This is a genomic window from Catellatospora coxensis, assembly GCF_016862635.1.
In the GTDB taxonomy this organism is placed as follows: Bacteria; Actinomycetota; Actinomycetes; order Mycobacteriales; family Micromonosporaceae; genus Catellatospora; species Catellatospora coxensis.
On sequence record NZ_BONI01000004.1, the window covers coordinates 56394 to 225998 of the forward strand.

At 71.6% G+C, this 169605-nt stretch carries 161 protein-coding genes, 1 tRNA gene and 1 pseudogene (1 of these 163 cut by a window edge); 101 read left to right on the plus strand and 62 right to left on the minus strand.

Going from position 1 to position 169605, the window contains the following annotated elements:
- Positions 1-1362, minus strand: the 5' portion of a protein-coding gene (sthA, locus tag Cco03nite_RS02875; RefSeq protein ID WP_203688341.1) for a Si-specific NAD(P)(+) transhydrogenase. The gene continues 42 nt to the left of window position 1, outside the view; 1362 of the gene's 1404 nt are visible here — the first part of the coding sequence; it begins with the start codon at positions 1360-1362; the stop codon falls past the left edge of the window.
- 109 nt (positions 1363-1471) lie between these two features.
- Between sthA and Cco03nite_RS02880 the strand changes: the two genes are divergently transcribed.
- The 6 genes from Cco03nite_RS02880 (at position 1472) to Cco03nite_RS02905 (ending at position 7593) form a co-directional block, all read left to right on the plus strand.
- Positions 1472-2827: a TrkH family potassium uptake protein gene (locus Cco03nite_RS02880; protein ID WP_239167064.1), complete on the plus strand. Its 1356-nt coding sequence runs from the start codon at positions 1472-1474 to the stop codon at positions 2825-2827.
- The gene (locus Cco03nite_RS02885; protein WP_239167065.1) at positions 2817-3482 is read left to right on the plus strand and encodes a potassium channel family protein; all 666 of its coding nucleotides are present in this window, start codon (positions 2817-2819) and stop codon (positions 3480-3482) included. Before Cco03nite_RS02880 ends, Cco03nite_RS02885 begins: the two co-directional genes overlap by 11 nt.
- Positions 3483-3576: 94 nt before the next feature.
- Positions 3577-4971, plus strand: coding sequence for an APC family permease (locus tag Cco03nite_RS02890; protein ID WP_203688342.1), 1395 nt, complete (start codon positions 3577-3579; stop codon positions 4969-4971).
- A 248-nt stretch (positions 4972-5219) separates the two neighbouring features.
- The gene (locus Cco03nite_RS02895; protein ID WP_239167066.1) at positions 5220-5876 is read left to right on the plus strand and encodes a hypothetical protein; all 657 of its coding nucleotides are present in this window, start codon (positions 5220-5222) and stop codon (positions 5874-5876) included.
- Between the two features lie 344 nt (positions 5877-6220).
- Positions 6221-6595: a hypothetical protein gene (locus Cco03nite_RS02900; protein WP_239167067.1), complete on the plus strand. Its 375-nt coding sequence runs from the start codon at positions 6221-6223 to the stop codon at positions 6593-6595.
- A gap of 89 nt (positions 6596-6684) precedes the next feature.
- A complete protein-coding gene (locus tag Cco03nite_RS02905; protein ID WP_203688489.1) occupies positions 6685-7593 on the plus strand; it encodes a TAXI family TRAP transporter solute-binding subunit in 909 nt (302 codons plus the stop codon).
- Between the two features lie 117 nt (positions 7594-7710).
- On the opposite strand, the gene Cco03nite_RS02910 is transcribed toward Cco03nite_RS02905, so the two are convergent.
- Genes Cco03nite_RS02910 through Cco03nite_RS02925 form a run of 4 tightly spaced genes read right to left on the minus strand, consistent with a single transcriptional unit; the run spans position 7711 to position 10861 of the window.
- Positions 7711-8043: a winged helix-turn-helix domain-containing protein gene (locus Cco03nite_RS02910; protein ID WP_275412001.1), complete on the minus strand. Its 333-nt coding sequence runs from the start codon at positions 8041-8043 to the stop codon at positions 7711-7713.
- The gene (locus tag Cco03nite_RS02915; RefSeq protein ID WP_203688343.1) at positions 8040-8765 is read right to left on the minus strand and encodes a hypothetical protein; all 726 of its coding nucleotides are present in this window, start codon (positions 8763-8765) and stop codon (positions 8040-8042) included. Before Cco03nite_RS02915 ends, Cco03nite_RS02910 begins: the two co-directional genes overlap by 4 nt.
- 42 nt (positions 8766-8807) lie before the next feature.
- Positions 8808-10202 carry a sensor histidine kinase gene (locus Cco03nite_RS02920; protein ID WP_203688344.1) on the minus strand — a complete coding sequence of 465 codons (1395 nt, stop codon included), beginning with the start codon at positions 10200-10202 and terminating at the stop codon, positions 8808-8810.
- 2 nt (positions 10203-10204) lie between these two features.
- Positions 10205-10861: a response regulator transcription factor gene (locus Cco03nite_RS02925; protein ID WP_203688345.1), complete on the minus strand. Its 657-nt coding sequence runs from the start codon at positions 10859-10861 to the stop codon at positions 10205-10207.
- A 341-nt stretch (positions 10862-11202) separates the two neighbouring features.
- Here Cco03nite_RS02925 and Cco03nite_RS02930 point away from each other — a divergent pair, with 341 nt between their 5' ends.
- Complete coding sequence (locus tag Cco03nite_RS02930) at positions 11203-12282, plus strand: Gfo/Idh/MocA family protein (protein ID WP_239167068.1); 1080 nt, start codon at positions 11203-11205, stop codon at positions 12280-12282.
- Between the two features lie 15 nt (positions 12283-12297).
- On the opposite strand, the gene Cco03nite_RS02935 is transcribed toward Cco03nite_RS02930, so the two are convergent.
- A complete protein-coding gene (locus Cco03nite_RS02935) occupies positions 12298-13068 on the minus strand; it encodes an SDR family NAD(P)-dependent oxidoreductase (RefSeq protein ID WP_203688346.1) in 771 nt (256 codons plus the stop codon).
- Between the two features lie 235 nt (positions 13069-13303).
- Between Cco03nite_RS02935 and Cco03nite_RS02940 the strand changes: the two genes are divergently transcribed.
- Positions 13304-13969, plus strand: coding sequence for an FMN-dependent NADH-azoreductase (locus Cco03nite_RS02940; RefSeq protein ID WP_203688347.1), 666 nt, complete (start codon positions 13304-13306; stop codon positions 13967-13969).
- A gap of 57 nt (positions 13970-14026) precedes the next feature.
- Here Cco03nite_RS02940 and Cco03nite_RS02945 read toward each other — a convergent pair whose 3' ends face one another.
- Entirely contained in the window at positions 14027-15760 is a 1734-nt protein-coding gene (locus Cco03nite_RS02945; RefSeq protein ID WP_203688348.1) for a glycoside hydrolase domain-containing protein, read from the minus strand.
- Between the two features lie 191 nt (positions 15761-15951).
- Between Cco03nite_RS02945 and Cco03nite_RS02950 the strand changes: the two genes are divergently transcribed.
- Together Cco03nite_RS02950 and Cco03nite_RS02955 are read left to right on the plus strand one after the other, a co-directional pair.
- The gene (locus tag Cco03nite_RS02950; RefSeq protein ID WP_203688349.1) at positions 15952-16731 is read left to right on the plus strand and encodes an ArsR/SmtB family transcription factor; all 780 of its coding nucleotides are present in this window, start codon (positions 15952-15954) and stop codon (positions 16729-16731) included.
- A 104-nt stretch (positions 16732-16835) separates the two neighbouring features.
- A complete protein-coding gene (locus Cco03nite_RS02955) occupies positions 16836-17681 on the plus strand; it encodes a hypothetical protein (protein WP_203688350.1) in 846 nt (281 codons plus the stop codon).
- A gap of 18 nt (positions 17682-17699) precedes the next feature.
- Here the strand turns inward: Cco03nite_RS02955 and Cco03nite_RS02960 are convergent, their stop codons facing one another.
- Positions 17700-18494, minus strand: coding sequence for an SGNH/GDSL hydrolase family protein (locus Cco03nite_RS02960; protein ID WP_239167085.1), 795 nt, complete (start codon positions 18492-18494; stop codon positions 17700-17702).
- Between the two features lie 175 nt (positions 18495-18669).
- On the opposite strand from Cco03nite_RS02960, the gene Cco03nite_RS02965 reads away from it, so the two are divergent.
- Positions 18670-19680 carry a fibronectin type III domain-containing protein gene (locus Cco03nite_RS02965; protein WP_203688352.1) on the plus strand — a complete coding sequence of 337 codons (1011 nt, stop codon included), beginning with the start codon at positions 18670-18672 and terminating at the stop codon, positions 19678-19680.
- On the opposite strand, the gene Cco03nite_RS02970 is transcribed toward Cco03nite_RS02965, so the two are convergent.
- Positions 19677-20273: a hypothetical protein gene (locus Cco03nite_RS02970; protein WP_203688353.1), complete on the minus strand. Its 597-nt coding sequence runs from the start codon at positions 20271-20273 to the stop codon at positions 19677-19679. The genes Cco03nite_RS02965 and Cco03nite_RS02970 overlap by 4 nt on opposite strands.
- A gap of 12 nt (positions 20274-20285) precedes the next feature.
- Positions 20286-20930 carry a class I SAM-dependent DNA methyltransferase gene (locus tag Cco03nite_RS02975; protein WP_203688354.1) on the minus strand — a complete coding sequence of 215 codons (645 nt, stop codon included), beginning with the start codon at positions 20928-20930 and terminating at the stop codon, positions 20286-20288.
- Between the two features lie 142 nt (positions 20931-21072).
- Here Cco03nite_RS02975 and Cco03nite_RS02980 point away from each other — a divergent pair, with 142 nt between their 5' ends.
- Complete coding sequence (locus tag Cco03nite_RS02980; protein ID WP_203688355.1) at positions 21073-22647, plus strand: dolichyl-phosphate-mannose--protein mannosyltransferase; 1575 nt, start codon at positions 21073-21075, stop codon at positions 22645-22647.
- Here the strand turns inward: Cco03nite_RS02980 and Cco03nite_RS02985 are convergent, their stop codons facing one another.
- Positions 22648-23559, minus strand: a complete 912-nt coding sequence (locus Cco03nite_RS02985; RefSeq protein ID WP_203688356.1) for a transglycosylase SLT domain-containing protein — start codon at positions 23557-23559, stop codon at positions 22648-22650.
- Positions 23560-23678: 119 nt separating this feature from the next.
- Here Cco03nite_RS02985 and Cco03nite_RS02990 point away from each other — a divergent pair, with 119 nt between their 5' ends.
- Positions 23679-24299 carry an L-threonylcarbamoyladenylate synthase gene (locus Cco03nite_RS02990; protein WP_203688357.1) on the plus strand — a complete coding sequence of 207 codons (621 nt, stop codon included), beginning with the start codon at positions 23679-23681 and terminating at the stop codon, positions 24297-24299.
- An 18-nt stretch (positions 24300-24317) separates the two neighbouring features.
- On the opposite strand, the gene Cco03nite_RS02995 is transcribed toward Cco03nite_RS02990, so the two are convergent.
- A complete protein-coding gene (locus Cco03nite_RS02995) occupies positions 24318-25214 on the minus strand; it encodes an RNA polymerase sigma-70 factor (RefSeq protein WP_203688358.1) in 897 nt (298 codons plus the stop codon).
- A 10-nt stretch (positions 25215-25224) separates the two neighbouring features.
- Positions 25225-26421: an NAD(P)/FAD-dependent oxidoreductase gene (locus Cco03nite_RS03000; RefSeq protein WP_203688359.1), complete on the minus strand. Its 1197-nt coding sequence runs from the start codon at positions 26419-26421 to the stop codon at positions 25225-25227.
- A 157-nt stretch (positions 26422-26578) separates the two neighbouring features.
- On the opposite strand from Cco03nite_RS03000, the gene Cco03nite_RS03005 reads away from it, so the two are divergent.
- Entirely contained in the window at positions 26579-27322 is a 744-nt protein-coding gene (locus tag Cco03nite_RS03005) for a hypothetical protein (protein ID WP_203688360.1), read from the plus strand.
- A gap of 124 nt (positions 27323-27446) precedes the next feature.
- On the opposite strand, the gene Cco03nite_RS03010 is transcribed toward Cco03nite_RS03005, so the two are convergent.
- Together Cco03nite_RS03010 and Cco03nite_RS03015 are read right to left on the minus strand one after the other, a co-directional pair.
- On the minus strand, positions 27447-28340 hold the full coding sequence (locus tag Cco03nite_RS03010; RefSeq protein WP_203688361.1) for a bifunctional helix-turn-helix transcriptional regulator/GNAT family N-acetyltransferase: 894 nt from the start codon (positions 28338-28340) through the stop codon (positions 27447-27449).
- 128 nt (positions 28341-28468) lie between these two features.
- The gene (locus Cco03nite_RS03015) at positions 28469-29191 is read right to left on the minus strand and encodes a hypothetical protein (protein ID WP_203688362.1); all 723 of its coding nucleotides are present in this window, start codon (positions 29189-29191) and stop codon (positions 28469-28471) included.
- Between the two features lie 172 nt (positions 29192-29363).
- On the opposite strand from Cco03nite_RS03015, the gene Cco03nite_RS03020 reads away from it, so the two are divergent.
- Genes Cco03nite_RS03020 through Cco03nite_RS03030 form a run of 3 tightly spaced genes read left to right on the plus strand, consistent with a single transcriptional unit; the run spans position 29364 to position 34115 of the window.
- Positions 29364-29612, plus strand: coding sequence for a helix-turn-helix domain-containing protein (locus Cco03nite_RS03020; RefSeq protein WP_203688363.1), 249 nt, complete (start codon positions 29364-29366; stop codon positions 29610-29612).
- Between the two features lie 7 nt (positions 29613-29619).
- Positions 29620-30603 (plus strand): hypothetical protein, encoded by a 984-nt coding sequence (locus Cco03nite_RS03025; protein WP_203688364.1) that lies wholly within the window; start codon positions 29620-29622, stop codon positions 30601-30603.
- Positions 30604-30638: 35 nt separating this feature from the next.
- Positions 30639-34115: a HEAT repeat domain-containing protein gene (locus Cco03nite_RS03030; protein WP_203688365.1), complete on the plus strand. Its 3477-nt coding sequence runs from the start codon at positions 30639-30641 to the stop codon at positions 34113-34115.
- An 87-nt stretch (positions 34116-34202) separates the two neighbouring features.
- Here Cco03nite_RS03030 and Cco03nite_RS03035 read toward each other — a convergent pair whose 3' ends face one another.
- The gene (locus Cco03nite_RS03035) at positions 34203-35681 is read right to left on the minus strand and encodes an MFS transporter (protein WP_203688366.1); all 1479 of its coding nucleotides are present in this window, start codon (positions 35679-35681) and stop codon (positions 34203-34205) included.
- Between the two features lie 63 nt (positions 35682-35744).
- Between Cco03nite_RS03035 and Cco03nite_RS03040 the strand changes: the two genes are divergently transcribed.
- The 3 genes from Cco03nite_RS03040 (at position 35745) to Cco03nite_RS03050 (ending at position 38197) form a co-directional block, all read left to right on the plus strand.
- Complete coding sequence (locus Cco03nite_RS03040) at positions 35745-36704, plus strand: helix-turn-helix transcriptional regulator (RefSeq protein ID WP_203688367.1); 960 nt, start codon at positions 35745-35747, stop codon at positions 36702-36704.
- A gap of 115 nt (positions 36705-36819) precedes the next feature.
- Positions 36820-37329, plus strand: coding sequence for a hemerythrin domain-containing protein (locus Cco03nite_RS03045; protein WP_203688368.1), 510 nt, complete (start codon positions 36820-36822; stop codon positions 37327-37329).
- Positions 37322-38197 (plus strand): LLM class flavin-dependent oxidoreductase, encoded by an 876-nt coding sequence (locus Cco03nite_RS03050; protein WP_203688369.1) that lies wholly within the window; start codon positions 37322-37324, stop codon positions 38195-38197. Before Cco03nite_RS03045 ends, Cco03nite_RS03050 begins: the two co-directional genes overlap by 8 nt.
- Before the next feature lie 47 nt (positions 38198-38244).
- Here the strand turns inward: Cco03nite_RS03050 and Cco03nite_RS03055 are convergent, their stop codons facing one another.
- The 4 genes from Cco03nite_RS03055 to Cco03nite_RS03070 form a co-directional block, all read right to left on the minus strand.
- Positions 38245-39051, minus strand: coding sequence for a MetQ/NlpA family ABC transporter substrate-binding protein (locus Cco03nite_RS03055; RefSeq protein WP_203688370.1), 807 nt, complete (start codon positions 39049-39051; stop codon positions 38245-38247).
- Between the two features lie 153 nt (positions 39052-39204).
- A complete protein-coding gene (locus Cco03nite_RS03060; protein WP_203688371.1) occupies positions 39205-39825 on the minus strand; it encodes a methionine ABC transporter permease in 621 nt (206 codons plus the stop codon).
- Positions 39825-40532 carry a methionine ABC transporter ATP-binding protein gene (locus Cco03nite_RS03065; RefSeq protein ID WP_275412002.1) on the minus strand — a complete coding sequence of 236 codons (708 nt, stop codon included), beginning with the start codon at positions 40530-40532 and terminating at the stop codon, positions 39825-39827. The genes Cco03nite_RS03060 and Cco03nite_RS03065 overlap by 1 nt, the downstream gene beginning before the upstream one ends.
- Positions 40533-40923: 391 nt before the next feature.
- Positions 40924-41697 (minus strand): TOPRIM nucleotidyl transferase/hydrolase domain-containing protein, encoded by a 774-nt coding sequence (locus tag Cco03nite_RS03070; RefSeq protein ID WP_203688373.1) that lies wholly within the window; start codon positions 41695-41697, stop codon positions 40924-40926.
- Here Cco03nite_RS03070 and Cco03nite_RS03075 point away from each other — a divergent pair.
- Both Cco03nite_RS03075 and Cco03nite_RS03080 read left to right on the plus strand, forming a co-directional pair.
- Entirely contained in the window at positions 41686-42180 is a 495-nt protein-coding gene (locus Cco03nite_RS03075) for an SUKH-4 family immunity protein (RefSeq protein WP_203688374.1), read from the plus strand. The genes Cco03nite_RS03070 and Cco03nite_RS03075 overlap by 12 nt on opposite strands.
- A 100-nt stretch (positions 42181-42280) precedes the next feature.
- Complete coding sequence (locus Cco03nite_RS03080; protein ID WP_203688375.1) at positions 42281-43111, plus strand: alpha/beta fold hydrolase; 831 nt, start codon at positions 42281-42283, stop codon at positions 43109-43111.
- 64 nt (positions 43112-43175) lie between these two features.
- Here the strand turns inward: Cco03nite_RS03080 and Cco03nite_RS03085 are convergent, their stop codons facing one another.
- A complete protein-coding gene (locus Cco03nite_RS03085) occupies positions 43176-43724 on the minus strand; it encodes a hypothetical protein (protein WP_203688376.1) in 549 nt (182 codons plus the stop codon).
- A gap of 200 nt (positions 43725-43924) precedes the next feature.
- Positions 43925-45196: a HEAT repeat domain-containing protein gene (locus tag Cco03nite_RS03090; protein ID WP_203688377.1), complete on the minus strand. Its 1272-nt coding sequence runs from the start codon at positions 45194-45196 to the stop codon at positions 43925-43927.
- A 168-nt stretch (positions 45197-45364) separates the two neighbouring features.
- Here Cco03nite_RS03090 and Cco03nite_RS03095 point away from each other — a divergent pair, with 168 nt between their 5' ends.
- Both Cco03nite_RS03095 and Cco03nite_RS03100 read left to right on the plus strand, forming a co-directional pair.
- Positions 45365-45769 (plus strand): VOC family protein, encoded by a 405-nt coding sequence (locus Cco03nite_RS03095; protein WP_203688378.1) that lies wholly within the window; start codon positions 45365-45367, stop codon positions 45767-45769.
- Between the two features lie 31 nt (positions 45770-45800).
- Positions 45801-46712 (plus strand): sigma-70 family RNA polymerase sigma factor, encoded by a 912-nt coding sequence (locus Cco03nite_RS03100; RefSeq protein WP_239167069.1) that lies wholly within the window; start codon positions 45801-45803, stop codon positions 46710-46712.
- Between the two features lie 52 nt (positions 46713-46764).
- Here Cco03nite_RS03100 and Cco03nite_RS03105 read toward each other — a convergent pair whose 3' ends face one another.
- Complete coding sequence (locus Cco03nite_RS03105; RefSeq protein WP_203688379.1) at positions 46765-47475, minus strand: TetR family transcriptional regulator; 711 nt, start codon at positions 47473-47475, stop codon at positions 46765-46767.
- Between the two features lie 63 nt (positions 47476-47538).
- Between Cco03nite_RS03105 and Cco03nite_RS03110 the strand changes: the two genes are divergently transcribed.
- Both Cco03nite_RS03110 and Cco03nite_RS03115 read left to right on the plus strand, forming a co-directional pair.
- Positions 47539-48465, plus strand: a complete 927-nt coding sequence (locus Cco03nite_RS03110; protein WP_203688380.1) for an alpha/beta hydrolase — start codon at positions 47539-47541, stop codon at positions 48463-48465.
- Positions 48466-48555: 90 nt separating this feature from the next.
- Complete coding sequence (locus tag Cco03nite_RS03115; protein WP_203688381.1) at positions 48556-51291, plus strand: AAA family ATPase; 2736 nt, start codon at positions 48556-48558, stop codon at positions 51289-51291.
- Here Cco03nite_RS03115 and Cco03nite_RS03120 read toward each other — a convergent pair.
- Positions 51272-52003, minus strand: a complete 732-nt coding sequence (locus tag Cco03nite_RS03120) for a hypothetical protein (protein WP_203688382.1) — start codon at positions 52001-52003, stop codon at positions 51272-51274. The two genes, Cco03nite_RS03115 and Cco03nite_RS03120, sit on opposite strands and share 20 nt — an antisense overlap.
- A 122-nt stretch (positions 52004-52125) precedes the next feature.
- On the opposite strand from Cco03nite_RS03120, the gene Cco03nite_RS03125 reads away from it, so the two are divergent.
- From Cco03nite_RS03125 to Cco03nite_RS03145, 5 genes are all read left to right on the plus strand, one after another.
- On the plus strand, positions 52126-52737 hold the full coding sequence (locus tag Cco03nite_RS03125) for an HXXEE domain-containing protein (protein ID WP_203688383.1): 612 nt from the start codon (positions 52126-52128) through the stop codon (positions 52735-52737).
- A 46-nt stretch (positions 52738-52783) separates the two neighbouring features.
- Positions 52784-53617 (plus strand): SDR family oxidoreductase, encoded by an 834-nt coding sequence (locus Cco03nite_RS03130; protein WP_203688384.1) that lies wholly within the window; start codon positions 52784-52786, stop codon positions 53615-53617.
- A 105-nt stretch (positions 53618-53722) separates the two neighbouring features.
- Positions 53723-54151 (plus strand): hypothetical protein, encoded by a 429-nt coding sequence (locus Cco03nite_RS03135; RefSeq protein ID WP_203688385.1) that lies wholly within the window; start codon positions 53723-53725, stop codon positions 54149-54151.
- A 192-nt stretch (positions 54152-54343) separates the two neighbouring features.
- Positions 54344-54838: an allene oxide cyclase barrel-like domain-containing protein gene (locus Cco03nite_RS03140; RefSeq protein ID WP_203688386.1), complete on the plus strand. Its 495-nt coding sequence runs from the start codon at positions 54344-54346 to the stop codon at positions 54836-54838.
- Between the two features lie 99 nt (positions 54839-54937).
- Positions 54938-55954, plus strand: coding sequence for a hypothetical protein (locus Cco03nite_RS03145; protein ID WP_203688387.1), 1017 nt, complete (start codon positions 54938-54940; stop codon positions 55952-55954).
- Positions 55955-56034: 80 nt separating this feature from the next.
- On the opposite strand, the gene Cco03nite_RS03150 is transcribed toward Cco03nite_RS03145, so the two are convergent.
- Positions 56035-56454 carry an MmcQ/YjbR family DNA-binding protein gene (locus tag Cco03nite_RS03150; RefSeq protein ID WP_203688388.1) on the minus strand — a complete coding sequence of 140 codons (420 nt, stop codon included), beginning with the start codon at positions 56452-56454 and terminating at the stop codon, positions 56035-56037.
- Between the two features lie 158 nt (positions 56455-56612).
- Between Cco03nite_RS03150 and Cco03nite_RS03155 the strand changes: the two genes are divergently transcribed.
- Positions 56613-57800, plus strand: a complete 1188-nt coding sequence (locus Cco03nite_RS03155; RefSeq protein WP_203688389.1) for a branched-chain amino acid ABC transporter substrate-binding protein — start codon at positions 56613-56615, stop codon at positions 57798-57800.
- Between the two features lie 15 nt (positions 57801-57815).
- On the opposite strand, the gene Cco03nite_RS03160 is transcribed toward Cco03nite_RS03155, so the two are convergent.
- On the minus strand, positions 57816-58415 hold the full coding sequence (locus Cco03nite_RS03160) for a HEAT repeat domain-containing protein (protein WP_203688390.1): 600 nt from the start codon (positions 58413-58415) through the stop codon (positions 57816-57818).
- A 119-nt stretch (positions 58416-58534) separates the two neighbouring features.
- On the opposite strand from Cco03nite_RS03160, the gene Cco03nite_RS03165 reads away from it, so the two are divergent.
- The gene (locus Cco03nite_RS03165; protein WP_203688391.1) at positions 58535-59134 is read left to right on the plus strand and encodes a hypothetical protein; all 600 of its coding nucleotides are present in this window, start codon (positions 58535-58537) and stop codon (positions 59132-59134) included.
- An 18-nt stretch (positions 59135-59152) separates the two neighbouring features.
- On the opposite strand, the gene Cco03nite_RS03170 is transcribed toward Cco03nite_RS03165, so the two are convergent.
- On the minus strand, positions 59153-59905 hold the full coding sequence (locus Cco03nite_RS03170) for a hypothetical protein (RefSeq protein WP_203688392.1): 753 nt from the start codon (positions 59903-59905) through the stop codon (positions 59153-59155).
- A gap of 10 nt (positions 59906-59915) precedes the next feature.
- Positions 59916-61070: an LLM class flavin-dependent oxidoreductase gene (locus tag Cco03nite_RS03175; RefSeq protein WP_203688393.1), complete on the minus strand. Its 1155-nt coding sequence runs from the start codon at positions 61068-61070 to the stop codon at positions 59916-59918.
- A gap of 243 nt (positions 61071-61313) precedes the next feature.
- Between Cco03nite_RS03175 and ssuE the strand changes: the two genes are divergently transcribed.
- The 5 genes from ssuE to Cco03nite_RS03200 all read left to right on the plus strand — a co-directional run bounded on the left by ssuE (position 61314) and on the right by Cco03nite_RS03200 (position 66607).
- The gene (gene ssuE, locus Cco03nite_RS03180) at positions 61314-61865 is read left to right on the plus strand and encodes an NADPH-dependent FMN reductase (RefSeq protein WP_203688394.1); all 552 of its coding nucleotides are present in this window, start codon (positions 61314-61316) and stop codon (positions 61863-61865) included.
- 126 nt (positions 61866-61991) lie between these two features.
- On the plus strand, positions 61992-63806 hold the full coding sequence (locus tag Cco03nite_RS03185; protein ID WP_203688395.1) for an ABC transporter ATP-binding protein: 1815 nt from the start codon (positions 61992-61994) through the stop codon (positions 63804-63806).
- Positions 63807-63870: 64 nt separating this feature from the next.
- Positions 63871-65820 (plus strand): ABC transporter ATP-binding protein, encoded by a 1950-nt coding sequence (locus Cco03nite_RS03190; protein WP_203688396.1) that lies wholly within the window; start codon positions 63871-63873, stop codon positions 65818-65820.
- A gap of 132 nt (positions 65821-65952) precedes the next feature.
- Positions 65953-66492, plus strand: a complete 540-nt coding sequence (locus tag Cco03nite_RS03195) for a flavin reductase family protein (RefSeq protein ID WP_203688397.1) — start codon at positions 65953-65955, stop codon at positions 66490-66492.
- Between the two features lie 42 nt (positions 66493-66534).
- Positions 66535-66607, plus strand: a tRNA-Cys gene (locus Cco03nite_RS03200).
- A gap of 43 nt (positions 66608-66650) precedes the next feature.
- Here Cco03nite_RS03200 and Cco03nite_RS03205 read toward each other — a convergent pair.
- From Cco03nite_RS03205 to Cco03nite_RS03235, 7 genes are all read right to left on the minus strand, one after another.
- On the minus strand, positions 66651-66911 hold the full coding sequence (locus tag Cco03nite_RS03205) for a hypothetical protein (protein WP_203688398.1): 261 nt from the start codon (positions 66909-66911) through the stop codon (positions 66651-66653).
- A 488-nt stretch (positions 66912-67399) separates the two neighbouring features.
- Positions 67400-68119, minus strand: a complete 720-nt coding sequence (locus Cco03nite_RS03210) for an ABC transporter ATP-binding protein (RefSeq protein WP_203688399.1) — start codon at positions 68117-68119, stop codon at positions 67400-67402.
- The gene (locus Cco03nite_RS03215; protein ID WP_203688400.1) at positions 68092-68940 is read right to left on the minus strand and encodes an ABC transporter permease; all 849 of its coding nucleotides are present in this window, start codon (positions 68938-68940) and stop codon (positions 68092-68094) included. Before Cco03nite_RS03215 ends, Cco03nite_RS03210 begins: the two co-directional genes overlap by 28 nt.
- Positions 68937-69896 (minus strand): aliphatic sulfonate ABC transporter substrate-binding protein, encoded by a 960-nt coding sequence (locus tag Cco03nite_RS03220; protein WP_203688401.1) that lies wholly within the window; start codon positions 69894-69896, stop codon positions 68937-68939. The genes Cco03nite_RS03215 and Cco03nite_RS03220 overlap by 4 nt, the downstream gene beginning before the upstream one ends.
- A 230-nt stretch (positions 69897-70126) precedes the next feature.
- Positions 70127-71866, minus strand: coding sequence for a DEAD/DEAH box helicase (locus Cco03nite_RS03225; RefSeq protein WP_373314206.1), 1740 nt, complete (start codon positions 71864-71866; stop codon positions 70127-70129).
- A 148-nt stretch (positions 71867-72014) separates the two neighbouring features.
- A complete protein-coding gene (locus tag Cco03nite_RS03230; RefSeq protein ID WP_203688403.1) occupies positions 72015-72395 on the minus strand; it encodes a DUF1304 domain-containing protein in 381 nt (126 codons plus the stop codon).
- Between the two features lie 35 nt (positions 72396-72430).
- Complete coding sequence (locus tag Cco03nite_RS03235) at positions 72431-73627, minus strand: MFS transporter (RefSeq protein ID WP_239167070.1); 1197 nt, start codon at positions 73625-73627, stop codon at positions 72431-72433.
- Positions 73628-73786: 159 nt separating this feature from the next.
- Here Cco03nite_RS03235 and Cco03nite_RS03240 point away from each other — a divergent pair, with 159 nt between their 5' ends.
- The 10 genes from Cco03nite_RS03240 (at position 73787) to Cco03nite_RS03285 (ending at position 83184) form a co-directional block, all read left to right on the plus strand.
- Entirely contained in the window at positions 73787-74311 is a 525-nt protein-coding gene (locus tag Cco03nite_RS03240) for a hypothetical protein (RefSeq protein ID WP_203688404.1), read from the plus strand.
- A 28-nt stretch (positions 74312-74339) separates the two neighbouring features.
- A complete protein-coding gene (locus Cco03nite_RS03245; RefSeq protein WP_203688405.1) occupies positions 74340-74879 on the plus strand; it encodes a hypothetical protein in 540 nt (179 codons plus the stop codon).
- 183 nt (positions 74880-75062) lie between these two features.
- Positions 75063-76421 carry a cutinase family protein gene (locus Cco03nite_RS43245; RefSeq protein WP_444546530.1) on the plus strand — a complete coding sequence of 453 codons (1359 nt, stop codon included), beginning with the start codon at positions 75063-75065 and terminating at the stop codon, positions 76419-76421.
- A gap of 197 nt (positions 76422-76618) precedes the next feature.
- Positions 76619-77842: a sensor histidine kinase gene (locus Cco03nite_RS03255; protein WP_239167071.1), complete on the plus strand. Its 1224-nt coding sequence runs from the start codon at positions 76619-76621 to the stop codon at positions 77840-77842.
- On the plus strand, positions 77839-78537 hold the full coding sequence (locus Cco03nite_RS03260) for a LuxR C-terminal-related transcriptional regulator (protein WP_203688406.1): 699 nt from the start codon (positions 77839-77841) through the stop codon (positions 78535-78537). Before Cco03nite_RS03255 ends, Cco03nite_RS03260 begins: the two co-directional genes overlap by 4 nt.
- A gap of 192 nt (positions 78538-78729) precedes the next feature.
- The gene (locus Cco03nite_RS03265) at positions 78730-79428 is read left to right on the plus strand and encodes a hypothetical protein (protein WP_203688407.1); all 699 of its coding nucleotides are present in this window, start codon (positions 78730-78732) and stop codon (positions 79426-79428) included.
- Between the two features lie 13 nt (positions 79429-79441).
- Positions 79442-79975: a SigE family RNA polymerase sigma factor gene (locus tag Cco03nite_RS03270; protein ID WP_203688408.1), complete on the plus strand. Its 534-nt coding sequence runs from the start codon at positions 79442-79444 to the stop codon at positions 79973-79975.
- Positions 79968-80723, plus strand: a complete 756-nt coding sequence (locus Cco03nite_RS03275) for a hypothetical protein (protein ID WP_203688409.1) — start codon at positions 79968-79970, stop codon at positions 80721-80723. Before Cco03nite_RS03270 ends, Cco03nite_RS03275 begins: the two co-directional genes overlap by 8 nt.
- Before the next feature lie 246 nt (positions 80724-80969).
- On the plus strand, positions 80970-81611 hold the full coding sequence (locus tag Cco03nite_RS03280) for a M23 family metallopeptidase (RefSeq protein WP_239167072.1): 642 nt from the start codon (positions 80970-80972) through the stop codon (positions 81609-81611).
- A gap of 52 nt (positions 81612-81663) precedes the next feature.
- A complete protein-coding gene (locus Cco03nite_RS03285) occupies positions 81664-83184 on the plus strand; it encodes a histidinol-phosphatase (protein ID WP_203688411.1) in 1521 nt (506 codons plus the stop codon).
- On the opposite strand, the gene Cco03nite_RS03290 is transcribed toward Cco03nite_RS03285, so the two are convergent.
- Positions 83174-83710 (minus strand): hypothetical protein, encoded by a 537-nt coding sequence (locus Cco03nite_RS03290; protein ID WP_203688412.1) that lies wholly within the window; start codon positions 83708-83710, stop codon positions 83174-83176. The two genes, Cco03nite_RS03285 and Cco03nite_RS03290, sit on opposite strands and share 11 nt — an antisense overlap.
- A gap of 51 nt (positions 83711-83761) precedes the next feature.
- Complete coding sequence (locus Cco03nite_RS03295) at positions 83762-84166, minus strand: BlaI/MecI/CopY family transcriptional regulator (protein ID WP_203688413.1); 405 nt, start codon at positions 84164-84166, stop codon at positions 83762-83764.
- Positions 84167-84342: 176 nt separating this feature from the next.
- Between Cco03nite_RS03295 and Cco03nite_RS03300 the strand changes: the two genes are divergently transcribed.
- Genes Cco03nite_RS03300 through Cco03nite_RS03310 form a run of 3 tightly spaced genes read left to right on the plus strand, consistent with a single transcriptional unit; the run spans position 84343 to position 87403 of the window.
- Entirely contained in the window at positions 84343-85365 is a 1023-nt protein-coding gene (locus Cco03nite_RS03300; protein ID WP_203688414.1) for a Bug family tripartite tricarboxylate transporter substrate binding protein, read from the plus strand.
- Positions 85366-85376: 11 nt separating this feature from the next.
- On the plus strand, positions 85377-85865 hold the full coding sequence (locus tag Cco03nite_RS03305; RefSeq protein ID WP_203688415.1) for a tripartite tricarboxylate transporter TctB family protein: 489 nt from the start codon (positions 85377-85379) through the stop codon (positions 85863-85865).
- Positions 85862-87403 (plus strand): tripartite tricarboxylate transporter permease, encoded by a 1542-nt coding sequence (locus Cco03nite_RS03310; protein ID WP_203688416.1) that lies wholly within the window; start codon positions 85862-85864, stop codon positions 87401-87403. The genes Cco03nite_RS03305 and Cco03nite_RS03310 overlap by 4 nt, the downstream gene beginning before the upstream one ends.
- A gap of 66 nt (positions 87404-87469) precedes the next feature.
- Here the strand turns inward: Cco03nite_RS03310 and Cco03nite_RS03315 are convergent, their stop codons facing one another.
- Entirely contained in the window at positions 87470-88138 is a 669-nt protein-coding gene (locus Cco03nite_RS03315) for a response regulator (protein ID WP_203688417.1), read from the minus strand.
- Entirely contained in the window at positions 88135-89685 is a 1551-nt protein-coding gene (locus Cco03nite_RS03320) for a sensor histidine kinase (protein ID WP_203688418.1), read from the minus strand. The genes Cco03nite_RS03315 and Cco03nite_RS03320 overlap by 4 nt, the downstream gene beginning before the upstream one ends.
- Before the next feature lie 38 nt (positions 89686-89723).
- Here Cco03nite_RS03320 and Cco03nite_RS03325 point away from each other — a divergent pair, with 38 nt between their 5' ends.
- On the plus strand, positions 89724-90701 hold the full coding sequence (locus Cco03nite_RS03325) for a tripartite tricarboxylate transporter substrate binding protein (RefSeq protein WP_239167073.1): 978 nt from the start codon (positions 89724-89726) through the stop codon (positions 90699-90701).
- Between the two features lie 9 nt (positions 90702-90710).
- On the opposite strand, the gene Cco03nite_RS03330 is transcribed toward Cco03nite_RS03325, so the two are convergent.
- The gene (locus tag Cco03nite_RS03330; protein ID WP_203688419.1) at positions 90711-91613 is read right to left on the minus strand and encodes a M56 family metallopeptidase; all 903 of its coding nucleotides are present in this window, start codon (positions 91611-91613) and stop codon (positions 90711-90713) included.
- Between the two features lie 123 nt (positions 91614-91736).
- Positions 91737-94298 (minus strand): AMP-binding protein, encoded by a 2562-nt coding sequence (locus Cco03nite_RS03335; RefSeq protein ID WP_239167074.1) that lies wholly within the window; start codon positions 94296-94298, stop codon positions 91737-91739.
- A 120-nt stretch (positions 94299-94418) separates the two neighbouring features.
- On the opposite strand from Cco03nite_RS03335, the gene Cco03nite_RS03340 reads away from it, so the two are divergent.
- The 3 genes from Cco03nite_RS03340 to Cco03nite_RS03350 all read left to right on the plus strand — a co-directional run bounded on the left by Cco03nite_RS03340 (position 94419) and on the right by Cco03nite_RS03350 (position 98112).
- Positions 94419-95465, plus strand: a complete 1047-nt coding sequence (locus Cco03nite_RS03340) for an iron ABC transporter substrate-binding protein (protein WP_373314208.1) — start codon at positions 94419-94421, stop codon at positions 95463-95465.
- A gap of 68 nt (positions 95466-95533) precedes the next feature.
- Positions 95534-97066, plus strand: coding sequence for an ABC transporter permease (locus Cco03nite_RS03345; protein ID WP_203688497.1), 1533 nt, complete (start codon positions 95534-95536; stop codon positions 97064-97066).
- Entirely contained in the window at positions 97063-98112 is a 1050-nt protein-coding gene (locus Cco03nite_RS03350) for an ABC transporter ATP-binding protein (RefSeq protein ID WP_203688420.1), read from the plus strand. Before Cco03nite_RS03345 ends, Cco03nite_RS03350 begins: the two co-directional genes overlap by 4 nt.
- Before the next feature lie 60 nt (positions 98113-98172).
- On the opposite strand, the gene Cco03nite_RS03355 is transcribed toward Cco03nite_RS03350, so the two are convergent.
- Entirely contained in the window at positions 98173-98835 is a 663-nt protein-coding gene (locus Cco03nite_RS03355) for a class I SAM-dependent methyltransferase (protein WP_203688421.1), read from the minus strand.
- Positions 98836-99084: 249 nt separating this feature from the next.
- Between Cco03nite_RS03355 and Cco03nite_RS03360 the strand changes: the two genes are divergently transcribed.
- Both Cco03nite_RS03360 and Cco03nite_RS03365 read left to right on the plus strand, forming a co-directional pair.
- The gene (locus tag Cco03nite_RS03360) at positions 99085-99654 is read left to right on the plus strand and encodes a sugar O-acetyltransferase (RefSeq protein WP_239167076.1); all 570 of its coding nucleotides are present in this window, start codon (positions 99085-99087) and stop codon (positions 99652-99654) included.
- A gap of 10 nt (positions 99655-99664) precedes the next feature.
- Positions 99665-100723 (plus strand): hypothetical protein, encoded by a 1059-nt coding sequence (locus Cco03nite_RS03365; RefSeq protein WP_203688422.1) that lies wholly within the window; start codon positions 99665-99667, stop codon positions 100721-100723.
- Positions 100724-100766: 43 nt separating this feature from the next.
- Here Cco03nite_RS03365 and Cco03nite_RS03370 read toward each other — a convergent pair whose 3' ends face one another.
- Both Cco03nite_RS03370 and Cco03nite_RS03375 read right to left on the minus strand, forming a co-directional pair.
- Positions 100767-101318 carry a hypothetical protein gene (locus Cco03nite_RS03370; protein WP_203688423.1) on the minus strand — a complete coding sequence of 184 codons (552 nt, stop codon included), beginning with the start codon at positions 101316-101318 and terminating at the stop codon, positions 100767-100769.
- A gap of 311 nt (positions 101319-101629) precedes the next feature.
- A complete protein-coding gene (locus Cco03nite_RS03375; RefSeq protein ID WP_203688424.1) occupies positions 101630-102253 on the minus strand; it encodes a GOLPH3/VPS74 family protein in 624 nt (207 codons plus the stop codon).
- 179 nt (positions 102254-102432) lie between these two features.
- On the opposite strand from Cco03nite_RS03375, the gene Cco03nite_RS03380 reads away from it, so the two are divergent.
- The 10 genes from Cco03nite_RS03380 to Cco03nite_RS03425 all read left to right on the plus strand — a co-directional run bounded on the left by Cco03nite_RS03380 (position 102433) and on the right by Cco03nite_RS03425 (position 112680).
- Positions 102433-103380: a 3-oxoacyl-[acyl-carrier-protein] synthase III C-terminal domain-containing protein gene (locus Cco03nite_RS03380; protein WP_203688425.1), complete on the plus strand. Its 948-nt coding sequence runs from the start codon at positions 102433-102435 to the stop codon at positions 103378-103380.
- Positions 103377-104258 (plus strand): diiron oxygenase, encoded by an 882-nt coding sequence (locus tag Cco03nite_RS03385; protein WP_203688426.1) that lies wholly within the window; start codon positions 103377-103379, stop codon positions 104256-104258. Before Cco03nite_RS03380 ends, Cco03nite_RS03385 begins: the two co-directional genes overlap by 4 nt.
- Complete coding sequence (locus Cco03nite_RS03390; protein ID WP_203688427.1) at positions 104248-104490, plus strand: hypothetical protein; 243 nt, start codon at positions 104248-104250, stop codon at positions 104488-104490. The genes Cco03nite_RS03385 and Cco03nite_RS03390 overlap by 11 nt, the downstream gene beginning before the upstream one ends.
- Positions 104487-105368, plus strand: coding sequence for a class-II aminoacyl-tRNA synthetase family protein (locus tag Cco03nite_RS03395; protein ID WP_203688428.1), 882 nt, complete (start codon positions 104487-104489; stop codon positions 105366-105368). Before Cco03nite_RS03390 ends, Cco03nite_RS03395 begins: the two co-directional genes overlap by 4 nt.
- Positions 105365-106408 (plus strand): SDR family oxidoreductase, encoded by a 1044-nt coding sequence (locus Cco03nite_RS03400; RefSeq protein WP_203688429.1) that lies wholly within the window; start codon positions 105365-105367, stop codon positions 106406-106408. Before Cco03nite_RS03395 ends, Cco03nite_RS03400 begins: the two co-directional genes overlap by 4 nt.
- Positions 106392-107519 carry a DUF3419 family protein gene (locus Cco03nite_RS03405; protein ID WP_203688430.1) on the plus strand — a complete coding sequence of 376 codons (1128 nt, stop codon included), beginning with the start codon at positions 106392-106394 and terminating at the stop codon, positions 107517-107519. The genes Cco03nite_RS03400 and Cco03nite_RS03405 overlap by 17 nt, the downstream gene beginning before the upstream one ends.
- On the plus strand, positions 107516-108556 hold the full coding sequence (locus Cco03nite_RS03410) for a GNAT family N-acetyltransferase (RefSeq protein WP_203688431.1): 1041 nt from the start codon (positions 107516-107518) through the stop codon (positions 108554-108556). The genes Cco03nite_RS03405 and Cco03nite_RS03410 overlap by 4 nt, the downstream gene beginning before the upstream one ends.
- A gap of 193 nt (positions 108557-108749) precedes the next feature.
- Entirely contained in the window at positions 108750-110543 is a 1794-nt protein-coding gene (locus Cco03nite_RS42160; protein ID WP_239167077.1) for a cellulose binding domain-containing protein, read from the plus strand.
- 172 nt (positions 110544-110715) lie between these two features.
- Entirely contained in the window at positions 110716-111498 is a 783-nt protein-coding gene (uppS, locus tag Cco03nite_RS03420; protein WP_203688432.1) for a polyprenyl diphosphate synthase, read from the plus strand.
- A gap of 114 nt (positions 111499-111612) precedes the next feature.
- On the plus strand, positions 111613-112680 hold the full coding sequence (locus Cco03nite_RS03425; RefSeq protein ID WP_203688433.1) for a hypothetical protein: 1068 nt from the start codon (positions 111613-111615) through the stop codon (positions 112678-112680).
- Positions 112681-112764: 84 nt separating this feature from the next.
- Here the strand turns inward: Cco03nite_RS03425 and Cco03nite_RS03430 are convergent, their stop codons facing one another.
- The gene (locus Cco03nite_RS03430; RefSeq protein ID WP_203688434.1) at positions 112765-113622 is read right to left on the minus strand and encodes a hypothetical protein; all 858 of its coding nucleotides are present in this window, start codon (positions 113620-113622) and stop codon (positions 112765-112767) included.
- Between the two features lie 643 nt (positions 113623-114265).
- Between Cco03nite_RS03430 and Cco03nite_RS03435 the strand changes: the two genes are divergently transcribed.
- From Cco03nite_RS03435 to Cco03nite_RS03445, 3 genes are all read left to right on the plus strand, one after another.
- On the plus strand, positions 114266-117700 hold the full coding sequence (locus Cco03nite_RS03435) for a discoidin domain-containing protein (RefSeq protein ID WP_203688435.1): 3435 nt from the start codon (positions 114266-114268) through the stop codon (positions 117698-117700).
- Between the two features lie 237 nt (positions 117701-117937).
- Positions 117938-118414 (plus strand): VOC family protein, encoded by a 477-nt coding sequence (locus Cco03nite_RS03440; RefSeq protein ID WP_239167078.1) that lies wholly within the window; start codon positions 117938-117940, stop codon positions 118412-118414.
- Positions 118415-118472: 58 nt separating this feature from the next.
- Entirely contained in the window at positions 118473-119384 is a 912-nt protein-coding gene (locus Cco03nite_RS03445; protein ID WP_203688437.1) for an NmrA family NAD(P)-binding protein, read from the plus strand.
- Positions 119385-119403: 19 nt separating this feature from the next.
- Here Cco03nite_RS03445 and Cco03nite_RS42770 read toward each other — a convergent pair whose 3' ends face one another.
- Positions 119404-122211, minus strand: a complete 2808-nt coding sequence (locus tag Cco03nite_RS42770; RefSeq protein WP_203688438.1) for a helix-turn-helix transcriptional regulator — start codon at positions 122209-122211, stop codon at positions 119404-119406.
- Between the two features lie 419 nt (positions 122212-122630).
- Between Cco03nite_RS42770 and Cco03nite_RS03455 the strand changes: the two genes are divergently transcribed.
- The 4 genes from Cco03nite_RS03455 (at position 122631) to Cco03nite_RS03470 (ending at position 126169) form a co-directional block, all read left to right on the plus strand.
- Positions 122631-123845 (plus strand): epoxide hydrolase family protein, encoded by a 1215-nt coding sequence (locus Cco03nite_RS03455; RefSeq protein ID WP_203688439.1) that lies wholly within the window; start codon positions 122631-122633, stop codon positions 123843-123845.
- A 91-nt stretch (positions 123846-123936) separates the two neighbouring features.
- The gene (locus Cco03nite_RS03460; RefSeq protein WP_203688440.1) at positions 123937-125148 is read left to right on the plus strand and encodes an epoxide hydrolase family protein; all 1212 of its coding nucleotides are present in this window, start codon (positions 123937-123939) and stop codon (positions 125146-125148) included.
- 59 nt (positions 125149-125207) lie between these two features.
- On the plus strand, positions 125208-126002 hold the full coding sequence (map, locus tag Cco03nite_RS03465) for a type I methionyl aminopeptidase (RefSeq protein WP_203688500.1): 795 nt from the start codon (positions 125208-125210) through the stop codon (positions 126000-126002).
- Positions 125999-126169: a hypothetical protein gene (locus Cco03nite_RS03470; protein WP_203688441.1), complete on the plus strand. Its 171-nt coding sequence runs from the start codon at positions 125999-126001 to the stop codon at positions 126167-126169. The genes map and Cco03nite_RS03470 overlap by 4 nt, the downstream gene beginning before the upstream one ends.
- Before the next feature lie 7 nt (positions 126170-126176).
- On the opposite strand, the gene Cco03nite_RS03475 is transcribed toward Cco03nite_RS03470, so the two are convergent.
- Positions 126177-126872 (minus strand): ArsR/SmtB family transcription factor, encoded by a 696-nt coding sequence (locus tag Cco03nite_RS03475; protein ID WP_203688442.1) that lies wholly within the window; start codon positions 126870-126872, stop codon positions 126177-126179.
- 65 nt (positions 126873-126937) lie between these two features.
- Between Cco03nite_RS03475 and Cco03nite_RS03480 the strand changes: the two genes are divergently transcribed.
- From Cco03nite_RS03480 to Cco03nite_RS03495, 4 genes are all read left to right on the plus strand, one after another.
- A complete protein-coding gene (locus Cco03nite_RS03480; protein WP_203688443.1) occupies positions 126938-127888 on the plus strand; it encodes a cytochrome P450 in 951 nt (316 codons plus the stop codon).
- A complete protein-coding gene (locus Cco03nite_RS03485) occupies positions 127885-128685 on the plus strand; it encodes an isocitrate lyase/PEP mutase family protein (protein WP_203688444.1) in 801 nt (266 codons plus the stop codon). The genes Cco03nite_RS03480 and Cco03nite_RS03485 overlap by 4 nt, the downstream gene beginning before the upstream one ends.
- 120 nt (positions 128686-128805) lie before the next feature.
- The gene (locus tag Cco03nite_RS03490; RefSeq protein WP_203688445.1) at positions 128806-129306 is read left to right on the plus strand and encodes a COG4315 family predicted lipoprotein; all 501 of its coding nucleotides are present in this window, start codon (positions 128806-128808) and stop codon (positions 129304-129306) included.
- Between the two features lie 139 nt (positions 129307-129445).
- Positions 129446-130414 carry an aldo/keto reductase gene (locus Cco03nite_RS03495; RefSeq protein WP_203688446.1) on the plus strand — a complete coding sequence of 323 codons (969 nt, stop codon included), beginning with the start codon at positions 129446-129448 and terminating at the stop codon, positions 130412-130414.
- A gap of 9 nt (positions 130415-130423) precedes the next feature.
- Here Cco03nite_RS03495 and Cco03nite_RS03500 read toward each other — a convergent pair whose 3' ends face one another.
- The gene (locus Cco03nite_RS03500) at positions 130424-131416 is read right to left on the minus strand and encodes an ArsR/SmtB family transcription factor (RefSeq protein WP_203688501.1); all 993 of its coding nucleotides are present in this window, start codon (positions 131414-131416) and stop codon (positions 130424-130426) included.
- 62 nt (positions 131417-131478) lie between these two features.
- On the opposite strand from Cco03nite_RS03500, the gene Cco03nite_RS03505 reads away from it, so the two are divergent.
- From Cco03nite_RS03505 to Cco03nite_RS03515, 3 genes are all read left to right on the plus strand, one after another.
- Positions 131479-132678 (plus strand): MFS transporter, encoded by a 1200-nt coding sequence (locus Cco03nite_RS03505; RefSeq protein WP_203688447.1) that lies wholly within the window; start codon positions 131479-131481, stop codon positions 132676-132678.
- A 205-nt stretch (positions 132679-132883) separates the two neighbouring features.
- Complete coding sequence (locus tag Cco03nite_RS03510) at positions 132884-133522, plus strand: GNAT family N-acetyltransferase (protein ID WP_203688448.1); 639 nt, start codon at positions 132884-132886, stop codon at positions 133520-133522.
- Entirely contained in the window at positions 133519-134706 is a 1188-nt protein-coding gene (locus Cco03nite_RS03515; protein ID WP_239167079.1) for a ThiF family adenylyltransferase, read from the plus strand. Before Cco03nite_RS03510 ends, Cco03nite_RS03515 begins: the two co-directional genes overlap by 4 nt.
- Here Cco03nite_RS03515 and Cco03nite_RS03520 read toward each other — a convergent pair.
- Positions 134650-135348: a GNAT family N-acetyltransferase gene (locus Cco03nite_RS03520; protein WP_203688450.1), complete on the minus strand. Its 699-nt coding sequence runs from the start codon at positions 135346-135348 to the stop codon at positions 134650-134652. The two genes, Cco03nite_RS03515 and Cco03nite_RS03520, sit on opposite strands and share 57 nt — an antisense overlap.
- A gap of 49 nt (positions 135349-135397) precedes the next feature.
- Positions 135398-136234 carry an ATP-grasp domain-containing protein gene (locus Cco03nite_RS03525; protein WP_203688451.1) on the minus strand — a complete coding sequence of 279 codons (837 nt, stop codon included), beginning with the start codon at positions 136232-136234 and terminating at the stop codon, positions 135398-135400.
- A 118-nt stretch (positions 136235-136352) separates the two neighbouring features.
- On the opposite strand from Cco03nite_RS03525, the gene Cco03nite_RS03530 reads away from it, so the two are divergent.
- The gene (locus Cco03nite_RS03530; RefSeq protein ID WP_203688452.1) at positions 136353-137027 is read left to right on the plus strand and encodes a nucleoside/nucleotide kinase family protein; all 675 of its coding nucleotides are present in this window, start codon (positions 136353-136355) and stop codon (positions 137025-137027) included.
- Between the two features lie 37 nt (positions 137028-137064).
- Here the strand turns inward: Cco03nite_RS03530 and Cco03nite_RS03535 are convergent, their stop codons facing one another.
- Positions 137065-137532, minus strand: a complete 468-nt coding sequence (locus tag Cco03nite_RS03535; RefSeq protein ID WP_203688453.1) for a hypothetical protein — start codon at positions 137530-137532, stop codon at positions 137065-137067.
- A 100-nt stretch (positions 137533-137632) separates the two neighbouring features.
- Here Cco03nite_RS03535 and Cco03nite_RS03540 point away from each other — a divergent pair, with 100 nt between their 5' ends.
- From Cco03nite_RS03540 to Cco03nite_RS03550, 3 genes are all read left to right on the plus strand, one after another.
- Positions 137633-138325, plus strand: a complete 693-nt coding sequence (locus Cco03nite_RS03540; protein WP_203688454.1) for a response regulator transcription factor — start codon at positions 137633-137635, stop codon at positions 138323-138325.
- On the plus strand, positions 138322-139602 hold the full coding sequence (locus Cco03nite_RS03545) for a HAMP domain-containing sensor histidine kinase (protein WP_203688455.1): 1281 nt from the start codon (positions 138322-138324) through the stop codon (positions 139600-139602). Before Cco03nite_RS03540 ends, Cco03nite_RS03545 begins: the two co-directional genes overlap by 4 nt.
- A 71-nt stretch (positions 139603-139673) precedes the next feature.
- Complete coding sequence (locus Cco03nite_RS03550) at positions 139674-139985, plus strand: hypothetical protein (RefSeq protein WP_203688456.1); 312 nt, start codon at positions 139674-139676, stop codon at positions 139983-139985.
- 154 nt (positions 139986-140139) lie between these two features.
- Here Cco03nite_RS03550 and Cco03nite_RS03555 read toward each other — a convergent pair whose 3' ends face one another.
- Positions 140140-140505: a ubiquitin family protein gene (locus tag Cco03nite_RS03555; RefSeq protein ID WP_203688457.1), complete on the minus strand. Its 366-nt coding sequence runs from the start codon at positions 140503-140505 to the stop codon at positions 140140-140142.
- Positions 140506-140581: 76 nt separating this feature from the next.
- The gene (gene coaD / locus Cco03nite_RS03560) at positions 140582-141019 is read right to left on the minus strand and encodes a pantetheine-phosphate adenylyltransferase (protein WP_203688458.1); all 438 of its coding nucleotides are present in this window, start codon (positions 141017-141019) and stop codon (positions 140582-140584) included.
- Positions 141020-141121: 102 nt separating this feature from the next.
- Between coaD and Cco03nite_RS03565 the strand changes: the two genes are divergently transcribed.
- Both Cco03nite_RS03565 and Cco03nite_RS03570 read left to right on the plus strand, forming a co-directional pair.
- The gene (locus tag Cco03nite_RS03565) at positions 141122-141433 is read left to right on the plus strand and encodes a hypothetical protein (protein WP_203688459.1); all 312 of its coding nucleotides are present in this window, start codon (positions 141122-141124) and stop codon (positions 141431-141433) included.
- Positions 141434-141523: 90 nt separating this feature from the next.
- Positions 141524-142408, plus strand: coding sequence for an aminoglycoside phosphotransferase family protein (locus Cco03nite_RS03570; RefSeq protein ID WP_203688460.1), 885 nt, complete (start codon positions 141524-141526; stop codon positions 142406-142408).
- A gap of 609 nt (positions 142409-143017) precedes the next feature.
- Here Cco03nite_RS03570 and Cco03nite_RS03575 read toward each other — a convergent pair.
- From Cco03nite_RS03575 to Cco03nite_RS03590, 4 genes are all read right to left on the minus strand, one after another.
- Positions 143018-144289: a vanadium-dependent haloperoxidase gene (locus Cco03nite_RS03575; protein ID WP_203688461.1), complete on the minus strand. Its 1272-nt coding sequence runs from the start codon at positions 144287-144289 to the stop codon at positions 143018-143020.
- A gap of 111 nt (positions 144290-144400) precedes the next feature.
- Positions 144401-145261, minus strand: a complete 861-nt coding sequence (locus Cco03nite_RS03580) for a carbohydrate ABC transporter permease (RefSeq protein WP_203688462.1) — start codon at positions 145259-145261, stop codon at positions 144401-144403.
- A 4-nt stretch (positions 145262-145265) separates the two neighbouring features.
- Positions 145266-146210: a carbohydrate ABC transporter permease gene (locus Cco03nite_RS03585; protein WP_203688463.1), complete on the minus strand. Its 945-nt coding sequence runs from the start codon at positions 146208-146210 to the stop codon at positions 145266-145268.
- Complete coding sequence (locus tag Cco03nite_RS03590) at positions 146207-147535, minus strand: extracellular solute-binding protein (RefSeq protein ID WP_203688464.1); 1329 nt, start codon at positions 147533-147535, stop codon at positions 146207-146209. The genes Cco03nite_RS03585 and Cco03nite_RS03590 overlap by 4 nt, the downstream gene beginning before the upstream one ends.
- A gap of 240 nt (positions 147536-147775) precedes the next feature.
- Between Cco03nite_RS03590 and Cco03nite_RS03595 the strand changes: the two genes are divergently transcribed.
- Positions 147776-149620 (plus strand): alpha-galactosidase, encoded by a 1845-nt coding sequence (locus Cco03nite_RS03595; RefSeq protein ID WP_203688465.1) that lies wholly within the window; start codon positions 147776-147778, stop codon positions 149618-149620.
- Positions 149621-149747: 127 nt separating this feature from the next.
- Positions 149748-149993, plus strand: a pseudogene (locus Cco03nite_RS42180) (helix-turn-helix domain-containing protein); the annotation flags it as partial.
- Between the two features lie 134 nt (positions 149994-150127).
- Here Cco03nite_RS42180 and Cco03nite_RS03605 read toward each other — a convergent pair.
- Positions 150128-150751 carry a ClpP family protease gene (locus Cco03nite_RS03605; protein ID WP_203688467.1) on the minus strand — a complete coding sequence of 208 codons (624 nt, stop codon included), beginning with the start codon at positions 150749-150751 and terminating at the stop codon, positions 150128-150130.
- 4 nt (positions 150752-150755) lie between these two features.
- Positions 150756-151352, minus strand: a complete 597-nt coding sequence (locus Cco03nite_RS03610) for a ClpP family protease (RefSeq protein ID WP_203688468.1) — start codon at positions 151350-151352, stop codon at positions 150756-150758.
- Positions 151353-151861: 509 nt separating this feature from the next.
- Here Cco03nite_RS03610 and Cco03nite_RS03615 point away from each other — a divergent pair.
- The 4 genes from Cco03nite_RS03615 (at position 151862) to Cco03nite_RS03630 (ending at position 159379) form a co-directional block, all read left to right on the plus strand.
- On the plus strand, positions 151862-153913 hold the full coding sequence (locus Cco03nite_RS03615; RefSeq protein ID WP_203688469.1) for an HYR domain-containing protein: 2052 nt from the start codon (positions 151862-151864) through the stop codon (positions 153911-153913).
- 162 nt (positions 153914-154075) lie between these two features.
- Positions 154076-154432, plus strand: coding sequence for a DoxX family protein (locus Cco03nite_RS03620; protein WP_203688470.1), 357 nt, complete (start codon positions 154076-154078; stop codon positions 154430-154432).
- Positions 154433-154648: 216 nt separating this feature from the next.
- Positions 154649-156268, plus strand: a complete 1620-nt coding sequence (locus Cco03nite_RS03625) for a carbohydrate-binding domain-containing protein (RefSeq protein WP_203688471.1) — start codon at positions 154649-154651, stop codon at positions 156266-156268.
- Between the two features lie 288 nt (positions 156269-156556).
- Positions 156557-159379 carry an AbfB domain-containing protein gene (locus Cco03nite_RS03630; RefSeq protein ID WP_239167080.1) on the plus strand — a complete coding sequence of 941 codons (2823 nt, stop codon included), beginning with the start codon at positions 156557-156559 and terminating at the stop codon, positions 159377-159379.
- A 130-nt stretch (positions 159380-159509) separates the two neighbouring features.
- Here the strand turns inward: Cco03nite_RS03630 and Cco03nite_RS03635 are convergent, their stop codons facing one another.
- The 3 genes from Cco03nite_RS03635 to Cco03nite_RS03645 are packed head-to-tail and all read right to left on the minus strand — an operon-like array spanning position 159510 to position 161432.
- Positions 159510-160016, minus strand: a complete 507-nt coding sequence (locus Cco03nite_RS03635) for a hypothetical protein (RefSeq protein ID WP_203688472.1) — start codon at positions 160014-160016, stop codon at positions 159510-159512.
- On the minus strand, positions 160013-160330 hold the full coding sequence (locus tag Cco03nite_RS03640) for a hypothetical protein (protein WP_203688473.1): 318 nt from the start codon (positions 160328-160330) through the stop codon (positions 160013-160015). The genes Cco03nite_RS03635 and Cco03nite_RS03640 overlap by 4 nt, the downstream gene beginning before the upstream one ends.
- Before the next feature lie 10 nt (positions 160331-160340).
- Positions 160341-161432 carry a hypothetical protein gene (locus Cco03nite_RS03645; RefSeq protein WP_203688474.1) on the minus strand — a complete coding sequence of 364 codons (1092 nt, stop codon included), beginning with the start codon at positions 161430-161432 and terminating at the stop codon, positions 160341-160343.
- Between the two features lie 119 nt (positions 161433-161551).
- Here Cco03nite_RS03645 and Cco03nite_RS03650 point away from each other — a divergent pair, with 119 nt between their 5' ends.
- The 8 genes from Cco03nite_RS03650 to Cco03nite_RS03685 all read left to right on the plus strand — a co-directional run bounded on the left by Cco03nite_RS03650 (position 161552) and on the right by Cco03nite_RS03685 (position 168979).
- On the plus strand, positions 161552-162289 hold the full coding sequence (locus Cco03nite_RS03650) for a peptidylprolyl isomerase (protein WP_203688475.1): 738 nt from the start codon (positions 161552-161554) through the stop codon (positions 162287-162289).
- 357 nt (positions 162290-162646) lie between these two features.
- Positions 162647-164692, plus strand: a complete 2046-nt coding sequence (locus tag Cco03nite_RS03655; protein ID WP_203688476.1) for a HEAT repeat domain-containing protein — start codon at positions 162647-162649, stop codon at positions 164690-164692.
- 229 nt (positions 164693-164921) lie between these two features.
- Positions 164922-165887: an LPXTG cell wall anchor domain-containing protein gene (locus Cco03nite_RS03660; protein WP_203688477.1), complete on the plus strand. Its 966-nt coding sequence runs from the start codon at positions 164922-164924 to the stop codon at positions 165885-165887.
- Between the two features lie 343 nt (positions 165888-166230).
- On the plus strand, positions 166231-166557 hold the full coding sequence (locus Cco03nite_RS03665) for a PadR family transcriptional regulator (RefSeq protein ID WP_203688478.1): 327 nt from the start codon (positions 166231-166233) through the stop codon (positions 166555-166557).
- The gene (locus Cco03nite_RS03670) at positions 166554-166910 is read left to right on the plus strand and encodes a DUF1048 domain-containing protein (RefSeq protein ID WP_203688479.1); all 357 of its coding nucleotides are present in this window, start codon (positions 166554-166556) and stop codon (positions 166908-166910) included. Before Cco03nite_RS03665 ends, Cco03nite_RS03670 begins: the two co-directional genes overlap by 4 nt.
- 1 nt (position 166911) lies before the next feature.
- The gene (locus tag Cco03nite_RS03675) at positions 166912-167238 is read left to right on the plus strand and encodes a DUF1048 domain-containing protein (RefSeq protein ID WP_203688480.1); all 327 of its coding nucleotides are present in this window, start codon (positions 166912-166914) and stop codon (positions 167236-167238) included.
- 215 nt (positions 167239-167453) lie between these two features.
- Entirely contained in the window at positions 167454-168221 is a 768-nt protein-coding gene (locus Cco03nite_RS03680; RefSeq protein WP_203688481.1) for an ABC transporter ATP-binding protein, read from the plus strand.
- A 29-nt stretch (positions 168222-168250) separates the two neighbouring features.
- Complete coding sequence (locus Cco03nite_RS03685) at positions 168251-168979, plus strand: ABC transporter permease (protein WP_203688502.1); 729 nt, start codon at positions 168251-168253, stop codon at positions 168977-168979.
- The last annotated feature ends 626 nt before the right edge of the window (positions 168980-169605 follow it).

Here is a 169605-nt window from a genome sequence, read left to right on the forward strand (position 1 = left end):
GTCCAGCGCCGCGACCTTGTACGACTCGGCCAGCGTGGGGTAGTTGAACACCGCCTCGACCAGGTAGTCGACGGTGCCGCCGCAGCCCATCACGGACTGCCCGATGTGGAGCAGCTCGGTCGCACCGGTGCCGAACACGTGCACGCCCAGCAGCTTGCGGTCCTCCGACGACACCAGGATCTTCAGCATGCCGTGGGTGTCGCCGATGATCTGCCCGCGGGCCAGCTCGCGGTAGCGGGACACGCCCACCTCGAACGGCACCCGCTGGTCGGTCAGCTCGTCCTCGGTGCGGCCCACGTAGCTGATCTCGGGGATGGTGTAGATGCCGATGGGCTGCAGGTCCGACATCGGGCCCAGCGGCTGCCCGCAGGCGTGGTGGGCGGCCAGGCGCCCCTGCTCCATCGAGGTCGCGGCCAGCGCGGGGAAGCCGATGATGTCGCCGACCGCGTAGATGTGCGGCACGGCGGTGCGGAAGTGCTCGTCGACGGTGATGCGGCCGCGCTCGTCGGCCGACAGGCCGGCGGCCTCCAGCCCGAGCGAGTCGCCCATGCCCTGCCGCCCGGCCGAGTACATGACGGTGTCGGCGGCGATGGTCTTGCCGCTCTCCAGGACCGCGATCGCGCCCTTGGGGTGCTTCTCGACGGCGGCGACGGCCTCGCTGAACCGGAACGTGACGGCCAGGTCGCGCAGGTGGTACTTCAGCGCCTCGACGACCTCCAGGTCGCAGAAGTCGAGCATGCGGCTGCGCCGCTCGACGACGGTGACCTTGGTGCCCAGCGCGGCGAACATCGAGGCGTACTCGATGCCGATGACGCCCGCGCCGACCACGACCATGGAGCGCGGCACCCGGTCGAGTTTGAGGATGCCGTCGGAGTCGATGATGGTCAGGTCGTCGAACTCGACGGTGGCCGGGCGGGCCGGGCGGCTGCCCGCGGCGATGACGATGTTGTCCGCGGTGATCGAGAAGTCGCGGCCGCGTTCGCCGGTGACGTGCACGGTGTGCGGGTCGGTGAACCGGGCCGTGCCGGCGTGCAGCCGTACGCCGTTGCGGGCGAGCTGGCCGCGTACCACGTCGACCTCGCGGCTGATGACGTGTTCGGTGCGGGCGGTCAGGTCGGCGACGGTGATGTCCTCCTTGAGCCGGTAGCTCTGCCCGTAGAGCTCGCGCTGGCTCAGGCCGGTGAGGTAGACGACGGCCTCGCGCAGGGTCTTCGACGGGATGGTGCCGGTGTTGACGCTGACCCCGCCGATCATGTCCCCGCGTTCCACCATGGCGACCCGCCGGCCCAGCTTGGCGGCCGCGATGGCGGCCTTCTGCCCGCCGGGACCGGATCCGATGACGAGGACGTCCACATCACGCATGCCGCATACCTTGACACGTTCACGTTAACGGCGGGCACCCGCCGAACGGCGATCGTCGCGCCCCTCGACAGGGAGCACCCGTGGACCAGGACATTGGTATGGTCGCCGCGTGCGCAGGAGTGTGTCGACGGTCGTGCTCGACCAGTTCCACCACCCGACGCAGGTGATCGTCGGGGGGTTCGCGGCCGCTGCGCTGGCCGGCACGGGCTTGCTGTCGCTGCCGATCGCCACCGAGTCGGGCGAGCCGGCCCGGTTCCTCGACGCGCTGTTCACGGCCACCTCGGCGGTGTGCCTGACCGGCCTGATCCTCGTCGACAGCGAGACGCACTGGTCGGTGGCGGGCGAACTCATCATCATGCTGCTGATCCAGGCGGGTGGCCTGGGCATCATGACCATGGCGACGCTGTTCGCGGTCGCGCTGTCGGGCCGGATGGGCCTGCGGGCGCGCATGCTGGTGCAGGCCGAGACCCGGACGCTGCAGATGACCGACCTGCGCCGGGTGGTTCGCAACGTGGTGGTGCTGAGCCTGGTCAGTGAGGCGATCCTCGCGGCGGTGCTCGCGGGCCGGTTCATGCTCGCCTACGGCGAGTCGTTCGGCCGGTCGGTCTACCTGGGCCTGTTCCATTCGATCTCGGCGTTCAACAACGCCGGGTTCGCGCTGTGGCCCGACAGCGTGGTCAGGTTCAACACCGATCCGTGGATCTGCCTGACCCTGGCGGTCGGTGTGATCGTCGGCGGGCTGGGCTTCCCGGTGCTGTTCGAGCTGCGCCACTCGTGGCGGCGGCCGAAGCGCTGGTCGGTGCTGACCCGCCTCACGCTCACCCTCAGCGCCGTGCTGCTGGTCGGCGGCACGGTGCTGCTGCTGGCCACCGAGGGCCGCAACCCGCGCACGCTGGGCGACATGTCCGGCGCGGACCAGCTGCTCAACGCGTTCTTCGCCGCGGTGATGCCGCGCAGCGGCGGGTTCAACTCCATCGACATCGCGGCTATGTACCCGTCGAGCTGGCTGGCGTACGACGCTCTGATGTTCATCGGCGGCGGCAGCGCGGGCACCGCGGGCGGCATCAAGGTCACCACGTTCGGGCTGCTGGCGTACGTGATCTGGGCGGAGCTGCGCGGCGAGCCGTCGGTCAACGTGGGCCGCCGCCGCATCCCGGAGCAGCTGCACCGGCAGGCGCTGACCATCGCGCTGGTCGGCGTGGGCATCGTGGCCGGTTCGACGTACCTGCTGCTGGTGCTCAACCCGCACCCGCTGGACCAGGTGCTGTTCGAGGTCATCTCGGCCTTCGCGACGGTCGGGGTGTCCACCGGCATCACCGCCGAGCTCAACTCCGTCAGTCACGCGCTGCTGGCGGTCCTGATGTTCGTGGGCCGGGTCGGCCCGCTGACCCTGGGCACGGCGCTGGCGCTGCGCGCCAAGACCCGCCACTACGAGCTACCCGAGGAGCGTCCCCTTGTCGGCTGAGAACGGCAACGACCCGGTCGTCGTCATCGGACTGGGCAGGTTCGGCAGCTCGCTGGCCCTGGAGCTGATGCGTCGCGGCACCGAGGTGCTCGCCATCGACCACCGGCCCAAGGTCGTGCAGAGCCTGGCGGGGGAGCTCACCCACGTGGTGACCGCCGACGCCACCGACCTGGAGGCGCTGCGCCAGCTCGGCGTGGCCGAGTTCGGCCGGGCGGTGGTGGCCATCGGCTCCGACCTGGAGGCCAGCATCCTGGCGACGTCGCTGCTGGTGGAGCTGGAGGTGACCGACATCTGGGCGAAGGCGGTCAGCCGCCAGCACGGCCGCATCCTGGAGCGCATCGGGGCCAAGCACATCGTGCTGCCCGAGCACGACATGGGCGAGCGGGTGGCGCACCTGGTGTCCGGGCGCATGCTCGACTACATGGAGATCGACTCCAACTTCGCGCTGGTCAAGACCCGGCCCCCGCACGAGTACGTGGGCGTCGCGCTGGGCGAGACCCGGCTGCGGCGCAAGCACGGGGTCACCATCGTCTGCGTGAAGACGCAGGGCAGCGAGTTCACCTACGCCGACGCGACGACCGTGCTGCAGTACGGCGACATCATCGTGGTCGCCGGGCCGGTCGACCGGGTGGAGCGCTTCGCCGAACTGCCCTGACCGCCCGGGGCGTTTTGATCATCCGGGGACCGGGAACGGGGGAGGATGTAGACAGCGGGCAGTCCGGTGCCCGCTCGGTCCCGGGAGGCAGCCCATGACCGCGGACGTCTCGGTCCCCGCGCCGCACCCGCAGCGCGACGACCCGCACGAGCTGCGCCGGGTGATCACCCGGCCGATGCTGATCTTCTTCATCCTGGGCGACATCCTCGGGGCGGGCATCTACTCGCTGACCGGGCAGGTCGGCGCGGAGGTCGGCGGCGCGATCTGGGCGTCGTTCCTGGTCGCGTTCGTGCTGGCGTTCCTGACCGCGTTCGCGTACATGGAGCTGGTCACGAAGTATCCGCAGGCCGCCGGCGGCGCGCTGTACTGCGACCGGGCGTACCAGATCAAGTTCTTGAGTTTCCTGGTCACCTTCGCGATCATGGCGTCTGGGGTGACCTCGGCAAGCTTCGCCGCGACACGGGTCGGCGGCCGCTACTTCAGCGGCCTGACCGGGGTGGAGCACCCGCCCACGATCCTCATCGGCACGCTGGCGATCCTGCTGGTCGCGGCGGTGAACTTCTGGGGCGTCGCCGAGTCCATCAAAGTCAACATCGCGATCACCTGCGTCGAGCTGGCCGGCCTGCTGTTCGTCATCGGCGTCGGGGCCAGCGTGCTGGCCCAGGGCTCGGGCGACCCGGCCGCCGCGTTCACCTTCTCCGGGCAGGGCTTCGGCGTCGTCACCGGCATCATGGCGGGCGCGGCGACCGCCTTCTACGCGTTCCTGGGTTTCGAGGACTCGGTGAACCTCGCCGAGGAGACCAAGGAGCCGTCCCGCGACTTCCCACCCGCCATGATCACCGGCCTGCTCGCGGCGGCTGTCGTCTACCTGCTCGTCGCGTTCACCGCGGCCATGGTGGTGCCGCTGGACGTGCTCACCACCTCCAGCGGCCCGCTCCTGGAGGTCGTCAAGATCGGTGCGCCGGACCTGCCGGTGTCGCAGATCTTCTCCGCCGTGTCGATGGTCGCGGTCTCCAACACCATGCTGATCAACATGCTGATGGCGTCCCGGCTGCTCTACGGCATGGCCCGCCGCGACGTGCTGCCACGCCCGTTCGCTGTCCTGTCCAACCGGCGCACCCCGTGGATCGCGATCGCCTTCACCACCGCACTGTCGATCCTGCTCATGGCCACCGTCAGCGACCTGACCGACCTCTCCGACACCACCGTGCTCCTACTGACCGCCGTCTTCCTCCTGGTCAACATCGCCGCACTGGTCCTCCGCCGCGACCACGTCCCGCACCGCCACTTCCGCGCACCCACCGTCATCCCAGCCCTCGGCGCGATCGTCTCCGCGGTGTTCCTGCTCCCGTTCGTCCGCGAAGCCGGCATCTACCTCCTCGCCTTCTGGCTCCTACTCGGCGGCGTCGCCCTCTGGGCGCTGAACCGCCTCGTAGTCCGCCGCCTACCACCCCGCGACGGCTCCGCCGCCGCCCCACCCCCGGCCTGACCCCGTCCCGGCCCCAAGATCGCGACGATCTTGCGTGGCCTGTGGGTACGACACGCCATAAACGGGCAAAAGGACAACAGTTCGCGCAAGATCGTCGCGATCTTGGGGTGGGGTGGGGGGTGGGGGTGGGGCGGCGGGGTATGCGCAAGTTTTGCTCAAGGGTGGGGTGGTGAGGTTTCGCGCGGGTGTGGGGGGCCGTCACTGTGGGTGCACCATCCGCACCACGACGTTGACGACGGGAGCTCGCCATGCGGTCCACCCTCGAGCTGCTGCCCGCCGCCGCGTGCGAGCCGCTCGCCCGGCTCGACCGGTCCCGGCTGGGCGACGCGTTCGAGCTGGCCTGTCTGGTGCGGGCGACGTCGCTGACGCCGGACGGGGGAGTGCGGGTGGGTCATCCGCGTCGCCCGGCCACGCCGGCCGGGACGGTCGAGTTCAGCGCCGAGCACGCCGCCCGCCGGATGGGGCAGCTGATGCGGGCGCTGGACCTGCCGTACGCCCACGAGACCGCCGAGGCGGGGCTGCGCCGCCGGTACCTGCTGCACCGGGTCAGCGTGCCGGGCACGCACCGTGGCGCTTACCTGGAGATCGGCGAGAGCGCCTGGCGGCAGGGGCGGGCGGCGGTGCTGAGCACGGCCCTGGTCGGCCACTCCGCGCCCGCGCACGCCGAGCGGCTGCGCCTGGCCGGTTCCGCGTGGCGCGGCGTGCTGCTGGCCGCCGGCCGCCACATGCGCAAACACATCCTGGGCGTACGCGTCATCGACCAGGACCTGGCCGCGATCCTGGTCCGGGGCGCACACCTGCTCGGGGCGCAGGCCGCCCTGTCCCGCCAGGCCGGCAGCCTGCTGGTCAGCGTCCCCGCCGGCACCGCCCACCGCGTCCTGCACGGCGCGGGCATCCTGCACTGAGCATCGCGCTCGTCGATTCGGCCCGGCGTCTCCTGCCGACGTTCGGACGCGGCCAGCCGTGCCCGGGTGGTCCCGCCGCTGGGGAGGGCCAGCTCGGCGGCTGCCGTTCCGGTGCGTAGTCCGATAAGATGGCTTTGTCGCAGTCGCCGTTGGCGCGGTTCGACCCTTGATCCGTTTTTGTGGACGCTGGACGTCGCCATGGCAGCACCCAGCGTCCACAAAAACGGATCAAGAGCCCGCGCCCCGGCCCGCCGATGGACGGCGCGACCGGGGTCTGTCGTACGTCGGCTCAGCTGTCGGCATAAAAACGGCAGGCGCGAATTCCGTCAGGCTAGCCTGACGGAATGACCACGCCTGACGAGCTCGAACGCGAGCACACCCTCCAGACGGCCGTCACCCGCTACAACGACCTGCGCATGCGCGAGGCGCTCGGCGAGGTCGGCCTCACCGTCGAAGAATCGCTTCAGGCACTGGCGCTCGGGGAGCTGATCATCCGCAAGGCCGGATACGGCCGGCAGTTGTCGGTGCGCGGCGCGCGCAGTGCCGGGGCCTCCTGGGCGCAGATCGGCGCCGCGCTGGGCATGACGCGCCAATCAGCCTGGGAGGCACACACCCGCTGGATCAACTACCAGGCCGAGCAGTTCCGCACCACCGGCGTCGCAGGTTTCGACGCCGAGCAGGAGGCGCAGGCCCGGGACCTGGCCGGCGACGGCGACTGATGCCGGCCCGCCGGACAGGGTGCGGGAGCGCCGGTCGCGGCGGGCCGCGGCGCGCGTCGGGTAGGTTCTGCGCCGTGGTCCGTCTGCGAATGCCGTCGGCCGCCGCGCTGGTCGTGGCGGTCCTGCTCGGCATGGGCGCGTGCACCGAGCCCACGCCGGAGCCGGTGCACCTGGACATCGCGACCGGCAGCCGCACCGGCGTCTACTACGTCTTCGGCGAGGCGTACAGGACGATCATCAATCGGGAGCTGCCGCACGTGCGGGCCAACGTGCTGGTGACCACGGCCTCGGCGGAGAACGTACGGCTCGTCGGCAGCGGCCAGGTGCAGCTCGGTTTCACCCAGGCCGACATCCTGCCCACCACCGGCAACCAGGTGCGCGCCGTGGCACGCGTCTACGACGACCTGCTGCACCTGGTGGTACGCGCCGACGGCCCGGTGCGCCGGCTCGCCGACCTGCGCGGCCGTACCGTCTCGGTCGGCGCGCCCGGATCGGGTACCGCGATCACCGCGAACCGCCTGCTGGACGTCGCCGAACTGTCCGGCGACCAGGTGAAGGTCAGCCAGCTCGGCCTGGACGCGTCGGCGCAGGCGCTGGCCGACGGCGAGATCGACGCGTTCTTCTTCTCCGGCGGCCCGCCGGTCAAGGCTGTCGAGCAGCTGGTCGACGCGATGCCGATCCGGCTCGTCGAGCTCGGTGAGTGGACCGAGCCGCTGCGGGTCCGCTACAGCGAGGTCTACGTCAGCCGCGACATCCCGTCGTCCGTCTACGGGCTGGACCCGATCAGCACCGTCGCCGACCCGAACTACCTCGTGGTCGGCGCGGACATGCCCGACGACCTGGTGTACGAGCTGACCCGGCTGCTCATGCAGTACCGCGACGAGCTCGGGGTCGCCCACCCGGCGGCGGGGCGCCTCAACCCGCAGTCGGCCATCGCAACCGCCCCCCTGCCCCTCCACCCGGGCGCAGCCCGCTACTACCAATCAATCAAGCCCTGACACCCACCCCGGGCCCCGCGCCCCGCGCAACTCTTAATGACTCGCGGCCTTGGGCCGTGTCTGAGGCCGCGAGTCGTTAAGAGTTGCGGCAGAGGGCTGGGTCGGCCCGGTTGCCGGTCAGCGGTCGGCGGGGACTGTGTCGGCCTGTTCGACCTGGTGGATGAGCTGCTTGAGGTGGGCGATCTCGGTGCGCAGGGCGGCCTCGCCGGTGGCGGTGAGGGTGACCCAGGTGCGGGGGCGCTTGCCCTCGTACCCCTTCTCGATCCGGATCAGCTCGGCCTTCTCCAGCACGGTCAGGTGCTGTCCGAGGTTGCCGGCGGTCAGCTGCAGGGTCTCGCGCAGGAAGCCGAACTCCACCTGGCGGGCCTGGTGCGTGATGGCCATGATGCCCAGCCGGACGCGCTGGTGGACGACGTCGTCGAGGCCGTTGGCCGGATGTGCGGTCGTCACGCCTCGACCTCGGAGGCCCGCCGGAACAGCGCGAACACGGCGGACCCGAGCAGCAGAACCACCGCCGGGACGAGCAGGTGCGGCAGGAAGAACCACCGCGATGACGACTGGATGACCTGAGCGCCCATGATCGCCACGATAGCCAGCAGCACGACGCTGTACGCCAGCAGTGCCCAGTGCCGCTCCACCCAGGCGAGCACCAGCAGGGCCAGCCCGATCACGGCGACGGGACTGGCCAGCCCGTTGACTACCCACGCGGCGGGTCCGACCTCGATGTCGGCGGGCGAGGACGGGTCGGCGGGCACCGGGATGAGCGGGTGGAACGTCAGCCAGCTGGACACGGCCGTCATCAGCACGGCCAGCGCGACGCCGACGGTGATGTAGGGGCGGATCGGGGTGCCCAGGCCGCGCCGCCGGGACTGCCTGACGTAGAAGCCCGCGATCACCGCGTACGCGATGGTGAGCGCGACGGTCCAGTACGCGAGTTCGGCCGGGTTGGGTGCAGGGCAGACCCGGTACTCGGGACCGGTCTGGCACGCGTCGAAGACGTCCCAGTAGGGGGCGTACCGGTACACGGGAATCGCGAGGAGGGTGACCGTCGCGAGGACCAGCAGCGGGAACCAGGTCCCGCGCTGGGCGACACGGACCTGGCGCGTCAGGTCGCGCACCGACGCCAGCAGCTCTTGCGGACTGTTCGCCTGAGGAACGGACTCGTGTGTCATGCAGTTAGCTTTGCATTACAGACCAGTCCGCGCAAGAGAGCTTTACCGGTTCTCGCAAGTCGCACCGTCCAAGCCGGGCAGCCACACCCGGGCGTCCAGGCCGCGCTGGCCCGCGTGGGTCATGGCAAGCTTGCCGCCGGACGCGTCGACGAGCACGGCCGCGATGGTCAGGCCCAGCCCGGAGCCGTCGATGTTCTGCGCGTCCGGGGCCCGCCAGAAGCGTTCGGTGGCCTGGTCGAGCTGGGCGTCGGTCATGCCGGGACCGTCGTCGCGCACGTGCACCGCGATCCCGTCGTCGGCGGTCCGCACCTCCACCTCGACCCGGCCGCCCGGCCCGCTGAACTTGACCGCGTTGTCGATCAGCGCGTCCAGGGTCTGGTCGAGCGCGGTCGGCACGACGTGCACCAGCGCCACCGGCGGCCCGACGGTCAGCGTGAGGGTGGTGCCGTGGTGCCGGGCCAGCGGTTCCCACGCCGCTACCCGCGACTCGGCGACCGCGACCGCGTCGATGGTGACCAGCTGGTGCCGGCCGCGTTCGGCGCGGGCCAGGGTGAGCAGCCCGTCGAGCACCGTCGCCAGCCGGTCGGTCTCCTCCAGGGCGAGCCGGTGCTCGCTGCGGCCGTCGTCGTCGGCCAGACTCGGCCCGAGCTCCTCGACACGCAGCCGCAGCGCGGTGAGCGGGTTGCGCAGCTGGTGGCTGGCGTGGGCGACGAAGGCGCGCTGGCGTTCCATGGCGTCGGCCACGGCGTACGCCATGTCGTTGAAACTGCGCGTGAGCCGCCGCAGCTCCGGCGGGCCGGCCTGGTCGGAGATCCGGGTGTTGCCGTCGCCCGCGGCGACGTCGTGGGTCATCGCGTCGAGCACGGTGACCGGGCGCAGCACCCAGTTGGCCAGGCTACGCGCGGTGAGCACGCAGGCCAGCGCGGCGAGCAGGCCGATGCCGCCCAGCGCCAGCCACCAGAAGGTCACCGCGTCGCGGACCCGGTCGGCGGGCGACACGATGATCACCATGCCGAGGACCTCGCCGTTGTCGTTGACCGGCACGGCGACCACGATCGGATCGCCGGTCCAGGGCAGCACCGACTCCGCCGAGCTGTACTGCTGCCCGGCCAGCGCGGCGCGCACGGCGGCCTCGCCGCGAGCCGGTTCGAGGTGGTAGCTCACCGAGCGGACGAAGGTGTGCCGGTCGCGGTCGAGGACGGCCGCGCCGATGCCGTACAGCTCGTCGTAGCGGGCCAGCTCGTCGCGGACCGTGCCGACGGTGTCGGTGCGCAGGCCGGGGCGGGCCAGGGCGGCGAAGCGGGTCGCGTCGGCCAGCCGGTCGGCGCGGACCAGGTCGGATTCGCGGCTGGCCAGGGTGAGTGCCAGCGGGATCTCCAGGGCCAGCAGGACCAGCGTCATCAGCAGCAGGTAGCTGGCGGCCAGGCGTTGGCGCACGGCTACTCGCCGCGCAGCCGGTAGCCGACGCCGCGCACCGATTCGATGAGCCGCGGGTCGCCGAGCTTGCCGCGCAGGGAGCCGACGTGCACCTCGACGGTGTGCCGGGCGACCCAGGTGGTCTGCCAGGCGTCGAGCAGGATGCGGTCGCGGGTGATGACCAGGCCGGGGTGGCGGGCCAGCGACAGCAGGATGTCGAACTCCTTGCGGGTCAGCGCGACGTCGTTGCCGTCGACGGTGACGGCGCGGGCGGGCACGTCGATGCGCACCCGGCCGGCCACGATCACCATCAGCTCGGGGGAGGCGTACGACGCCCGGCGCAGCACCGCCTCGATGCGCGCCTGCAGCTCGACCATGGAGAACGGCTTGACCACGTAGTCGTCCGCGCCGACGCGCAGCCCGACCACCCGGTCGCGCTCCTCGCCGCGGGCGGTGACCGCGATGATGCCCAGCTGGGGGCTGCGGGCGCGCAGGGTGCGGCACACGTCGAGGCCGTCGCCGTCGGGCAGGGACAGGTCGAGCAGCACCAGATCGCAGGGGGCGGCGGACAGGGCCGCGGCGGCGGTGGCGGCGTGCTCGACGTCGTACCCGCGGCGGGTCAGCGCGGCGCTCATCGCGGTGGCGACCCGCAGATCGTCCTCGACCAGCAGGATGCGCAACTGACCTCCCCTCCACGCCCGTGTGGCCTTCGATGATGCGTTACGCCCGCACCCGGCTGCCAGCGGGGCCGGTCCGCATCGATTGATGCCTTGACTTGGATCGGCGCCGGTGGTTGACTCGAAATGTATTTAAGAAAGTTTCCTAATCATTCGTGCGTCCGTCCGGCCGGGGGAGAAGGCCGCCGGGCGCAGGTCGTCGCCGGTCCGTCGGTGGGGCGCGGCGACGGCCGTTCCGGCGATCGTCGCGCGCCGTGCCGCAGCGACGACCGCCGGGTGTGCCGGGCACCCGGGCGGAGCATGGTGTGTCATGCGCCCGGGTGCCCGGGGCGTACGGTTTGCCGGTGACCCAGAACCCCATCAGGTATGCCGTCGTCGGGCGCGGCTGGCGCGCGCAGTTCTTCTTCAAGCTGGCCGAGTTGATGCCCGAGCGGTTCACGGTGACCGGCGTGATGACCCGCTCCGTCGAGGCCGCCGCCGAGGTGTCCGGACGCTGGCGGCTGCCCGTCACCCAGGACCTCGGCGACCTGCTGCGCACCGGCGACCCGGAGTACGTCATCACCTCGGTGCCGTGGGGCGTGAACCCCGGCCTGGTCGAGACGCTGGTGGAGCGCGGCCTGCCGGTCCTGTCGGAGACCCCGCCCGCCCCGGACCTCGACGGCCTGCGCAAGCTCTGGACACAGGTCGGCAAGGCCGAGAAGGTCCAGGTCGCCGAGCAGTACCTGCTGCTGCCCGACCACGCGGCCCGGCTCGCGGTGCTGCGGTCCGGCGTCATCGGCGAGCGCACCTCGGCGCAGGTGTCGTCCACGCACGGCTACCACGCGGTGTCGATGCTGCGCGGCATGCTCGACGTCGGCATGGGCCCGGCGAGTGTGCACGCCCGCACCTTCACCGCGCCGCTGGCCGACCCGATGAGCCCGGCCGGCTGGCGTGACGACGCCACCCCGAAGCCCGCCGTGAACACCCTGGCCACCATCGACTTCGGCGGCAAGAGCGGCCTGTACGACTTCACCGACAACCAGTGGTGGAACCAGTTGCGCACCCGGCGCATCGTGGTCCGCGGCAGCCTCGGCGAGCTGGTCGACGACCGCGTGGTGCGGCTGCAGGGCACCCGGACCGTGCTGGAGTCGGAGCTGCGCCGCCGCCAGACCGGCCGCGACCTCAACCTCGAAGGCTTCGACCTGGACCACATCAGCTTCGACGGCGCGGTCGTCTACACCAACCCCTACCCGGGCGTGCGGCTGTCCGACGAGGAGATCGCCATCGCGACCCTCCTGGAGGCGACCGGCCGCTGGGCGCGCGGCGAGGCCGAGCAGCCCTACCCCCTGGCCCAGGCCTGCCAGGACCACCTGATCAGCCTCGCCATCGACGAGTCCGCCCGCACCGGCCGGACCGTCGACGTCGGTGCCGAACCCTGGCAGTGACTCGACGCCTGCGGGTCAGGCGGGGAATTTCTCGCCGGTGAGCTGGGCGCACGCGGCGAGCAGGCGCTCCTGGGCGGCGAGGTCGTAGGCGGCGGCGTTGGCGCGCAGGTCCTGGCGGCGTTTGAGGTAGCGGCCGCTGAAGCCGACCTCGGCGGGGTCGGCGGTGGCCAGCCACACCTGCGTCTCGGCTCCGTCGGCGAGTTCGTCCGTGGCGTTCGGGCCGCCCATCCGGGTCTTGATCCAGCCGGGGTCGACGGCGTTGCTCAGCACCGCCGGGAACAGCCGTGCCACCGCGAACGCCAGCAGCACGTCGTGCAGCTTCGAGTCGCTGTAGGCCTGCATGCCGCTCCATGCCTTGCGCTCGAACTGCAGGTCGTCGAAGTCGGCCCGGCCGGCTGCCTCCAGGCCGGAGGTCAGGTACACCAGCCGCTGCGGCAGCGGCATCAGGGCCGTCAGCAGGTACGGGGCGAGCACGTTGACGGCGAAGGTGCGTTCGATGCCGTCCTCGGTGAGTTCCCGCCGGGCGGCCGAGCCCACCCCGACATTGTGGATCACCGCGTCGTACGGCCCGTGCGCGTTCGCCGCCGCGGCCAGCGACCGGGTCTGCGCCAGCGACGACACGTCGCCGACGAGCACCGCGGCGGCATCCGGCACCGCGTCGCGGGTCTGCGCGGCGCGCTGCTCGTTGCGGGCGTGCAGCACCACCCGGTGCCCGAGGGCGAGCAGTTCGCGCGCCGTGTGCAGGCCGATGCCGTCGGCCGAACCGGTGACCAGAACGCTGCTCATGCGGGGCGCCTTTCCGATGGTGGATCTCCGGCGGCCAACCCTACGCCGGAGGGCCCGCGGCGGCGAATCGCACTCCTTGCGTCGGAGGTCGAGATCGTATCCGTCCGGATCGGATTCCAGTGGTAACGAACGTAATTCGCATTGGTCCGCAGGCGTCCCTCGAATGATTGCCAACTTCCGACACATCGGCAGTGTTACCGCTGGTTGTCGCTAGATTGGCCTTCACTTCACACTGATGAGGGAACGCATGCGCATTCTGCACATCATCGCCACGCCCCGGGGTTCCGAATCCCATTCGCTTCGTGTTTCCGAGGCGTTTCTCCAAGGCGTGCGCGAGCAGTCCGGCGACGTCACCGTCGACGTCGTCGACCTGTACCGCCAGGACCTTCCGGCGGTGGCCGGTGACAACATCGAGGCGAAGTACACGCTGATGGTGGGCCGCCCGATCGACCGGAGCCATCAGGAGTCGTGGCGGCAGATCGAGTCGCTGATCGAGCACTTCGTCTCCGCCGACGTTTACCTGATCACCGCGCCGATGTGGAACTTCGGCGTGCCCTACGCGCTGAAGTACTACATCGACTGCCTCGTGCAGCCCGGATACCTGTTCCGGTACGACGAGACGGGCCAGGTCGTGCCGATGGTCAACGGCAAGCGCATGGTCTGCGTGACCTCCCGCGGCGCGGACTACTCCGCGGGCTCCTACCTGCACTCGTACGACTTCCAGGAGCCGTACCTGCGGGCGATCTTCGGGTTCGTCGGCATCACCGACCTGCAGTTCATCCACGCCCAGCCGATGGACATCACCCCGCACCAGCGCGAGGCCGCCCTGACCGGGGCCGTCGCGCAGGCCCGCGATCTGGGCCGGGGCTTCCTCTCGCCGGCCGTCGGCGTGCCGGCCTAAGCCCTGACCCTCCGTCCCGGGGACCCGTGCTCGCGGCTGGGTCCCCGGGACGATTCGCTACACGCGCGTGAAGCGCACGGCGTCGGCGACGACGTAGCCGGTGCCGGTGGTCCACCGGCTCACCCCGACCTTGTCGCCGTCACCGGCGGCGAGCGTGAAGACGCCCAGCGAGATCCACTGGCCGCCGTTGACGCGCTGGTCGACGGTCACCGACTGGTTGCCGCCGGTGGTGGCGACGATGAACGGGGTCGCGTTGTTGTAGCCGGCGTTGGCGGGATACCAGATCGCGACCTCGTACGACGCGGTCTGCGGGATGTTCACCCGGAACCAGGCCGGGTCGCTGGCCGCGACCGGGTCGGCGAAGCGGTAGTCGGCGCCGTAGCGCTGTGCGGAGAACGCCGAGGTGCCCCAGTTCGCGCTGGCGGTGAACCCGCCGGCGGTGGTGTTGTCCACGACGGCGCTCCACGACGTCGGCGGCGGCTCCTCCGAGACGGTCGTCGACACGTCGAGGTAGTTGCGGTCGATGTTGATCTGCACCCCGCCCCAGGTCTCCTGCACCTCCCCGGCGTACTGGTGCAGCCGCCGGTGGTTGGTGTAGAAGGCGTCGTCGCAGTACGGGCCGCCGTCGGTGTCGGCCACGCCGTTCCACCACGCGATCCAGAGGTGGTCCAGGCGCGTGTAGCGGGAGTCGTGGTAGGCGCTGCAGACGTCGGTGATGCCCGACGAACCGCTGGAGTACATGCCGGACAGGTAACCGCGCGCGTGCAGCTGCAGCGTCCACCCGGACAGGTACGACAGCACCGCGTCCTTGCACGAGGCGTTCGACGGGTAGTGCTCGATGTCGTTGTAGATCGCGCTGCCCGCGGGGATGCCCAGCGCCTGGGCGGCGCTGACCGCGCTGTTCGCGGCCGTCGCGCCCTGCGACCGGGCGGTGGCGGGGTCGGCGGACATCTTCGGCAGCCGGGTGCCGCACGGTGCCTGCCGGCCGAGCTCGATCGGGATCAGCCGCCAGCCGTTGTTGGTCTGGTTGGTCACCCAGTTCGCGGTCAGGTTGGGCTGCGAGCAGGACCGGCTCCCGCCGCTGATGTAGATGCCGATGGCCCGGTACGGCGAGCTGTTGCGCCACGCGTTCATGGTCGACTGGGACGGGGCGGCGCAGGTGTCGAAGCCCTTGCCGGTGTAGACGCCCGGCTGCGGCCCGGCCGCCGCCAGCGGTGCCGCGCCGGTGGCGGTCCTGGTGGACGCCGCGGTGGTGAGCAGGCTGTCGGCGGCGGGCCTGGCGTCGCGGCCGAGCTTCGCAGAGCCGAGGATGCGGCGTACGGCGTCCTCGGTGTCGGGGGTGTGCGCGGCGGTGACCAGCACGCCCGCGCCGCGTACGGCGACCTGGATGGCGTCGTCGCGGGATGCGGCGCCGGCCGCGACCGCCGTGCCGGGCGCGGTGACCGCGGTCTGCGGGGTGAGGCGGGCGGCGGAGACGGCGTCCATCGGCTCGATGACCAGGGCCGCGGTGCGCCCGACCAGATCGGCGGGACAGGCCGACTGGTCGCCCGGGTGTCCGAGATAGACGGTGGGCCGGTCGAACCGCACGCACGCCTGCGGATCGGCGGTCAGGTCGACGACCTGCCACGAGGCCGGCACGGTGACGCGGTATCCGTGGTAGCCGACGATCCGGCCGCCCTCGGCGACGGCGTCCGCGGGCTTGGCCCACGCCGCCGCGGCCGCCAGAGACGAACCGGCGACCGCGATGGACATCGCGGCCAGGACGGCTGGACCTGCTAAGACCTTTCTCATGCGAGCCTCCGGGGGTGTGAAGGAATTTTCAGCTGAGACATCGATGTGTGGAGAATTCCTACCACGTATTCATGACCGCCGCTAGAGCGGGCAGGTGGCGGAAGTGTGTCGAAGTGGCGAAATTTGACATGCAGCCAGTCGGCTGCCTATCGTCGCAACATGCAGCCGGACGGCTGCATGTTGGGGTGGCGATGGACGACGTGTTCAAGGCGCTGGCGGACCCGAGCCGCCGCGCCCTGCTGGACAGCCTCAACGCCCGCAACGGGCAGACCCTGCGCGAGCTGTGCGCCGGGCTGGACATGGCCCGGCAGTCGGTGAGCAAGCACCTGGCGGTGCTGGAGGAGGCCAACCTCGTCACCATCGTGTGGCGGGGCCGGGAGAAGCAGCACTTCCTCAACGCCGAGCCGATCAACGCCATCGCCGACCGCTGGATCGACCGCTACCACCGCGGGCGGGTGCACGCCCTCGCGGACCTGAAGACGGCATTGGAGCACCAGGACATGGACGAGTTCGTCTACACCACGTACATCCGGACCACGCCGCAGAAGCTGTGGCAGGCGATCACCGACCCGGCCTTCACCAGCCGGTACTGGCAGGTCACCTTCGACACCGACTGGCAGGTCGGCTCGACGATGACCTGGGAGCGGCTCGGCGTGGTCATGGCCGACCCGGCGCAGGTCGTGCTGGAGGCAGACCCCTACCGGCGGCTGGCCTACACCTTCCACACCTTCACGCCGGAGTTCGCCAAGTCCGTCGACATGGACGAGGAGCTTCGGCAGCAGCTCGCGGCCGAGCAGCGCTCGAAGGTCAGCTTCGACCTGGAGCCGGTCGGCGACCTCGTCAAGCTCACCGTCGTACACGACGGGTTCGCGCCCGGCAGCGCGCTGCCCGGCATGGTCAGCCAGGGCTGGCCGCACCTGCTCTCGGACCTGAAGACCCTGCTGGAGACCGGCCGCACGATGGCCGAGTGAGCGGACAGCGGGCCTCGTGCGTGTGGGCTACCGTGCGGGCGGTGACCGACACCCCGCTCGTCCCCGACGCCCCGGCGAAGCTGTCGCAACGGGACCGGCACCTCGTGGCCGCGTTCGCCGCGAAGGGTCGCCCGCACCCCGATCCGGCCATGGCCGCGGCAGCGGTGGCGCAGGTGCGTCGGCTGAACCGGCGCGACCGGACCCTCCGGCACCTGCTCCAAGGGGCGGGCACGGTCTCGTTCTTCGGGAGCATTCTTGCGCTGCTGATCGCCGGAGGTGAGGTCAGAGACGCGCCCTGGTGGCTGGTGCTGCTGTTTCTTCCGGCGGTGCCAGGCGTGCTGATTCTCATGGAGGTGTGGGAGCCCGGCGGGCGGCGCCGCAGACTGCGACCCCACCTGGAGTCACTGAACCTGCGGATGCTGCTGGAACTCGCCGAGCCGTGCCCGGCCGGGCCGGTGACGATCAGGCGTCATCGCGGACTGCGCGCGTGGTGGCCGGTGCTGGTGCCGGCTGTCGCGGTGGTCGGCTGGTCGACATGGCGCAGCCTGCACGTGCCGGCAAACGTCATGGAGGGCCTGCAGAACTTCGCGGCCGGCTTGATCGCGTGGACCCTGATAATGCTGCTTGCCGCGATCGGCCGGCTCACGCAGTGGTGGCGTGGCGCGCCCCCCGAGTCGGCCGACGCGGCGACGCCGATCACCATCGACGCGTCGGGTCTTCGCTTCCGGTCGCTGCCGGGTGTCATCGCCTGGTCCGAGGTGAGCGCCGTCGACCTGCTCGGACCCACGATGGCCGAGCCGGAGGCGCCGGTGGCGGTGCGCTGGTCGCTGCACGGCCGCGATCCGATCATCATCAAGGCGGACGACATGGCCCAGCCACCGGAGACGGCCATTCGGGCGATCTGGGCATACCGCCCGGACCTGCGGTGGCGACCCGTGGACGCGAGCTGACTCCGTCGACGGCGGAGGTCATCGCCGTCGTGGCGGCGACGTCCGCAGCCAGTCGGCGATGAGGTCGGCGATGACGGCGGCGGCGGTGTCGTTGAGGTGGATGTGGTCGGTCAGCAGGGTCAGGCCGTTGGCCGCCGAGATGTCGTTCCAGCTGCGGCGCAGCACCAGGTGCTGGAACGTGGTCCGGATCGCCAGGCCCAGCCTGCCCTCGTACGGCGGCGGCCGGCGCCCCGGCGGCAGCAGCGCGGTCAGCCGCTCGTACAGCGGCAGGCACGGCACCCCGCGCCCCTCCGCGACCTGGCGCAGGACCGCGTTGTATTCGCGGACCCGCTGGTTCGTCGTGCTCGACAGGTCCTCGCCCAGGGGCGGCAGGTCGAGCACGGCCAGCCGCGCCGAGGTGCCGTTCTGCAGCCGGTCCAGGATCGCGTCGACGTTCTCCCGGTACCACTCCAGGTCCGGCGTCCGGGGTAGGCGCTGCTGCCTGCGGTAGTGCCGGGCCCAGCGCGCGTCGTAGGTGGCGTTGACGTCGTTCGTGCCGACCAGCAGGGTGACCGCGTCGGGCCGGCACGCGATGACCTCGTCCAGCCGGCGGCGTACGTTCCAGGCGAGGTTGCCGTCCACCCCGGCGTTGACGAACCGGTAGCCGGCCGGGCCGAGCCGGTCGTGCAGCAGGCTGACGTAGTCCGCGCTGGCCAGGCCGCGGGTGATGCTGTCGCCTGCGCACACGACCTCGGTGGGGGCTCCGGCCGGGCGGCGGTCGGGCGGTGCGCCGTTCGGGGCGACGGGCGTGGCGCGGCGCTTCACCCAGGACATGAGACCCACGGCGGCCTGCCTCCTCGCGGCTGCCGGGCCCGCCCCGGCGGTGGTCCATGAACGTTAACAAGCCGCCGGCCCGGCCATGGCCAGTCCCACCTTTTCATTGACAGAACCACATGCGACGGTTAGCGTTCGGCGCTACTGGCAGCAAACTTTACAGTTTGGAGAGACCGTGCGCCGCCTCCTCCTGCTCGCCGTGCTGGCCTGCGCCGCGGTGTCCGTCCCGGTGGGCGGCGCGGCCGCCGCCGGCGTGAACCTGGTCGCCAACCCGGGCTTCGAGGAGGCCCGCCACGGCGACCACTCCACGGTATGGGCCTGGGACTGCGAACCCGGGACGAGCCAGACCGGCGCGGCACGCAGCGGCTCCTGGGCGCTGACCGCCGCACCCACCAGCGGCAGCACGGGCCGCTGCGCGCAGACGATCCCGGTCCAGCCGGGCGGGGTCTACACCCTGTCGGCCTGGGTACGCGGCGGCTATGCCTTCCTCGGCCACGACCACGGGGTGGCCTGGACCCCGCCGAGCGCCGACTGGGCCCGGCTCACCACCGGCTTCACCGCCACGAGCGACACGGTCACCGTCTACCTGCACGGCTGGTACGCCCAGGACGCCTTCACCGCCGACGACATCGTGCTGACCGGACCGGACAGTGCCGTGCGCGTCCCCGCCGCGCCTGCCGCGCCGACCGTCGGCGAGTCCACCAGCCACTCGGTGAAGCTCGCCTGGATCGGGGTGCCGGGGGCGACCGGCTACCGGATCCACCGCGACGGCGTGTGCCTGCGCTCGGTGACGTCCACGTCGGCGGTGGTCGACGGCCTCACGCCCGGCACGGCGTACACCTTCCACGTCACCGCGGTGAACACGGCCGGTGAGTCCGTGCCGGGCGCGCCGGTGTCGGCGAACACGGCCCCGCCGTACGGCCAGGTCCCGCCGCCGACCCGGATGCTCGTCGGCACCCCGCAGGCCTACCAGGTGTTCCTGGCGTGGGAGGCGGTCATGGCCGCCACCGACGGCTACCGCGTCTACCGCGACGGCGTCCTGATCGGCTGGTCCTACGGACCCGCGTTCACCGTCACCGGGCTGCGACACGGCACGCTGTACACCTTCGAGGTCACCGCCCTCAACTCCGCCGGCGAATCCGCGAGGTCCCAGCCGGTCCAGGTGATGACCTGGCAGGTCCCCTAACGGGCGCCGCGCTGCGCGTTCAGGTCGACGAGCAGCCGGTCCGGGTCGGCGCCGACGATCGGCGTGAACAGGCTCGTGCCCAGCCTGCGTACGGTGCGCTGGTAGCGCAGGATGCGCCAGAAGCCGTAGAAGCGCCCGGCCGTCTCCCGCTCCTGCGCGCGCTTGTCCTCGCCCGGGTCGCGCGGCGTGACGCACAGCATCCACACACCGCTGTCGCGCTGCACGGCCAGCTTCTTCACGTGCGGCCAGGGCAGGTGCAGCGCGGGCTGCAGGACGCCGTTCGGCCGCAGGAACAGGCCGTGGTCATCCGCGCCGAGCAGCGGCGAGCGCACCTTGGCCGCCTCGTCCAGGCACGTCACCACGTAGTGCAGGCCGACCATGGCCAGCAGGACCACCGTCACCAGCCAGGACCGGATCGCGATCAGGCACAGGACGGCGGCGACGGGCAGGTGCACGGTCAGCAGCCTGCGCCGGGTCACCTGCAGGGCGTAGGCGAGCCGGTTGCTGCGCAGCAGCACCGGGAGGTCGTCTGGCACGCGCCCGTGCAGGCTGGGGGTGTGCAGGGTGCCGTGGCGGTCGGTCGAGGAGCTCATCAGCGGGCGACGCTAGCAGGCCCGCGCCAGCAGCATGCCGCGCGGCGTCTGCTCGCCGGGCTGCGCCTTGCGGCTGGCCTGCGCGAACACGTCGAAGCCCGCTTCGGTGACGAACTCGGCCATGCGATCGACCGGGCGGAAGTGGTAGTTCAGCGTGAACGTGTGCCCGAACGCCTCGGTGCGCAGCCGGTGCTCGTCGAGGTTCTGGAAGATCAGCAGCAGGTGCCCGCCCTCGGCGAGCGCGCGCCGGAACCCGGCGAGCACCGCGGGCAGCTCGCCGTCCGGGATGTGGATCAGGGAGTACTGCGCGCTGATCCCGGCGAGTGCGCCGTCGGCGACGTCCAGGGCCGTCATCGTGCCCTCGTCGAAGCGCAGTCGCGGAAACCGGCTGCGGGCCAGCGCGAGCATGCCGGGGGACAGGTCGATGCCGCGTACCTCCAGGCCCAGCGCGGCCAGGTGTGCCGTGCCGGGGCCGGTGCCGCAGCCGACGTCCAGGGTCGGGCCGCCGCCGCCGGCCAGCACGAGATCGGCGTACGCGGCCATCATCGCCCGCTCGATCGGGATGCCCGCCAGCTCGTCCCTGAACTGCTCGTCATAGGCCGCGGCGATGGTGTCGTACGCGGCCCGCGTGTCATGGAGGAAAGACGGCTCGGTCACGGCCGCCCACCCTACGCGCCACCCCCCGAAGCGAAGGAAGGGCACCTTCTTAACGGACGTCCGTGTAGAAGGTGCCCTTCCTTGCTTTTCTGCCGCGGTGGGCGGTCATCGGCGGCCGGGCGGGGCGGATACGATGCGCCGCATGACGCAGACGGCCCGAGTGCCGCGCCCCCGCCAGGCGCTCGCCGAACCCGCCCCGCCGTCCGAACCCGCCACCGGGATACCCGACGTAGTGCGACGCCGGCTGTCGCCGCTCGCGCTGGACCCGTACGCCTGGCCGGCGGCGCTGTTCGTCACCCTGCTGGCGGGCCTGCTGCGCCTGAACAACCTGGCCAGCCCGCCTGGCAAGATGTTCGACGAGACCTACTACGCCACCGACGCCCACTGGCTGTGGGAGAAGGGCTTCGAGTGGAACGAGAAGGAGAACACGACCGGCTACGTCGTGCACCCTCCGCTCGGTAAGTGGATCATCGGGCTCGGTGAGCAGATCTTCGGCTACAACGAGCTCGGCTGGCGCATCTCCGCCGCCGTGTTCGGCACCCTCTCGGTGCTGATGCTCACCCGCATCGCCATGCGGATGTTCGGCTCGGTCATCCTCGGCTGCGCCGCGGGCCTGCTGATGGCCTTCGACGGGATGCACTTCGTGCTGTCGCGGGTCGCGATGCTCGACATCTTCCTGATGTTCTTCGTCCTGGCCGCGTTCGGCGCGCTGGTGCTCGACCGCGACCAGCGTCGCGCCCGCTGGCTGCGCTTCGTGGCCGCCGGCGGCGATCCGACTGCCAAGGGGCGGCGCAGCCGCCCGCCGGGGGAGGTGCCGTGGTGGCGGCTGGCCGCGGCGGTGCTGTTCGGATGCGCGCTCGCGGTCAAGTGGTCGGCGCTGGCGTTCGCGCCGGTGTTAGTGCTGCTGGTGCTGTGGTGGGAGGTCGGCGCGCGGCGCAGTGCCGGGGTGCGCCGCCCGATCCGCGACACGATCCTCGACGAGACCGGCTGGGTGCTGGCCGGCCTGCCGCTGACCGCGGGCGTGTACCTGGCGAGCTGGGCCGGCTGGCTGTCCACCGACGGCGGCTACGCCCGGCACTGGCTGCGCGACAGCGGCCAGGACGAGACGCCGTTCCTCGGCGCGCTGCGCAACCTGGCGCAGTACCACGAACTCGCGTACGGCTCGCACCAGGCGATCACCGAGGCGCACAGCTACCAGTCGGTCGGCGAGTGGGCCCCGATCCAGTGGCTGCTGCTGGGCCGCCCGGTGCTGTTCTACCGCAGCGACGCCCCGCTCTGCGGCGCCGACAAGTGCAACGCCGACGTGCTCCTGCTCGGCACACCGCTGCTGTGGTGGGCGTTCCTGCCCGCGCTGCTGGCCGCGATCTGGTTCGGCATCGCCCGCCGTGACTGGCGGGCCGGGGCGGTGCTGGCGATGACCGCCGCGGCGCTGGTGCCGTGGTTCTTCTTCCCGGCCCGCACGATGTTCTACTTCTACGCCCTGCCCGCCGAGCCGTTCCTGATCCTGGCCGTGGTGTTCGTGCTCGGCGCGGCGATGACCCCGCCGCCGGGCCGGCCGCCGAACCCCGACCGGCAGCTGTACGGCGCGGTCATGGCGGGCACGTTCGTGCTGCTGGTCGCGGTCGTGTTCGCGTACTACCACCCGCTGTACACGGGCGGCTCGCTGCCGTACGAGGACTGGAGCCGCCGCATCCTGCTCGGCAACCTGTGGATCTGATCAGTACTTCTCCATCAGCGCCCGGACGTTCAGCACGTACTGCGCGTTCGGGTACCACACCTCGTCGCCGTCGTTGATCTCCTTGTCGACGGCGCCCTGCCCGAAGTTGTACGCCGAGATGACCGCGTTGAGCAGGCACCACTCCTTGCTGTCGGCGACGTTCGGGTCGCGGCGGCAGTCGTCCTCGCGCAGCGTGTAATCCGGCGTGCAGGCCGGGGCCGGCGACACCGCCGGGTCCGGCTCCTCGCAGCCGATGCCGTACTTCATCGCGAAGTAGCGGATCAGCCACTGCAGGTACGCCGAGCCGAGCATCGTGTTGCCCTTGAGCGTGTTCACGTCCTCGTCGAGGGTGAACGGCGAGTCGTCGTTGAGCCACGTCGCGGTGCTCGGCATGACCTGCATGGTGCCGATGCCGCCGTCACACGCGATGATGGCCGACTGCCAGCCGCTCTCCTGCTCCGCCACCGCTTTGATCAGTTTCGGCGGCAGGGTGACCTGCGAGACGGTCCAGAACTTGCGGGCCGCGGCGGCCTCCAGCGCCACCTCGACGTCGGCCTTCGGCGCGTTGGCGCCCTTGAAGGTCGGGCACTTGACGCCGGGTGAGGGCGACGCCGGCTTGGGCGCGGGCGGCGGCGGGCCGGGCAGGTCCACCTTCGTCGGGCTCGGCTTGGGCTTGGGCTTCGGCTTGGGCGACTTCGACGGCGACGGCTTGACCGACGGCGACGGGCTCGGCGACGCCTCGGGCGACTCCGCCGGCTCGGACAGGTCACCGGTCTCGAACACCGCGCTCGGCCGCGGCTCGGCGGTGGCGGCTGGATCGTCGCCGCGGTTCAGCACCAGAATCGCGGTGGCCAGCACCGCGGCGACGACGGTGAAGGTGCCGACGACGGCATGCGTACGCGTGAAGCGCATTGGTTCTCCTCCCCAGGGATCCCAAGGCGGCCGAGCCTAGTGCACCTCGTGGTGGGGCGTGTGCCCGCGCCCGCGCGTTGCCCCGGGCGTGCTCGCCTGGGGAGGGCTACGCTCAGCGGGTGGCCAGGTATTTCGACGTGCACCCGGACAACCCGCAGGCCCGCTCCATCCGCCAGGTCGTCGACATCGTGCGGGAGGGCGGGCTGATCGCCTACCCGACCGACTCGTGCTTCGCCTTCGGCTGCAAGCTGGGCGACAAGAACGGGCTCGACCGCATCCGCGACATCCGCAAGCTCGACGAGCGGCACCACTTCACCCTGGTGTGCCGAGACTTCGCCCAGCTCGGCCAGTTCGTGAAGATAGACAACTCGGTGTTCCGGCTGATCAAGGCGGCGACCCCGGGCAGCTACACGTTCATCCTGCCCGCGCTGCGCGAGGTGCCGCGCCGCATGCTGCACCCGAAGAAGCACACCGTCGGCGTACGCATCCCCGACCACCCGGTGGCCCAGGCCCTGCTGGCCGAACTCGGCGAGCCGCTGGTCTCCAGCACCCTGCTGCTGCCCGGCGACACCGAGCCGATGACCCAGGGCTGGGAGATCAAGGAGCGCCTGGACCACCAGATCGACGCCGTCATCGACTCCGGCGACTGCGGCACCGAGCCCACCACCGTCGTCGACCTCTCCGAGGGCGAGCCGGAGATCCTCCGCGTCGGCGCCGGCGACCCCAGCCGCTTCGAGTGAGCCCGGAGCGGCTCACCGTCAGCGCAGGGTCAGCGCGGTCTCGGACTCGATGCGGGACAGCTTCTCCGGGTTGCGGACGTAGTAGATGCCGGTGACGCGGGCGTCCTCGATCCGCAGCGCGGCGACGCCGTCGACCTCCCCGTCGAGGCGGAACAGCAGCGCCGGGTTGCCGTTGACCACGACCGGTTCGGTGGTGAGCGTGCCGCCGACCTTCTGCATGCTCCCGACGAACAGGCGGATCGCCTTGTCCGCCCCGACGACCGGCTGCAGCGCGGCCAGCTTGCGACCGCCGCCGTCACTGACCACGACGACCTCGGGCGCGAGCACGCCGAGCAGGGCTTGCAGGTCGCTGGTCTCGACCGCGCGCTGGAACGCCTCCAGCGCGGCCCGCCGCTCGCCCGCGGAGACCACCTTGCGGGGGCGGCGGGCGTCGACGTGCCGGCGGGCGCGGTGGGCGATCTGGCGTACGGCCGCCGGGCTCTTGTCGACGGCCTCGGCGATCTCGTCGTAGCCGACGTCGAACGCCTCATGCAGCACGAACACGGCCCGCTCGGTCGGCGTGAGCGTCTCCAGGACGAGCATCAGCGCCATCGACACGCTCTCGGCCAGCTCGACGTCGTCGGCCGTGTCGGGCGCGGTGAGCAGCGGCTCGGGCAGCCACGGGCCGACGTAGGCCTCCCGGCGCCGCTGCAGGGTGCGCAGCCGGTTGAGCGACTGCCTGGTGGTGATCCGGATCAGGTAGGCGCGCTGGTCGCGTATCTGATCCAGATCGACCTTCACCCAGCGCAGCCAGGTCTCCTGCAGCACGTCCTCCGCGTCGGCCGCCGACCCGAGGATCTCGTAGGCGACGGTGAACAGCAGATTCCGGTGGGCGACGAAGGCCTCGGTGGCCGGGTCAGCGGCGTGCTCGCTCATCACACCCTCCTCAGGCCGTCCGGCCGGGCACGGCCTCGCCGGGCCTGGCGGGCAGCGACTTGCGGCGGTCGCGGTCCTTGAACCACAGGTTGAGCATGCCGGGGTGGCGCGCCTCCTGCGACAGCTGCCAGACGGTGCTCTTGCACACGCCCTCCTTCAGCATCGCCAGAGGCCGCCCGCTCAGCAGGAACGCCTTCGTCACGGAGTCGTCCCGCCGGGCGTACTGGACGATTCCCGCGCGGCGGCCCAGGCTGATGCACTGGCCGAAGAACCCGACGTTGAAGTCGGCGGGCCGCTTGCCCGCGATCCGGGCCAGCACCGTCTCGCCCGCCTGCGGGCCGATCTGCATCGCCGACTGGCAGCTCATCCGCACCGGCAGGTCCGACGGTGCCGCCGAGTCCCCGGCCGCCACGATCCGGGGGTCGTCGACGCTGGTCAGCGTCTCGTCGGTGCGCAGGCGCCCCAGGGCGTCCGTGCTCAGCCCGCTGCGGGCGGCCAGATCGGGGACGGAGAATCCCGCGGTCCAGATCGTCACCGCGCTCGGCAGCTCGCGGCCGTCGGCGAGCCGGACCGCGTCCCGCGTCACCTCGGTCACCGTCGCGCCACCGCCCTCCAGCACCGTGACACCGAGCGCGGCGAGCCGCTCGGCGACCGCCTGCCGGGCGTGCGGGTGCAGGTAGGCCCCGAGCGTCCGGCCGCATACGAGGGTCACGGTGCGGCCCTGCTCGGCCAGCTCGGAGGCGGTTTCGATCCCGGTCGACCCGCCGCCCACCACCGTCAGCGCGGCCGCCGCCGGTGCGGCGGCGACGACCGGCCGCAGCCGCAGCGCCTCCTCCAGGGTGGAGATCTGGTAGGCGTGCTCGGCCGCGCCGGGCACGGTCGGGTCGGCGCTGCCGCTGCCCACGGCGTAGATCAGGTAGTCGTAGGCGAGGACGCCGCCGCTCGCCGTGGTCACGCGGCGGCCGGGGGCGTCGATCCGGGTCACGGTGTCGACCACGAACCGGACACCGCGGGCCAGAATCCGCTGGTAGTCGACGAGCGCGTCGTCCGACCCGCCGACGAGCTGGTGCAGGCGGATGCGCTCGACGAACTGCGCACGCGGGTTGATCAGGGTCACTGTCACGCCCTCGCGCCGGGTCAGGCGGTTGGCCGCCATCACGCCCGCGTATCCGCCGCCGATCACGACGACCTCGGTGTTCCTGGCCATTGGGGTTCTCCTTCGTCTCCAAGGTGCGGCCTCAAGACACCGCGCGTCCGGCGGTTTGTGACGTTCGGTGAGGCAGGTCACTCGCTGAGCGACGAGGTGAGCGGCAGCCGGACCCGGCGTCGCCACCGTCGCGGGCCTTCGAACTAGGCTGCCGCCCATGGATCAAGGCTCTGGCAGCGGCGGCACGATCACACTGTGGCGCGCCACGGCTCAGGCGGAGCTCGATCTCGTGGCAACGGCCGGCTGGCGGGCCTGGCCGGCATCCTTCGCGGATCGGCCCTTCGAGGTGCACCTCGAGCGCCGGCCGGCTGAACTCGTCGCGCGGACCTCCCTGGCCGCGACGGCCGGAGTCGGCTACGTCACCTCGTTCGAGGTGCGGTCGGCGTTCGTCGAGCACTGCCTGGGCCACCGCATCGGATCAGGAAGCGATGCCTGGTACAGCCTGCCGGAGGCGGAGGTCGCCGGCCTCAACGAGAACCTCGTGAGTGTGATCATCGAGCAGGCCGAGTACCGCGCCGCCCTGGACGATCGGGAGTTCGCGGACGCCCGGGCCGCGGCTCTGCCGTCGGCATGGCGCGGGTACCTGCAGCGCTCGGCATGGTTCAGGCGCGGTTGGCAGCCGACCGGCTGCTATCTCTGGCTCTACCCGCCCCGTGAAGGCATCGAGCTGGCCGAGGCGTGGGGCGAGGACGCCGTGGGCGCACACCCGGGCATCGCGATCATCGGCGGGAACGGCTCCCGCGAGCACCTTGCCATAGACCTGCGCAAAGACGACCCGCCGGTCCTGCTCGTCGATGCGTACGCGAGCGAGGGCTGGGCGGACGCGCTCGTGCAGGCGAACAGCGTCGCGGAGTTCACCGGCCGGGTGGAGGCGGGCAGCTTCGACTTCAGCTGGGACTAGTGCACCTTCGCACGCCTGGGGCATGACAAGCCGGCACTGACGCGCTGCTCCAGGCGTTTAGCCGGATCGACGTGAGCGAGGTGTTCGACCCGGCCCGCCCCAGCAGCGTGTGAAGGCCGGGCCCTCACCGGCCCGAGGCGTCGTCCTTGATCAGCGGTTTGGCGAACCAGTGGCGGGCGTACGGGTTGTCGTTGTATGCCGGGATCTCGTGGTAGCCGGAGCTGCGGTAGAGCTGGATCGCCTCGGTGAGGCTGTCGTTGGTGTCCAGCCGCACGAGGTCGGCCCCGGCGTCCGCCGCCCGGCGTTCCAGTTCGCGCACGATCCGGCGGCCCAGGCCGAGCCCGCGTACCGACGGCGACACCCACACCCGCTTGATCTCCGCGGGCTCGCCGGGGACCAGGCGCAGCCCGCCGCAGCCGACCGGCTCGCCGGACAGCGTGGCGACCAGGAACAGCCCGGTCGGCGGCACCAGGTCGTCGTCGCCGACACCCGGGTCGAAGCCGTCCTCGAATCGCTGCGCCAGCTCCCGCGTGTACGCGCGCAGGCACGCCCGCGCCGCCGGTTCGCCGGGATGGCAGTCCCGCAGCTCCACCAGTGAGGCCATGAGCAGCCGTTCGACCTCGGTCATCGCGGCGGCCAGGCGGGTGCGCTGGCTGTCGCTGAGCGGTTCGAGGATCGACCAGGCCAGCTCGTCCGACAGCCGGTCGAGCACGTCCCACTCGGCCCGGCCTGCGGAGGTGAGCTGTGCGACGCGTACCCGGCCGTCCCCGGGGGCGGAGTTCACCGTGATCAAGCCGTCGCCTTCGAGGGTGCGCAGCAGCCGGCTCAGGTGTCCGGCGTCGAGGCCGAGCCGGGTGCGCAGGGCGGCGATCTCGGCTCCGGCGGGTCCGACTTCCCAGAGCAGGCGCGCCTGCGCCAGCGGCCGGTCGCGGGTCAGGTAGCCGTCGTCGAGCGCGCCGACGCGCTGCGTGACGGTCCGGTTGAAGCGGCGGACGGTGTCCACCAGGCGCTCGCCCATATACCTGACTTTAGTCAAGCAATCCGGCGCGCGCCACCGTCGACGGCGGACAGCGGGCGCGACTGTGCCGACCCGGCCGGGCGACGGAACCGCCTTGTCCGATGCCGTCGCCCATGACCCGCGCCCGGTCAGGCCGTGGCGGCCTTCTTGCGGGCCGTGCGGATCCAGCCGTACGCGGTGTGCCGGGGCACGTCGTAGTGGTCGGCGATGACGCTCGCGCTGTCGCCGGCCTGGCGCAGCACCTGCTCGAAGTCCTCGGGCAGCTTGCGGTAGCTGCGGCTGCCCGCGCTCGGGCGGCCGCTGTCCGGAGTGGACGACGCGGCCTTCTTCGCCGTCGCCTTCGCCGGGGACGCCTTCTTCTCCCGCACCGCGGCCGCGGTGCTGCGCGCGGACGCCTTGGCGCGCACCGCCTTCGCCGCACCTGCCTTGGACGCGGCAGGCTTGCGCGCGTCGGCCTTGGCAGGCTTCACCACGGCCGCCTTCGCCGCGACGGGCGCGGCCGGCTTGGCCGCGGTGCGCTTGCGGGCTGCCGGCTTCGCGGCGACGGGTTCGACCGCAGCGGGGGCCTGCATCTCCAGCTCGCCGGGTGCCGACGCGGGCACGGCCAGGGTGCTCGGGGCCGGCTTGGCCGGTGCGGCGGCCGGGGTGCTTCCCGACGTCGCCGCGAGCACCGCGGTGACGAGCTGGTTCAGGTCGAGCACGGGCAGGTCGCCGGGCACCAGGCTGCCGCCGGAGCCGGGGGACAGGCGCAGCTCGCGGACCGTGGCCACCTCGCCGTCGAGGTCCAGCCGGATCGTCGTGACGGCCTGTGCCGGGTCGTCAGGCGTGATGGTGACGGTATATGTGGTCATGCGTGCGGCCTCCATGCCTGACGCCGCCGGCGTGCGTCCCCGTCGCGCGCGTCGGCTCTGGCCGTGAGAATTGTTCGCGCCAAGGTACTGCACGAACGGCATACCGCAAAATCACTTGGGACGTCAATGCGGCCCTGCCTGGTGTTCCCGCGCCGGGATTAGAATCGGTGCCATGGTGCGTACCCCACTGACCGAGGACGAGCGCCGGCGCGGGCTCGCCCTGGGCCGTACGCTGCAGCAGGCGCGCGGCAACCGCAGCGCGGCCGAGGTCGCCCTGCTGGCCGGCATCTCCCTCGACACCCTGCGCAAGATCGAGCAGGGCGTGATCGCCACACCGGCGTTCTTCACCGTCGCCGCCCTGGCCAACGTGCTGGACCTCGACCTCAACACGCTCGCCGCGGAACTCGCGCTGCCCGTATGAGAGCCGAATGAACCCGGCTCCGTTCCCGATTCCCGCCGACCACATCTGTTTCATAGCCGCGGTCAATCCGCGTGACGTCGCGGCCGGTTACCTCGACGGCTGGATCGACGCTGCGGCCGCGAAACGCCTGGTGTTCCTGCGTCGCTGCGACCTCAGGCGCGAAGCCGGGGAGTTCGTCCTGCTCGACAACTGGGCGGCGGGCTCGCCCGAGTTCGTCGAGCTGGCCGGACTGATCGTCGCGGGCTGGGGCGAGGACCCCGAGTTCTGGTGGTACGCGGCTGTCAGCTGGGCGTTCACCATGGCCGCCGTTGAACGGGACCGGATGCTGGGACAGCTCGCCGAAACGTACGCCGACGATCGGCTCGCCCAGGTGGCCGCCGATCCGGACGGCCACGGCGCCGCATGGATCGCCGAAGGCCGAGAAACTTATCTGCTCGGCCGTGCGCGCAGCGGCGAGGGCTTGAACTGGGACGACGATTCGGCGTTGATGGGCACCGACCGGCCCGAGGAGATCGACGAGGCCCTGCAACGCGGCGAGCGGCTGCTCGGGGTGGCCGTGATCGGGCTGTCGCTGACCCATCCCGACGCCCGGCAGATCCTGCCCCGCATCGCCGACGTGCTCGCAGCCGCCATGGCCGCCGGTGACCGCGAACTGTGCCGCCAGGCCGTGCTGGCGCTCGGGCACACCGGCCGCCTGCACGGCGTCACCGACGCCCGCTGCCTGGAACTGCTGCGACAGCAGCCGCGCGGCAACACCGCCGACGACGACCTGTGGAGCTACGTGCCGCACCGTGAACTGCCCTGGTGGTTGTGGCGGCACCACCTGCCGGGAACCCTGCGGTGGTATCTGTGGTGGCGCTGGGTTTATCGGTTCGAGGATGGGGCCGACTGGGTGCGGGAGCGCCTGCGCCGCCGGAACCTTCGCAGCGGATCTCGCACCGGCGGTGTGCGGCCTGGTCGGACGGGGCATGCGGACCAATCGATGGGGTGATGCGGGTCCGCCGGGATCTGCCGCATGATGTCCAAATGCGACTCAAGGCCCGGTCGACCTGGTGGTATGCCGCAGCGGCACTCGTGATCGTCGGAGTGTCCATCCTGATGTTCCGGCTCGTGATGTTCCTCGTCGGGCAGACGCTCGGCGATGCCGACAGCTGGATGAGCGTTGCGGGCGGCCTGACGGCCATGGTGGGCGTCGCCGTGGGGGCGATCGGCTGGCTGCTGCGCCGGGGTCGTGAGGCGCACGACGATGAGGCCGGCTCGGCCGGCCGGCTCGCCGGCTGGGAGGCGGCCCGCCAGACCTACGGGACGGCCATCCGCAGGCGCTACCAGAGCATCGACCTTGAGGTGCTCACGCCGCTGTCGGAGCAGGACGAACACCCGCCGCTGCGGATCGGGGAGATCTTCGTCGGCCAGCTCGTGAAGACCGACCCGCCGGCGGTGGAGCTGCCCCGCGAGCTGATGCTGCGCCTGGCCCAGGACGACCTGCAGGAACTCCGCGACCTGCCGCCCGACGTGGACCAGAACCTGCTGGCGGAGGTGCGCAAGGCGTACACCCAGCGCCCGCCCGTCCCGGTGCTGGAACTGCTCGCCGGTGAGGGCGTCCGGCTGGTCCTGCTGGGGGACCCAGGCGCGGGCAAGTCGACCCTCGCGAGGTATGTCGTCTACACGCTCAGTGGGCAGGTGCAGCCCACGGATCCGCTGGCCCCGCTCGTCGGGTGGCTGCCGCTGATCGTCGAGCTGCGGTCGTTCTCGCGAGTGCTGAACGCCGACCCGGTCGACGCGTTCGGCAGGTACTGGCAGCAGCGCCACGCCGAGGGGACGGGGCTGCCCCCGGACGAGCTGATGGACCACCTGCGCGACGACGGCCGGGCGGTGGTCTTCTTCGACGGGCTCGACGAGGTGTTCGAACCCGGGCTCCGCGACCTGGTGGAGCGGCACATCGTCGGCTTCGCCGACGCGCACCCGCGGGCCCGGGTCGTGGTCACTTCCCGGCCCGTCGGCTACCAGGGCGACGACCTCAGAGCGGCCGGGTTCGCCAAGGCCAAGCTCCAGGATCTCGACCAGCGGCAGATCCGCGACTTCGTGACCCGCTGGTATCAGGTGACCTGCCGAGACGAACCGACGCAGGGCGAGCAGTTGTCGGCCCGGCTGCTCAGGGCGATCGGCGACTCGAATGCGGTGGCAGAGATCGCCGGCAACCCGATGCTGCTGACGATCCTGGCCATCATCGGACGTCGCCGGGCCCTGCCCCGTGACCGCAGCAGCGTGTTCGAGCACGCGGTGACGGTGATGGTGGAGCACTGGGACCCGAGCAAGTTCCTGAACCGGGAGCTGCCGTCGGCGAACCTTCCCTACCTGGACGCCACCGACAAGCTGGAACTGCTCCGGCTGGTCGCCAGGCGGATGCAGGACAGCCCGGCGGGGCTGTCGGGCAACTTCATCAGCGGGCACGACCTGACCACGGAGTTCGCCGACTTCCTGCGCGAGCGCGACCCGGGCCATGTGCCCCTCGACAAAGCCAAGCAGGCGGCCGTGTCGATGATCCAGCAGTTCCGGGACCGGAACTTCATCCTGAGCCGCTTCGGCGGCAACGTGTACGGCTTCGTGCACCGCTCGTTTCTGGAGTACCTCGCCGCCGCCGACATCGTGGACCGGTTCCACCGCACCCGGGAGCTCACCGAGGACCAGCTCGTCGAGCGGGTATATGTCCGGCGGTGGAAAGATCCGGCCTGGCAGGAAGTACTGCTGCTGGTCACCGGGATGCTCGGCGAGGCCACGGCTGAACGGTGCATCCTGGCCCTGCTCGCCCAAGACCCGCACTGGGGCACCGATCTGGATGCCGAACCGAAGCACCTGGTGCTGGCGGTGCGGTGCGTGGCGGAGGTCCGCAAACCGGGGCGTCTCACCATGGCCGGTCCTGCGATTCTCAAGGGAGTCATACACGCGTTGGAGGTCGCCCGACTGGCTGAATCCCGGTGGGTGTTCGTCAGCGACCTGGCGTCTGTGCTTTACCGGGCCGTCGTGCCTGTTCTCGCGGGTTTCGGCTCGGCGCTACCCGGCCGGGACGGCTATCTGTCGTGGTACGAGCAGAACAGGGCCGACCTCGGCTCGGTCGCTGCGGTTGCGGCCGAACTCGCCAACGCCGTCCAGCCGGCGGGCTGTTCGACCGACAACCTTGTCGAACTCGCCACCGGGCACCTTCCCGCAGACGTCCGGCAAGCGGCGATAGCACAGCTGGCTTACCGCGCGAGAACGGATGACACGCGGACCCTGTTGTGCCAACTCGTGCTTGCCGAGGGCGAGCCGGTGGTGCGCCGTGCGGCGGTGTCGGCGCTCGGCACCACCTGGCGTGGCGACTCCGGCGTGTCTCGGATGCTCCGCGAGCTCGCCGCAAACGACCACGAGGTTGGCGTGCGTGAGGCGGCGGTCCATGCGATGGCGCGGTGCACGCCCGCAGATCCGGCCGGATCGGTGTTGCTGCGCGAACTCGCGCAATCCGCTGATCACTCCGAGCTGCGCAAAGCGGCGGTGTCGGCCCTGGGTATCGGCTGGCCTGCGGATGCCGCTGTGTCGCCGCTGCTGCAGGAGCTGGCATGGCACGATCCCGACGTGGGCGTCCGGCAGGCGGCCATCCACGCCCTCGGGCAGGGCCGACCGGTGGCCGCCGAAACCATCGCGACCCTGCATGATGCGGCGCTGAACGACCCGGAGCGGAAGGTGCGCCTAGCCGCGATGTCAGTGGTCTCGTGGACAAATCGGGAGGCAGCGGAGACGTTGGCACTGTTGCGGGACCGGGCCCTAGCCGACTCTGACCCCTTCATCCGGCAGATGGCGCTGCGTGAAGTGGCGCAACATTGGCGAGCGGTACCGGAAACCTTCGAGTTCGTGGCAGATCGTGGTTGTCACGACGTGGATGAACTGGTGCGGGCGGCGGTGGTTTCGTCGCTTCGGCAGCACTGGCATGGTCATGATGCCGCGCTGCGGCTGCTGTATCGGTGGGCAGCGGAGGACGGGAACACGTTGGTGCGCCGCGCGGCGGTCGAGGCGATCGCAGTGAGCTGGCGAGGCGATGCCAACACGTTGCCCTACATGCGGGAGATCCTGTCGAGTGACCCGGACCCATGGGTGCGCGCGGCGGCGCTGGAGGCAGTCGCAGCGGACCCGCAAGCCGGGCCGGACACCTTGGCGCTCCTGCATCAGATGGTGGCGGATACCAGTGCATTCAATATGTCTGCGCTCCGACGGGCCGCGGTCGACGCGATCGTGGCCCGGTGGAGAGACGACGAAGGCACGTTACCGTTACTGCACAGGTTGGCGTCCCAGGACGAGGATTGGTCGCTGCGCCAACTGGCCGCGTCGATCATCGTTGCCGGCTGGCCCGATGAGCCCGGGAGCCTGCCGCTGGCGCATCTCGCCCGCCAGAGCCCGTTTCAGATCGTGTCCGAGGCGACCAGGCAAAGCGCGCCCAAGCCGCGCACCAGGATCGAGGACTACTTCGCCTGAGTACCGGCCGGGGACGTGGACCATGGTGGGGCGCAATGGCAGGATCTCCGCCGACTGGCATGGCGGAGATCCTGCGTCACGAGCACGTCACACCAGCGCGGGCTCCCGGGCGGGCGTGCCTGCTTCCGTCGGCTCGGCGAGGGCCGCCGGCTGGTGGCCGCGTATCCGGCGGGGGAGCAGGAAGGCCAGGCCGAAGGCGAGCACCGTCAGGCCGATCGTGACCACGGTTACCCGCTGCGAGGCGTGCAGGAACCCGGCCGCCTGCCCGGTGACCCCGGCCGCGGTGAAGAACACCGTGCCCAGCGCGGCGATGCCCAGCGACGACCCGAGCTGCTGGATCGACTCCAGGATGCCCGAGGCGGAACCGACCTCGTGGTCGGCGATGTCGCCCATGATCACATCGAACAGCGGCACGAAGATCATGCCCATCCCCAGGCCGTACGCGAACAGCGGCAGCGCGAGGCTCCAGCCGCCGATGCCGGTGCCGTGCGCCGAGAACATCGCGTAGAGCAGGATCAGGCCGACGGTCATCAGGGCCAGGCCCAGGTGCAGGATGCGGCGGCCGAGTTTCGCCATCGCACCGGCGCTGAAGCCCGAACCGAGGAATGCGCCGATCGCCCACGCGGCCATGGTCACGCTTGCCCGCACCGGGCTGTACCCGAGGCCGAGCTGCAGGAACAGCCCGACGGCCAGCGAGAAGCCGACGATCGCGCCGAAGAACACCAGCACGAACAGCGTGCCCGAGGTGTACGAGCGCTTCGCGAACACGCTCAGCTCGACCAGCGGCGTACGCCCGGAGGCCTTGCGGCGGCGCTGGTAGGCGGTGAACACGCCGAGCACCACGGCCGAGGCGGCCAGCATGACCCAGGTCCACGCGGGCCAGCCGTGCTCGCGCCCCTGCACCAGCGGGAAGACCAGCAGGAACATGCCCGCGCCGGCGAGCAGCGCGCCGAGGGTGTCCAGCCGCCGGACGCGTGCCGGGCTGATCCCCGCCGGCAGCGTACGCAGGCCTGCGATCAGCGCGAACAGTCCGAGCGGCAGGTTGATCGCGAACACCATGCGCCAGCCCGTGCCGAACACGTCGGCGTCGACGAGCACCCCGGACACCACCGGCCCGAGGATCGTGGACAGGCCGATGGCCGGGCCGAACACCCCGAAGGCCTTGCCGATGTCGGCGGCGCCGAACAGGTCGCGGATCAGGCCGAAACCCTGCGGGATCATGACGGCGCCGAACAGGCCCTGCACGACCCGGGCGCCGATCAGCGACTCCGGGGACCAGGCGGCCGCGCACAGCGCCGAGGCGGCCACGAAGCCGACGACGCCGACCAGCAGGACCCGGCGGCGGCCGAACATGTCGCCGAGCCGCCCGCCGACCAGCAGGCCGACGGCCAGCGCGAGGGTGTATCCGGCGGCGATCCACTGCAGGTCGCCGTAGGTGCCGTGCAGGTCGGCCAGGATCGAGGGGGCGGCCACGTTGACCACGGTCGAGTCGAGCAGGTTCATGAGGGTCGCGGCGAGGATCGCCATGAGGCCGAGCCAGCGGCGGCCGTTACTGATGTTCTCCATGCCGATGACCCTGCCAGGCTATTAGGAACAGTTCGTTCCTAATAGCCTGGCATCATCGAGAACATGTTGGAGACATCCGCACGCCTGCTGAAACTGCTGTCGCTCCTGCAGACCCCGCGCGAGTGGAGCGGCACCGAACTCGCCGACCGCCTCGACGTCAGCACCCGGACCGTGCGCAACGACGTGGAGCGGCTGCGCAACCTCGGCTATCCGGTGCATGCGACCCGGGGTGCGGTCGGCGGCTATCGCCTCGGCGCGGGAGCGAACCTGCCGCCACTGCTGCTCGACGACGAGGAGGCCGTCGCCGTCGCGGTCGGACTGCGTACCGCGGCCGCGGGGTCGATCGCGGGCGTGGAGGACACGTCGCTGCGGGCGCTGGCCAAGGTGGAGCAGGTGCTGCCGGTGCGGCTGCGGCGGCGGGTGAACGCGCTGCAGACGTACACAGTGGCGGTTCCGGCGCGCCGTCGCGGGCCGGAGGTCGACCCGCAGGTGCTGACCACGCTCGCGGCGGCGTGCCGTGACCACGAGCGCGTCCGGTTCGACTACCGCGCCCACGACGGCACCGCGACGCTGCGCGACGTCGAGCCGTACCGGCTGGTCAACTGGGGTCGCAAGTGGTACCTCGTCGCCTACGACGCCCAGCGCGGCGACTGGCGCACGTTCCGCGTCGACCGGATCGAGCCGCGTACCCCCGGCGGTCCGCGGTTCGCGCCGCGGCCGCTGCCCGCCGAGGACCTCGCCGCGTACGTGTCGCGGGGCGTGTCCACCGCGACCTGGCACTACCGGGCCAGGATCGTCGTGCACGCGCCCGCGGAGGTGATCGCGCAGCGGCTGCCCGCCACGGCCGGCTCGGTCGAGGTGATCGACGAGCAGACCTGCGCGGTGACGACCGGCGCGGACACCGCCGAGTCGATGGCGATGTGGGTCGGCCTGCTCGACGCGGACTTCACGGTCCAGGACGCCCCTGAGCTGTCGGCGGCGCTGCGCCGGCTGGCCGAACGCTACCGCCGGGCAGCCGGCTGACGCACTAACACATAGTAAGTGACTAACCTGGGGTTTGCTCGCGACGGGCGTCGGCGGCCAGGCTGGGGGAGCGCCGTGATCACTGCGGCGTCACCCCTGGCGATTGAGACGTGCGATGACGAGACAACGAACGATGGACAATCCCCTGCTGGGCGAGCTGCGGGCGATCCACGACATGGTGCGGCGCGACCTGGCCATGGTGCGGCGGCTGGCCGACCAGGCCGCGGCCGGTGCGCCGGCCGCCGCGCTCCAGGAGGGCGTGCGCGGGCTGCAGAGCAACGGCGCGCTGTTCCAGCTCAAGGTCAACTGCCTGAGCTACTGCCAGTTCGTGCACCATCATCACCACCTCGAATCGGCGATGCTGTTCCCCGCGGTACGCAAGGCCGCGCCGCAGCTGCGCCAGACCGTCGACCGGCTGGAGTCCGACCACCGGAAGGTCTCCGACCTGCTCGACCAGGTTGAGGGAGCAGCTCGCGCGTTGGGCGGCGGCGACGCGGAGATCCGCGCGAAGCTGGTGGAAGCGCTGCGCACGCTCTCCGACCACCTGCTCGAACACCTGGCGTTCGAGGAGGACGCGCTGGAGCCCGTGCTCAAGACCTGGAAGAGGTGGCCTTTCCATGGCTGACGGACTGCGGTTCGGGCTCGCGGTCACCCCGTCCGCGGGCGACGTGGCCGGCATGACCGCCCTGGCGCAGGCCGCCGACGAGGCGGGGCTGGACCTGATCGCGGTACAGGACCACCCGTACCAGCCGGGGCACCTGGACACCATGGCGGCGCTGGCGCACCTCGGCGCGCGTACCAGCCGGGTGCGCCTGCTCACCGATGTCGCCGACATGGCGCTGCGGCCGGTGCCGATGCTGGCCAAGGCCGCGGCGTCGCTGGACGTGCTGACCGGCGGCCGGTTCGAGCTGGGCGTCGGCTCGGGCGGTTTCCCGGACGCGGTCGCGGCGATGGGCGGCAACGCGGTACGCGGCCGCGCGGCCGTCGAGTTCACCGCCGAGGCCCTGCGGCTGCTGCGGGCGGCGCTCGACGCCGACGGGCCGATCGCGATGGACGGCCGCCACCACAGCGTCGGCGGGTACGAGCCCGGACCCGCCACACCGCACCGGGTGCCGGTCTGGGTGGGCGCGCAGGGCCCGCGCATGCTCGGCCTCATCGGCGAGCTGGCCGACGGCTGGATCAGCCCGCTGAACGTGTACGTGCCGCCCGGCGAGGTCCCCGCCAAGCAGAAGCTGATCGACCAGGCGGCGGCGCGGGCCGGCCGGGACCCGGCGCAGGTGCGCCGCCTCTACAACGTGCTCGGCATGATCGGCGGCTCGCGGCGCGGGAAGGGCCTGTTCGGCGACGCCGAGACGTGGGCGCAGACCCTCGCCGGCTGGGCCGACGGGCTGCGCTTCGACACCTTCGTCTTCTGGCCGGTGACGTCGGAGCTGGACCAGCTCCGGCGGTTCGCGCAGGAGGTCGTGCCCCGGGTGCGCGAACTCACCGCCTGACCGGGGCGTCGGCGGCACGGCCCCGCCTGGCCGTGCCGCCGACGGGCTCACGAGGCGGGGATGACCGCACCGTCGTACGTGGACTCGATGAACTTCTTGATCTCCGGCGAGGCCAGCACCTGCGCCAGCCGCTGGATGCGCGGGTCGTTCTCGTGGCCCTGCTTGACCACCAGCAGGTTCGCGTACGGATTGTCCTTCGCGGCCTCCAGCGCCAGCGCGTCGCCGGCCGGCTTGAGCCCGGCCTGCAGGGCGAAGTTGCCGTTGATGACCGCGAGGTCGACGTCGTCGAGCGAGCGCGGCAGCTGCGCGGCCTCCAGCGCGGTGATCTGCAGCTGCTTCGGGTTGGCGGCGATGTCGCGCTCGGTGGCCTTGACGCCCGCGCCGTCCTTCAGCGTGATCAGGCCCTGCCCGGCCAGCAGCGCGAGCGCCCGCCCGCCGTTGGTGGCGTCGGCGGGGATCGCCACGTCGGCGCCCAGCGGCAGGTCCGCGAGGGACTTCACCTTCTTCGAGTACGCCCCGAGCGGCTCGATGTGCACCGGCGCGACGGCGACCAGGTGAACGGGGTTGCTGGCGGCGAAGTCGTCCAGGTAGGCCTGGTGCTGGAAGTAGTTGGCGTCCAGCTCGCCGCTCTCGGTGGCGAGGTTCGGTTGTACGTAGTCGTCGAACTCCTTGACCTGTAGTTTCAGGTCGGGGACGAGTCTGGCGGCTTCGGCCAGGATCTGGGCGTGCGGGGCGGAGCTGGCGCCGACGACGAGGGTGTCGGCGGGTTTGTCGGCGGCCGGGGTGCCGCAGGCGGCGAGGGCGAGCCCGGCGAGCAGGGCGAGCGGTGCGGCGACGAGGGCACGACGGTTCATGATCGTTCTCCTGTGGGTGTGGTGGGGCGGCCCGTGGTGGACCCCGGCGGGCGTGGTTGGTGGTTTTCCAGCGACGGTGGCCTATCTCGTCGAAAAAACGCGCCTCGGATTCGATGGGATAGGCCAACGTCGACGTAAGGCGGGGCGTGGTGGTCAGCGGCGGTCGAGGCGGCGGGCCAGGCGGTCGCCGGTGAGCTGGACCAGCTGGACCAGGGCGACGAGCACGGCGACGGTGGCGAGCATGACGTCGGTCTCGAAGCGCTGGTAGCCGTAGCGGATGGCGAGGTAGCCGAGCCCGCCGCCGCCGATCACACCGGCCATCGCCGAGTAGCCGACGAGCGCGACCGCGGTCACGGTCAGGCCGCGGACCAGGGCGGGCAGCGCCTCCGGCAGCAGTACGCGGGCGACGATCTGCGTCCGGGTCGCGCCGAACGCGTGCCCGGCCTCGGTCAGGCCCGGGTCGACGTCGCGCAGCGCGCCCTCGACGAGCCGGGCGAAGAACGGGATCGCGCCGACGGTCAGCGGCACCACCGCGGCGGCCGTGCCGATCGAGGTGCCCAGCAGGGCCCGGGTGAGCGGGATGACCGCGATCATCAAGATGATGAACGGCACCGACCGCCCCACGTTCACGATCGCGCCGAGCACCGGCCGGACCGGCGCCGGACCGTAGCCGAGGAGCACGCCCAGCGGCAGCCCGGCGAGCACGGTGAACAGTGTGGCCAGGCCGACCATGTGCAGGGTCTCGCCGGTGGCCGGCAGCAACAGGTCGATCATCAGCGCACCGCCTGGGCCAGCGCAGACAGGGCCGACTCCGGCTGCCCGAGCAGCCCCGCGACCGGTCCGGACTCGACCAGCCGGCCCGCTTCGAGCACCCCGGCCCGGTCGCAGATCCGCTGGACGACACCCAGGTCGTGGGTGATCAGCAGGATGGTCAGGCCGAGCCGCCGGTTGAGGTCGCGGAGCAGCTGCAGGATCTCGACCGTGGTGTACGGGTCGAGCGCGCTGGTCGCCTCGTCGCACAGCAGCACCGCCGGGTCCGTGGCCAGCGCCCGCGCGATGGCGACCCGCTGGCGCTGCCCGCCCGACAGCCGGCCCGGGTGCTCGCCCGCCCGGTCGGCGAGGCCCACCAGGTCGAGCAGCTCGCGGACCCGGCCGGCCCGTGCGGCGCGGGGCGCCCCGGCCAGTTCCAGCGGCAGCGCCACGTTGCCGGCGACGGTGCGCGCGGACAGCAGGTGGAACTGCTGGAAGATCATGCCGATGCGGCGGCGCGCGGAGCGCAGCTCGCGCGGGGCGAGCGCGGTCAGGTCCTGCCCCGCCACGCGCACGGTCCCGCTGTCGGGTCGTTCGAGCAGGTTGACGGCGCGCAGCAGGGTGCTCTTGCCCGCTCCGCTGCGGCCGACGACGCCGTAGACCTCGCCGGGGGCGACGTGCAGGTCCACGCCGTCGAGGGCGGTGACGCCGCCGGGATAGATTTTTCGCAAACGGTGCAATTCGATCATCGCTGGGTACGGCTCTTCCCGGGAACTGACTACTCAGGGTGAGATACGGCCATGACGGGACGGCCGGAAGGAACCGCGGGCCGACGCCGGACAGGCGCGGACGCGGCAGGCGAGTGGAGACTCACGGGGCAGGTGCGGTCGCGACGGCAACGGTCGCAGAAGTGCTCGCTTCGGGGCGCGAGCGGACGATGGCCCTCGTCAGCGACACATTCGACACGTACGACGCGGGGCGCCGGCGGCCATCAGGGCCGGGCGCGCGAAGAACCGCGAAGACGTGGACATGCCCCAGAGCCTAGGGCGGTGGCCGCGTCGAACGCTACCCAGCGTGACGCAGGCAACCGCCTGCCCGCCATGGCTCGGTTCGAGCATCGCGTCAGGCGGCCTCGCCGACGAGCGCGGCGAGCGGCCGGGGCAGGGCGTCCCGGCTCATCGCCGCCTCGGTGAGCAGGCGCGCGTACCGCAGGTTGCGGCGCGAGCCGGCGCGCAGGAACCGCCACATCTGCCGCTCGGCGTCCTGGCCCCGCCAAGCCGGCTGGCTTTGCAACGAGCGGAACGACCCCAGATCGCCCTGTGACTCGAACAGCGCTTCGACCTGCGCGGCCCCCACGGCACGGATCAGTTCCTCCTCGAGGTCGTCGACACACACCTCGAACCCGAGACCCGCCATGTCGGCGCGGGTACGCGGCGATCCGAGTCCCGCGGCGACCAGCGCGCGCCGGAAGATCTCCTCCTCGCGTACGTCACACAGGCCCGACAGCCGTACCTTGGCGGCCAGCGGGCCCAGTTCGGTCAGGAACCGGCCGATCGCGTGCGCCCCGCCGATCGGCACGATCACGACGCGCTCCGCTTCGAGATCACGGCCGAGACCGGCAGCGGCCGTCTCCAGCGCGATCTGGTCGCTGAGCCCTTCCACCAGGACAAGGGCCGCAGCGCCGTCGATTTTCGCCTGGGCGCCGGCCAGGGCCCGCGTGGTGGCGTCAGGGCCGCTGTCGTATCCGTCGAGCGCCCTGCGGGCCAGCTCACGGCGTTGGGCGAGATCCATGGTGGGCTCCGTCGGGATGGTGATGGTCGGGCCACTCACACGGGCCGTCGAACACTCGGCTGCGAAATCGGCTCGCGGTTCGAGGCCATCGTCGTGCAGGCGCACCGAGGCGACAACCCAATAACAAGGAACTCCCGTGGGCCCGCGGCGCGACACGTTCTCGCATCGCACGACCTTCCGCGCGCTGTCATCACCATCTTCACTGCAGATGCCGTACCCGAGCAGTTGGTGATCCCGTCCGGAGCGCGCCTTGTGCGTTTCGGCCGCTCCAGGGAGGGCGACTTGGTCTGCCTCGCCCTCGATGATCTGTCGATCTGCGAGGTCGACGCAGAGGCGCACGAGATGCGATCCACGATCAACACGAGCCTGTCGGCCTTCATCGCCTTTCTCGGCGTGTGCGAGAACGGATATCCGTTCGCGCTGCACGGAGGGGACTACGACGACGACGATGTTTACGACGACCCCGAGAGCCTCGCCGCCGATACCGTGCACAAGGCGTTCGAGGAACTGGACCCGACGGTGCTCGACTCGGGTCGCTTCTGGGACTGGTTCCTCAGCGACGTCCGCAGCGGTGACCACTGCGACTGATCGCCGTACGGTGAAATTCTCCTCGGGGCACCGATGAGTTTGCGCCGCTCGACTCGTCAGGGCAGATGTAGACCCATCAGTGAGACACGAGGAGAGCACCATGACCACCACCGAACGGGCCGGCGACGCGACGGGCACCGGCCGGTACGCCGAGGTGAACGGCATCAACCTCTACTACGAGACGCACGGCTCCGGGCGGCCGATGATCCTGCTGCACGGCGGGCTCGGCTCGGGGGAGATGTTCGGGCCGATCCTGCCCGCGCTCGCCGACCACCACCAGGTGATCGCCGTCGACCTGCAGGGTCACGGCCGCACCGCGGACATCGACCGCCCCCTCGACGTGCCGCTGATGGCCGACGACATCGCCGCGCTCATCGACCACCTCGGGCTCGACCGCCCGGACCTCGTCGGCTTCTCCCTCGGCGGCGGGGTCGCCCTGCTGACCGCGATCCGGCACCCGGACAAGGTCGGCCGCGTGGTCTCCGCCTCGGCGAACATCCGCCGCAGCGCGATCTACCCCGACATGCTCGGACAGCAGGGCCAGGTGAACGCGGCCGCCGCCGAGTTCATGAAGGACACCCCGATGTACGAGCTGTACCAGCGCGTCGCACCGCGCCCGCAGGACTTCCCGCGGCTGCTCGACAAGATCGGGGAGGCGATGCAGCACGACTTCGACTACACCGAGGAGGTACGCGGCCTGCAGGTGCCGACGCTGATCGTCGCCGCCGACGCCGACATGGCCCCGCCGAGCCACTTCGTCGAGATCTTCAGCCTGCTCGACGGCGGGCAGCGCGACGGCGGCTGGATGGGCGACGGCCGGCCCAAGGGCGGCCACGCACTGGCGATCCTGCCCGGCCTGACCCACTACAACATCGTCGACTCGCCGCTGTTCGCGGCGACCACCCTCGCGTTCCTCGACCAGCAGGGCTGACCGGGGACCGCTTCGCCGGCCGCCGGGCCCGCGGCGCACGAGCCGCCGCGGGCCCGCGGACCGGTCAGTCGCCGGTGCCCGGCGTCCGGAACCGCACCTCGATGGTCACCTTCGCCTGGGGGATCCGCCGCTGCCATTCGTCGCGGATCTCTTCCGCTTCCTCGGAGGACGTGCTGCGGGCCCGGCTGCGGTAGCTGCCACCCTTGCCGCGCAGTTTCAGTAGCAGCACGGCGTCGCTGGTACGGACGTAGGTGGGGTAGTCCGGGTCGGCGGGCCAGTACGTGCAGATCAGCTCGACCCGGACGACATCGTCGGGAGCGACCTGCACCATCCGGCGGGTGACCATGCGGATGTCGAGCGTCGGAGCGGCTCCCTCGGACAGCCGGACCTCGACGAACCTCGTGCGGTCCCAGAGCAGGTAGACGGCACCGATGACAAGGACCAGCGCGGCGCCGCCGGCGATGAGTAAGCCGAACAGGCGCTCGCGGCCGCACGTCGCCACCAGCACGCCCAGGGCTCCGATCGCCGCGGTGATCCCGGCCCGCCGGGCCCAGAGAAGCCAGTTCCGACCCTGGTCGGTGGCTTGCCACAGCAGCCCATCGGTGATCGTCATGCATCAATGATGGCGAACGCGAGCAGCGTATGCCAGACGCGAGTCCATCAGTGTGACGATCACGGCAGGCAGAGCGGGATTCCATTGCGGATGCTCCGTGAGATCATTCCGGCGCAAGCCTGCGTGTACGCCGACCTGGCTGCGACTTCGTCGGTCCATGCCCTGTGCCGCAACCCGCGCTGAACATGGCGGGAGCTGGGTCAGGTCTGATGCCCGCGGCTGAGCGCCCGCTCAGCGTAGTCGAGCTGAACCCACGCGTGCGACAGATAGCCGTCCTCGTCTCCCATCCCGCGCAGCAGCGCGAGTGCATTCTCATCGCCGCGTATGGCAAGGCAGGTGGCCGCGTTGACGCGCATCTGCCGTTCGTCGTCACGCATCCGGACGTTGAGTACCTCGCGCAGGGCGGGCGTGTCGATCCCGGGGCGGAGGAAGTTCGACGTCGCCGCCGCGCGGACCTCCGGATCCGGATCGCAGGCGAGAACCAGGAGCGTGTCCAGGATCGGCTGCGGCGGGTCGTCGGCGGGACCACCGACACCGTTGAGCAGCTCGCACGCCACCCGGCCACGCACCTCGGGCCGGTGATCCGTGACGAACGGCAGGAACTCGTGCATGATCGCACCGATCTCGCTGAAGCCCGCATAAGCGCCGAGCACGCTGCACAGCGCCTCGGTGTCGGACTCCGCCGCCATCCGCGACCGGAGCGCCTCCAGCACCACCGCGGCATATGGTTCGTCGGCGATCTCTCCAGCGAAGGTCGAGTAGTGCAACAGCTCGGCGACGAACCGGCGCGCCGCCACCCCCTGATCGTCCAGGTGGCCGACTGCCCACCGCGCGGTCTTCTCGGCCGGAAGGCGCATCAGCGCCTGCCGGGACGCCGACCAATCGCACGACTCCGGGTCTGCTGACCACAGAGCACGACTCAGTAGGTCTTCCCGTGACACGGCACGGCCCAACGCCTGCTCGAGAACGGTGACGACGGCCCGGTGCCCCACGAGCACCTCCGCCCGCCGACCGTCGGCGGCGACCAGCCGGATCCGCAACGCCCGCGGCGAATACTCGCCGGTGCAGACGTGGTCACGGAGCACCGATACGGCACCGTCGTCCGCCGTCACGAACCTGCGGCGCAGTTCGGCTTCCGGGTCGACGTCGAGCCAGGTACGCGCCGCGTCCAGCGCCCGCGACAGCGTCTGCTCCGGTGCCGGGTAACGCGACAGCAGGTGTTCCAGCAGTTCGCTGGCTCCGTGCTCGGCCGCCCACAGCACCGGGTCGGTGCCGGCCCAGGGCCCGGACGGCACGATCTCGCCACCCTCGTAGAGCAGCTGCGCGAACCCCGGGCCGCCTGAGCGAACGACCTCACCGGCCACTACCCGACCGGCGTCCTGCCACAGATCGTGCTGCGGCATGGCGGACAGCCGGCTGCGGACGGTCGCGAGGTCACCGGCTCGGATCGCATCGATCAGCACCTGGTCCATCCGGTAATCCTGCACCGCGGCGGCGAATACCGCCGTCCCAAGTCGCAGCGCCACGTCGCCGACCAGACATCCGGCGGCTCGTGCTCTTGTTACCTTCCGGCACCCGCTCCCGTCATATGCGCGACGGCCGAGAACACCCCGGCCGCAGCAACGGGACAGGAGACCAGGATGCTGACGAACATCATGTACGTGACGGTGCACGTCACCGATCAGGACCGCGCTCTGAAGTTCTACACCGAGGGGCTCGGCCTGCAGAAGCGCGTCGACTTTCCGGGTCCGGAGGGACGTTTCCTGACCGTGGGTGTCGGCGACAGCCCCGTGGAGATCATCCTCTGGTCGCCCGGGGAGGCAGGCGGGCAGCAGGTCGGCGAGCGGCCGGACGGCGGCCTGGGGTCGCTCTTCCTCGAGTCGGACGATCTCAGGAAGGACGTCGCGGTGTTTCGCGAGCGGGGCGTGACGTTCGACCGGCCCGAACCGGAGGACTACCCGTTCGGCGTACGCATCGAGGCGGTCGACCCGGACGGCAACCAGATCGCGCTGCGCCAGCGCCGCCGGGACGGTGCCGACGGCTGACCGCCGTCAGCCGTGCGACGATCAGGCCGTCATGATCCACCAGCGAGCAAATAGAGGAAGCCACCGCATGACTGACACCCGCTCGGCGGAACTGCTGGCCGAGGCGTTCGAGGCCCAGCGCGACCGGTTGAGCGCGGTCGCCTACCGCGTGCTCGGCTCGTACGCCGACGCCGAGGACGTGGTCCAGGAGGCCTGGGTGCGGCTCGCCCGCCAGGACACCACCATCGACAACCTGGCGGGCTGGCTGACCACGGTGGTCGGCAGGATCAGCCTGGATGTCCTGCGGTCCCGCCGGACCCGCCCCGAGGCGGCCTTCGGGGACGGCCTGCCCGAGCTCGTGGTGACGGCCGACGACGGCGGCGAGCCGGCGGAGATCGTGGCGCTCGCCGACTCGGTGGGGCTCGCGCTGCTGGTCGTCCTGGACTCGCTCGGGCCCGGCGAGCGGCTGGCGTTCGTGCTGCACGATCTGTTCGCAGTGCCGTTCACCGAGATCGGCCAGATCCTCGGCAAGTCGGCCGACGCGACGAAGATGATCGCCAGCCGTGCTCGGCGGAAGGTGCAGGCGGCCGAGCGTCCGAGGACCGTCGCGCGGGAGCAGCGGCAGGTCGCCGATGCCTTCCGGGCGGCGGTCGCGGGCGGCGATTTCGAGGCGCTGCTGCGGGTGCTCGACCCGGACGTGAGGCTGACCGTCGACATTCCGGGTGAGGTGGTCGTCACCATCGGCGCCACCAGGGTCGCGGCCGGCGCGCGGACGGTCGCCGGTACGGTCGTACGTCAGCGCGCGGTGCTGGTGAACGGCCGCCCCGGGTACGTCGCATGGCGTGCGGACGGAACTCCGCTCTCGATCATCTCGTTCACGGTCGACGACGGCCGGATCACCGCCATCGCGATCGTGGCCGATCCCGCGCGGCTCGCCTCGATGCATCTGCCGGCGCCTGTGTGAGTCGAACCGCCGTTTCGGCGGCTTTCTCAAAACCTATCGCAGTATCAAAACCTCAATGAGTTTTGATACTGCGATAGACCGTGGCCCGGGAGACGCCGAACCGCTGCGCCAGCTCGTCGACCCCCAGGCCGCCGGTTTCCCGCAGGCGGCGGATCTCGGCGGCATCCTCTTCGGTCAGTGCCGCCGGACGCCCGCCCGCCCGGTGGTGCGAACGCTGTGCCGCGACCGGTTCCGAGGCGTGGTCGCCGATGGGGCCGTCGGCCGCCAGGAGGGTGCGCGCGCCTTCGAGGATCAGCTTGCGCAATCGCGCCGGTGGCACCTCGTGGAAGATCACCACTGGATCGGCGAGCCCGGCGACGACCTGCGCCGCGCGTACGCGTTCGGCCAGACCTGGTCGCGGTCCGCTCACCAGCGTGTTGGTCAGCGCGATCGCGGCCTTGAAGCGGTCGGCGACCGGTTCCTGCACGAGCAGGGTCATGTCCCGGACGAGCATGAGCAGCGTGTCCCGGTGCCGCAGGTGCACGTCGAGGAAGGCCTCGATCGCACGCCAGCGCACGGTTTCCGGGTCGTCGGCGGTCTCGACGGCGCTCAGGGCCTGCTCGAGTTCGTCGAGTACCGGGGCGGTCAGCTCGCGGAGCAGGTCTTCCTTGGCGGCGAAGTGGTAGTAGAGCGCGGCCTTCGTGATGCCTACGCGGTCGGCGATCTCCTGCATCGACGTCGCCCGGTAACCGCGTTCGGCGAAGAGCGTCGCCGCCACGGCCATGATCCGCTGTCTCGTCACGCTGCTACCTACCTTTGGTAAGTAAATGTTGTTACCATCCCGACCATGGGTAAGTTTACGAGGCTCGACGTGTCTTTCGCGAGTGATCGTGGCCTGCGCTCCGGGCGTCTTCACCGGCCGGACAGCCCGCATCCCGTGCCGTGCGTCGTGATGTGCGCGGGCTTCGGCAGCACGATGGACCGGCTGTTCCCCTGGGCCGAGGCGTACGCCGGTGCCGGGCTGGCGGCGCTGGTGTTCGACTACGGAAGCTTCGGACGCAGCGAAGGCGAACCCCGTCAGATCGTCGACCTCGACCGGCAGCGGGCCGACATCAAGGCAGCGGTGGCCTGGGCCCGTGCCGCCGAGGGCATCGCCGCCGGCCGCATCGTCCTGTGGGGGAACTCGCTCGGCGGTGCCCATGCCGTCACCGTCGCGGCCGACGATCCGCAGATCGCAGCCGTCGTGGCGCAGATCCCGTTCAACGGCTTCCCGCGCCGCGTCGAAGGACGGTCGACGGCGCAGACGCTGCGCCTGCTCGCGGCCATCGTCGGGGACGCGCTGCGGGGCAGGCTCGGTCTGTCCGCGCGCTACATCCCGCTCGTCGCCGCGCCGGGTGAGCTGGCGATCACCAACGCGGCCGAGGCGGAAGACCACATCAACGCGCTCTCCGGCGGGGACACCGGCTGGCGCAACCTGGTAGCGCCCCGCGGCATCCTGCAGATGATGCGCTACCACCCGGCGCCGGCGGCCGCGCGGCTGACGGTGCCGCTACTGGTGTGCCTCGCGACCGACGACGCGGAGACGCCCGTGGAGCTGGGCCGCCGGCTCGCCGACCGCGCGCCGCGGGGCACCCTGAAGCTGTATCCGGGCACCCACTTCTCCTTCTACACCGACGCGCGGACCCGGCAGGCCGTCGCCGCGGACCAGATCGCTTTTCTGCACGACGTGCTCGCCCCGGCCGAGCAGGAGCACCGGCATCCCGGACACGCCTGACCTTCCTGAGAGTCACCGCAGCCGTCACGCGGGTGCGAACATCCACAAGCGATACTCCACCCGGACAGACGAGCGTCCCGAGGAGAGACAATGCTTCACGGCCGAGAGGCTGAGCAGGAGATGCTCGCAGGGTTGCGGCGTGACGTGGCGGGCGGCCGTTCCCGGGCCCTGGTCATCCGGGGCGAGGCCGGCATCGGCAAGTCGGCGCTGCTGGAGCATGCGGCGGCGAACACGCAGGCGCGCGTACTGCGGGTGGCCGGCGTCCAGTCCGAGGCCGACCTGCCGTTCGCGGCCCTGCACGTACTGCTGCGTCCCGCACTCGACCGGGTCGCGGCACTGCCACCGCAGCAGTCGGATGCCCTGCTGGGCGCGCTCGGGGTGGACGGCACCAACCGCGGGGACCGGTTCCTGGTCGGACTGGCGACGCTCAGCCTGCTCGTCGAGCTGTCGGCGACCACGCCGCTGGTGTGCCTGATCGACGACGCGCACTGGCTGGACGGCGAGTCGGCCGACGCGCTGCTGTTCGCCGCCCGGCGGCTCGACGCCGAACGGGTGGCCATGGTGTTCGCCACGCGCGAGTCCGAGGCGGACTTCTCCGGCCGCGGCCTGCCGGAGCTGCGGCTGGGACGGCTGGAACCCGACGCGGCCGGACGGGTCGTCGCCGATCACGCCGGGGACCTGCCACCGGCCGTGCGCGACCAGCTCGTCGCGGAAGCGCAGGGCAATCCGCTGGCGCTGGTGGAGCTGCCCTCGATGCTCACCGCCGAGCAGCGCCTGGGCGGCCACGCGCCGCTGGCGTTCTCGATCGGCACCGCGACGCCGGTTCTCGACCGGGTCTTCACCGGGTTCCGCGACCGAGTCGAGGCGCTGCCCGACGCCACCCGGGTCTGCCTGCTCGTGGCCGCCCTCGACGACCGCAGCGAGCTGGGCGTCCTGTCCACCGCGCTGGAACAGCTCGGCGCTTGCCTCGACGACTTCGCGGCCGCCGAACGGGCGGGACTGGTCCGCGTCGGTGTGTCGAGCGTGGCGTTCCGGCACCCGCTGGTGCGTACCGCGGTGGTGCTGGCCGCTGATGTGGCTGCCCGGATGGCCGCGCACCGGGCCCTGGCCGCGGCGGTCGACGACGACCGGCGCGCCTGGCATCTCGCGGCCGTCACCCCGTGCCCCGACGATGCCGTGGCCGGCCGGCTGGAGAACCTGGCGCTGCGCGCGCAGCGGCGCGGTGGGCAGGCGGCCGTGTCGGCGGCGTACGCCCGCGCGGCCGAACTGTCCGCCGACCCTGCCGAAGCCGCGCGCCGCTGGATCGCCGCGGCGTCGGCGGCTGTCGAAGCGGGACTGTGGCGGCGGGCCGGTCAACTGGTCGGCGAGGCCCGGCGGCGGTCCGTGCCGCTGGCGCCCGCCGTCCTGGCCGAGCTCGCGATGGTCCGGGCCAAGCTGGAGGCCGAGGCCGGGCGGCCGCTGGCAGCAGTGCGGCTGCTGCACGAGCCGGCGGCGAAGGTCACCGACCTGCCGATCGTGCTGTCGCTGCTCAGCGTCGCCGGCTACCTCGCCTGGTCGAGTGCGCGGCATCCCGACCAGCTCGCCCTGGCGCGCCGCACCGAGGAGCTGAGCCCGCCGGGCGACGGGCATGCCGCCGCGCTGCGCACCGTCAACAGCGCCTTCCGGCGGATACTCGAAGGCGACGCGGTGACCGCCCACGGCCTGCCGGAGCTGCCGGACGACATCACCTCCATGCCGGCTGAGCAGCGCATGATCGCCGTCCAGCACGCCATCGTCCGCGCCGACTTCCACCGCATGTCCGCCTATGCCGAGGCGATGGTCGAGGAGTGCCGCACCGAGGGACGGCTCGGCCGCCTGCCCCAGACTCTGACGGTCCGCGCCATCGCCGAACTCCTCGGTGGCCGGCACCGCAGCGCACGCGCCACCGCGGCGCAGGCCGCCGCCCTGGCCGCCGACGTCGGGCAACCCATGTGGTCCGGCTATCTCGCCGGCGTCCAGGCGTGGCTGGCCGCGGCCGCAGGAGCGGAGGCCGAGTGCCTGGCGTCGGGGGCGGACGCGCTGCGCGACGCCGAACGCCGGGCGTGGATGCCCGGCGGCTGCTGGGCCGAGTACGCGCGCGTGCTGCTCGACCTCGGTGCGGGCAGGTACGAGGCCGTTCTCGAACGGCTGGATCATGCGGCGGCAGGGCCCTCGCGGCACGCGTTCGTCTGGCGGTATGCGTGGCCCGACTACGTCGAGGCGGCTGTGCGCGCCGGCGAGCCCGACCGTGCGATGCCGCTGCTGAGCCGTTACGCCCAGTGGGCGAACGCCATCGGCCAGGACGGGCCGGGCGCCGTGCTGCACCGCGCCCGCGCGCTGCTGGCCGCCGACGACGAGGCCGACGCCCTCTACCGGCAAGCCCTGGACCTGCACAGCCGTGCCGGCCAGCCGTTCGACGAGGCACGGACCCGCCTGCTGTACGGGGAATGGCTGCGCCGTCAGCACCGCCGCACCGCAGCCCGGGCACAGCTCGAGGCCGCACACGAAGCCTTCGACGCCCTCGACGCGGCCGTGTGGTCGGCGCGGGCGGCGGCGGAGCTGCGCGCCACCGGCGTCTCGCTGCCCGACCGCGGCGGCGCCGACGACCTGCTGGCCGAGCTGACGCCGCAGGAACTCCAGGTGGTGCGCCTGGCGGCGGCCGGGGCTTCCAATCGCGAGATCGGCGGGCAGCTGTTCCTCAGTCCGCGGACTGTCGCCTCTCATCTCTACAAGGCGTTCCCGAAGCTGGGCGTCACGTCCCGCGCCGAACTGTCCCGGCTGGTGCCGCTCAGCCGGCCGGGCGCGTGAGCCGGCGGTAGATGATCGGCTGCGCCGCGATCCCGTTGGCCTTGAAGTTCGCCAGCACGAAGCTGCGGAAACTCGGCCGGAACAGCAGGCTCGGCAGGAACGTCGGCACCGTCGGCCAGCTCCCGTGGTTGATGATGCCGAAATCGGCGGGTTCGCCGTCCAGGGGACGCATCAGCGCCGAATTCGGCAACGACGTCTTCGCCTGGAACCAGCCCGCGGTGTACTCCCAGACCTTCAGCAGCGTGTCCCGATCTTCGGCGTAGAAGTAGTTGAACAGGAACGCGTGGTCCGGGCCGTGGTCGACGTCGCCGAGCCGGGCGGCGTTGCCCGCGACGACCTCGTGCAGACGCCGAGACCCGGCGCGCGCCGTGTGCGCCAGCTGCCGGTAGGCGGCGCTGTCGCGCAGTGCCAGCGCGTCGTCGACCGTGGCGGTGCGCACCAGCACGACGACGTCGAAGCGCGCCGGCTGTAGACCGCGGGCGGTCAGCAGCTCGGCGCCCTCGCCGGGCGCACGCAGGATCGCCCGGAACACGGTGACCTCCCGGGCGTCGAGTTCGGCGGCGGCCTCGTGCAGGCGTACGGCCAGGGACGTGTGCGCGGACGGGAAGTAGCCGCGCCACCGCCCGGCTTCGGCGGCGAGCATGAGAAAGCCGTCGTCGGTCGGGGGCAGCAGGCGGGCCTTGACGGCCAGTTCGTCGCGGATCAGCTTCATGGCGCAGACGCTAACGGCGCAGCGATCCGCCCCGCCTCTGTCGGATGACTGAATCGAACGCAGCACACATCAGTCATCCGACAGAGGCGAACGCAATCACGACCTTCATAGGGTCCGAGGTCATGAGCGCAGTCAACCGACCGGAGCCCTACTCCGCCATCGTCATGGCCGTCCTGGCCGCCGCCTTCGCCACCTGGGCACTGCTCACCGTGCCGCTGCAGGGGGCCGTCGTCCTCGCCGCCGCCGGCGTCCTGGCCTGGTCCGGCTGGATCGCCTTCAGCTACGCCCGCCCCGTGCGCTCGCGCCGGGTCATCGCCGTCTACCTGCTGGCGGTGGGCTTCCAGCTCATCCACATGGCCGAGGAGTACACCGGCGGCTTCCCCCACGAGATCGTCGAGCTGTTCGACTCCCCGCGTGACTGGCCGGAGAACGAGTTCCTGCTCGTCTTCGTCTTCGGGTTCGGCGCGCTCTACTTCTTCGCCGGGGCCGGCGCGCTCTACCAGATCCGCGTCGCGAACTTCTTCCTCTGGTGGTACGCCCTCGGCGCCGGCCTGCTCAACGGGGTCGCGCACTTCGTCTTCCCGGTCATCAAGGGCGGCTACTTCCCCGGCCTGTACACCGCCGGCGGGCACCTCGTCGTGAGCGCCCTGCTCATCTACTTCCTGATCCGCGAGAACCGCGAGCTCAGGGCCGCGGAGCAGCCCGGCTCAGCGGTGGCTCGTCCGGCTGCCTGATCGGTCGCGCCGAACGCCACCCCACCCGTCGACGTAAGGATCCCGCATGCCGAAAACCGTCCTGGTGACCGGCGCGTCCACCGGAATCGGCCGCGCCACCGTACTGCTGCTGGCCCGGGAGGGCTTCACCGTCTTCGCCGGTGTCCGCAAGGACGCCGACGCCGAAGCGCTGGGCCGCTCGGTCACCCCGATCAAGCTTGACGTCACCGATGCCGGACAGATCGCCACCGCGGCCGAGCGCGTCGGGCGACTCGACGCCCTGGTCAACAACGCCGGCATCGGGGTCACCGGGCCGGTCGAGTTCATACCGCTGGACGCGCTGCGCCGGCAGTACGAGGTCAACGTCTTCGGCCAGGTGGCCGTCACGCAGGCCATGCTGCCGATGCTGCGCGCCTCGCAGGGGCGGGTCGTCACCGTCGGCTCCGTGGGCAGCTGGATCACCCTGCCCTTCGGCGGCCCGCTGTGCTCCTCCAAGCACGCCATCCGCTCGCTCAACGACGCGCTGCGCATGGAGGTCAAACCATGGGGGATCCGCGCGGTGCTCATCGAACCCGGCTCGATCCACAGCGACGCCGTGGACAAGCTCGAAGACGAAGTCGCGCCCCGGCTGGAATCGATCGGGCCCGATGGCCGCCGACTCTACGGCGCCGCCTACCGGACCATGACGAGGGCCGGCCTCAGGGAGGAGCGCGCGGGCTCCAGCCCCGACGTGGTCGCCCGAGCCGTCCTGCACGCGCTGACGGCTCGCCGACCCCGCTCCCGCTATCCGGTCGGCAGGAAGTCACGGCTGATGAGCACCCTCGGCCGGATCGTTCCCCAGTACACCCTCGACGCCCTTCGCCTGCGGGCACTCGGCCTGTCTGAACGGAGCACCTCATGACCCGGCTGGCCGGAGCCGACGCGCTCCTCGCCCTCGACCCGCTGTTCGCGCAGCTCGCCGTCGGCGCGGGCCGCCATCTGTGACTTCCTGGACCGGTACGTCGACGTGCCGATTCTTGTGCTGGTCGACAACGCGAAGATCCAACGGGTCCACGCCGGGCGCATGAAGAGCGACGAGGAGGACATGCTCCAGGCACTCTCGAGGAGATGCCGCCAGCGCGGACGCAAATACCAGGCGATCGGTCTGGATCGTCCCGACATAACGGCGTATCTCAACGAGACCGCTGTCCGGGCCGTGTATCCGGACTTCGCCGGGTGGCGGACGGTGCTGGACTCGTTCCGCAAGCGGAAGTCACGTCCGAAGTTCAAGGAGTGGTTGAAGGAGAACTACGGGGTGCAGCCCGGCACGAGGAACGCGATCGACGAGATCCTTCGGGTCATGACCCGCGACGGCCTGGTGCCCGCCGGCGACCTTGCGGACAAGGTGAAGGGCATCCTCGCCGAGGCCACGGGCGCGACCGCCGCCCGACCGTGACGCCAGCCCGGGTGGCGGATTCAGCCGCCACCCGGCCACCACGACAAGCCGGTTGAGCTGCCCAAACGTCAGCGCACATTTGTCGTTCCCGAAAATATGTGCATATGCTCGTAATGAGCGGGCGGAAGCTCCGGACCATGCTCGGGCGGCCCGATCAAGATCAGATATGACGGGGACAACGAAAGGCCCACCATGATCAAGAATAATGTTCGTCGACTGAGCGCGGCCGCAGGCCTGGCCGTCGGCCTGCTCGCTGTGGGCTCGCTGGCCTCGGTTGCCGCCTTCGCCGGGACCGACGCGTCCGATACGCGGCATGACACAGAGATCTTTCAACTGATCGCCAAACAGACCCAGGCCGAAGCCATCGACCATGGCAAGAAGGGGCTCAGCCTCGGTGACGAGCGCACCGTCTTCGAGGACGTGTACCGCGACGGCAAGAAGATCGGCGACCACAGCGTCGTCTGCACATACGTCCACCTCGCCCCGGACGCCCTGCAGTGCGTGGGCACGTTCTCCCTGCCCGACGGGCAGATCAACGCCCAGGCGCTGCTGCATCTGCCGGCGGGTCCCTCGATCGACATCCCGATCAACGGCGGCAGCGGCGCGTACGGCACCGCCCATGGCTACGTCCACACAGTCCCCGCCGGAGAAACGGAACGGCACCTCACCTTCCACGTCACTCGTTGAGCGCCGGCCTCGACGTCAGATGCGGCACATACCAGTCATTTAATGCTGTTCCACTCGAATCGAGGTTAAGGTCGACTTCAGGGCTCGAAGGGCGGATCTGTGACGCACAAGCGCTGGTCCGTGCGGCTCCGCGAGCGAAACGGCGGGACGGGCCTGTGGTGGGGCCTCGTCGTGGTGCTGGTGATCGGGCTGGTCGTGGAGGGCGTCCGGGAACTCTCCCGCGGCGACCAGCCGTCGCAGCTGCCGGTCGCCGACGACTGGCTCAGCGCGGGGCTCATCCTGATCTCGAGCGTGATGTGTGCCTGGGGCGCGCGTCGCAGATCCGCCGGCCCGGCCCGGGCGGCGTGGTGGTGCTTCGCCGCGGCGCTGCTGCTGTTCGCCCTCGCCGTCATCACCGAGCGTGTCATGTATTCCGTCAGCGATGACGTGCCCTCCCCGAACCCCACCGACCTGCTCTACCTGAGCACGTATCCGCTGTTCATGGCGGGCCTCGTGTTCATGGTCCGGGCCAGGGTGTTCGACGTCCCCTGGCACCGGTGGCTCGACGGCTTCGTCCTTGTCCTCATCGTGGCGACCCCGGGCGTGCTGCTGCTCATCGGACCCGTGGTGGAGAACGCACCGATCGATCCGCTGGGCAAGATCGTCACCGTGGCCTACCCGCTCGGCGACGTGCTGCTGGTCGGCGCGCTGCTCGGCACCCTGCCGCTGATGTCCTGGCGACTGGTGGGCAGCTGGCCGTGGGTGGGGGCCGGGCTGGTCTGCCTGACCGTCGCCGACGCCGCCTACAGCCTCAACGCGGCCGACGTCATGGCCCACAACGCACCCTACGACTTCCTCTGGAGCGCGGGCGCACTCGCGTTCGCGGTCGGCGCCACCCAGCTGCCGTCGACGACCCGACCCTCGCGGGAGATCACCGGTTGGCCCGCGATCGCGCTGCCGCTGGGGGCCTCGCTGTTCGCCGTCGCCACCCAGATCTACGGCTACTTCCGGCCGCTGCCCGACGGCGAACGCCTGCTGACCATCGCCGTCCTCGTCATCGGCATCGCCCAGATCATCGTGTCCCGGCCCCGCCCCGAGGGGGAACGGGATGGGACCGGACCCCGATCAGACGGCTGAGACCGAGGCGGCGTGGTGCGGCGACGGTCGGGTCCCGGTTCAGACGTGACAGGTGCCGGTTGCCTCGTCCGCGCTGCGGATCAGCTGCTCGCAGGAGGAAGAGCGACCTGGGCGACGAGGAACTTCGGGGCCATCTCGCAGTAGCTGTCGGTGATCAGTTCGGCGACCTCGGTCCAGTCGGTGTGGTCGCCGAGGACGGCGGCCGCGACATTGGGGCCCCACGGGGCGCGGAAGAACGGGAAGCCGCGGATGGTCAGGCTGAGCAGGTCGTCGACGGGTACGCGAAACGTCAGCACGGTCGGCGCCTCGCCGGCGATCAGGTGCTCGGCGTAGACCGGGAACCGTTCCGGGTCCGGCGTGTAGACGTGGGCGATCGTCCGGGTGCGGATCCGCCAGCGGACGCCGATCCAGGCCGGTTCCTCGTACGCGTCGGGCAACCGGCGGCAGATCGGTCGCAGCCGGTCCAGGATCTCCGGTGGCACGTCTCCAGGGCCGGACATGGGCTGACAGTAACGGTTGCCGGCGATCTTCGCGCGCCGGTCCCGCTCGTCGCGAGCCGGAGATGCCGGGCCAGGTCGATCATGGGCGGCTGCGGGCACGGTTCGATCCCGTGATGCGGGCGTTCCGGCTGGGAAGGTGGCTGATTTGAGGATTAATCGTGATAATTGCAGCCATGAAATTTTCGGGGGTGCTCGGTCGCGCGGGCCGGCGATTGCTGGCCGCGGGTGTTGTGCTCACCGTGGCGACGGGTGCCCTCGTGGGCTGCGGAAAATCAGACGAAAAAGATGAACCGCCGTCCGTGCGGCTTGGCGCCCTGCTCCCGCTGAGCGGGTACTTCGCCCCTACCGGCCAGCCGATGGCCGACGCCTACCGCATGGCGATCAAGGAGGCCAACGAGGCGGGCGGAGTGCTGGGACGCCAGGTGGAGATCGTCTTCGGCGATGACGCGTGCGACCCGGCTGCGGCGGTGGTCGGCGCCAACCAGCTCGTCGGCGAGGACATCACGGTCTCGGTGGGCGGTGGGTGCAGCGTGGCAGCCGTACCGAGCCTCAAGATCTTCGAGGCGGCGGGAATACCGATGATCATTCCGGCCGCCAACTCCACGGATCTGCTCGCGCCGGGGTACGACAGCGTCTTCCTGCTCGCCGGAACCACCAGGCTGGAGGCGAAACGGGCTGTCGAGGTCATGGGCAAGCTCGGCGTCCGGCGCGTGGCCGTCGTGGATGACGGGACGAGCTTCTCCGACACCCTGGCGGCGGAGACGAGCATGTTCGTCAGGGAGAACGACAACGGGACGACGTTCACCGGGCGACAGCGGGTCAGCCAGGGCGCGACGAGCTATCCCAGGGTCGTCGCCACCGTGCTGCAGCAGCGGGCGGACATGGTCTTCTACACCGGCTACTACGCCGAGGCCGCCAAGCTGATCCGGGACCTGCGCGCCGCTCACTACACCGGCAAGATCCTGCTCGCTGACGCGGGAACGGACCCGGCCCTGCTCAATCAGATCACCCCGGCCGAGGCGGAGGGGCTCTACGGCCTTTCGCTGCCCGTGGCCAAGTTCATGCCGCAGGCGGCGGAGTGGGCCGCGAAGTATCGCGCGGCCTACCACAAGGAGCCGGGACCGTTCACCATGCAGGCGTACGACGCCGCCCGGCTCGCGATCAACGCGATCGGCCGCGCCGGCACCCTGGACCGGGAGGCCGTCCGGAAGGCGATCGCCGACACCGAGCCGGGCGACATCCGGCTCCTGTCCGGACCGGCCGAATTCCAACCGGACGGTACGCAGGTGAACCCGACCTTCCTGCTGCTGCAGGCCCACAACGGAGTGTTCGTGCTGGCCGGCTAGCCACGCAGGACGGCCTCACCACGGGTGGAGCGGTATAGGGCGGCCTTCCCGCAGGTAGGACAACGCCCACCGCGCCTCCTGCCGCAGGAGTGGGGTGAGGCGCGGCTCTTCCAGGAACGCCTCGTACAAGGTTGTGCCTCGGCCGGGATCCGCGTCGGCGACACAGCGGATCGCCGCACTGCGTACCACGAGATTCTTATCGGCGAGCGCCTGCTCGACCGCCTCCCGGCTCGCCGGGCCGCTGTGCTTGGCCAGTGCCCTGACGGCGTTGACGCGGTGCAGGAAGTCCTTGTGCCGAGCCTGCTCGCAGAGGATCTGCGTAGCGCGGGGGTCGTCGACGTCGCCGAGGATCAGGATCTCCGTGGTGCCGACGCGGCTCGGCAGCTGGGCGAGGAACTCCTCTGGCGCGACCGAGGCGGCGATGTGCAGGGCGGCCGACCAGCAGTCGACCAGCTCCCGGCCGGTGGCTTTCGTGACCAGGTTCGCCCTGGCCCTGCCGTAGTAGAGGTCGAAGACACGTTTCGCGCCGGTGGGCCCGGCAGCGATCAGGGCTTCGTCGGCCCCCGGCTCCCAGTCGAGAACCCTGGCGATCACGGCGTCGAGACCATCATCCATCGGCTCATGATGCCATTGATCTTGTCGGCCGCACCGGGTCCGGTGACACGGGACGGCATCTGATATTCGCGGTCTGCGGCTCTGCGCCTCCGCTATCGTCGCGGCCGAGGTGATCGGACATGGGGCTGGATTTCGCGTACGTCGTCGTGGTGCCGCCGGAGCGAGCGGCGGACCTGCTGCGCCACGTCGCCGCAGCCTCGCGCGACGGTCTGGGGGAGACGACGACGGTGCTGGTCGGCGGTGAGCGGATCGACCTCCCGTGCACCAGCGGTTACGTGTCGGGCCGGACCCTGGTGGTCGACGACTCGCCGCGGCGGCACCCCGACTTCTGGCTCGACCTGTCGTTGCGCTTTCCCGTGGACGACATGGTCGCCGACTACCTTGCCGACAGCCCGCGGGCCGACGGCCACGTCGGCCTGATCTACGCGGGGTTGTCGGCTGCCGACTGGTGCAAGCGGGGTCACCTGGCCTTCTCCTTCACTGCGGCGACGACGCGGATGAGTGTGCTGTTCCGCGACTCGGCCGCGATCCGCGGCTGGTTCGCCGACCTGGCGATCCGGTCGGGCGCGGCGGTGTGCCTGCTGGACGTGGAGGAGGAGCGGGACTGGCTGGTGATGGCGAACGGCACGCCGACGTTCACGCAGCTGTCCTGGTCCCACAACTACCTGGGCTACCACGGCTTGGCGGCTGGTGACCCGCTGCCGGGCCTCGTGCTGTAGCGGGTCGTGGCGGCGCTGTCAGCTCGGCAGCCGTACGGACGCAGACTCGGCGATCGCGTCCAGCCAGGCCGCAGCCTGGTGCGGGTCCGGGCTGGTGAGGCCGTACAGGTCGGTGACCGCGCGGGCGGCGGCGACCCAGTCCCCGTCGCGCAGCGCGGTGCAGGTGCGGGCGGCGGCGTAGTCCCACCAGGCCTGCCGGTCGGCGGGCGGCTGGGGCCAGCCGGTCTCGAAGCGGGTCAGCCGCCGGTATGCCGCGTCGCATGCGCTGCGCAGCCACGCCTGCTCGGCCGACGACACCTGCGCGCCGGCGGCCGCGATGGCCAGCGGCCGCCGCCACGAGGTGGGCAGCAGTTCCTCGTCGACGGCGCGCAGCGCCCGCACCACGACGTCGCGCCGGGTGTCGTCGTCCGCTTCGTGGAGGCGCCGGGCGGCCCAGCCGAGCCGGGCGAACACGTCGGCGTCGGGGAACGGCACCCACGCGTCGAGCTCGCTGAACGCGTGGGCGAGGTCGGCGTGGGCTCCGGCGGCGCCGAGCGCGACGGCCTGCCGTACGCCGATGGTCTGCCCTCGGGTCAGCAGCCCGGCGGCAGGGGTCAGCTGGACCCGCTGGTGCGGGGCCGACCGGGGATGGAATCCCTGGTCAGGGCCCCAGCACCAGCGGTCGGGCCGCGCGGCATGGGGGATCAGCCGGCCGAGCGGGCCCGTCGACGGCACCGGCGGACAGCGGTGGGCAACACAGTCACTGGTCAGCTGGTTCGTCGATCCGGTCATGGGGGCACCCCTATCGGGACTGGGCGGCGGCGAAGGGGATCTTCGGCAGTTCGCGGGCCGGGTCGCCGGCCGGGTGCGTCCACAGGCCGCGGTCGCGCAGGATCGGCAGCACGCCCTCGCCGAACCAGTACGCCTCTTCGACGTGCGGGTGTCCGGAGAGGATGAATTCGCTGATGCCGAGGTCGGCGTACTCGGCGATGCGGTCGGCGATCTCGGTGTGGCTGCCGACGAGGGCGGTGCCCGCGCCGCCGCGGACCAGGCCGACGCCGGCCCACAGGTTCGGCGCGATCTGCAGGTCGTCGCGCTTGCCGCCGTGCAGGGCGAGCATGCGCTTCTGCCCTTCGGATTCGCTGCGGGCCAGCCCGGCCTGCACGGCGGCGATGTCGTCGTCGCTGATGCCGTCGAGCAGTTTGCGGGCCTGGGCCCAGGCTTCGTCGGCGGTGTCGCGGGCGATGACGTGCAGCCGGATGCCGTAGCGCAGCTCGCGGCCCTCGTCGGCGGCGAGTTTGCGGATCCAGTCGAGCTTGCCGGCGACCTGGGCGGGGGGTTCGCCCCAGGTGAGGTACACGTCGGCGTGTCTGGCGGCGACGGGGCCGGCGGCCTTCGAGGAGCCGCCGAAGTAGACGGGCGGCACCGGGTCGGGCAGCCGGGGGAGGGTCGCGCCTTCGATGCGGTGGTGCTCGCCGGTGAAGTCGACGCTGCCGCCGCGCCACAGCGAGCGTGCGACGTGCAGGAACTCGTCGGCGCGGGCGTAGCGGGCGTCCTTGTCGAGCCAGTCGCCGTACGCGCGCTGCTCGTGGCTCTCGCCGCCGACGACGACGTTGAGCAGGAGCCTGCCGCCGGAGTGGCGCTGGAAGGTGGCGGCCATCTGCGCGGCCAGGGTCGGTGACAGCAGGCCGGGGCGGAACGCGACGAGGAACTTGAGCCGCTCGGTGACCTCGGTGAGCATGGCCGTGGTCAGCCAGGCGTCCTCGCACCAGCCGCCGGTCGGGGTGAGCGCGCCGGCGAAGCCCAGCTGCTCGGCGGTGCGGGCGATCTGGCCGAGGTAGGCCAGGGTCGCCGGGCGTGCGCCGCCGGCCACGCCCGCGGGCAGGCCGTGGCCGCCGCCGACGATGAACCGGCTGTCGCCGTAGGTGGGCAGGAACCAGTGGAAGGTGAGGCTCATGTGCGGTCTCCGTGCTGTTCCGGGCGGGTCGTGATCGGATGTTGACATGTGCAGGTGGGCAGGCACAATCCATCGAACGAATAATTCATATTAACTCTATGGGATATATCGAATAACTATGTGATCTGGGCCACAGATCTCTGGACCGTCCCGCCACGACGCTCCTACGGTCCCTAGCCATGAAGCGGAGTCCGCGCCCTACTCGTCGCCAGCTGGACACGCCGGCCGGCTGAGGAGGAACCCATGCCCTCGATCCTCGCGATCTCCGGATCGCCGTCGCCCACCTCGAAGACCGCGCGCGTGCTGCGGCACGTCACCGACAATCTGCCCGGCTCCGGCGCGTACGAGGTGAGCCACCTCGCGGTGCGGGACGTGCCCGCCGAGGCGCTAGCCGGCGCGGACGTGCGCCACCCGGCGATCCTGGCGGTCGCCTCGGCGATCGCGGCCGCCGACGGCGTCATCGTCGCGACACCCGTGTACAAGGCCGCCTACAGCGGCATCCTCAAGTCGCTGCTGGACCTGCTGCCGCAGTACGCGCTGGCGGGAAAGGTGGTCCTGCCGCTGGCCACCGGCGGCACCCCGGCGCACGTGCTGGCCATCGATTACGCGCTGCGGCCGGTGCTGTCGAGCATGGGCGCGACGCACATCGTGGCCGGCTGTTTCATTCACGACAAGACCATCGTCGACACCGACGGCGGGGGCGTGCTGCTCGACGCGACCGGACAGGCGTTCCTGGACGCGGTCGTCACCGGTTTCACCGACGCGCTGGCCGTGCGCTCCCTGCAGGCCGCATGAACGTCACCCCGCCGCGGTAATGCCTCGCCGCGGCGAAGGCCACATGCCATGGTGGAGGGGCGGGCGTACACCCTCGGTTGCCTGACGCGGGTGTGGCGTCCGCTCCGCCCCCACCCCTGGAGCGTGATGTCAGCGCCAGCGCAGTCAGCGTTCCCGCGATACCCGGCCCCGAAATCGACCATCGATCCCGATCAGAGCAGGTCCTGGCTGCGGCGCGCGCTGCCGGTGGTGCTGGCGCACCGCCGGCTGTTGCTGACCTCGCTCGGCCTGTCGCTGGTGGGCCTGCTGGTGCAGGTGCAGATCCCGAACGTGATGCGGCTGGGCATCGACGACGCGCTGACCGCGCGCACCGCGAGCCTCACCGGCTACGTGTGGTGGCTGGCCGGGCTCGCCGTGGCCGCGGGCGTGGTCAACTACCTGGCCCGCCGGTACCTGCTGCGCACCGCGTACGAGATCGAGTACGACCTGCGCAACATCATGTACTCGCACCTGATCCGGATGCCGTTCGGCTTCTACGACCGGGTGCAGACCGGCGAGCTGATGTCGCGGTCCAGTTCGGACATCCGCGCGGTGCAGATGTACCTGGCGTTCGGGCCGTCGATCCTGGTGCAGTGCCTGATCGCGGTGTTCGCGTTCGCGCTGATGGTGTCGATCGACCCGCTGCTGGCGGTGGTCGCGATGGCCACCATGCCGGTGATCGCGCTGCTGGGCGTGTGGATGCGCAGGGCGATCTTCCCGGTGTCGTGGCTGATCCAGTCGCGGCTGGCGCAGGTCGCCACGGTCGTCGACGAGAACATCAACGGGGTGCGCATCGTCAAGGCGTTCGCCGGCGAGCAGCGGCAGGTGAGCCTGTTGGCGTCGGCGGCCGACCGGGTGCGCTGGGCGTACCGGCGCGACGCGTGGATCCGCAGCCGCTGGTCGCCGACGCTGGAGAACCTGCCGCGGCTGGGCCTGGCGCTGGTGCTGCTGTGCGGCGGCTGGATGGTGATCGAGGGGCGGACGTCGGTCGGCGCGATCGTCGCGTTCAACTCGTACGTGCTGATGCTGCAGCCGCCGTTCCGCATGCTCGGCATGATGATCATGATGGGGCAGCGGGCGGCCGCCTCCGCGCAGCGCATCTACGAGGTCCTCGACACCCGCAGCGAGATCACCGAACGGGCCGACCCGGTGCGTACGCGGATCCGGGGCGAGGTCGAGTTCGACGGGGTCGAGTTCGCGTACCCCGACGGCACCGTCGCGCTGCGGGGCCTGGACCTGCATGTCCCCGTCGGGACGACGGTCGCCGTGGTCGGGCGCACCGGCTCGGGAAAGTCCACGGTGGGGCGGCTGCTGGCCCGCTACTACGACACCACCGCCGGCGCCGTCCGCGTCGACGGCCGGGACGTGCGCGAATACGCCCTGGACAGCTTGCGCGACCAGATCGGCATCGTGCCCGACGAGCCGTTCCTGTTCTCGCTGTCCATCCGCGACAACATCGCGTTCGGCCGGCCGGACGCCGAACTCGCCGACGTCGTCGCCGCCGCCGAGGCGGCCGGGGCCGACGGCTTCGTGCGGGCGCTGCCCGAGGGCTACGACACGGTGATCGGCGAGCGCGGGTACACCCTGTCGGGCGGGCAGCGCCAGCGCGTCGCCATCGCCCGCGCGCTGCTGGTCAACCCGCCGGTCCTGGTCCTGGACGACGCCACCAGCGCCGTGGACGTGCACGTCGAGCAGCGCATCCACGCCGCGCTGCGCGACCTGCTCCAGGATCGCACCACGATCATCGTCGCGCACCGGCTGTCCACCATCGCGCTGGCCGACACGGTAGTGCTGATCGACGACGGCCGTGTCGCCGCCCAGGGCACCCACGGGGAGCTGCTGGCGGGGGAGCCCCGCTACCGGGACGTGCTGGCGACCATGCACACGACCGCCGCGCACATGGACGAGCAGGTGGTCGCATGAGCGAGCGCCGCGACCGAATCAGCAGGCTGGGACATGCCGCCGACGAGCGCAGCGAGGAGAAGGCATGAGCATGTTCGGGGGCGGGTTCGGCGGGCCGGGCGGGGGACCGGGCAGCGGACCGATCGGCGGGCTCAGTGCCGTCGGGGCCGGTCGCGGGACCCGGCGTACCGGGGACACGCTGCCGTTCGCGGGGGTGCCCGACGAGCTGGCCGTGGGCGTCCGGCGGCTGGAGGAGACCGAGCCCGACCACGGGGTGCCTGCCGACCGGTTCGGGCACCGCCCGCCGGGCGGGCCGCCGCTGAGCCTGCTGTCGCTGCTGACCCGCCGCCGCGGCGTGTTCCTGGCGGTGTGCGTGACCATCCTGGCCGAGACGCTGCTGCTGCAGGCGGGGCCGCTGCTCGTGCAGGTCGGCATCGACCACGGCATCGTCGCCCGGGACCTGCCGGTGCTGCTGTGGTCGGCGGGGGCGTTCACGGTCGCGGTGCTGGCCGGCTGGGCCACCACGACCGCGCGCATGCGCCAGACCGGCGCGCTGGCCGCCGACGCGATGCGCGACCTGCGGGTACGTGTCTTCGCGCACCTGCAGCGGCTGTCCATGGACTACTACACCAACGAGAAGGCCGGGGTCATCATGACCCGGATGTCGTCGGACATCGAGTCGCTGCAGCAGTTGTTGCAGGAAGGCCTGGCCCAGTTCGCGGTGCAGGGGCTGACCATGGTCGTGGTGACCGCGGTGCTGTTCCACTACGACGCCGGGCTGGCCGCGGTCACGCTGCTGCTGGTCGTTCCGGCGCTGTTCGCGGCGTCGGTGTGGTTCCGGCGGGCCTCCGACACCGGGTACGCCCGCCAGCGTGACGCCATCGCGGCGATGTTCACGGACCTGGCCGAGAGCCTGCACGGGGTGCGGGTGGTCACCGCGTACCACCGCGAGGACCGCAACATCGCCCAGCACCGCACCGTCGTCGGCCGTTACCGCGACGCCAACGACTTCACCGGCCACATCAGCGCGATCTACGGCCCGGGGACCTCGGTCATCGGCCTGGTCGGCATGGCGCTGCTGCTGCTCATCGGCGGGCGGATGGTGCTGCGCGGGGAGCTGAGCATCGGCGAGCTGACCGCGTTCGTGCTCTACCTCAACGCGTTCTTCGCCCCGGTGCAGCAGCTGGTCCAGCTGTACACGAACTACCAGCAGAGCCGGGCCGCGGTGCTGAAGCTGCGCGGGCTGCTGGGGCAGGCGCCCACGGTGCCCGAGCGCGCCGACCCGGTCGAGCTGCCGCCGGTGACCGGCGGGATCGTGTTCGAGCGGGTCGTGTTCGGGTACGACCCGGCGCGGCCGGTGCTGCGCGGGGTGGATCTGCGCATCGAGCCGGGGGAGACGATCGCCTGTGTGGGCCCGACCGGTGCGGGCAAGTCGACGCTGGCGAAGCTGGTCACCCGGCTGCACGACCCCGACTCCGGCCGGGTCCTGATCGACGGCCACGATCTGCGCGACGTCAGCCTGGCCTCGCTGCGCCGCCAGATCGGGGTGGTGCCGCAGGAGCCGTTCATGTTCGCCGGGTCGATCCGCGACAACGTCGCGTTCGCCCGGCCGGGGGCGAGCGAGGCCGAGATCTGGGCGGCGATCGACGCGGTCGGCCTGCGGGACCTGGTCGAACGCACCGACGCCGGGCTCGACGCTCCGCTGCACGAGCGCGGCCAGTCGGTGTCCTCGGGGCAGCGGCAGCTGCTGGCCCTGGCCAGGGCGTTCCTCGCGCAGCCGCGGGTGGTGGTGCTCGACGAGGCGACCTCGAACCTGGACCTGCGTTCGGAGCTGCGCGTGGAGCAGGCCCTGGACCGGCTGCTGGAAGGGCGGACGGCGCTGCTCATCGCGCACCGGCTGTCGACGGCGATGCGGGCCGACCGGATCGTGGTGCTCGACGAGTCGGGTGTCGTCGAGATCGGGTCGCACGCCGAGCTGCTGGCCGCCGAGGGCCGGTACGCGGACATGTTCGCGACCTGGTCCCGGCAGCACTGAGATTATTCCTATAATTCCCATAGGAGATAGTGACTTAACGTCTTCGCGCTGCTAGCGTCGGGGGTATGAGCGCACAGCGATGTCGACGGTGACGCCCACCGCCACCGTCACCCCCGCCCGAGAGGCACCCCCATGACGCTCACCGCCCTGCCCCCGACCGTCTCCGACGACCTGCCCGACACCGCCGTCGCCGGTGTCGAACTGCACCGCTACCTCGGCCTGCTGCGCCGGCACGCCACCACGGTCGCCGTGGTGACCGCCCCGGGCCGGCACGGCGGCCCGCCGGTCGGGTTCACCGCCACCTCGTTCACGTCCGTCTCGCTGCGGCCCCAGCTGGTGTCGTTCTGCCTCGACCGCGACTCGTCCAGCTGGCCCACCGTCGCCCAGGCCCGCCACGTCGCCATCCACCTGCTCGCCGACGGCCAGGAGGAACTGGCCCGCACCTTCGCCGCGCGCGGCGTCGACCGTTTCGCCGACACCAGCCTGTGGCGGCACGGCCCCTACGGCACACCGCTGCTGCACGGCGTGCTCGCCCTGCTGATCTGCGAGGTCGTGCAGCGCGTGCCGGCCGGTGACCACGCGATCGTGCTCGGCCGTCCGGTCAGCGCCGAACACCGGCCCGGCGAGCCGCTGCTGCACCACATGGGCGGGTACACCGCGCTGGCCCACTGACCGCGACGCTGCCCCGGGCGTCCGTTGTGGATAATGGCGCCCGGGGTCGTAGCGCAGCAGTCGTCGCGCCCGCCTGCACAGCGGGAGGACGCCGGTGCGAATCCGGCCGGCCCCACACCTCTGGCGCGGAAATCCGTGGCCCCATATGCGCGAGGCGCCTACCGGTGCCAGGGCGGCGGGTCGAGCGACCCGGCGGCGATGAGGGCGCGTGACTCGGCGTCGTTGCGGTATCGCACCGGGATGACCGCCAGCGGGAGCGCCTCGCCGGTGTCGGCCCGCCGCGCCCTGACCGGCCTCACCAGCGGTCGGGGACCGGGTCCGCGGCTGATCCACTCCGACAGCGGCACGTCGACGTCGCCGGACGGATGGCCGATCGTCACGATGACGTCCGCCGGATCGGGTAGACCGTCTGCTTCCACGCGGGTCAATGTAGCGCGGACTGTTCCGTGGCAGCCCGGCAGTGAATCACCAGCAACGCCATTTCGCGGCACGTCGGGAATTGGGCCAGGTCTGGTGGATTCGCCTGCGTCCGTATGCTCGCCGGCCGGGTCATTCGAAGTAGCGGCTACGGCGGGTGGGTGTAACGCAGTCATGCACAGGCAGCGATGCCATCGCTGTACAGCAGCCAAGTGCGGCGACGGCACCGTTCGCTGGTAGCCATCGCTGACCCCCGACGATCGGCTGACCTCATCAACGCCGTCGCCAACCGCCTAGCGGCAAGTCGGAGGGTAGGGGCGGCTTCGTGCCAAGAGCAGGTGGAAGCCGCACAGCGATGGGTACAGACAACCCATCCAGCCCGACTCCGACGCCATACGTCTTTTCGCTTCGTGCTGCTGGGTCGGGTCGACTCTCCAACCAGGGGTCCCATACTGATCGGGGTGCCTGCTTGTCGCGGACGACGAACAGTTCACGCCGTGACGCCCAGCCTCTCCAGCAGGTGGCGGCGCAGTGCGCCGAACCCGGGGTCGTCAGGTGTGCGCGGGTGGGTCAGCGGGACCGGGGCGTCCTCGACCAGGCGGCCGCCTTCCAGCACGAGGGTGCGGTCGGCGAGCAGCAGCGCCTCGTCCACGTCGTGGGTGACCAGCAGTGCCGCGAAGCCGTGCTGCTCGCGCAGCCGGATGAACAGCTGCTGCATGCGCAGCCGGGTCAGCGCGTCCAGGGCCCCGAACGGCTCGTCGAGCAGCAGCAGCTCCGGCTCGCGTACCAGCGCGCGGGCGACCGCGACGCGTTGCGCCTGCCCGCCGGACAGCTCCGCCGGCCACGCGGTGTCGCGATCGGGCAGCCCGACCTCGGCCAGCGCCGCCCGCGCCCGGGAACGTACGTCCGGGCCGGTCAGCCCGAGCGCGACGTTGTCGATGACACGTTTCCAGGGCAGGAGCCGGTGCTCCTGGAACACCACCGCCTGGTGTGGTGGCCGCCGTACGGTCCCGCCCGCGTCGGGGTCGAGCCCGGCGAGGATGCGGAGCAGGGTGCTCTTGCCCGAGCCGCTGCCGCCGAGCAGCGCGACCACCTCGCCGGGCGCGATGGTCAGGTCGACGCCGTCGAGCACGACGGTCGCGCCGAACGAGCGCCGGACGCCGCCGGCGGTCAGCACCGTGTTCAGGTCGCCTTCAGTCCGCGTCGCCATGACAGCGTCCTCCTCTCCGCGATGCGCAGCAGCAGATCCGACAGCAGGCCCAGCAGCGCGTACACGAGCAGGCCGAGCAGCACCACGTCGGTCTGCGCGAACTCGCGGGCCTCCATCATCAGGAAGCCGATGCCGGTCTGCGCGTTGACCTGCTCGCCGACGACGAGGCTCAGCCAGGCCGCGCCGATGGCCAGGCGCAGCCCGAGGAACAGCGACGGCAGCGCGCCGGGCAGCACCACGTGCCGCAGCCGGGCGAGGTGGCCGAGTCCGCAGGTGCGCGCGGCTTCGACGAGCCGCTCGTCGATGTCGCGGATACCGGCGTAGGTGTTGAAGTAGATCGGGAAGAAGCTGCCGAGGGCGACCAGCGTGACCTTCAGCTCCTCGCCGATGCCGACCCAGATGATCAGCAGCGGGACCAGGCCCAGGTGGGGCAGCATGCGGGCCATCTGCACGGGCGGGTCGACGAGGTCGTCGCCGGTGCGCAGCAGGCCCGCGAGCGCGCCGAGCAGCAGTGCGAGCCCGCCGCCGACGGCCAGGCCGATCGCCGCGCGCTGCAGGGAGTCGAGCAGGTGCACGGCGAGCGTGCCGTCGCCGGCCAGCCGCCACCCGGTGCGCAGCACCGCGCTCGGTGCGGGCAGTTTCTCCGGCGGCAGCAGGCCCGTCCGCGCGGCGGCCTCCCAGGTGGCGAGCAGCGCGACCGGGCTCACCAGGCGCAGCACCCGGCGGCCGGAACGCGGTCGGTCGGCTCGGCCCGGTGCGGCCGTTCCGGCTGGTGTGGTGCGGACGGCGGCCGGGGCCGCCGTCCGCGGTGCGGCTGTCATCGCAGGGACTCGGCGAAGCGGCTGTCGATGCGGGACTTGATGTCGATCTTCTCGGGGATCAGCTGGAGCGCGGCGAAGCCGTCGGCGATGGCCTGCAGCTCGTCGCCGATCTCCGGGGTGACCGCGGCGAGCGGCTGAGCGCTGCGCTCCAGCGCGCGGGTGGTGACGTCGAGCGGGATCTTCAGCTCCGGCGCGAGAATCGCGGCGCGTTCGGCCGGGTTGGCGATGCCCCAGTCGGTGACCGTGCGGTACTGCTTCAGGAACTCGCCGAGCTGGTCGGTCTTCTGCTCCAGGGCGGTCGGGTCGACGAGCAGGTACTCGCGGTTGCTCGCCAGGCCGGTGGCGTCTTCCAGGACGGCGACGCCGGGCTGCTCGGCCAGCGCGAAGTAGGGGTCCCAGATGATCCAGGCGTCGACCTGGTCGCCGTCGAAGGCCGGTCGCGCCTCGGCGGGCTTGAGGTATTTGACGTCGATGTCCGTGATTTTGAGGTTGTGCTTCTCCAGCAGCTTCACCAGCAGCCAGTTGACGTTGGAGCCCTTGTTCAGCGCGACCTTCTTGCCCTTGAGGTCGGCGAAGGTCTTGAACCCCCTGGCCTGCTTGACGAGCACGGCCTCGCCCTTGGGTACCGGGGCGGAGGTGCCGATGATCTTGAAGGCGATCTTCCCGGCGGCGGCGAAGATCGGCGGGGCCTCGCCGGTCTGTCCGATGTCGATCGCCTTGCCCTTGAGGCCTTCGGTGAGGGCGGGTCCGCTCTCGAACAGCGACCAGGTGGCCTTGGGGTCGGCGGCGTTGCGCGCCTTGACCAGGCTGAGCCCGCCGAAGCGCTGGTAGCCGATGCGCAGCGGCTGGCCGGCGGCAGCCGGTTCGTCGCCGCCGCAGGCCGACAGCAGGGTCGCGGACAGGGGTGCCGCGGCGAGCGCCGCCAGCAGCGAGCGGCGGGAAAGGTGGGCGTGCATGGGTTGTCTCCTGAAGGGTGGGAGCCGTGTCTCGTCGCCGATGACGGGAAGCGTGCCCGGTCGTGCGGAGTGCCGTGGCCGCCCGCACGCGGTGGCGAAAGGCTATCAACCCCATAGGATTTATGGGAATAGTGTCTGACCTGGATCGGAGCCGACAGGCATGGTTTACATAGGCCGAAGGGCCGCCCCTGTCCGACGAGACAGGAGCGGCCCTCACGATTTTCGGCCGGTTACCAGCGCTGGCGGCGCGGGGCCGCGTCGCGATCGCGGTCACGGCGGGCGCTGACCCGCTTGCCCTTGATCGTCGCGTTGCGCAGCGCCTGGATCACGTCGTCGGCGGCGTCCGCCGGGACCTCGACCAGCGAGAACCGGTCGGCGATCTCGATCGCGCCGATGTCGCGCCCCGGCAGCCCCGCCTCACCGGCGATCGCGCCCACCAGATCCTGCGGGCGTACGCCGTTGCGCCGGCCCAGGCCGATGAACAGCTTGACCGCGCCCGCCGCGGGGCCGCGCGAACCGCCGCGGCGGCCGTCGGCCTGGCCGGGGCGCTCGCGCCGCTCGACGGGCTCGGCGATGTCCGGGATGACCTCGTCGTCGGGGGCGTTGCCCATGGCCTCGTGCGCGACCTTCACCGCGGCCAGGGCCACCTCGACGATGTCGTACTCGTCGGCCAGGCTCTCCACGACGACGCGGAACCGGTCCAGGTCGTCCTCTTCCAGCAGGCTCTCGTGCACCGCGGCCCGGGTCATCTCCAGCCGGCGCGCGTGCAGGTCGGCGACGCTGGGGATCTTCTCCATCGTGATGCGCTGCCGGGTGACCCGCTCGATCGCCTTGAGCATGCGGTGCTCGCGCGGCTCGGCCAGGGTCACCGCGACACCCTCCCGACCGGCCCGGCCGACCCGGCCGATCCGGTGCACGTACGCCTCGGGAGCCGACGGCACGTCGTAATTGATCACGTGGGTGAGCTGCTCGATGTCCAGGCCACGAGCGGCGACGTCGGTGGCGACCAGCAGGTCGGCCGTGCCGGCGCGCAGCCGGCCCATCACCCGGTCGCGCTGCTCCTGGCTCATGCCGCCGTGCAGCGCCTCGGCCCGGTAACCGCGGCCGTTCATGGTCTCGGTGAGCTGGTCGACCTCCTCCCGGGTGCGGCAGAAGACGATCGCCGCCGTGGGCGCCTCGACGTCGAGGACCCGGCCCAGCGCGGCGGGCTTGTGCGCGCGGGCCACCACGTACGCGCTCTGGCGCACCTTCGGCGACTCGCCCGGCGCCGGGGCGGCACGGCCCATCTGGATCCGGGCTGCGTCGCGCAGGTAGCGCTTGACCAGACCCTCCACCCGCGACGGCATGGTCGCCGAGAACAGCACGGTCTGCCGGGTGTCGGGGGTCTCCTGCAGGATGGCCTCGATGTCCTCGGCGAAGCCCATGTCGAGCATCTCGTCGGCCTCGTCGAGCACGACCGTGCGCAGCTCGGCCAGCTGCAGGGTGCCCCGGCCGATGTGGTCCAGCGCCCGGCCGGGCGTGGCCACCACGATGTCGACGCCGCGGCGCAGGGTCTGCAGCTGGCGGCCGATGGGCTGCCCGCCGTAGATCGGCAGCACGCGCACGCCCAGGTCGCGGCCGTAGCGGTGCACCGCCTCGGAGACCTGCACGGCCAGCTCGCGGGTCGGCACGAGGACCAGCGCGGTCGGGTCGACCCGGGTGCGGCCGTCGGCGCTGTCGGCCCACTGCTGCAGCAGCGGCAGGGCGAACGCGGCGGTCTTGCCGGTGCCGGTGGCGGCCTGTCCCAGCAGGTCGCGGCCGGTCAGCAGCGGTCCGATGGCCTCGCGCTGGATCGGCGTCGGCTCCTCGTAGCCCAGCGCCGAGAGCGCCTTCGTCAACTCGGGCCGCAGGCCGAGGTCGGCGAAGGTGACGGTCTCCTCGGACGTGGCCGCTGAGGGCTCCTGGCTCATGGTCCGCCTTCTGCTCGACAATTCCGGGTCATCGGTACGCTACCCGGGCAGAACTGCCACCCTGGACGGTACCCTGCGTTCGGGCCCTCGGGGGCGTGTGCTGCGCAGATCGCCGAACCGGCGCATCGTGTCGGGTTCCGGGGCCATCCGGCCGGTGACCTGGCGTTGATCAGGCGGCGAGCGCGGCGGCGAGCAGGGCGGCCAGCGGGGTCAGGCCCTGGACGACGGCGGCGCGGGCCATCCGGCGGTCGGTGGTGATCAAGACCACGGCCGCGCCGAGCATGCTCGCGCAGCTGAACAGCGCCACGGCCGCTCCGGCGGTGGCGTGCCCGGTGTGTACGGCGACCACGCCGCCCAGCGCCCCGAGCGCCAGGAACAGGTTGTAGAAGCCCTGGTTGAACGCCCAGGGCCGGACCGCGTCGAGGTCAGCCGGCCGGACCCGGAACCGGCCGTGCACCTGCGGCCGCTGGAACAGCACGCTCTCCATCGCGAAGATGAGCACGTGCAGCAGGCCTGCGAGCGCCGCGAACACCTGAGCCGTCACGTTCATGGACGTGATTGTCGCTCACGTGCCCCGGGGCCGGGTCAGCCGGTCGGCCGAGGGTGCCGGGTCCGGGTCGCGGCCAGGTACGCGAGGATCAGGGCGGCGGCGAGCACGACGAGGCTGATGCCGAGCGCGTTGACGCCCCAGGTGCCCAGGACCACGCCGATGATCGCGGGGAAGATCGAGCCGCCCAGGCCCGCTCCCGCCATCTGCAGGCCGATGGTCCGGTCGGCGTGTGCGGCCCCGACCCGTTCCGCGGTCAGCAGCGTGAACAGCGGGAACACCGCCGCCGCGGCGAAGCCGATCACCATGAAGCCGAACGCGGCCAGCCAGCCCGGCCCGGGGATCGCGACCAGCACCGCCCCGGCGGCCATGCCGCCGATCGACCACACGACGGTCCGGCCCGGCAGGAACCGGTGGGCGGCGAAGCCCTGCAGCACCCGGCCCACGAACAGGCTGCCCCAGTACAGCGAGACGCACACGCCGGCGACCGCGTCGCTCATGCCGCGGCCCTCGGTGAGCAGCTGGTACGCGAACAGGCCCGCCGCGACCTCCAGCGCCACGTACACCGCGATGGTGAGCACGCTGAACCAGACGGCGGGCAGCTTGAACGTGTCCCGGGCCCGGATCGGCCCGGCGTGGGTCTCGTGCGCGGCGTGCGCGGGCGCGGGCCGCTGCGCCCACTGCTTGACGGTCAGCACGAACGCGACGGCGAGCAGCGCCTGGCCGGTCGCGACGACGAGGTAGCCGGGCCGCCAGGCGTCGCCGTACTGGATGGCCGCCGTCATGATCAGCGGGCCCATCGCGACGCCCAGCCCGAAGAACGCGTGCAGCCAGTTCATGTGCCGGGGGCCGAACGCCGACGCGGCGTACGCGTTGAGGCCCGCGTCGATCGCCCCGCCCGCGAAACCGGCGCACAGCGCGGCGGCCATGGTGAACGCGAACGCGGGCGACAGGGCGTACCCGAACAGCGCCAGGCTGGCCAGCGCGGTGCTGCCCGCCAGCAGCCGGCCGACGCCGAGTTTCGACAGCACGAACCCGGCCGTGACGCTGGAGACCAGGTAGCCGCACGTCGACGGGATCAGCAGCAGGCCGATGGTCTCCCGGGGGACGTTCAGGTCGGCGCTCATCGACGGCCAGGCCACGCCGAGCAGGCCGTCGGGCAGCCCGAGGCTGATGAACGCGAAGTAGGACAGGGCGAGCACGGACATGCGGATCGGGGTCCCGGGAGAACTCACTTCGTGATCATGCCTGATGCGCCGCGCATGCGTTCGCCGGGCGGCTCGCGGACCGCGAATCGGGACGGCCGCGCGGGTCGGCGCATGCGCCGGCGATCATGTGGTTGAGCTGTGAAGACCGTTTCGCGGTGACGGTTCGGCACCGGTACCTTCACCGGCGTGCCGATCGATCGTCCGACCCTGCCACGCGTTCCCACCTGGGCCGCCGTGACCGCGCTCGTGCTCGCGGCGCTGCTCGGCTGCTGCCCGCCGGCCAGGCCCTGGACCTGGTTCGGCGAGGACCGCCAGTATCCGCACGCCGACGGGTTCTTCCACATCTCCCGGGGCGACGACGACCTGGAGGAGGACCTGCTGCCGATCTACGGCGTCGAGCTGCCCTGCGGTGTGGCCGATGTACGGTACGGGAACCTGCAGGAGCCGATCAACGAGCTCTATGTGCGTTTCGTCGCGTCGATGGCATGCCTGGACGCTTTCCGCGCCGACTACGGCCTATCGCCGGTGGATTGGGAAGATCCCTCGGCCCCGGACATGTACGGGTGGCACATCAGCACCTCGGCGAAGATGTACTCGGGCGACTACGACGACAACCACCTTTACCTGTACGTGGAGGACACGCAGACTCCACCGGTCGCGTACCTGGTGCTGCAGCGGTGGGGACCGCCGAAGGACAGCGTCGGGAGATAGCGGCGCAGCGCCGTAATAGGGTGGGCGGGTGGTGGAGGACGACGCGGACGCGGTCGCGAGCTCGTTGCAGGCGTGGCTGGCCGCCGTCTCGTTCACCGATTGTGACGCCGACCAGGTCACCGAGCTGCTCACCGAGGCGGTGCTGGCGTGGGGGACCGCCCAGGAGTGGCGGGTGTATCGCCGCGCCCGCAGCGTGGTGAAGCTGCCCCCGCCGTACGAGGACCGGCATTCCTGGGTGGATGTCGGGGTCGCCCGGTCGGGCTTGCCGCCGATCGTGGTGGAGATCGACCAGTCGGAGCGCAGGCGGACGCTGGAGAAACTCGCCGCCGAGGCGGCCGAGGGCCGGGTCGCGGTGTGGCTGCGCTGGGGGACGGGCCCGTTCGCCGTGCCCGCGCTGCCGGTCCGGCTGGCGACGTGCCCGGTGAGCGGGCGCAAGGACGCGTCCGGTCGGCGGCTGTTCTCGGCACCCGTGGCGGTCCGCCCGGCGCCTTCGCACAGCGGCGCCGCCCTGGGCGAGGCCGACCAGGGCGATCTCTTCGCCGCCGACGGTCCGGCCGCGCAGGTCTGAGAACGCCGCCGCGCGAGCCCGACCTCGGACGATCACGTGGAGCCTGGCGTGGGCGCGTCCGGGCACAGTGGTGCGGCGGCGACGCGAACTCCGCGGATTCGTTGGGTCACAACGAACGCTGCGAACGCAACGATGAAGGTCCTCCCCGCGGGAGCAGCCCTTCATCGTCAGCAAGGAGTCCGCATGACTGTCAGTTCCGGGCGGCGCGGCACACGCGCCGCCCTCGCCCTGCTCGCCATGCTGGGCGCGGGAGCGGCGGTCGCCGTTCCCGCCGCGCCCGCCGCCGCCGACGCCACCCTGGCCACCTGCGCGCAGGTGATCGCCATCGGGGTGCGCGGCACCGTCGAGGCCGCCGGCTACAACAGCGGCCCGTTCGGCAACACCTATGCCAGCGGCGGCCTGGGCACCATGGCGGCGACCGTCAACCAGATGCAGTCGACGTCGAGCTGGAAGATCCGCAGGGCGGGGCTGGACTACCCGGCGCTGTGGGACAACACCGCCAGCACGGCCGCGGGCGTGCTCAACCTGAAGCGGGAGCTGAACCAGCTCGCCATCTACTGTCCGGGGTCGCGGACGGTGCTGCTGGGATACTCGCAGGGCGCGGCCGTCATCGGCGAGCTGCTGGGGCTCGGCCGCTCCAGCCTGACCACGGTGGCGCAGAACAACATCGAGGCCGTCGTCTTCTTCGGCGACCCGGGCTACCGGGTGGGCGAGATCCAGAACGACTCGGGCAACACCGCGAACGGGCAGGGCATCCGCTACCGGGTGCCGCGGGTGCTCGACTGGCTGTACCCGCGCCTGCGTTCCTACTGCTACGACGGCGACTGGGCGTGTGACGCCCCCAGCGTCGGCCCCGTGCACGACGACGCCTACGACCGTCCGGAAGTGACCAACGCGGCCACCGCGTTCGTCCTGGACCAGCTGGCGACCTCGGGCGGCGGCTCGACGCCCGGCGGGATCGACACGACCCCCATCCCGGCGCAGTCGGAGGGCCTGACGGTGCAGAAGATCGCCGTGGCCGGCGGCTACACCGGCCCGATCGACGGGGTGCCCGGCACCAACACGTGGCTGGGCGCGCAACAGGTGATGACCGGCTACGGCTACACCGGCCCGATCGACGGCGTGCCCGGCACGAACACGTACGCGGCGATGCAGCGGCTGGCGCAGAAGGGCGGCTACACCGGGCCCGTCGACGGCGCGCTGGGTGTGAACTCGTGGAAGGGCATCCAGACGGTGCTGCGCGGTTACGGCTACGCCGGCCCGATCGACGGTCTGCCGGGCACCAACACGTACGCCGCGCTGCAGCGGCTCGCCAAGCTCGGCGGCTACACCGGCCCGATCGACGGGGCGCTGGGCGTGAACTCCTGGAAGGGCGTGCAGAAGGTGATGACGGGCTACGGCTACACCGGCCCGATCGACGGCGACCCCGGGGTGAACACCTACTCCGCCCTGCAGCGCATGGCGACGCTGGGTGGATACACCGGCCCGATCGACGGTGTCCCCGGCCCGAACACGTGGGCGGCGCTCGCCAGGCTCGTCTGACCCGCGCCACGCGGAAGGCTCCGCCCGACCGGACCGGTCGGGCGGAGCCTTCGCCGTGCCGCCGCCGAAATCGAGCGCCGGTCCCTACCCACCGCCGCGCTGCTGGCGTACCTTGATCGTTGCGTTTCGCGGGCCGTTGGCAACCCAACGAATCCGCAGAATTTCGCGGCGGCATGCGTCGGCGGACGGGGAGGACGATGAGCGGCCGGAGCAGGCTGTGGCGTGTTCGGGAACTGCCGACCACCAAGGCGGGCGTGGAGCGGGCCTTCTCCTACTTCATCGCGGGGGTGCGCCTGGGCACGCTCGCCCAGATGATCCCGGCGGTGCACGGCGGTGTGACGACGTCGCCGCAGGGCACCGCGTACCTGGTCTGCTGGGCCGCGGCGGCGCTCGCGTCGGTGGCGGTGAGCGTGGCGACCCTGGTGCGCCGCCGCCCCCTCGGCGCGTACGTCTCCGCGGCCGACTACTCGCTGGCCTGCCTGCTGCTCGTGCTGGCGCCACTGGTGCTCGTGCCGGGGGAGCGGTTCGGCACCTGGATCGCCTACCAGCCCGGCTACGCGCTGTCGGTCATCATCACCGCCAGCGGCGTACGCAGCCTCACCCTGTGGGCGGGCGGCATGTTCGGCATCGTCGCCTGCTACGCGGTCTACCTCGGCGGCTCGCTCGACGGGGAGATGACCACGACGGCGATCGGCAACATCCTGACCTATGTGGTCTACGCGCTGGTCACCCGCATGTTCTTCGGGTATACCCGGCGTATCGCGCACGACGCCGACGAGTCGCGCGCCCGCGCCGCCGAGCTGGCCCGCCGCGAGGAGGAACGCCGGGCGCAGGTGATGATGCACAACGGTGTGGCCGTGATGCGCCTGCTCACCGAACCGGGCACCGACGCCGTGCGGTCGCGGCTGCTCGGCCTCGCCGAGGTCGAGGTGCAGCGGATGCGCTCCTACCTGCGCGGACGGTCGCCGGACCGGAACGGCGAGGGCTCCGACGTCGGGCTCGCGGCGCTGATCACGCGGGTGTGCGAGCGCTTCGCCGACCTGCCGGTCGAGACGCTGCTCGACCTCGGTGCGGCGGTGCGGATGCCCGCGGGCCGGGCCGAGGCCGTCGAGCGTGCGCTGGAGAGCCTGCTGCTCAACGTACGCGAGCACGCCCGGGCCGACGCCGTCGTGATCCACCTCGACGCGGACGTGGACGCGGGCTGGACCCTGACGGTGCGTGACGACGGTGTCGGCTTCGACGCCGTGACGGCCGTGCCGGGCGTGGGCCTGCGCGAGGTCGTCGTCGGCGAGCTGCGCCGCTGGGGGATCGGCGTCGACGTCGAGTCCGCGGCGGGCGCGGGCACGACGGTGACGATCTCGGCCGGTCCCGCGCCCGCGGCCGTGGGCGCGGGCCGCGACACCCGCACGGACGCCGGATGAGGCCCGCGGTCGCCGTCGTCGACGACGCGTCGCTGATCCGCGAGTCGCTCGGCCTGCTCATGCCCGGCCTCGACGTCGTCGCCGCGGTCTCGACGGTGGAAGACCTGGTGCGCCTGCGTCCGGTCGCCGACCTGGTGGTGCTCGACCTGCACCTGGCCAACCTCGAACAGCAACCCGACGTCCGGCAGGGCATCGCGGCGATCCGCGCGCTGACCGGGTGCGGCTACCGGGTCTGCGTCTACAGCCAGGAGGAGCGGCGTTTCGTGCTGGCCGCCTGCATCGCGGCGGGGGCGTGCGGTGTCGTCTCCAAGGCGCTGCCCACCGCACGGGCGGAGCAGCTGTTCCTGGAGGCGGCCGGCGGTGGCGCCGTCGTGCCGCAGCCGGTCGTCGGCATCCTGGAGGTGCTGGTCCGCCGCGACTGCATCACGCTGCTCAGCGACCGGCAGCGCCAGATCCTGCACGGCCGGGCCCGCGGGCTGAGCTACGCCCAGGTGGCCAAGCAGCTGTTCGTGAGCGAGTCGACGCTGCGCGGGTACTGGCTGGACGTGACCCGGGCGCTGACGGGCTCGCTGCGCGAACTCACGCCCGGCGAGATCGAGCACGCCCTCGGGCTGGCACCCGGTGACCTGCTGGAGTTCTGGCCCGGCGACGTGGCCGACGACAGGGACTGGTGGCGCACCGGCACGTCCCGGTAGCCTGCCGCCGGGTCGCGAGATCGGGCAAAAGCCCCTGGTCGGCGGCGGTATGCCGGGCTACGGTTCAGCGGGTGGCAGCGGGCCCGGCGCCGGTGTGACGTGGGACTCACCGAAGGCATGCGTCCGGGCGGCGGGGTCGGACGTCATTGGTGCGCTCCGGACGGAGCACATCGATGGCGGAAGGAACCAGAGATGGAACACACCAGGGCACGGTGGATCGCGGGATGCTCGCTGGGCGTCGTCCTGCTGGCGGCGGCCGCCGGCTGCGCGAGGCCGCCGGGGCAGGCCGGCGCGGGTGACGGGCAGGACACCGGCGCGGCCGCCTCTTCGGCGCCGGCTTCGCCGTCGGCCACGCCGTCTCCCGTCACGTCACCCGTAGCGTCGCCCGCGGCGTCGCCGAGCCGTGCGCCGTCCTCGCCCGCGCCGCGTGGCGGTGTTCCGGGCCCGGACCGGGCGTTCCTGCTGCAGGCGGTCGACCGGATCGAGGACCCGGTGCTGACCGTGACCGCGAGCGGGCGCATCGGCACGTATCCCGGCGGCGCGGACACCGGCGAGCGCGAGCAGTTCGCGCTGGCGCCGCTGTCGCCCGGCGCGACGGTGTACCTGCTGAAGACGGCGCGGCTGCGGGTGGGCGGGGAGCCGGTGTGCGCCGCGGTCGCGAGCGGTGTCCTGCAGGCCGTGGCGTGCGACGCGGCGGCCGGGGCGCAGAAGGTGACGCTGGTGGCGCGCGGCGCGGACGGGTCCGGCGCGGCGACGTTCGGGGTGGTCGTCGGGGGATACCAGGTGGAGGTCAGCGCGGACGGCAAGGTGTCGCTGGTTAAGGCGGGCAGCGCCGCCGCGAAGACCCGGTTCAGGTTCGTGCCGGCCGGGACCGTCGGCCAGTGGCCGTAGCGGTGGGGTGCTGATGTCCGACGTCGACGAGTTCGACGCCTTCTACGCCGCGACGTCGTGGCGGGTGCTCGGGCAGCTGTGGACGATGACCGGCAGCCGGGCCGAGGCCGAGGACGCGGTGGCGGAGGCGTACGCCCGGGCGTGGCAGCGGTGGCGGCAGGTGCGGGACTGCGACAGCCCGGAGGCGTGGGTGCGCCGTACGGCGTCGCGGATCGCGATCAGCGCGTGGCGCAAGGCGGTCAACCGGCTGCGCGCCCACCACCGCGCCACCCCCGAGCAGGATCTGGCGGGACTCGGACCGGACCACGTCGCGCTGGTCCACGCGCTGCGGCAGATATCCGCCGACCAGCGGCGGGCGATCGTGCTGCACCACCTGGTCGGGCTGAGCGTGGCCGAGGTCGCCGAGGAGACCGGCGCGCCGGTGGGCACGGTCAAGGCCAGGCTGCTGCGCGGGCGGCGGGCGCTGGCAGGCTGGCTGGACGACATGCCGGGCCCGGACGGCGGTTCGACGGAAACGACCACAGGGAAGGAGTACGGCAATGGCTGAGCGCGGCGAGGACGAGACGGGCCTGGACCGGCACCTGGCCGTGCTCGGCGATCATGGTGCGCGGATCGGCTGGCTGGGCCCGCCCGAGCAGCTGCGCCGCCGGGGTGAGCGGCGGCGGCGCAACGGTCGGCTGGCGGCCGCCGCGAGCGGCCTGGCCGTGGTCGCGGTGCTGGCCGGGGTGTACGCGACGCAGACCGTTCCGAGCACGGAGCCCGAGCCCTTGGCCAGCGCGTCCGCGTCCGCGTCGGCGTCGCCGTCGCCCTCCCCGTCGCCGTCGCCATCGGTGGTCGTGCCGAAGGTCGACCCGTCGGCGTTGCCGGGGGTGCCGACCCGGGACCAGGCGGTATGGCTGCAGGCGACGACGACCGGCGGCTACCCGCTGCTGACCGCGCTGCCCGACGGGACACTGTCGGCGGCGGCGGAGGACGCCGCGACCGACGGGGCGCTGTTCGCGCTGGCCCCGGTCTCGCCCGGCGCGAAGCAGTACCAGCTCAAGACCGGCAAGGTCGGGTCCGGCGGCGAACCGGGCTGCGCGGTGCGCGACGGCGACCGGCTGGCGATCACCGCGTGCGACGCCGCGAGCGAGCAGCAGCGGGTCGTCCTCAACGGCCGGGCCGCGCCGTACGAGGTGGTCCTCGGCGGCCGGGCGCTGAAGCTGACCGGAACCGGCGTGACCGCGGTCGCGCCCGGGCAGGGCACGCCGCTGACGTTCATCGTGCGCGGCCGGGCCGAGGACCCGTTCGGCTGAGCAGGACGCCGCCGTCGGGCCGGCCCCTGCCCGGTTTCCTCGGGGCTGTCACGGAAGGTCACGGGGTGCTGACCGGTAGCGGCTTGTGGGAACCGGTGGGGGTGACTACCGTAGCCCGGGTCTTCCATGCGACGCAGGTGCAACCCGGGCGGGGCGGGCCACCGGTGCCTAACGACGGAGTGTGCAGGCGTGCAGTACCGGCCCGCGGTGTCCCGCGAAGGTGATCAGTACCGCGGAAGACGCCGGGTGCGGCAACCTTCCCGCCGCCGCTACGCGGCGGTCCTGGCCACCGCGCTGGCAGGCGCCGGTGTCGTCGCCCTGGGGTCGGGTGCGGCGCTCGACGACGCCAAGGCCGAGGCCGGTATCGGCAACGTCGACCTGGCTTCCTCCGACGGGACGCGGGAGCTGGTCGCCGACCGTGCCGACCGCGCCGACCGCCCGCTGAGCACCTCGATCACCCAGGCGCCCGACGCCTGGGTGCTGCCGATGCGCAACTACAACCTGACCTCCCGCTTCGGCATGCGCTGGGGCCGGCTGCACCAGGGCCTGGACCTCGCCGGACTGCCCGAGGGGACCCCGTTCGCGGCGGTGCACAGCGGCACGGTGGTGCAGGCGGGCTGGAACGGCGGCTACGGCAACTCGGTGATCATCGACCACGGCAACGGGGTCCGCACCCTGTACGGCCACTCCAGCAGGGTGCTCGTCAAGGTCGGCCAGCAGGTCAAGGCCGGTGACATCATCGCCCGGCTCGGCAACACCGGCCACTCCTTCGGCACCCACCTGCACCTGGAGGTGCACGTCGACGGCGTCGCGCAGAACCCGCTGACCTGGTTCAAGACGCGCGGCGTCGACTACGACCTGGAGATCGAGCAGATCTACGGCGGCTGACGCCCCGGCGCGTCGCGGCGCGTGGCAGGCGCTGATCGGATACCTCTGAGGGGTGTTCCAGCAGTTCAGTGCTTCCGCGTCCCGCCCACTGCGCCGCCGGGCGCTGCTCGCCGCCGGTGCCGCGGCAGGTCTGGCCGGGCTGGTCCCGGCCCGGGCGCGGGCGGCGGGGCCCAGGTTGCGGTGGACCGCCGGCGATCACCACGTGCACACCAAGTACAGCGGCAGTCCCGACGCGCCCTACCGCGTCGAGCAGCACGTGCAGGCAGCCGCCGGCTACGGGCTGGGCTGGCTGGTGGTCACCGACCATCCCGGCCCGGAGCACGCCCGGCACGGGCTGGCCCGGTCGGCGGACGATCTCGCCGCGCTGCGCGCGCGGTATCCGCGCCTGCACCTGTTCCAGGGCATCGAATGGCGGGTGCCGGGGGCCGAGCACGCGACGGTGTTCACCGCGCCCGGCCCGCACGAGGCCGCACTGCTCGCCGACTTCGAGTCCCGGTTCGACGCCGAGCTGGCAGGCCACGGCTCCGGTCCCGACGGTCACGCGACGGCCGTCGCGGCGCTGCGGTGGCTGGGCGGGCAGGTCGACGCCGGGGACACGCCGATGGCGCTGTGCATCCTCAACCATCCCAGCCGGTCCGGCGCGTACAGCCCGGCCGAGCTGCGGCGGCTGCGCGACGCGCACCCGATGGTGATCGGCATGGAGGGCGCGCCCGGCGGGCAGGCCAACGGGATCCCGGCCGGCGACGGGGGAGTCGGCGGCGACCGCGGCGGGTACGGGCGGCGGCCGACGCGGACCTCGTACGCCGGCTACCCTCCGGCGGCGAACCGGACCCTGGGCGGCTTCGACTGGATGACCGCGACCGTCGGCGGGATGTGGGACGCGATGCTCGCCGAGGGTCTGCCCTGGTGGATCACGGCCAGCTCCGACGCGCACAAGGTGTACGGGCAGCGCTGGCGATACGGCGGCAGCCCCACCGAGGACGGCTCCTACCCGGACCCGGTGCCCGACGACACCCCCGGCCCGGCCGGCGGGCTGTGGCCGGGCCAGTACAGCCGTACCCACGTCGGCGCTGCCGGCGACGGCGCGTCGGCGGTGATGCGCGGGTTGCGCGACGGCAAGGTCTGGGTCGACCACGGCCACCTGCTCGACGCGGTGCACGTGGAGGTGGGGCGGGCGACCCTCGGCGAGGTCGCCACCGTCTCCCGGGGCGACAGCGTGGAGCTGCGGGCGACGATCACCCCGGCGTCGGCGGACAACCCGAACGGTGACCGGCCCCGCCTGCGCCGCGTCGACGTCATCGCCGGTCCGGTCACCGGGCCGGCCGAGCCGCTGGCGCAGACCGCGCCGCAGGCCCGGGTCGTGGCGTCGTTCGAGGCCGAGCGGGGTCCGGTGCGGCTGGTCCACCGGTTCACCGACGTGCGCCGGCCGTTCTACGTCAGGCTGCGCGGCACCGACGGCAACCACAGCGCGCCCGGTTCGATCGAGCCGCGGCCCGACCCGACCGGCGACGCCGACCCGTGGCAGGACCTGTGGTTCTACACCAACCCGGTGTTCGTCGCCGTCACCGGCTGACACCCGGACCGCGGGCCTGATCGTCCGCGCGCTGTGCCGGCAGCTGGTGCAGCCACACCACCAGCGCCCGCAGGATCTCCCGTTCGTACGCGACGCGGGCGGCCTCGACCTGGGAGGCGTGCAGTGCCTCCAGCTGTCCCTGCCGCAGGCGCAGCAGCAGCTGTGCCTGGTAGGTGAACTCGTCGAAGTCCGACCGGTCGGCGGCCAGCGCGAGCAGCCCCTGCAGGACCAGGTCGTCGGGGGTCGAGTTGGCGTCGACCGTGGTCAGCCGGGCTTTCTGCCGGCGGCGGCCGGCTTCGGTGACCGAGAGCATGGTGCGGTTGGCCAGCCGGGTCGACACGGGCGGGGAGCGGTCCTCGGCGAGGTCGCCGGTGCGGCGCAGGCGGTTGACCGCCGCGAGGACGCGGGGCAGGCTGACCGCGCCCCGGCTGCCGACGATGCGCTGGTGGCGGGACTGCAGGTCGAATGCCGTCGACGGCTGCTGGTGGAGCAGGACCAGCAGGATGTCCTCGAGCGTGAACGCCATGCCGCCTCCCCGACTTCTACAGGATGTAGAAGTTAACAGAGGCCCGCCGGGCTACTCCGCGTCGTCCCGCAGCAGGGCGCGCAGGATCTCCTCGTCACCTGCGTCGAGGCCGCCGACGAAGCGGCGCAGCACCGAGGTGCGGTCGGGTTCGGCGGCGAGCAGCCGGGTCATGCGGTCGGCGACCAGCCCGGCGGCGTCCCGGACCGCCGCGTAGTGGTAGGCGCGCCCGTGGCGCTCGCGGATGACCGCGCCCTTGGCGTGCAGGCGCGTCAGGATCGTGACGACGGTGCTGTAGGACAGGTCCGCCTGCGGGGCGAGCCGGTCGCGGACCTGGCCGGGGGTCAGTGCCAGGCCGGCCTCGGTCAGCACGGTGATGATCTGGGATTCCAGCTGCCCGGACCGGCGACGGCCGGGGTCGGCGGCGTCCGGGCCGCTGTCTGATCGGGTGGGGCTCATCGGTGCCGACTCTATCCCCGGCGCCGGAGGCGGCTCGCGCCGACCGCGAGGTCGCCGGTTCCGCGACCAGAAAGACCAATACGTACTCAGTCTTCACAAGCGTGACCGCGGTCACGGGCTCCGGCATGGTGCGTAACACGTTTGCCACACCGATGTGACAGGAGCGCACACCCCTCATGCTCAGACGTACTCTCGTGGTCGCCATCCCGGCGCTGCTGCTGGCCACCACCGCGTGTGCCGAGCAGTCGGTCGGCGACCCGAACGCCCCCGCGGGTTCGGCGGTCGCGTACCCCGCAAAGACCCTGCAGATCATGGCCCCGGCCGGCGCCGGCGGCGGCTGGGACACCACCGCCCGCACCATGCAGCAGGCGCTGCAGGGCGCCGGGCTGCTCAACGGCCAGTCCGCGGAGGTCCGCAACGTCACCGGCGCGGCCGGCACGATCGGCCTGGCCGAGCTCGTCACCAGCCACAAGGCCGACGCGCACCAGCTGATGGTGACCGGGCTGGTGATGGTCGGCGGCGTGGTGACCAACAAGTCGCCGGTCGACCTGTCGCAGACCACCCCGATCGCGACGCTGACCGCCGAGTCGGAGGTCATCGTCGTCAAGTCCGACTCCAAGTACCAGACGCTCAAGCAGCTGGTCGACGACGTCAAGGCCGACCCGGCGTCGGTCAAGTGGGGCGGCGGCTCGGCCGGCGGCACCGACCAGATCCTGGTCGGCCTGCTGGCCAAGGCCGCGGGCGCCGACGCCAAGACCGTCGCCAAGCAGTACATCGCGTACTCCGGCGGCGGCGAGACCAAGGCCGGGCTGCTGTCGGGCGACATCAGCGTCGCGGTCTCCGGCACCAGCGAGTTCGCCGACCTGGTCAAGGCCGGCACGGTACGGGCGCTGGCGGTGTCCAGCGCGGCCGGCGGCGACGCCGGGCTGGGCACGCCGACGCCGAGCATCAAGGAGTCCGGCTACGACCTGGAGCTGATGAACTGGCGTGGCGTGGTGGCCCCGCCCGGCATCGGCGACGCCGAGAAGACCGCCGTCATCGCGATGATCGACAAGCTGCACTCCTCGGCGCAGTGGCAGCAGGCGCTGACCGACAAGAAGTGGACCGACTTCTACCGCACCGGCGCGCAGGCGGCCACGTTCTTCGCCGACGAGAGCACCCGGATCAAAGCCGTGCTGACCGAGATCGGCCTGGGCTAGTGTCCGGCACCGTGCAGGAACCGGGGGCGGCCAAGGCCGCCCCCGGCCCCATCGTCGCCGGCGGCATGCTGTTCGCCGTCGGGGCGCTGCTGTTCGCGCAGGCGCTCGCCCTGGCCGGCGAGCGCGGGTACGCCCCGTCCGGGCCCGGCCTGGCACCGGTCATCGTCACCGGGCTGTGGGTGCTGGTGTCGCTGGGCTACCTCGCCGAGTCGATCCGAAACCGCGCCGTGCCGACCGAGGGCGGCGGCAGCTGGCGTACGCCGCTGCTGCTACTGGCCGCGCTGATCGTCTACGCGCTCGTGCTCAAGTACACCGTGACCGGCTACGTCCTGGCGACAGCGGCGTTCGTGCTGGTGACGGCGCGGACGCTGAGCACCCGCCCGGTCCGCGAGGTCGTCGTCCGCGACCTGGCCGTCGCGGTGGGCCTGTCCGTGGGCATCTACCTCGTGTTCACCCGCCTGCTCGGCATCGTCCTGCCCGCCGGAGTGCTGCCCCTATGAGTTCCCTGTCCAGCCTGCTCGACGGCTTCGCGTCGGTGCTGAGCCCGCAGAACCTGCTCTACGCCGCCATCGGCGTCACCATCGGCACCCTGGTCGGCGTGCTGCCCGGCATCGGGCCCGCGCTGACCATCGCCCTGCTGCTGCCCGTGTCGTTGCAGCTCGACGACCCGACCGGCACCCTGATCATGTTCGCGGGCATCTACTACGGCGCCATGTACGGCGGGTCGACGACGTCGATCCTGCTCAACACCCCGGGCGAGTCGGCGTCGGTGGCGACCTCGATCGAGGGGTACCAGATGGCCCGGCGCGGCCGGGCCCGCGCCGCGCTGGCCACCGCCGCGATCGGCTCGTTCGTCGCGGCGACGATCTCGACCGTACTGCTGGCCTTCGTCGCCAAGCCGATGGCCGACCTCGCGGTCACGTTCCGCGCCTCGGACTACTTCGCGCTCGCGGTGCTGGCCATGGTCACCGTCACCGCGATGGTCGGCGCGTCCCTGCCGCGCGGCCTGATGTCGCTCACGTTCGGCCTGTTCCTCGGCCTGGTCGGGATCGACTCGCTCACCGGGCAGGCCCGCTTCACCTTCGGGGTGCCGGAGCTGCTCGACGGCGTCGACGTCGTCACCGTCATCGTCGGCCTGTTCGCCATCGGCGAGACGCTCTACATCGCCTCGCGCCTGAAGGACCTGCCCGCCAAGGTCGCCCCGCTGGAGCCGGTCAAGGGCGGCTTCGCGTGGCTGAGCCGCCAGGACTGGGCCCGGTCGTGGCCGGCGTGGCTGCGCGGCACCCTGTTCGGGTTCCCGTTCGGCGCGCTGCCCTCCGGTGGCGCGGAGATCCCGACGTTCCTGTCCTACACCGTCGAGAAGCGCCGGTCCAAGCACCAGGGCGAGTGGGGCAAGGGCGCGATCGAGGGCGTCGCCGGGCCGGAGGCCGCCAACAACGCCTCCTTCTCCGGGGTGCTGGTCCCGCTGCTGACGCTGGGCATCCCCACCTCGGCGACGGCCGCGGTCATGCTCGCCGCGTTCGGCTACTTCGACCTGTCACCCGGCCCGCAGCTGTTCGAGAAGTCACCGGACCTGGTCTGGGCACTGATCGCGTCGCTGTTCGTCGGCAACGTCATGCTGCTGGCGCTGAACCTGCCGCTCATCCGGGTCTGGGTCAAGGTGCTGCAGATCCCGCGGCCGCTGCTGTACACCGGCATCCTGGTGTTCGCCACCCTCGGCGTCTACGCCGTGTCCGGCAGTGTCGTCGACGTGCTCATCGCGTACGCCATCGGCGTGCTCGCCATGTTCATGCGCCGGTTCGACTTCCCGATCGCGCCGGTGATCCTCGGCCTGATCCTCGGGCCCATGATGGAGACCCAGTTCCGCCGGGCGCTGCTGCTGTCCGACGGCGACCTGTCGGTGTTCGTCACCCGCCCGCTGACGGTGACGCTGCTCGGCCTGGCCGTCGTCGCGCTCGCCCTGCCGCACCTGCCGAAGGTGTGGGCCAGACTGCGCGGCGGCGACGCCCAGCGGCTGTCCTTCGCCGAGGACGACTGACGTCGGGTGGGCTGTGCCGAACACGCCGGCACAGCCCACCCGGCGACGCGGAGCCACGGACGATCGTCAGGGCCGCCAGGTGTAGCGGTGTTCAGGGCGTCCGGTGCTGCCGTAGCGCATCCGCACCTCGGCCCGGCCGGACCGGACCAGGTGTTCGAGGTAGCGGCGGGTGCTGACCCGGGACAGCCCGGCCAGTTCGGCGCATTCGACCGCCGACAGGTCCCGCTCGCTGCCGCGCAGCACCCCGGCGACCAGGTCCGCGGTGGCGGTGGACAGGCCCTTGGGTAGGCTCGCCCCGCCCTGGGCGGTCAGGCCGAACAGCCGGTCCACCTCGGCCTGGCCGATCTGCGGGACGTCGGCCAGCCGCCGCATCCGCGCCGCGTACCGCTCCAGCTGCTCGCGCAGCGTGTCCGCGGCGAACGGCTTGATGATGTAGTGCACGACCCCGCCGTGCAGCGCGGCCCGGATGGTCCCCACATCGCTGGCCGCGGTGACGGCCAGCACGTCGACGGGGTGGGCCGCCTCGCGCAGCCGGCGCAGCACCTCCAGCCCCGAGATGTCGGGCAGGTAGATGTCCAGCAGGACCAGGTCCGGGCGCAGCCGCTCGACCGCCGCCAGGGCGTCCGCGCCGGTGTGCGCCGCGCCGACGACGGTGAAGCCGTCGACCCGCTGCACGAATCCGGTGTGGATGCGGGCGACCATGAAGTCGTCGTCGACGACCAGCACCCGGGTCATGCCCGCTGCCTGGGCAGCCGGGCGGTGAACGCGGCGCCCTCGACGGTCACCGACCCGCCGCGCGCGGTGCAGATCTGGCTGATCAGCGCCAGGCCGATGCCGCGGGGGCGCCCACCGTCCTTGGTGGTGAAGCCCCGGGTGAACACCGCCTGAGCCAGCTCCTGGGCCACTCCGGTGCCGGAGTCGTGCACGCGAACCTCCACCTCGTGGTCGTCCTGGCGGATGAGGACCCCGACCCGGCCGCCCGCCGGAGCGGCGTCGATGCCGTTGTCGATCAGGTTGCCGATCACCGTGACGAGGTCGGCGACCAGCTGGCCGTCCGGCTGGGCGGCCAGCGCCGACGCGTCGTCGAGGGCCAGCTCCACGCGCTGCTCGGCAGCCGCGCTGGCCTTGGCGATCAGCAGCGCGGCCAGCGCCGGGTCGGCGATGCGGGACTGGACGCGGTGGCTGAGGTCCTCCTGGGCCTGGCCGGCGCGGATGATGAAGTTGACGGCGTCGTCGTACTGGCCGAGCTGGATCAGGCCGGAGATGGTGTGCAGCCGGTTGGTGAACTCGTGCGCCTGGGCGCGCAGGGTGTCGGTGGCGTGGCGGCTCAGGTCCAGCTCGCGTTCGAGGGAGGTCAGCTCGGTCCGGTCGCGCAGGGTGGTGACGGTGCCGACGGCGCGGCCCTGGACCAGCACCGGCATCTGGTTGAGGACCAGCACCCGGGACTGGAACAGCACGACGTGGTCGGGCTCGCCGCCGCCGCCGGTCAGCAGCTGGACGAGATCGTCGGGCACCCCGAGGCCGCGCAGCGGCCGGCCGGTCACGTCGTGGGGCAGGTCGAGCAGCCGCAGCGCCTCGTCGTTGGCGAGGGTGACCCGGCCCGAGGCGTCGAGGCCGAGCAGGCCTTCCTTGAGGCCGTGCAGCATCGCCTCCCGGTGCTCGACCAGGCCGGCGATCTCCCGCGGCTCCAGGCCCAGGGTCTGCCGCTTGACGCGCCTGGCCAGCAGCAGCGAGCCGCCGACCCCGAGCGCGGAGCCGAGCAGCAGGTACGTGAGCAGGTCGGGGGTGGCCTCGGCGAGCAGCTGGGGCCACGAGGGGTAGGTCTGGCCGGCCACGACCAGGCCGAGGATCCGCCCGTCGGCGGGGTCGATCACCGGGGCGTGGGCCTCCAGCACCCGCGCGGGGGTCAGCACCTCGCCGTGCCAGCCCTTGCCGCGCAGGCCGTCGCTGTCGCCCAGGTCGGCGCGGCGGCCCGCGTCCGGCCCGGTCAGCAGCCGGCCGGAGGCGTCGGTCAGCACCACGAACGAGACGCCGTTGGCGCCCCGGGCCGTCTCCGCCGCGGCGGCCAGGGAGTCGTGCCAGACGTCGGGCCCGATGCCCTGGCGGACCGTGTCGTTCCAGGCCAGGCTCTCGGCGATCGACCGGAGCTTGGTGCCCTCGTCGCGTTCGAAGGCGCCCTGGGCCTCGGCCATCGACACCGCGGCGACCGCGCCGACAGCCAGCAGCACGATGCCGAGCTGGAACAGCAGCAGCTGCCTGGCCAGGGAGAACTGCCGGCGCATGGGCTCCTCCTGGGCTCGGGCACCGCTAGGGTGGGCGGATGCTCCGTCGTACCGTACTCGCTGCTCCGCTGCTGGCAATGCTGGCGGCGAGCGGCTGCGGCGCGGACCGGGAGCCGGACCTGCGGCTGATGGTGCCCAACGCGCCGGGCAGCGGCTACGACATCACGGCCCGCACCGTGGCCACGTCCCTGCACGCGGCCGACGTCCACCGCAGCATCGAGGTGTTCAACCTGCCCGGCGCGGGCGGGATGGTCGGGCTGCAGCGGCTGGTGTACGAGCACGGCAACAGCGGCCTGATCATGCTGATGGGTCTCGGGCTGGTCGGGGCGCAGCACACCCTGCCGGTCCCGGCGCGGCTGTCGGACGTGACGGCGCTGGCTCGGCTCATCCAGGAACCGGAGATCGTCGTGGTCACCCGCGACTCGCCGCTGACGTCGCTGGCCGACCTCGTCGCGGCGTGGCGCGCCGACCCGGCGCGGTTGACGGTCGGGGGCGGCTCGTCGCGTGGCGGGCCCGACCATCTCGCGGCGATGCTGATGGCCGACGCGGCCGGCATCGCCCCGCCGACGGTCCGCTACCGGCAGTTCGACGGCGGCGGTGCGCTGCTGGCGGCGGTGCTGGGCAAGCGGGTCGCGTTCGCGGTGTCCAGCCTCGGCGAGTACGCCGAGCAGATCGAGGCGGGGCAGCTGCGGGTGCTCGCGGTCACCAGCCGCAGCCGCGCGGCGGGCGTGGACGCGCCGACCCTGCTGGAGGCGGGCCTGGACGTGGCGTTCGACAACTGGCGCGGGCTGGTCGCGCCGCCGGGCCTGTCGGCGGGGCAGCGGGCCGCGCTGTCGGACATGGTCGTGCAGCTGCGCGCGTCGCCGGCCTGGCGGGAGGCGCTGGCCGGGCACCGGTGGACCGACGCGTACCAGGACGGCGACGAGTTCGCCGCGTTCCTGCGCGAGCAGGATCAGTCGGTCACGAGGATCCTGGACGGCATGGGCCTGGCCCTGCCGAGCGCGTCCACCCGCTGACCGGGCGGATCAGCTCCCCATACCGGCTTTGAGCAGCAGTTCGATGAGATCCCAGGCCGCTTCGCCGGTCCAGACGAGCGTCGAGGCGGCCAGCGCGAGCGGGAGGAGCTGCCAGTGCGACGCGCCGGGCCGCGGCGGGTCGAGCAGGCTGGCGACACGGCGCGGGATCGCCCCGCCCCGGCCCGCGGCGTTCAGTCCCAGCCCCAGGGCGGGGGGCGCGGCCAGCGAGGCACGGCCGATCGCGTGGGCCACCGTGCGGCGGTTGCCGACCGCCCGCGCCGCCTGCTCGTCCGCGTCGCGTTCGACGAGGTAGCCGACGTGCCGGGCCACCCACCACAGCGCGGGGTGGCCGACCGCGGCGAGGTCGGCGAGGGCGACCAGGCGGTGGTGGCCGGCGTCGAGGTGGGCCTGCTCGTGGGCGATCACCGCGTCCAGCTGGGTGGCGGTGAGGTGCTCCCGCATGGCGGTGGTGACGACGATCCGGCCGGGCCGGCCCGGCACCGCGAACGCCTCGGGGCGCTCGTCGGGCAGCACCAGGACGGTGGCGGTGCCGTCGGTGAGGCTGCGGGCCTCGGCGAGCACGCGGCGGTGGCGGCGTGCTTTGACACTGACCGCCGTGACCGAGGCGGTCAGCAGCCCGACGCTGAGGATCGGGGCCCAGGCGACATGGGCGGTGTCCTGGTGGACGGTGTGCGCCGACCACCCGAATGCGGTGCCGACGGCGGGCACCTGCGCGACGGCCTTGAGCGCGAAGACGAGCAGGTTGGCGAGGCTCGCGGCTGCGGTCGCGGCTGCCGACCAGGCCACGACGTACGCGCCCCGGCCGGGTGGGAGCCGGTCGGCGACCAGCCGCAGGGCGATGCTGACGAGGGCGGGGGCGACGAGCACGGACCAGGCGAAATGATCGAACATGCCACACCTCCTGCCGCCGGATCCGCCGGGTCGAGTGTGCCATGCCCGGTGCCGGCCGCCCTGGCGGGGAAGCCGTGCCCAGGTCGACCGGCGGCGGCGCTCATGGCCGCACGGCGGCGCGCGTCATGCGGTTGCCGCAGCGATCGGCTGCGGTGTCCGGCGGCGGAACCAGCCGTGGATCTTGGCCGTTGCGCGTGGCACGGTCAGCGCGTACAGGACGCCGAAGACCAGGGACGCGATCAGCGCCAGCGGCCGGGACGTGTCGTCGATGAGCCGGAAGACCTGCCAGTGGGTCAGGTAGATGTACAGCGAGCTGGTCGCCAGCAGGGCGGCGGTGCGGTTGAGCAGCGGCAGGCTGGGCAGGTCGGTGATCCAGACCAGGATCAGCAGGCCGGCGACGATGACGGCTTCCCGGGCGGGGTCGCCGAACAGGCCCGGCACGGTCGCGGCGACGACGGCGCTGACCGCCAGCCGTTCGCGGGCGGAGGTCGCCTTGGCGGTCGCCCAGCCGAGCGCGAACAGCCAGAACACCACGACCGGGGTGGGCAGCCGCACGTCCGGGACGAGCTGGTAGCGCGCGATCAGGCCGAGCGCGGCCAGGGTGAGGGGCAGCGCGAACGGGTGGCGGCGCTCCAGCCGGTCGAACGTGGGCAGGCACAGCGCGATCAGCAGGATGACCAGGTAGTAGACCAGCGCCTCGACGAACCAGAAGTGCCACCAGTAGTTGGCGGTGTCCTCCGGAGCGAACAGGTAACCGAGCAGGAACACGCTGGCCGGTTCGTAGTCGTCGGTGAGCAGGTACATCGCGCCGATCCAGGTGACGGCGCCGAGCACGATGCGCGACATGCTGCGGGCGAGGTGGCGGACCCGTTCGCCGCGGGCGGCGGCGGTGAGGTGGAACCTGGCGAAGTTGAACCCGGCCACGCCGACGAGCACGTGCGCGCCGCCGGGCAGGTCGAAGACCTGGATGTGGCTGCCGACGATGAGCACGATCGCCAGGGCGCGCAGGGCGACGGTGGTGTCGACGCGCACTCGCCGCCACGGCGAGCAGTTCCTGGGTGCGGGGTCGCCGGCCGTGGTGGGCGGCCGGTCGGCGGCTGCGGCGAGCCGGCCCACGGGTGTGGTGTGCCAGTTCTCCGGCAGGCGGCCGAGCAGCTGTTGGAGCCGGATCGACATCTCGACGTAGGACAGCGAGTCCCCGCCGAGGCCGACGAAGGTGTCGTCGTCGCGGATGTCGTCGTGGCCCAGGATCCTGGCGAAGGCGCGGCGTACCGGGTCGGGGGTGTCCACCGCCGCGGGGGCGTCCTGCTCCCGGCCGGCCAGCGCGCGTACCGCCTGGTAGTCGGGTTTGCCGTTGGACAGCCGGGGCAGCTCGGCGACGGCGGCGACCCGGATCACGTGGCCGGGCAGCCCGTGGGCGGCGGCGACCGCGTGCCGTACGTGCTCGGGGCGGTGGCCGCCTTCGTAGGCGATCGCCAGGGTGTCGTCGTCGCCGGCGCAGGCGGCGACGATGCCCGCGGTACGCAGCCGTGCCTCGATCTGCTGCAGGTCCAGGCGCAGGCCGAAGATCTTCGCGAACCGGCTGCGCCGCCCGATGATCTCGTACAGGCCGTCGGGGGTGCGCCGGGCGATGTCGCCGGTGCGCAGCTCGTCGACGGTGCGGCCGAGGGCCAGGTCGGCGGGGGTGTGCGCGTAGCCGAGCATGACGTTGGGGCCGCGGTAGACCAGTTCGCCGGCGTCGGCCGGGGCGTCGTCGAGCGGGCTCAGGTGCAGGCTGCCGCCGGGCACGGGCACGCCGATGGCCTGCGGGTGGTGCGCCGCCAGCCCCGGCGGGAGGTACGCGATGCGGGCGGTGGCCTCGGTCTGGCCGTACATGACGAACAGGTCCCAGCCGGCGCGGCGGCCGAGCGCGGCGTAGTGGCGTACCTGCTGGGGGTCCAGGCGGCCGCCGGCCTGGGTGAGGTAGCGCAGGCTCGGCAGGCGCATCCGGTCGAAGCCGATCCGGTCGAGCAGCTCGAACGTGTACGGGACCGCGGCGAAGCTGGTCGCCCGGTGCTCGCCGAACAGCCGCCAGAATTCCGGCTCGACCACGGACAGGTCGGTGAGCAGCAGTGACGCGCCGCGCAGCAGGTGGCTGTTGATCACGGACAGGCCGTAGCAGTAGTGCATCGGCAGCGTGGTGACCGCGCGGTCGTCGGCGGTGAGGCCGAGATAGGCCGCGATGGATTCGGCGTTGGCCTGCAGGTTGTCGTGCGACAGCCGGACCAGTTTCGGCGAGCCGGTCGACCCGGACGTGCTCAGCAGCAGCGCGAGGTCCGGGTGCAGCTCGTGCGCGGTTCTGTCGCGTACGTCGTGGATGGTCTCGCCCGCCACGACGTCCGGGTCGTAGGCGGCGCGCAGCGCCTCGAACGCGGTCGGGCTGTCCCCGGGCGCGAGCAGCACCGGATGCCCGGCCGACAGCGCGGCGAGGTAGTTGACCAGCGCGTCGACCCGGTTGGCTCCGGCGACCATGACGAGGCGCCGCCGCGTCCCCAGCCGCGATGCCCGTCGGCTGACCAGCGCGGCGAGGTCGCGATAGGTGAGCACGCCGGTGTCGGTGATCAGCGCCGGGCGGTCGCCGTGCAGTATCAGGTCGCGGGCGAAGGGGACGCCCGCGGTGGCGGTTTCGGTGGCTACCAGAGTCATGAGGGGGCCTTAGGGCAGGCTTACCAAATCTAGGTTAGGATTTCCTAACTTCTACAGCCTGTCAAACCTGAGAGGGGAGTCGGCGTGCGTACCGACCGCAGACCCAGCACCGCCGTGACGATCGGGACCGATACCCGGCGCAAGGCCGCACCCCGCGCGGTCGTGGCTTCGCTCGCCGCGGCCGTGCTGCTCGCCGCCGGGCTGGCCGGCTGCTCCGGCGAGGAGCCCAAGGACATCACCGTCTACAGCGGACGGACCCAGTCGCTGGTCCAGCCGCTGATCGACGAGTTCACCAAGAAGACCGGCATCACCGTCGCCGTGCGCTACGGCACCACCGCGCAGACCGCCGCCCAGCTGCAGGAGGAGGGCGACAAGTCGCCCGCCGACGTGTTCCTGTCCCAGGACGCCGGAGCCCTCGGCGCGGTCGCCAAAGCCGGGCTGCTGGCCCAGGTCCCGGCCGAGCTGCTGGCCAAGGTCCCCGCGCCGTACCAGCACGCCGGCGGCCAGTGGGTGGGCGTGACCGGCCGGCTGCGCGTCTTCGCCTACAACGCCGACCAGGTCAAGCCCGAGGAGCTGCCGAAGTCGGTGCTGGACGTGACCGGCCCGCAGTGGAAGGGCCGGCTGGGCGTCGCGCCGACCAACGCCTCGTTCCAGACGTTCGTCACCGCACTGCGGGTGCAGCACGGCGACGCGAAGGCCAAGCAGTTCCTCGACGGCATCAAGGCCAACGAGCCGCAGATCCGCGACAACAACATCGTCATCGTCGGCGAGATCAACGACGGCAAGCTCCCGGCCGGCCTGGTCAACCACTACTACCTGTTCGAGAAGGCGGCCGAGCTCGGCGTCAGCCCCGACCAGCTCAAGGTCAAGCTGCACTACTTCGGCGACGGCGACACCGGCGGCCTGCTCAACGTCTCCGGGCTGGGCCTGCTGAAGAAGGCGTCCGGCAACGCCAAGGCCAAGCAGTTCATGGAGTACCTGCTCGGCGTCGACGGCCAGACCTACTTCGCGACCAAGACCTTCGAGTACCCGCTGATCGCGGGCGTGCCGACCGCGCCCGGCCTGCCGTCGCTGGCCGACCTGAAGATCCCGGCGATCAACCTCAACGACCTGGACACCCTCGCCGCGTCCGTCGAAATGATCAAGAATTCGGGGCTGACGTCCTGAGCACGTCCACCGGCACCGGACGGCGGGCGCGCACCGGCGCGCCCGCCCCACGGCGTGCCGTCCACCGGCTGCGCCGCCTCGCCCCCCGCCCGGTGCTGCTGACGGGCAGCCTGCTGGCCGTCGCCGTCGCGCTCATCCCGCTGGTCTACCTGGGCGTTCGCGCCGCCGAGGCGGGCGGCGAGCGCATCCGGGCGGAACTGCTCACCGGCGCGACCGCCGAGCTGGCCGCGACCAGCCTGGCCCTGGCCGCGCTCGTCACGGCCGGGTGCCTGCTGCTCGGGGTCGGCGCCGCGTTCCTGGTCACCCGCACCGACCTGCCGCTGCGGCGGACGTTCGGCGTGGTCGCGGCGCTGCCGCTGGCGATGCCGACCTACGTAGCCGCCTTCGGCTGGGTCTCGGTCGTCGACGGGTTCCACGGCTTCTGGCCCGCCGCCCTGGTGCTGACCTTCTGCTCCTTCCCGTACGTCTACCTGCCGGTCGCGGCCGCGCTGCGCTCCGTCGACCCGGCGGTCGAGGAGGTGTCGCAGTCGCTGGGCCGCGGCGGCCGGCGCACCTTCACCGGCGTGACCCTGCGCCAGATCCGCCCCGCCGTCGTCGCCGGCGGGCTGCTGGTCACCCTGTACGTGCTGTCCGACTTCGGCGCGGTCGCGCTGCTGCGGGTCAACACGTTCACCCGGTCCGTGTTCACGTCGTTCGACCTCGGCTTCGACCGCGTCGGCGCGCTGGTCCAGGCGACCGCCCTGGTCGTGGTCACCCTCGTGATCCTCGGCGCGGAGCTGGCCGTACGCCGCCACGACACCCGCTACGCCAAAGTGGGCGGCGGCACGCGCCGGCCCGCGCGCATCGTGCGCCTGGGCCCGTGGCGGGCCCCTGCCCTGCTGGCCATCGTCGCCGTCGCCGCCGGCAGCTTCGCGGTGCCGGGCGCGGCACTCGTGCGCTGGACGGCCGAAGGCGTGTCCCGGCCCGGCTCGCCGGCCGAGATCGCCGGCGCGGCCGCCAACTCGATGGGCGTGTCCGCGCTCGGGGCGGCGTTGACCATGCTGCTGGCCCTGCCGATCGGGCTGCTGACCGCCCGTGCCCCGGGCCCGCTGTCGGCGGTGCTGGACCGGCTGACCTACCTCACCCACGCGCTGCCCGGCCTGGTCGTCGGGCTGTCGCTGGTGTTCTTCGGCATCAACGTCGCCTACCCGCTCTACCAGACCCGGTGGCTGCTGGCGCTGGCCTACGCGACGCTGTTCCTGCCGCTGGCCGTCGGCGCGGTCGCGTCCGCCGCCGCGCTGTCGCCGCCCAGCCTGGAGGAGGCCGCCCGCTCCCTCGGTCGCGGGCCCTGGGCGGTGCTGCGCACCGTCACGCTGCCACTGACCCTGCCCGGCATCGGCGCGGGAGCCGCGCTGGTGTTCCTCACCTGCATGAAGGAACTGCCGGCGACCCTGCTGCTGCGTCCCACCGGGATGGACACCCTGGCCACCGAACTGTGGACGCACACCTCCGTCGCCGCCTACGCCGCCGCCTCGCCGTACGCGGCACTGCTCGTCATCCTGTCCGCGGGGCCGGTGCTGGTGCTGGCCCGCCGCGCGCTCACCCCCGGAGGCACCCCGTGAACGCACTCGTCGTACGCGCCGCGCACAAGGCGTTCGGGCCGGTGAAAGCCCTCGACGGCGCCGAGCTGACGGTGCCCGCCGGCTCGCTGACCGCGGTGCTGGGCCCGTCCGGCTGCGGCAAGACGACCCTGCTGCGCTGCGTCGCCGGCTTCGAGCACCTCGACGCCGGTGAGATCACCCTCGGCGACCGTGCCGTGTCCGGCTCCGGCCGCCACGTCCCGGCGCACCGGCGCGGCGTGGCCGTCGTGCCGCAGGACGGCGCGCTGTTCCCGCACCTGGACGTCGCCGGCAACGTCGGCTACGGCCTCGACGCCGCGCAGCGCCGTAGCGGCCGCGTCGACCAGGTCCTCGAACTGGTCGGGCTGGCCGGCTACGGCAGGCGTATGCCGCACCAGCTCTCCGGCGGCCAGCAGCAGCGCGTCGCCGTCGCCAGGGCGCTGGCCCCCCGCCCCCGGCTGGTGCTGCTCGACGAGCCGTTCAGCGCGCTGGACGCCGGGCTGCGCGCCGGGCTGCGCGCCGACGTGCGCGCCGCGCTGCACGCCGACGGCGCGACCGCCGTGCTGGTCACCCACGACCAGGGCGAGGCGCTGTCGATGGCCGACCAGGTCGTGGTCATGCACCAGGGCCGGGTACGCCGCCAGGGCACCCCGCTGGAGGTGTACCGCACCCCCGGCGATCCGTGGGTCGCCCGGTTCGTCGGCGACGCCGTGCTGCTGCCCGGGACCGCCGGCGGTGACCGCGTCCCGACGCCGCTGGGCGAACTCGCCCTCGACCGCGCCTGCCACGACACCATCACCGTGCTGGTGCGGCCCGAGCAGATCCGGGTCACGCCACCCGACGCGGCACCTGACGCGGTGGCCGCGACCGTGCGCGGGCAGCTGTTCCACGGCCACGACGTCGTTCTGGACCTGCGGCTCGACGACGGAACCCCGGTCACCGCACGGGTGCTCGACCGCGGGCAGCAACTCGTGCCGGGCCAGCGCGTCGGGCTCACCGTCGACGGGCCCGTGCACGCCATGCCCGGCCCCGAGCCGGTGGCCGGGTGACGGTGCGAGGCGGCACGGAACAGTTCGGCGGCGGGCCGGTCGATGACCCCGACCCGACCGCTACCCGACCACCGCCTCGGCCTTACAGGCGATCAGCTGCACCTCCTGGAACTGCCGCTTGTCCTCGGGCTGGGGTTCGCGCACCATCCGGCCGACCTCGGCCAGCCCGGCCTTGCGCAGCATCGCGGCGAGGTGGTCGGGCCACCACCGGTAGGCCGGCGCGACCGAGTGGTCGAAGACCTGCGTCGGGTGCGACGGATCCTCGCTGGCCGAGAAGCCGATCAGCAGGTGGCCGCCGGGTGCCAGCACCCGGTGGAACTCGTCCAGGATGGCGGGGACGTCCTGCGGCGGCGTGTGAATGATGGACCAGCGCGACAGCACGCCGCTGAGCGTGCCGTCGGCGATGTCCAACGCGGCCATCGAGCCCACGTCGAACCGCAGGTCCGGATAGGCCTCCCGAGCCAACGTGATCATCGCTGGCGAGACGTCGACCCCCGACGCCGCCAACCCCAGCTTGTGCAGGTGAGCGGTGACGTAGCCGGGCCCGCAGCCCAGGTCCGCGACCCGGGTGTCCCCGCTCGTCCGCACCAGCTCGGCGAAGGCGTCCAGGATCGCGCGGTCCAGGGGCCTGTCCTGCAGCGAGTCGCTGAACAGCTGCGCATAGGCGAGGGCAGCGGCGTCGTAACTGTCGCGGGTGGCGGCGAGGGAATCGTGTTCGACCATTTGTACGACAGTAGTGCGCGGCCCCCCACGCCGCCGTCCGGGACCAGGCGGCCGACCTGCTCGTCGACGCCGCGGCACCAGTCTGTGACCGGCTCGACCCCGGCGCGGTACGCGCGCGGCTGCACCGCGCCGACGCGGCGACCCGGTCCGGGGCTGGAGTTCGCGCTCAACCTCGACGTGTGGCTGCGGCCGGGGCGCGGATCGCCGGCGGCGTCCAAGTCGTGACCGGACACCGTGCCAGAATCGTTCGTGCGCAACGAGCATCGCCTGCCGACCAGGACGCCAGAGTCGCGAGCCTTCGCCGAGCGCGTACAGCTGGTCATGGGTCTGACCGCGCGCCTGAACCTGCTGCCGTTCGACGACCTGGACGCGCGCCGGACGGTGCTCGCCCAGATCTTCGGCAGGCCCGTGCCGGACTCGCTGTCGATCCTGCCGCCGTTCTACTGCGACTACGGGCTCGGGGCGTCGTTCGGGGAGCGCGTGTTCATCAACCAGGGCTGCTACTTCCTCGACTACGGCGGCATCACCATCGGCGACCGCGTCCTGATCGGTCCGAGCGTCACGCTGAGCACGGCCGGACACCCGGTCGAGGTCGACGAACGCTACGACTACATCACGCACGCGCCGATCGTCATCGAGGACGACGTGTGGATCGGGGCCGCGGCCACGGTCACGCCCGGTGTGACGATCGGCCGCGGCTCGGTCGTCGGCGCGGGCGCGGTCGTCGCCAAGGACGTGCCGCCTTTGAGCGTGGTGACGGCGACGAGCATCGTCGAGCGCAAACGTCTGCGGCCACCGGCGGCGAGCCCGCCCCGGTAGCATTCGCGCCGTGCGAACACTGGTGCAGTACACCGACGCGCTGTCCGCAGCGGCCAACACACTGGACCTCAAGGCGTACGACGACGCGCTGAGCGGCATCATCCAGGTCGGGGCGTCCGCGCCGCGAGAGCAGGTCGACGCGGCGCTGGAACGCATCCGGCCGATGGTGGAGACGATGCCGCTGAGCCCCGGGGCGGGGCTCGCCCGGGTCGCGGCCAACCTGTGCCTGCACGGCAGTGACGTCAACGTGCTGCTGCCCGTGTTCGTCGAGCGGGCCTGCCAGGCGATGGACAACACGTTCGTGTTCAACACGTACTGGGACGAGGCCATCGGCCGGCCGGTGCCGCGGCCCGCGCGTGAGCACGAGGCCGTCCCCGACATGCAGCGTTTCGTCGACGTGGCGTGCCGCCACGGCGTGGCCAAGGACCAGGCGATCGAGGTGGCCGAAGCCTGGGCCTTCGTGGGCGCCTGGGTGCAGCCGGTGCTGTTCCTGGCGCAGTACCGGCCGGTCCGGGCGGCGCTCCCGCAGCGCGAGCGCCTCATCGAGCTGGTCGGGGTGGCCCGGCGCTTCGTCGAGCAGGCGCACTTCCTGCACGGGTTGCTGCACGTGCTCGACGACGAGCCGCTGATCGTGCTGCACCGGGAGACCGGCCGGGGTTTCCGGCTGCGGCTGACCGGTGTCGGCGACGACCGCCAACTGCACACCCTGCTGGCCGGGCTGCTCATCGGGCCCGAATCGCCGGGCGGGCTGGCCGGTCGGCGGCCCTCCGACAGTGAGCTCGTCGCCGCCACCTTCGGTGAGCGGCTCGACCTGGACGAGCCCGTCACCGGCACGATCATCCTCAACGACGCCGCCGGTGAGTGGGTGTGGAACGGGATTCCCTCCGACATCGCCGCCGTCGACGGGGTGCGGGTGGTGGTCATCGACCCGCCGACCGTCGAACGCACCTGGAAGACCGCCCGCGTCTACCCGTACCTGGAGCCCGGGATCGCGTTCGACGGCGAGCTGCCCGCACCGGAGGCCGCCGCCTGGCTGAGCCGCTGCGCCCCGCCGACGCGGGTCGGCTGAGGGGTGGTGGCACCGGCCGCCGGACACCCGGCGGCCGGTGCGCTCAGGCCGGCAGCTGGGCGAGCTGGAGCTCGACGGCCGACTTGACGTCGTCTGTCAGGGCCTCGGTCCGCTTCTGATCCGGACCGTATGTGTGGATGACGACCGCTACACTCCCGCGCCCGAAATACGTGTAGCAATTCACTTTCTTGTCCGCGTTGCTGGTGAAGCAGGCGGCCGTGGCGCTGTAGGCGGTCGACGTCAGGTCGATGTCCCGGACCGCGATCTTGGTGTAAGTGACTCCGGCGTCACGGTATGACTTGCATTTCCCCAGTAGGGACTCGGCCTTGGCCACGACGTCCTTGGCCTTCTCCTTCGGCAGCACCAGGACTTCCTGCGCGACGACCCCGAAGTTCTCGGCGGACTGATCCGCGGCGACGATCCAGGACCGGACGTGGGTCAGGGCATCGCCCGCGTCGGCGGTGGAGGAGGCGGGACGCTCGCCGCATGCGGTCACGATGCCGGCGGGGAAGCCCTTCCACCAGTGGTCATCGACCGCGCGTTCCTGCCGGCCGGGCAGGTCCACCACCGAGAGCAGGAGCTCGTCGGTGATCATGGCCGTTTCCATGAGCTGGTTGGGGCTGAAGGAGGGCGTCGGCGACGGGGCGGCCGCCGTGGGGGAGGCCGGCGGCGCCGAGGGCCCGGCCGGCCCGGCCGGTGCGGCCGCACTGCAGCCGCCTGCGAACATGACGGCGACGACGGCCAGTGGTACGAGGCGTTTCAAGGTTCTTGCTCCTGTGATCGGTAAGGGATGCCGCACCGTACCCGCTGCGCCGTCGTCGGGCAGTCCCAGGCCGAACCGTCTGTGCGGTCACGCCGCCGGAGCCGCCGGCAGGCCGGCGAGGAAACGCCGGCCTGCCGGCGGTCTCAGCCCGGTGACGACTCGTTGGCGGCGTGGTGGTCGCGGATCACCTTGCGCAGTGCGGGCAGCGCGGGGCCCGCTTGCCGGGTGAGGGATTCCAGGCGCTTGGCGTACTGGCGGACCTGGGCCCGGCTGATGGCGATGCGGATCTCGCCGGTCGCGGCCAGCGCGGTCAGGGCCGCGTCACCAGGGTCGGCGGTGCCACCGTTGAGGGTGTGGCTGACGGTGGAGCGGAGCCGGGCGACCGTGCGGTGCTCGTGGAGCTTGACCCTGGTGGCGGGGAAGATCCCCAGGATGCGGTAGCGCTCGGTGGTGATGACACGGTCGTCGGCCAGCCGCTGCTGGACCGCGCGGAACAGGGGAGTCTGGCCGCGGTGCACCCACCAGGACCACTTCTTCGGTTTGGGCGCGGACGCGATCTCCCGCAGCACCTCGGCCAGCAGCGGGTCGGTGACCTTGGTGTTCGCCGCGCGAGGCTTGCCGTCGTCATCGGACAGCGCACCCAGCTGGACCAGCTCGGTGAGCGCCGCGGCGCGAAGCACGTATCCCAGGTAGCCGTTGCAGGTCAGCCTGCCTTTGTCGGTGTTGTAGGCCAGCAGGTAGACCCGGGAGGTGAGGGGCAGCTCCATGACCAGCTCTCCATCTGACAGGTTGGGGGTCGGCCGCCATGACGGTATCATAGTGATATCACTTGCGCTGCGGGCATCGTGCGGGGTCTGGCGCCTCAGGCGCGTGGGGTGATCGACTCAGCGGGATCTGAGTACGTGCGCTCATGCGCGCCCGGCCCGCCGCGACCAGCATGGGATCCATGGACGGGCTCTATATCGGATCCTTCGCCCACGCACTCGGTGCGCGGAAACGACATCTACGCGAGTCGGCCGAGGCGGGACTGCTGCGGTCGGCTCCGGAGGACCTGGAAGCGGCCGGCTTCCGCTGGCACCACATCTGCGAGCCGGACGGCAGCGCATACGACCTGGCCCGCTCGGCGGTCGCGGAGATCGCCGCCCGAGGCGAGCTCACCGACATCGACGCGATCGTGTACGCCACGTGCCTGCCCGACGGCGGGACCCGCACCGGTCCGGTCCGCGACGTCAAGGAGCTGATGGACTTCCCGGCCGGCCGGCTGCAGGCCGAGTTCGGCCTGTCCCGGGCGATCGTGGTCGGGCTGCACCAGCAGGCCTGCACCGGCGTGCTCGGGGCGCTGCGGGTCGCCGGCGCGCTGCTGACGACCGAGCCCGGCTGGCGGCGGGTGCTGTGCGTGACCGCCGACCGGTTTCCCGACGGCGCCTGGTACGAGCAGGCGTACAACCTCATCTCGGACGGGGCCGCGGCCTGCGTGGTCGGCCGGGAGCCCGACGTGTGCCGGCTGCTGACCGTGCACCAGATCACCAACGGCGGCCTGGGCCGGGCCGGCGACGACGAGACCGTCGGCACCTACTTCGCCTACACCCACCGGCTGGTCCGGGAGGCCGCCGCGCGGGTCGGGCTGGCCCCGGCCGAGCTGGACTGGGTCGTCACCCAGAACACCAACGACAAGGCCTGGCAGATCCTCGCCCGGCTGCTCGGCGTCGACCACGCCCGGGTCTGGGCGCCGACGCTGCCCGACGTCGGGCACGTCATCTCGGCCGACCCGGTCGTCAACCTGTCGGCGCTGCTCGACTCGGGCCGGGCGCGGCCGGGGCAGCGGATCGCGCTGCCGATGGCCGGGTTCGGGCTCAACTGGCAGTGCGCGGTGCTGGAGGTGGTCGGGCGATGAGCGCACTGGCGACCGCGCTGGCCCAGGTGTCGGAGACCGCGGACCGGCTCAGCCGGCTGTCGGCCCGGGCGCACCAGAATCCGTACACCCTGGTCGACTGGCCGACGGCGGTCGATCCGGAACGCGACTGGTTCGGCACCCCGGAGTACGTCAGCCTGCACGGCACAGCGGTGTGGGAGGGCCTGGACGACACGGCACGCCGCCGGGTCGCGTTCCACGAGGCGGCCGGCTTCTTCAGCCTCAACATCCACGGGGAGAAGTCGCTGATCCAGGGCCTGGCGGCGCGGCTGTACCGCAGCGACCTGGCCGGCGCCGCCGGCTACCTGCACCACTTCCTGGACGAGGAGAACAAGCACAGCGTCTACTTCGGCGGCTTCTGCACCCGCTATGCGCGGGTCCACCGCAGCCGCCAGGCGTCGTTGCGCACCGACCGGCCGCGTGATGTCGACGACCTGCTGTTCTTCGCCAAGACGCTGATCTTCGAGGAGATCGTGGACCACTACAACCGGGTGCAGGCCCGCGACGGGCGGCTGCACCCGCTGGCCCGGTTCATCAACGACCACCACCACCGCGAGGAGGCCCGGCACCTGGTGTTCGGCCGCCGGCTGGTGACGGCGCTGTGGCAGGCGGGGGACTGGGACGCGCGGACCGCCGCCGAGATCCGCGACGACCTCGGCCGGTTCGTGACCGCGACCTGGCGCGAGTACTACCACCCCGACGTGTACGCCGACGCCGGGCTCGACGACCCGTGGGAGCTGGCGGAGACGGCCTGGTCCGCGCCCGCCCAGCGGGCCCACCGGCGCAACGTTTCCGCGGACTGCCTGCGCTTCCTGGCGACGGCGGGTGTGCTCACGGAGGAGCCGGCCGATGCGTTCTGAGACCGAGATCCGCGCGGAACTGCGGACGTTCGTACAGCGCCACGCCGGGCAGGTCGCGATCACCGATGACATGCCGCTGTTCACGCTGCGCGTGCTGCGGTCGGTGCACCTGCCCGAACTGATCATCCTGCTGGAGCGGCTGCGCGGCGCGCCCATCGACGTGGAGCAGCTGCGGATGGGCGACTTCGACGGCATCGACGCCATGATGGCGAGTTTCGGGGGCAAGCCGTGAACACACTCACCGAACTGACCGGGATCGGGCTGCGCTGGGACCCCAGCGGCCAGGCCGGGCTGACCGGGCCGCTGCTGGCGCTCGCCGGCGACTGCGACCGCGCGTTCCAGCACCTCGCGAGCCGTTGGGGCTGCCCGGAGGAGGCGTACGCGGCGACGCTGCCCGCCGCGGCCCTGCACGGGCATCTGCGGTCCTTCCCGCACCAGGTCACCTTCGCGGCGGCGCTCGACCCGGCCGAGTCCAACCTCGCCGAGTTCGCCGACGGCCCGGTGCTGGACCGGTCCGGGGCGGTCGCGCTGACCCGCACGGCCCCGGTGACCGCCGTGCTCACCCCGGCGGCCTGCTACCACGTCTACCACGCACACCGAGGCGAGCAGCTGCCGGCGGCCGCCTACGTCACCACCCGCAACACCTGCTTCCGGCGCGAGCCGCGGTACGAGCCGCTGCGCCGCCAGTGGACCTTCGCGATGCGGGAGATCGTGTGCCTGGGCACGGCCGAGGAGGCCACATCGTTCCTGGCCGAGGCCCGGGCGGCCGTCGACGAGTTCGCCCGGCTGATCGACCTGCCGCTGGCCTGGACACCGGCGACGGACCCGTTCTTCCGCCCCGATCACCACCCCGGCCACCTGCTGCAGCGCATCCAGCCGGTCAAGCACGAGGCGACGTACGGCGGCTCGCTGGCCCTGGGCTCGGCCAACCTGCACCACGACCATTTCGGGTCGGCGTTCGGCATCACCCGCGGCGGCGCCCCGGCCACCACCGCCTGCCTCGCCTTCGGCGTCGAACGGTGGCTGTACGCCCTGGTCGACCGGCACGGCGCCGAGCCGGGCGGCTGGCCGGACCTGCTCGCCGCGGCCGGACAGGCGGTGGCCCGATGACCACGCTGATCACCGGCGCGGACGGCTACCTGGGACGACGCATCGTGGCCGCGCTGCGCGGCGAGGACCTGATCCTCGCGGTGCGCTGCGCCGACCAGGCTGAACTCGACCGCAAGCGGGCGCTGCTGGCCCGGGTCACCGACGCCCCGGTCGTGCCGGCCGACCTGCGCGACGACGACCCGTTCGCGCACGTGGACCCCAGGTCGGTCACGCGGATCGTGCACGCCGCCGCCGTCATCCGCTTCGACGTCAGCCGCGACACCGCCGACCGGGTCAACGCGTCCGGCACGGCACGCGTACGCGAATTCGCGCGACGCTGCGACCGGCTCGACCGGCTGATGCTGCTGTCCACCCTGTACAGCGCGGGCCGCCGCCGCGGCGAGGTGCACGAGACCCGCCACGACGACGCCGGGTTCGTCAACCACTACGAGTGGTCCAAGTGGGCGGCCGAGGAGTGCCTGCTCGACGCGCCGGGGCTGCCGGTGACGGTGGTACGCCTGCCGACGCTGATCGCCGAGGACGGCGGCGGCGAGGTCGGGCAGTACAACGCGTTCCACCACACGATGCGGCTCTACCACTCCGGCCTGCTGACACTGCTGCCCGGAGACCCGGCGACACCGCTGAGCCTGGCCACGGCCGAGTTCACCGTCGCCGGCGTGACCGCCCTGCTCACCGCACCACCGGGCATCTACCAGCTCTGCCCCGGCCCGGTGACGCTCGGCACCGCGATCGACACCGCCTTCGCCGTGTTCGAGCAGGACCCCGGCTTCCGCCGGCGCATGCTGCCCCGCCCCATCCCGTGCGACCGGGCCAGTTTCCACGACATGGCCCAGGCCGCCAGGCGGCTGCGCGGCGGCCCGCTGCAGCCCGCGCTCGCCTCGGTCGCACCCTTCGCCGAACAGCTCTACCTGCCCAAACACTTCCGGACCGACCGCCTGCGGGCGGCGTGGCCCGGCTACCAGGCACAGGACGCCACGGCCGTGGTCGAGGCCGCGTGCGCCGACCTGATCGAGAGGAGCTTCCATGTCACAGCGCACTGACCCGCAAGCACCACCGCATGCGGTACGGCGGACCGAACTGCCCGGCGCCGTCGACGACCGGCTGTACTTCGCCCAGGTCCGGGAGGACCCGAAACTGGAGATCGCCGCCTTCGCCGGGCGGTGGAACGGGCCGATCGCCGTGGTCGGCTCGGCCGGCTGCACGGCCCTGTCGCTGCTGGCCGCCGGTGCCGCCGAGGTCGTCGGCGTCGACGTCAACCGCACCCAGAACCACCTCGTGGAGCTGAAAGCGGCCGCGGTCGCCCGGCTCGAACCCGGTGCGGCGCTGGGGCTGCTCGGCGGCGCGCCCATGGCCGCGGCCGCGCGGCAGCAGGCGTACGCCCAGGTCCGGGACGCGCTCACGCCCGGGGCACGCGGCCACTGGGACGCGCACCCGCGCGCCATCGACGCCGGAGTGCTGCAAGCCGGGGTCACCGAGCGGCTGATGCGCCTGATCGCCCGGACCCTGCGCGTGATCCACCCGCGCCGCCGGATCGAGACGCTGCTCGCCCTGCGGACACTCGACGAGCAGCGCGACTTCTACCGCCGCGACTGGGACACCGCCGGCTGGCGGCTGCTGTTCGCGGTGCTGTGCAACCGGCTGGTGCTGCGGCGCACCTACGACGAGCGGTTCTTCGCCCACGTCGAGGACCCCGGCTACGCCCGGCACTTCCGCCAGGTCGCCGAGCACACGCTGACCGACCTGGACATCGGTGGCAACTACTTCCTGCACCACCTGCTGACCGGCCGCTACCCGGCGGACTGCCTGCCGCCGTACCTGAGCGCGAAGGTGCCGGTGGACGGGCTCAGCCTGGTCGACGGCGCGTTCACCGACTACCTGCGTACCCGGCCCGACGGCAGCATGGCGGGCTTCGCCCTGTCCAACATCTGCGAATGGCTGACCCCCGGACAGGTCGACGAGCTGTTCGCCGAGATCGTCCGCACCGCCCGGCCGGGCGCCCGGCTGGTCTTCCGCAACTTCGTCGGCTGGACCGAGGTCCCGCCGCGCTGGCGCGACGCCGTACGGGAGGACCGGGCGCGGGGCGAGCAGCTGATGCGCACTGACCGCAGCCTGTGCCAGCGGCGCTTCGCGCTGTGCGAGGTGACGCCGTGAAGGTCCGCGACGCCCGGCCGGAGGACAACGCGGCGCTGGTCGACCTGGCGAGCCGCTGCGCGATGGATGGCGACCTGTCGCTGTGCGTCGACCGGCGGCCCGACTTCTTCGCGCTCAACCGCATCGCCGGGGACGGCTGGCGGGTCGGGGTCGTCGACGGCGACGACGGGCCGATCGCCTGCGTGGCGGCCGCCCGGCGGTCCGCGTTCATCGACGGCCGCCCGGCCCCGCTCGGGTACGTCGGCGACCTCAAAGTCCATCCGGCGTACCGGCGGCGCGGGGCCGCCCGCGTCCTGGCGCAGTGGGCGCAGGCGGCAGCCCGGGAGCTGACCGGCCCGGACGCGCCGCTGATCGGCACGGTCCTGGCCGGCAACGACGCCGTCGAGATGCTGCGCCGACAGGTCGAACCCGGGGTGCGCCGGCGGGCCACCATCCGATCGCACAGCATCGACCTGCTGACCCGCCGCCGCATCCCACCGAGCGACCTCACCGTGTCGGCGGCCGAACCGGCGGACGAGCCCGACATGGTCGAGCTGTGGCACCGGGTGGCAGCGTTGCGCCAGTTCGCGCCGGTCTGCGACGCGTTCCCACTCAGCCGGCCGGGCCTGGAGTACCTGCTGGCCCGGCGGCCGGGCGGGAAGCTCGCCGGGTTCGTCGGCCTGTGGAACCAGCACGACGTCAAGCAGATGCGGGTCACCGGCTACTCGCCCCGGATGGCGGCGGTGCGGGTCGCGTTCAACATCGCGGCCCCGCTGCTGCGGGCGCCCCGCCTGCCGCGTACGGGTGCGGAACTGAGCTACCGCACCGTGGTCAACCCGTGCGCGCCCGACCAGGCGACGCTGCGTCTCCTGCTCAGGCACGCCTGCAACCGGCTGCACGGGCAGCACTCGTTCCTCACCGTCGGCCTGGACGTCCGCGACCCGCTGAGCCAGGCGCTGACCGGCCTGCGCGCCCAGCCCACCGACGTCGACCTGCTCGTGCTCGGCGGGCCCGCCGACCAGGGCACACCGGTGCACTTCGAGATCGCCACGGTGTAGACCCGGAAGGAACCCGATCCGTTTCCGTTATGCGCTCGGCCCGCCACCCGTCTACATCGGCAGGAGCGCGATCCGGCCAGGGCAGCCGGAGCGGGACCCGAAACAGTGCCGCCGTATCGCTCGCCGGGGTGCGTGGCGGCGCGCACCCCGCGTGCGTTCCCTCCGTTCACGGCACCTGGATCGAGGAGAGCACATGTCAAGGTTGTGGTCAGCAAGGACCCCGGCAAGGCGGTCCACCCTGCCGCGGTCCGTCCGCGCCGCCGCGGCGTCGGTCGTCGTCGGCGTTCTCGCCCTGGCCGGCGCGGTCGCCGGCACCCCGTCGGCGGTCGCGGCGACGGCGGCGGCATTCCCCGGGGCCGCGGGCCCGGCGATGTACGCGACCGGCGGGCGCGGCGGCGACGTCTACCACGTCACCAACCTCACCGACAACGCGAGCAGCCCGCAGGCAGGCTCGCTGCGACACGGCATCGACACCACGCCCAGCGGCGGCCGGACGATCGTCTTCGACGTGGCGGGCACCATCAAGCTGTCCCCGGCCGGGCGGCAGGGCTGGCTGACGATCAACGCGAGCAACCTGACCATCGCCGGCCAGACCGCGCCCAAGCCGGGCATCACGATCATGGGTCAGGCTACCAAGGTCACCGGCAAGAACGTCGTCATCCGGCACCTGAAGTTCCGGCCCGGCAAGGACCAGGCCAACCCCGGATCGGCGACCAACGACGGCATCTGGATCACCGGTGACAACGTCATCGTCGACCACGTCTCGGTCAGCTGGGCCGACGACGAGGGCATCAGCGTCAGCGACGCCGCCGGCCAGGTCACCGTGCAGTACGCCATCGTGTCCGACGGCCTGAACTACAACGGCCACAGCTACGGCGCGCTCGCCGGCAGCGACGTCACCGGCTCGAACATCGCCTACCACCACAACCTGTTCGCCCACCAGATGAGCCGCCTGCCCCGGCTGGGCAACGAGACCGGGGCGGTCAACAACGTCGAGTGGAGCAACAACGTCGTCTTCGAAGGCAAGGGCTACAGCGGCGCCGACCAGCTCGCCAACGCCAACTTCGTCGGCAACACCTACCTGCGCCACAATTCGAGCAGCGCCGCCGTGTACACCGGGGCCACCGGCACGGCCGCGTACCTGTCGGGCAACCGGGCCGACTACGACGGCGACTCGAACCTGACCAACGGCGTGGACATCGCCTGGGACCGCTTCACCGACGTCCCCACGCACAGGACGAGCCGGTTCAACGTGCCCAACATGAGCACCGAGTCGGCCGGGGCCGCGCTGACCAAGGTGCTCGACGGGGCCGGGGCGTTTTGGTGGGCACGCGACGCCGTCGACACCCGCGTCGTCAGCGAAACCCGCTCGACCAGCGGATCCATCATCAACGAACCCAACTCCACCGAGTGGAACAACCTGTGGAACGCCGCGCAGGTGAACAGCCCCAGCGGCTGGGACACCGACCGCGACGGCATGCCCAATACGTGGGAGACGGCCGGCGGGCTGAACCCGAACAGCGCCGACCACAACGGTGACGCCGACGGCGACGGCTACCGCAACATCGAGGAGTACCTCGACTACGCCGCCCAGGGCAGCAAGACGCTCCCCACACCGCCTCCCGGCTCCCCGACGCCCACCCCGACTCCGACGCCCACCCCGACCGCGTCGCCCTCGACGCCCCCGCCCGGTGGTGCTTGCACGGCCACCTACCAGACCACCAACTCCTGGCCCGGCGGCTTCCAGGGCGACGTGACCGTGCAGGCCGGCAGCTCGCCCGTCAACGGCTGGACGGTCAGGTGGACGCTGGCGAGCGGCCAGACCATCAGCCAGGTGTGGAACGGCCGCCTGACCACCAGCGGCACGGCCGTGACGGTCGGCAACGAGTCCTACAACGGCGCGCTGGCGGCCTCGGCCTCCACCACGTTCGGCTTCACCGCCGCAGGAACCGCGACGACCCCGACCCTGAGCTGCACCAGCCCGTGACGGACGCATACGCCGCCGTGCCGTCCCCAGGCGCACGGCGGCACCATCAGCCTGCCGACGGGCCCTCGCCGCCACCCCATCCGAGCCCTGGCCGGCGAGCAGTTGTGAGAGTCGTGTGAAGGAACGAAGGAAACACCGGGACTGTCAGGTCCGCGATGATTTGATCTCGCGAATGTGGACGACGGTGAAGAACACTGCCTACGCGCTCTACGCACGGCGCCTCAACGCGCAGCTGGCCGGCGCAAGCCGGCCCCGGCACGTCGCGATCGTCATGGACGGCAACCGCCGATGGGCACGACAGGCCGGGTTCACCGATGCCAAGATCGGCCACCGCTACGGGGCGGAGCACCTCGACGAGGTCCTTCAGTGGTGCGCGGAAATCGGCATCCAACACGTGACCGCGTTCGTCGCCTCTGTCGACAACCTGCAGAAGCGAGACTCCGACGAAGTCGACAACCTCCTGCGGATGATCGAGGACGTCGTCGCGGAACGCCTGACCCGGCCGTCCAGCATCTGGCAGATCCACCCGGCCGGCAGGCTCGACGTCCTACCGGAATCCACCAGGCACGCCCTCAAGCTGGCCGAGGAAGCCACCCGAGACAACGACACGGCCTTTCATCTCAACATCGCGATCGGCTACGACGGCCGCGAAGAGATCCTCGACGCCATCCGATCGCTGCTCGAAGAGCAAGGGCGAGCCGGTCACACCATCGACGACATCGCCCAGCGGCTGACCGCCGACCAGATCGCCACGCACCTCTACACCAGCGGGCAACCTGACCCCGACCTGGTCATCCGGACCAGCGGGGAACGCCGTATGTCAGGGTTCCTCCTCTGGCAAGCCGCGTACTCCGAGCTGCACTTCACCGACGTCTACTGGCCCGGCTTCCGGAAAATCGACTTTCTCCGCGCTCTACGGTCCTACGCCGCCCGCCATCGCCGGTTCGGTGCCTGACCCGGCACCACATACCCATCGGTTCCCGCAGGGCGCCGCGCGGCGCGTCGTGCGGTTCGGGTTGGCCGCCAAGGTAAATTGTGCGCAATTGAGGCATAACGGAAAGGCCTGCCCGTGCTCACACGCCGCTTCGGAGACCTGGACCTCGGGTTCATCTACAGCGAACACATCCATCCCCCGGTCGGCTTCCGTGCCCTGGCCGGCGTGGTCCAGGGTCCGGACTGGATCATGTGTGTGCGCGATGCGACCGGGGGCGACATCGTCGAGCCGCCCACCCGGCTGACCGACCCGCTGCCGCTCTGGCAGCCGGTGGACCCGGTGCCACCGCAGGGCTACCGGGCACTGAGCCGGGTCCCCGGCTTCCCGCCGGTGGACAAGAACCAGGTGGCGTGCATCCGCGAGGACTACTGCCACGCGGCCGACTTCATCAAGGGCCACGTCACGCTGGAACCCTACGAGAGCGGCGACAAGGTGTTCCTGCTCCCGCCGCACAACCAGACGATCACCCGCCCGCCGTACGTGCTGGCGCTGCCGATCGAGGCGGAGATGGGCGAGCTGCCCGCGACGCCGACCCTGACCAGCCGGGAGCGCCCGGAGTTCGACACCGAATGGCAGATGTACCGGTCCATGGTCGTGCCGTTCCCGGCCGTGCGCGACGCCGGGCGCGACACGGCCTGGCGCGTGGCGAACTCGCCGTTCTACAAGGTGGAGCTCTGGCGCCGGTACGACCTGGTCGCGTTCCTCGACAACCAGACCACGGTGGAGCAGAGCGTCGGTGACACGTACACCACAGGCGTCTCGCGCACGGTGACGGACACCTTCTCGATCGACACCACCATCACGGTCAGTTCCGAGGCGGGCATCGACATCAAGGGCATCAACATCAAGGGCAGCGTCAGCGTCGCTGTCACCCTCGGTTACAGCCACGCGGTGGCGGTCACCCAGCTGGAGTCGCGCGCGGTCAACCGGACGATCAAGGTGCCGGCCGACCACGCCGGCGCCATCTTCGTGGAGAACCACCGGCTCGTGGTACGCCGTGCCGACGGCTCAGTGGTGCCCGGCGGTGAGCTGATCTTCGTGGCGAACGAGAGCTTCATCGCGGTGCAGTACCCGCCTGCCGCGAACGGCGAGACCCGCCTCGACTTCACCGACGACGCGGTCCCGGTGCTGGCCGACGCCTGACAGGTCGGGGCAGCCCGGAGTCTGTGGTAACCATCGCGGGAGCAGGCAGTCGCCTGCTCCCGCTAGGCTTGCCATCGATAGTCGCTACTGACGGCCGGCCCAGATCCGGGCCAGTTCGACCTTCTCGAACGGCTCCTGGCCGACCAGGACGGTGACCGGACCGCTGGAGGCGATCCCGATGAGGCTGTCGACCTTGTCGAATCCGTCGCCGCGTACCTTCTCCTGCGTCCAGTCGCAGCCCTCCTCGGAGATCCACAACCCGCCGACGCCGTAGATGCCACCGACGCGGGTGAGAGTCTGACCGCTCATGAGGAAACCGCTGCCGTACGGGACGAGCGCATCGGGCAGGTACAACTCGTCCACTCCGGCGTCGGGCAGCCGGCCCGGATCGACGGTGCGTTTTCGCAGAGTGAGCGCATCGGTGTCAAGCCGTGCGCACCAGGTGGCCGAATAGTAGGTGTCGTTCTCGGACAGATCATCGTCACCCGGTACGAAGCCCGGCTCGCCCTCCTTCAGCCGTTCGTGCAGCTTGGTGTGGACGACGAGCTGCTCGCCGCTGACGGCGATGAACTCCACGATCGCGTTGTCCGGCAGCTGATCGACGAGCGTGACCGGGATCCGTGCGCCCGCGGCCAGCCGCAGCACCCGCCCTGTCACTGCGGTGACGTACGCCGTTCCGATGCCGGTCGGCACCGCCGCCAGCCGGGTGTCCCCGAGCGCGTTGTCGGTCAGCGGCACCGTCCGCGAGGTGAAGCCGACGCCGTTCCGCGAGCTCCACAGCACGACTTCGGGATGGCACCAGTAGGTCGCCACGTGCACGCCCTCCGGCCCGGCGGCGATGGCCCAGTCGGTCTGGATCGTCAGATCCAGGGTGTGGGCAGCCGAGGGCGGCGCGAGGTGGACGGGGTCGCTCCAGTCGTCGCCACCGAGGAACTTCGTCACGGCGAGCTGGTGCCCTGGGGCGGGGTCTCCCGGGAGGAAAAGCACAGGGTCTCCCCGAGTCACCTCGCACATCGACAGGCCACGACACGTCCACAGTAGATCACGGCGTGCTGTGCGGGACTGCGACCACCGGCCACGCGTGCTGCCTCGTCGTCATGGGACCTCTCGCGGCGGAGGCCTCGACGGTGCCCCGACGATGCAGGCCATGCACCGGTGGCGACATCACTCGGAAGGTCTCGGCAAGGTGACAACCTCGACCGCGCGACGGTGTCGGCACAGGTGAGCCATTGACAAACATGAGTCGTAGGTGGCGCAATGGCGCGAGGTCAAGAGGGATTTTCCGCCCGGTTCGAGAGCGAGCGCGGCTCGCCGTCACCGGTTCCGTCGAGCTGCTCCCACAACTTTTGCCACGATCGCCAAAAGTTCTGACCAAACTTCGAATACATCTGTACATCTCGAAAAAAGAATTTTATCGTGTCCATGCCAGGCATCGGCGTGCCAGGTCGCTTCAGGACAGACACCGCGTCCGTCCGATGTCGTGCCACGCCGTCGTGAGCGGCTGCCACGTCAGCGGGCGGTGTGCACCAGTCCCGCTCACACTGGAGGAAAAGTGTTCCATCCGTCCCGATGGGCGCGCCTGACTATGGCGGGTGCCCTCACCACAGCGGTCATCGCCGCGGCCGGGTGGTTGCCCGCCACCGCCGCGGCCGCCGCTCCACCGCCGCAGACACCGGGTATCACGCTGCGGACCTTCGACCTGCAGGTCGCGCTGAGCGCCCTCTGCAACCTCAAGCCGGCGCAGACCCCCAACGTCGACAAGCTCATGTCGACGATCGACTGGACCACGTCCGCGCAGTTCGGGTTCGAGGACAATTTCTACACCCAGGCCCTGGGCTACGTGAACATCCCCACCGCGGGCAGCTACAACTTCCGGCTGATCAGCGACGACGGGTCCCGGCTGCTGATCGATGACAACGTGGTCATCAACCACGACGGCCTGCACGGCGCGACGGCCAAGGACGGCGCGGTCACCCTGACGACCGGCTACCACGCGCTGCGCATCGACTTCTTCGAGGCCGGCGGCGGCCAGCAGCTGACGCTGCAGTGGCAGACGCCCGGCTCGACGTCGTTCGTGACCGTGCCGAACTCGGTGCTCAGCACCGACGCCGGCGTCGTGCGGGTCACCGCGCCCGGCAAGAAGGAGTGCGAGGGCACCGGCGACTCGCCGGGCGACGGCCTGCCGCTGACCTCCGTGCACCCGAACTTCAACCTCGCCAACCTGCGCCCGAGCGGCTTCGAGCCGCGGGTGACCGGTATGGACTGGCTCGCCGACGGCCGCCTGGTCATCTGCACCTGGGGCGGCACCAACGACTCCGGCACCTCGCAGGCAGGTGAGGTCTGGATCCTGGGCAACACGAGCGGCAACGCCAACCCGAGCACGGTCACCACCAAGCGGGTCGGCAGCAACCTCAAGGAGCCGATGGGCCTGAAGGTCGTCGACGGGGTCATCTACGTCTCCGAGAAGATGCGGCTGACCAGGCTGGTCGACACCAACGGCGACGAGGTCGCCGACCAGTACCAGCAGGTCGCGACCTGGCCGTACGGCGGCACGTTCCACGAGTTCGCGTTCGGCCTGATGTACGAGGCCCCGTTCTTCTACCTCAACCTGTCGGTCGGCATCGACTACGGCGGCAACACCACCAACCCGCAGGTGGTGGGGAACCGCGGTACCACGATCAAGATCAACAAGGACACCGGCGCGTGGACGTACGTCGCCGGCGGTCTGCGGACCCCGCACGGCATCGGCTGGGGCCCGGAGAACGGCCTGTTCGTCACCGACAACCAGGGCGGCTGGCAGCCGGCCTCCAAGCTGGTGCACATCAAGCAGGGCCGCTTCTTCAACCACTACCTCAACCCGGCCGGCCCGTTCGACAGCGCCCCGGTCACCCCGCCGGTGATCTGGCTGCCGCAGAACGAGATCGGCAACTCGCCGAGCACCCCGAAGTACATGACCAGCGGCCTGTACGCCGGTCAGTTCGTCATCGGCGACGTCACCTACGGCGGCCTGCAGCGCGCCGCGGTCGAGAAGATCAACGGCGAGTACCAGGGTGCCCTGTTCCGCATGACGCAGGGCCTGGAAGCCGGCATCTCCGAGGTCAACGTCGGCCCCGACGGCGCGATCTACGTCGGCGGCATCGGCGGCGGCGGCAACTGGGGCCAGTCCGGCAAGCTGAACTTCGGCCTGCAGAAGCTGATCCCGAACGGCAACAACGCCTTCGACATGCTCAACATGAAGGCGCTGTCCAACGGCTTCGAGATCGAGTACACCCAGCCGATCTCGGCGACCACCGCCGCCAACCTGGCCACCAAGTACCGGGTCAAGCAGTGGCGCTACGTCCCGACGGCCGCCTACGGCGGTCCGAAGATCGACGAGGAGACGCTGACGGTGTCCTCGGCGACGCTGTCCGCCGACGGCAAGAAGGTCACCCTGGTGATCAACGGCCTGAAGGCCGGCCGGGTCGTGCACATCCGCTCGCCGCGCCCGTTCGGCTCCACCAACGGCCAGTCGCTGTGGAACACCGAGGTCTGGTACACCCTCAACAACATCCCCGGCCAGGCCCCGTCCAGCAACCTGGCGTTGAACAAGCCGGCCACGGCCGACAGCTCCTGCGCCACCTCCGAGGGCCCGGCGCAGGCCGTCAACGGCACCGTCAACGGCGGCAACGCCGACAAGTGGTGCTCGCTCGGGGCGACCAAGTGGCTGCAGGTCGACCTCGGCTCGGCGCAGAACCTCACCCGGTTCGTCGTCCAGCACGCCGGCGCGGGTGGTGAGGACGCGGGCTGGAACACGCGTGACTTCAACATCCAGACGTCGACGAACGGCACGAGCTGGACCACGGCGGCGACCGTCAGCGGCAACACCGCCAACACCACCACCCACAACATCACCGCGACGTCGGCCAGGTACATCAGGCTGAACATCACCGCGGGGGGCACCACCGGCAACGGCGCGGCCCGTATCTACGAGTTCGAGGCCTACGGCAGCACCGCGCCGCCGGCGGGCAACCTCGCGCTCAACAAGGCGGCCACCGCGGACAGCTCCTGCGGCACGACCGAAGGCCCCGCCAAGGCGGTCAACGGCAGCGTGTCCGGTGGCAACGCCGACAAGTGGTGCTCGCTCGGCGCGACCAAGTGGCTGCAGGTCGACCTCGGCTCGGCGCAGACGGTCAGCCAGCTGGTCGTCCGGCACGCCGGGGCGGGCGGCGAGAACACCGCCTGGAACACCCGCGACTTCAACCTGCAGGTGTCGACCAACGGCACCAGCTGGACCACGGTCGCGACCGTCACGGCCAACACGGCCAGCGTCACCACCCACAACATCACGTCGACGTCGGCCAGGTACCTCAGGCTGAACATCACCACGCCGGCCAGCGACGGCAACGGCGCCGCCCGCATCTACGAGTTCGAGGCGTACGGGACCACCACCCAGCCGACTCGGATCGTGCTGTTCGACGGCACCAACATGGACAACTTCCAGCACTCCAACGGCACTCCGGTGACCTGGCCGCTGGGCAACGGCGGCGTCGAGGTCCTCGGCGGCGACATCAAGTCCAAGCAGGCGTTCGGTGACTTCAAGCTGCACGCCGAGTTCTGGCTGCCGCTGCTGCCGGGCGACGTCACCGGACAGCAGCGGGCCAACAGCGGCATCTACCTGCAGGACCGGTACGAACTGCAGGTGCTGGACTCGTTCGGCGACACGACTCTCGCCAACAACGAGTGCGGCGCGATCTACGAGAAGATCGCACCGTCGGTCAACGCGGCCACCGCGCCGCAGACGTGGCAGACCTACGACGTGACGTTCCGGGCGGCCCGGTACAACGGGACCACCAAGACCGAGAACGCCCGCGTCACGGTCGTCTGGAACGGCGTCACCGTCATCAACAACGCCGAGATCAACGGCCCGACCGGCAACGGCGCGGCGGAGACCTCGGCACCCGGTCCGCTGCGGTTCCAGGACCACGGTGACCCGGGCGCGAACCTGTTCTACCGCAACATCTGGGTGGAGCCTGTGGTCTGATCCCCCACAGAAACAGAGGGGGCCGGTCCGGATGAGGCAGTCCGGGTCGGCCCCCTCTCTGTGCGCCGATAACGGCACGAACAGGGATATCATGAGATGAGCCGGACCAGCGCCCGCCATGGGGCCAGAAAGGTCCGCGCGCCGAACCCGACGGTCGGCTGAAAACCACTGAGTTCGGAGCTGTCGCCGTGCCCGCGGACCGAGGTCCGCACGATCGCGAGGGGCACTCTCATGGAGATGAAGCTTGAACTGATCATGCTGCCGGTGTCCGACGTCGACCGGGCGAAGGACTTCTATCTCGCAGCGGGATTCCGCCTGGACGTCGACAACGCCGTCGGCGAGAACTGGCGGGCGGTACACCTCACGCCGCCCGGGTCCGAGGGCTCGATCATGTTCGGCAAGGGGATCACCACCGCCCCGCCGGGATCCGCCCAGGGCCTGTACCTGATCGTCCCGGACATCGAGCAGGCGCGCTCCTACCTCGTCGAGCGCGGTGTCGAGGTGAGCGAGGTCTTCCACGACTCGGCGGGCGTCTTCGTGCACGGCCACGACGACAAGGGCGATTTCACCTACCCGGCCGGGGACTCCGCCAAGCAGGCGGGACCGCACCCGGATCGAGCCGCCTACGGCTCGTACGCCACCTTCACCGATCCCGACGGCAACGGCTGGGTGCTCCAGGAAGTGAAGACTCGGGCACCGGGCCGGTCGTGGTGAAAGCCAAAGCCGCAGCCGCGCGACGAACCCCATGAGTACGCCGACGACACCTGTTCTGGTGACCGGTGCGACCGGTCGCCTCGGCGGCACCGGCCGCCACGTCGCCACCGAGCTGCTCCGCCGAGGGCTGCCGGTCAGAGCCATGGTCCGCCGGCTCGACGAGCGGTCCGAGGTGCTGCGTGATGCGGGAATGGAGGTCGTGGTCGCCGACTTCTTCGACTACACCGGTCTCGTCGCCGCGCTGGAGGGGATCGAGGCCGCGTACTTCACCTATCCGGTCGGCAGCGGTCTGACCGAGGCCGCGGGACTGTTCGCGGCCGCGGGACGCAGGCAGGGGCTGCGCCGCGTCGTGGACCTGTCCCTGGACGCCGCCTTCCCGGAAAGCACCAGCCCCCAGGGGCGTGCCCAGTGGGTCACCGAGCAGATCTTCGAGTGGGCCGGATTCGGCGGCGCCCATCTCAGGGTCGCCGCGTTCTTCATGGAGAACCTGCCCGCCCTGTACGGGCACCAGGTCCGTGAGCTGGGCGAGATCCGCAACTCCTTCGGCGACTTCGAACCGTCGTGGATCGCCGGTTCGGACGTCGGCGCGATGGGCGCGGTGCTGCTCGCCGAACCGGAGTCGGTCACCGATCGCACCACCACCGTCGGTGCGGCCGAACGCGCCGGCCACGCCGCCATCGCCGAGATCATCAGCAAGGTCACCGGCCGGCCCGTGCGTTATCGGCCTCTCCCGCCGGAGGAGTGGCGAGACGAGTTGACCGCGAATCTCGCGGCCGCCGGGCAGCCCAACCCCACCGCCGCCGCGCACCTGTCCGCGCAGAGTGTGGCACTGCGCCACGACAGCACCCACCTGGTGACGGACGACATCCGGCGGCTGACCGGACGTCCCGCGGTCACCCTGGAGGACTTCCTGGACCGCAACCGGCGGAGTTTCCTGCCCGACCCCGGACAGGGCGCTGCCGAGGGCTGACGAGGTCTCGGGTCGGCGGTCACCTCGTGCCCGTCGGCCGGACGCCGTCCCCCGGGTGGGCGCTGAACGCGGCCTGCAGGTCCTTGCGCGAGGTGATGCCGAGTTTGGTGAACACCTTGCCCAGGTGCCATTCGACGGTGCGCGGGCTGATGAACAGCCGGCCGGCTATCTCGACGTTGGTGCACCCTTCCCGGGCGAGCTGGGCGACCTGGGCCTCCTGGCCGGTGAGTTCGGCGAGGGCGGAGACGGACCGCCTGCGTACGGTCTCGCCGGTGGCCAGCAGTTCCTTGCGGGCGCGTTCGGCGAAACCGTCGGCGCCGGCCCGGGTGAGCGTGTCGTACGCGGCGCGCAGCTGGTCGCGGGCCAGTCCGCGGCGGCCCTGGCGGCGCAGCCATTCGCCGTACACCAGGCGGGCGCGGCCCTGGTGGACGGTGATCCGGCAGCGGTCCAGGTGCTTGATCGCCTGGCGGTAGAGCGTGTCGGCGTCGGGGCCGTCGGTCAGCAGCGCCCGCGAGCGGGCCTCGATGCCCTTGGCCCATTCGGTCGCGGCGGCCCGGGTGCGTTCGGTGAGCCTGTCGAGCGCGGTCGCGGCGGCTTGCGGATGCCCGCTGTGGGCGGCGGCCTCGATCAGTTCGACCAGCGTCCAGCCGAACAGTCCGAGGTCTTCGTACTGGCCGGCCCGGGTCGCGCCGGCCAGGGCGTCGTCGTAGCGGGCCAGGCCGTTGTCCAGGACCGCGGCGGCGTAGTCGGCGATGGCCAGCGCGCGCCCTTCGCCGCGGTCGCCTGCGTCGCCGCGCACCGCGTCGAGGAGGCGGCGAGCGCGGGGCTCGTGGGCCCGCCAGGCGCTGAGCACCAGGGCGGGGTAGGCCATGGGGGCGGTGCCGGTGGCGGTGGAGATGGCGCTCGCCTCGTCGGCGAGGGCGGTCGCGGTGGCGAAGTCGCCGGTGTGTACGCGGTAGCAGGCTTCGTAGCTGAGCGCCATCGGCAGCAGCGCGAGGGCGCCGGCGTCGCGGGCGAGGTGCACGGCGCCGGTGGCCAGTTCGTGCCAGGCGTCGTCGTCCCAGAGTTCGGGCGCCAGCGGTTCCGGGGTGACCGGGCAGGCCAGCCACATCCAGCGCAGGTCCGCGCCGGTCGTGGCGGAGCGCTGGTCGTCCTGGACGGTCCGCAGGGCCTGGCGCAGCGGGCCGGCCCCTGTGTGGTAGCCGTCGATGATCATGGTGGCGACGGCGTCGAGCAGGACGTCGACCGTCCGTGGCGGGCTCGGTGCGGGGGTGGCCCGGATGGCCTGGGCGATGTCCAGGCGGCCGGGTCCGGTGTTGAGCCGGCCGGCGTAGAGGTCCGCGCCGAGGGATTCGAGCAGGGTGTCGCGGGCCAGTGCGGGGTCCAGGGGCGCCATCCGCCGGGCGGCTTCCACCAGCATCCGGGGTGCGTCGGTGCCGCGTTCCTGGAGGAAGACCAGGCGGGCGCGCAGCCGCTCGAGCTGGGCGAGGTGCGGCTCGTCCAGCGGGCCGTCGGCGGCGGCCGCGAGCATGGCATGGGCCTGGGCGAGGCCGCCCGCGTCGATGCTCGTCTGGGCGGCGGCGAGCGCTCTGGCGGCGCGCCGTGCCGGGTCGGGGGTGAGCTGGGCGCTGCGGTGCATGAACGCGGCGGCCGCGGCGGCTCCGCCTCTGCGGTGCGCCCGGCGCGCGCAGACTTCCAGGTCGGCGGCCAGGGCCTCGTCCGGCCGGGTGGCGGCCTGGCCGGCGTGCCATGCCCGGCGGTCGGGGTCTTGGTGGGGGTCGGTGGCCTGGGCCAGTGCCCGGTGGGCGGCTCGGCGCTCGGGCGCCGACGCGTTCTGGTAGATCGCTGAGCGGGCCAGGGGGTGCGGGAACCGCACCACGGTGTCGAACGTGATCAGGCCTGCGGTTTCGGCCGGCGCGGCCGCCTCCGCGCCGAGGTGTTGCAGCTCGGCGGCCTTCCACAGCAGGTCGGTGTCGCCAGTGGGCTCGGCGGCGGCGGTGAGCAGCAGGCGTCTGGTGTCGGCGGGGAGCTGCCGGAAGCGCAGGCGGAACGCGTCCTCCAGGTCCTCGGCCACGGGGCGGCGGCCGGCCAGCCACAGTCCGCCCGCCAGCTCGGCGGGCGGGACGAGGCGGGGGATCAGGAGCAGCGCCATCGGGTTGCCGTGGGCCTCGGCGACGATGCGGTCGCGTACCCGGGGATCGAACGGGACGTGCGCGGCCGAGGTGAGCAGGCCCCGGGCGTCGGTGTCGTTGAGGCCGGGCACGGTCAGGGCGGGCAGGTCGGCCAGTTCTCCCCGGTCGCCGGGGGAGCGCAGGGTGAGGATCATCGCGATGGGTTCGGCTGCCAGCCGCCGGGCGACGAAGGCGATGGCCTGCAGGGACTGCTCGTCGAGCCACTGGACGTCGTCGAGCAGGCAGGCCAGCGGTCGCTCGTCGGCGGCGCGGGCGAGCAGGGTGAGCGCCGCCAGGCCGACGAGGAAGGGGTTCGGCGGCGGGCCTTCGTGCAGGCCGAGCGCGGCTGCGAGGGCGTCGCGCTGCGGGCCGGGCAGCAGTGGCAGCCTGCCGAGCAGTGGTGTGCAGAGCTGGTGGAGGCCGGCGTAGGGCAGCGCCATCTCCGTCTCGACGCCCATGGCACCGGTGACGCCGAATCCGGCGGCGTGTTCCTCGGCGTACTTCAGCAGGGTGGTCTTGCCGATGCCCGCCTCGCCGCGCAACACGAGCACCGCGCTGGTGCCCGCTCTCGCGGCGGCGAGCGCCCGGTCGAGCTCGGCCAGCTCGCGGCCGCGCCCGCGCAGGCCGATCCGGGTTCCGGCGGCGGATACCCCCATAGGTCGAATTTTCCCAGGTAGCAGCGCTGGCGGCGGCGGCTCGGGCCGGTTGCGATCCGGGTGAATCGGCGCTTCTGTGCCTGTTTGCGAGGTTCACGGCACGCCCTCGGCGCCGGGGGTCGACCCGGGGGTGCACCGGGGGTCGGCACGGGGGCGGCGGGCCTGCCCGGCGGCGATCGTGGACAGGTCCGGTGCGAGCGGCGCCGGCCGGGTCCTACCACAGGGTCGGTCGTATCCCGGGCGAGACGCTCGGACGTAAAATCAACGCAGATGGGGGCATCTCATGCCTGACTAGGGCACGTCCACGCGGAACCGTCGAATCCGGGGTTCCGCGGCGAGAAAGCAAGCGGCTCTGCCGCCTTCCCGGTGCGGACCGAACGTCGTCCCACCATCCCATCGACCACAGCAAGGAAGCTCTCATGTCTGCCATCAACGACAGTTCGGCGATCCGGCCGTTCACGGTCGAGGTCTCCGAAGCCGATCTCAAGGACATGCACGCGCGTATCGCCCACACGCGCTGGCCCGAGAAGGAGACCGTCTCCGACCAGTCGCAGGGCCCGACCCTGGCGACCATGCAGGCGCTGGCCCAGTACTGGGCGCACGACTACGACTGGTTCCGGTGCCAGGACAGGATCAACTCGTACCCGAACTTCATCACCGAGATCGACGGGCTCGACATCCACTTCATCCACGTGCGGTCCAAGCACGAGAACGCCCTGCCGATCATCGTGTGCCACGGGTGGCCGGGTTCGGTCGTCGAGCAGCTGAAGCTCATCGAGCCGCTCACCGACCCCACCGCGCACGGCGGCACCGCCGAGGACGCGTTCCACGTCATCATCCCGTCGATGCCGGGCTACGGCTACTCGGGCAAGCCGACCGAGGGCGGCTGGGGCCCCGACCGCATCGCCCGCGCCTACGGCGAGCTGATGAAGCGCCTGGGCTACGACCGGTACGTCGCCCAGGGCGGCGACTGGGGCGCCATCGTCGTGGACCTGATGGGCGCGCAGGAGGTCGAGGGCCTGGTCGGCCTGCACACCAACATGGCCGGCGTGGTGCCCGCCGACATCGACAACCTGTTCCAGCGCAACGTCATCGGCGCGGCCAACGCGCTGGAGAACCTGCCGGCCGGGCTGTCCGACGAGGAGCGGGCCGTCTGCGAGCAGCTCGACTTCACCTGGAAGCACGTCGCGTACGCGCTGCAGATGGCTGGGCGGCCGCAGACCCTCACGGGGCTCGCGGACTCGCCGGTCTTCCTGGCGGCGTGGCTGCTCGACCACGATCCGCGCAGCCTGGCGCTGATCTCGCGGACGTTCGACGGCGTTGCCGAGGGCCTGACCCGCGATGACGTGCTCGACAACGTCACCCACTTCTGGCTGACGAACACAGGTGTCTCGTCCGGGCGGCTCTACGCCGAGAACCGGTTCTCCTTCTTCGGCGTCAAGGGCGTCAAGCTGCCCGTCGCGGTCAGCGTGTTCCCCGACGAGCTGTACCAGGCGCCCCGGAGCTGGGCGGAGAAGGCCTACCCGAAGCTGGTGCACTACAACCGGCTGCCCAAGGGCGGGCACTTCGCCGCCTGGGAGCAGCCGGAGTCGCTGGTGAACGAGGTGCGCACCGGCCTGCGCTCGCTGCGCTGAGCCTGCGGGGTGACCGGGCGGCCGTACGTCGCCCGGTCACCCCGAGGTCCGTCTCCACCACCCGAACTGGACAGCGAGGAATCACCCCGCCATGACAGCCGACACCGGCACCGCGATCCGGCCCTTCCGGGTCGAGTTCTCCGACGCCGACCTCGCGGACCTGCGCGCGCGGATCCTGCACACGCGCTGGCCCGACCGGGAGACCGTCGCCGACCGGTCCCAGGGCCCGCAGCTGGCCACGATGCGGGAACTCGCCCGCTACTGGGTCGAGGAGTACGACTGGCGGCGCTGCGAGGCGCGGCTGAACTCGTACCCGAACTTCATCACCGAGATCGACGGGCTCGACATCCACTTCATCCACGTGCGCTCCGCACACCCCGACGCCCTGCCGATCGTCATCTCGCACGGCTGGCCGTACTCGGTGGCCGCGCTGTTGAAGGTCATCGAGCCGCTGACCGACCCCACCGCCCACGGCGGCAGCGCCGCCGACGCCTTCCACGTGGTCATCCCGTCGCTTCCCGGCTACGGGTTCTCGGGCAAGCCGACCGGGCCCGGCTGGGGGCCGGACCGCATCGCCCGCACCTGGGCCGAGCTCATGAAGCGGCTCGGCTACGACCGCTACGTGGCCCAGGGCGGCGACTGGGGTGCGATCATCACCGATCTGATGGCCGCGCAGGAGGTCGAGGGCCTGGTCGGCATCCACACCAACATGGCCTGCGTCGTGCCCGACGACATCGACAACCTGTTCCAGCAGAACGTCATCGGCGCCGCCGACGCGCTGGCGAACCTGCCGGCCGGGCTGTCCGACGAGGAGCGGGCCGCGTGCGAGCAGCTCGACTTCACCTGGAAGCACGTGACGTACGCGCTGCAGCAGGGCTCGCGGCCGCAGACGCTGACCGGCCTGGCCGACTCGCCGGTGTTCCTGGCGGCGTGGATGACCGACCTGGAGGCCAAGAGCCTGGCGCTGATCTCGCGGTCGTTCGACGGCTCGCGCGAGAGCCTGTCGCGCGACGACGTGCTCGACAACATCACGCTGTACTGGCTGACGAACACCGGTGTCTCCTCGGCGCGGCTGTACGCGGAGAACCGGTTCTCGTTCTTCGCCGCCAAGGGCGTGCGGCTCCCGGTCGCGGTGAGCGTCTTCGCCGACGAGCTCTACCTGCCGCCGCGCAGCTGGGCGCAGCGCGCTTACCCGAACCTCGTCCACTACCGCCGGCTGCCCGAGGGCGGGCACTATCCGGCGTGGGAGCAGCCGGCGGCGTTCGTCGACGAGGTCCGCACCGGCCTGCGGACGCTGCGGTAGGCCGCCACTCCTGTGTGGTATAAAAATACCCGTATAAAAATACCATGCAGGAGGCTGCCGTGATCGAGCTCAAGTCCGCCGACGAGATCGGCCGCATGGCGGTGACCGGCCGGTTCGTCGGCGAACTGCTCGCCGAGCTGGGCGCGGCCGCGGCGGTCGGCGTCAACCTGATGGACCTCGAACACCAGGCCCGCCGCCGGATCGCCGAACGCGGCGCGCAATCCTGCTACTGGGACTACGCCCCGTCGTTCGGCCGCGGCCCGTTCCGCAACATGCTGTGCCTGTCGGTCAACGACGCGGTGCTGCACGGCCTGCCGCACGACTACGTGCTGCGCGACGGCGACCTGCTCAGCATCGACATGGCGGTCGGCATCGACGGCTGGGTCGCCGACTCCGCGCTGTCGGTCGTCGTCGGCGCCCCCGACCCGGCCGACCTGAGACTGATCGAGGCCACCGAGGTCGCGCTGGAAGCCGCCATCACCGCCGCCCAGCCCGGCGGCCGCCTCGGCGACGTCTCCCACGCGATCGGCGAGGTCGCCCACTCCTACGGCTACCGCGTCAACGGCGAGTTCGGCGGCCACGGCATCGGCCGCACCATGCACGAGTCCCCGCACGTCGCCAACAGCGGCCGCGCCGGCCGTGGCGTGAAACTCGTCCCCGGCCTCACCATCGCGATCGAACCCTGGTTCTGCCGCTCCACCGACCGGGTCAAGTACGACGCCGACGGCTGGACGATCCGCTCCGCCGACGGCTCCCGCACCGCCCACTCCGAACACACCGTCGCCATCACGGACTCCGGCCCCCAGGTCCTGACCCGCCGCCCGGAGGTTCGGCAGGGTAGACATACGTCGTGAGACGCCGTGCCCTGCTCGCACTGCCGCTGCTGGCAGCGGCCGCCGGATGCGCGCCGACCGCCCCCGCCCCGATCCCGTCCCCGGAGGACACCAAGGACGGGGTGGACGCGCTCGAACACGCGCGCCGCCGCGGCTTCGGCGAGCTGGTCGCGATCCTGTCGCGCTGAGCCGCGCTCAGTCGAGGGTGATGCCGAACAGGTCGTGCAGCGCGCCGACGCCCGACGGGGTGATCCGGAGGGCGCGGCCGGTGCCGACGGGTTCGAGCCAGCCCGTGTCCATCGCGTGCGCGCGCAGCGCCGCGCCGAGGACGCCGGCGAGGTGCGGGCGGCGTTCGGTCCAGTCGAGGCAGCTGCGGACCAGCGGACGCGAGCCGCGGCGCTGCGGGTCCACGTCGATGCCGACACCGGCCAGCCAGGCGCGGCCCGGCGCGGTCACGGCCAGACCCGCGTCGTCCGTGACCACGCCGCGTGCCAGCAGGGCGTCCGCCAGGGCTACGCCGAGGCGGCCGGCGAGATGGTCGTAGCAGGTCCGGGCCTGCGCCTCGGCGCTGCGGCGGATGCTGCCGCGCAGATTGCGCGGCGCGGGCGCCGCACCCGACTTCGCCGCGAACGTGGCCAGGTCCTCGATCAGCGCGGCGGTTTCGGGCCCGGCCAGCCGCAGGTAGCGATGCCGGCCCTGGCGCTCCTCGACCAGCAGCCCTCCGGCCACCAGCCGGGACAGGTGCTCGCTCGCGGTCGACGCGACGACGCCCACGTGGTGGGCCAGCTCGCCCGCGGTCCAGGCACGGCCGTCCAGCAGCGCGAGGCAGATCGCGGCGCGGGTGGGGTCGGCCAGCAGCCCGGCCAACCGGGCCAGCTGTTGCGTGGGCATGCGGCCATCATGCCCCAGCGACGGTTCGGCGTACGCCGAAGTATTCCGCACATAGCGTCGGCCCCATGACGATCCACGCCCCGTCCACCTGTGTCACCGCGTACGCCGACGCCCGCGCGGTGCTCGACGAGCCGCAGCTGGTCCCCGAACCCGCCGTCGTACCGGACGCGCCCGAGGGCACTCTGGCCTGGTTGCGCGCCACCGTCGCCCGCTTCACCGGCGACGCATGTGTGCACGCCCGCCGTCGTGCCCGCACAGTGGTGGAGCTTGCGCGCCTCGACCCGGGCGAACTGCGCCAGACGGCTGCCGGCTCACCGGTCGGCGCGGACGACCGGCACAGGGTCATCCGCATCCTGGCCGAGGCGCTGGGCCTGCCCGGCCCGGACGCGGTGGCCGACGCGGTCATCACTGTCGCCGCCGGATACTTCGGCGGCGAACTGACCCCCAGCCAGGTGAAAGCCGCCGACGAGGCCGTAGCGTCGCTGCTCGCCCGGACAGCCGGGGCCGACGCCGAGGCAGACCCGGACGCCGCCGCGCAACGGATCGGGCTGCTGGTACAGGCATGCGACGCGACCGCCCGGTTGGTCGAGCACGCCCGCCGGTGCGCGCCGGACGGTCTCCCGCCGGGTGGCGCGGGCGCCCTCCTCGCGCAGGTGCTGCGCCACGACCCGCCGGTGACCGCGCTGCGCCGACAGGCGCTGGCCGACATCCGCGTCGGCACGCTGGACCTTCAGGCAGGGGAGGTGGTGCTGATCGACGTCACCGCCGCGAAGCCGGGCGCCACCGCTGATCCGTCCGATCCGGACACCGGTACCGATGACGAACAGGCTCATCTCGCCTTCGGTGCGGGGCCGCACCGGTGTCCGGGACAGGCGCAGGCGCTGGCGCTCGCCGCCGGGCTGCTGGAGCGGGACGATCCGGCCGCGCAGGTCACCGACGCGGTCGCACGGGTGCTGGACCTCGCCGGGGCCGTCGGCCGCCTGGGTGAATCCGCCGACCCCGAGGAGCAGGTATGAGCACCGTCGCCGCCGACGCCTTCCGCGAACTGCACCACCGGCCCGGCACACCGTTGCTGCTGCCGAACGCCTGGGACCACGCCTCCGCCGCCGCGCTGGCCGCGGCCGGTTTCGCCGCCGTCGGCACCACCAGCCTCGGTGTCGCCGCCGCGGCCGGGCTGCCCGACGGCACCGGCCGGACCCGCGCTGAGACGCTGCGGCTCGCGCGCCGGATCGGCGGCGGGCCCTTCCTGCTCACCGTCGACGTCGAGGGCGGCTTCAGCGACGACCCGGCCGAGGTCGCCGATACCGTCGCGGAACTCGCCGAGGCGGGCGCGGTCGGCGTCAACCTGGAGGACGGCCGCGCCGACGGCAGCCTCACCCCACCGCGCCTGCAAGCGGCGAAGATCACCGCCGTCAAGTCGGCCGTGCCGCGGCTCTTCGTCAACGCCCGCACCGACACCCATTGGCTGGGCGGGGGACGCGAAGGGCAGACGGCCTCCCGCCTGGCGGCCTACCAGGACGCGGGCGCGGACGGCGTCTTCGTGCCGGGTCTGCCCGATCCGGCGTCCATCGCGGCGGCGGTGGGCGCGACCGTGTTGCCGCTCAACGCCCTCGCCACACCGGACGGTCCTTCGCTCACCCGTCTCGCTGAACTCGGTGTGCGCCGGGTCAGCCTCGGCTCGCTGCTGTTCCGGCTCGCCCTCGGCGCGGCCGTGGACACCGCCGCGAGCCTTCGTGCGAACGGCGTCTTCCCGCAGATGCCCTCCGTCCCGGGCTATGCCGTGGTACAGGCGCTCGCCTCGCCCGGGAGCTGAAAGAACCCACGCGCATCGGCTTCGCGCGTTGTCGGCGATAGCGCCGAAGTCCCGCGAGCCCGATCTCGGCCGACTTAGGATTGCGCAGGTCAGGACCTGCCTCACGGGAAGGAGTCTGACATGGGCTCCACGAAGTTCTCCGGGTCGCGCCGAGCGATCATCGCGCTGTCCTTCTTTGCTGCGGCGCTGGTCGCCCCGTCGGCGGCCCGCGCCGAGAGCGGCGTCACCGGTCATGCGATGACCGGCCTCGCCGCCGAACAGGTCACCGTTCAGACGAGACAAGGCCCGATGGGCACCTATCTCACCGATGGGCAAGGCAGGTCGCTGTACCTGTTCGAGGCGGACACCGCGGGGACGTCCACGTGCGTGGACACCTGCGCGGCTGCCTGGCCGCCGGTGATCACCACCGGTACGCCCCAGGCGGGTTCCGGCGTCACCGCGGACAAGCTCAAGACGGTCGCCCGGCCCGACGGCAGCATGCAGGTCGTCTACGACAGCCACCCGCTGTACCTGTTCGTCAAGGACGCCAAGGCGGGGGACACCAACGGCCAGGGCGTGAACGCCTTCGGCGCCCTGTGGTGGCTGGTCGCCCCGACGGGCGAAGCGATCACCACCCGCTGATCCGCTTCGGGGCACCGCTGCACGCCTTCGCCGCCGGCGTCGAAGGCACACGAGCGGTGCCCCCGTCCGTGGTCGACCGGCGCGCTGTTGAAAGGATCGCACCCGACGCGTCGGAAGTCGCACCTGCGGAGGCGGATCCATGGAGTACACGCGGCTGGGGCGCACCGGTCTGACCGTGAGCCGGATCGGGCTCGGCTGCATGAGCTACGGCGATCCGGCAGGCGGTCTGCACCGGTGGACCCTGGACGAGGACGCGGCAGCCCCGTTCTTCCGGCAGGCCGCCGAGCTGGGCATCACCTTCTGGGACACCGCGAACGTCTACCAGGGCGGCAGCTCGGAGGCGTTCGTCGGGCGGGCGATCAACAGGTTCTCCCGCCGCGAGGACATCGTGCTGGCCACCAAGGTCAGCGGCAGGATGCACGACGGCCCCGGTGGCAGCGGCCTGTCCCGGAAGGCCGTCCTGGAACAGGTCGACGGCTCCCTGCGGCGGCTGGGCACCGACTACATCGACGTCTACTACATCCACCGCTTCGACCCGGCCACACCGGTCGAGGAGACCATGGCGACCCTGGACGTCCTGGTCAAGGCGGGCAAGGTGCGCTACCTGGGCGCGTCGTCGATGTGGGCCTGGCAGTTCGCGAAGCTGCAGCACGCCGCGGAGCTCAACGGGTGGACCACGTTCTCGGCCATGCAGGACCAGTACAATGTGCTCAGGCGGGAAGAGGAGCGCGACATGATCCCGATGTGCCTGGACCAGGGCGTCGGGCTGACTCCGTACTCGCCGCTGGCCAAGGGCCGCGCGGCCCGCCCCTGGGGCGCGCAGACGGCCCGCGGCTCCGCCGACGACGTCGCCAGAGCCTTCGACCGCGACGTCGACGAGCCGGTCGTCCGCGCCGTTCAGGCCGTGGCCGAGGCCCGCGGGGTGCCGATGGCTCAGGTCGCCCTCGCCTGGCTGCTGTCCAAACCCGTGGTGTCCTGCCCGATCGTCGGCGCGACGAAGGCCGATCACCTCGCCGACGCGGTCGCGGCGCTGGAGCTGTCGTTGACCGACGCCGAGATCGCCGCGCTGGAAAGGGATTACGCGCCGCAGGACAACTACTGGTGGTGAACCGCGGCCTCAGCCGGCGAGGTCGTCGCCCAGGGCCGTGCGCTGGTAGCGGACGGCCTGCCCGGTGCGTATCCCGGTCACCAGTCCCGCTTCCCGCAGGACGGCCAGGTGGCCGCCGACCGTGCCCAGGCTGAGGCCGAGCTGCCGGACGAGCTGCGTGGTGGTCGCCGGCACGGCCAGCGCCCGCAGCACGTCCGCGCGGTGCGCTCCGACCAGCCGGCCCAGGGCCTGCGGAGCGGCCGCGCCCGGCGGCGGGCCGAGCAGGTCGGCGACGCCGCGGGCCGGGTAGACCAGGGCGTACGGCCAGGGCGGCTCGACGTAGCTGATCAGCGTGCCGAACACGGTGGGCATCAGCAGCAGCCCTTTACCGCCGAGCCGGTATCGCTCCCGTTGCGAGCGCGGGCCGGTGCGCACCTGGATGGTGCCCGAGGGCCCGGCGGAGTGCCAGCTCACCCGGGGGTCGAGGTCGGCCAGCGCGGCCGCCCACCCGTACATGGCCAGGTGCCCGGCGCGGCGTACGAGGTCGCGTTCGAGCACCGTGCGCAGCCGTGGCCAGTCGGGCTCGACGAGGGCGTGCCAGGTGGCCTCGATCGCGTCGGACAGCCGGTCGAGCACGTCGGGGCCGTCGAGGATGCGCTGGACGTACCGCGGTGGGGTGCGCAGTCCCGCGAGGTTGCGGGCGAGTTCGGCGTGTACGCGGCGCAGCGGCGTGGCCCGCACGACGGCCAGCTCGGCGGCGAAGTCGTCGCCGGTCCCGGTCGGCGGCGGGTGGATGAAGTCCGCGTTGTACGCGCCGCGCCGGAACAGGGCCGTCAACGCCCCGACGGCGGGCACCGCCCGGCGCAGTTCCTCGTACCGTGGGCCGATCCGGTCGGCCCACGGCCGTAGCGGGCCGGCCGCCTGGACCCCGGCCGCCACCCGCAGGGCCTGCACGGCCTCGCCGAGCGGAGAGATCGCGTACCGGGTGCGCGCGACGTCGGCCGGGCTCACCTCGATGACCAGCATGTTTCGCCTCCACGCGAAAGCTTAGCCAGGCGCGCCCCACCGGCCCGAAGTTGTCCGGCATGACGACCGCCGACACCGCCGCCACCTACCGCGAGGTCTTCGCGGTGCGCCAGTTCCGGGTGCTGTTCACCGGCTACGCGCTGTTCCTCACCGGCGAATCGGTCAAGATGCTCGCGCTGTCCGTGACCGTCTACGCCGGCACCGGTTCGCCGCTGCTGGCCGCGCTGGCCTACGTCGCCGGCTTCCTGCCGTACGCGCTGGGCGGCACCCTGCTGCTGGCCTACGCCGACCGCTGGCCGCCACGCCCGGTGATCGTCGGCTACGACCTGCTCCGGGCGGCCGTCGCGGCGATCCTCGCGGCCGGCCCGCTCGGCCCCACCGCGATGCTGCTGCTCGTGTTCGTCGCGGCGGTGCCCGGCGCCGTCGCGTCGGCGGCCCGGACCACGCTGCTGCCCGACCTGCTCGAAGGCGACCGCTACGTGCTCGGCCGGTCCGTGTTCTCCATGGCGGCCGGTGGCACGCAGGTGATCGGGTTCGCCGCCGGCGGCCTGCTGATCTCGGCGCTGGGCACGCACGGCGCACTCTGGATCACCGTGGGCGGCTGCCTGCTGTCCGCCGCGCTGACCCGCGCCCGCCTGGCCGACCACCCGAGCCGCAGCACGCCGTCCGGTGCCGCCGTCGCCGCCACCTGGCGGGTCAACCGCGACCTGCTCGGCCGGCCCGCGGTCAGGTCGCTGCTGCTCGCGCAGTGGCTGCCGCCATCGCTGATCGTCGGTGCGGAAGGAGTCCTGGTGCCGTACGCCGACCAGGTGGGCACACCCGCGTCGGCGGGTGTGCTGTTCACCGCCGTCGCGCTGGGCATGCTCGCCGGTGATCTCGTGATCGGCCGACTGGTCGCCCCCGCACGCCGGGAGCGGCTGGCCGGGCTGCTCGCCCTGCTGCTGGGCACGCCGCTGCTGGTCTTCGTGCTGGCTCCGGGGCCGGTGGCCGCGGCGGGGCTGCTGGCCGCGTCCGGCTTCGGCGTCGCGTACCAGCTGGGATTGGCCCGCAGGTTCCTCGACGCGGTGCCGCGGGCGCACCGCGGCCAGGCGTTCGGCCTGGCGGCGACCGGGACGATGACGCTGCAGGGCGCGGCCGCGGCGGCCGGCGGCGCGCTGGCCGAGGTCCTCGCACCGAGCCTGGTCGTGACGCTGGCCGGCGCCGCCTCGGCACTGGCCGCGCTGCTCGCCTGGCGCACCCTGCGCGAGGTGAAAGGCTGAGCGCCGGACGGCCGTCCCGCCATCGCCGGACGCGGGGGCCGCCGATGACCCGTCGACTGCCCGGCCGGTGGATGGTGTCGACGTGGGTCGATGGCCCTATCCGGCCGGACGAGGCGGCCCCTCCGTCGCATCCCCTAGGCTGCAAAAGATCGGCAGACATCGAAGTCGTGGCCGTGCGGGTTCATCCGACCACGAGGGGTGCCGAGTGCCCTTTCCGGTGACCATCGACGGTGGCGACATCGTGCTGCGGGAGCTGTCCGAGCAGGACCTGCCGGCGCTGACACGGCTCTACACCGACCCCGAGCTGACCCAGTTCATGGGCTTCGACAGGCTGGCGGCCGACGAGGTGCCCGAGGCGCTGGACGCGCACCTGGCCGCGGCCCGCCGCACACCCCGCACCCAGTACACCCTGGCCATCACCGTCGACGGCTCACCCGACCTGGTCGGGGTGGTCCGGCTGCTGGTGGAGGAGTACGGGCGCAACGCGATGCTCGGCGGCCTCATCGTGATCCCCGAGTCGCCGGGCGTCGGCCGGGGCGTGACCGCCTCCCGCCTGCTCATGGCGTACGGCTTCGGCCCGCTGGCCCTGCACCGCATCTGGGGCGGCAGGCGCATCGACTACCTGCGCATGCACGAGCGGATGACCCGCCTCGGCCTGGTCCAGGAGGGGTTCATGCGGGAGCTGTTCCACACCCACGGCGTCTGGCACGACGTCGTCAGCTACTCCGTGCTCGCCCACGAGTGGAAGCCGGACGGGCCTGAGGTGTCCATCATGGAGTCGCCCGTCCCGGCGGCACTGTCGGCGTCCGGCCCGGCCGGGCTCGTGTGGAAGGAGGACCGGTGAGCATCCCGGAACTGCTGGCCGAACGGGAACGCGAAGGCGACGTGCTCGCCTGGCGTCCCGAACTGTTCCGGCCGGCCGGCGAGGACGACCGGCGGCGGTTCGAGCAACTGCTGGTCTCCGGGCGGGTGCGCGAGGTCTGCGACACCTTCGACGAGCAGGTGACCGACCTGGTCGCCGCGCTGCACCCGCCGCTGAAGGGCGATCGCGACCAGCTTGCGCGGCTGTCCGCCGAGCACCTGGGCGGTGTCGAGCCGTGGCAGGCCGGCACGTGGGCGTTCTACCCGTGGTCGGGACGGCTCGTGCACCTGCTGGATCGCGACGACTTCCGGCTGCTGCGCACCGACCGCAACCGCGGCAAGATCAGCCGGGAGCAGCAGCGCATGCTCGCTGGGCGGCGGATCGGCGTCATCGGGTTGTCGGTCGGCAACAGCGCGGCGCTGACCCTGGCCACGGAGGGGATCGCGACCGCGTTCACGCTGGCGGACTTCGACACCCTGGCCCTGTCCAACCTCAACCGGTTGCGCGCCGGGGTGCACGAACTCGGCGTGAACAAGACCGTCATCGCGGCCCGGCAGCTGTACGAACTCGACCCGTACCTCGAGGTGGACGTCTACCCCGACGGCCTGCACGACAACAACATCAAGCGCTTCTTCCTCGGCGGCGGCGGCCCGATCGACCTGCTGGTCGAGGAGTGCGACGAGCCGCGCATCAAGCTCGCCGCCCGGGAATGGGCGCGCACCTGCCGCATCCCGGTCCTGATGGACACGAACGATCGGGGCATGCTCGACATCGAGCGCTTCGACCTGGAGCCCGACCGGCCGCTGCTGCACGGCGTCCTCGGCGGGATCGGGTCGGCGGACCTGGCCGACCTCAGCCGCGCCGAGGTGATCGACAGCGTGCTCAAGATGATCGGCGAGATCAGCCCGAAGCTGGCCGCGTCGATCCCGCGCATCGGCGTCGACCTGAGCAGTTGGCCGCAGCTGGCCTCCGGTGTCAGCCTGGGCGGGGCGCTGGTCGCCGACGTCGCCCGGCGCGTGCTGCTGGGCGAGCTGCGCGAGTCGGGCCGTTTCTACGTCGACCTGGATCTGCTGATCCGCGACGGTGCCGGCGCGGACGGGCCTGGTGTCTCAGTTCTCGGGGACGAACGCCGCCGCGATCTCGGATCGCACCCGCCAGCCGAGTGAGCGGTACAGGTGCCGTCCGTCGTCGGTGGCGACGAGCAGGCCGGTGCTCATCCCGTTGCGTGCGGCGTGGTCGCTCAGCGTCCGCATGACGGCGGTGCCGAGGCCTCGGCGCTGGTGTGCCGGCGCGGTCTCCACCTGGTCGATGATGCCGAACTCGCCGGCCGGGGCCAGGCGTCCGGAAGCCGCCGTCGCGCCTGCGCCGTCGAGGACGGTCGCCACGACGACGTCACCGGCGGTCGCGACCCTGATCTCGTAGGGCGTCCCGGTGTCGACGGCATCCGCGGCGAACGGGACACTCATCAGGTAGCCGGTGTCGTCCATGGTCCAGCCTGCCGAAAGGGCACGACGCAGGTCGGCGCCGCGGCCACTGACCTTGATCCAGGTTCCGGGCGCGGCGACCTGCCGGTCGAGGGCCGCCAACATCTCGACATCCCAGGTGTGCAGCACGTACCGCACGCGGTGACCGCGCAGACCCACGTCGGCCCGGAAGCCGCCCGGGAGGATGACGGGGCGGGGTACGCCGCGGGAGCCGGCCCAGCCGAGACCCCAGGCCATCATCAGATCGGGCAGAGCGGTGGGGTCGCCGCTGACAGGTGCGGGCACGGTTCTTGTCTCGTACGAAGACGTATCGGGCTCGTTCATCACCACAGACCTTATTGCAAACCACTGGCAATAAGGTCGCCGGGGTGGGTCAGCGGCCGGGTGTGTTCGCGAGCCGGGTCAGCGACGACTTCATGGCCGCCACGAACCGGTCCCGGACCGTGGGACTGATCCGGTCGAGTGACAGGTAGGGGTTGAGGTCCTCCAGTTCGACGAGCAGCAGAGCCCCGTCCCTGGTGCGGCAGGCGTCGACGCGCTGGATGCCGTGGCGCACGTCGTTCCAGTCGACGAAACGCTGCGCGAAGGCCAGGTCGTCGTCGGTGGGCTCGTAGGGTTCGAGGACCCAGCGCTGGTCCGGGTGCGGCGCGTACAGGGCGTACTGGAAGGCGCGGCCGACGAAGTAGAACGACACCTCGTACCGGAAGTCGATGCGCGGCTGCACCAGCAGGTCGGTGTAGTCGAGCCGGGCGAGGTCGGCGCGCGGCACGAAGGTCAGCCCGACGGAGTCCGCGCCGAACTTCGGTTTGGCCACGTACGTCGCGGTGTCGGGCAGGCGGTCGAGGTCGGCGGCCCGGTCGACGGTCGGGATCACCGGGTGGCCGGCCGCGAACAGGTCGAGCAGGTACTGCTTGCCGGCCATGTCGCCCTTGCCGGTGAGCTCGGTGAACACCCGGACACCGGCGTCGGCGGCCGCGGCCCGGAACGCGTCGTGTTCGGCCCGGTAGTACAGGACCGGGCCGCTGTTGCGGACGACGACCACGTCGAAGCCGCCCATCAGGGCGCGGGCGTCGAGGGGATGGCAGACCGCCAGGTCGAAGTCCTCCCGCAGCCGGGAGGTGAGGTAGATGTCCTCGTCGCAGTACCGGCGGCCGCGGGCCTGGTAGGCCAGGTCGCTGACGTACAGGACGCGGAGCCGGGCAGATGTCACCGGCAACTCCTCACACGCTAGAGCGCTTCGCCGCGGATGTGATCATTACATGCGCGGGCGGCGTCGGACCAGCAGCCTGGTGTCGGGACGCCACACCGGGTGAGACAGGGGGCAGGACGTGGACCGAGGCACCCGAGACGAGTTGCTGGTCCGCCTGGCGGAGGCGGTCGGGTCCGTCACCGTCGCGCACCCGACGCGGGTCGCCGTCGACGGACCGCCCGCCGCCGGCAAGACCACCCTCGCCGACGAACTGGCCGCCCTCCTGCGCACCCGGGGCCGCGACGTCATCCGCGCGACGATCGACGACTTCGTCTTCCCCCGGGCCCAGCGCTATCCGCGCGGCGAGTACTCGGCCGAAGGCTGCTACTTCGACGCCCACGACCACGCCGCGCTGAACCGGGTGCTGCTCGATCCGCTCGGCCCGGCCGGAGACCGACGCTGCCAGACCGCGGTCTACGACCACGCCGCCGACACCGTGCTGTCCCCGCCGGTCACGACCGTCCCCGCCGACGCCGTACTCGTCTTCGACGGCGTCTTCCTCATGCGCCCGGAACTCATCGACCGGTGGGACCTGCGCATCTTCGTCTCGACCGCCCTCGACAGGACCGTGGAGCGTGCCTTGATCCGCGAGCGCGGGGTGTCCTCTCCCGCCGCGGTCGAACGGCGCTGGCGCGAGCGTTACCTCCCCGCCCAGCAGCTCTACTTCGCCACGGCCCGCCCGACCGACCACGTCGACATCATCGTGCACAACGACGAGCCCCAGCGGCCGGCCTGGCAGACCCGAACACGCTGACCGCACCCCACCGGACAGATCCAGCCGTCCCTGCGGATCAGTCGTCGTCGGGGATGACCTCGGCGACGGGCTCGTCACCGGTGCAGGTGACGACGACCCGCAGCTCGGTCTTGCCCTTCTTGAACTTGATCCGGGCCCGGTCGGCCGGACCCGGTTCCGGGTCGTCGGCGCGGTAGCCCGGGGCCGGGCTCCACGAGGCGAGCGTCACCGCACCGCCCGCGCAGGAGGCATGGACCACACCACCGGGGGTGGTCAGCGAGCGGATCCCGGCCGGCCGGGCGGTCGGCGATCCGGCGGAGACCGCGGGGGCCGGTGTCGCGTCCGGGCGGCCGGCCGGCTCCTCGGCGAGCAGCCGGTCGACGTCGGCGGAGCTGAGCACCGGGTTGTGGCCGGACCCGCCGAGCAGGCCCGCGCCGATGGCGTCCACGCCCGCCACCGCGACCGCGGCGGTGGCCACCGCCGCCACCAGCCATCCGGCCGCCATCACCACCGTGCTTCTGCGCATGGACCCACTATGCCCGCGCGATGGTTAACGCGCGGCTAAGGGGCGGCTATGGTCCGGCCCGCGATGGGGCCGCCGGGCCCTGCTCGGATACCGTCTGGCCATGGCCAAGGTGGTGATCGTGGAAGACGATCCGACGATTCGTACGACCGCGATCCGGGCGCTGACCGAGCGCGGGCACGCCGTGGCGTCGGCGGCGACCGCCATGGACGGCCTGCGCACCGTCGTCGCGGAGCGGCCCGACGTCGTCCTGCTGGACCTGGGCCTGCCCGACCTCGACGGCCGGGAGGTGCTGCGGATGCTGCGCGCGATCGACTCCGTGCCGATCATCGTGGTGACCGCCCGCAGCGACGAGGCCGAGATCGTCCGCGCGCTCGACGCCGGAGCCGACGACTACGTGGTCAAACCGTTCGGCGCGGCACAGCTGGACGCCCGCATCCGGGCCGTGCTGCGCCGCACCGAGCAGCGCCTCGCCGCCGACAGCGCCGTCGTCGTCGGCGAGCTGCGGGTCGACCCGGCCGCCCGGCAGGCGGTCCTGGCCGGCGCGGTGCTGGACCTCACCCCGCGCGAGTTCGACCTGCTGCACTACCTCGCCGCGCGGGCGGGCACCGTGGTCAGCAAGCGCGACCTGCTCACCGACGTGTGGCGGCTGCCCTACTCCGGCGGCGACAAGACCGTCGACGTGCACCTGTCCTGGCTGCGCCGCAAGCTCGGCGAGACCGCCCAGGAACCCCGCTACCTGCACTCCGTCCGGCGGGTCGGGGTCCGCCTCAGCGCACCCGAGCACCTCGGATGAGAAGGCGCCTCGCCCTGCTCGTCGCCGCGGCGATGGCCCTGGTGCTCACCGCGTTCCTGCTGCCACTGGCCCTGCTCATCCAGACCGTCGCGGCCGAACGCGCCGTCGGCGCGGCGACCACCGAGGCACAGGCGCTCGTGCCGGTCATCGCCGCCGGCGACCACCGGGCCCTGGAACTGGCGGTGCAGGAGGCGACCGGACGTTCCGGGCAGCCGTTCACCGTGTACCTGCCCGACGGGGGTGTGCTCGGCACGCCCGCGCCACGCACCAACGGCGTACGCCTGGCCGCGCTGGGCAACAGCGTCACCGTCGCCCGCGACGACGGCCGCGAGATCCTCATCGCGGTGGGACTGGCACAGGGCACCACCGTCATCCGCACCCTGGTCCCGACGGCCGAACTGCGCCACGGCGTACCCCAGGCGTGGTTGATCCTGGCCCTGCTCGGCGTCGTGCTGCTCGGCGCGGGCATCGCCGTCGCCGACCGGCTGGCCCGCACCGTCGTCGGTGAGATCACCGGCCTGGCCGAGGTCTCCCACCGGCTCGCCGACGGCGCCCTGGACGCCCGCGCCGACGTCACCGGGCCGCCCGAGGTCCGCGCGGTCGCCGGCGCGCTGAACCACCTCGCCGGGCGCATCCAGCACCTGGTCCGGGCCGAGCGGGAGGCTGTCGCCGACCTGTCGCACCGGCTGCGCACCCCGCTGACGGCGCTGCGCCTGGAAGCCGAGGCGCTGGCCGACCCGCAGGAGGCCCAGCGCATCGGGGACCAGGTCGCGGCCGTCAACCAGGCCGTCACCGACCTCATCGACGGGGCCCGCCGACGCGGCAGCGGACCGGCGTCCTGCGACGCCGCCGAGGTCGTCGCCGAGCGGGTCGCGTTCTGGCAGGTGCTCGCCGAGGACGAGCAGCGGGCACTGGCCGTCGAGTCGGCCGCGGGTCCGCTGCCCGTCGGTGTCGGCCGCGCCGACCTGAGCGCCTGCCTGGACGCGCTGCTCGGCAACGTCTTCAGCCACACCCCGCCCGGCACCGCGTTCACGGTGCGGCTGACCGCCCGGCCGGGTGGCGCGGTGCTGACCGTCGCCGACGAGGGACCGGGGTTCCGGGGCGGCGACCCCACCCGCCGCGGTGCCAGCGGAGCCGGATCCAGCGGACTGGGCCTCGACATCGCCCGGCAGACCGCCGAGGCCTGCGGTGGGCGGCTGACCGTCGGCGACGCCACGCCGCGCGGCGCGCTGGTCACCGTGGAACTCGGCGCGGCGTCGGTCTTAGCCGCACGTTAGGGCGGGCGTAGCGCGCCGCTATCGCACCGATCGGCACTCTGACTCGCAGACCGAGCGAAGGAGTCCCCATCATGCGCAGAGCACTGGTAATCGGCATCGGCACGGCCGCGATCGCGGTCGCCGCCGCGACCGCCGTGGCGGCGGCGTCCGACGGCCCCGGCGGCGTGAACCGGCCGAGCCCGTCGCCGTCCGCCGTCGTGTCACCGTCGGCCGCACGGTCGGCCTCGGTCACGCCGTCGGCCGCGCCCAAGCTGTCCAGGTCGGCAGCTTCCTCCCCGCGCCCGAGCGCGTCAGACGACCACGGCGGCCGCGGCAGGGGAACCGACGACGGTCCTGGTGACGATGACGGCGGCGACCGTCGCGGAAAGGGCTCCGACGACTGAGCCGGCCATTCGCGGGGGCGGTCCGGCGGCGTGCCCGGTGCGCCGCAGGACCGCTTCCGCAACCGGCGGTATCGGCCACCGCAGCGCCCCGTGAGCCCGCATGGATGCCGCCCTGCGAGGCTGAGAAGGTGGTTCGCTCCTCGGCCCGCCGGATTCAGCCGGACCCGGCTCGGCTCCAGTCGTCGGTGCCACCCAGTCGCGCGGTCAGCCAGAGTCCCGGGTCGTCGGCCTCCGCGTCGAAGCGGTCGAATGTCGGGTCCCACAAGGACAGGAACACGAGCCGCCACGGCAGCCGATAACGATGGGTGAAGGTGGCGACGTCGGGCTGCTCGATGGTGAGTTGTCGCCTCCGCAGGCTGCCGCGGTGGCGGACCGTCGCTCCGGGACCTATCTCCACCTGCCGATCACCGATGCGGAGAGTCCTCTGTCCACCGGACTGGCGAAACTCCGCGGGCAGCTCACCGAGCTGTCCAACCCGAACGATGGTGTCCGGATCCCCTGTGGTTTCGTTTCCCGACACGCCGTCCCCTTCCCGAACACGTGTCAGCGTATTCCGGCACCATCGCGTCAGTGGGCCCCAAGGTCCTGGTGAGCGCTCAGGTTCGCAGCGTCCGTACCGCGGAGGACGACATCGTTGCCAGCTCCGGCCGGGTGGGCACGAACACCGTCGTCACTCCCAGGGCTTCATTCGTCGCTGCGAGTTCGTGTTCGCGCTGGTAGTCAGTGGAGTTCCGGACGCCGCGAACGATGACACCGCATCCATGGTCCCGGCAGTACTCCACGGTCAGCCCATGCCAGGCGGCCACCGAGACGTTCTCCCAGTCCGCAGGAAGCAGCCGCTGAACCTCCGTCGCCCGCGCGGCAGCGGTCTGGGACGGCCGTTTGTCGGCATTGACGGCGACCAGCACGGTGACGTGATCGAACATTCGGCGTGACCGGTCGACCACGTCGAAGTGACCTGGTGTGAAGGGGTCGAAGGTCCCGGGATAGACCGCTCGAGTCGAGTCGACCCCGTCGGCAGGAGCATGCGGCATCGCGCCAGACTACGGCCTGTTTCACGACGCGTCGGATTGAGGAGACAGCCTTCCGGGCGTCCCGCGCCCGGCTGTGGCCAAGGGAGTCATAGTGTCTAGAACGTGAACAGGGAAGTGATAGCGTTCCTGCGCCGCAAGCTGGAGCAAGACGAACACGACGTCGTCGCACTTCAGGCTCTCGCTCCGCCTGGCGTGCGGGTCACCTTGACCAGCACCATGCCCATGATCGACATGGTCCGCTCGGTCGTCGACCGCTACGCCGAGGTCGAACACCTGGACACGCCGGATGCCGCGAACGGGGGCGACGCGTTCGAGGTCGGCCGAGCCGTCGGCCTCGGGACGGCTGTCAGGAGCCTCGCCTTGATCTACCGCGCGGACCTCTACTTCGGCGACAGGTGGAACCCGAACGACTAACTCCGGCTTACCGCCGGCGCCTGGCGTGTGATGCGAGGCGTGGTTCGAACTTGATTGACGGGATGATCGGGCGGGTTCTACCGTCGCGCGATGCGCCCCGGAGAGATCGTCGTCGCCGTCGAGCAGGTACGCGCCCTGATCGACGAGCAGTTCCCCGAGTGGTCGGACCTGCCGATCGTGGCGCAGCCGCTGAACGGCACCGACAACGCGCTGTTCCGGGTGGGTGATCGTCTGACGGCTCGGCTGCCGCGGGCGCAGTGGGCGGTCGACCAGGTGGCGACCGATACGAGCTGGCTGCCGCGGCTGGCGCCGCACCTGCCGGTGGCGGTGCCGGTGCCGATCGCGGCCGGCCGGCCGGGCGGCGACTATCCGTGGCCGTGGACGGTCGTCCCGTGGCTGGCCGGGCGCAATCCGCGAGCCGGGCAGGACCACGTCGAACTAGCCGTCGACCTGGCCGGATTCGTGCGCGCGATGATCGCGATCGAGCCGATGGACGGGCCGGTCAAGGACGGGATCCAGCGCGGTGTCCCGCTGGCGCGCCGGGACGAGGTGACCCGCTGGTCGATCGCGGCGCTGGGGGACCGGATCGACGGGCGAGCGGTGACCGCGGCCTGGGACGAGGCGATGGCGGCCGACGAGTGGCCCGGGCCGCCGGTGTGGCTGCACGGTGATCTCCTGGAGGGCAACCTGCTGGTCGACGGGGGCAGGCTCACCGGGGTGATCGACTTCGGTGGGCTCGGTCGCGGTGATCCGGCGGTCGAGGTGCTGCCGGGTTGGAGCCTGTTCGATGCCCGCGCGCGGGCCGCCTACCGGGAGGCGCTCGGGTTCGACGACGCGACGTGGGTACGCGGGTGGGCCTGGCCGCTGTCGGGCACGCTGTACTGGCTGGCAGACCTGTGGGACACGATCAGCGGGCAGGATCGCGAGGAAGCGATCCGCTACATCGGCTACATCGTGCGCCACCGTCACGGCTGACCGTGCGGCGTCGACAGCCCGGCCGTGATCGTCGCGGCCGGGCTGTCGACGCCGATCACCTATCGGTTCACAGCGGTCCGATCCGCCGCTGCCGGCACGCCATACGGCGTCCCAGTCCCAGGCCATGGGCGTGCGGCATCGCCCGGCCCGGCCCGGTGGCGGCGCGGAGGCCGGGCCGGAGGCGGCGTGCGGCCGGTCCGGAGCCCCGGGTCGCGTGGAGCCATAGCGTGATCCGCTCCAGGACCGTGGGCGTCGCCGAGTCCGGGCGGGCGGTGCACAGTGCGAGCAGCCAGGCGTCGAGGAGTCGGTGGTCGACGTCGACGCGGAAGGCGCCGCCGGTCCGCGACTGCTCGGATGCGCAGGCGTGGCGATGGCGTGGGGCGAGGGGGAGGCGCGTGGGCGCGACTGCCCGGTTTTCGAGCATGGAGGTACACCGGTTTCTGTGAGAAGTCCGCAGCAGGAAGGTGCGCGGCGCACAGGCGCGACGCGCGACAGGTTCAGCGCTCGGTGGGTCTCACAGGGTGTACAACGGCCGGTCCTTGGCTCGACGGCGTGGCTGGGCAGCAGGTTAGCGGTGCGCGGCGGCTCCGGTCCACTGATTTCGGGCGCCTACGGGCGGTGCCTGACCGGTTTGAAGAAGTCTCCCGCGGCCATGTACGCGAAGACGGACAGTCCGATCCGTACGCCCTGGTTGTCGGCGGAGCGGAAGTGGACGCCGCCCCAGATGCGGGCTTCGACGACCTCGGCCAGGGCCTTGGAGAAGCTCGGGAAGTGCCGGGTCGCGGCGGCGGCGGGGCTGTACGCGCTGAAGGAGATGTCGTCCCGCTGGTAGAAGTAGGCCAGGGTCGCCATCGACGCCGACGTGAAGCAGGTGTGGCCGGAGGTGTACTCGGGGAACGGCGGTGTGACGAGCAGCGGCATCCAGTTCGGGTCGCCCGCGGTCGCCTGGTTGCCGTCGGTGTCGCCGAGTTGGACCGCTGTCACGGGCCGCCAGAAGTTCCAGTGCTCCTTCTCGGCGTAGCAGGCGATGAGCGCGTCGGCCTCGGTCATGTCGACCATGGCGAACATGCGTGCGGCCTGCAGCGTGTTCAGTCCCCGGCTGGTCGCGACCTGGCGTTTGATCTCCCATTCGGTGAGGCGCCGGTCGTGCCACCAGATGGCGGCCGACGTCTGGTCGGCGGTGCGTGCCGTGCTGCCGACCCCGCCGAGCCGCTTGATCTCGTTGTAGTCACGGGTGTAGGCGCTGCTGGTGAGCGCGGGTGGTCCGGAGGTGCGGAACATGGACGCGTCGGGGAGGAGGAACGGCTTGAGGTGCCCCGTCCACGCGCCGGCGGAGGCGAACGTCGGCGGGGTCGGCCGCCACTGGCCGGGCTGGGTGCCCACCTGCCAGGTCTGCGAGCCGAACGCGCCGTCGTCGCGCCGTGCCGCGATCATCGCGGCCGCCGCCTGCGTGCCCACCGTCACGCCGCGCTGTTTGGGGGTGCCGTCGGGAATCGCTGCCAGCGCGGTGTCGTACTGGGCCTGGAGTCGTGCCAGCTGACCGGGGAACAGCGACACGAGCATGCGGTGCGCGGCCGTCGCGACGGCTGCCTCGGTCGACTCCGTTCCGTCGGCGGCCGGTGCGCCGAGGTATGGCCGGTACGGCCTGCCCGCGATCGCGTTGACCGCGTCGTAGACGGCCCCGTGCACCATCGCGAAGCTGCGTGCCTGCTCGTTGGGCTGCTGCTGGGCGACGTCCCAGATGGCCTGCTGGGCGTTGGCGTCCCAGGTGATGACCGGGTTGGTGGTGGCGGCCTGGGCGACCGACGGGCTGATCGTCGCCGTCGAGGTGAGCACCAGGGCCGTGGAGACGACGACGCGCAGGACAGTACGCCTTGACATGGATCTCCCCGTTCCGGACGTAACTTGCCGACCAGAACTTATCGAACCATTCCAATGTATAGAGCGCAATGTCGAATGTGTCAGGACCGCCCCTGCGTGAAGCCGTCCGGGTCACCCCTTGACCGCGCCGAGTGTCTGGCCGCGGATGAGGTAGCGCTGGGCGAGCACGAACACGACGAGGACCGGCAGCGTCGTCACGAGGGTGGCCAGGGCCAGGTGCGGGGCGTACAGGCGGACGTCCAGGCCGGCCGCGGTGGTCGGGTCGAACAGCGGGCTGGAGGACACGAGCTGCTGCAGTCCCACCGACACGGTCGTGCTGGTCGACAGGGGGAGCAGCACCATCGGCAGGAAGAAGTTGGTCCAGTTCGCCACGAAACTGAAGAAGCCGACCAGCGCCACGGCCTGCTTGGAGATCGGAAGTGCGATCGTGAAGAAGGTCTGGACGTCGGTCAGGCCGTCCAGGCGGGCGGACTCCACGATCGGGGTGGGCAGCGTCGTCTTGAAATGGATGTAGGCGAGGTACACGCCGAACGGGAAGAAGCCCATGAGCAGCCCGACCACCCACAGGTTGTTGACCGCGCCGACCGCGCTCACCTCCAGGTAGATCGGGATCACCAGCACGGTGTTCGGGACGACCATGGTGAGCAGGGTCAGGAACCGCAGCAGGCGGCGGCCGCGGAAACGCAGCCGGGCCAGCGCGTACCCGGCGGGCAGCGCGGCGACGACGGCCACCACCGAACCCACGGACGCCACGATGATCGAGTTGGTGAGCCATTGCAGGAAGGTGCCGTCGTTGAAGGCGAGGATCGACTGCCAGGTCGCGACCGCGTTGCCGAGGGCGACGGCGGAGTCGGCGCCGTCGCCGCCGCGGAAGGCGACCGCGAGGTAGGCCAGCAGCGGGTAGCCGAAGACGGCGGCGAACAGCAGCAGGGTGGCGGTGCGGCCGATCCGGCCGAGGTGGGGGCTCAGCATGGCGTCAACGCTCGTCCTGGAAGAGTCGGCTGCGGTGGATGACCAGCAGGCCGAGGCTGAGCGTGACCAGCAGCAGGATCACGGACATCGCCGCGGCGGCGGGTGTGTCGAGGATCTGGTACGCGTAGGTGAAGCTCAGCTGGTTCGGTGTCCACTGGGGTGAGATCAGGCCGTGGGTGACCTGGCTGAGCACCTGCGGTTCGAGGAACAGCTGGAAGCCGTAGGCGAGGTTGAGCAGTGTCATGTAGCCGAGCCAGGGCCGCAGCATGGGCAGTTTCACGTGCCAGACGACGGCGCGTGCGGTGGCTCCGTCCACCCGTGCGGCTTCCAGCAGCTCGTCCGGTATGCCGTTCAGGCCTCCGCACAGCACGATGATCCAGGTTCCCGCGCCCTGGAAGAACAGCATCGCGGCGAGGATGAACGGCAGGTTGTCCGGCTGTGCGACCTCGTTGAGGCTGGTGTATCCGAAGCCGTCCCAGAGGAAGTCCACCGGGCTCTGGCCGGGGTTGAGCAGGAACAGCCACAGCATGAAGTTCGCGATGCCGGCCAGCGAGCCGGGCAGGTAGTAGACGAACCGCATGGTGGCGCCGAACCTGCGCGAGCTGGCGTCGATCAGCAGCGCCAGGATCACGACGGTGGTCAGCATGACGGGCAGCCATACGCACAGGACCAGCGCGACATTGGTGAAGGTCTCGACGAAGCGGAAGTCGGCGGTGACGCGGGCGTAGCTGCTGAGCCCGCCGAAACCCGTCTCGGATTCGTTCTGGAGGCTTTTGACGACGGCGTACCCCACGGGGATGATCCCGCCGACGAGCAGGAGCAGGACGTAGGGGGTGACGAGCACGGCGGCGGCGTGGTTCGGCCGTCGGCGCGGCGGGGGAGCCGGCGGTGCGGCGGCGCGTCGCGGCTGGATCCGGGGCCTGGTGGCGAGCTGCTCGCGGGCGGTCACGATGACTGCACCGTGTACCCGAAGGAGCGTGCCTCCTGGGTGAGGCGCTCGCCGAACTGCCGCCAGGCGGCCGCGAACGGTTTGTCCGAGGTCAGCGCGGGGGTGATCGTGTGGGTCCAGACCGTGCCGGTGTTGTAGCGCGTGTAGTCGCGGTCGGGCCGCACGATGGTGGTGGCGAACACGAACGCCTCGGCGGCGCGGTCGAAGTCGGCGAGGTAGCGGGCCTGCTTCTGCTTGGCCAGCCACGGTTTCTGCAGCGGTTTGTAGCCGGGCAGGCCGACCGACAGGTCGACCTGCCATCGTGGATCGGCGGCGACGAACCGGGCGAAGGTGAGCACGTTGTCCAACTGGGTGCCTTTGATGTGGCGGGAGAAGCCCCACAGGCCGCCGCCTTCGGAGCCGGTCATCGGGGTGGCGTCCGTCGACCAGCGCAGCGGTTTGCCGGCGGTGATCCGTCCCGGTGGGACCTTCCACGTGTCGCGGAACAGGAAGTTGCCCCACCAGACGGCGCCCGGGCTCATCACCAGGCGCCGGCCGAGTGCGGCGGCGTCGGGGGAGAAGATGCCGGTCGGGGAGAGGGCGCCTGCGGTCAGCAGCCGGTCGAGCAGTTGCTGTACGCGGACGCAGCGCTCGTCGGACAGGGCGATGCGCACGTGCTTCTCGCTCGACGCGTCGTTGGTGGGGCAGCCCGAGGACCACAGGTAGCGGTCGGGGGCGTAGGCGTCGCCGAGGAAGCCGGTGAGGTGGCCCGGGTGTTCGGCGGCGATGCGCAGGCTGAGGGCTTCGTACTCCTCCCAGGTGGTGGGCGGGTCGTAGCCCCACTCGTCGAGCAGGACCTGGTCGTACCAGAAGACGTCGGGCGCGGCGTCGTTGCGCAGGCAGCGGAACCGTTCATCGATCCTGCACTGGTCGATGACGCTCGCAGGGTAGCCGGCCAGGATCTCGGCCAGGTCGACGCCGAGGTCGCGCGCGTAGTTGATTTTCGAGCTGGTCGCCCAGGCGATGTCGTCGTTGGACGGGAAGAAGATCGCATCGGGCCAGCCCTTGCCGGCCTGGTTGAACAGCACGAACTTCTGCTGCAGCTCGGTGCTGCCGACGTTGCCGTTGATGGTGTTCACCTCGACCGGGATGTGCGGGAACGCCTTCTGGAACGCGTTGACCGCGGGCACCCGCGGCGGGTCGACCCATACGGTGATCGGTCCGCCGGAGTCGGTCGCGTCCTGCGCGGTGCCGGCTCCCTCCACCGCCCGGCAGCCACCTGCCAGCAGGCATGCGGCCGCGAGTGCGGCGGCCGCCCAGACCCGGCGTTTGCGCACCCCGGTCATCAACTCACCTTATTCATCGGACGTGTTGCTGTGACAGGGATACGTCAGACCTGTTACAGCACGCTCAGGCTGGCCGCATTCGGCATTAGACATCGGACGATTAGTCATGTCAATCCGTCGTTGACCTGGCCCGTCCTCGGGCGGCCGGTGATCCGGCATCGGTTGACACGGGACATGTGATCGCTAACATTCATGTGGTCCGATAGGCTCTCGCCGCGCGAGCCCCTCGTGGAGGGTCTGATGAGCCATGCTCGAACCCGCCCGGCGAAGCGGCGCCGGCTTGCGTCGGCGGTGCTGGCGGCGGTGACGCTGCTGCTCACCGCCGGACTCGTGGTCCACCCGCAGGAGCGTGCCTTGGCATGGGACAACGGCGTCGCGTCCACCCCGCCGATGGGATGGAACAGCTACGACGCGTTCAACTGGAGCGTCACCGAGGCCGACGTACGGGCCAACGCCGACTACATGCGCGACAACCTGCGCCAGCACGGCTGGCAGTACATCGTCATCGACTGGGCGTGGTACTACCCCGGCCGGCACAACAACAGCCCGAACCAGGACGCGAACCTGCAACCCCGGCTGCGCATGGACGCCAACGGCCGGCTGCTCCCCGACACCACCCGCTTCCCGTCCGCGGCGGGAGCCAACGGCTTCAAGCCGCTCGCCGACTACGTGCACGCGCAGGGCTTGAAGTTCGGCGTGCACCTCATGCGGGGCATCCCCCGCCAGGCGGTCGCCGACAACGTGCCGATCCTCGGCACGAGCTGCCGCGCCAACCAGATCAACAACAGCACCACCGCGGCCTGGCTCAACCTGATGTGGGGCCTGAACATGTCCAACAGCTGCGCGCAGGCGTACCTGGACTCGGTGTTCCAGCTGCTGGCCGGCTGGGGCGTCGACTTCGTCAAGGTCGACGACATCGCCGCGCCGACCTACCGGCAGGCCGAGGTCGACGGATACCGGCTGGCGATCCAGCGCAGCGGCCGCCCGATGGTGCTGAGCCTGTCGCCCGGGCCCACACCGGTCGCCGGCGGCCCGCACGTGCAGGCCAACGCGCACATGTGGCGCATCGTCAACGACCTGTGGGACAACTGGTCCGCGCTCGACGCGCTGTTCGACCCGCTGCGCAACTGGACGCCGTACCGCGCCACGGGAGCCTGGCCCGACCCGGACATGATCCCGATCGGGCGGCTGTCGAAGTACGGGCCCGTCGGCTCGCCGCGATACTCCGGCCTGACCCCCGACGAGCAGCGCACCCTCATGACCCTGTGGGTCATCAACCGCGCGCCGCTGATGTGGGGCGGCAACCTCGTCGAGAACCGCGCCGCCGAACTCGCGCTGATGACCAACGCCGCGGTGCTCGCCGTCGACCAGAACAGTGCCAACAACCGCCAGATCACCGCGGGCACCCGGCAGGTATGGGCCGCCGACGTGCCCGGCACCAACCACCGCTACCTGGCCCTGTTCAACCGCGAAGGCGCGACGGCCAACGTCTCGGTCAACCTCGCCGAGCTGGGCGTCGGGTCGGCCACCGTCACCGACCTGTGGTCCGGCGCGAACCTGGGCACGGCCGGCGGCACCTTCACCCGCTCCCTGCCCGCCCACGGCTCCGGCCTCTACCGCATCGCGACGCAGGCCACCACACCGACGCCGCCGGCGACCCCGACGTACACGCTGACCGCACGGCACAGCGGCAAGCTGCTCGACGTCTACAACGCCGCCCTCACCGACGGTGCGAACGCCGTCCAGTGGGCCGCGAACGGGCAGTCCAACCAGCGGTGGCAGTTCCGCGACGCCGGCGGCGGCTACTACCAGGTCGTCAGCCTCAACAGCGGCAAGTGCCTCGACGTGTACGGCGGCACGAGCGCCACCGCCGACGGGGTGCGCGTGGTGCAGTGGACCTGCGGCACCGGCGCCAACCAGCACTGGCGCATCCAGGACCTCGGTGGCGGATACTCCCAGCTCGTCGCCCGGCACAGCGGCAAGTGCCTGGACGTGCTCAACGCCGCCACCACCGACGGCGCCCAGGCGGTCCAGTGGACCTGCGGCAGCGGCGCCAACCAGCACTGGCAACGCAGCCAGGTCTGACGCACCGTCCGGCGGGCGGGACGGCCGCCCGCCGGACCCGTCCGCCGCGGCCCATGCCGGCCCGGGCCGGCTCTGCCGGTAGCGAACTGGGCTGTCAGGCGGTCGCGGGCCTGGCTATAAAGGACCCATGCTGAATCCGGCGGAGCGGGCTCGTGCCCAGGCGGCTCCGCGTCGGGTGCTGTTGCGCTCGGCGCTGGGCGAATCACTGCGGCGGCTGCGCCTCGAACAGGGGCGTACGCTGGCCGAGGTCGCGCTGGCGGCGCGGATCTCGATGCCGTACCTGTCCGAGGTCGAGCGCGGTCTCAAGGAGGTCTCCTCCGAGGTGCTCGCGGCGTTGTGCGCGGCGTTGGGCATCGACCTGTCGGACCTGCTCGTCGCCGTCGCCTTCCACATCTCGGCGAGCAACGCGGCGACCACGGTGCTGCCGGCCCGCCGGACGGCCGTGGGAAGCCACGACGTCGCGGCGCCGCCGACCCGGCGAGCCGGCGACGCCTACGCCCTGGCCGCCTAGCCTTGCGGAGTCGTCTTCACGGTGGAGACGACCCGGTCCGCCAGGCCGTACGCGACGGCCTCGGCGGCGCTGAACGTCTTGTGCCGGTCGAGGTCGTGCCGGATCTTCTGGGTGGGGTGGCCGGTGTGCCGGCTGAGGATGTCGTCCATCTCGGCGCGCACCCGGGACACGTCGCGCGCCCGGATGGCCAGGTCCGGCAGCGTGCCCTGCGCCACGTCGAAGGAGCCGTCCTCGGTCGACGGCTGGTGCAGGACCACCTTGGCGTGGCGCAGGACCGACCGCTTGCCGGCAGTGCCCGCGGCCAGCAGCACCGCCGCCGCGGAGGACGCCTGCCCGATGCACAGGGTGGCGAGGTCGGGCCGCACGTACTGCATCGTGTCATAGATCGCGGTCAGGGCGCTGTAGGAACCGCCCCGTGAGTTGATGTAGAACTCGATGTCCTGGTCGGCGCTCTCGGACTGCAGGTGCAGCAGCTGCGCGATGATCACGTTGGCGACGTCGTCCGTGATCTCCGTGCCGAGGAAGATGATCCGCTCCGACAGCAGCCGGGAGTAGATGTCGAAGGCACGCTCGCCGCGCGAGGTCCGCTCGACGACCGTGGGGATCGTGTACTGGCCCACCGCCCTACACCCCCATCCGCTGCTTGACCACGCGCGGGCGGATGTCGTCGAGCTGTTCGACGATGTGATCGACCATCCCGTAGTCGAGCGCCTCCTGGGCGCTGAACCAGCGATCGCGCTGCCCGTCCTCGACGATGTCGGCCACCGGCCGGCCGGTGTGCCCGGCGGTCAGCGCGCTCATCAGGTTGCTGAGGCGGTCCAGCTGCCCGGCGTAGATCTCCACGTCGGCCGCGGTGCCGCCCAGGCCGGCCGACCCCTGGTGCATCAGGACCTGCGCGCTGGGCAGCGCGAACCGCTTGCCCGGCGTGCCGGCGCACAGCAGGAACTGCGCCATGCTCCCGGCCAGCCCCATCGCCACGGTGATCACGTCGTTGGGGATGAGCTGCATCATGTCGTACACGGCCAGCCCCGCGAGCACCGATCCGCCCCGCGAGTTCAGATACAGCGCGACGTCGCGGCGCGGGTCCTCGGCGGACAGCGCCAGCAGCTGGGCGCATATCCGGTTGGCGATCTCGTCCTCGACGTCGGATCCGAGCACGATGATCCGCTCGTGCAGCAGTCTCTTGCTGAGTTCGTCGTCCAGCGTGGCGGTTGCGCCCATGTGTTGCACTCCTGTTCCTCGGGCTGTTCTGGTTCCACGATCAGGCCGGAGGGTGCGGCGCACCAAGGAGATCTGCTGACAGCGACTTAGCCCAGGGCAGATCGGGCCGAGGGCCGGAAAGGGCACGGGCGACGCCTCCGCCCACGTTCGCGCTCGGCCGAGCGGGGCGAATGGCCGGCCGAATACCGGCGGCGACACCACGCGACCGTCCGGTGAGGTTGCCCGCAATCGTGAATCCGGCTGGCCGAAAGGGCGACCTGGCGGATCACCATGACATTCCGCTCGTCCGGGTGCCGGTGCTCTCGCGGATTCGTCCATTCGGCCCGACCTCGATGGCATAAGGACTAGACAAGCGCTATTTACCTGGTGAAACGCGCCGACAAATTCCAATGCAGACGGATCTTCCACCCCGCGGAGTGATGTCGTCTATCGGCCATTCTCGGCAGACTCGGTCGCAGCTTCCATCCGCTGCGTCCGGGTGGGGAATAGTCGAGCATTGGAGTTCCGTCATGCTAATTCACCGACAGCGATGGGCACGCTGGGCCTCGGCCGCAGCCGCCGCGCTGGTTCTCGGCGCGGGCTCCGCGACGTGGGCCGACAACGTCGTGGCCGACGGCGACGGCGCCACGCCGGTCACCGGCAGCGGACTGAGTTTCGGCACGGTGTGCCTGGGCGCCGCCGTCACCAAACCCGCCCTGGTCGGTGTCCAGCGCAACGGCTCGTCGGGCGGCCCCAACGTCTTCGCCAACGGCGCCACCGTCACCGTGTCCGTGACCGCTGTGACCGGAGCCGGGGTGAGCACCACCCCGGGCAGCGGCGCGATCGGCACCATCACCCTGCCGTCCAACTGGAGCGCGCAGCCCAACACCACGGTCACGGGAGCACTGAGCCTGCCCGTGCGGCTCGTCGCCACGGCGACGGGCACCGTGAGCGGCTCGGTGTCGCTGGCCGCCGCCGCGGGCTCGGTGAACCGGGCGACGACGCTGCCCGTCTCGGCCACCGTGGTCGCCTGTGACACCACGGCGCCGGTGCTGCACCTGCCCGGCCCGCTCACCGTCGAGGCGACCGCACCTGGTGGCACCGCCGTGACGTACCCGGCCACCGCCGACGACGAGAACCCCGCACACCCCACGGTCACCTGCGACCACCCGTCCGGCGCGACATTCCCGCTGGGCGACACGACCGTGCGGTGCAGCGCCACCGACGCCGCGGGCAACACCGGCACCGGGCAGTTCACGGTGACCGTCGTCGACACGGTCGGGCCGGTCATCCAGGCCGTCGCCGACATCACCGGCGTGGAGGCGACCGGCCCCGACGGCGCCGCGGTCACGTACCGGACGCCGACAGCCGCCGACGCGGTGGCCGGAACGGTGCCGGTCAGCTGCTCGCCCGCGTCCGGCACGGACTTCCCGCTCGGCACCACGACCGTCACCTGCACGGCCACCGACGGGCACGGCAACAGCTCGCGGCAGACGTTCGACGTCACCGTCCAGGACACGCAGGCGCCGGTGCTCGCGGTGCCCGCCGACATCACCGCCGAGGCGACCTCCGGCGAGGGTGCGGACGTGACCTACCCGGCACCCTCGGCGCAGGACGCCGTGGACGGCGCGGTCACGCCCGCCTGCGCACCCGCCTCCGGCAGCAGCTTCCCGCTCGGCGCCACCGAGGTCACCTGCACCGCCACCGACAGCGCGCACAACACCGCCACCGCGACGTTCGCGGTGACCGTGGTCGACACGACACCGCCCGCCATCACCGGCACTCCCGCCGACATCACCACCGAGGCGACCGGGCCGAGCGGAGCCGCCGTGAGCTTCGCCGCGCCGACCGCGACGGACCTCGTCGACGGCGCGGTCGCGGTGGACTGCGCGCCGCCGTCGGGCGGATCGTTCCCGGTCGGAACCACGACGGTGACCTGCTCGGCCCGGGACGCGGCCGGCAACACCGCCGGCGCCTCGTTCCAGGTCACGGTGCGCGACACCACGCCGCCGTCGCTGACGCTGCCCGCCGACCAGATCATCACCGCCACCGGCCCGGAAGGCGCCGTCGCGACGTTCCACCCGGAGGCGACCGACCTGGTCGACGGGACCCTGCCCGTCACCTGCTCGCCCGCTTCCGGCGCGGCCTTCGCGATCGGCACGACCGAGGTGACCTGCTCGGCGACCGACCACGCCGGCAACACGGCGCAGGGCTCGTTCAAGGTGGCCGTCCGCCGCACGATCAGCGGGTTCCACCAGCCGGTCGACATGAACCGCGTGATCAACACGGTGAAGGGCGGCAGCACGGTGCCGCTGAAGTTCGAGGTGTTCGCCGGGCCGGCCGAGGCCACCACGACGAGCATCATCGCGGGGATCTCGGTAAAGCAGTACAACTGCGACCCGAACGCGCCGCTGGACGCCGTCGAGGTCACCGCGACCGGTAACACCGGCCTGCGCTACGACAGCACCGGCGGGCAGTACGTCTACAACTGGCAGACCGCCAAGACCAAGGGCCTGTGCTACCAGGTCGGCGTCTCGACGGTCGACGGCGCCACCGTGATCGCGCAGTTCAAGACCACCTGAGCACACTCCGACGGGCAGGAGCGGCGGGCACGGCTCGCCGCTCCTGCCGTGTGCCTGTCATGGTCGTGTCCGAAACTGTGTGGGAGGTGTCGTTCCCGACACTCGCCGGGGCCGAGCGTGCTTGGCAGGCTGTCCTCATTCGATCTTTCGAGAGGACACCCCGTGTTCATCGGCTACCTCGCCGTGACGATCTTCGCCGCGCTCATCACCGCCTCCTGCGCGTACACCTACCTGACCGGCCACGACTACCCCAAGGCCCAGATGCGGATGAAACGCATCCCGCTGTCATGGGGGCCGGTGCTCGGCCTCATCCTGGCCGCCGGGGCGGTGGGCCTGCTCGCCGGGCTCGCGGTGCCGCTGCTGGGCCTGATCGCCACCGCCGGCCTCCAGGCGTACTTCATCCTCGCGCTGTTCGCCCACCTGCGCGTCGGCTCCCGCAAGCTCACCGGCTGGGCCGTGTTCTACCTCACCGAGACCGCCGCGCTGGTCCTGCACCTGGCCCACCACGGCCTCCCGTGAACTCCGGACTCCGCGCCACCGACCCTGAGCTCACGGCGGGCGAGCACGGGCGGCCGGCGGGCCGCGTTGCGCAAAGGATTGTCCGGTCGCCGCCCGAGGCCGTGAGATGAACGCCGAACCGCGGCGGTCGACGACGTCTGGTCTCGGCCGCCGTGGCAGCCCCGCGGGCATCCTGCGGGGCTCCGGTGTCTGCACTGCGATTCTCGGGAGCACATGGTGCGCAGAACTTCGCGCCTTCTGGCCGCCGTACTGCTGGCGGCCGCTGTTTTCCTGCCGGGGGCGACCCCGGCCGCGGCCAGGCCCGACGGCCTGCTCGCCGCGCGCAACCTGCCCGCGGGCGGCAAGGTGCTGTTCTACCTGGGCCAGGACAGCACGACGCTGGCGGATTTCGCCGCCGACGTGCTGGCCGCCGATCCCGGCTTTCCCCGCCCCGCCGGGGTGACGCTCTACACCAACCTCGTCGGCGCGCCGATGAGCGGCATGTTCCAGCCGACCGACTACGGGGCGGGGGAGAACGACTTCCCGGCCACGCTCGCCGAGTACGGCGGCGGCCTGGCGGTGGGCCTGTTCCTGTCCGACCCGGCGGCGCAGTCGCCGCTCAAGGCGTACGCGGGCGTCGCCGACGAGGCGACCACCGCGCGCTACCGGCGCTGGCTCGACGAGTTCCTGACCTACCTGGACCGCACCGGCCGGCCGGTGTTCCTGCGGATCGGCTACGAGTTCGACGGGACGTGGAACGGCTACGAGCCGCAGCTGTACAAGGACGCGTTCCGCTACATCGCCGGGCGCATCGACCGGCTGCGCGGCGACCGGATCGCCACGGTGTGGCAGACGGCGGCCTGGCCGCACGCCGAGCAGGCGCCCTACGCGCCGACCGCGGCCGGCCACTGGGACCTGTGGTATCCGGGGGACGAGTACGTCGACTGGGCCGGGATGTCGCACTTCTACGGCAGCGGGTACGCCGCGCACCAGTGGGCGTGCGCGCTGGACCGGGTCGCCGCGCCGCCGCTGACGGTGCAGGACTCGCTGCTGGCCTTCGCCCGCAGCCACCGCAAGCCGGTCTTCGTCGCCGAGGCCGCCCCGCAGGCGTACTCGGTCGGCGAGCACACGGCGGGCTGCATCCTCCAGGACGACGCCACCGGCGGCCCCCACCCGGTCGCCCCGGTCGGCGCCGAGGGCATCTGGGACGGGTGGTACCAGCCGTTCTTCGACTACATCCGGGCCAACCGGGACATCATCCGGGGCGTGTCCTACATCAACACGCACTGGTCGGCGCAGGGTATGTGGAACTGCGTGCCGGGCAGCTGCCCCAACGGCTACTGGGGCGACAGCCGGGTGCAGGCCGATCCGCTGATCCTGCAGCGGTTCCGCGGCGAGCTGCGCAGCGGGCTGTTCGAGACGGGGCAGCGGGGGCGGCCGCGGCCGTTCGCGGTGCCGGACTTCTCGGAGCCGGGCCGGTCCGAGGGCGAGTACGCCGACCTGCCGCAGGGCGGCACGACCGGGATCGCGGTCGCGGACGTGACGGCGTCGGGGGAGCGGACCGCGCTGGTCTACGCCCACGGGGCCGCGCTGGAGTTCGACGGGCTGCGCCCGGCCCGCGAGCTCACGGTGCGGTATGCGACGACGACCGACAACGTGAAGCTGACGGTGCTGGTCGACGGGGTGGCGGCCACGACGGTGGCGCTGCCCAACCGGGGTTCGGCGACCGCCTGGGCCACGGTGACGGTGCCGGTGCGGGTGCCCGCGGGGGCGAAGGTCGCGTTCCGGCTCGATGGCGGTTACGTGGTCTGGATCGACTACATCACGCCGGGGCAGCTGCGGCCGTTGCGGTGGTGAGCCGCTGACCGGCCATGCTCGGGTGTGGACCTGAAGCTCCGTTCCTCCTGCTCCGGCAGTGGGAACGGAGCTTCGGCCGTTGTCGCTCCTCGGCTGTGTGGGAGCGAAGCTGCCGGGGCAGGACGTATCGAGGCATTGACGAAAACCATTGACGTCGGGTCGCCTCGGCCTCTATAACGTTATAGACCACGGCTCATAGTCGACATCCGTCGCTTTCCCGGCGGAACGCTGCGCGCTGCCCGGTGCCGCGTACCCCCGGTCCGTCCGTTCCCGACCCCAAGGAGCGCCATGCGCCGCCTCACCGCTTCCGCGGCGGCCGTGCTGACTCTGGCCGGGGTGCTGGCCTTCAGCGCCGCCCCGGCCGCAGCAGTCACGCCCAAGACGCCGCCGCTTTCGACGCCGTGGACCAGCCAGGTGTCCACGACCAACCCCCTGCCGGAGTATCCGCGCCCGCAGATGACCCGCCCGGACTGGCAGTCGCTCAACGGCGAGTGGGAGTTCCTCAACCCCGCCACCGACGGGGCCGGCAACGTGAACCGCAACGCCGCGCCGCCGCTGGGCCAGACCCTGCCCGAGCGCATCCTGGTGCCGTACCCGGTCGAGTCGGCGCTGTCGGGCATCATGCGCAACGACAACCGCGACCTGATGTTCTACCGGCGTACCTTCACCGTCCCGGCGGCGTGGGCCGGCCGCCGTGTGCAGCTGCACTTCGGCGCGGTCGACTACGAGGCCACGGTATGGGTCAACGGGGTGCAGGTCACCAGCCACCGCGGCGGCTACGACCGGTTCGAGGCCGACATCACCGCGCAGCTCAACGGCGGCGCGAACGAGATCGTGGTGCGGGTCTACGACCCGACCGACGGCCGGGGCGAGAAGCAGCCGGTCGGCAAGCAGGTCAACAGCCCCAGCGGCATCTTCTACACGCCCACCTCGGGCATCTGGCAGACCGTGTGGCTGGAGCCCACGCCGGTGTCGTCGATCTACTCCGTCGACGTCTACGCCAACCTGGCGAACAACACCGCCCGCGTGCGCGTGTTCACCCGCGGCAACGTCAGCGGGCACACGGTGCTGGCCGAGGCGATGGCCGGCGCGACCGTGGTGGGCAGCGCCACCGGCGGGTTCACCGAGTTCACCGTGCCGGTGCCCAGCGCGCGGCGCTGGTCGCCGGACGACCCGTACCTGTACAACCTGCGGGTGTCGCTGCGCAACGGCACCGGCGCGGTCGTCGACCAGGTCGTCAACTACTTCGGCATGCGCGAGGTCGGCACCAGGCTCGTCAACGGGGTGCTGCGCCCGACCCTCAACGGCGAGTTCGTGTTCCAGGTCGGCACCCTCGACCAGGGCTTCTGGCCCGACGGCCTGTACACCGCCCCGACCGACGCGGCGCTGGCCTTCGACCTGCAGAAGCACAAGGACCTCGGGTTCAACATGGTGCGCAAGCACATCAAGGTCGAACCCGCGCGCTGGTACTACCACGCCGACCGGCTCGGCCTGCTGGTGTGGCAGGACGTGCCGTCCACCCCGGCGTTCGACGCGAGCCGCACCCCCGCGCAGATCGCCCAGTTCGAGACCGAGGCCCGCGAGATCATCGACGAGCACCGGTTCTCCCCGGCGGTGATCACATACGTGCCGTTCAACGAGGGCTGGGGCGAGTGGAGCCTGGCCGACACGCAGCGGATCACCAACCAGCTCGAGAGCTACGATCCGACCCGGCTGATGAACGCCCACAGCGGCTACAACTGCTGCGTGTCCAAGGGCGACCCGGGCACCGGCGACATCATGGACTGGCATGTCTACACCGGGCCGGACGCCCCGCACCCGTCGGCGACCCGGGTGTCGGTGCTCGGCGAGTTCGGCGGGCTCGGCCTGCGCACCCCGGGCCACGAGTACAGCCCCAACGGGCAGTTCTTCGCCTACGAGCAGATGGGCAGCGCCGCGCAGCTCAACGACCGCTACACCGGCATGGTCCGCGACGTGCGGCAGCTCATGACCGTCAAGGGCGTGTCGGCGTACATCTACACGGAGATCACCGACGTCGAGGGCGAGTACAACGGGCTGTTCACCTACGACCGGCGCATCCAGAAGGTGGACACCAACCAGGTCCGCGCGGCGCACGCCGCGCTGATCGCGGCCTCGCGCAACCTCAACGCGCCGGTCGTGCTGACCCTCGGCCATGTCCGGTCGCTGCGGGTGACCACTCCCGGGTTCACCGACCGGTACCTGCGCCACGCCGACTCCCTGGCCCGCACCGACGTGCTGAGCACCGCCGGCGCCGACCCGGCCCGGCAGGACGCGTCCTTCCGCACCGTGCCCGGCCTGGCCGACCCGCGCTGCTACTCGTTCGAGTCGGTCAACTTCCCCGGGCGGTATCTGCGCCACGCCGCCTACCGGGCCCGCGTCGACGCCGACACGGGCGGCACCTTCGCCGCCGACGCGACCTGGTGCAGCCGGCCCGGCCTGGCCGCGGGCGGCATGTCTTTCGAGTCGCCGAGCCTGCCGGGCCACTACCTGCGCCACTACGCCGACAACGTGTACCTGGCCCGCAGCGGCGGCCCGAACGCGTGGGACAGCGCCGCCGGTTTCGCCGCCGACAGCACCTGGGACCTCAACGCTCCGGCGCTGTGGCGCAGCTCGGTGCTGCTGGCGACCAACGTCCGCCAGTCACTGCGGGTGACGACATGGGGGCACACCGACCGGTACCTGCGCCACGCCGACAGCCTCGCCTGGACCGAGATCGTGACCTCCGGCAGCAGCGCGCTGCTGAAGGCCGACGCGACGTACGCGGTCCGGCGGGGCCTGGCCGACTCGTCGTGCTACTCGTTCGAGTCGGCGAACTTCCCGGGGCAGTTCCTGCGCCACGCCGCCGGCCGGGTGCGCAACTCGCCCGACGACGGCACGGCGCTGATGCGCGCCGACGCCACGTTCTGCGCCCGGCCCGGTGTGGGCGGCACCGGGGTCACCTTCGAGTCGCTGAACTTCCCGGGCTCGTACCTGCGGCATTTCGAGTCACAGGTGTACATCGCCGCCGGGGGCGGCGACGGGGGATTCAACCGGCCGCAGACGCTGAGCGCGGACAGCAGCTGGGCGCTCGCGGGTCCCTGGGCGCCGTGACCGCGGCGCGGGCGGCGGTGGGTCGACACTGCCGCCCGCGCCCGTCCCGGGTGCTCAGGGTCGAGAAACCCTTCGCCGACTCCTCCGCCGGCACTGCCGCCGCCGTGCCGATCGGATGCGCTGCCGCCTTCTACGGGCGCAGCCAAGGGCTCGCCGCCTGGGCCCGCTGGAGTGCGCTCACCTGGATCACGGCGAGCAGCATCAGGCCGCCGAGCGCGGCCGCGATGATCGCGAGCACCCAGGCGTGCCTGGCGGGGTAGGTCGCGATACGGGCGGTTCCTGCGGTGACGGCGACGTCATGGGTGCAGGTCAACGTGGAGGCCTGCTCGGTGGCGAGGTCGACGCCGCTGACACCGATCCAGCTGTCGGTGTCCCGCGCGACCGCGATGTCCTGTTCGGTGGTTCCGGTCGCCATGACGCAGCTGCCGGAGGCGTCGTCGCTGTGGACGAAGACCGTTCCGCTGTCCCAGGTGTAGGGGGTGCCGGCGGGCAGGTGTGTGCCGACGGTGCCGGCGAGGGGGGCGTACAGGCAGGTGAGCAGCATGGCGGCCGCGGTGGCGCCGGTGAGGCGGTTGCGGCGGCGCATGGCTCGGGCGAGAGCCTGGCCCGCGGCGATACTGTCGTGCTCGGCGGTCATGCGGCGCCCTTCCGGTCCTGGTCCACTGCCGTCTTGATGATGGCGGCGTACGGCAACGTCGGCATGCGCTCGATGCCCCGGGTCAGCAGTTCGTGGTAGACGCCGGAGGCGAGCATCTGCCGTACGGTGGCGGTGCCGTCGGCGAGCTGGGCGGCGATCTCGCGGGCGAGGGGGTCGGGGCTGTCGGTGAGGGCCTGGGTCTGGATCTGGCGCTGGAGCGCGGGGTCGGCGAGCCGCTGGGCGAACCGGGTGGCCGTGAACTGCTCGACTTGGCGTCGCCGGTCGTGTTCTTCGTGTTCGTCGGTGGTCGGCACGTGGTTCTCCTCAGGCGGCGACGAGTTCGTTGGGCAGGTCGGGTGCGGCGGAGTCGGGCAGCACCCCGCCGAGCCGGTCCATGTCGCCGTTGAACGTGTCGATGATCAGGTTTGATTTCTCCATGAGGCTGTACAGGTCGTTCATGCGTTTGATGATCTGCAGGAGCTGGAAGATCGCGACCCCGGTGAAGATGCTGCCGCCGACGACGGTGAAGTAGGCGGCCGCGCCGGCGGCGTAGAAGAAGAACAGTGCGTCGGCGACGTCGATCAGGATCAGCTCGACGGTCTGTTCGAGGGCGCTGATCTCCTCGCAGACCGACAGGTAGGCGTCTCGTGCGGCGGCCAGCGGGCAGTCGGCCTCGCTGAGCGCGTCGCCGAGCTTCCTGATCGCCAGCCAGGCGATGTCGGCGGCGTTGCCCTGCCAGGAGGCGTTGACGCGGACTTCGATCCAGACGGCGTTGTGCGACATGTCGACGGCGGCGCGGCGCAGGTTCTCCAGGGCGTCGCCGCAGGCGCGCATGCCGGCCCAGTTGCCGCAGAGGTTGTTGGACACGTAGTCGAGCGGGTCGATGACGCGGTCGGAGATGCCGACCTGCACGCCGAGCCAGTTCGCGGCCATCATCAGGTCGCGGACGATGTTGCCGGGGCTGACCAGGTCGGACCACTCGGGTTCGTACGGCCATTCCGGCAGGTAATCCTTGACCTGGGTGAGGTGCGCCGCAGGCTCGTACTGTTCGAGGGCCTGGACCTGCAGGCGATCGGTGGTGATGGCCGGTGTCCGCCATGCCGGGTGGTAGGTCTGGGCCGGCAGGGTCGAGTCCAGGCGGGCCGCTTCGCTGTGGTCGACCTCGGCATAGCCGGCCAGCGAGATCCGGACCGAGCGGGCGAGTGCCTCGGCTCGTTTGGCGATGGCGAGGAAGTAGCCGGTGACCTCGGCGCGGGCCTGTGCGTGCTTGCCGCGCGCCTTGTCGATCACGCCGGGTCCGTATTCGAAGTCGAACCATTCGCCGGCGTACGCGTAGCACCTTCGTGCGTCCGCACCGAGCCGGTCGAGCATGTCCGGCACTGCGTACATGGCTTCCAGGTTGACGGCGAACGCCACTGTTCCTCCCCGTTCGGTGGCGGTGGTGCCCGGGAGCGAATATGTCGCCCGTGGACAGTTCGAGCAGCGGTCCGGCGTTCGAGCTGCTGGCCCGGCAGAGTTGATGTATATCTTTCTATATGCGAAACAATCTGATCCGGTTCACCATAACCGGACTCGTCGCGGGCCTGCTGTCCGTCACGGCCATCGCCACCCCCGCCGTGGCCGACCCGGCGCCCCGGACCACCAAGGGCCCTTGCCGGTATGCCGAGACGCCCGACGATCCGCCGGCCCGGCCGGTCGGGCTGCCCTTCGACCCGCGACACCAGCAGACCTGGAACACCCACGTCGTACTCAACACCAGCCACGGCAAGATCACGATGACGCTGGACGCCGCCAAGGCGCCCTGCACCGTGCAGAGCTTCGAGCACCTGATCCTGCACCGGTTCTACAACAACACCAGCTGCCACCGGCTGACGGCGTACCCGACGCTGAAGGTGCTGCAGTGCGGCGACCCGTCCGGCACCGGCAGCGGCGGCCCCGGCTACCAGTACAAGGACGAACTGCCCACCGACCTGCCGCCCGTGCCCGATCGGCCCGACCGCGTCTACTACCCGCGCGGCACCCTGGCCATGGCCAACGCCGGACCGAACACCAACGGCAGCCAGTTCTTCCTGGTCTACGCCGACTCGGTCCTGCGGCCCAACTACACCGTCTTCGGGACCATCGACGAAGCCGGGATGGCCGCGCTGGACGCGATCGCCACCGGCGGGATCCAGCCGACCCCCGAAGACCCCGCACCCGTGGACGGCGCCCCCGCGCTGACCGCCGACATCCAGCGGGCCTGCGTACACCTGTTCCCGCTGCCGATCTGCTGAACGGGCCCGAGCCCCGGCCGACAGGTGTCCCGCTGAGCCCGACCTCGTTCGGGCTCAGCGGGACAGCCGCCGTCACGCCTGGATGAGCGGCGGCCGGATGGCGGCGGAGGTGCGGCGCAGGGTGACGGCGATGTCGACGACGACGAACACGACGACCAGCAGCAGGCCGAGCTTGGCGGCGCCGTCGGCGGGTCATCAGGTCCTCGGCGCGGTAGGCGGGCGACCTTTCGTCGTAGGTCCCGCATACGATCCGCCGGTGAGCGACGAGCGGTATGAACTGCCGGCCGAGGCCGGTGAGCGTCAGGTGCCGAAGGTGCTCCTCGGCGGCCGGACCGGGGGAGCGGGCACACTCGCGTGATGGATGTCGTGGATCTGTTCGACGGCGTCGACGAGATCCGCTGGGGGCGGATGCGGCATGCGTACGGTCCGGCGGTGGAGGTCCCTGAGCTGCTGCGCGACCTGGCCGACGCCGACCGCGCGGTGCGGGAGACCGCCCTCGACGCGATGTACGGCGGCGTCCACCACCAGGGCGACGTGTACGCCTGCACCATCGCGGCGATCCCGTTCCTGCTGCGGATCGCCGCGGATGCCGGCAGGCCGGGCCGTGCCGATGTGATCGAACTGCTGGCGAGCATCGGCGGCGCGGACGATCCCGAACCCCGGACCGGGCTGTACCGGCGGGCCCGGCAGGCCGTCGCGGCTGCCTACCCGCTGTGGTCGGCGCTGGCCCATGACCCCGACCCGCAGGTCCGCGCCGCTGTGCCCGGGGTGCTGCCGGTCTGCGCCGAGCAGGCGACGGACTGCGTCGGCCTGCTGCGGGACCGGTTCGCGGTGGAGGAAGACCCGCGGGTGCGGGTGGCGATCGTCGAAGCCGCTGCCGAGTTCGCGCACCGGGGCACCGCCACGCAGCCGACCAGCGCGTGGCTCGCCGATCTGCTCGCCCACGACGAGGACGTGCAGGTGCGGGTGACCGCGCTCGCCGCGTCGACGCGGCTTCCCGCGCAGCCCGGCTTGCCGCCGGTGCAGGTGCAGACGGCGCTGGAGCTGCTCGACGCCGTGTACACGCGGGGAACGCCGGTCGCCGACCCCGCCGGCTTCACGACCGACACGCTCGTCGGCTCGGTGCGGCGCCTGCGCGAGGTCTCGGCTGCCGGACGCCGCGCTCCACAGGCGGGCCAGCTGGTGCGCGCGATCAGCGACGGCCTGGCCGACCGGGTGGCGGACCGCATCGCCCTGCTGTCGGCGCTGCTGGCCGAGCCGGACTGGGAGCGGCGTGTCGACGCCGTGTTCCCCACGGGCAACCTCGTCGACGGATGGCGTGGGTCGTACGAGCAGATCGTGGCCCTGATCGGGGACCGGCTGCACGACGACCACCCTGAGCTGCGGCCCCGGGCCACGCAGGTGCTGCAGAATCTGGGCGAGCTGGCGCGTCCCGCCGCCGACCCGCTGTTCGCCGGCCTCTCCCGGTCGCAACGCGTGGCCTCCTCCTCGACGATGAGCGGGCAGCTGCCGTGGGTCGTGGAGTGGGGGCAGGCACTGCCGACGGTCGGACCGGCGTTGAAGGCGTTGGCCGGCACCGGTGACCCGCGGGCGTTGCCGATGCTGCAGTGGGCGCTCGAACAGGATGAGCTGCCGCGCGATGTCGGGCAGCTCATCGCGGGATACGGCGAGCAGGCCGCCCACCTCCTGCCGGCTGTCCGGCACCGCCTTCGCGAGATGCGTGACGACGGGCGGCGGGACAACCTGGCGTACGCGGTCGGCGCGATGGGTCCGGCGGCCGCTGACGCGGTGCCTGACCTGGTGAAGCTGCCGGCGAGTTCGGCGGTGCTCAGAGCCCTCGTTCTGATCGGTCCGGCCGCGGCTGAGGCCATGCCCTGGCTGCGCGAGCAGGTCACGGCCGCCGACAGGCCGATCGCCGCCGTGGCTGCCGAAGCGCTGCACGCCGTCGGAGGTGACGTCGCGGGGGCGTCGGCCGTCTACGACAGGCTCCTCGCCGGGGATGTCTACGACCAGCGCGCCGCCGCGGACGGTCTCGGCCGGATGGGGCGACAGGCAGCCTCGTATGCCGGGCGACTTCGCAAGCTCCTGCGTCGCAAGGATCCCCACGGCTGGCTCGGGCTGGGCGCGGCGCGGGCCCTGTGGCAGGTCGCGGGCGAGACGTCGAGCGTCACGCCGGTGCTTGAACGTGTCTGGGCCGCCAACCCGCACACCCGCACCGCGATCGCGCAGGTGTGGTCGGACATGGGGCGAGCCGCCGCCGGTGCCGAGCCGCTGCTAGAAGCCGAACTGGGCCGAGCGCGCAGGCACAACGCCGTCGAAGGCGGGTACAGCTCGGCGCAGGTGGTCGACGACGAGCGCCTGCTGCGCGCCTGCCGGGCGGCGCTGACGGCTGTCGCTGGGTGACCCGGCAGCGCTCCGGCTCTTGTTGCGTCGAGGTGATCTGTCCGCTAGCGTCTGCCTGCCTTTGCTCTGGAAACATCATTCATCGGGGGAAGAAGTCGTGGGAACCCTGCGCCGTCGGCCGATTCTGCGTGCCCTCGCGAGGCCGTGTGCCGTTCTCGCGTCTCTGCTCGGCACCGCCGTACTCGCGGCCCCGGCGGCCGCGGACCCGATCGGGCCGAGCGTCCCGGTCATGGGCATCAAGTCGGTGGGCGACGTCGTCGCCACCCGCGACACGCTGAGCGTGGAGGACGTCGTCCTCGACATCGGCTTCCTGGGCACGCAGCAGATCAGGTTCCGGTTCGACCTGGTGAACGGGACCCAGCAGGGCGATCCGATCAATTTCCTTGCCGACCAGACCGATCCCGCCTGCCAGACGCTGGGCAGCGCACCGGCCACCACCGTCGAGTGCGCCTACACCAGGCAGGTCGTAGCCGGTCAGGTCGAGCAGTTCTCCTTCCAGCACCGCACCTCCCGGCCGGGACCGGTCGGCTTCCCCTCGGTCCGGATGACCGTGTCCGTCGGTGAGCTGTCGATGGGGCAGACGTTGCGGCCCGCGCGGGTCAAGCCGGAAGCAGATCTCGTGGTGACGGTCGCCGGGCCGGCTCGCGGGCAGGTCGGTGAGGTTGCCATGTTCGAGTGGACTCTCGCCAACGTCGGGCTGGACCCGGTATGGGAGAGCGCGGGTCTGGTCAAGCTGACCGCGCCCGCCGGAACCGAGTTCCCGCCGCTCGCGCAGATCGCGGTGCCGGACGACCTCACCTGCAATCCCCGCTCCGCGACCAAGACTGCCATCAGTTGCTGGTTCCTGGTCGTCGAGCCCGGTGCGGCCGACGCCCGGCGAGTGTCCTGGCCGTTGAAGATCGTCTCGTCGCGGGTCGGTGAGGGCAGCGTCGTCGCGCAGCTGGCCAACATGACCGGCGTGCAGCCCGAGGGCGACTTCGCGGATCCGACGCCCGGCAACAACAACGCCGTGGTGCGGGTGGTGGTGGCGCCTTCCGGTCAGCCGAACCCCGGTGATTCCGTGAGCCCGTCGCCCGGCGACGGCCAGCTGGCCAACACCGGCACCAACACGTTCCTCGTCATCGGTATCGGCTTGGTCGTCGTCCTGCTGGGTGCGGTGCTGGTCGCGGCGACCCGCCGACGCATGGCAGCGTGACCGGTCGCTCGTGACCGTGGCGGCGGCCGGTTGAACCTGATCACGGCCGGTTCCCGCAGCACATCCTCTCTATAGCGCTCGACATTCCGTCGCTGAAGCGGCCGCCGGTTTCCGGCGGCCGCTTCAGTGTTGAAGGTGGCATACGGTCCGCGGTCACCCGGGGTGCTTTCCGCTCGGTATTGAGTGTTGCTAGGTACCGGTAGCTAGTGCTACTTTATAGCGGTACCTAGCAACACCGAGTAGTGGCTGTTCGGCTGCTCGGCAGGTCGACACATGGTCACGGGAACGCCGAAGAAGGGACAACACGCATGAGTGCTTCTCTTCCCGGCAAAGAAGGGCCGCTATGGAGAATCTGACGGAGATGCTGAAGGGCACCCTGGAGGGCTGCGTGCTTCAGATCATCAGCGGCGAGGAGACCTACGGATACGCGATCACGCGCCGCCTGAACGACCTGGGCTTCGCCGACGTCGTCGAGGGCACGGTCTACACGATCTTGCTCCGGCTGGAGAAGAACGGGCGCGTCCAGGTGACGAAACGGCCGTCCGAGGTGGGCCCGCCACGCAAGTTCTACACGCTCAACGACGCCGGCCGCGAAGAACTCGCGTCGTTCTGGGCGAGATGGCAGTACGTCTCAGCACGCATCGACAGTCTGAAGGAGGGCGGGAGATGAGCTTCTGGGAGACCATCACCGGCAGCGATCTCACCCGGGAGTTTAAGGCGTTCGAGGTCCGGGCGCAGGCGTTGCCGGCCGAGCACCGGGCGGCATGGGAGCAGATCAAGAACAACCTCTTCCTGTACGGCAGTTTCACGGGCCGCAACCTGATGCCGATCCTCGACTCCGCGCTCGGGCTGCTCGAGGAGACGGCGGCGGACGGGCAGGGCATCGGCGAGGTGCTGGGCGAGGACATCCCGGGCTTCTGTGCGGCGCTGGCCGGCGGAGAGGGGGCCCGCACCTACCGGGACCGGTGGCGCGAGCAGTTGAACAGGAACGTCGCAAGGAAACTGGGCCGGCTGGGAGGCTGACGTGGGAATCCAGGACATCATCGAGGGCAAGAGGCAGTGGCGGGCGCACGTGGCCCGGGTCAAGGCGCTGCCGCCGGACTACCAGATCGTCTACAAGGAGATGCAGAAGTACCTGTTCAAGGTCGGACCGATCGATCTTGTCGACGGCGGCCTGCTTCCCGGGATCGTCGACTTCTTCGAGACGGGCGTGGCCGACGGCAAGGGGGTGCTGGAACTCATCGGCCCCGACGTCGCGGCCTTCTGCGACGACCTGATCAAGGACTCGCGCACCTACGCGGACGTCTACCAGGAGTCCATCAACGTGAAGCCCGGCACCGCCGAGAAGTGACCTGCCGCCCCTTCGTGCGGCTCTGTTCCTGGGCGGCGGTGTCGCCGTCGAGTTCGGCCAGGATGTCCGCGGCATCCTGGCGGCCGAAAGCGCCGATCGGCGCAGCTGAATTCCCCGTGCTCGGCAACCCACTCGACCAGCTGGTCGAGCGAGTCGTGCTGCCCGCATCGGCTTCACCCGACCAATGTCGATCGTCGATCAGGGAGACCACCCCCATGGACACCCCACCCCCCGCCGTCCACGTCAGCGGACTGCGCAAGTCGTACGGAACACTCGAAGTCCTCAAAGGCGTGGACTTCGCCGTCGCCTCAGGCAGCATCTTCGCGCTGCTCGGCTCCAACGGGGCCGGCAAGACCACCGTCGTACGTATCCTGTCCACGCTGCTCAAACCGGATGCCGGCAGCGCGTCCGTCGCAGGGCACGACGTCGTGGCCGAGCCCGAGCGGGTCCGCGAGTCGATCAGCCTGACCGGCCAGTTCGCCGCGGTCGACCAGATCCTCACCGGCCGGGAGAACCTCATCATGGTCGCCAGACTGCGCCAGGTGAAGAACCCGGGCCGGGTCGCCGACGACCTGCTCGCCCGGTTCGGCCTCACCGACGCCGGAGCCCGCCGGGTGGCGACCTACTCCGGTGGCATGCGCCGCCGCCTCGACATCGCCATGAGCCTCATCGGCGACCCGAAGGTCATCTTCCTCGACGAGCCGACCACCGGCCTGGACCCCGAGGCCCGCATCGAGGTGTGGAAGGAGATCCAGGCCCTGGCCGACAGCGGCACCACGGTCCTGCTGACCACGCAGTACCTGGAGGAGGCCGAGAAGCTGGCCGACCGGATCGCGATCCTGCACCAGGGCGTCATCATCGTCTCCGGCACCCTGGCCGACCTGCGCCGGCTGCTGCCCGCCGCCAAGGCCGAACTCGTCGAACGCCAACCCACCCTGGAGGAGATCTTCCTCGCCGTCGTCGCCGACAAGGAGCAGCAGTGAGCGCGCACGTCCTCAGCAACACCGGTGTCATGCTCGGCCGCTCGATCCGGCACGTCACCCGCAGCATGGACACCATCATCACCGTCACGATCATGCCGATCGCGTTCATGCTGCTGTTCCGGTACGTGTTCGGCGGCGCGATCCAGGCCGGCACCGGAAACTACACCAACTACCTGATGCCCGGCATCCTGCTCATCGCCATCGCCAGCGGCATCTCGTACACCGGCTTCCGGCTGTTCAACGACATGCAGAGCGGCATCTTCGAACGGTTCCACTCCATGCCGATCGCGCGGTCCGCGGTGCTGTGGGGGCACGTGCTGACCTCGGTGGTCTCCAACGCCATCTCCGCGGTGGTCATCGTCGCCGTCGGGCTGCTGATGGGGTTCCGCACCTCGGCCGGAGTCCTCGCCTGGCTGGCCGTGGCCGGGATCCTGGTCCTGTTCACGCTGTCGCTGACCTGGGTCGCGATGATCGCCGGGCTCGCGGCGTCGTCGACCGACGGCGCCACCGCGTTCTCGTACCCGCTGATCTTCCTGCCCTTCCTCAGCTCGGCGTTCGTGCCCACGGCCACCATGCCGGGGCCGGTGCGGGCCTTCGCCGAGAACCAGCCCGTCACCTCGATCGTCAACGCGATCCGGGCGCTGTTCGATCAGCAGCCCGTCGGCAACGACATCTGGATCGCGCTCGGCTGGTGCGCCGGCATCCTCGTCGTCGCCTACGCGTTCGCGATGCGCGTCTACCGCCGCAAGATCGCCTGAAGGATCCGACCCGGGCCGCCCGCCACCGCGGGCGGCTCCACCCCTCCGTCGCGCCCGCGGCAGGTCCAAGTGCTCGGCCTGGTCACCGACGAACTGTGTCGTCGCTCTCGTGTCGGTCCTGGCGCTCGCGGTCGCCGTGCTGCGGTAGCGCCGAGGGCCGGCCGGTGTATGCGCGGCGTCAAGAACCCCGGATCCGGCGTAGTGATCGCGTCAAGAAGCTACCTGAACGGGGACGCGCGAGCTTCGATTGCCGAACACGGCCGGCACCTGGCCGTCCCCGGTTTGTGCGATCTCCGTGCCACTCTGCCGCAACAGGACGGCAAGATCCCCAAGCAGAACCGCAGCTGAGAACATCGGCACCAGCCGCCCGGCGGGAGGCGTTCCGCCAGCCCGCCGGGCGCGCCACCGGCCGTCCCGGTCCCGGTGGCGGCCGCCGAGTTTTGACGAAATCTTGACGACCACGCCCTCGGTTACCGGCCTATCGTTTCCAAGGCTCATCAACGGTTCGACTCGGGCATCAGGCGGATATGAACGACACGACAGCGGCCGAAGCGATCGAATACGCCATTCCCGATACCGTCGGGGCTCCCGGGTCGGCGTCGAAGCCGCCCGGCCGGTTCACCGGC

What these genes read in the sequence shown, in the direction of transcription:
- Cco03nite_RS02890 (WP_203688342.1), top strand. Translation starts at nt 3,577, where the DNA reads ATGACCGCGGACGTCTCGGTCCCCGCGCCGCACCCGCAGCGCGACGAC.
- Cco03nite_RS02895 (WP_239167066.1), top strand. Translation starts at nt 5,220, where the DNA reads ATGCGGTCCACCCTCGAGCTGCTGCCCGCCGCCGCGTGCGAGCCGCTC.
- Cco03nite_RS02900 (WP_239167067.1), top strand. Translation starts at nt 6,221, where the DNA reads ATGACCACGCCTGACGAGCTCGAACGCGAGCACACCCTCCAGACGGCC.
- Cco03nite_RS02905 (WP_203688489.1), top strand. Translation starts at nt 6,685, where the DNA reads ATGCCGTCGGCCGCCGCGCTGGTCGTGGCGGTCCTGCTCGGCATGGGC.
- Cco03nite_RS02915 (WP_203688343.1), bottom strand. Translation starts at nt 8,765, where the DNA reads ATGACACACGAGTCCGTTCCTCAGGCGAACAGTCCGCAAGAGCTGCTG.
- Cco03nite_RS02935 (WP_203688346.1), bottom strand. Translation starts at nt 13,068, where the DNA reads ATGAGCAGCGTTCTGGTCACCGGTTCGGCCGACGGCATCGGCCTGCAC.
- Cco03nite_RS02940 (WP_203688347.1), top strand. Translation starts at nt 13,304, where the DNA reads ATGAGGGAACGCATGCGCATTCTGCACATCATCGCCACGCCCCGGGGT.
- Cco03nite_RS02945 (WP_203688348.1), bottom strand. Translation starts at nt 15,760, where the DNA reads ATGAGAAAGGTCTTAGCAGGTCCAGCCGTCCTGGCCGCGATGTCCATC.
- Cco03nite_RS02950 (WP_203688349.1), top strand. Translation starts at nt 15,952, where the DNA reads ATGGACGACGTGTTCAAGGCGCTGGCGGACCCGAGCCGCCGCGCCCTG.
- Cco03nite_RS02960 (WP_239167085.1), bottom strand. Translation starts at nt 18,494, where the DNA reads ATGTCCTGGGTGAAGCGCCGCGCCACGCCCGTCGCCCCGAACGGCGCA.
- Cco03nite_RS02970 (WP_203688353.1), bottom strand. Translation starts at nt 20,273, where the DNA reads ATGAGCTCCTCGACCGACCGCCACGGCACCCTGCACACCCCCAGCCTG.
- Cco03nite_RS02980 (WP_203688355.1), top strand. Translation starts at nt 21,073, where the DNA reads ATGACGCAGACGGCCCGAGTGCCGCGCCCCCGCCAGGCGCTCGCCGAA.
- Cco03nite_RS02985 (WP_203688356.1), bottom strand. Translation starts at nt 23,559, where the DNA reads ATGCGCTTCACGCGTACGCATGCCGTCGTCGGCACCTTCACCGTCGTC.
- Cco03nite_RS02995 (WP_203688358.1), bottom strand. Translation starts at nt 25,214, where the DNA reads ATGAGCGAGCACGCCGCTGACCCGGCCACCGAGGCCTTCGTCGCCCAC.
- Cco03nite_RS03000 (WP_203688359.1), bottom strand. Translation starts at nt 26,421, where the DNA reads ATGGCCAGGAACACCGAGGTCGTCGTGATCGGCGGCGGATACGCGGGC.
- Cco03nite_RS03005 (WP_203688360.1), top strand. Translation starts at nt 26,579, where the DNA reads ATGGATCAAGGCTCTGGCAGCGGCGGCACGATCACACTGTGGCGCGCC.
- Cco03nite_RS03010 (WP_203688361.1), bottom strand. Translation starts at nt 28,340, where the DNA reads ATGGGCGAGCGCCTGGTGGACACCGTCCGCCGCTTCAACCGGACCGTC.
- Cco03nite_RS03015 (WP_203688362.1), bottom strand. Translation starts at nt 29,191, where the DNA reads ATGACCACATATACCGTCACCATCACGCCTGACGACCCGGCACAGGCC.
- Cco03nite_RS03020 (WP_203688363.1), top strand. Translation starts at nt 29,364, where the DNA reads ATGGTGCGTACCCCACTGACCGAGGACGAGCGCCGGCGCGGGCTCGCC.
- Cco03nite_RS03025 (WP_203688364.1), top strand. Translation starts at nt 29,620, where the DNA reads ATGAACCCGGCTCCGTTCCCGATTCCCGCCGACCACATCTGTTTCATA.
- Cco03nite_RS03030 (WP_203688365.1), top strand. Translation starts at nt 30,639, where the DNA reads ATGCGACTCAAGGCCCGGTCGACCTGGTGGTATGCCGCAGCGGCACTC.
- Cco03nite_RS03035 (WP_203688366.1), bottom strand. Translation starts at nt 35,681, where the DNA reads ATGGAGAACATCAGTAACGGCCGCCGCTGGCTCGGCCTCATGGCGATC.
- Cco03nite_RS03040 (WP_203688367.1), top strand. Translation starts at nt 35,745, where the DNA reads ATGTTGGAGACATCCGCACGCCTGCTGAAACTGCTGTCGCTCCTGCAG.
- Cco03nite_RS03045 (WP_203688368.1), top strand. Translation starts at nt 36,820, where the DNA reads ATGACGAGACAACGAACGATGGACAATCCCCTGCTGGGCGAGCTGCGG.
- Cco03nite_RS03050 (WP_203688369.1), top strand. Translation starts at nt 37,322, where the DNA reads ATGGCTGACGGACTGCGGTTCGGGCTCGCGGTCACCCCGTCCGCGGGC.
- Cco03nite_RS03055 (WP_203688370.1), bottom strand. Translation starts at nt 39,051, where the DNA reads ATGAACCGTCGTGCCCTCGTCGCCGCACCGCTCGCCCTGCTCGCCGGG.
- Cco03nite_RS03060 (WP_203688371.1), bottom strand. Translation starts at nt 39,825, where the DNA reads ATGATCGACCTGTTGCTGCCGGCCACCGGCGAGACCCTGCACATGGTC.
- Cco03nite_RS03080 (WP_203688375.1), top strand. Translation starts at nt 42,281, where the DNA reads ATGACCACCACCGAACGGGCCGGCGACGCGACGGGCACCGGCCGGTAC.
- Cco03nite_RS03085 (WP_203688376.1), bottom strand. Translation starts at nt 43,724, where the DNA reads ATGACGATCACCGATGGGCTGCTGTGGCAAGCCACCGACCAGGGTCGG.
- Cco03nite_RS03090 (WP_203688377.1), bottom strand. Translation starts at nt 45,196, where the DNA reads ATGGACCAGGTGCTGATCGATGCGATCCGAGCCGGTGACCTCGCGACC.
- Cco03nite_RS03095 (WP_203688378.1), top strand. Translation starts at nt 45,365, where the DNA reads ATGCTGACGAACATCATGTACGTGACGGTGCACGTCACCGATCAGGAC.
- Cco03nite_RS03100 (WP_239167069.1), top strand. Translation starts at nt 45,801, where the DNA reads ATGATCCACCAGCGAGCAAATAGAGGAAGCCACCGCATGACTGACACC.
- Cco03nite_RS03105 (WP_203688379.1), bottom strand. Translation starts at nt 47,475, where the DNA reads ATGGCCGTGGCGGCGACGCTCTTCGCCGAACGCGGTTACCGGGCGACG.
- Cco03nite_RS03110 (WP_203688380.1), top strand. Translation starts at nt 47,539, where the DNA reads ATGGGTAAGTTTACGAGGCTCGACGTGTCTTTCGCGAGTGATCGTGGC.
- Cco03nite_RS03115 (WP_203688381.1), top strand. Translation starts at nt 48,556, where the DNA reads ATGCTTCACGGCCGAGAGGCTGAGCAGGAGATGCTCGCAGGGTTGCGG.
- Cco03nite_RS03120 (WP_203688382.1), bottom strand. Translation starts at nt 52,003, where the DNA reads ATGAAGCTGATCCGCGACGAACTGGCCGTCAAGGCCCGCCTGCTGCCC.
- Cco03nite_RS03125 (WP_203688383.1), top strand. Translation starts at nt 52,126, where the DNA reads ATGAGCGCAGTCAACCGACCGGAGCCCTACTCCGCCATCGTCATGGCC.
- Cco03nite_RS03130 (WP_203688384.1), top strand. Translation starts at nt 52,784, where the DNA reads ATGCCGAAAACCGTCCTGGTGACCGGCGCGTCCACCGGAATCGGCCGC.
- Cco03nite_RS03140 (WP_203688386.1), top strand. Translation starts at nt 54,344, where the DNA reads ATGATCAAGAATAATGTTCGTCGACTGAGCGCGGCCGCAGGCCTGGCC.
- Cco03nite_RS03150 (WP_203688388.1), bottom strand. Translation starts at nt 56,454, where the DNA reads ATGTCCGGCCCTGGAGACGTGCCACCGGAGATCCTGGACCGGCTGCGA.
- Cco03nite_RS03160 (WP_203688390.1), bottom strand. Translation starts at nt 58,415, where the DNA reads ATGGATGATGGTCTCGACGCCGTGATCGCCAGGGTTCTCGACTGGGAG.
- Cco03nite_RS03165 (WP_203688391.1), top strand. Translation starts at nt 58,535, where the DNA reads ATGGGGCTGGATTTCGCGTACGTCGTCGTGGTGCCGCCGGAGCGAGCG.
- Cco03nite_RS03170 (WP_203688392.1), bottom strand. Translation starts at nt 59,905, where the DNA reads ATGACCGGATCGACGAACCAGCTGACCAGTGACTGTGTTGCCCACCGC.
- Cco03nite_RS03175 (WP_203688393.1), bottom strand. Translation starts at nt 61,070, where the DNA reads ATGAGCCTCACCTTCCACTGGTTCCTGCCCACCTACGGCGACAGCCGG.
- ssuE (WP_203688394.1), top strand. Translation starts at nt 61,314, where the DNA reads ATGCCCTCGATCCTCGCGATCTCCGGATCGCCGTCGCCCACCTCGAAG.
- Cco03nite_RS03185 (WP_203688395.1), top strand. Translation starts at nt 61,992, where the DNA reads ATGTCAGCGCCAGCGCAGTCAGCGTTCCCGCGATACCCGGCCCCGAAA.
- Cco03nite_RS03190 (WP_203688396.1), top strand. Translation starts at nt 63,871, where the DNA reads ATGAGCATGTTCGGGGGCGGGTTCGGCGGGCCGGGCGGGGGACCGGGC.
- Cco03nite_RS03195 (WP_203688397.1), top strand. Translation starts at nt 65,953, where the DNA reads ATGACGCTCACCGCCCTGCCCCCGACCGTCTCCGACGACCTGCCCGAC.
- Cco03nite_RS03210 (WP_203688399.1), bottom strand. Translation starts at nt 68,119, where the DNA reads ATGGCGACGCGGACTGAAGGCGACCTGAACACGGTGCTGACCGCCGGC.
- Cco03nite_RS03215 (WP_203688400.1), bottom strand. Translation starts at nt 68,940, where the DNA reads ATGACAGCCGCACCGCGGACGGCGGCCCCGGCCGCCGTCCGCACCACA.
- Cco03nite_RS03220 (WP_203688401.1), bottom strand. Translation starts at nt 69,896, where the DNA reads ATGCACGCCCACCTTTCCCGCCGCTCGCTGCTGGCGGCGCTCGCCGCG.
- Cco03nite_RS03230 (WP_203688403.1), bottom strand. Translation starts at nt 72,395, where the DNA reads ATGAACGTGACGGCTCAGGTGTTCGCGGCGCTCGCAGGCCTGCTGCAC.
- Cco03nite_RS43245 (WP_444546530.1), top strand. Translation starts at nt 75,063, where the DNA reads ATGACTGTCAGTTCCGGGCGGCGCGGCACACGCGCCGCCCTCGCCCTG.
- Cco03nite_RS03255 (WP_239167071.1), top strand. Translation starts at nt 76,619, where the DNA reads ATGAGCGGCCGGAGCAGGCTGTGGCGTGTTCGGGAACTGCCGACCACC.
- Cco03nite_RS03260 (WP_203688406.1), top strand. Translation starts at nt 77,839, where the DNA reads ATGAGGCCCGCGGTCGCCGTCGTCGACGACGCGTCGCTGATCCGCGAG.
- Cco03nite_RS03265 (WP_203688407.1), top strand. Translation starts at nt 78,730, where the DNA reads ATGGAACACACCAGGGCACGGTGGATCGCGGGATGCTCGCTGGGCGTC.
- Cco03nite_RS03270 (WP_203688408.1), top strand. Translation starts at nt 79,442, where the DNA reads ATGTCCGACGTCGACGAGTTCGACGCCTTCTACGCCGCGACGTCGTGG.
- Cco03nite_RS03275 (WP_203688409.1), top strand. Translation starts at nt 79,968, where the DNA reads ATGGCTGAGCGCGGCGAGGACGAGACGGGCCTGGACCGGCACCTGGCC.
- Cco03nite_RS03290 (WP_203688412.1), bottom strand. Translation starts at nt 83,710, where the DNA reads ATGGCGTTCACGCTCGAGGACATCCTGCTGGTCCTGCTCCACCAGCAG.
- Cco03nite_RS03295 (WP_203688413.1), bottom strand. Translation starts at nt 84,166, where the DNA reads ATGAGCCCCACCCGATCAGACAGCGGCCCGGACGCCGCCGACCCCGGC.
- Cco03nite_RS03300 (WP_203688414.1), top strand. Translation starts at nt 84,343, where the DNA reads ATGCTCAGACGTACTCTCGTGGTCGCCATCCCGGCGCTGCTGCTGGCC.
- Cco03nite_RS03310 (WP_203688416.1), top strand. Translation starts at nt 85,862, where the DNA reads ATGAGTTCCCTGTCCAGCCTGCTCGACGGCTTCGCGTCGGTGCTGAGC.
- Cco03nite_RS03315 (WP_203688417.1), bottom strand. Translation starts at nt 88,138, where the DNA reads ATGACCCGGGTGCTGGTCGTCGACGACGACTTCATGGTCGCCCGCATC.
- Cco03nite_RS03320 (WP_203688418.1), bottom strand. Translation starts at nt 89,685, where the DNA reads ATGCGCCGGCAGTTCTCCCTGGCCAGGCAGCTGCTGCTGTTCCAGCTC.
- Cco03nite_RS03325 (WP_239167073.1), top strand. Translation starts at nt 89,724, where the DNA reads ATGCTCCGTCGTACCGTACTCGCTGCTCCGCTGCTGGCAATGCTGGCG.
- Cco03nite_RS03330 (WP_203688419.1), bottom strand. Translation starts at nt 91,613, where the DNA reads ATGTTCGATCATTTCGCCTGGTCCGTGCTCGTCGCCCCCGCCCTCGTC.
- Cco03nite_RS03335 (WP_239167074.1), bottom strand. Translation starts at nt 94,298, where the DNA reads ATGACTCTGGTAGCCACCGAAACCGCCACCGCGGGCGTCCCCTTCGCC.
- Cco03nite_RS03355 (WP_203688421.1), bottom strand. Translation starts at nt 98,835, where the DNA reads ATGGTCGAACACGATTCCCTCGCCGCCACCCGCGACAGTTACGACGCC.
- Cco03nite_RS03370 (WP_203688423.1), bottom strand. Translation starts at nt 101,318, where the DNA reads ATGATCACCGACGAGCTCCTGCTCTCGGTGGTGGACCTGCCCGGCCGG.
- Cco03nite_RS03375 (WP_203688424.1), bottom strand. Translation starts at nt 102,253, where the DNA reads ATGGAGCTGCCCCTCACCTCCCGGGTCTACCTGCTGGCCTACAACACC.
- Cco03nite_RS03380 (WP_203688425.1), top strand. Translation starts at nt 102,433, where the DNA reads ATGGACGGGCTCTATATCGGATCCTTCGCCCACGCACTCGGTGCGCGG.
- Cco03nite_RS03385 (WP_203688426.1), top strand. Translation starts at nt 103,377, where the DNA reads ATGAGCGCACTGGCGACCGCGCTGGCCCAGGTGTCGGAGACCGCGGAC.
- Cco03nite_RS03390 (WP_203688427.1), top strand. Translation starts at nt 104,248, where the DNA reads ATGCGTTCTGAGACCGAGATCCGCGCGGAACTGCGGACGTTCGTACAG.
- Cco03nite_RS03400 (WP_203688429.1), top strand. Translation starts at nt 105,365, where the DNA reads ATGACCACGCTGATCACCGGCGCGGACGGCTACCTGGGACGACGCATC.
- Cco03nite_RS03405 (WP_203688430.1), top strand. Translation starts at nt 106,392, where the DNA reads ATGTCACAGCGCACTGACCCGCAAGCACCACCGCATGCGGTACGGCGG.
- Cco03nite_RS42160 (WP_239167077.1), top strand. Translation starts at nt 108,750, where the DNA reads ATGTCAAGGTTGTGGTCAGCAAGGACCCCGGCAAGGCGGTCCACCCTG.
- uppS (WP_203688432.1), top strand. Translation starts at nt 110,716, where the DNA reads ATGTGGACGACGGTGAAGAACACTGCCTACGCGCTCTACGCACGGCGC.
- Cco03nite_RS03435 (WP_203688435.1), top strand. Translation starts at nt 114,266, where the DNA reads ATGGCGGGTGCCCTCACCACAGCGGTCATCGCCGCGGCCGGGTGGTTG.
- Cco03nite_RS03440 (WP_239167078.1), top strand. Translation starts at nt 117,938, where the DNA reads ATGAAGCTTGAACTGATCATGCTGCCGGTGTCCGACGTCGACCGGGCG.
- Cco03nite_RS42770 (WP_203688438.1), bottom strand. Translation starts at nt 122,211, where the DNA reads ATGGGGGTATCCGCCGCCGGAACCCGGATCGGCCTGCGCGGGCGCGGC.
- Cco03nite_RS03455 (WP_203688439.1), top strand. Translation starts at nt 122,631, where the DNA reads ATGTCTGCCATCAACGACAGTTCGGCGATCCGGCCGTTCACGGTCGAG.
- Cco03nite_RS03460 (WP_203688440.1), top strand. Translation starts at nt 123,937, where the DNA reads ATGACAGCCGACACCGGCACCGCGATCCGGCCCTTCCGGGTCGAGTTC.
- Cco03nite_RS03475 (WP_203688442.1), bottom strand. Translation starts at nt 126,872, where the DNA reads ATGCCCACGCAACAGCTGGCCCGGTTGGCCGGGCTGCTGGCCGACCCC.
- Cco03nite_RS03480 (WP_203688443.1), top strand. Translation starts at nt 126,938, where the DNA reads ATGACGATCCACGCCCCGTCCACCTGTGTCACCGCGTACGCCGACGCC.
- Cco03nite_RS03485 (WP_203688444.1), top strand. Translation starts at nt 127,885, where the DNA reads ATGAGCACCGTCGCCGCCGACGCCTTCCGCGAACTGCACCACCGGCCC.
- Cco03nite_RS03490 (WP_203688445.1), top strand. Translation starts at nt 128,806, where the DNA reads ATGGGCTCCACGAAGTTCTCCGGGTCGCGCCGAGCGATCATCGCGCTG.
- Cco03nite_RS03495 (WP_203688446.1), top strand. Translation starts at nt 129,446, where the DNA reads ATGGAGTACACGCGGCTGGGGCGCACCGGTCTGACCGTGAGCCGGATC.
- Cco03nite_RS03505 (WP_203688447.1), top strand. Translation starts at nt 131,479, where the DNA reads ATGACGACCGCCGACACCGCCGCCACCTACCGCGAGGTCTTCGCGGTG.
- Cco03nite_RS03520 (WP_203688450.1), bottom strand. Translation starts at nt 135,348, where the DNA reads ATGAACGAGCCCGATACGTCTTCGTACGAGACAAGAACCGTGCCCGCA.
- Cco03nite_RS03535 (WP_203688453.1), bottom strand. Translation starts at nt 137,532, where the DNA reads ATGCGCAGAAGCACGGTGGTGATGGCGGCCGGATGGCTGGTGGCGGCG.
- Cco03nite_RS03540 (WP_203688454.1), top strand. Translation starts at nt 137,633, where the DNA reads ATGGCCAAGGTGGTGATCGTGGAAGACGATCCGACGATTCGTACGACC.
- Cco03nite_RS03545 (WP_203688455.1), top strand. Translation starts at nt 138,322, where the DNA reads ATGAGAAGGCGCCTCGCCCTGCTCGTCGCCGCGGCGATGGCCCTGGTG.
- Cco03nite_RS03550 (WP_203688456.1), top strand. Translation starts at nt 139,674, where the DNA reads ATGCGCAGAGCACTGGTAATCGGCATCGGCACGGCCGCGATCGCGGTC.
- coaD (WP_203688458.1), bottom strand. Translation starts at nt 141,019, where the DNA reads ATGCCGCATGCTCCTGCCGACGGGGTCGACTCGACTCGAGCGGTCTAT.
- Cco03nite_RS03570 (WP_203688460.1), top strand. Translation starts at nt 141,524, where the DNA reads ATGCGCCCCGGAGAGATCGTCGTCGCCGTCGAGCAGGTACGCGCCCTG.
- Cco03nite_RS03575 (WP_203688461.1), bottom strand. Translation starts at nt 144,289, where the DNA reads ATGTCAAGGCGTACTGTCCTGCGCGTCGTCGTCTCCACGGCCCTGGTG.
- Cco03nite_RS03580 (WP_203688462.1), bottom strand. Translation starts at nt 145,261, where the DNA reads ATGCTGAGCCCCCACCTCGGCCGGATCGGCCGCACCGCCACCCTGCTG.
- Cco03nite_RS03590 (WP_203688464.1), bottom strand. Translation starts at nt 147,535, where the DNA reads ATGACCGGGGTGCGCAAACGCCGGGTCTGGGCGGCCGCCGCACTCGCG.
- Cco03nite_RS03595 (WP_203688465.1), top strand. Translation starts at nt 147,776, where the DNA reads ATGAGCCATGCTCGAACCCGCCCGGCGAAGCGGCGCCGGCTTGCGTCG.
- Cco03nite_RS03610 (WP_203688468.1), bottom strand. Translation starts at nt 151,352, where the DNA reads ATGGGCGCAACCGCCACGCTGGACGACGAACTCAGCAAGAGACTGCTG.
- Cco03nite_RS03615 (WP_203688469.1), top strand. Translation starts at nt 151,862, where the DNA reads ATGCTAATTCACCGACAGCGATGGGCACGCTGGGCCTCGGCCGCAGCC.
- Cco03nite_RS03630 (WP_239167080.1), top strand. Translation starts at nt 156,557, where the DNA reads ATGCGCCGCCTCACCGCTTCCGCGGCGGCCGTGCTGACTCTGGCCGGG.
- Cco03nite_RS03635 (WP_203688472.1), bottom strand. Translation starts at nt 160,016, where the DNA reads ATGACCGCCGAGCACGACAGTATCGCCGCGGGCCAGGCTCTCGCCCGA.
- Cco03nite_RS03650 (WP_203688475.1), top strand. Translation starts at nt 161,552, where the DNA reads ATGCGAAACAATCTGATCCGGTTCACCATAACCGGACTCGTCGCGGGC.
- Cco03nite_RS03655 (WP_203688476.1), top strand. Translation starts at nt 162,647, where the DNA reads ATGGATGTCGTGGATCTGTTCGACGGCGTCGACGAGATCCGCTGGGGG.
- Cco03nite_RS03660 (WP_203688477.1), top strand. Translation starts at nt 164,922, where the DNA reads ATGGGCATCAAGTCGGTGGGCGACGTCGTCGCCACCCGCGACACGCTG.
- Cco03nite_RS03665 (WP_203688478.1), top strand. Translation starts at nt 166,231, where the DNA reads ATGGAGAATCTGACGGAGATGCTGAAGGGCACCCTGGAGGGCTGCGTG.
- Cco03nite_RS03670 (WP_203688479.1), top strand. Translation starts at nt 166,554, where the DNA reads ATGAGCTTCTGGGAGACCATCACCGGCAGCGATCTCACCCGGGAGTTT.
- Cco03nite_RS03680 (WP_203688481.1), top strand. Translation starts at nt 167,454, where the DNA reads ATGGACACCCCACCCCCCGCCGTCCACGTCAGCGGACTGCGCAAGTCG.
- Cco03nite_RS03685 (WP_203688502.1), top strand. Translation starts at nt 168,251, where the DNA reads ATGCTCGGCCGCTCGATCCGGCACGTCACCCGCAGCATGGACACCATC.